General features: G+C 54.0%; 210 protein-coding genes, 3 tRNA genes and 1 riboswitch (1 of these 214 running past the window's edge). Of the genes, 117 read left to right on the forward strand and 96 right to left on the reverse strand.

The annotated features are described in order from the left end of the window. Together DYY88_RS12705 and DYY88_RS12710 are read right to left on the reverse strand one after the other, a co-directional pair. Window positions 1-151: the beginning of a WG repeat-containing protein gene (locus DYY88_RS12705; protein WP_039727560.1), read on the reverse strand. Its footprint begins 947 nt before the window's first position; only the first 151 of its 1,098 coding nucleotides appear in the window; its start codon is at window positions 149-151; the stop codon falls past the left edge of the window. Window positions 152-323: 172 nt separating this feature from the next. Next, complete coding sequence (locus DYY88_RS12710) at window positions 324-1,010, reverse strand: TetR/AcrR family transcriptional regulator (RefSeq protein ID WP_072041334.1); 687 nt, start codon at window positions 1,008-1,010, stop codon at window positions 324-326. A 195-nt stretch (window positions 1,011-1,205) separates the two neighbouring features. Between DYY88_RS12710 and DYY88_RS12715 the strand changes: the two genes are divergently transcribed. Further along, on the forward strand, window positions 1,206-2,201 hold the full coding sequence (locus tag DYY88_RS12715; RefSeq protein ID WP_236146366.1) for an NAD(P)-dependent alcohol dehydrogenase: 996 nt from the start codon (window positions 1,206-1,208) through the stop codon (window positions 2,199-2,201). 107 nt (window positions 2,202-2,308) lie between these two features. On the opposite strand, the gene DYY88_RS12720 is transcribed toward DYY88_RS12715, so the two are convergent. Together DYY88_RS12720 and DYY88_RS12725 are read right to left on the reverse strand one after the other, a co-directional pair. Continuing rightward, entirely contained in the window at window positions 2,309-2,701 is a 393-nt protein-coding gene (locus DYY88_RS12720) for a hypothetical protein (protein ID WP_039727559.1), read from the reverse strand. 644 nt (window positions 2,702-3,345) lie between these two features. Next, window positions 3,346-4,209 carry a phosphatidate cytidylyltransferase gene (locus DYY88_RS12725; protein WP_039727557.1) on the reverse strand — a complete coding sequence of 288 codons (864 nt, stop codon included), beginning with the start codon at window positions 4,207-4,209 and terminating at the stop codon, window positions 3,346-3,348. A gap of 466 nt (window positions 4,210-4,675) precedes the next feature. On the opposite strand from DYY88_RS12725, the gene DYY88_RS12730 reads away from it, so the two are divergent. Beyond that, on the forward strand, window positions 4,676-5,746 hold the full coding sequence (locus DYY88_RS12730; RefSeq protein ID WP_039727555.1) for a 3-deoxy-7-phosphoheptulonate synthase: 1,071 nt from the start codon (window positions 4,676-4,678) through the stop codon (window positions 5,744-5,746). Between the two features lie 66 nt (window positions 5,747-5,812). On the opposite strand, the gene fumC is transcribed toward DYY88_RS12730, so the two are convergent. The 3 genes from fumC to DYY88_RS12745 form a co-directional block, all read right to left on the reverse strand. After that, a complete protein-coding gene (gene fumC / locus DYY88_RS12735; protein ID WP_039727554.1) occupies window positions 5,813-7,192 on the reverse strand; it encodes a class II fumarate hydratase in 1,380 nt (459 codons plus the stop codon). A 116-nt stretch (window positions 7,193-7,308) separates the two neighbouring features. Further along, window positions 7,309-7,599 (reverse strand): hypothetical protein, encoded by a 291-nt coding sequence (locus DYY88_RS12740; protein ID WP_039727553.1) that lies wholly within the window; start codon window positions 7,597-7,599, stop codon window positions 7,309-7,311. A gap of 289 nt (window positions 7,600-7,888) precedes the next feature. Then, window positions 7,889-8,929, reverse strand: a complete 1,041-nt coding sequence (locus tag DYY88_RS12745; protein WP_044151276.1) for a stage II sporulation protein M — start codon at window positions 8,927-8,929, stop codon at window positions 7,889-7,891. Window positions 8,930-9,144: 215 nt separating this feature from the next. Between DYY88_RS12745 and DYY88_RS12750 the strand changes: the two genes are divergently transcribed. From DYY88_RS12750 to DYY88_RS12775, 6 genes are all read left to right on the forward strand, one after another. Next, entirely contained in the window at window positions 9,145-9,510 is a 366-nt protein-coding gene (locus tag DYY88_RS12750; RefSeq protein ID WP_130199425.1) for a hypothetical protein, read from the forward strand. Next, window positions 9,507-10,055 carry a glycerophosphoryl diester phosphodiesterase membrane domain-containing protein gene (locus tag DYY88_RS12755; protein ID WP_130199426.1) on the forward strand — a complete coding sequence of 183 codons (549 nt, stop codon included), beginning with the start codon at window positions 9,507-9,509 and terminating at the stop codon, window positions 10,053-10,055. The genes DYY88_RS12750 and DYY88_RS12755 overlap by 4 nt, the downstream gene beginning before the upstream one ends. Beyond that, entirely contained in the window at window positions 10,052-10,858 is an 807-nt protein-coding gene (locus DYY88_RS12760; RefSeq protein ID WP_039727550.1) for an RDD family protein, read from the forward strand. Before DYY88_RS12755 ends, DYY88_RS12760 begins: the two co-directional genes overlap by 4 nt. A gap of 605 nt (window positions 10,859-11,463) precedes the next feature. After that, the gene (locus DYY88_RS12765; RefSeq protein WP_039727547.1) at window positions 11,464-12,855 is read left to right on the forward strand and encodes a GumC family protein; all 1,392 of its coding nucleotides are present in this window, start codon (window positions 11,464-11,466) and stop codon (window positions 12,853-12,855) included. Window positions 12,856-13,200: 345 nt separating this feature from the next. Then, a complete protein-coding gene (locus DYY88_RS12770; protein ID WP_039727545.1) occupies window positions 13,201-14,571 on the forward strand; it encodes an O-antigen ligase family protein in 1,371 nt (456 codons plus the stop codon). Window positions 14,572-14,916: 345 nt separating this feature from the next. Beyond that, entirely contained in the window at window positions 14,917-16,176 is a 1,260-nt protein-coding gene (locus tag DYY88_RS12775) for a cysteine desulfurase-like protein (RefSeq protein ID WP_039727543.1), read from the forward strand. 420 nt (window positions 16,177-16,596) lie between these two features. Here DYY88_RS12775 and DYY88_RS12780 read toward each other — a convergent pair whose 3' ends face one another. From DYY88_RS12780 to DYY88_RS12790, 4 genes are all read right to left on the reverse strand, one after another. Next, entirely contained in the window at window positions 16,597-18,243 is a 1,647-nt protein-coding gene (locus tag DYY88_RS12780) for an alpha-glucosidase family protein (RefSeq protein WP_039727541.1), read from the reverse strand. A 52-nt stretch (window positions 18,244-18,295) separates the two neighbouring features. Continuing rightward, on the reverse strand, window positions 18,296-20,140 hold the full coding sequence (locus DYY88_RS12785; protein WP_084607090.1) for an alpha-glucosidase family protein: 1,845 nt from the start codon (window positions 20,138-20,140) through the stop codon (window positions 18,296-18,298). Between the two features lie 947 nt (window positions 20,141-21,087). Beyond that, window positions 21,088-21,209, reverse strand: a tRNA-OTHER gene (locus tag DYY88_RS24180). 18 nt (window positions 21,210-21,227) lie between these two features. After that, window positions 21,228-21,300 (reverse strand) — tRNA-Ala (locus DYY88_RS12790). Between the two features lie 131 nt (window positions 21,301-21,431). On the opposite strand from DYY88_RS12790, the gene DYY88_RS12795 reads away from it, so the two are divergent. Beyond that, entirely contained in the window at window positions 21,432-22,118 is a 687-nt protein-coding gene (locus DYY88_RS12795) for a hypothetical protein (RefSeq protein ID WP_201279023.1), read from the forward strand. A gap of 217 nt (window positions 22,119-22,335) precedes the next feature. On the opposite strand, the gene DYY88_RS12800 is transcribed toward DYY88_RS12795, so the two are convergent. Continuing rightward, complete coding sequence (locus tag DYY88_RS12800) at window positions 22,336-22,854, reverse strand: gluconokinase (protein ID WP_039727538.1); 519 nt, start codon at window positions 22,852-22,854, stop codon at window positions 22,336-22,338. A 70-nt stretch (window positions 22,855-22,924) separates the two neighbouring features. On the opposite strand from DYY88_RS12800, the gene DYY88_RS12805 reads away from it, so the two are divergent. After that, on the forward strand, window positions 22,925-24,052 hold the full coding sequence (locus tag DYY88_RS12805) for an NAD(P)H-dependent flavin oxidoreductase (protein ID WP_039727536.1): 1,128 nt from the start codon (window positions 22,925-22,927) through the stop codon (window positions 24,050-24,052). Window positions 24,053-24,553: 501 nt separating this feature from the next. On the opposite strand, the gene ubiG is transcribed toward DYY88_RS12805, so the two are convergent. Next, window positions 24,554-25,309 carry a bifunctional 2-polyprenyl-6-hydroxyphenol methylase/3-demethylubiquinol 3-O-methyltransferase UbiG gene (gene ubiG, locus DYY88_RS12810; protein WP_039727535.1) on the reverse strand — a complete coding sequence of 252 codons (756 nt, stop codon included), beginning with the start codon at window positions 25,307-25,309 and terminating at the stop codon, window positions 24,554-24,556. A gap of 7 nt (window positions 25,310-25,316) precedes the next feature. Between ubiG and DYY88_RS12815 the strand changes: the two genes are divergently transcribed. Next, a complete protein-coding gene (locus DYY88_RS12815) occupies window positions 25,317-26,051 on the forward strand; it encodes a TIGR04283 family arsenosugar biosynthesis glycosyltransferase (RefSeq protein ID WP_039727534.1) in 735 nt (244 codons plus the stop codon). Here DYY88_RS12815 and DYY88_RS12820 read toward each other — a convergent pair. After that, the gene (locus DYY88_RS12820) at window positions 26,033-26,731 is read right to left on the reverse strand and encodes a DUF547 domain-containing protein (RefSeq protein WP_039727533.1); all 699 of its coding nucleotides are present in this window, start codon (window positions 26,729-26,731) and stop codon (window positions 26,033-26,035) included. The genes DYY88_RS12815 and DYY88_RS12820 overlap by 19 nt on opposite strands. Before the next feature lie 40 nt (window positions 26,732-26,771). Between DYY88_RS12820 and DYY88_RS12825 the strand changes: the two genes are divergently transcribed. Then, window positions 26,772-27,230: a rhodanese-like domain-containing protein gene (locus tag DYY88_RS12825; RefSeq protein WP_044151275.1), complete on the forward strand. Its 459-nt coding sequence runs from the start codon at window positions 26,772-26,774 to the stop codon at window positions 27,228-27,230. Here DYY88_RS12825 and DYY88_RS12830 read toward each other — a convergent pair. After that, window positions 27,188-27,844 carry a TIGR04282 family arsenosugar biosynthesis glycosyltransferase gene (locus tag DYY88_RS12830; protein WP_242517603.1) on the reverse strand — a complete coding sequence of 219 codons (657 nt, stop codon included), beginning with the start codon at window positions 27,842-27,844 and terminating at the stop codon, window positions 27,188-27,190. The two genes, DYY88_RS12825 and DYY88_RS12830, sit on opposite strands and share 43 nt — an antisense overlap. A 133-nt stretch (window positions 27,845-27,977) precedes the next feature. On the opposite strand from DYY88_RS12830, the gene DYY88_RS12835 reads away from it, so the two are divergent. After that, window positions 27,978-28,262 (forward strand): TehB family protein, encoded by a 285-nt coding sequence (locus DYY88_RS12835; RefSeq protein WP_039727531.1) that lies wholly within the window; start codon window positions 27,978-27,980, stop codon window positions 28,260-28,262. A 19-nt stretch (window positions 28,263-28,281) separates the two neighbouring features. Here DYY88_RS12835 and DYY88_RS24895 read toward each other — a convergent pair whose 3' ends face one another. The 7 genes from DYY88_RS24895 to petB all read right to left on the reverse strand — a co-directional run bounded on the left by DYY88_RS24895 (window position 28,282) and on the right by petB (window position 34,125). Next, on the reverse strand, window positions 28,282-28,416 hold the full coding sequence (locus tag DYY88_RS24895; protein WP_302849242.1) for a hypothetical protein: 135 nt from the start codon (window positions 28,414-28,416) through the stop codon (window positions 28,282-28,284). 178 nt (window positions 28,417-28,594) lie between these two features. Next, on the reverse strand, window positions 28,595-28,984 hold the full coding sequence (locus DYY88_RS12845; protein WP_039727529.1) for a response regulator: 390 nt from the start codon (window positions 28,982-28,984) through the stop codon (window positions 28,595-28,597). Window positions 28,985-29,029: 45 nt separating this feature from the next. After that, window positions 29,030-30,613, reverse strand: coding sequence for an ATP-binding protein (locus DYY88_RS12850; RefSeq protein WP_052288473.1), 1,584 nt, complete (start codon window positions 30,611-30,613; stop codon window positions 29,030-29,032). Between the two features lie 161 nt (window positions 30,614-30,774). Continuing rightward, window positions 30,775-31,398, reverse strand: a complete 624-nt coding sequence (locus tag DYY88_RS24720) for a glycosyltransferase family 4 protein (protein ID WP_242517604.1) — start codon at window positions 31,396-31,398, stop codon at window positions 30,775-30,777. Window positions 31,399-32,308: 910 nt separating this feature from the next. Next, the gene (locus tag DYY88_RS12860; protein WP_039727527.1) at window positions 32,309-32,749 is read right to left on the reverse strand and encodes an ATP-binding protein; all 441 of its coding nucleotides are present in this window, start codon (window positions 32,747-32,749) and stop codon (window positions 32,309-32,311) included. Window positions 32,750-32,883: 134 nt separating this feature from the next. Further along, window positions 32,884-33,366: a cytochrome b6-f complex subunit IV gene (gene petD, locus DYY88_RS12865; RefSeq protein WP_039727526.1), complete on the reverse strand. Its 483-nt coding sequence runs from the start codon at window positions 33,364-33,366 to the stop codon at window positions 32,884-32,886. A 90-nt stretch (window positions 33,367-33,456) separates the two neighbouring features. Further along, a complete protein-coding gene (gene petB, locus DYY88_RS12870; protein WP_039727524.1) occupies window positions 33,457-34,125 on the reverse strand; it encodes a cytochrome b6 in 669 nt (222 codons plus the stop codon). Between the two features lie 293 nt (window positions 34,126-34,418). Here petB and DYY88_RS12875 point away from each other — a divergent pair, with 293 nt between their 5' ends. Next, window positions 34,419-35,654 carry a S41 family peptidase gene (locus tag DYY88_RS12875; RefSeq protein ID WP_039727523.1) on the forward strand — a complete coding sequence of 412 codons (1,236 nt, stop codon included), beginning with the start codon at window positions 34,419-34,421 and terminating at the stop codon, window positions 35,652-35,654. After that, the gene (locus DYY88_RS12880) at window positions 35,644-36,933 is read left to right on the forward strand and encodes an HD domain-containing protein (protein ID WP_039727522.1); all 1,290 of its coding nucleotides are present in this window, start codon (window positions 35,644-35,646) and stop codon (window positions 36,931-36,933) included. The genes DYY88_RS12875 and DYY88_RS12880 overlap by 11 nt, the downstream gene beginning before the upstream one ends. 89 nt (window positions 36,934-37,022) lie before the next feature. Here the strand turns inward: DYY88_RS12880 and DYY88_RS12885 are convergent, their stop codons facing one another. The 8 genes from DYY88_RS12885 to ggt all read right to left on the reverse strand — a co-directional run bounded on the left by DYY88_RS12885 (window position 37,023) and on the right by ggt (window position 49,648). After that, entirely contained in the window at window positions 37,023-38,420 is a 1,398-nt protein-coding gene (locus DYY88_RS12885; protein WP_236146365.1) for a trypsin-like peptidase domain-containing protein, read from the reverse strand. 365 nt (window positions 38,421-38,785) lie between these two features. After that, window positions 38,786-40,375 (reverse strand): NAD(P)H-quinone oxidoreductase subunit 4, encoded by a 1,590-nt coding sequence (locus DYY88_RS12890; RefSeq protein WP_039727518.1) that lies wholly within the window; start codon window positions 40,373-40,375, stop codon window positions 38,786-38,788. A 231-nt stretch (window positions 40,376-40,606) separates the two neighbouring features. Next, window positions 40,607-42,688 carry an NAD(P)H-quinone oxidoreductase subunit 5 gene (locus tag DYY88_RS12895; protein WP_039730021.1) on the reverse strand — a complete coding sequence of 694 codons (2,082 nt, stop codon included), beginning with the start codon at window positions 42,686-42,688 and terminating at the stop codon, window positions 40,607-40,609. A gap of 635 nt (window positions 42,689-43,323) precedes the next feature. Further along, entirely contained in the window at window positions 43,324-44,364 is a 1,041-nt protein-coding gene (locus DYY88_RS12900; RefSeq protein ID WP_039727516.1) for a TIGR00341 family protein, read from the reverse strand. 297 nt (window positions 44,365-44,661) lie between these two features. After that, the gene (locus DYY88_RS12905) at window positions 44,662-45,564 is read right to left on the reverse strand and encodes a carbohydrate ABC transporter permease (RefSeq protein WP_044151272.1); all 903 of its coding nucleotides are present in this window, start codon (window positions 45,562-45,564) and stop codon (window positions 44,662-44,664) included. Window position 45,565: 1 nt separating this feature from the next. Further along, complete coding sequence (locus DYY88_RS12910) at window positions 45,566-46,054, reverse strand: DUF4231 domain-containing protein (protein ID WP_039727514.1); 489 nt, start codon at window positions 46,052-46,054, stop codon at window positions 45,566-45,568. 632 nt (window positions 46,055-46,686) lie between these two features. Further along, window positions 46,687-47,037, reverse strand: coding sequence for a hypothetical protein (locus DYY88_RS12915; protein ID WP_130199428.1), 351 nt, complete (start codon window positions 47,035-47,037; stop codon window positions 46,687-46,689). Between the two features lie 1,045 nt (window positions 47,038-48,082). Further along, window positions 48,083-49,648: a gamma-glutamyltransferase gene (gene ggt / locus DYY88_RS12920; RefSeq protein ID WP_039727512.1), complete on the reverse strand. Its 1,566-nt coding sequence runs from the start codon at window positions 49,646-49,648 to the stop codon at window positions 48,083-48,085. 181 nt (window positions 49,649-49,829) lie between these two features. On the opposite strand from ggt, the gene DYY88_RS12925 reads away from it, so the two are divergent. Continuing rightward, window positions 49,830-50,660, forward strand: a complete 831-nt coding sequence (locus DYY88_RS12925; protein ID WP_039727511.1) for an SDR family NAD(P)-dependent oxidoreductase — start codon at window positions 49,830-49,832, stop codon at window positions 50,658-50,660. Window positions 50,661-50,750: 90 nt separating this feature from the next. On the opposite strand, the gene DYY88_RS12930 is transcribed toward DYY88_RS12925, so the two are convergent. Then, a complete protein-coding gene (locus DYY88_RS12930) occupies window positions 50,751-51,338 on the reverse strand; it encodes an NAD(P)H-dependent oxidoreductase (RefSeq protein ID WP_039727510.1) in 588 nt (195 codons plus the stop codon). Window positions 51,339-51,384: 46 nt separating this feature from the next. Beyond that, window positions 51,385-52,083 carry a glutathione S-transferase family protein gene (locus tag DYY88_RS12935; RefSeq protein ID WP_039727509.1) on the reverse strand — a complete coding sequence of 233 codons (699 nt, stop codon included), beginning with the start codon at window positions 52,081-52,083 and terminating at the stop codon, window positions 51,385-51,387. A 175-nt stretch (window positions 52,084-52,258) separates the two neighbouring features. Here DYY88_RS12935 and DYY88_RS12940 point away from each other — a divergent pair, with 175 nt between their 5' ends. Both DYY88_RS12940 and DYY88_RS12945 read left to right on the forward strand, forming a co-directional pair. Next, on the forward strand, window positions 52,259-52,621 hold the full coding sequence (locus DYY88_RS12940; RefSeq protein WP_039727508.1) for a winged helix-turn-helix transcriptional regulator: 363 nt from the start codon (window positions 52,259-52,261) through the stop codon (window positions 52,619-52,621). Between the two features lie 216 nt (window positions 52,622-52,837). Then, window positions 52,838-53,575, forward strand: coding sequence for an HNH endonuclease (locus tag DYY88_RS12945; protein ID WP_039727507.1), 738 nt, complete (start codon window positions 52,838-52,840; stop codon window positions 53,573-53,575). 161 nt (window positions 53,576-53,736) lie between these two features. Here DYY88_RS12945 and DYY88_RS12950 read toward each other — a convergent pair whose 3' ends face one another. The 5 genes from DYY88_RS12950 to DYY88_RS12970 form a co-directional block, all read right to left on the reverse strand. Then, entirely contained in the window at window positions 53,737-54,228 is a 492-nt protein-coding gene (locus tag DYY88_RS12950) for a PIN domain-containing protein (protein WP_039727506.1), read from the reverse strand. Beyond that, window positions 54,225-54,470, reverse strand: a complete 246-nt coding sequence (locus DYY88_RS12955; RefSeq protein WP_039727505.1) for a UPF0175 family protein — start codon at window positions 54,468-54,470, stop codon at window positions 54,225-54,227. The genes DYY88_RS12950 and DYY88_RS12955 overlap by 4 nt, the downstream gene beginning before the upstream one ends. A 118-nt stretch (window positions 54,471-54,588) precedes the next feature. Beyond that, complete coding sequence (locus DYY88_RS12960; protein WP_039727504.1) at window positions 54,589-54,927, reverse strand: hypothetical protein; 339 nt, start codon at window positions 54,925-54,927, stop codon at window positions 54,589-54,591. Window positions 54,928-55,197: 270 nt separating this feature from the next. Continuing rightward, a complete protein-coding gene (locus DYY88_RS12965) occupies window positions 55,198-55,434 on the reverse strand; it encodes a CDGSH iron-sulfur domain-containing protein (protein ID WP_039727502.1) in 237 nt (78 codons plus the stop codon). 160 nt (window positions 55,435-55,594) lie between these two features. After that, the gene (locus DYY88_RS12970; protein WP_039727501.1) at window positions 55,595-56,299 is read right to left on the reverse strand and encodes a pirin family protein; all 705 of its coding nucleotides are present in this window, start codon (window positions 56,297-56,299) and stop codon (window positions 55,595-55,597) included. 119 nt (window positions 56,300-56,418) lie between these two features. Between DYY88_RS12970 and DYY88_RS12975 the strand changes: the two genes are divergently transcribed. From DYY88_RS12975 to DYY88_RS13005, 7 genes are all read left to right on the forward strand, one after another. Then, window positions 56,419-57,312 carry a LysR family transcriptional regulator gene (locus DYY88_RS12975; protein ID WP_039727500.1) on the forward strand — a complete coding sequence of 298 codons (894 nt, stop codon included), beginning with the start codon at window positions 56,419-56,421 and terminating at the stop codon, window positions 57,310-57,312. Window positions 57,313-57,615: 303 nt separating this feature from the next. Next, window positions 57,616-58,254, forward strand: a complete 639-nt coding sequence (locus DYY88_RS12980) for a hypothetical protein (protein ID WP_039727498.1) — start codon at window positions 57,616-57,618, stop codon at window positions 58,252-58,254. Window positions 58,255-58,419: 165 nt separating this feature from the next. After that, on the forward strand, window positions 58,420-59,166 hold the full coding sequence (locus DYY88_RS12985; RefSeq protein WP_039727497.1) for a 16S rRNA (uracil(1498)-N(3))-methyltransferase: 747 nt from the start codon (window positions 58,420-58,422) through the stop codon (window positions 59,164-59,166). Beyond that, on the forward strand, window positions 59,163-59,498 hold the full coding sequence (locus DYY88_RS12990; protein WP_044151270.1) for an ArsR/SmtB family transcription factor: 336 nt from the start codon (window positions 59,163-59,165) through the stop codon (window positions 59,496-59,498). The genes DYY88_RS12985 and DYY88_RS12990 overlap by 4 nt, the downstream gene beginning before the upstream one ends. Before the next feature lie 635 nt (window positions 59,499-60,133). Beyond that, on the forward strand, window positions 60,134-60,694 hold the full coding sequence (locus DYY88_RS12995; protein WP_201279020.1) for an HD domain-containing protein: 561 nt from the start codon (window positions 60,134-60,136) through the stop codon (window positions 60,692-60,694). A 369-nt stretch (window positions 60,695-61,063) separates the two neighbouring features. Continuing rightward, window positions 61,064-65,374 (forward strand): PAS domain-containing protein, encoded by a 4,311-nt coding sequence (locus DYY88_RS13000; RefSeq protein ID WP_039727496.1) that lies wholly within the window; start codon window positions 61,064-61,066, stop codon window positions 65,372-65,374. A 292-nt stretch (window positions 65,375-65,666) separates the two neighbouring features. Further along, the gene (locus tag DYY88_RS13005) at window positions 65,667-66,098 is read left to right on the forward strand and encodes a hypothetical protein (RefSeq protein ID WP_130199429.1); all 432 of its coding nucleotides are present in this window, start codon (window positions 65,667-65,669) and stop codon (window positions 66,096-66,098) included. 202 nt (window positions 66,099-66,300) lie between these two features. Here the strand turns inward: DYY88_RS13005 and DYY88_RS13010 are convergent, their stop codons facing one another. Further along, window positions 66,301-67,950 carry a Ppx/GppA phosphatase family protein gene (locus DYY88_RS13010; RefSeq protein WP_039727493.1) on the reverse strand — a complete coding sequence of 550 codons (1,650 nt, stop codon included), beginning with the start codon at window positions 67,948-67,950 and terminating at the stop codon, window positions 66,301-66,303. 95 nt (window positions 67,951-68,045) lie between these two features. Then, the gene (locus DYY88_RS13015) at window positions 68,046-69,410 is read right to left on the reverse strand and encodes an aminopeptidase P family protein (protein WP_039727492.1); all 1,365 of its coding nucleotides are present in this window, start codon (window positions 69,408-69,410) and stop codon (window positions 68,046-68,048) included. A 316-nt stretch (window positions 69,411-69,726) separates the two neighbouring features. Here DYY88_RS13015 and DYY88_RS13020 point away from each other — a divergent pair, with 316 nt between their 5' ends. From DYY88_RS13020 to DYY88_RS13030, 3 genes are all read left to right on the forward strand, one after another. Beyond that, window positions 69,727-69,915 (forward strand): hypothetical protein, encoded by a 189-nt coding sequence (locus DYY88_RS13020; protein ID WP_039727491.1) that lies wholly within the window; start codon window positions 69,727-69,729, stop codon window positions 69,913-69,915. Window positions 69,916-70,000: 85 nt separating this feature from the next. Continuing rightward, on the forward strand, window positions 70,001-71,257 hold the full coding sequence (locus DYY88_RS13025) for a molybdopterin molybdotransferase MoeA (protein ID WP_039727490.1): 1,257 nt from the start codon (window positions 70,001-70,003) through the stop codon (window positions 71,255-71,257). 484 nt (window positions 71,258-71,741) lie between these two features. After that, window positions 71,742-72,041 (forward strand): hypothetical protein, encoded by a 300-nt coding sequence (locus tag DYY88_RS13030; protein WP_130199430.1) that lies wholly within the window; start codon window positions 71,742-71,744, stop codon window positions 72,039-72,041. Window positions 72,042-72,050: 9 nt separating this feature from the next. Here DYY88_RS13030 and DYY88_RS13035 read toward each other — a convergent pair whose 3' ends face one another. Continuing rightward, window positions 72,051-73,124 carry a hypothetical protein gene (locus tag DYY88_RS13035; RefSeq protein ID WP_052288472.1) on the reverse strand — a complete coding sequence of 358 codons (1,074 nt, stop codon included), beginning with the start codon at window positions 73,122-73,124 and terminating at the stop codon, window positions 72,051-72,053. Window positions 73,125-73,277: 153 nt separating this feature from the next. On the opposite strand from DYY88_RS13035, the gene DYY88_RS13040 reads away from it, so the two are divergent. After that, on the forward strand, window positions 73,278-73,508 hold the full coding sequence (locus DYY88_RS13040; protein ID WP_039727488.1) for a DNA-directed RNA polymerase subunit omega: 231 nt from the start codon (window positions 73,278-73,280) through the stop codon (window positions 73,506-73,508). Between the two features lie 6 nt (window positions 73,509-73,514). Continuing rightward, window positions 73,515-73,877, forward strand: coding sequence for a DUF1818 family protein (locus tag DYY88_RS13045; protein WP_039727487.1), 363 nt, complete (start codon window positions 73,515-73,517; stop codon window positions 73,875-73,877). Window positions 73,878-74,006: 129 nt separating this feature from the next. Here DYY88_RS13045 and DYY88_RS13050 read toward each other — a convergent pair whose 3' ends face one another. Next, entirely contained in the window at window positions 74,007-75,254 is a 1,248-nt protein-coding gene (locus DYY88_RS13050) for an aspartate aminotransferase family protein (RefSeq protein WP_044151269.1), read from the reverse strand. Window positions 75,255-75,810: 556 nt separating this feature from the next. On the opposite strand from DYY88_RS13050, the gene DYY88_RS13055 reads away from it, so the two are divergent. The 5 genes from DYY88_RS13055 (at window position 75,811) to DYY88_RS13075 (ending at window position 81,545) form a co-directional block, all read left to right on the forward strand. Then, entirely contained in the window at window positions 75,811-78,024 is a 2,214-nt protein-coding gene (locus tag DYY88_RS13055; RefSeq protein ID WP_236146364.1) for a hybrid sensor histidine kinase/response regulator, read from the forward strand. Between the two features lie 100 nt (window positions 78,025-78,124). Beyond that, window positions 78,125-79,318: a response regulator gene (locus DYY88_RS13060; protein WP_044151268.1), complete on the forward strand. Its 1,194-nt coding sequence runs from the start codon at window positions 78,125-78,127 to the stop codon at window positions 79,316-79,318. Between the two features lie 108 nt (window positions 79,319-79,426). Continuing rightward, the gene (locus tag DYY88_RS13065; RefSeq protein WP_052288471.1) at window positions 79,427-80,200 is read left to right on the forward strand and encodes a class I SAM-dependent methyltransferase; all 774 of its coding nucleotides are present in this window, start codon (window positions 79,427-79,429) and stop codon (window positions 80,198-80,200) included. A gap of 166 nt (window positions 80,201-80,366) precedes the next feature. Continuing rightward, window positions 80,367-80,906 (forward strand): photosystem II reaction center PsbP, encoded by a 540-nt coding sequence (gene psbP, locus DYY88_RS13070; RefSeq protein ID WP_039727485.1) that lies wholly within the window; start codon window positions 80,367-80,369, stop codon window positions 80,904-80,906. A gap of 39 nt (window positions 80,907-80,945) precedes the next feature. Then, entirely contained in the window at window positions 80,946-81,545 is a 600-nt protein-coding gene (locus DYY88_RS13075; RefSeq protein WP_039727484.1) for a Maf family protein, read from the forward strand. A gap of 36 nt (window positions 81,546-81,581) precedes the next feature. Here the strand turns inward: DYY88_RS13075 and DYY88_RS13080 are convergent, their stop codons facing one another. The 3 genes from DYY88_RS13080 to thrC form a co-directional block, all read right to left on the reverse strand. Then, entirely contained in the window at window positions 81,582-82,187 is a 606-nt protein-coding gene (locus DYY88_RS13080) for a flavodoxin family protein (RefSeq protein ID WP_039727483.1), read from the reverse strand. A gap of 177 nt (window positions 82,188-82,364) precedes the next feature. Next, entirely contained in the window at window positions 82,365-82,640 is a 276-nt protein-coding gene (locus DYY88_RS13085) for a MoaD/ThiS family protein (protein ID WP_039727482.1), read from the reverse strand. Window positions 82,641-82,807: 167 nt separating this feature from the next. Further along, complete coding sequence (gene thrC / locus DYY88_RS13090) at window positions 82,808-84,130, reverse strand: threonine synthase (RefSeq protein ID WP_039727481.1); 1,323 nt, start codon at window positions 84,128-84,130, stop codon at window positions 82,808-82,810. Between the two features lie 508 nt (window positions 84,131-84,638). Between thrC and ntcA the strand changes: the two genes are divergently transcribed. From ntcA to DYY88_RS13105, 3 genes are all read left to right on the forward strand, one after another. Continuing rightward, a complete protein-coding gene (ntcA, locus tag DYY88_RS13095) occupies window positions 84,639-85,310 on the forward strand; it encodes a global nitrogen regulator NtcA (RefSeq protein ID WP_039727480.1) in 672 nt (223 codons plus the stop codon). A 48-nt stretch (window positions 85,311-85,358) separates the two neighbouring features. Further along, window positions 85,359-86,771, forward strand: coding sequence for a DUF3084 family protein (locus tag DYY88_RS13100; RefSeq protein ID WP_039727479.1), 1,413 nt, complete (start codon window positions 85,359-85,361; stop codon window positions 86,769-86,771). 397 nt (window positions 86,772-87,168) lie between these two features. Next, window positions 87,169-87,555, forward strand: coding sequence for a PadR family transcriptional regulator (locus tag DYY88_RS13105; protein WP_039727478.1), 387 nt, complete (start codon window positions 87,169-87,171; stop codon window positions 87,553-87,555). Between the two features lie 265 nt (window positions 87,556-87,820). Here DYY88_RS13105 and DYY88_RS13110 read toward each other — a convergent pair whose 3' ends face one another. Continuing rightward, window positions 87,821-88,240 (reverse strand): peptidylprolyl isomerase, encoded by a 420-nt coding sequence (locus DYY88_RS13110; RefSeq protein WP_039727477.1) that lies wholly within the window; start codon window positions 88,238-88,240, stop codon window positions 87,821-87,823. A 183-nt stretch (window positions 88,241-88,423) separates the two neighbouring features. Next, window positions 88,424-90,499, reverse strand: a complete 2,076-nt coding sequence (locus DYY88_RS13115) for a hypothetical protein (protein WP_039727476.1) — start codon at window positions 90,497-90,499, stop codon at window positions 88,424-88,426. 374 nt (window positions 90,500-90,873) lie between these two features. Here DYY88_RS13115 and yqeK point away from each other — a divergent pair, with 374 nt between their 5' ends. The 4 genes from yqeK (at window position 90,874) to DYY88_RS13135 (ending at window position 94,638) form a co-directional block, all read left to right on the forward strand. Further along, the gene (gene yqeK, locus DYY88_RS13120; protein WP_207223319.1) at window positions 90,874-91,494 is read left to right on the forward strand and encodes a bis(5'-nucleosyl)-tetraphosphatase (symmetrical) YqeK; all 621 of its coding nucleotides are present in this window, start codon (window positions 90,874-90,876) and stop codon (window positions 91,492-91,494) included. A 94-nt stretch (window positions 91,495-91,588) separates the two neighbouring features. Beyond that, window positions 91,589-92,017, forward strand: a complete 429-nt coding sequence (gene rsfS, locus DYY88_RS13125) for a ribosome silencing factor (RefSeq protein WP_039727475.1) — start codon at window positions 91,589-91,591, stop codon at window positions 92,015-92,017. 498 nt (window positions 92,018-92,515) lie between these two features. Continuing rightward, the gene (gene hmpF, locus DYY88_RS13130) at window positions 92,516-94,273 is read left to right on the forward strand and encodes a pilus motility taxis protein HmpF (RefSeq protein WP_039727474.1); all 1,758 of its coding nucleotides are present in this window, start codon (window positions 92,516-92,518) and stop codon (window positions 94,271-94,273) included. Between the two features lie 146 nt (window positions 94,274-94,419). Then, window positions 94,420-94,638, forward strand: a complete 219-nt coding sequence (locus DYY88_RS13135) for a hypothetical protein (RefSeq protein ID WP_039727473.1) — start codon at window positions 94,420-94,422, stop codon at window positions 94,636-94,638. Between the two features lie 303 nt (window positions 94,639-94,941). Here DYY88_RS13135 and ahcY read toward each other — a convergent pair whose 3' ends face one another. Both ahcY and metK read right to left on the reverse strand, forming a co-directional pair. Next, window positions 94,942-96,327, reverse strand: a complete 1,386-nt coding sequence (gene ahcY / locus DYY88_RS13140; protein WP_039727472.1) for an adenosylhomocysteinase — start codon at window positions 96,325-96,327, stop codon at window positions 94,942-94,944. 55 nt (window positions 96,328-96,382) lie between these two features. Then, window positions 96,383-97,537, reverse strand: coding sequence for a methionine adenosyltransferase (gene metK / locus DYY88_RS13145; RefSeq protein WP_039727470.1), 1,155 nt, complete (start codon window positions 97,535-97,537; stop codon window positions 96,383-96,385). Between the two features lie 172 nt (window positions 97,538-97,709). On the opposite strand from metK, the gene DYY88_RS13150 reads away from it, so the two are divergent. Together DYY88_RS13150 and DYY88_RS13155 are read left to right on the forward strand one after the other, a co-directional pair. Next, a complete protein-coding gene (locus tag DYY88_RS13150; RefSeq protein ID WP_201279019.1) occupies window positions 97,710-98,900 on the forward strand; it encodes an MSMEG_0565 family glycosyltransferase in 1,191 nt (396 codons plus the stop codon). A 28-nt stretch (window positions 98,901-98,928) separates the two neighbouring features. Next, a complete protein-coding gene (locus tag DYY88_RS13155; protein WP_039727469.1) occupies window positions 98,929-99,216 on the forward strand; it encodes an MSMEG_0570 family nitrogen starvation response protein in 288 nt (95 codons plus the stop codon). Window positions 99,217-99,223: 7 nt separating this feature from the next. Here DYY88_RS13155 and DYY88_RS13160 read toward each other — a convergent pair whose 3' ends face one another. Continuing rightward, entirely contained in the window at window positions 99,224-99,589 is a 366-nt protein-coding gene (locus tag DYY88_RS13160) for a hypothetical protein (RefSeq protein WP_039727468.1), read from the reverse strand. Window positions 99,590-99,613: 24 nt separating this feature from the next. Then, on the reverse strand, window positions 99,614-100,102 hold the full coding sequence (locus tag DYY88_RS13165; protein WP_039727467.1) for a hypothetical protein: 489 nt from the start codon (window positions 100,100-100,102) through the stop codon (window positions 99,614-99,616). A gap of 310 nt (window positions 100,103-100,412) precedes the next feature. Here DYY88_RS13165 and DYY88_RS13170 point away from each other — a divergent pair, with 310 nt between their 5' ends. After that, window positions 100,413-101,123: an EcsC family protein gene (locus tag DYY88_RS13170; protein ID WP_063776184.1), complete on the forward strand. Its 711-nt coding sequence runs from the start codon at window positions 100,413-100,415 to the stop codon at window positions 101,121-101,123. Between the two features lie 357 nt (window positions 101,124-101,480). Here DYY88_RS13170 and DYY88_RS13175 read toward each other — a convergent pair whose 3' ends face one another. Together DYY88_RS13175 and DYY88_RS13180 are read right to left on the reverse strand one after the other, a co-directional pair. Beyond that, window positions 101,481-101,906 carry a hypothetical protein gene (locus DYY88_RS13175; RefSeq protein WP_039727466.1) on the reverse strand — a complete coding sequence of 142 codons (426 nt, stop codon included), beginning with the start codon at window positions 101,904-101,906 and terminating at the stop codon, window positions 101,481-101,483. A gap of 541 nt (window positions 101,907-102,447) precedes the next feature. Beyond that, window positions 102,448-102,669, reverse strand: a complete 222-nt coding sequence (locus tag DYY88_RS13180) for a hypothetical protein (RefSeq protein ID WP_044151623.1) — start codon at window positions 102,667-102,669, stop codon at window positions 102,448-102,450. Window positions 102,670-103,247: 578 nt separating this feature from the next. On the opposite strand from DYY88_RS13180, the gene DYY88_RS13185 reads away from it, so the two are divergent. Together DYY88_RS13185 and DYY88_RS13190 are read left to right on the forward strand one after the other, a co-directional pair. Next, the gene (locus DYY88_RS13185; protein ID WP_236146361.1) at window positions 103,248-104,954 is read left to right on the forward strand and encodes an ABC transporter ATP-binding protein; all 1,707 of its coding nucleotides are present in this window, start codon (window positions 103,248-103,250) and stop codon (window positions 104,952-104,954) included. 243 nt (window positions 104,955-105,197) lie between these two features. Continuing rightward, window positions 105,198-105,881 carry a toll/interleukin-1 receptor domain-containing protein gene (locus DYY88_RS13190; protein ID WP_039727462.1) on the forward strand — a complete coding sequence of 228 codons (684 nt, stop codon included), beginning with the start codon at window positions 105,198-105,200 and terminating at the stop codon, window positions 105,879-105,881. 290 nt (window positions 105,882-106,171) lie between these two features. On the opposite strand, the gene DYY88_RS13195 is transcribed toward DYY88_RS13190, so the two are convergent. Both DYY88_RS13195 and DYY88_RS24185 read right to left on the reverse strand, forming a co-directional pair. Next, window positions 106,172-107,206 (reverse strand): phospholipase effector Tle1 domain-containing protein, encoded by a 1,035-nt coding sequence (locus DYY88_RS13195; RefSeq protein ID WP_052288470.1) that lies wholly within the window; start codon window positions 107,204-107,206, stop codon window positions 106,172-106,174. A 266-nt stretch (window positions 107,207-107,472) separates the two neighbouring features. After that, window positions 107,473-107,640: a hypothetical protein gene (locus tag DYY88_RS24185; protein ID WP_165390116.1), complete on the reverse strand. Its 168-nt coding sequence runs from the start codon at window positions 107,638-107,640 to the stop codon at window positions 107,473-107,475. An 83-nt stretch (window positions 107,641-107,723) separates the two neighbouring features. On the opposite strand from DYY88_RS24185, the gene DYY88_RS13200 reads away from it, so the two are divergent. The 6 genes from DYY88_RS13200 (at window position 107,724) to DYY88_RS13225 (ending at window position 115,051) form a co-directional block, all read left to right on the forward strand. Then, window positions 107,724-109,361 (forward strand): alpha-D-glucose phosphate-specific phosphoglucomutase, encoded by a 1,638-nt coding sequence (locus DYY88_RS13200; RefSeq protein ID WP_039727461.1) that lies wholly within the window; start codon window positions 107,724-107,726, stop codon window positions 109,359-109,361. Window positions 109,362-109,704: 343 nt separating this feature from the next. Further along, window positions 109,705-110,343: a histidine phosphatase family protein gene (locus DYY88_RS13205; RefSeq protein WP_039727459.1), complete on the forward strand. Its 639-nt coding sequence runs from the start codon at window positions 109,705-109,707 to the stop codon at window positions 110,341-110,343. Between the two features lie 146 nt (window positions 110,344-110,489). Next, on the forward strand, window positions 110,490-111,689 hold the full coding sequence (locus tag DYY88_RS13210; protein ID WP_039727458.1) for an acetate/propionate family kinase: 1,200 nt from the start codon (window positions 110,490-110,492) through the stop codon (window positions 111,687-111,689). A gap of 144 nt (window positions 111,690-111,833) precedes the next feature. Further along, window positions 111,834-113,225: a metallophosphoesterase family protein gene (locus DYY88_RS13215; RefSeq protein ID WP_039727457.1), complete on the forward strand. Its 1,392-nt coding sequence runs from the start codon at window positions 111,834-111,836 to the stop codon at window positions 113,223-113,225. A gap of 151 nt (window positions 113,226-113,376) precedes the next feature. Beyond that, window positions 113,377-114,144, forward strand: a complete 768-nt coding sequence (locus tag DYY88_RS13220) for a pseudouridine synthase (RefSeq protein ID WP_039727455.1) — start codon at window positions 113,377-113,379, stop codon at window positions 114,142-114,144. Between the two features lie 94 nt (window positions 114,145-114,238). Continuing rightward, the gene (locus tag DYY88_RS13225; RefSeq protein WP_044151267.1) at window positions 114,239-115,051 is read left to right on the forward strand and encodes a helix-turn-helix domain-containing protein; all 813 of its coding nucleotides are present in this window, start codon (window positions 114,239-114,241) and stop codon (window positions 115,049-115,051) included. Window positions 115,052-115,208: 157 nt separating this feature from the next. Here DYY88_RS13225 and DYY88_RS13230 read toward each other — a convergent pair whose 3' ends face one another. Then, window positions 115,209-116,606, reverse strand: coding sequence for a glutaredoxin (locus DYY88_RS13230; protein ID WP_039727454.1), 1,398 nt, complete (start codon window positions 116,604-116,606; stop codon window positions 115,209-115,211). A gap of 449 nt (window positions 116,607-117,055) precedes the next feature. Between DYY88_RS13230 and DYY88_RS13235 the strand changes: the two genes are divergently transcribed. From DYY88_RS13235 to DYY88_RS13255, 5 genes are all read left to right on the forward strand, one after another. Continuing rightward, complete coding sequence (locus DYY88_RS13235) at window positions 117,056-117,385, forward strand: hypothetical protein (RefSeq protein ID WP_039727453.1); 330 nt, start codon at window positions 117,056-117,058, stop codon at window positions 117,383-117,385. Between the two features lie 293 nt (window positions 117,386-117,678). Further along, window positions 117,679-119,232 carry a sulfatase family protein gene (locus tag DYY88_RS13240; protein WP_039727452.1) on the forward strand — a complete coding sequence of 518 codons (1,554 nt, stop codon included), beginning with the start codon at window positions 117,679-117,681 and terminating at the stop codon, window positions 119,230-119,232. Window positions 119,233-119,460: 228 nt separating this feature from the next. Further along, complete coding sequence (gene lgt / locus DYY88_RS13245) at window positions 119,461-120,306, forward strand: prolipoprotein diacylglyceryl transferase (protein ID WP_039727451.1); 846 nt, start codon at window positions 119,461-119,463, stop codon at window positions 120,304-120,306. An 87-nt stretch (window positions 120,307-120,393) separates the two neighbouring features. Then, window positions 120,394-121,107, forward strand: a complete 714-nt coding sequence (locus DYY88_RS13250; protein ID WP_044151266.1) for a hypothetical protein — start codon at window positions 120,394-120,396, stop codon at window positions 121,105-121,107. Window positions 121,108-121,745: 638 nt separating this feature from the next. Then, window positions 121,746-122,231: a hypothetical protein gene (locus DYY88_RS13255; protein WP_052288468.1), complete on the forward strand. Its 486-nt coding sequence runs from the start codon at window positions 121,746-121,748 to the stop codon at window positions 122,229-122,231. A 26-nt stretch (window positions 122,232-122,257) separates the two neighbouring features. On the opposite strand, the gene DYY88_RS13260 is transcribed toward DYY88_RS13255, so the two are convergent. The 4 genes from DYY88_RS13260 to DYY88_RS13275 all read right to left on the reverse strand — a co-directional run bounded on the left by DYY88_RS13260 (window position 122,258) and on the right by DYY88_RS13275 (window position 128,773). Next, window positions 122,258-122,749 (reverse strand): nitrate reductase associated protein, encoded by a 492-nt coding sequence (locus DYY88_RS13260; RefSeq protein WP_207223320.1) that lies wholly within the window; start codon window positions 122,747-122,749, stop codon window positions 122,258-122,260. A 215-nt stretch (window positions 122,750-122,964) separates the two neighbouring features. Next, window positions 122,965-125,181: a molybdopterin oxidoreductase family protein gene (locus tag DYY88_RS13265; RefSeq protein WP_039727448.1), complete on the reverse strand. Its 2,217-nt coding sequence runs from the start codon at window positions 125,179-125,181 to the stop codon at window positions 122,965-122,967. 235 nt (window positions 125,182-125,416) lie between these two features. Next, window positions 125,417-127,042, reverse strand: a complete 1,626-nt coding sequence (locus tag DYY88_RS13270; protein WP_039727446.1) for an MFS transporter — start codon at window positions 127,040-127,042, stop codon at window positions 125,417-125,419. Window positions 127,043-127,183: 141 nt separating this feature from the next. Further along, window positions 127,184-128,773 carry a ferredoxin--nitrite reductase gene (locus DYY88_RS13275; RefSeq protein ID WP_044151265.1) on the reverse strand — a complete coding sequence of 530 codons (1,590 nt, stop codon included), beginning with the start codon at window positions 128,771-128,773 and terminating at the stop codon, window positions 127,184-127,186. 669 nt (window positions 128,774-129,442) lie between these two features. Here DYY88_RS13275 and DYY88_RS13280 point away from each other — a divergent pair. Further along, window positions 129,443-130,573 (forward strand): HEAT repeat domain-containing protein, encoded by a 1,131-nt coding sequence (locus DYY88_RS13280; protein ID WP_160299566.1) that lies wholly within the window; start codon window positions 129,443-129,445, stop codon window positions 130,571-130,573. 21 nt (window positions 130,574-130,594) lie between these two features. Here DYY88_RS13280 and purB read toward each other — a convergent pair whose 3' ends face one another. Then, window positions 130,595-131,890 (reverse strand): adenylosuccinate lyase, encoded by a 1,296-nt coding sequence (gene purB, locus DYY88_RS13285; protein WP_039727445.1) that lies wholly within the window; start codon window positions 131,888-131,890, stop codon window positions 130,595-130,597. A 424-nt stretch (window positions 131,891-132,314) separates the two neighbouring features. On the opposite strand from purB, the gene DYY88_RS13290 reads away from it, so the two are divergent. From DYY88_RS13290 to DYY88_RS13300, 3 genes are all read left to right on the forward strand, one after another. Next, window positions 132,315-132,554, forward strand: a complete 240-nt coding sequence (locus DYY88_RS13290) for a hypothetical protein (RefSeq protein ID WP_039727444.1) — start codon at window positions 132,315-132,317, stop codon at window positions 132,552-132,554. Beyond that, window positions 132,551-132,970 carry a putative toxin-antitoxin system toxin component, PIN family gene (locus tag DYY88_RS13295; protein ID WP_044151264.1) on the forward strand — a complete coding sequence of 140 codons (420 nt, stop codon included), beginning with the start codon at window positions 132,551-132,553 and terminating at the stop codon, window positions 132,968-132,970. The genes DYY88_RS13290 and DYY88_RS13295 overlap by 4 nt, the downstream gene beginning before the upstream one ends. A 153-nt stretch (window positions 132,971-133,123) precedes the next feature. After that, the gene (locus DYY88_RS13300; RefSeq protein ID WP_044151263.1) at window positions 133,124-133,369 is read left to right on the forward strand and encodes a hypothetical protein; all 246 of its coding nucleotides are present in this window, start codon (window positions 133,124-133,126) and stop codon (window positions 133,367-133,369) included. A 415-nt stretch (window positions 133,370-133,784) separates the two neighbouring features. Here DYY88_RS13300 and DYY88_RS13310 read toward each other — a convergent pair whose 3' ends face one another. Beyond that, the gene (locus tag DYY88_RS13310; protein WP_130199431.1) at window positions 133,785-133,991 is read right to left on the reverse strand and encodes a hypothetical protein; all 207 of its coding nucleotides are present in this window, start codon (window positions 133,989-133,991) and stop codon (window positions 133,785-133,787) included. A gap of 139 nt (window positions 133,992-134,130) precedes the next feature. Here DYY88_RS13310 and DYY88_RS13315 point away from each other — a divergent pair, with 139 nt between their 5' ends. The 4 genes from DYY88_RS13315 to DYY88_RS13330 all read left to right on the forward strand — a co-directional run bounded on the left by DYY88_RS13315 (window position 134,131) and on the right by DYY88_RS13330 (window position 137,994). Continuing rightward, a complete protein-coding gene (locus DYY88_RS13315) occupies window positions 134,131-134,379 on the forward strand; it encodes a hypothetical protein (RefSeq protein WP_039727443.1) in 249 nt (82 codons plus the stop codon). After that, on the forward strand, window positions 134,379-134,789 hold the full coding sequence (locus tag DYY88_RS13320; protein ID WP_242517605.1) for a type II toxin-antitoxin system VapC family toxin: 411 nt from the start codon (window positions 134,379-134,381) through the stop codon (window positions 134,787-134,789). Before DYY88_RS13315 ends, DYY88_RS13320 begins: the two co-directional genes overlap by 1 nt. A gap of 896 nt (window positions 134,790-135,685) precedes the next feature. Beyond that, the gene (locus DYY88_RS13325; RefSeq protein WP_130199432.1) at window positions 135,686-136,876 is read left to right on the forward strand and encodes a hypothetical protein; all 1,191 of its coding nucleotides are present in this window, start codon (window positions 135,686-135,688) and stop codon (window positions 136,874-136,876) included. Then, window positions 136,864-137,994, forward strand: coding sequence for a hypothetical protein (locus DYY88_RS13330; RefSeq protein WP_039727439.1), 1,131 nt, complete (start codon window positions 136,864-136,866; stop codon window positions 137,992-137,994). The genes DYY88_RS13325 and DYY88_RS13330 overlap by 13 nt, the downstream gene beginning before the upstream one ends. A gap of 206 nt (window positions 137,995-138,200) precedes the next feature. Here DYY88_RS13330 and nrdJ read toward each other — a convergent pair whose 3' ends face one another. Next, window positions 138,201-140,384, reverse strand: coding sequence for a ribonucleoside-triphosphate reductase, adenosylcobalamin-dependent (gene nrdJ, locus DYY88_RS13335; RefSeq protein WP_039727438.1), 2,184 nt, complete (start codon window positions 140,382-140,384; stop codon window positions 138,201-138,203). Window positions 140,385-140,703: 319 nt separating this feature from the next. Between nrdJ and DYY88_RS13340 the strand changes: the two genes are divergently transcribed. Further along, a complete protein-coding gene (locus DYY88_RS13340; RefSeq protein WP_039727437.1) occupies window positions 140,704-141,201 on the forward strand; it encodes a hypothetical protein in 498 nt (165 codons plus the stop codon). On the opposite strand, the gene DYY88_RS13345 is transcribed toward DYY88_RS13340, so the two are convergent. The 4 genes from DYY88_RS13345 to DYY88_RS13360 all read right to left on the reverse strand — a co-directional run bounded on the left by DYY88_RS13345 (window position 141,161) and on the right by DYY88_RS13360 (window position 146,294). Beyond that, complete coding sequence (locus tag DYY88_RS13345) at window positions 141,161-141,571, reverse strand: SemiSWEET family sugar transporter (protein ID WP_063776183.1); 411 nt, start codon at window positions 141,569-141,571, stop codon at window positions 141,161-141,163. The genes DYY88_RS13340 and DYY88_RS13345 overlap by 41 nt on opposite strands. A gap of 301 nt (window positions 141,572-141,872) precedes the next feature. Beyond that, the gene (locus DYY88_RS13350) at window positions 141,873-143,411 is read right to left on the reverse strand and encodes a primosomal protein N' (replication factor Y) - superfamily II helicase (protein ID WP_130199433.1); all 1,539 of its coding nucleotides are present in this window, start codon (window positions 143,409-143,411) and stop codon (window positions 141,873-141,875) included. Between the two features lie 81 nt (window positions 143,412-143,492). Next, on the reverse strand, window positions 143,493-144,614 hold the full coding sequence (locus tag DYY88_RS13355) for an SPFH domain-containing protein (protein WP_039727436.1): 1,122 nt from the start codon (window positions 144,612-144,614) through the stop codon (window positions 143,493-143,495). Between the two features lie 252 nt (window positions 144,615-144,866). Continuing rightward, complete coding sequence (locus DYY88_RS13360; RefSeq protein WP_039727435.1) at window positions 144,867-146,294, reverse strand: NADP-dependent isocitrate dehydrogenase; 1,428 nt, start codon at window positions 146,292-146,294, stop codon at window positions 144,867-144,869. 404 nt (window positions 146,295-146,698) lie between these two features. On the opposite strand from DYY88_RS13360, the gene DYY88_RS13365 reads away from it, so the two are divergent. Both DYY88_RS13365 and DYY88_RS13370 read left to right on the forward strand, forming a co-directional pair. Then, window positions 146,699-147,433 carry a GUN4 domain-containing protein gene (locus tag DYY88_RS13365; RefSeq protein WP_039727434.1) on the forward strand — a complete coding sequence of 245 codons (735 nt, stop codon included), beginning with the start codon at window positions 146,699-146,701 and terminating at the stop codon, window positions 147,431-147,433. 623 nt (window positions 147,434-148,056) lie between these two features. Beyond that, window positions 148,057-149,514 (forward strand): GAF domain-containing sensor histidine kinase, encoded by a 1,458-nt coding sequence (locus tag DYY88_RS13370; protein WP_052288465.1) that lies wholly within the window; start codon window positions 148,057-148,059, stop codon window positions 149,512-149,514. Window positions 149,515-149,667: 153 nt separating this feature from the next. On the opposite strand, the gene DYY88_RS13375 is transcribed toward DYY88_RS13370, so the two are convergent. Then, window positions 149,668-150,462 (reverse strand): sulfite exporter TauE/SafE family protein, encoded by a 795-nt coding sequence (locus DYY88_RS13375; RefSeq protein WP_084607088.1) that lies wholly within the window; start codon window positions 150,460-150,462, stop codon window positions 149,668-149,670. Between the two features lie 438 nt (window positions 150,463-150,900). On the opposite strand from DYY88_RS13375, the gene DYY88_RS13380 reads away from it, so the two are divergent. Further along, window positions 150,901-152,025, forward strand: a complete 1,125-nt coding sequence (locus DYY88_RS13380; RefSeq protein ID WP_039727433.1) for a TRAP transporter substrate-binding protein — start codon at window positions 150,901-150,903, stop codon at window positions 152,023-152,025. Between the two features lie 123 nt (window positions 152,026-152,148). Here the strand turns inward: DYY88_RS13380 and hemH are convergent, their stop codons facing one another. After that, window positions 152,149-153,312 (reverse strand): ferrochelatase, encoded by a 1,164-nt coding sequence (hemH, locus tag DYY88_RS13385; protein ID WP_039727432.1) that lies wholly within the window; start codon window positions 153,310-153,312, stop codon window positions 152,149-152,151. 167 nt (window positions 153,313-153,479) lie between these two features. Between hemH and pdxA the strand changes: the two genes are divergently transcribed. Next, entirely contained in the window at window positions 153,480-154,583 is a 1,104-nt protein-coding gene (gene pdxA / locus DYY88_RS13390) for a 4-hydroxythreonine-4-phosphate dehydrogenase PdxA (protein ID WP_044151262.1), read from the forward strand. An 82-nt stretch (window positions 154,584-154,665) separates the two neighbouring features. Here the strand turns inward: pdxA and gifA are convergent, their stop codons facing one another. The 5 genes from gifA to DYY88_RS13415 all read right to left on the reverse strand — a co-directional run bounded on the left by gifA (window position 154,666) and on the right by DYY88_RS13415 (window position 159,408). Beyond that, window positions 154,666-154,866, reverse strand: coding sequence for a glutamine synthetase inactivation factor IF7A (gifA, locus tag DYY88_RS13395; protein WP_039727431.1), 201 nt, complete (start codon window positions 154,864-154,866; stop codon window positions 154,666-154,668). Window positions 154,867-155,127: 261 nt separating this feature from the next. Beyond that, window positions 155,128-155,565, reverse strand: coding sequence for a protein tyrosine phosphatase family protein (locus DYY88_RS13400; protein WP_039727430.1), 438 nt, complete (start codon window positions 155,563-155,565; stop codon window positions 155,128-155,130). A gap of 297 nt (window positions 155,566-155,862) precedes the next feature. Further along, a complete protein-coding gene (locus tag DYY88_RS13405) occupies window positions 155,863-156,228 on the reverse strand; it encodes a rhodanese-like domain-containing protein (protein WP_044151261.1) in 366 nt (121 codons plus the stop codon). A gap of 90 nt (window positions 156,229-156,318) precedes the next feature. Then, window positions 156,319-157,749, reverse strand: coding sequence for an NAD(P)(+) transhydrogenase (Re/Si-specific) subunit beta (locus DYY88_RS13410; RefSeq protein ID WP_039727429.1), 1,431 nt, complete (start codon window positions 157,747-157,749; stop codon window positions 156,319-156,321). 45 nt (window positions 157,750-157,794) lie between these two features. Then, on the reverse strand, window positions 157,795-159,408 hold the full coding sequence (locus DYY88_RS13415; RefSeq protein ID WP_039727428.1) for a Re/Si-specific NAD(P)(+) transhydrogenase subunit alpha: 1,614 nt from the start codon (window positions 159,406-159,408) through the stop codon (window positions 157,795-157,797). A gap of 1,606 nt (window positions 159,409-161,014) precedes the next feature. Between DYY88_RS13415 and DYY88_RS13420 the strand changes: the two genes are divergently transcribed. The 8 genes from DYY88_RS13420 (at window position 161,015) to DYY88_RS13450 (ending at window position 166,933) form a co-directional block, all read left to right on the forward strand. Then, a complete protein-coding gene (locus DYY88_RS13420) occupies window positions 161,015-161,566 on the forward strand; it encodes a DUF2808 domain-containing protein (protein ID WP_052288464.1) in 552 nt (183 codons plus the stop codon). Between the two features lie 389 nt (window positions 161,567-161,955). After that, complete coding sequence (rpmH, locus tag DYY88_RS13425; protein ID WP_072041333.1) at window positions 161,956-162,093, forward strand: 50S ribosomal protein L34; 138 nt, start codon at window positions 161,956-161,958, stop codon at window positions 162,091-162,093. Between the two features lie 101 nt (window positions 162,094-162,194). Continuing rightward, window positions 162,195-162,560, forward strand: coding sequence for a ribonuclease P protein component (gene rnpA, locus DYY88_RS24190; RefSeq protein ID WP_072041332.1), 366 nt, complete (start codon window positions 162,195-162,197; stop codon window positions 162,558-162,560). Continuing rightward, a complete protein-coding gene (locus tag DYY88_RS24195; protein WP_039727427.1) occupies window positions 162,550-162,942 on the forward strand; it encodes a PH domain-containing protein in 393 nt (130 codons plus the stop codon). Before rnpA ends, DYY88_RS24195 begins: the two co-directional genes overlap by 11 nt. Before the next feature lie 184 nt (window positions 162,943-163,126). Continuing rightward, window positions 163,127-164,284: a membrane protein insertase YidC gene (gene yidC / locus DYY88_RS13435; RefSeq protein WP_039729996.1), complete on the forward strand. Its 1,158-nt coding sequence runs from the start codon at window positions 163,127-163,129 to the stop codon at window positions 164,282-164,284. Window positions 164,285-164,290: 6 nt separating this feature from the next. Further along, window positions 164,291-164,791 carry a Jag family protein gene (locus tag DYY88_RS13440; protein WP_039727426.1) on the forward strand — a complete coding sequence of 167 codons (501 nt, stop codon included), beginning with the start codon at window positions 164,291-164,293 and terminating at the stop codon, window positions 164,789-164,791. A 44-nt stretch (window positions 164,792-164,835) separates the two neighbouring features. Then, window positions 164,836-165,360, forward strand: coding sequence for a YceD family protein (locus DYY88_RS13445; RefSeq protein WP_039727425.1), 525 nt, complete (start codon window positions 164,836-164,838; stop codon window positions 165,358-165,360). A gap of 55 nt (window positions 165,361-165,415) precedes the next feature. Further along, complete coding sequence (locus tag DYY88_RS13450) at window positions 165,416-166,933, forward strand: Ycf46 family AAA ATPase (RefSeq protein WP_039727424.1); 1,518 nt, start codon at window positions 165,416-165,418, stop codon at window positions 166,931-166,933. Window positions 166,934-166,985: 52 nt separating this feature from the next. Here DYY88_RS13450 and DYY88_RS13455 read toward each other — a convergent pair whose 3' ends face one another. Genes DYY88_RS13455 through DYY88_RS13465 form a run of 3 tightly spaced genes read right to left on the reverse strand, consistent with a single transcriptional unit; the run spans window position 166,986 to window position 169,890 of the window. Continuing rightward, window positions 166,986-167,543, reverse strand: a complete 558-nt coding sequence (locus DYY88_RS13455; protein WP_039727423.1) for a Uma2 family endonuclease — start codon at window positions 167,541-167,543, stop codon at window positions 166,986-166,988. A 40-nt stretch (window positions 167,544-167,583) separates the two neighbouring features. After that, entirely contained in the window at window positions 167,584-168,696 is a 1,113-nt protein-coding gene (locus DYY88_RS13460; RefSeq protein WP_039727422.1) for a saccharopine dehydrogenase family protein, read from the reverse strand. Window positions 168,697-168,756: 60 nt separating this feature from the next. Then, complete coding sequence (locus DYY88_RS13465) at window positions 168,757-169,890, reverse strand: glycosyltransferase (RefSeq protein WP_039727421.1); 1,134 nt, start codon at window positions 169,888-169,890, stop codon at window positions 168,757-168,759. Between the two features lie 251 nt (window positions 169,891-170,141). Between DYY88_RS13465 and DYY88_RS13470 the strand changes: the two genes are divergently transcribed. Beyond that, a complete protein-coding gene (locus tag DYY88_RS13470; RefSeq protein ID WP_039727420.1) occupies window positions 170,142-171,308 on the forward strand; it encodes a DegT/DnrJ/EryC1/StrS family aminotransferase in 1,167 nt (388 codons plus the stop codon). A 10-nt stretch (window positions 171,309-171,318) separates the two neighbouring features. Here the strand turns inward: DYY88_RS13470 and DYY88_RS13475 are convergent, their stop codons facing one another. Beyond that, complete coding sequence (locus tag DYY88_RS13475) at window positions 171,319-172,686, reverse strand: MATE family efflux transporter (RefSeq protein WP_039727419.1); 1,368 nt, start codon at window positions 172,684-172,686, stop codon at window positions 171,319-171,321. Between the two features lie 293 nt (window positions 172,687-172,979). Between DYY88_RS13475 and DYY88_RS13480 the strand changes: the two genes are divergently transcribed. The 7 genes from DYY88_RS13480 to miaE all read left to right on the forward strand — a co-directional run bounded on the left by DYY88_RS13480 (window position 172,980) and on the right by miaE (window position 179,977). Next, window positions 172,980-174,947, forward strand: a complete 1,968-nt coding sequence (locus DYY88_RS13480) for a protein kinase family protein (protein ID WP_039727418.1) — start codon at window positions 172,980-172,982, stop codon at window positions 174,945-174,947. A gap of 61 nt (window positions 174,948-175,008) precedes the next feature. After that, entirely contained in the window at window positions 175,009-175,611 is a 603-nt protein-coding gene (locus DYY88_RS13485) for a MiaE family protein (protein ID WP_039727417.1), read from the forward strand. Between the two features lie 465 nt (window positions 175,612-176,076). Beyond that, the gene (locus DYY88_RS24510; RefSeq protein WP_063776182.1) at window positions 176,077-176,637 is read left to right on the forward strand and encodes a hypothetical protein; all 561 of its coding nucleotides are present in this window, start codon (window positions 176,077-176,079) and stop codon (window positions 176,635-176,637) included. 124 nt (window positions 176,638-176,761) lie between these two features. Next, window positions 176,762-177,439 (forward strand): two-component system response regulator RppA, encoded by a 678-nt coding sequence (gene rppA / locus DYY88_RS13495; protein ID WP_039727414.1) that lies wholly within the window; start codon window positions 176,762-176,764, stop codon window positions 177,437-177,439. Window positions 177,440-177,442: 3 nt separating this feature from the next. Beyond that, window positions 177,443-178,963 carry a sensor histidine kinase gene (locus DYY88_RS13500; RefSeq protein ID WP_044151260.1) on the forward strand — a complete coding sequence of 507 codons (1,521 nt, stop codon included), beginning with the start codon at window positions 177,443-177,445 and terminating at the stop codon, window positions 178,961-178,963. A 90-nt stretch (window positions 178,964-179,053) separates the two neighbouring features. Next, a complete protein-coding gene (locus tag DYY88_RS13505; protein WP_039727413.1) occupies window positions 179,054-179,638 on the forward strand; it encodes a fasciclin domain-containing protein in 585 nt (194 codons plus the stop codon). 249 nt (window positions 179,639-179,887) lie between these two features. Continuing rightward, window positions 179,888-179,977, forward strand: a complete 90-nt coding sequence (gene miaE, locus DYY88_RS25095) for a tRNA isopentenyl-2-thiomethyl-A-37 hydroxylase MiaE (RefSeq protein ID WP_072041331.1) — start codon at window positions 179,888-179,890, stop codon at window positions 179,975-179,977. Between the two features lie 135 nt (window positions 179,978-180,112). Here miaE and DYY88_RS13515 read toward each other — a convergent pair whose 3' ends face one another. After that, a complete protein-coding gene (locus DYY88_RS13515; protein ID WP_039727412.1) occupies window positions 180,113-180,667 on the reverse strand; it encodes a TetR/AcrR family transcriptional regulator in 555 nt (184 codons plus the stop codon). A 119-nt stretch (window positions 180,668-180,786) separates the two neighbouring features. Here DYY88_RS13515 and DYY88_RS13520 point away from each other — a divergent pair, with 119 nt between their 5' ends. The 3 genes from DYY88_RS13520 to DYY88_RS13530 are packed head-to-tail and all read left to right on the forward strand — an operon-like array spanning window position 180,787 to window position 183,231. After that, entirely contained in the window at window positions 180,787-181,770 is a 984-nt protein-coding gene (locus tag DYY88_RS13520; protein ID WP_039727411.1) for an NAD(P)/FAD-dependent oxidoreductase, read from the forward strand. A gap of 57 nt (window positions 181,771-181,827) precedes the next feature. Beyond that, window positions 181,828-182,229, forward strand: a complete 402-nt coding sequence (locus DYY88_RS13525) for a VOC family protein (RefSeq protein WP_201279018.1) — start codon at window positions 181,828-181,830, stop codon at window positions 182,227-182,229. 39 nt (window positions 182,230-182,268) lie between these two features. Continuing rightward, entirely contained in the window at window positions 182,269-183,231 is a 963-nt protein-coding gene (locus tag DYY88_RS13530; protein ID WP_039727408.1) for a pyridoxamine 5'-phosphate oxidase family protein, read from the forward strand. Window positions 183,232-183,296: 65 nt separating this feature from the next. Here the strand turns inward: DYY88_RS13530 and DYY88_RS13535 are convergent, their stop codons facing one another. Continuing rightward, window positions 183,297-183,815: a DUF2062 domain-containing protein gene (locus tag DYY88_RS13535; protein ID WP_044151617.1), complete on the reverse strand. Its 519-nt coding sequence runs from the start codon at window positions 183,813-183,815 to the stop codon at window positions 183,297-183,299. Between the two features lie 358 nt (window positions 183,816-184,173). Between DYY88_RS13535 and DYY88_RS13540 the strand changes: the two genes are divergently transcribed. Beyond that, window positions 184,174-184,710 carry a phycobiliprotein lyase gene (locus DYY88_RS13540; protein ID WP_039727406.1) on the forward strand — a complete coding sequence of 179 codons (537 nt, stop codon included), beginning with the start codon at window positions 184,174-184,176 and terminating at the stop codon, window positions 184,708-184,710. 330 nt (window positions 184,711-185,040) lie between these two features. Here DYY88_RS13540 and DYY88_RS13545 read toward each other — a convergent pair. The 5 genes from DYY88_RS13545 to DYY88_RS13565 all read right to left on the reverse strand — a co-directional run bounded on the left by DYY88_RS13545 (window position 185,041) and on the right by DYY88_RS13565 (window position 189,857). Further along, window positions 185,041-185,113 (reverse strand) — tRNA-Glu (locus DYY88_RS13545). A 121-nt stretch (window positions 185,114-185,234) separates the two neighbouring features. Further along, entirely contained in the window at window positions 185,235-185,534 is a 300-nt protein-coding gene (locus DYY88_RS13550; RefSeq protein ID WP_242517606.1) for an Npun_R1517 family heterocyst differentiation transcriptional regulator, read from the reverse strand. A gap of 794 nt (window positions 185,535-186,328) precedes the next feature. After that, window positions 186,329-188,161, reverse strand: coding sequence for a serine/threonine-protein kinase (locus DYY88_RS13555; RefSeq protein ID WP_052288463.1), 1,833 nt, complete (start codon window positions 188,159-188,161; stop codon window positions 186,329-186,331). 71 nt (window positions 188,162-188,232) lie between these two features. Then, window positions 188,233-188,838 carry an HNH endonuclease gene (locus DYY88_RS13560; protein WP_130199434.1) on the reverse strand — a complete coding sequence of 202 codons (606 nt, stop codon included), beginning with the start codon at window positions 188,836-188,838 and terminating at the stop codon, window positions 188,233-188,235. Between the two features lie 248 nt (window positions 188,839-189,086). Then, window positions 189,087-189,857, reverse strand: a complete 771-nt coding sequence (locus DYY88_RS13565) for an ABC transporter ATP-binding protein (protein ID WP_039727402.1) — start codon at window positions 189,855-189,857, stop codon at window positions 189,087-189,089. A 174-nt stretch (window positions 189,858-190,031) separates the two neighbouring features. Here DYY88_RS13565 and DYY88_RS13570 point away from each other — a divergent pair, with 174 nt between their 5' ends. Continuing rightward, window positions 190,032-190,445, forward strand: coding sequence for a four helix bundle protein (locus tag DYY88_RS13570; RefSeq protein ID WP_039727401.1), 414 nt, complete (start codon window positions 190,032-190,034; stop codon window positions 190,443-190,445). Window positions 190,446-190,529: 84 nt separating this feature from the next. On the opposite strand, the gene DYY88_RS13575 is transcribed toward DYY88_RS13570, so the two are convergent. The 6 genes from DYY88_RS13575 to speB all read right to left on the reverse strand — a co-directional run bounded on the left by DYY88_RS13575 (window position 190,530) and on the right by speB (window position 196,736). Beyond that, window positions 190,530-191,378 carry an ABC transporter permease gene (locus tag DYY88_RS13575; RefSeq protein WP_039727400.1) on the reverse strand — a complete coding sequence of 283 codons (849 nt, stop codon included), beginning with the start codon at window positions 191,376-191,378 and terminating at the stop codon, window positions 190,530-190,532. Window positions 191,379-191,638: 260 nt separating this feature from the next. Then, a complete protein-coding gene (locus DYY88_RS13580) occupies window positions 191,639-192,700 on the reverse strand; it encodes an ABC transporter substrate-binding protein (protein ID WP_236146359.1) in 1,062 nt (353 codons plus the stop codon). A 40-nt stretch (window positions 192,701-192,740) separates the two neighbouring features. Continuing rightward, on the reverse strand, window positions 192,741-193,430 hold the full coding sequence (gene hypB / locus DYY88_RS13585; RefSeq protein ID WP_044151616.1) for a hydrogenase nickel incorporation protein HypB: 690 nt from the start codon (window positions 193,428-193,430) through the stop codon (window positions 192,741-192,743). 123 nt (window positions 193,431-193,553) lie between these two features. Beyond that, window positions 193,554-194,999: a type III glutamate--ammonia ligase gene (gene glnT, locus DYY88_RS13590; protein WP_201279017.1), complete on the reverse strand. Its 1,446-nt coding sequence runs from the start codon at window positions 194,997-194,999 to the stop codon at window positions 193,554-193,556. Between the two features lie 56 nt (window positions 195,000-195,055). Beyond that, on the reverse strand, window positions 195,056-195,436 hold the full coding sequence (gene hypA / locus DYY88_RS13595) for a hydrogenase maturation nickel metallochaperone HypA (RefSeq protein WP_039727398.1): 381 nt from the start codon (window positions 195,434-195,436) through the stop codon (window positions 195,056-195,058). Window positions 195,437-195,563: 127 nt separating this feature from the next. Further along, window positions 195,564-196,736: an agmatinase gene (gene speB, locus DYY88_RS13600; protein ID WP_039727397.1), complete on the reverse strand. Its 1,173-nt coding sequence runs from the start codon at window positions 196,734-196,736 to the stop codon at window positions 195,564-195,566. Window positions 196,737-196,824: 88 nt separating this feature from the next. Beyond that, window positions 196,825-196,963, reverse strand: a riboswitch (guanidine-I (ykkC/yxkD leader). A gap of 449 nt (window positions 196,964-197,412) precedes the next feature. Here speB and DYY88_RS13605 point away from each other — a divergent pair. The 11 genes from DYY88_RS13605 (at window position 197,413) to DYY88_RS13655 (ending at window position 207,069) form a co-directional block, all read left to right on the forward strand. Further along, window positions 197,413-198,330 carry a hypothetical protein gene (locus DYY88_RS13605; protein WP_052288462.1) on the forward strand — a complete coding sequence of 306 codons (918 nt, stop codon included), beginning with the start codon at window positions 197,413-197,415 and terminating at the stop codon, window positions 198,328-198,330. Between the two features lie 296 nt (window positions 198,331-198,626). Continuing rightward, window positions 198,627-199,799, forward strand: coding sequence for a molybdopterin-synthase adenylyltransferase MoeB (moeB, locus tag DYY88_RS13610; protein WP_039727396.1), 1,173 nt, complete (start codon window positions 198,627-198,629; stop codon window positions 199,797-199,799). Window positions 199,800-199,907: 108 nt separating this feature from the next. Next, window positions 199,908-200,345, forward strand: coding sequence for a hypothetical protein (locus DYY88_RS13615; RefSeq protein WP_039727394.1), 438 nt, complete (start codon window positions 199,908-199,910; stop codon window positions 200,343-200,345). A 389-nt stretch (window positions 200,346-200,734) separates the two neighbouring features. Further along, window positions 200,735-200,977 carry an antitoxin family protein gene (locus DYY88_RS13620; RefSeq protein WP_039727393.1) on the forward strand — a complete coding sequence of 81 codons (243 nt, stop codon included), beginning with the start codon at window positions 200,735-200,737 and terminating at the stop codon, window positions 200,975-200,977. A gap of 76 nt (window positions 200,978-201,053) precedes the next feature. After that, window positions 201,054-201,371, forward strand: coding sequence for a PIN domain-containing protein (locus tag DYY88_RS13625; RefSeq protein ID WP_201279016.1), 318 nt, complete (start codon window positions 201,054-201,056; stop codon window positions 201,369-201,371). A gap of 24 nt (window positions 201,372-201,395) precedes the next feature. Next, on the forward strand, window positions 201,396-201,947 hold the full coding sequence (locus tag DYY88_RS13630; protein ID WP_039727392.1) for a hypothetical protein: 552 nt from the start codon (window positions 201,396-201,398) through the stop codon (window positions 201,945-201,947). Between the two features lie 128 nt (window positions 201,948-202,075). Beyond that, window positions 202,076-202,654, forward strand: a complete 579-nt coding sequence (locus DYY88_RS13635; RefSeq protein ID WP_039727391.1) for a DNA-3-methyladenine glycosylase I — start codon at window positions 202,076-202,078, stop codon at window positions 202,652-202,654. 711 nt (window positions 202,655-203,365) lie between these two features. Beyond that, window positions 203,366-204,580 carry a M20 metallopeptidase family protein gene (locus DYY88_RS13640; RefSeq protein WP_039727390.1) on the forward strand — a complete coding sequence of 405 codons (1,215 nt, stop codon included), beginning with the start codon at window positions 203,366-203,368 and terminating at the stop codon, window positions 204,578-204,580. A 77-nt stretch (window positions 204,581-204,657) separates the two neighbouring features. Continuing rightward, a complete protein-coding gene (locus DYY88_RS13645) occupies window positions 204,658-205,260 on the forward strand; it encodes a hypothetical protein (protein ID WP_039727389.1) in 603 nt (200 codons plus the stop codon). Window positions 205,261-205,335: 75 nt separating this feature from the next. Continuing rightward, the gene (locus DYY88_RS13650; RefSeq protein WP_039727388.1) at window positions 205,336-205,947 is read left to right on the forward strand and encodes a DUF3318 domain-containing protein; all 612 of its coding nucleotides are present in this window, start codon (window positions 205,336-205,338) and stop codon (window positions 205,945-205,947) included. A 48-nt stretch (window positions 205,948-205,995) separates the two neighbouring features. Further along, a complete protein-coding gene (locus tag DYY88_RS13655; protein ID WP_044151258.1) occupies window positions 205,996-207,069 on the forward strand; it encodes a S41 family peptidase in 1,074 nt (357 codons plus the stop codon). A gap of 165 nt (window positions 207,070-207,234) precedes the next feature. Here the strand turns inward: DYY88_RS13655 and DYY88_RS13660 are convergent, their stop codons facing one another. The 3 genes from DYY88_RS13660 to DYY88_RS13670 form a co-directional block, all read right to left on the reverse strand. Then, window positions 207,235-207,531, reverse strand: coding sequence for a small RNA NsiR4-regulated ssr1528 family protein (locus tag DYY88_RS13660; RefSeq protein ID WP_207223321.1), 297 nt, complete (start codon window positions 207,529-207,531; stop codon window positions 207,235-207,237). A 168-nt stretch (window positions 207,532-207,699) separates the two neighbouring features. Further along, window positions 207,700-208,068, reverse strand: coding sequence for a hypothetical protein (locus DYY88_RS13665; RefSeq protein WP_052288461.1), 369 nt, complete (start codon window positions 208,066-208,068; stop codon window positions 207,700-207,702). 97 nt (window positions 208,069-208,165) lie between these two features. Beyond that, window positions 208,166-208,705, reverse strand: coding sequence for a DUF6232 family protein (locus DYY88_RS13670; protein ID WP_039727387.1), 540 nt, complete (start codon window positions 208,703-208,705; stop codon window positions 208,166-208,168). 212 nt (window positions 208,706-208,917) lie between these two features. Between DYY88_RS13670 and DYY88_RS13675 the strand changes: the two genes are divergently transcribed. The 3 genes from DYY88_RS13675 (at window position 208,918) to DYY88_RS13685 (ending at window position 212,418) form a co-directional block, all read left to right on the forward strand. Beyond that, window positions 208,918-210,240: a DUF58 domain-containing protein gene (locus DYY88_RS13675; protein WP_039727386.1), complete on the forward strand. Its 1,323-nt coding sequence runs from the start codon at window positions 208,918-208,920 to the stop codon at window positions 210,238-210,240. A 192-nt stretch (window positions 210,241-210,432) separates the two neighbouring features. Then, window positions 210,433-211,797: an FAD-binding oxidoreductase gene (locus DYY88_RS13680; RefSeq protein ID WP_039729984.1), complete on the forward strand. Its 1,365-nt coding sequence runs from the start codon at window positions 210,433-210,435 to the stop codon at window positions 211,795-211,797. A 204-nt stretch (window positions 211,798-212,001) separates the two neighbouring features. Then, window positions 212,002-212,418, forward strand: a complete 417-nt coding sequence (locus tag DYY88_RS13685; RefSeq protein ID WP_130199435.1) for a hypothetical protein — start codon at window positions 212,002-212,004, stop codon at window positions 212,416-212,418. Between the two features lie 41 nt (window positions 212,419-212,459). Here DYY88_RS13685 and DYY88_RS13690 read toward each other — a convergent pair whose 3' ends face one another. After that, a complete protein-coding gene (locus DYY88_RS13690) occupies window positions 212,460-213,437 on the reverse strand; it encodes a trypsin-like serine peptidase (protein WP_052288459.1) in 978 nt (325 codons plus the stop codon). Between the two features lie 62 nt (window positions 213,438-213,499). Between DYY88_RS13690 and DYY88_RS24200 the strand changes: the two genes are divergently transcribed. Both DYY88_RS24200 and DYY88_RS13695 read left to right on the forward strand, forming a co-directional pair. Next, window positions 213,500-213,658 (forward strand): hypothetical protein, encoded by a 159-nt coding sequence (locus DYY88_RS24200; RefSeq protein ID WP_160299563.1) that lies wholly within the window; start codon window positions 213,500-213,502, stop codon window positions 213,656-213,658. A 21-nt stretch (window positions 213,659-213,679) separates the two neighbouring features. Beyond that, complete coding sequence (locus DYY88_RS13695; protein ID WP_052288458.1) at window positions 213,680-214,486, forward strand: DsbA family protein; 807 nt, start codon at window positions 213,680-213,682, stop codon at window positions 214,484-214,486. A 217-nt stretch (window positions 214,487-214,703) separates the two neighbouring features. Here DYY88_RS13695 and DYY88_RS13700 read toward each other — a convergent pair whose 3' ends face one another. Both DYY88_RS13700 and DYY88_RS13705 read right to left on the reverse strand, forming a co-directional pair. Beyond that, window positions 214,704-215,489, reverse strand: a complete 786-nt coding sequence (locus DYY88_RS13700) for a HEAT repeat domain-containing protein (RefSeq protein ID WP_039727385.1) — start codon at window positions 215,487-215,489, stop codon at window positions 214,704-214,706. 140 nt (window positions 215,490-215,629) lie between these two features. Continuing rightward, window positions 215,630-217,048, reverse strand: a complete 1,419-nt coding sequence (locus DYY88_RS13705) for an amidase (RefSeq protein ID WP_039727384.1) — start codon at window positions 217,046-217,048, stop codon at window positions 215,630-215,632. Window positions 217,049-218,049: 1,001 nt separating this feature from the next. Here DYY88_RS13705 and nifB point away from each other — a divergent pair. The 9 genes from nifB (at window position 218,050) to DYY88_RS13750 (ending at window position 230,557) form a co-directional block, all read left to right on the forward strand. Further along, window positions 218,050-219,549 carry a nitrogenase cofactor biosynthesis protein NifB gene (gene nifB / locus DYY88_RS13710; protein ID WP_044151257.1) on the forward strand — a complete coding sequence of 500 codons (1,500 nt, stop codon included), beginning with the start codon at window positions 218,050-218,052 and terminating at the stop codon, window positions 219,547-219,549. 60 nt (window positions 219,550-219,609) lie between these two features. Continuing rightward, window positions 219,610-219,963 carry a 4Fe-4S dicluster domain-containing protein gene (locus DYY88_RS13715; protein WP_039727383.1) on the forward strand — a complete coding sequence of 118 codons (354 nt, stop codon included), beginning with the start codon at window positions 219,610-219,612 and terminating at the stop codon, window positions 219,961-219,963. Window positions 219,964-220,145: 182 nt separating this feature from the next. Continuing rightward, a complete protein-coding gene (nifS, locus tag DYY88_RS13720) occupies window positions 220,146-221,363 on the forward strand; it encodes a cysteine desulfurase NifS (RefSeq protein ID WP_039727382.1) in 1,218 nt (405 codons plus the stop codon). A gap of 144 nt (window positions 221,364-221,507) precedes the next feature. After that, window positions 221,508-222,422 (forward strand): Fe-S cluster assembly protein NifU, encoded by a 915-nt coding sequence (gene nifU / locus DYY88_RS13725; RefSeq protein ID WP_039727381.1) that lies wholly within the window; start codon window positions 221,508-221,510, stop codon window positions 222,420-222,422. A gap of 345 nt (window positions 222,423-222,767) precedes the next feature. Beyond that, window positions 222,768-223,643 (forward strand): nitrogenase iron protein, encoded by an 876-nt coding sequence (nifH, locus tag DYY88_RS13730; RefSeq protein ID WP_039727379.1) that lies wholly within the window; start codon window positions 222,768-222,770, stop codon window positions 223,641-223,643. 162 nt (window positions 223,644-223,805) lie between these two features. After that, the gene (gene nifD, locus DYY88_RS13735; protein WP_039727378.1) at window positions 223,806-225,251 is read left to right on the forward strand and encodes a nitrogenase molybdenum-iron protein alpha chain; all 1,446 of its coding nucleotides are present in this window, start codon (window positions 223,806-223,808) and stop codon (window positions 225,249-225,251) included. A 175-nt stretch (window positions 225,252-225,426) separates the two neighbouring features. Then, entirely contained in the window at window positions 225,427-226,998 is a 1,572-nt protein-coding gene (gene nifK, locus DYY88_RS13740; RefSeq protein ID WP_044151256.1) for a nitrogenase molybdenum-iron protein subunit beta, read from the forward strand. Window positions 226,999-227,155: 157 nt separating this feature from the next. Continuing rightward, the gene (locus DYY88_RS13745; RefSeq protein WP_039727377.1) at window positions 227,156-227,434 is read left to right on the forward strand and encodes a nitrogen fixation protein NifZ; all 279 of its coding nucleotides are present in this window, start codon (window positions 227,156-227,158) and stop codon (window positions 227,432-227,434) included. A 135-nt stretch (window positions 227,435-227,569) separates the two neighbouring features. Further along, window positions 227,570-230,557, forward strand: coding sequence for a bifunctional nitrogenase iron-molybdenum cofactor biosynthesis protein NifEN (locus tag DYY88_RS13750; RefSeq protein WP_084607087.1), 2,988 nt, complete (start codon window positions 227,570-227,572; stop codon window positions 230,555-230,557). The last annotated feature ends 129 nt before the right edge of the window (window positions 230,558-230,686 follow it).

The raw sequence follows: 230,686 nt of genomic DNA on the forward strand, positions 1-230,686 counted from the left end.
CCTGAGCAGTCTCGATCGCAGTGGGACTTATGAACTCTACCACCACGGCTGTCGGTGGGGCCGACCCTTGGGCGGCGGGCAGACCACACCCCGCGATCGCCCAGACACCGCAACTCATCATCATTGGCCCCGTCCAGTGTGGAAATATCATGGCCCGAGAATGCGGCTGCGCCTTCAAATACTGCTGTCTTTAACCTGACAGGAGAAAATTGCATTCGGGGCGATCCGTCACAATTTGGGCCAATCCGTCACAATTCGCAGCAACTGGCTGCCGCAGCGCTGCCATGGGGCAGGGGCGGATTGGTTCCCTCAGCGCCAGTCCGCTACGGCTCAGCAGGGGGCGCACTCTCACGCCGGAGGGTTTCGAGCCCAGCCAGCAGGAGATTGAGGCCAAATTCAAAGTCATGGAGGCCAGTGTGTTCGCCGCTCATGACTTGTTGCGTCAGGCGATGCAGATAGGGGTACCGCTCTGGGGGCACCATCGCCACATAAGCTTGGGCCGCTTGGGCGTATTCGTCCGCCTCAAAGGGAAAGTTCAGCGCTTGCAATGTGAAGCCGTAAATGTGGCTATCCATCGCATTCCACGCATAATCCGCCAGGGGATACGAGAACCCGGCTTCGACCAAACAGCCCAACGTCGCGTCTACATAACGCAGCATCGCTGGCCCCACATTCACCCTCGACATCAGCGCCAGCGTGGCCCAGGAATGGCGCAACAGCACCGCATGGGCGGACGTGGCCCGCTGCCGCATGGCGGTTTGCCAATCGACCGTCAGGCTCGGCAGGGCGATCTCCGCGACCACCAACTCGACCATGCCATCGATCATGTCGTCTTTATTCGCCACGTGATTGTAGAGGGACATGGCCTTGACCCCTAACGCCTGGGCCAACTTGCGCATCGATAGGGCGGCCAATCCCTCGGCATCGGCCTGCTGCAGCGCCACCTGCAAAATGCGATCTCGACTCAGGGGCAGCACCCCCAGCGATTCCGTCGATGTCGATTTAGCCATTGCAACCTTTCGTTACCTTTCCAAAAACATCGCCGCCGCTCTCGTTTGACGACTGGTTGACTATCGTGACCGTCTTCCATATTGACAAACTTACGCCGTAAGTTAAACTTACACTGTAAGTCGAAGAAATGCGACTGCATCCTATCCAATACGGTTGCCATGGGAGGTGACTCGATGACTGCAATAGCTGCTGTAATGTCTGATGTTGGAGTGCAAACGATGAAAGCGATCGCGCAAACGGAATACGGTGCCCCAGAGGTGCTGGAACTGGTGGAGGTAGCCAAGCCCACCCCCGAGGCCAATGAGGTGTTGATCAAGGTGCAGAGCGCGTCAGTAGATGCCGGGGTTTGGCATCTGATGCGGGGCACGCCGTTTTTAATTCGCTTGATGTACGGTGGCCTGCGGCGGCCCAAGCATCCCATTTTGGGCAGCGCGATCGCAGGCGAAGTCGAGGCCGTAGGCACCAACGTGACCCAATTTCAACCTGGCGATCGCGTCTTTAGCGACCTGTCCGAATCGGGGTTTGGCGGCTTTGCCGAATACGTCTGTGCGCCGGAGACAGCAGTCGCCCCCCAGCCCACCAACCTCACCGCCGAGGCTGCCGCCACGGTGCCCGTTTCTGGCGTGTCTGCCCTGCAAGCCTTACGAGATGTGGGACAACTGCAAGCGGGCCAGCGAGTTTTAGTCATTGGCGCGGCGGGAGGGGTCGGTTCCTTTGCGGTACAAATCGCCAAAGCATTGGGCGCTGAGGTCACGGGAGCCTGCAGTGCGCATAAGGCCGAACGGGTGCAGCAACTGGGAGCCGATCGCGTCATTGACTACACCCATCCGGAGTTAACCCAGCCCGCGCAGCCCTACGATTTGATAATCGACACCGCCGCCTATCGAAATTTTGCCGATTATCTCCCCGCGTTGAAAGCGGGCGGTACTTACGTCATGGTGGGCGGCTCAACGTCAGCATTCTTTCGAGCGATGCTGCTGGGGCCTTGGCTGGGCAAGCGGCGCGATCGCCAAATCAAATGCCTCACCGCTACTCCGAAGCAGGCCGATTTGCTTGCCCTGAAAGCGATGATCGAAGCCGGTCAAGTGACGCCGTTGTGCGATCGCACCTATCCCCTCAGCCAGGTGCCCGACGCCATCCGCGCGTTAGAGCAACGCCAGGTGACCGGCAAAGTGGCGATCGCGATTTAAATGCCCCAGCACAAAACCCCGGTTTCACGCTGTCCCCAGCCACCAGACTGAGTGACCGATCAGCTAAAACCGGGGTGATCAGGTTTCTCAACGACACCTTGGCAGACCTACTCCGCTTCGACTTGGTCTTTAATCATCTCCCAAACCGACAGCACGCCATCAATCCATCCCTGGCAAAAGAGAATGCGCGATTGGGGGCTCACTTCCAGCAAATGGGCAAAATCCGCATCATGGGTGCGGGCCGTTGCGGGATAGCCGCGCTGATCGAGATAGTCCCACAGATACTCCAACACGTCTTCATCAAAGCTGGCAGCGAGCGGCTGGACTCGACTGAAGTGGTTGAAGTCGCGATAAGAGAGCTTCGACGCCGATCGCACGCCCAGTTCATAGCCTTCTTGCTGCACCTTGTTCAACAGCACCTGCTTTTCAGTGCGGAGCCGCTCGACAAACTCATCATCAGACATGGATTGCAGTTTGATTTCTTCATAAGTAACAGCCATATCTAAAGCCTCCTGGCAAATTGCGGATATGTTGAGGTGATTTTTGACGGGTTGCAATCGTTCGAATAACGACTCTGGAACGGCAATGGTGACTCGTTTGCTCACGACCTTTACCCGAGATTTCTGTGTACCCTTATACAATAACCGCCTTAATTATGTAATCCATGACCTTTAAGCAAAATGTTACGTAATTAACAGAATTACAGATAAGAGTATGTAGTTGCTATTGATGAGGCTACATTTATTAACCGCAGCGGTTGATGCTGGAGTAGCGCTAATGCCTGCGCTGAGAGGCTTTTAGGATAGAGGGTTGAAGCTGATCAGTCATTAATAAACCAGCAGTGATCTACGGGAATTGCGGTTCCGGCAAAGGCTACAGCGCTGATTTCGGTAGAAAGCAAGTATGTAATGTCTGAATTCCAAGGCTTGAGTTACGTAACGCCCGGCAATTATCCATGACGCTGCCGCGCCACGCCAAACGATAAAAGGGGGGAGGGGACGGGTCCCTTAGCCGATTTCTGGCCATTCTGATTAGGCCGACAGGGACCCGTCCCCTGAGGGCGCTATTTTCAGGCCACGGGCTCATGATGCTGGCGCGAGGCTCTAGACAATCAACAGGGGCGTTGCGGATGACAGTCGCCTCATCATTTGGCCAGGAGCGGCAGCAGCAGCGTCACAAAGTAGTAAACGATGGGCGCAGTGAAGACGTAGCTGTCGGTGCGATCAAGAATGCCGCCGTGCCCCGGAATCAGATCGCCAGAATCTTTGACCCCAGCATCCCGCTTCATCAAGGATTCGGTGAGGTCGCCGAGCAAACTGGTGATGCCAATAAACGTGCCCAAAGTCCCCCCAGAAAGCGGACTAAACGGCCACCCCAATAGTTGCGACCCGGCCATACCGACCAGGATGCTGACGACTAGCCCCGATACCGCACCCTCGACCGTCTTCTTCGGGCTGATGTTGGATAGGGGCGTTTTGCCGAATAATCGGCCAATAATGTAAGCCCCAATATCGGCTCCGATGATGCAGGCAAACGCCAGCAGGGTCGCTGTGAGGCCCGTTGGCAATGTCGCCATTTGCAGTGGCCAGCTCGGCCAAAATCCTTCTAGTGGCAGGGTCGAGAGGGAATCAAGATCGCGCAGGCGAATCCAATAGCTGGGCAGATAACCGCCGTAAAACAGTCCCAGAATGGACGCCGCCACATCAGCGATCGTGGCAAATTTGGGCTGAAACAGGAGATAAAAACAAATGAAGGTGCCCCCCAACGGCAACACTGCATTCGCCAGGGGAGGAGACACATGGGCAAAGATGAGGAGCAGTTGACTCACAAACAAGGTGATTTTGGCAGCAGGCAAAATGCCCTTAGCCTGCACCAATTGAAAAATTTCGCGTTGCCCCAAAAACACAATCACCCCGAAGGCCAGGGTGAAATACCAGCCCCCTAAGACCACAATGAGGAAGGCAAATACAATGGCAACCAGCGCGCTAATCGTTCTTGTCAAGGGCATAGGGTGGGGCAGACGAGCAATGAAAATTTGAGGGTATGGTTGGCCCGGTCTTGAAGAGAAAGCGAGCCCCAAGAATGGTTGCATACTCAGGTTAATGATATTAGACCGAATGATGATGGTTGTGCCAATCTCTCGGGGAATCGGTGCCATCTACTGGTCAGAGGGACTGTCCTGCGATCGCTCCCACAAGATGGGCTCGTCAAATTTGCTGCGGATCCCGCTGGAGAATCCGCGATCGCTCCATGGGGCAGGGTTCACATCAATTTTGGTGCGCGTATAAGGCGGCGGTGTCAACCATGGCGATCAGGTGAATTTTAAGAAGAGGATCCTAATTGTGCCTGCTACCGATGCCGGGATTTTCGATAAGCTGAATACAGTTATTGAGTGATGAAGCGCTCACATTTCCCCTTCAAGGACACGATGTTGGGGGATACTGGAAACTCGGCTCTGGATATCATCAAAGTTTATGCATAAGACTCAAGATCTTCACGTTGTTGAAACCCGCCCGCTCGCGAGTCCCGCGTTGATTCACCACGAACTGCCTCTCACAGAGACGGCGGCGGATTTGGTGACCAAGACCCGCGATCGCATTCGCAACATCCTCTACAACGAAGATCGCCGCTTACTGGTGATTGTGGGGCCGTGTTCGGTGCATGATGTTGACGCCGCGCTGGACTACGGACAGAAGCTCGCGCCGCTGCGGGATGAGCTGTCAGACTCCTTAGAAATTGTCATGCGGGTGTACTTCGAAAAACCCCGCACCAACATTGGGTGGAAAGGGCTGATCAATGATCCCCATCTGGACAACAGTTACGACATCAACACCGGGTTGCGCTTAGCCCGCAAGCTGCTGTTAGATTTGGCCCACTTGGGGCTACCGGCGGCGACTGAGCTGCTTGACCCGATTACGCCCCAGTACATTGCCGATGTGATTGCCTGGACGGCGATCGGGGCGCGCACCACCGAGAGCCAAACTCACCGCGAAATGGCTTCGGGCCTATCGATGCCCATTGGCTTCAAGAACAACACGGACGGCAGTTTGCTCGCCGCCATGAACGCAATGTTGGCCGCGAGCGGTTCCCACCATTTCTTAGGCATCAACCATCACGGCCTGGCGAGTATTGTGACCACCACGGGCAATCCCGACGGACACTTGGTTTTGCGCGGGGGCAAGCATGGTCCCAACTATGACATCACTCACGTTGAGCAGGCGGCGAATGAGCTGGCTGAGCTGGGCCTCAATCCGCGCATGATGGTGGATTGCAGCCACGCCAACTCGCAAAAAGATCACCGCAAGCAGCTGGATGTGCTGGATAACATCGCTGAGCAGGTCAAGGCGGGCAGCCGTCATATCCTGGGCGTCATGGTTGAAAGTCACCTCTTGGAAGGGAAACAACCCATTCCTCAGGATTTGTCGCAGCTGAAGTATGGTCAGAGCATTACGGATGCCTGTGTCAGCTTTGATCAAACTGCCACGATGTTGAGAAAATTGGCTTCAGCGATCGCCCCCTTCACCTCTCAAGCGGTGACTCGCTAGCGGGTACTCTCGCTGCTCCAGACTTGGTCAACCTCATATTTGGAGCAGCTGTGCGGCCTGACTTTTTCAGACCATTTGGTTAGGCTGCACCTGGCGATCGAACTCTTCCCCGGTCAGAAAGCCCAACGCCACGCAGGCCGATCGCAGCGTCGTATTCTCTACATACGCCTTCTTCGCCACCTGCGCCGCTTTGTCATAGCCGATCGCCGGATTCAGCGCCGTCACCAACATCAGCGAGTTCTCCAAAAACTGTTGGATTTGCTCCCGGTCCGGCTCTAGCCCCACCACCAAAAAGTCCGTAAAGGCGCGGCAGGCATCCGTCAGCAGGCGAATAGAATGCAGCAGGTTGTGAATCATCACCGGCTTAAACACATTTAGCTCAAAGTTGCCCTGGCTCGCAGCAATGCTGATGGCGGCGTCATTGCCCATCACCTGAACACACACCATCGTCATCGCCTCACACTGAGTTGGGTTCACCTTCCCCGGCATGATGGACGAGCCCGGTTCATTGGCGGGCAGCTTCAGTTCGCCCAGGCCACAGCGGGGACCAGAACCCAGCCACCGCAGGTCATTGGCGATCTTCATCAGAGCGGCGGCGAGGGTTTTCAGGGTGCCGCTAGTAGCAGCAATGCCGTCGTGGGCGGCCAGGGCGGCAAACTTGTTGGGGGCCGAGACAAAGGGCAGTTCCGTGTAGCGGGCAATTTCCGCCGCCACTTGCTCGGCAAAGTCGGGGTGAGTGTTCAGCCCGGTGCCCACGGCGGTGCCCCCCAGGGCCAATTCATACAATTCCGGTAGACTCTCCTCAATGCGGTAAATCGCCTTGTCGAGCTGCGCCACATACCCGGAAAATTCCTGCCCCAAGGTCAAGGGAACGGCATCCATCAGGTGGGTGCGGCCAATTTTGATGATGTCGGCAAAGGCTTGGGCTTGGGCATCCAGAGCATCGCGCAACCGTCGCACCGACGGCAATAGCTGATGGACGAGTTGCTCTACTGCGGCAATGTGCATCCCGGTGGGAAACGTGTCGTTGGAGGACTGCCCGCAGTTCACATGGTCGTTGGGGTGAATCGGCGTCTTGCTGCCCAACTCGCCCCCTGCCAGTTCGATCGCCCGATTGGCGATCACCTCATTGGCGTTCATATTCGTTTGGGTGCCGCTGCCCGTCTGCCACACCCGCAAAGGAAAGTGGTCGTCCAAAGTCCCCGCAATTACCTCATCCGCCGCCTGCACAATCAACTCGGCCTTAGCCGCGTCTAGCTTGTCCAGGTTGCGATTCGTCACCGCCGCCGATCGCTTCAAAATGCCAAAGGCCCGAATCAGCTCGCGGGGCATCACGTCATCGCCAATGTCGAAATGGTGGAGCGATCGCTGGGTTTGCGCGCCCCAATAGCGATCGCTGGGCACCGCGATCGGCCCCATACTGTCGGTTTCTGTGCGAGTAGTCATTGGTAGTGCGCGGCAAAATCACAATTTTTGACAGTAGCAGATGACTTCGACTCGCGATCAGCATCCGGCAGAAATTGCGATAATCCTGACAATTACAAGCTGTTTTGTCCGTCTGTTCAGAAAGGCAGATTAGCCGATTCCAGTAGGTCGGAGAGAACGCGAATGGCGCGTTGCCCGAAGCGAGCGGCCAGGAGACCCGCCACGAGGGGAATCGCGATCGCTCCCACCAACCGCCCGGTTTCCAGCGCCGCCCAACTGCCATAGGTCATATCGACCGACAACCAAAGATAGGCCAAGACGGGAATGCCGCTCAATACCGCGCCCAGCAAAAAATATCGGAGAGCGATCGCGACTCGCTGAGTTTTCGAAATTTCGGACTCTGGATTATTCGATATTTCAGCCGCCATGGTCACTCCTTTGAGCCAAATTACAAGGGCAGAAAAGCTGACTCCAGGATAGCCAAGGGCTAGGATTTATGGGGACAGCGATCGCCCTCCTGCCCCATTGCCACCCAGCTAAGCTGTTAGCTTTTTAATTTGCACAATTGATTCAGTTTCAGGTGCGATTGGACAGGCGAGGACGCCTATCCGACGAGTTTTTCCGGCTATCCAAAAATATGCAAATTAGGTGATTTACGCTTACCCAGCCACCCAGCCACCCAACTTCCCCTGAAACCTTCTTTCCCAGGCACTTTCCTTATTGCAGTGCATGGTCAATCGCTGGCGACTCCCGCCGCGTTTCTTCAACCGTTTGGGGCGATCGCTGCAAGCAATAAGACACCAATACGCAAAATAGCACCGTGCCCGTCGCGTACTTCACCACATTAGGAATCAGAGGACTGGGAGAAAAGAAACCCTCGATGATGCCCGCAATGATGAGCATCGGCACAATGCCATACACCAGCTCCGCCGCCTGCCGTCCATAAACCTGCAACGCATCGATGCGGCGATACTTCCCCGGCAGCAAAATCGCCCGCGCCAACAGCAACCCTGCGCCCCCCGCAAAAAAGATGGCGGGCAATTCCAACGAGCCGTGGGGAAAGACAAACGCCCAGAGGTCGTAAGCCAAGTCAGTTTGCGCAACTAGCGTCGCGACTGAACCAATCATCAACCCGTTGAACACCAGAATATAGACCGTGAACACGCCCGGCGGCGTGATGATCGGCACCTGGGGTAAAAAGAACGCCACCCCGCCAAAAATCGCGTTAAAGCAAACGGCAATGTTGTTCACCATGATGGCGCTAGAGGCCACCGGCTCCTGCCCCAAAATCGATACGGTCCAGAGTTCTTCGCTCTCTTGCACTTCGGCCACAAAGCCGGGGCCGAGCACTAGCGACATAAATGACGGGTCTTGCCACGCATACCACCAGGCAATGAAGCCGCTGATGACGAAGAGCGCCGTCGAGATCGCAATGTAGCCCCACGATCGCCGCACCGCTGCCGGAAAGCCATATTGATAAAACTTAATAACCGCCTGCCAGTCTTGCCGTCGGGAACCTTGATAAATCTGACTGTAGCTACGAGACGTCAATCCTTGTAGGTCGCGAATCAGCGCTTCGCCCACATCTTGGGTGCGGGCCCGTGCCAAATCGGCAGAAACCGAACGATAGAGGCTGGCTAGAGTTTTGATTTCTTCCGTTGTGAGGGTGTCAAGCCCTTTGGCCTCAGCTCGGTTGAGCAACTCATCGAGCCGGCGCCAACTGGCCTCACGTCTGGCAATCCAACGTTGAATGTTCATAACAATCAGGGGCGATCGCGAAGGGCTCACCTACGATGTGGGCAGATTAATCAAACGAAGCCGATTAATCACAATCATCTATGCCAACGGTATACTCTCTCGCCAATTTTCGGTATGGGGTGGGCTCATCCCGGCCAAGCTCTAAACCAGACGGTTCTGATCTTGGTCGTCCCATCGTGCCCCTGTTCTGTCGTCTCTCATTTCCCTAATTGCTCATGGCCTCTCAATCCTCCCCCCCGATCCGACCGCTGAATGTCGGCGACGTCGTTAGTGCCGCGATTAGCCTCTTCCGCACGAACTTTGGCACCTACATTGGCCTCAATCTCAAATCGGTGTTGTGGTTTATGGTGCCGGTTTACGGCTGGGCTAGAGGGCTGATGATTCAGTCACAGATTGCCCGGCTTGGCTTTCGCGAACTGAACCGACAGCCAGAGACGGTCGATCAATCTCTACAGGCGATCGAACCGCGCCTGTGGACTTTTTTGGGCATTGGCTTGCTGGTCTGGCTGATTCAAGCGGCGGTCGGTTACGCCGTTTCCTTTGCCATGACGATTGTGACTACGCCGTTTCCTTTGCCATGACGATTGTGACCTTTCCCATTTCCATCATTGGCAGTGCGGGCGGCGAGGCTGCAGCGGCCCTATCGGCCTTAATGTTGGTCGTGGTGCAATTGGTGGTGCTAGCCGCCCAACTGTGGATACAAGCCCGCCTGTATCTGTGGAATTTGATCTTGGCCATGGAGTCAGAAATTGAGTCCACCACGGCCATCAACCGTAGTTGGGAACTGACCAAAGGCAACGGCGTACGGGTTTTGTTTTCATTGCTGATTGCCTATTTGGTGATGTTGCCGCTGTATGCGCTGATGATCGTCATTCCCGTGCTCATTGCCATTCCCTTTTTAGGCGGTCTGCTAGAAAGCGAAGCCCCGAGTGCAGCCGCAGTAGTAGGAATTCTGCTCGCAGTTTTTGTCTTTCTGGTGTTAGCGATCGTCGTGGGCATTTTTACAGCCCCCTTCTTTCAGACGATTAAGTCGGTGCTGTATTACGACCTCCGCAGCCGCCGCGAAGGGATGGATATTCAGTTTCGCGATCGCCCCCGTGATCAGCGTGAGCCCAGAGATTCATGAGCCTATTCAAAACCATCACCATTCAAACCCCTGAGAGTGTGGAGCTGGAATTCACCCTCGCCGGTATTGGTAACCGCGCCCTCGCCCTGCTAGTGGATTATCTGCTGGTGTTTTTGCTGCTGTCGTTGGTGGCGATTTTCAGTGCATTCATCAGCGAACAGCTGACCGGGGTCTTTTTGGCGTTCGGAGGCAATGCCGATGGCCTCAACCTGTGGCTGGTGGCGATCGCCTTCCTCGCCACAGCGGCTATTTACGGTGGCTACTTCGTCGGGTTCGAAACTTACTGGCAAGGCCAAACCCCCGGCAAACGCTGGACCAAAATTCGCGTCATTAACGACAATGGCAAACCCGAAGGCATCTTCCAGGCGACACTGCGCGCCCTCCTCCGTCCTGTCGATGACATTCTCTTCCTCGGCTTTTTCTGCATTATCTTCAGCGACCAGGAAAAACGCCTTGGCGATTGGCTGGCAGGCACTCTTGTGGTGCAGTCAGAAACGGTCGTCGGTGACGCCCAGGTAAAGGTTTCACCAGCCGCGCAAACCCTGGCCAGTGAGTTGATGGGCCAAGCCCAGATTGGCAATCTCTTGCCCGATGACTTTGCCACCCTGCGCGCCTATCTGCTGCGTCGCCAGGTCCTCACCACCGCCGCCCGCAAACAGCTCAGCGTGCAACTGGCGCAGCAACTGCAAACCATGGTTGAACTTGCAGAACTGCCCCAAGCTGAAATGCCCGCCGAACAGTTTTTGGAAGCTATCTATGTGGCGTATCAAAAGGAGTTTGGCGATCGCCGTCGCGCTTACTAAACGCCCTACACAGCGGGACATCACCGACTTGTTGATAGCAGAACCCGGACTCAGGTTAGTCAACAGTACTTCTCTTCACAAACTTCGTCCTTACTTTTACGGAGTCAAGGCTACTGAGGCTTTACATAAGCTTTAACTTCGCCGCTGAAGTATGAAGTGTCAGAGAATAGAACCGATGAAAGCTTCGGCATCCGGCCTTTTGTTTCTAGGATTACACTGTGAAATCAATCTTAATGGGAAATGCCATACCGAATTCTACGGATGCGCCTTTGAGCAATCGTCAGGTTACTGTCTCCAGTAATAGCTGTTGCCAGAATTAACCAACCTATCCAGCGTAGTGGTAAAGCTGGGCGGCCACCTTTGGTAACTTGATCGGCATCTCTCCCTTTGATGATCGGCAAGCAGTTAACATGGCTGGATAAGAGAAAAACGATGTGCTTGAGTCACTCGAAAATGCTGGCTAATATTCATCAACAGCTCAGCGATCAGGTGGCTAAGACTGAATTTCATCCCTGCCATAATGTTTCAAGGATATAAGCGGTCACAGGCTGAACTATGCAATTGTTTAAGAGTCAAGGGGTCTAGACATGCAGCAGATTAGACATATGAATCGCTCTATTCGTGAATCTGGGCTGTTAGCGATCGGCGCATTTACAGCCTGTGTAGCGCTATCAGTCTTTGCCTCGACCAGGGTCAAGCCAACCTACACCGCCGACGCTAAGCTGCTTTTCACAAAAGAAGATACGACCTCTGCCTTCACAGATTTTGCTGGCGGTGGTGGTGATCGTCTCGAATCTTTGCTAAATGACCAAACGCCGCTGACCACTCAGATGCAGGTCATCCAGGCGCGGCCCATTTTGCAAGAAACCGTGGAGATTCTTGGCTTACAGGATGAAGAAGGCGAGTTACTAACTGCTGATTCGCTCCGAGACGGTTTGGAAGTTGGCATTGTCAGCGGCACTGACGTACTTGAAATTAATTACGTTAGTGAAGACCCCGATACATCTGCTGCTGTAGTCAATACGATTATTGATCGCTACCGAGAGTATTCAATCACTCAAAATCGAGCCGAAGCTAGTGAAGCTAAGGAATTCTTGCTGGCTCAGTTACCGCAATCAGAGCTCGCTGTTCGCCAGGCTGAAACAGAGTTACGCGACTTCTTAGAGCAAAACAATATTGGTGTACTTGAGGACGAGGCTATCTCCCTCGTAAACCAGATTGAGCGATTGGCCGGAGAAGCGGCCACTGTGCAATCAACCTTAGAGGGCACCCGAGCTCAGGCCAATGCCCTCCAGAGTAAGCTCGGCCTGACCGCTGACCAAGCCTTTTTAGTGGGCACAATTCGCCAGAATCCTGGCGTCCAAGAAGCTTTGCTCGATTTGCAAGAAGTGGAAAGGGAAATGGCTGCAGAAGGGGCTCAATTCAAGCCCAACAGCCCGGTAATGAGGCAACTGCAGTCTCGCAAAGATTCACTAGAAGGGTTCTTGAGAGAACAAATCGCCCAAGCCGGTGGTGGTTCGCGGTTTTCACTTAGTGCAATTCAAGGAGCCGGGGCGGCTGGCGACGACATTGCTCAAGTGCTCATTCAAGACTTTGTGAACACAGAAGTTTCCTACATCGGCCTGGAGCAACAGCTTGCTACTTTACGTAATGCCCAAGCCACTTATCAGCAGCGGCTCTCCAGCATTCCTTCGCTGAGTGCTCAAAAGCGCGCTCTTGAGCGTCGTGTGGCCGTTGCCGAAGATACCTACAGTGCACTACTTACTCGCGTTCAAGAGCTCCAAGTTCAAGAAAACGAAGCCACTTACAACACCAGAATCATTGAACCGGCGACCCCGCCATTGACGCCCGATGGGGGCTCAAAGAAAAAGTATCTTGCCGTGGGTGTCTTCGCTGGGGCGGTCGTGGCCCTGGCAATTGTCATTGGCTCCCAGGTGTTGTCTTCTCCCTTAGTTAAGCCGTCTAAGCAGCGAGAGTTAGCCAAAACTCAGCATTAGAATACTGTTCAAGTGGGAGGGTCCGTAACCTGTCGATACCGTCGAAAAGTGAGTTAGTTTACTTCGAGCTAGATGACAAAAGTCGGTTGTTCGTCAGTTAGCGTCTACCTATCAACTGACTAATAACTTACTAGGTAATGGGTTGGTCGGTTCATTATTGACGCAACGTATCGTTCCTGACAGCTTCTTCAGCGGTCACCCTCTTCCAAAAAACTACCACTCTATTTTCTAGCTATTAGTTGGTTAATCAAGTGATGGTATTTGCAGTCGTCAGTGCATAATGCTTAGCCAGATTCAAGATACGGTTCGTACTGCTCTTATTGTCCCAACCCCTTATATTCAAAAATGATTCCTGCATTCACATTTGTTCAAGATGTCACGCGACCTGTTTTTGACTTCGCAAAGACTGATTTATTTAACAAATTAGAAAAATGGCTGATTCTCACTTATCTAGTCCTCTTTTCTAGGGGCATTGTGACCCTTGTGATGACAGGTGGGGCCTCAGAAGGTGGTGGCGGAGGTGAGTTTGATTATGGTTTTCTGACTCTATTATGGTTGCTCAACTATCTTATTACTGCTTGCCTTTGCGTATTAAAGTGGGATGCAATCAAAGATAGGTTGCTAGCAATCATTTCTAGCAATTATTTTTATTGGGTTTTCCTGATGTTCATTGGGCTGTCTACTATTTGGTCTGAGAAGCCAGATGAGACAGTGAAAGCCACTATCGGCATGGGGGGAACCGTTCTGTTTGGCTCTTATATTGTCTGTCGCTACAGCATAAAAGAACAGTTCAACCTATTAGTTACTTTCTTTAGCATTGTGCTGGTAAGCAGCTTATTTTTCATGTTGATTCCCGGATACGGAATTGACTTTGCCAAACATGCTGGAGCTTTCAGAGGTATATATAGTCACAAAAATATCTTTGGACCGATCATGAGCATGGGTACCTTTACCTTTCTCATTTATTCAAAAACGAATTTTTGCGTCAACAAAAAACTTGCTTATTTAGGGTTTGCTGCCAGCTTCTTCATGGTTGTGGGCTCTAGATCTTCATCATCGCTGCTTTATACCTTACTGCTCATTTTTCTCGTGCATGCGATTCAAGTTTTACGCTTGCGTGGGCAATTATTTGCCTGGTCCTTGATGGCATTGGCGAGTCTGTACTTCTTCATCACCACTTGGCAAGAGACGATTAAAGTGACTGTTCTTAATTGGCTAGGCAAAGATCCGACTTTGACGGGCCGTACTGACATTTGGGATGTCATTCTGGATAAAATTCAGGAGCGGTTATGGCTGGGATATGGATTTGATGGATTTTGGCACGGAATTTATGGTGAATCATTCTATGTGCGAAACGCTGTCAGATGGGACTTACCTAACGCCCATAACGGTTATCTAGATCTGGCTTTGGAAATTGGCATCGTTGGGGTGGCGCTATTGATGCTGGTGATGTGGATATCCTTTGTCAAGGGGTTGGCTATTCTGAAAAATGATTTTTCGTGGCCTCAAGTTTGGCCACTCGTATTTATTTTCTACACTCTAATGATTAATATGAGCGAGAGCTCATTGGCGAATCAAAATAGCTTTCAGACGATCATGATGACGATCGCGTTTACATCTGTATCGCTTGAATTTAATAAGTATTTTAAGGCGACTGCGGCTCTTCCTGATGACCTGCCAAGTGCTCAAGGAGAGCTCGTGCAGCGTCAACTTTGAGCAGATGCTTGGGGACTCTCATAGCAAATTCTTAAGCGATCGCTGGCGGCTGAGATGCCCTGTAATTTTACATGGCCGCAATTTAATAGACTGGCATCTTTGGGCTCAGAGCGTTGTATCGCTGTAACAGCTTGAATTTTCATCATCACTGTGTAGAAGGCACCGCAGTCTAGATTGGTTCGACAATCATTTTGTCTAGCTCGTTCCTCCGCGCTTACACGCTCGCTGCACCGGGCTGGTAAAGACATCGGTAGAATGACTGCCATAATGGCAGGTCTTATGATCGCTACTTAGACGCAAAATTCTGTTCTTTGCCCAAAGCTGACCCTTGAGTTTACAAAATTGATGCCTCACCCTTTTGTGACTGCTCCAACGACCTTAGATCTCGATTTTGTGCGATCTCACTTTCCCGCCCTTGATCAAGGCTGGACATTTTTTGATAATGCTGGAGGTTCGCAGATTTTGCGCCCGGTGGTGGAGCGTATCACTGAGTTTTTGTATCACTCAAACGTGCAGTTGGGAGCCTCTTACGAGGTGTCACAGGTCGCCTCAGATCGGGTCAACCAGGGAACAGCCGCGATCGCTCAGCTAATCAATGCTCCCGAGCCCGATACCGTTGTTCTTGGTCCCAGCGCCTCAGCGTTATTTCGCATGTTGGCGCACTGCTTAGGGCAGACACTGCAACCCGGCGATGAAATTATTGTGACCAATAGCGACCACGAGGCGAATATAACCCCGTGGATGGAGCTGCAGCGGCAGGGCATCATCGTCAAGATTTGGCCGGTCGATGCAGCTTCTTTAGAATTACGTTTGGCAGATTTGACCGCGTTACTGACCCCCCGGACACGGTTAGTGGCGGTGACTCACACCTCTAACGTGTTGGGCACCATCAACCCCATTCGCGCGATCGCCGATTGCGTTCATGCTCACGGGGCATTGATTTGCGTCGACGGCGTTGCTTTTGCGCCCCATCGTCAAGTAGACGTGCAAGCGCTGGATGTCGATTTCTATGCCTTCAGTCTGTACAAGGTCTATGGCCCCCACTTGGCCATGCTGTATGGCAAACGTGAACACCTATTAGCTTTGCCGAGTTACAACCACTTTTTTATCGAACCGACGGCCATTCCTTACAAGTTTCAGCCGGGGGGGACGAGTTATGAATTGAGTTATGGGCTCACAGCGATTCCCGAATATTTGCAGGCGATCGCCCGGCACCATGCACAAGAGGCTATACCTCAGACGCCTTTTGCCCAAATGCAACAGGCTTTTGACCTGATTCAGCAGCATGAGGCCGCTCTGAGCGATCGCCTGCTCTCCTTTCTCCGCGCTAAATCTAATGTTCGGATCATTGGTTGTCCCGAAGCAGACGCCACCCGGCGCGTACCCACGATTTCTTTTGTGGTAGATGGCATTGCCAGCGATACGCTGCCGCCACGTCTTGATCCCCATCAGATTGGCATCCGCTATGGCCACTTTTACGCCCTGCGGCTCATCGAAGACCTCGGCCTCATGCCCCAAAATGGGGTGGTGCGGGTAAGCATGGTGCACTACAACACGCTGGAAGAATGCGATCGCCTGATTGCCCTGTTAGACGACCTTTTTTGAACTCCCAACCCCAAGAGGTTTCTCCGTTGTTTAACAGACGCTGCACGATTGGACACTGCAAACTTGACGACGGGCATCCGAATCATCTCTCATAGACCGGATGAACCAGGGGTAGTCCCTAATAAGTAAGGATAGCTATAAATAGCTCCACACAGGGCTTTCAGCGCTTGGATGACTTTGCGAGAGCTCAAGTAAACCGCTCACTTTCACCCGTTGGGTAGCAATATGGCTTGGATATCCACGAAATAATCAACGTTAGGCTCTTTGCCTTTAGTCAATACTGAGATGCTTTCACCCATATAGCAATTCGACCAAACTATTGCAGTTAGGGAGTTTCAAGTGTCCTTACACGTTTAGGACTACCGAACCAGGCTTTGAAAGCGGTGTGATCGCTGGTCGCCGTTGCGGTTTGTGCGAGCCTTAGCAGAGGTTGGCAAAGTAGACGCCGTAGGGGGGCAGTTCCAATGTGTGGTGAAAGCTGCGATCGCTAAACACATTTTGTGCTGTCGGTTCGCACTGAGGAAAGCGGGTCATGTCTTGATAGACCGTATCGGCACTGAGGTTGAATAGACAGAGCAACTGCTGCTCGTCGCAGGCGCGAATGAATCCGACCAGGGGTTCGGCGTCCAGCTTCAGCAGATGTAAGTCACCGCCCTGGAGAGCGGGCTGCAACCGCCGCCAGTGAATCAACCGGCGATAGCGGTGCAGCAACGAACTGGGGTCCGCTTCTTGCACATCGACCGCGTAGGGCAGGTGCTCCTCGGGAATCGGCAGCCAGGGTTCTGCAGCCTTGGTGAATCCGGCCTGGTACGCCGCTTGGCGCCAGGGCATGGGCGTACGCGAGCCATCCCGCCCAAGTACCTGCGGATAGCCTTGAATGCCGAAGGGATCCTGCATTTTTTCGTGGGGAATGTCGGCCTGGGTAAGCCCCAGTTCGTCGCCCTGATAAATGCAGCAGTTCCCTTTCAGAGAAATGATCAACGCCGCAAACATGCTGTCAAAGGCATCCCGCAGGAACTCTTCGGTGGGCTGGTACTTGCTCCAGCGACTCTTCAACCGGGGAAAATCGTGGGTGCCTGCCGTCCAACAAATGACACCATCATCAAACAGGGTATCGACCTGGTGGATCAGATGCTTGACTCGCTGAGCAGTGAGCGGTTCGTCGGTCATGAGCGACGAGTTGTACGCCGTATGCAGGCGATCGCGCCCTCTGACGTAATCGCTAGAGGTAGACAACGCATCTTCGGCGCTGCTGATTTCCGCTAGGGTGGTGGCGTCGTATTCATCCATCAGTTGGCGAATCGGTTTGAGCAGCTTCAGCGTTTCGGCCTGACAAAAGTTGTAGAGATTGACCTGGGAAAAGAACGGATCCGTGGGGGAAGCGCCGGCGGGTCGTGGCTTATCGGCTGGCCGCATGGGATTGTCTTGCAGAGAGCGATCGTAGGTAAAGAAATTCACCACATCAAGGCGGAAGCCATCGACCCCCATCTCTAGCCAAAAGCGGGCCGTATCGAGGATGGCGTCCAACACGTCTGGGTTGTACCAGTTCAAATCGGGCTGACTGTCGAGAAAGTTGTGGAGATAGTATTGCTGCCGTCGCGGTTCCCAGGTCCAGGCGCTGCCGCCAAAGGTCGAGAGCCAGTTGTTGGGGGGCGTGCCGTCGGGTTTAGCATCCACCCACACATACCAGTCGGCCTTGGGATTGTCGCGGCTCAGGCGACTTTCTTCAAACCAGGGGTGTTGGTCCGAGGTGTGATTCCACACCTGGTCGATGAGTACCTTGAGGCCGCGATCGTGGGCCGCGTGCAGGATGTCTTTAAAGTCATCCAGGGTGCCAAAGATAGGATCGACGTCGCGATAGTCGGAAATGTCGTAGCCAAAGTCTTTCATCGGCGACTTAAAGAAGGGCGAAATCCACACGGCATCCACTCCTAAGCTCGCTACATAGTCGAGCTGTTGCAAAATGCCAGGCAGATCGCCAATGCCATCCCCCGTACTATCCATAAAGCTGCGGGGATAGATCTGGTAGATGACGGCACTGCGCCACCAGGCGGAAGAGGAAGTCATAACATCGGTCCTTGGTTTCGACAGTCGAAATTGGGGGCGTGGCGATCGCCCTTCATTCCTTGTTTTGACGGCTAGCGGTGGCAGAACGGTGGCCCACCGGGAGCAAATCGGCCTCGGCCCCCGCTCCGGCCCCATTGGGATGTGCCTCGGCCTCATTCGCCGCCGTCGATTGGGATTGGCTGGCGTCAGCGGCTGTGGCCTCTGCAGGCTCAGATGAGCTAGTTAACTGGGTTGGCGGCGTGAGATTGCCAAAGAAATAGCCATAGCCCCGCAGACGCAACATGCCATCGTTGCGCTTAGCCGCTGGTTTGGCCCCAGTGGCGGTGATACACGGCAGCCAATCTTCGTGCAGATCAAAGTGGGCCGTATCCGGACTCAGGTTAAAAATGCACAGCAGTCGCTGCTGGGGAGCCTCGCGGATGAACGCAAACACGGGCTCATCCGTATCCAAAATTTCGCAATCGCCCTGCATCAAGGCCGGCTGATGTTTACGCCAGTGCAGCAGGCGTCGCCAGGTGTTGAGCAGTGAGCTGGGATCCTGGGTTTGGGCATCGACGGCCCGCGATCGGTGGACGTCGGGAATCGGCAGCCACGTATCTTCGTGGGTCGAGAAGCCGGCACTGACGGCGGTCGCTTGCCAGGGCATGGGGGTGCGGGAGCCGTCGCGTCCGACCACATCAGGATACAGCGCCTTGCCAAAGGGATCTTGAATTTGGTTCACCGAAATGTCTTCGGGAATGCGGGCTTCGGTCAATCCCAACTCGTCGCCTTGATACAGGCAGAGGGCACCGGGCATGGTCACCAACATGGCCGCCGCCTGGTGATAGAAGGTTTCGGGATAGGGGGTGCCGGTGGCATCCTGGCCCAACCAGCGACTCCGCAGCCGCCCATAGTCGTGATTGCCCACAACCCAGCAGTTGCCGCCGTCAGTAAAATACTTGTCCACTTTTTCGAGGGTGCGGCGCATGAGGGTGGCGCTGATGGGTTCTTCGACCAATAACGCACTGTTGTAGGCGAGGTGCGATCGCCCCTCCCCCTGCACATATTCACTGGATAGGGCGATGGAATCTTCGCACAGCGTCACCTCGGCCAGGGTCACCGTATCGGGATATTGATTCACCAGTTCTCGAATCGGGTTCAACGCATCCAGCGCTTCGGGACGGCAAAAGCTGTACTTAAACATCATTTTGGCCATCGGATTTTCAGGATCAATGCCGTCAGGATGGGGGCTGCCCTCGGGGCGCATCGGCTCGTCCCGCAGCTCCGGGTCGTGGATGAAAAAGTTCGGCGCGTCAATGCGAAACCCGTCAACGCCGCGATCAAGCCAAAACTTGGCCCGCTGCAAAATGGCGTCTACCACTTCCGGGTTGTCCCAATTCAATTTGGGCTGGCTGCGCAAAAAGTGGAAGAGAAAATACTGTTCCCGCTTGGGTTCCCACGCCCAGGCCGAGGCTCCATTAAAGGCCGACAGCCAGTTGTTTGGCGGCGAACCATCCGGCTTTGGGTCCGCCCACACGTACCAATCCGCTTTGGGATTATCGCGGCTTTCGCGACTTTCCAAAAACCAAAAGTGGCGATCGCTAGTGTGGCCCCACACCTGGTCCACCACCATCCGCAAACCCCGAGCGTGGGTCAGCGCCAGCAGTTTGTCGAATACATCCAGATCACCAATGACCGGATCGATGTCGGTCATGTCCGTAATGTCGTACCCCAGATCATCCATCGGTGACTCGTAAATCGGGGTCAGCCAAATCGCGTCAACGCCGAGTGCCGAGATGTAATCCAGCTTTTCGATGATGCCGTACAAATTGCCCCGGCCATCACCATCGGTATCCAAAAAGCTCCACGGCACAATCTGATAAATTACGGCGTTTTGCCACCATTCCACAGTTTGCATACAGACTTCCCTTCCCAGATTGCAAAGAACAACTGCCGAATCATTTGCGGACTCAAAGCAGTGATGAAGGAGATACCTCTAAGCCACCAAGAGCCACGTAGAGAAGATCCAGCGACGAGGGGTGTTGTGGACTAGTCCATCCAGTCTGCTAAACGTATGGCGAAGTATCTACTACGTAATTTTTATTGTGAGCGTCCCGCCAAATTGCTACATCTATCCGGTGAAAGAGGCGGGGACTCGACCACTGACAGAATTCGTGAGGGGCTGAAGAGCCACCAACTTCAGCGGGGGGCGGCTCAGCAGCCGGTCACCTTGTCTCCAAAATGTATAGCGTTGCTCAGATAGCTCCGTTCATTAATTTGACGGAAAAACGAGGAGCTTAGGTTAGGAAGCAGGATTTTTCAAATCCAACCCAAGTTTTGTTGAGCAAGCATCTTGCTTGCCCCAGGACAGCCGAGACGGCTGTCCACACTTCGATTCAATGCCCATACTTTAAACTTTTGGGCTCTCGGCACCTGACTGGGGATGGCTATACGCCCAATGGAGTTCCACAGCAGTCCGATGTGATTACAGAGACTTTTTGAATTGAACACACAAAGCTCCGCCCCAAACGCCGCGAGCCCCGCTGGCGAAAGGGAGGTCTAAGTGCTCAGTGCTGATGGAATGGCAGATCTTAGGCAGACTGCAAGTCAGTGAACTTGGCGTAGCCATCAGACTTTGCTGGAGTGAAAGGAATGTCAGCTTCTCAGAAGGGAATATTAATCCTTTAATTCTGGAAAAATAAGCCTTTGATGGAAAGTTGAGAATGGAGAATAGGAGATTCGTTGGCACAGCTCCTCTGTAAGAGGCACTCCTGACCTCTGCGGTGCGATTGTCCGCCGGACACCCTACGGGAACGCAGCACCTCTACCAGCCAAGAGAATTCCCTTAATTGAATGAGTTAAAAATGGAGAATAGGAGATTCGTTCGCGGAGCGTCTCCAGGGGAGAAACTCCTGACCTCTGCGGTGCGATTGTCCGCCGGACACCCTACGGGAACGCAGCCCCTCTACCAACTGAGCTAATTCCCCGAATTGAATGAGTTGAAATGGAGAATAGGAGATTCGAACTCCTGACCTCTGCGGTGCGATCGCAGCGCTCTACCAGCTGAGCTAATTCCCCAGGTTTTGTGGATGGGGTAGCGCAACGGCGCACTTCTGAGGTGCGAATGGCCTTCGGCCAGGCTCTGCCTACGCAGCGCTCTACCAGCTGAGCTAATTCCCCCTATCGAATTGCTATCCTAGCAGAATCCGATGCTGGCAAGGAACGCAATTCCCTTTATGGTCAACAGTTTGCAGTCCTTACAAATATCCATCGAGCGGGAACTGTTGCCTCATCTCAAGCTAGAGAGCATAGAACCCTACAATCCCGTGGTGGTGCATCAGGTGCCGTATCCGTGGAAATGTTTGGGATCCGGGAATTACGCGGCAGTGTTGGCGCATCCTGACTATTCAGAGCAGGTGGTCAAGGTATATGCACCGGGGCGACCAGGCATTAAAGAAGAGGCCGAAGTCTATCGGCGATTGGGCCATCATCCAGCGTTTTCTGAATGTTATGCCAATGGCGAAAACTTTTTGGTGCTAAAGCGACTGCGCGGAGTGACGCTGTACGACTGCGTGAACCAGGGTATCCCCATTCCGCCGCAGGTGATTCACGATATTGATGCCGCGCTAGAGTTTGCCCGGAGTCGCGGATTGCATCCCCATGATGTGCATGGGCGGAATGTGATGATGAGCGAGGGACGTGGTCTGGTGGTGGATATTTCAGACTTCCTAAATGCTGCACCGTGTCGCGCCTGGGAAGATGTGAAGCGGGCTTACTGGTGGGTCTATCGGCCCGTCCTGCGATCGCTACAGTTGCGCGTACCTTACGCTTTGCTGGACGGGGTGCGGGCGGGGTATCGCCTCTTTCGGCGGTTTTGGCCCTGGCAAGGAATATGAGTGAAGGTTCAGCGCCTGACTCCTTGCTGAGTTTGCCCTATATCCCCACCTGAGGGATGGGCTTGAAATAAACGTACTGGCTCCTCGTGGGCCTTGGTTCCACCTACTCACCGCCTCACCTACTTATCACCACCGAGACCTTAATTTCCCGCCAATCTCTTACCTACCCATCACTACCGGAATTCTACCTCGCCCGCCGATCCCGACGCCCTTTGCCTCAAGACTCACTGTTGGGCCTGGTGGGTAGATCGAGTCGAGCGATGATAGCGGCGACGATTTGCTTTGGGGTCTGGTTGTTGCCAATATCAACAGCGATCGCATCCTCGGGCTCCTCCAAAATTGCGAGTTGGCTATCGAGCATCTCAGCCTGCATGAAATGGTCTTGACGCTGTTGGAGCCGCGATCGCAGCATGGCCGCCTCACCCTTGAGATAGACAAACTGAATCGCCTCATCGCCATCAGGGCGCAAAACGTCTCGATAGCGCTGCTTCAGGGCTGAGCAGGTGATAATCGCTGATTTTCCTTGTTGCTGTAGCGCGACGATCTGGGCTCGCAGGGCTCGGAGCCAAGGCCAGCGATCGCGCTCTTCTAGCGGCACTCCCTGGCTCATTTTGGCCACATTGGCCGGACTGTGAAAATCATCCCCCTCGACAAAGCGCCAGCCCAAATGAGCCGCCAAGCATTGCCCTACGGTGGTTTTGCCGGAGCCAGCGATGCCGATCAAGATCACAATCATGGTTACTTTGTAGACTTTCCAAAATCTTGTATTGTTATCTATCTATAGAACATATAGATTTTGCAAGCACATGTTCACAACTTTATCCACTTCCCTACCGCCTCTCACCTTAGGGGCTAAAACCGCTCACTATCCGATCATTCAGGGGGGCATGGGCGTCCGCATTTCAGGCGCTAACTTAGCGGCTGCGGTGGCTAATGCCGGTGGCGTCGGGGTGATTTCATCCGTCGGCTTGGGGCTCCGAATCCTGGAAGCCAACACCGACGACGCCCGAGGCAGCTGGAGCGATCGCTACTTTGAGGCCACCAAGCAGGCGCTCATCGCCGAGATTCAAACGGCCCGAGCCCTGTCTCCCCAGGGCGTCATCGGCATCAACACCATGGTGGCCGATCGCCATCACGACGCTTTGATGCAAGCGATCGCCGACCAGCCGATTGACTTCATCATTGCGGGGGCGGGGTTGCCCCTGAGTTTGCCGCGTCTCGTGCAACCGTCTCCCCATATCGCCCTCATTCCCATTGTCGCCAGTGTGAGAGCGGCCCGAGTCCTCTGTCGCAAGTGGTCACAGCAGTATCAGCGCTTGCCCGATGGTTTCATTGTGGAAAGTCCCGGCGCTGCCGGCGGACACCTGGGCGCCAAGTTGGCGGAAGTGGACGACGTCGCCCACTCGGTGGAAGCAGTCGTGCCCCAATTGGTCAACTACATTCGGGATGAACTGCAAGCGGAGATTCCCGTGATTGCCGCTGGCGGCATTTGGGATCGAGCTGACATTGACCGCATGTTGGCACTTGGGGCCAGCGGGGTGCAACTCGGCACTCGCTTCATCACCACCGAAGAGTGTGATGCCGACGATCGCTACAAGACCTACCATCTCCAAGCTCGGGCAGAAGATGTCATGCTGGTGCCCAGCCCAGTCGGATTGCCAGGTCGCGCGATCCGAAATCCTTTCATTGAGAAAGTGATGGCGGGCGAATCGCTCCCCAAAACTCGCTGTGTGAATTGTTTGGTGCGCTGCAAGTACCGTGACCAGAAAGAGACCTATTGCATTCTCCATGCTTTGAATCGCGCGGCGAATGGAGACGTGGAAAACGGTCTGATTTTTGCGGGCAGCAATGCGGGGAAGAGCGATCGCCTGCGTTCTGTGGCTGACTTGATGCAAGAACTGGTGGGCGATGCTACACCTCAGGCAGCGGTTTGATGGACGTGCTGCAGTGACGGCAAGCTAGGGAACTGCCCCGTTCTGAGGATCATGACTCGATCCGCAGAACAGGTTATTGAGCCGAAGCGCGATCGTCCTTGTTGAGCGTGCCGCTTTAGTCCGGGATGGCATCCCCTCCTGGGCTAATCTTGTAGGGGTTTAGAAACAGCTGCAGCGCCCTGTTTGACAAAGAAGAAACGTTCAATGGCAGTGGCCAATACGTTGACACCTGGCAAGNNNCAACTTAGTCTATACAATCACCGCTAGCTTCTGCTAAACGAGGTGTCTGCGATTCTCTGATAGGCTCGTACAAAACCCCTACAGGATTAGCTCCTGGGAGGGGCGATGGGGTGGGTTAGTGAAGTTGATTGCCGCTATCTGACCCACCCCGCCCTGCGGGCACCCCTCCAGTGGAGGGGATTAGCCGTTGCCGAACTAATGCTAAACACATGCGCGCGATCGCCTTTCTACTCACCCTGCGCCACCCCAGACTGCCAGTTCTCAACCCGTCGACATTGAGTTGCCATGTTTTCGAGCCATGCCGATATAAAAAACCTGGGTAATGTCGTCAAACTTGGCCCACAAGCTGCCAGTTTGCCAGTAATACCAAAGCGTTTGCAATTGGCTCAGGGGATGGCGCCCGAACAGATCGAAGCCCTGAATCTCCACCTCCCAAAAGTCGGCTTGCTGGAGGTGCCGCGTTAACTCCTCCGGGGAAACAAATTGACGCCAATCGTGAATGCCCTGGGGAATCAGCCGCAGCCAATCTTCTAGCAGCCAAATCATCAACAGGCGAGATTGCCAGGTGCGATTGAGCGTGTCAAACAATAAAAAGCCACCGGGTTTGAGCACGCGGCCAATTTCCGCAATGGTGGTGGGCACGCTCTGCACATGCTCCAGCACATCGACACAGGTGACAATGTCGAAGCGATCGCCCGCAAAGGGCAATTGTTCCGCTACGCCCGTGTGATAGTCGATAGCCAGCCCCGTGGATTGAGCATGGGCTTGTGCTGCCGCAATGCACGCCGCCGATTGATCGATGCCGGTAACGACCGCACCGCGCTGGGCCAAAAATTCGCAGGTATAGCCGCCGCCACAGCCCACATCCAGCACTTGCAGACCGCGCCAGTCGGGCACGTAGCGGTCAAAAAATTGAAATCGCAGCGGATTCAGCTGACTCAGCGGAAAGACGGTGGCGGTTTCGTCCCACCACTGGGCTGCTTGCTGGTCGTAAAATGCGAGATTGTTGCGCTCCATTCGGCTCGTGTCTCAGGTTTCCATCATTATCCCCGTCTTCAACGAAGCGAGTGCCCTGAACCGCACGCTGCGATGCTTGCAGATTCTCGATCCACCCGCTCACGAAATTATTGTGGTGGATGGGGGCAGCACGGATGCCACGGTAGCGATCGCCACCCAACACCAGGCCACCGTGATCATTGCCCCCCAACGGGGCCGCGCCCCACAAATGAATGCGGGGGCCGAGTTAGCCACGGGGGCAATTCTCTGCTTTGTTCACGGTGACACCCTCGTCCCCGATGATCTGGTCGCGGTGCTGCGTCAAACCTTGGCGGATGCCGCGATCGCGGGGGGCGGCTTTATCTCCATCATGGCGGGAGGGCAACGCACTCGTTGGGGCGTGACGCTGCATAATGCGCTCAAAACCTACTATGCCCCGCTGATATTTCGTCCCCGGCGCTTTTTTCGCGATGGCCTACGGGTGTTATTTGGCGATCAGGCCATCTTTTGCCGCCGCCGAGACTTTTGGGCCTGCGGCGGTTTTGATGCCACCTTGCCCATTATGGAAGACGCCGATCTCTGTCAGCGGTTATCCACGTTAGGCCGCATTTGCCAGCTCAACCGGGTGGTACAAAGCTCCGATCGCCGCGTGGCCCAGTGGGGCACCCTCAAGGCCAACTTTATTTATCTCGCGATCGGGTCGCTCTGGGCCATGGGCGTTTCGGCCACCTGGCTCAAACAATTCTATGAAGACGTGCGCTGATTGAGCGCCCAACTATAGGGCAAAAATTGAACGGTGACGCGCTCCGGCAAGTTCAACTCCGGGCGATGCTGGCAGATGTAGTCAGGCATCGAATCAGCGACAGTCAAAAAATCCGTTGCATACCATTGGAAAATCTTGCTGCAATACAGGGTTTGCTGAGTCGCATCGTAGCGGACTTTATCGTCATTGCCGATGAACCGACGGACATCTTCGGTGAGTTGCTCAGCCAACCGGGCTGGCTCATAAGCTTCGGTTCGCAATAGCGGACAGCCCACCGACGCACAGACTAAGGCGAAGTGAATGCGCGGGTCGGAAAATCTTGCCCGTAGCAGGCCATGCTCAATGCCGTTGAGGCTGAGGGGCTGCTCGTTTAAGTGATAAACCGTTCGGTTGAAAAAGCGGAGAAACACCAGCCAGTTCGGCACGCCCAGGAAAGTGGGCCGAATGGAGGCGATGGGATACTTTTGCAGCACCTGGCGAATCGTCAGCGCGTTGTAGAGGTTCAGGAGTAGTGCGATCGCTTCGTCCCGTTCCAAGGTGCTGAGTTCAGATACAGATAGCGATTCCAGCCAGGCATCCAACTCTGGATAAGACTCTGACTGCCAGGCCGCATAATCCACCTGACCACAGTCATTCACATAACGCTTTAGCATGGTGTCCCAGGGGGCAAAGTCAGGCATTAGGCTTCGTTCTCGTGCAGCAACACTCAAGGAATGGTCCGTGTTTGGGAGCTTAACACCCCTGCGTCACTTCGCTTGGACGGTGGTGAAACGACTCATCCGCCAAAAATTTCCAACCGTTGAGCGAATTTCGACAGCGGAGTTAGCAAGTTGGTTGGCGAGCGATCTCCCGCCACCGCTACTCATCGATGCCCGCCAGGCAGAAGAGTATGCCGTCAGCCATTTGCCCGGGGCACACCACTGGCCGACCTTGGCCGCTGTGCAACAGGCAGCGGTAAGTGCCGATGCTGCGATCGTGGTGTATTGCTCGGTAGGCTACCGTTCTGCGCGGTTGGCCCAGCAGTTGCAAGCCGCAGGCTATACCCACGTGATGAATTTGGAGGGCTCCATTTTTGAATGGCACAACCAAGGTCAGCCGCTGGTAGTAGATGGCAAGCCAACTCAGGCCGTCCATCCTTACAACCGCACCTGGGGTCTGTTGTTAGCGTCGCCAGAATAAGCCTGCCAGAGAGGCAAATCTTCGGGACGATCAATATCCGAGAGGACATCGAGCAATGTCACAGAGAGTCCATGATGGGTGGCGATCGCCATCGTCTCGGCCAATACGCAACTTTGCCCCCAGCTAATGTCGACAAACAAAGAGGGCTGCGGCTGCCGCAACCCGATCAAGTAATAGCCCCCATCATGGGCCGGGCCGAGCACCACATCATGGTGCTGTAGAGCGGCGACGGCCTGGGTGATCTGCCCTTCGCCGACATCGGGGCAGTCACTCCCGATGATTAAAATGGGCTGTTGTCCGGCACGAAAGCCTTGCCAAAAAGCGCGGTGCAGTCTAGCGCCTAAATGGCCTGGGCCTTGAGGCTTGAAGGTCAGATCGTCGCCCAGCCAATCGTGCATCTGGGCCAACGACCCATCAGCAAAATGGATTTCTAACGCGATTGAGGCGCGATCGCAAATGACTCGCAAGCGATCGACCAAAAGTTCAGTCATACACCGCTGGACCTGTGCCGCACCTTCTGCCCCCAAAGCGGGAATCAGCCGGGTCTTGGTTCGACCAGGATGGGGAAACCGGGTCACCATGATTAGCGTAGCGACGGCGGGCGCGATGGTCACTAGAGTCTTCTCCCAACAACAATTCTTTCTCTAAACTAATACCGCTTTGGGAGTGGCCGGCTAACGTCTACACTCCTAGATATCTAAAGTCAGACTGAGATTGAGCAGCGAAAGTTTTTGTCCCCACAGATAGATGAAATCACTACCCACCAATTGCGTCCCTTACAAGCGCACCGCCGAATTCACTGACGACTCTGTGCCCGATGCGCTGCTCCAAGCCCATTCCACCAAGGTGAATGTGTGGGGCAAAATCGTCGTACTCACAGGCAATCTGACTTATCAGATTTTGGAACCAGAATGGGAAGCGATTGCTCTGCGCCCAGGCATCGACGGTGTCATTGAACCCACTATCAAACATCAGGTTGTCCCCCAACCTGGCGTGCGTTTTTATGTTGAGTTTTATCGCCCGACGCTTTAATGCGGTGCCACCAACCCCGCTATCCACAGTTGCGGAGTCGCCAGAGCACTATTCTCCCGACAATTGCCGCCACGATATCGACAACCATCAGCACCAGACCCGCGATCGCGCTAAGCGGCGAACCCGTTTCCAATGAGATCACCGTCTCGGTCATCGGTAGCATCACTGGGCTGATGCCTCGATTAACCAGGCTGTTCAGCGTTGGCAAATCCTTACAGAACGAGGCTCAAATAAGCAATCCGCAGTCAGGTACTCAGAGCCTAAAAGTCTAAAGAATGGGCGTTTAATCTAAATGTGGACAGCCGAGACGGCGGCTCACACTGCTTCAAGGCTCATGCCAGCGTTGCCGTGAGTCGGCGCAAAATCTCTTTTAATTGCTCAGTATCAAAGGGCTTAGTCAAGTACTCCGTCGCCCCAGCCAACCGCCCCTGCAACTTATCAAGGTTACTATCACGCCCAGTCACCATGACGATCGGCAAATGTTGAAATTTCGGAATGCTGCGCACCGTACGGCAAAAATCGAGACCATCCATCTCAGGCATCGAAACATCGAGCAGCACGAGTGAGATCGGTTCTTGATTGATCAGCGCTAATGCCTGAATGGCACTATCACAGAGCAGTACTCGATATTCTTCTGACAGCGTTTGTTTGATGAGTTGCTGCATCACTATGCTGTCATCAATTGACAAAATCGTAAGCGTCGATGACGTTATTGCAGACATAGCCTTAATCCCTTAGGTCAGTGATTGATGGTCGTGGTTGGGCAATCATTCGGTTACCTGCACCGGAATCCGCACAATGAACTCGGTTCCTTGACCCACTTCAGAAACACATTGCAACGTACCGTGGTGCTTTTCTACGATGATTTGATAGCTAATCGACATTCCCAACCCAGTGCCCTTACCCACCGGTTTCGTCGTGTAGAACGGATCAAAAATCTTCTGTTGCACCGCGTCATCCATACCCGAACCGTTATCCCGAATGCGCACCTCCACATACGGCACATCGGGCTGTTCGCTGTCGGAGACATCTGCCTGAAATTGCTCAACCAGCTGTGTCTCAATTTTGATTTGGGGCTGGGACGTGGTTTCTAACGCATCGATCGCATTACTCAAAATATTCATAAACACTTGATTAATTTGGCCTGCATGGCACTCAATCAAGGGCAATGAGCTATATTGACGAGTCACCTGAATAGGGTCTTGCTGATTGCTGCCACGCAGACGACTCTTAAGAATCACAAGGGTGTTATCCAGTCCTTCATGCAAATCGACAGGTTTAATCTCAGCTTCGTCAAGGCGAGAAAAATTCCGCAGCGACAAGACGATCTGTTTGATCCGACTGGTGCCTAGCTTCATCGACGACAGCACCTTAAGCAGATCTTCGACCATAAAGTCCAGATCAATGTCGGCTTCTTTTTGGCGAATGGCTTCGGTGGGTTCCGGGTAGGTGGTCTGATATAGCTCAATTAGCTCCAGCAGGTCTTTGATGTAGTCGGTGGCCGGTTCGATATTGCCATCAATAAAGTTGATGGGATTATTGATTTCGTGAGCCACGCCCGCCACCAGTTGACCCAAGCTCGACATTTTTTCATGCTGGACGAGTTGGGCTTGAGTTTGCTGCAACTTTTGCAGGGCTGCTGAAACCTGTTGGGCCTGGGTTTGCGCTGCCATAGCCGTCGCACGGGCACGGGCTAACAATTCAGCTTGGTCAATCGAAATGGCAACCTGGTCGGCCAATGCCTGCAACAGTTCAACTTCTGTATCTGACCAGATTCTAACGCCGTGGCACTGGGCGCAAAATAAGGCTCCGGTTTGGCCAGAGTGGGTTTGCAACGGCAGCACTAATGCGGCTTGAATGCCCAACGGTTGGAAAAAAGCATAGAACTCTGGAGACGTTTCTAACCGATTGTGGACATCATCAATACGGACAGTCTGCCGCCGGGCAATCGCCTCCGATAAAGCCTCAGCATGAGCCTCTGGCAAGTCTCCCAGGCGGCTCGCACAGTCTGGTGATTTGGCTTCGTGGGTGATGACTAACGTGTCGCGAGTCCCGCTCTCTAACCGCCATAAAAAATAACAGCAGTCATTGCGCAGTAGCTTTTGCACTTCAGCGACCGTTGTTTGGAGAATCGTCTCCAGTTCCAGAGAATTGCGAATCTGCTTCGTCAAGCCAAAAAGCTTGGATGCTTCACGCGCATGATCAATCGAAACCGGCGCGGCTTGCTCTGCCAAGTTCTGATGCAGTGTTTTCACCCGCACGATTTTTTTGTAGAGGGGTTCGTCATCGATCCCAGTCATCGGTAGCCCCCCGATCTCGTCTTTCAGCGTGTGTTGAGAGATCCCTTTCATAAACGACAACCCGCCAGGCCCTTGCCCTCACAAGGTGCCCAGTCGAAGGGGGGAGAAGCGGGCTGCATTCAAATAAATTTGTAATTCGATAATGTGATCGCCAGTGAGGTCGACGATCTCCTTATCGTTAGGGCCAAATATCGGCAGTCAGGCCAGCAGGTTTAAGAAGTCGCCAAAACTTGCTCTAGCGATCGCTGCAAACTAGCCGGACTAAAGTGCTCCAGCGTCTGTTGTCGTAACCACTCGCCATCGCAACGCTGATCCCCACCGTGCAGCAGTTCAATACAAGCCGCAGCCACCGCCTCAGGGTCACGATACGGCACCCGCCAGCCCACCCGACCATCTTGTAACGGATCTGCCGAACCATCATCGTCCCCCGATACTGTCGGCACCCCACAAGCCATGGCTTCTAGATAAACGATGCCAAACCCTTCTCGTGACGGCATCACATAGGCATCCGCCAGACGGTAATGGGCTACCAACAAATCATCCGGCACAAACCCGGCAAACACCACCCGTTCAGCTACCCCTAAGTCTTGAGCCATTTGGGCGAGACGGGGTTGATCATCACCCCGACCCACCACCAAATACTTCACATCAGGAAACTGACTGAGAATTTTGGGCAGCGCTCGAATCGTGACATCTACCCCCTTATAGATGTCCCCCGACCACAGCCGTGCTACCGTCATCAGCACCCGACACCCAGCCAAATCATATTGCGCTACCAATTCCGGATTAGGCGGGCCAGGGGTAAAGATATCGCCATTCACCACACACGGCAGCATGTGAAACTTTTCAGGGGCCAAATCATTAGAGACACAAGAGCGATCACGGGTGTATCGGCTATTGATCCAAATACTCCGTGCCTGCTGAAGAGCTCTTAATTGCCTCGCCGAAACTGGTTCCCAGACTTCTTTCCCATAAAGCAGCATCGTCAATGGCGTATCAAACCACTGACACAACGGTTGTAGAAGAGGACTGAGGAGAATGTGTCCACACACTATACGTTCGTACTGCTTGAACCATAGGTTTTGAAACAACTGCCAACTCAAATGCAAGCGCCCATAATTTCCTTTGTATTGACCCGAATAATAGAACTTGAGTTTGGGATTATCCGCAAATGGGTTAGGATCAGTTGCCCGATCTCTGAGCAGATAGATATCGGCAGGGGGAGTGTCTGGACAAGCAACATAGGCTTGCAAGAGGTCTTTGACATAAGATTGGATGCCACCCTCTACGGAGAAAACACTCAAAAAGACAAACCCAACTAAACTGCCTTGACCTTGCAAAACATCCTCCTGATGTACTGATATATCACGATGAAAGCGCGTATCTTGATGAGACAGGTTTTAACTTACCGCTTTTAACTAGGCTCTAACTTAGACGCATCTGCACACACAAAGAGTGGTGACGTTTTGCCTTTTGCATGGACGCAAAAGTCTGATGTGAAAACGACTAGAGAAAAGCTTGGAAGTTCCAAATAAGGTGAAAAAAATACTAAATTCGAGGATTGTTATTGGGGTATCGAGGTGAGAAGGCACACGGAAACACAGACTCTAGTGAATCCTCTTTGGTTGAGCAATGCTACCAATCGCCTCTATTTTTTCCATTTTTAGTGTTTAACAAAACAGTAGCTACTGCTAACAGAACCCTTAAGAATACGCTACTTATATAATTCCCAGTTTGAGGGCAGGGTTATCTGACGGGGCTGGACGGATGTCGATTTTGCATAATTTCGAGACAGTTTCGTTCGCCCTGCCGCCGATAAGTCACGCGATCAACGGCTCGCCTGAGAAGAAACCAGCCGTAGCCACCGTGACAAAGCAGACTGCCGGGCTCTGGCTCTGGCAGTTGATTGGGGTCAAAGGGTTGACCATGATCCCAAATGCAAATTGTGAGGCGATCGCTGACTAAATGCACCTCAATTTTGATTGGCGTTTCGGGGGGCAAATGGCCATGGGCATGTCGTACTGCGTTAGTGAATCCTTCGGCAACAGCGATGTTGAGGCGATCGCCGTGACGTCGTACCCAGCTAAACTCTGCTTCTAATGAGTGATACCAGTGAGCAAACCAAGCCTGGATGTCATTCAGAGTCTCTAACCGACTATCAACGACCAGACACGTAGATTTTTGCATCGCTCTACCAAGCCTATGAATGTAAGCCAGCAGATGCAGCGAACCCATGATTCCGAATCGCACTGTTCAAACAACAAAAAGTCGCCTGAGGAATGAACCGCAGACGACCCTTAAAAGCAAAGTCAATAAAGACTCTAGAACAAGCCCAAAGTCAAAGACTTATCAATTGGGAAAGTGGCTCCGATCCCCAGCCATAAGGTAACAGCAGTCCCAAACAAAAAGACTGTAGTTGCCACTGGACGGCGAAAAGGGTTTTGGAACTTGTTGACATTTTCCAAAAAGGGAACGAGCATCAAGCCCAAAGGAATAGCGGTCATCGCTCCGATGCCCAAAAGCTTGTTGGGAACCACGCGCAAAATTTGGAAAGTTGGATAGAGATACCACTCAGGCAAGATCTCTAAAGGCGTTGCAAAAGGATCAGCGGGCTCACCCACCATCGCAGGGTCTAGCACGGCCAAGCCAACACAGCAGGCAATCGTGCCTAAAATCACCACTGGAAAGATGTAAAGCAAATCGTTGGGCCAGGCGGGCTCACCATAATAGTTGTGGCCCATACCCTGCTTAAGCTTTTCTCTCAGCTTCGGATCACTCAGATCCGGTTTCTTGATAGTTGCCATAATTCGTCACTCGACTTCGAGACTTACAGTTTAGGGGACGCTAAAGCGAAAAAAGGTTCTCTCTCAACAAGATTTACATCGAAAATAAATCTAGAGAGGGCCAGAGATGCCCTGCTTCCGAATCATCAGGAAGTGCAACAGCATGAAGACGGCGATCGCCCAAGGCAGCACAAAAGTATGCAAGCTGTAAAAGCGAGTCAGGGTTGCCTGACCAACAGCCTCACCACCGCGCATCAGCTCAACCACCGTAGAACCGACAACTGGAATTGCGCCGGGCACACCAGACACAATCTTGACGGCCCAGTAGCCAACTTGGTCCCAAGGTAGAGAGTAGCCAGTCACCCCAAAGGTTACGGTAATGACGGCCAGCACCACACCCGTCACCCAGGTCAACTCACGAGGCTTTTTGAAGCCGCCAGTGAGGTATACCCGGAAAACATGAAGAATCATCATTAGCACCATCATGCTGGCCGACCAGCGATGAATAGAGCGAATCAACCAGCCAAAGTTCACATCAGTCATCAAATATTGAACTGACGCGAACGCATCGGTCACCGTGGGCTTGTAATAAAAGGTCATTGCAAAGCCGGTGGCGAACTGAATAATGAAGCAGGTCAGGGTAATACCGCCCAGGCAATAGAAGATGTTGACGTGGGGCGGCACGTACTTACTAGAAATATCGTCGGCGATCGCCTGTACTTCCAGTCGTTCGTTAAACCACTGATAAGCTTTGGAATCGGTAACTTGCTTGGTAAACATGAAGCGGAAGGTTATTAAATCTAAGCAGTGCATTCCTTAGAAATTTAACATGCAGAAACCTTTGCTCAGAGACATTCCGGCACGAACGTAACGAAAATCAATGCAAAATTCCCTCAACCCATTATCCAGCAAGGGATTTAGCACACACCCACAACTTCACTCTCCAAACAATCGAGTTTACATATGTTCATATAGATCGAGAAGGTTTCTTGTTTATCCATTGCTTCAAGTCTATGTAGCACACTGACTCTAAGCCGCCTTCTACAATTAAATGGACAGGAACATCGGATGACATGGGAAAACAGATTTTACGCTGGGTGGCTTTGGGACTGTTGATCGGAGGATTGGCCCTGGGCATGGCCCCGCATTCAGCGTTGGCCCTGACCGATGAGCAAAGTTTAATTGCTGAAGTCTGGCGCTTAGTCAACCGCGCCTACCTGGATGAAACCTTTAATCGGCAGAATTGGTGGTTTGTGCGCGATCGCTACATCAAGCGCGATTATGAGAGCCGTGATGAGACCTACGATGCCATTCGCGAAATGCTGGCGTCGTTAGACGATCCTTACACGCGACTACTACCGCCGGAGCAATACCGCAGCCTGCAAACCAGCACGGCAGGCGAGCTGACGGGAGTCGGGTTACAAATCGCCAAAGACGAAACCGATCAAACGTTACAGGTCATTGCCCCGATTGAAGGCTCCCCGGCAGCAGCGGCAGATTTGCAACCCCGCGATCGCATTCTCGCCATTGACGGCCATGCCACAGCCGAGCTCACTTTAGATGAGGCGGCTAACTTTATGCGTGGTCCTGTGGGTACAACGGTCATGTTGACGGTGTCACGGGCAACACAAGCACCAATGGAGATTACCCTGACTCGGGATGTGGTGAGTTTGAATCCGGTCATCACTCGACTCGACCGCATCTCACCAGAGCTGAACGTTGGGTACATTCGCCTGAGTCAGTTCAATGCCAATGCCGCGACGGAAGTGGCCGCCACCATCGCAACGTTTGAAGCTAAGGGGGCAAATGCCTACATCCTTGATTTGCGCAATAATCCGGGCGGATTGCTGAATGGCGGCATTGAGATTGCTCGCCTCTGGCTCGATCAGGGCACCATTGTCTACACCTTTGACCGCCGTGGTGTTTTGGATGATTTTGTGGCTGATGGCACGGCGTTGACGGATGCTCCTTTGGTCTTGCTGGTCAACGAGGGGACGGCCAGTGCCAGTGAAATTTTGGCAGGGGCTTTGCAAGATAACCGTCGGGCACAGCTCGTTGGGAACACTACGTTTGGCAAAGGGCTCATTCAGTCGTTGTTCGATCTTTCGGATGGGTCGGGCTTGGTAGTGACCGTGGCGAAATATAAGACGCCTGCCAACCATGACATTAATCGCTCTGGCATTCGTCCGAATAAGACGGTGACGTTAGGGCCAATTTCTCGCGATCAAATTGGCACCGCCAGCGATACCCAGTACCAAGCCGCGATTGATTTACTCAAACAATCATCGGTGATGGCCAGTGCCCCTTAAACAAAACCGCACGTATCATGACCCACTGCATGGGGCGATCGCACTAGATCGTCACGAACCCGTTGAGCAACTGCTAATTTGCCTGATCGACACGCCGGAATTTCAGCGCTTACGACGGGTGAGACAACTGGGTACCGCTAGCCTGACGTTTCATGGGGCCGAGAGTTCGCGCTTTACCCACTCGCTGGGGGTCATGGAACTGACGCGCCGCGCTTTCGATTTATTGGCGAATCGGTATCCGCAGCTATGGCCCCACCGTGCGACGGTGCTGTGTGCGGCGCTGCTACACGACTTGGGGCACGGTCCCTTTAGCCACACCGCCGAAGAAATCTTTAAAACCCATCATGAATACTGGACGCGGCGCATCATGCGGGAGTCGCCCCACATACAGCCGCTATTGGCAGCCTTTGATCCAGAGCTGATTGCCGCGATTGAAGCGGTCTTTACCCATCAGCATCCCGTGCCGCTAATCTGGCAATTGGTATCGAGCCAGCTAGATTGCGATCGCTTGGATTACCTACTGCGTGACAGCTACTTTACCGGAGCATCCTACGGTCATTTAGATCTGGATCGCATTATCCAATCGATGGATCTTGATGGTGACGGTAACTTGGTGCTGTCACGCAATGGGCAGACTGCGATCGAACATTATTTGCTGGTGCGCTACTTCATGTACGCCCAGGTTTACAACCATCCCAAAAACTTGGCCGCCACCTGGATTTTGCAGCACGCTTTTAGCCGGGCCAAGGTCTGCTTTGAGCAAGGGCAGTTAGACGCGGATGCCACGATGACGGCATGGCTCCAGCATCCTCAACCGGGACTCCGATTAGCAGATTATTTAGCAGCGGATGACATTGTCTTTACCTATCATCTGCAGCGCTGGCAATCCCATGGCGATCGCACCCTGGCAGACCTCTGTCAGCGATTTATTCACCGCAATTTGTTTAAAGGTCGCGATGTCTCTGGATTAGGCGAGGGCGATCGCGCCACTCTGCTTTCACACACCCAGGCCAAAGTGATGGAACTCGGCTACGACCCCAAGATTTACTGCGGGCTAAGCCAAAGCCAAAGCCGAGGGTACACCCTCTATCAGCGCGGCATCAAACTGTGGATCGATGACCAACCGGTGGATATCAACACTGTGTCCCCTGTGGTCGAACCTCTTACGCACACCTATCAGCGCACTTGGCTGCTGCATCCCCCTGAGATCACAGCTTGGCTGGATGAGCAACTGGCGCAACTAACGCAAACAAAAGTTGCCGTGAGCCCAGAGCGGTAGGTAATCTCCCACCACTCCGCAGGGGGCGTAACGAGCACACCACATCAGCCCACCAATGCACTAACGATTGACAACTATGGGCAAGCCCCTTAGCGAATCGTCAAAATATACGTACCCTGATCGGATTGAGAATAGCCATTCACAATCACGAGATAAGGACCGCTCATCGGCAAAGTAAAAGTCACCTCGGAGTTGGTGTCGCTGGGGGAAATGTCATCGTTTTCAGCGACTAAGTTGCCGCCGCTATCCACCACCGCGAGATAGGTATCAAACTCGGGGCTGACAAGGGTAATGGTCACGAGTTGTCCCGCCTCACCGTCAAAAGTGAATTCGTCATAGAGGGTGCCATCGGGGGCGATCGCGTCCCCTTGAGCTAAGAGCCCACGTTCTTGCAAAATCGCCTCACCCGTCGGCGGCACCGAGGGCGTCGCCGTGGTCGGGCCACTGCCCACTTCACTCAGGCGCAAGCTGTAGCGACCTTGCTCACCGCGCCCAAAGGAGTTAGCCAAAATAATGTAGTCACCATCGGCGGGTAGCGTTGCCATCACCCGCGCATTGAGATCACCCGCACTATCATCATCTTCCAGATAAAGGCTGTCGCTGTCTTCGCTCAGCACAATCAGGTAAGCATCCAGATCTTGGCTCACCATCTCGATTTCGATTCTTTGACCCCGTTGGCCCGCGAATACATAGGCATCAAAAAAGCTACCGTCGGCGAGCACATCACTGTCGGTATTCAGTTGACCAGAGACGCTTTCATTGAGGGCGATCGCCACTGGTGGTTGCCCCCCGCGATTTCCTGCCACGCTGGCGGTGGGCAGGGCGGTGCCGTTGTTCACTTCGGCGATGAACGTCTCCACCTCTTCTACAGGGATGGCAAAGCCAATGCCAATGTTGCCGCCACTGCGTTCGGTCGTAAAGATGGAAGTATTCACCCCGATCAAGCGGCCATCGCTGCCCAATAGTGGCCCGCCAGAGTTGCCAGGGTTGATCGCAGCATCGGTTTGAATGAGGCCGCGATCGGGATCAATGCGACTCACAATGCCCACGGTAAAGGTGCCTTCGAGTCCAAAGGGATTGCCGATCGCAAACGCTCGCTGGCCCACCTGGACGGCCCCCATGGGCGCAATGTCGATGGTCGGTAAATTGCGCGGATTGCCCCGGAGCTGGATGGCGGCCAAATCGACACGGTTGCTGGCAAACCCCACCACATCTCCCGTAAACTCGCGGCCATCAGCTAGACGCACTCGCGCCGTAGGGCTCGTACCCACCACGTGAGCATTGGTCAAAATCAGGCCGTCAGGGGTGACGATGCTACCGCTGCCCGTGCCCGTGCCCGCGTCAATGGCAACCACAGCAGGACTCGCTTGGCGATAAACCTCGATGTTGGTTTGCTCTTCAATATCTTGGGCGATCGCCATCTGCGATCGCGCCCACCCAGCAGGCACCTCGGCAACTTGCGGTATCAGCGAACTCGCTAAACTCAAGCTCAACGCTGTCCCAACTGTATAAACGCCTCTGCGTAGACGTCGCGGCCATCGATTTCCCATTGCTCTTGCTTGTAATTTGTTGAGTAAAAATCCCCAGTCGTCTGCCTCTGCTGCGCCCGTAGTGACTGTGGGCACTGAGTCATAAGGGACGATGATTGCTTACAGCATACTGAGGTCGTACTTAGACATCCGGGCAGAGTGTACTAAAGGTTGAACGGTCAAAGCTCACCTGACCAGCAGGAAGGCTCACCCCTTTTATACAAGAATTCCCTGAGGCCAAAAGGTTCCAACCTCAGGGAATCTACCAGTGTTGACCACTTGGCCCAAAACTGACTTGCAATGCCAGCCCGTCAGTAGTCTGACTAATCAGCAGCGGTGGGCAATTCTGGCGCTTGCAAGTGAGGCAAAAAGGCCAGAGGCTGCAGTTCCTCGGTGGGCGCAAAGGCTCGCGCCCGCAGATTATCGGTCAGGCTCAGGGTGGTTGTGTCGTAAATTTGCGTCAGCATCTTGGGATACAGCCCAAACCCAATGATGGGAATCAGCAAGCAGGCGATGATAAACACCTCGCGCGGTTCCGCATCCACCAGCACTTCATGTTCTACCAACTCTTTGTTCTCTGGCCCGTAGAAGATCTCCCGCAGCATGGTGAGCAGGTAAATCGGGGTCAAAATCACGCCAACCGCCATTAATATGACGGCAATGAGTTTAAAGGTGAAAGAGTAGGCATCACTGGTGGCAAAGCCGACAAACACCATCAATTCCGCCACAAAACCGCTCATACCCGGCAGAGCCAGAGATGCCATCGAGCAGGTGGTGAACATGGCGAAAATTTTGGGCATCTTTTTGCCGACGCCACCCATCTCGTTGAGCACGAGGGTGTGAGTGCGATCGTAGGTGGCCCCCACTAAGAAGAACAGACTGGCGCCAATCAAGCCATGGGACACCATTTGCAGCACGGCCCCGCTCAGCCCCAGGTTCGTGAAGGAGGCGATACCAATAATCACGAAGCCCATGTGGGAAATGGATGAGTAGGCAATCTTACGCTTCAAATTACGTTGGGCAAAAGAAGTCAACGCCGCATAAATAATATTGATAATGCCGAAGATGACCAAAATCGGCGCAAAGACGGCGTGGGCATCCGGCAACATCCCCAAATTCATGCGGATGATGGCGTAGCCGCCCATTTTCAGCAAAATACCAGCCAGCAGCATGTGAACTGGAGCCGTCGCCTCCCCGTGGGCATCGGGCAGCCAGGTATGCAGGGGAAAAATCGGCAACTTCACTGCATAGGCGATCAAGAAGGCCGCGTACATAAAGAGCTGAAAGTTGATGGCGTAGTCTTTAGCCGCCAGGGTCGACATGTCAAAGCTGACGACATCGCCGTAGAAGGCCATCGCGAGGGCAGCTACCAAAATAAAGAGCGAGCCGCCTGCCGTGTAGAGAATGAACTTAGTCGCTGCGTATAACCGCTTTTTGCCGCCCCAAATTGACAGCAGTAGGTAAACCGGAATCAGTTCCAGTTCCCACATAAAGAAGAACAGCAGCATGTCTTGCACAGCAAATACGCCGAGCTGACCGCTGTACATGGCCAGCATCAAGAAGTAAAACAGCTTGGGTTTGAGGGTGACGGGCCATGACGCCAAGATCGCCAGGGTCGTAATAAAGCCCGTCAGCAGAATCAATGGCATTGAGAGGCCGTCAGCGCCGACTGACCATTTCAGGTCAAGTTGGGGCACCCAGGTATAGCTTTCGGCCAGCTGGAGACCTGAGTCGCTGAAGTCGTAGCCTAAGTAAAAGGCTGCGACCAACAAGACAAAATCGATCAGACCCACGGTTAGGGCATACCATCGCAGGGTCTTACCATCTTTGTCGGGAATGAAGGGAATGAATAGAGCTGCGGTAATCGGTAAGAGGATAGTGACCGTCAGCCAGGGAAATTGAGCAAGTTCCATAGGAAATATCTAAGGGTGCTTTGAGAAGAATTTTTCGACCAGGATTGCCGTAACAGTTCCTCGGGCAGAAATAACTAAAGATTCTTACTGAAGACTTTAGAGGGGGTTTTGGGCGATCGCGCCAAATCGCAACAAGTTTTTAATTTCTAAAAGGAATTTCACCACGAGAAAGCATGGCTAGCGTTAACCAGCCATGCTCTGCAAAGTGATTTAGTCGCAATGGAAGCCGGTTTAGGTAATTCCCGATACCAGCACCAGACCAAGCACTGCACCAAAGACGATCAGGGCATAGAACTGGGCCCGACCATTCTCCAGGTACTTCAACCCTTCGCCGGTGACCAGCGTGACAAAGCCCGCCAGGTTCACAATGCCGTCGACGATGCGGATATCCATGGTCAAGGCTTGCTTGGCCAGACCACGACAACCCTTCACAAAGACAGCATCGTAAATCTCATCGATGTACCACTTGTTCTTCGACAGTTTGTACAAGGGCTGGATTTGCTTGGCGATCGCTGCCGGGTCAATTTTCTTCTGGGCATACATCAAGATGGCCAGAGAAATGCCGAGCAGGCCGATGCCCACCGAGGAGCCCGCCATGAGGATGAACTCCGACCATTCGAATTCGGCCAGGGCTTCTGACCAGGGCAGCAGCGCCTCGACTTCCTCACTGGGGGGATGGATGAACGCCTCAAAGTAATTCACAAAGGGCGTGCCCACTAAACCGACGAGAACGGATGGAACGGCTAACGCCACCAAGGGTAACGTCATGGAAATCGGCGATTCGTGAGGCGTCTCTGCATGATGATGGTCGTCACCATGCTCCTCTTCGGCATCCAGTGTCAACTCCTGGGGATTCATTGCCCCCGGCCCGAGAGAAGCACCCATGGCCATCAATTGCTCTCGCTTGAGCTGCGTCTGAATTTCTTTGTTAGTGCCGCGAAACTCACCTTCAAAGGTGCTGAAGTACATGCGGAACATGTAGAACGCGGTGATCCCTGCAGTTAACCAGCCAATGGCCCATAGCACGGGACTGACGGAAAAGGTGGAGCCCAGAATTTCATCCTTAGACCAGAACCCGGCAAAGGGCGGAATACCACAAATGGCTAAGGTGCCAACCAGGAAGGTCGCGGAGGTGATCGGCATATATTTTCGCAGGCCGCCCATCAAGCGCATATCTTGCGCTAATACCGGATCGTGACCGACGACTTCTTCCATCCCGTGAATCACGGAACCGGAGCACAAGAACAGCATCGCTTTGAAATAAGCGTGGGTCATGAGGTGGAAGAGGCCCGCCCCATAAGCGCCGACGCCCATGGCCATCATCATGTAACCCAACTGGGACATGGTGGAATAGGCCAGACCTTTCTTGATGTCGTTTTGCGTGATGGCGATGCTGGCACCCATAAAGGCCGTGAAGCAGCCCACCCAAGCGATCGCCGTCATCACCGTGGGCAAGTCTTCAAAGACGGGGAACATGCGCGCCACCAAGAAGATGCCCGCTGCCACCATCGTCGCCGCGTGAATCAAAGCGGAAATGGGGGTCGGACCTTCCATGGCGTCCGGTAGCCAAACGTGCAGCGGAAACTGGGCCGACTTGGCCACCGGGCCTAAGAACACCAAAACTGCAAAGATAGTCGCTACGCCAGCCGTCAAGCTGCCGTTTTCCACCAAAGCGGTGAGGCGATCGCCCATAATGTCGAACTCGAAGCTGCCCGTGGCCCAAAAGAGCGCCAACATGCCCAGCAGTAAGCCAAAGTCGCCGACCCGATTAGTAATGAAAGCTTTTTGGCAGGCATCTGCCGCGCCGTCACGGCTATACCAAAACCCGATGAGCAAATAGGAACACATGCCCACCAGTTCCCAAAACACATAAATTTGCAGCAGGTTGGGGCTGATTACCAAACCCAGCATGGAGGAACTGAACAGGCTGAGGTACGAATAAAAGCGCACATAGCCAGGGTCGTGAGCCATATAGCCGTCGGTGTAGACCATGACGAGAAACGCCACCGTCGTCACAATCACCAGCATTAACGATGCCAGGTGGTCGATGGTGTAGCCCATGGTGAGGGTAAAGTCACCCGCTGAAGCCCACTCGATGGTGCGGGTGTAGGCTTCGTGGCCCTGCACCTGACTAAAGAAGAGGAGAAATGACAGCACCATGGCCGCCCCAGTGAGGGAGACAATGAACACCGCCGACGGTCGCCGAAGTGTACTCGTCGTTTGGCTATAGCTGATGAGGCCAGTGCCGACAATGGCGGCCCCCACCAGGGGCAACACTGGCACTAGCCACGCGTATTGATATATTGGCTCGATTAATTCCATACGTTCTCTATGCCCGTTTACTGTTCTTTGCGACAGATTGGCAAAACCGCCTACATTTTGACACAAGCCTAGTCGCTGATTTTCATTCGCTAGATATACTTCCGTCTTTTTTTATGCGACTGTTGGCAAGAATTGACTTCTGCATTGATTCAAATCAATCGTTGGCACCCGTGTGCGAATCTCACAAAGGAGCTGTTCTCTCCGGCCCATCAGGATTCTGCCCTGGTATGGCCGAGCTCAGCCATGGTATACCCCATCTCCCCTCTTGGGTTCGGTCATGTTGGGCACACCTATGGCGGAAGAAAGCGATCGCGACTCAATTGAACGGTCGAAAAAACGGTTCGGGAGATTCATCACCTGCATGGCATTTCAATGCTTGACTGTGAGACAAGTGGCGGCGGGCAGAGCCTCTGACCGCGATCGCCATTCATATTTTGGCGGGGCCGACTCAGTATCTGGATCGCCTATCGGGGGAGTCTTCCCCGGACTTTCCCACGGTCCCTGCGGCCCCTTGGCCATCGACGAGGCCCAGCTCCCATAAATTAAGTATGGAAAGCCGTCTCGGCTGTCCAAGTGCAGGCAACATGTCTGCCCGGCAAAACTGGGATGTTATGAAATCCCAATTCTTAAGCGGTTTGATGCAGTCCATACATGCGGACGACAATCACCGTGCCAATCAGGCCCACCAGCAATAGCAGCCAAATGCTGTAAGCAAATTGGGTGACCCGTTTGGCCTCTGGTACATCGTGTTGTTGTCTTGGGCGCAGGTCTTGCACCCAAAAGGTAGTCACTGCGGCCAAGTTGAGGCAAATCAAGTTGGTGATCGTCAGGAGGCCCGCGCCCAGCGCTTCTGACCAGTAGCCCGCTCCGACCATCAACCCCAAAACCACTAAGGGCGGCAGCAGCGCCACCGATACCATCACGCCAACGAGACTGCTGCGCTCTTCGGTCGTGAGTGCGATCGCTCCCGCAATTCCCGAAGCTAGAGCCAGAATGCCGTCTGGCCAGCCGACTCGGAGACGGCTGGTAATTTCAGTTGAGGTAAGGGCGACATCGGCAAAGTTACCGATCCCGATTGACAGCACCAAAGACAACAGGATGCCCAAGGTGCCAGCCCCGATGGTGCGGAGAGCGAGCTGTCGATCGCCCAGGGTCGTTGCCACCGCCAGTCCCATGTTGGGTTTCAGCAACGGCGCAATCACCATTGCCCCAATGACGACGGCTTGACTATCGCGCAAAATACCGATCGCGGCAATCAGCGTCGACAAAATGACCATTGCCAACTGCACCCAAGACAGGTTGGCACTCTGGGCCACGCGATCGTAAATTTCCTCGCGGTTAATCCGCGCCAGTTGCGGATTCAAATCAGTTTTTAATTCCGACTTGGAGGGTAACTCGGTAACTTCCCTGTCCTCTTGATCCGAATTAGGCAGCGAAGCTTCCACCACTAACAGGAGCAGTCTGAACCCCTCAATGTCATGAAACTGGTCAAAAAACTGGTCGACAATAGTTTCGGCATCCTGCGTCTGGACCAAAATTCTCACCCAGACTTGGTCTTGAAAACGTGGCTCATACCAGGTGTTGATAATCGTTTGGTCGGCAAGCAACGTTTCCACCTGCTGGGTGCAGTCATCTGGCAAAAATACTTCAATCAGACGTAAGCTCATAACCCGGTTCTAGGAATCATGAAAATGATGACGCGGGGTAGGCTGGGGAGCATCGGTCTAGGAATACAGATTGTTCAGAAGTTGGTCGCCCATTTGCAGTTGGCTAAGACTAGCTCGATCAGGCAATTCGCTAGTACGCGGCAGTCTCATTTCCGCACCCTCACGATTGAGCACGGCAGGGGAGCGGCGGGGCCGGGGGGCCAGAGACTGAATGGGGGTCGGTTCGGCAGTCTTCTTTTGAAGGAAGCGTTTGCTCGGTGGTCGAAAACGTGATTCATCGAGCTATCACAAGTGGGGTCAAACGACTTCGCCGCGATCGCTCATCAACCGCAAAATTGACAATGCCAAAATCACGAGAAACAGTGCCAGGCCGACGGTGCAGGCATAGCTCAGCTCCAACTCTTGAAACGCCAGCTCATAGACGTAGTAAACGATGGTCTTAGAACTGTTGAGCGGTCCCCCCTGGGTCATGATGTAGATCTCTTCGAAGACCTTAGTGGCGGCGATCGCGGAAATCACCGTGACCAAAAAAATATAGGGCCGCATCAGGGGAAAGGTGATATCCCAATGCTTGCGCCAGCCGTCAGACCCCTCGATCGCCGCTGCCTCGTACAAATCAGGGGGAATGGTTTGCAGCCCCGCCAGATAAATCACCATGTAGTAGCCCAGTCCCTTCCAAATCGTCACCACCATGACGCTGGGCATCGCCAGGGCCGGACTGGTCAACCAGGGAATGCCGCTTTCCGTTAGTCCTAGCCCAATCAAAATCTGGTTAAAAAAGCCGTTCTCCGCATAAAGCCAGCGCCAGGCAATGCCCGCAACGACCATGGAGATCACAACCGGGGTGTAGTACGCCACTCGGAACCAGCGCATTCCGCGCAGCTTTTGGTTCACCAAAATCGCCAGCAGCAGCGGCAAAATTGCCAGCAGCGGCACCACGCCAATTAGATACAGCAGGGTATTTTTGACCGTAGTCCAAAAGGTGCGATCGCCCAGCAACTCCCGAAAATTGTCCAGCCCTATCCACAATGGCGGCTGGGTCACGTCAAAGCCGTAGCTGGTAAAGCTCAGATACAGCGCTTGAATCGCGGGCCAAAACACTGTCAGCCCCAGCACCGTCAATGCGGGCGCGAGGAAAAGGTAGGGGATCAGCGATCGCCAAAGTGCTAGTTGCTTCGAATTTTCAGACAATGGCACCATATCAACCTGCCGAAGACGCTCGTTGCGACCATTTTTCCTGCGCCTGAGACCAAACATTCATCAAGCGCTGAGAAAACATCTTAAGGCTCTCTGCCTCGTCTCGGGCATGCAGATACTCGCCACTCGCCTGCAAATAGAGAAACAGTTCCATTTGGAACTGCTGCGACATATTGCGGGACTCAACCCACATTTTTTGAGTATGGGTCTGGCTCAAAAGGGTCGTTGCGAGGGTGGCGAGGCCACTGACTGCCGTCACAATCCACTCCCACTGACCCAATAAGGCACTGGCCGACAGCGCTGCGAGAATAGTGGTACTAATCGCCAAGGTGACGCTCGCTATCTGCAATCGCTTGTAGCGAGTCTTGTGGCGAGTGGCCCGCCGAGCAAAGTCACGAATTAGATGGTCACACTGGTCAAGGGCCTGCTGGCGGCGATCTTCAAAAGTCTCCGCAGGTGACAGGGGTTTGTAACGCTCCACAGGCTCTTTCATCGTCAGTCTCTTCTCCCCGGCAAGTTGTTGAATTCATGTTTATCAGCCTTCGTATTCCACCTTTTCATAGCACGGCTTCTATGTTGTAAACCCGCAGTAATCGCAAGGAGATTGAGGCAGAGATTTGCGATCGCAAATCTCTATAACGCTCGCTACTCGAAGGGCTCGATGAATCCGCAGTCAAAGCACTTTATTTGCCTAGCTCAGTGGCGCGAGATGAGGTAAATAAAGACAGAGATTTTGCGCCGACCCAGATCACCTAGTCGAACTCTTCAACCTATTACTTTCCTCAAAAAATACTCACAAACAAAACTCTCCTGGCAGCCAATTCAAAAGCGGCACAGGAGAGTATCAAGCATAATATTTCTAATATTTCAGACTTCACGTTAGCTGAAATATTCTTCAGTTCACTTGAGCTAGATCTTGAACATATATTTCATATTTTCCATTACTTCACTCCTCCTCAATTCAGACAATTATTTATTGCTAATAGAACATCAATCCACAGCCACCAACACCTTGCCACTAGGATCGTCTTAGAAACGACTAATCTCAAGCGTTAGCACCAGAATAAATTGCTGCTCGTGACTACCGAAATCCATTCAAATCAATTTTCTACTGAGACATGTTTGTCATACACGCGGAAGTTGATAGACAGACGAGGCCTCTGATCGCAGGCTCAACTGAGGCTCTTCTGAAGGTGAAAAGAAAATAGAAGTAGCCAAGCTTAGTAAAGACAAAACAATCGCGCCTACCATAAAGCCTACGATTTTATCCTGACCTAACTGGGTAGCCTTATGTAGTTCTAGAACCTGAACTTTATGTTTGAGTGACTTAATTTCTTGCTGCTGCTGATCAATTCGATACTGTTGCAAGCGCGATTCAGCTTGAATGTTCTGACAAATAGCTGTTAGCGATTCATGATTTCCTGACGGGTTAGAACCCATAGAACCTGGGTTAGAAGGATTAGAAAGAATGTTCATTTTTGTAGATGTCCCTTGCGGTTACATCTGGATCTTATGACTATCAAAATGAGAAACGATCAGGGAAAATAACTAATTTTTGGTCGGCACCTCGTCAATATCCTCATCAGTAGTGGTGTCACCCCTCATGTGATTGTCACTGAAGAAATTGATAATGCCTTCAAGGATTTCATCTGTAGAAACACGGGGATTTCAATTGGTCATTTACTCGCATGGCGATAACTATTCGATATTGAGAGGCAAAATGTGCCGCGATCGCCTCTCAATATTAGCCGAGCTGGTATCTCAGAAGCCTTATTACAGCTGGCTTTCCAGCTTTGAGTCGATTTATGGATAGGACGACGAAGGACTTTCAGCACTATTACGGAGGGCGTTGACATCCTTCTGCCTAAAAACACCGCAGTCCTCTGACCGCAAAATTACGGAGTTGCCATAATTTAATTCACAAAAACTTTTGAATTAATACGGATACTGCAAAATTGGTTTTACGCTGTGCGTCGAGCCGTGATCTTAAAACGGGTGGCTTTACTGAGGGCAAAGGTCCATATTGCACAGCTATGATACTGCGGCTCAGCTTGAACTGCTCTCGGATCAAGTCTAGCCTTTCTCAGGGTGCGTCACTAATAAGTTCAGCCGCCTTAAGGACTCAGCACTAGCGTAGTCGCATTCTCAATATCAGTGAGAGCCAGTATCAGTGAGAGCCAGTCGTTATTGATGACAAGGCTTTGACGGCCACATGGTGACAGCCCCCCTTACTCAGGCATTGCACTAGTCCGTTAGAGTTGCGCGCCAAACTCACCTCCTCAGTCCAGCAAAGGTGGTGTAAGGGTTGGGCAATGGCCAGCCCCAACGATTGGGATGCTATCTGCAAGCAACTCTTTAAATGATTGCCAGCAATAAACAGACCGAACTGCAGTGCATGAGCTGTGCTACAAGCACCCGCAGAGTGGAAGATTCTTTTTCAAAGCGCTTTTTAGGTCGGGTCGCGGGCAGCTGATGCGGCATTGGCGGTGAGTATTCGAGGGAGACAGTGTCTTACCCCTGGTCAGGCAAACGCCACGGCTCCACCGCGACGGGCATCGCCAGCGCCGTGCAAGTTGCCCTGGGCATCGACGCCAACGGCGTGGACACCGCCAAAATACATGTTTTGCTGCTGCCAGGGAATCACCGTGTCGGTATCGGGCAAGTCATTCAAGGCTTCAAGGGGTAAATGGGCCGCGGGTTCTAGATGCAATGTACCCCGTTCCCAATGGATGCGGGGGGCGGCGATCGCGGCCTCGAGCGGCATCCCAAAGTCCACCACATTGGCGATTACTTGCAAAATGGCGGTGCGAATACGATTCGAGCCGCCTGAGCCGAGCACCAGTTCCGGCTGCCCCTCTTGCAAAATCATGGTCGGGGCCATCATGGACGAAATGCGCTGATTCTGAGCCCACTGATGAAAGCCTTGGGGATGCAAGTCCTCTTCGCCCAGCATGTTGTTGAGCATCATGCCCGTCTGCGGCACCACGTAAGAAGACCCTTCGCCATTGGAAGTCGTGACACTGGCCGCATTTCCCTCGCTGTCGATAACGCTGACGTGGGTGGTGCTGCCTAGACGGTTAACCCGATCTGCGAGAGTGGCCTGATAGGGCTGCAAGTGTGACTGTTGCAGAAATGCCGTCGCCACATCGGGATCGTATAAGCAATGATCAAATCCATCGCGACGGGCCGTATTGGTAAGGGCCATGACTTGACTCAGACAAGCGAGGTGGCGATCGCTGCCGTGGGGCAACTGCCGCCAATCCAGCGTTTCCAGCAGCTTGAGGGCAAAGGCAATCAGCGTGCCGCCGGAACTAGGTGGCGGATTCGTCAGAAAAGTCGTGTCGCGATACGACAGGCTCAGGGGTTGCCGTTCGATGACGCGATAGGCTTGCAGGTCAGCCAGGGTGAGATACCCCCCCGCCGCTCGACAGTCGCGATCGATCTGCTGGGCGATCGCCCCCTCACAAAAGATGGCCGCCCCATGTTCCACCATCAGCTTCAGCGTCTTGGCAAAGTCCGGCATCGCCAGCGTATCGCCTGCTCTCAGCAGTTTGCCCTGTTGGGTATACATCGCCTTCGCTGCGTCTGTCGCCGTCAAAATCGGGTCTAGCAATTCATAAACGTAGGCCAAAAACGGATTGACCGTGACGCCCTGCTGCGCGTGATGAATGGCGGGCTCAGCGATCGCTGCCAAGGGCAACTTGCCCAGGCGCTCGTGTACATGCAGCAGTCCTACTGCGGCTCCGGGCACTGCGATCGACCCCAGCCCAATGTGAAATTCCTGCACGGTGTCGCCAAAGTTGGCGTAAATCGGATAAAAGTCTGGCGATCGCGAGAGGCGATTACTCCGGGGCGTTTGGCTAAAAAAGTCGAACAAGCAGTTGCGGCCATTGTGGGTATGGGCCAGCAAAAAACCACCACCGCCGGCTGACGTCAGCACTGACTCGGTGACCCAAGCGGTCATCACGGCGGCGATCGCCGCATCAAAGGCATTGCCCCCCTGCCGCAAAATTTCTGCCCCGGCTGCCGCCGTTAGGGCGTGACCAGCCGCGACCACGCCTTTGCCAGTCCCGCCGCGATGCGCCATCGTCACGGATCAACCTCACAACATCCAAAACTGTGCCCCCTACTCTACCGCTCTCGCTGAGATTCGAAACAGGGGAATTGTGAGTAAGTAATGAGGCTGATAGGTCAGGGAAGTTGGGTGACTTGGCAAGATCGGTCACACCAGGCAGGATGTGAACACAGCGCTTGTTGGGAGGCACATTGTGGGTCAGCGTCGGGTGTTAATTACGGGATGTTCTTCGGGGATTGGGCGATCGCTCTGTGAGGAGTTTCACCGTCGGGGCGATATTGTCATCGCGACGGCCCGGCAACCAGACTCGATCGCCGATCTGCAAGCAACGGGCCTGCACACTTACCGCCTGGATGTCACCCAAGCCGACCAGATCGCGCAGCTCGTCGCAACGTTGCAGCAAGTGGGACTGGTGCCCGATGTATTGGTGAACAATGCGGGGTATGGCTTGTTTGGCCCGGTGATGGATTTGCCCCCAGCGGCGATCGCGACTCAATTTGCGACGAATGTCACGGCGCAGGTGCAACTGGTGCAGGCGATCGCGCCCCTGATGAAAGCGCAGGGCGGCGGCCTGATTTTGAATATTGCCAGCGTCTCCAGTGTCTTTACCACGCCTTTTGCGGGGGCCTACGCGGGCTCAAAAGCGGCACTGCGGGCACTCTCGGAAGCGTTGCGGATGGAGCTGGCTCCCTTTGGCATTCAAGTGGTGACGGTGCATCCGGGAGCGATCGCCTCCAAATTTGGCGACAATGCGCAATTGCCAGCCGCCGCCCTCCCCGAAGACTCTTGGTACACCCCCATTGCCGACAAAGTGCAAATGCGCGCCACCCTATCTCAGCAAAACGCTACCTCCAGCGACGAGTTTGCGCGTCAACTCGGCCAAAAAGTCGACCGTGGGGCGTTGCCGCCAGAGATTTGGTTGGGCAAAAAAAGTTGGCAACTGCCCTTTCTCAAACGCTGGCTCCCTGCCCGGCTGCTCGATCGCCTGCAAAGCAAACGCTTTGGGCTGAATACCCTGCGTTAGCACGACTCAACTCCGAGCATTTGCCGATGTAGCCATTCAAACTTTGCCAATCTGACCAACTCGGGAACCGCCAGGTCCGGCCTATTCGAGTCAAGCAAATTGTTGTTTGAGGTGAGCCGAAAATCGCTGGAAATCATTCTCAATATCAGGATTTTTCATGACATCAAAGCAGGCAAAGGTTTCCAGCGGCTCCATGCCAAAAAATTTGAAATTCAGGTGCATGGGCCAGAATAAATCATCAATGGTTTTACCTTCAAAGAACCACTGATCGGGATCATTAAAGGCCTCTTTAGGAGCGTTTAAGGTCAAAGAGAGCATGTACTTTTTGCCCGTCAACGTTCCCCCCGTGCCGTATTGTTGGCTGGGATCTTGGCGAGTTCTGCCGTCGCCAGCGCAGAGTCGGCCATCCATCCCCGCCGAATAAACGGTATCCATGTAGCGCTTAAAGCTCCAGGGCACTTCCATCCAATTCACCGGAGTTTGCACAATGATGGCATCGGCCCATTGGTGCTTCTCAATTTCTTGATCAACGTTGTAATCGTCCTGCATGGTGGTGATTTGGACGTCGTAGCCTTGTTGTAACAGCTCAGTTTTGGCCTGATCAACCAGCGTGGCATTGAGCTTGCCGGGGGAAAACGGATACGCTTCGTGGGCGTTGATGATGAAAATGTTTTTCACGGTGAATGTTTCCTGATAGGTAAGGGAAAGGAGTCAGGCGAAAAGCCTAGAAACGGGAGGCGTTTTCTGCCTGAGAAGCCGCTTCGTCGCCCTGGCCAAAGAAGGCGGGAAAAGGTTTGGGAATGGTGACGGCTTTTTGGGTGGCGGGGCGAGCATCGATGCGATCGCACCAGGCTTGGAAGTTATCTAGTCCGTCAACGGAAACCTTGGCCCAGGGATAAGACCGCACCCAGGGATAGGTCGCAATATCGACAATGGTGAACTCGTCACCAAGGATGTAAGGCTTGTCGGCTAACTGTTTGTCTAAGACTTCGAGCAAGCGGCGAGATTCGGTGACGTAGCGATCGATAGCGTAGTCATCCTGAATGCCTTTGGGGGCGGCAATGCGCTGAAAGTACATGGCCTGACCCATCATGGGGCCGATGCCCGCCATCTGAAACATCAACCACTGCAGCGCTTCCGACCGGGCTTTTTCACCCACGGGCAGAAACTGCTGATACTTCTCGGCCAGGTACCAGAGGATGGCCCCCGACTCAAACACGGCAAAATCATCGTTGCTGCGATCGACAATCGTGGGAATGCGACCGTTAGGGTTCAGCCGCATATACCAGTCAGACTTTTGCTCTTTTTTGCCAAAGTCGATGTAGGTCAAGTCATATTCGACTCCAGCTTCTTCGAGAAAGATGACAGGCTTCCAACCGTTCATGGTGGAAGCGGTGTAGAGATGAATATCGGGGGATGCCATAAAACGTTCTGTCGGTAAAAGAACTGCGAACCGAATACACAAGATGGATGAACGAGCGCCCCATCGCGCCCTTTGGCGAGAGATAGCACAGCTCAGCGACCTGTCCTAAGATAGTCAGACCAGTAACCAGGGTCAACCAGTATACTTTTAGTAACCTGTTAGCAACCTGATTTTTATGGGCGACATTACCAACATCAGCACTGACAGTCAGGGCCGCAAGGTCGTTGCCGAGCCATGTTTAGAGCCTTGCCCCATTGAGCGCGGGATGCGCCTGTTGGGGGGCAAATGGAAGGGCTCGATTCTCTGGCATCTCAAAGATGGGCCGGTGCGCTTCAATGATCTGGCTCGTCAGTTAGGCGGAGCGAGTAAGAAAATGGTGAGCCAACGCCTACAAGAAATGGAGGAAGCGGGTCTGGTGAAACGAGAAGTGATTAGCGATCGCCCCATCGCCGTCGCCTACGAAATTACTGAGTTTGGGCGATCGGCCGTTAACTTCCTAGAAATCCTCAAAGACTGGGTAGAAAGCCATGAAATTTAGTTTGGGATTAGAGGATGGGTAATCTCACCGAAAACCTGGGCATGTTTATTCTAGAGGAGCCAACCTAATTACCTACTATGGGACCATTAGGCTGACTGATTTCTATATGAACGCCCAGGTCAAGTAATTAGATTGAACGATTTCCATCTAATTACATAAATAATAGAAGTCAGTCAGAATGCGTCGGTTTAATAGATAGTCAAGCTTAAAACAGCCATGCCAGCAATCACACAAGAAATGATCCGTGCCTCATATGATATTGCCAAACAAATATATGATGGCGCCATTAGCCACAAAGATGGCCTAGATGAGTTAGTAGATCATTACGGTATGAACAGAAATTCTGCTGGCGACTATGTACACAATTACAAATGTATGCTAGAAGCACGCAGATTCCCCAGAACTAGCAACGCCTACGGGACAGAATATTATCTTCAAAAAATCCATGAAGATGGCGGAAGGACGTGCTTATTAAATGCTTTATCTGCTCTCAGACAACATATTGATTATTACGAAGACATAGGCAATACGACTCTCCATAAGCAAAGGGAAATATGTGCGAGGTTCACTAAAATAGCGGCTGTTGATATTCAAGAAATATTTCCAAGTGAAGTAACCGAAGAAGATGAGTCCTTACTCGAGGGGAAAACCAGAAAGGTTAGTGTCAACGTCTATGAGCGCAACCCAATAGCTCGACAGCAATGTGTAGACCATTATGGTTGCAAGTGCGTGATTTGTGATTTCGATTTTGAAGAGACTTATGGAGATATAGGAAAATCATTTATACATGTTCACCATTTAGTAGAAATATCATCAATTAGCAATGAATATTCTATTGATGCAATCAACGACTTGAGGCCCGTCTGCCCGAATTGCCATGCAATGTTACACAAGAAGAAACCTGCGTACACAATTAGTGAAGTCAAACAATATTTAACAACCCGTCCAACTTGACTGGCCTATAAAAAGCACCGTCAAGTCAACTCAAACGTTAAAGGGTGATCATAAACATTGCAATCCTGATAGACGATCACTCTCCTCTAACTAACACCCAGTTAGTGACTGGGGCATAACAGCGAGATTGTTATGCTCGGAAGCGCGAGTACGATATCGTTTCATGCTGACTCATCCACCACTTGTAGTACCTCGGCATAAAGCTGCGCATCAATCCAGAAGCCGACTTGCTCGATCAAATCATCAAGCAAGGGCTTTACTTCCCGAATTAAGTTATTACGTTTGGCGGCAATCAGGATACCTAAGACACCGGTCACTTGAAGCCCTGCTCCTATTGCGGCAGCTCTTCCCAAGCGTTCATCCATCAGAAGACGATCAGCCTTTAACTCGACGGCGAGGGTGATCGCTTCAGCTTCTCCAAGGTCGAGTGTGGCCCTTAGTTTGTTTACAAATGCTTGATCAGTGGCGGGTTGGATTTTAACCCAACTTAAAGTTGGCACCTCCCTAGCACTGACATCAGTATTGCCGACATGAGTAATTTCGTTGTAAACAGCCGTTGGAATTACGATTTCACCGTAGAGCTGGTTGAGTAACTCGATTTGGCCAATGGTAGATAGGTAAAAGATCGGTGACGTATTACTGACTACGATCATCGCCAATCGTTTGCTTCTAGAGTTTTGAGATCTTGCTGCAAGTCTTCAACACCATAATGAATGGGGATTTTACGACTACCTAATAGGCGCTGAAATTCCAGTTGATTCATCCCTACAAAATGACTGGCAGTGCCGAGAGTAATTTTTTCCTGTTGGAATAGCAAAATGGCAATTTCGAGTTTGAGATCGGTTTCAGTAATATGTGCTGTTTGCAAAAACTCATCGGAAATGACTAAACCCATGGCTTTAATCTCCTAATTTCCATGTGCTTTCCCCCCTAATTCTGCTGATTTCTGAGAGACTGCTTGCGAGTATAGAATAAGCGATCGCTCTCCTCTAGCCGGAATCCAGGTGGCGGTTTCAGAAACTCGCTTTCAGCGTTTCTCTCAAGTCAAAGGCCGCATCGTCATCGGTGCTCGACACCATAATCATGACCGTCATTGGTTCAGAGTTTTCTAAACAAACAAAGACAGCGGTGGAAATGTCGGTCGTGCCCGCCACGCTATTGCCTTCGACCTGAATGTCGGTCAACCCAGCATTGGTGAGGGCGGCAGTGGAGCGATCTAAACACGTGGTCAAATTCATTTCAACGCTGCGCCAGGCATAATACAAGCCCGGTGACTGTCCCCAGGCGGGAGCGATCGCCCCCAACAATCCGGCACTGAGTCCGACCAGAGCACCAATCCGCGAAATTGCCATAGGGCCTCCTGAAAAGGGGTGTGGATTTGCAGACCACCGCCAATCTTGTATGAAGTAGTCTAGCCTCCTAGTTAACCCAACGCCAAAACTTTGGTCGCGATCGCTCACTGTCACCTTGAGTCATTTTCAGCCCCTCACCCGAATCCGTCTTGTGAGTTCAGTGACGCTGGCCCCGGTGCCCGCAGTTCCCCAGCGGCACAAAAGATGCGCCAATGAGGGCATGATGATGACTCATCGCCCCACTGGCGCATCATTGGCTAACCGAATTGTTTAGAGTTTGGCGTGGGAGCCATCGCAAAAAGGGGCATTCCCGGTCTGTTTGCACTGACACAGGGCTACTTGCTTTTTCTCCTCGATGGTAAATTTCATCGGCGTAAAGCCAGTGTCTTGGTGAGCCCCGTTGCAAAAGGGTTGATTGTCAGAATTGCCACAGGTGCAATACCAATAGTCACCGGGCTCTAGCTCCATGACTTTGGGCTGCTTGGCAGCCACGTTTGGGCTTTCCATGATGGTGTTCTCCTCTAGGTAAGTGAAAGAGATCGCCCCGCTCACCGATGAGTGGGGCAGGGCGATCGCTGTTGCAATGCGGGGGAACCAGGCAACTGATTCCCCAACGGGTCAGGGCTGCCGAGTCGAAAGGGTTGACTTGAGCGCTGCCCAATTTTGTCTAGGCCGCCATGTCAAATAGCAGCACTTCGGCGTCTTCGCTGGTTCCGGTCAGGGTCAAGGCGACGGGCTCAGATACCGCCACCCCATCACCCGCAGTCAGGTCATGACCATTCAACTTGATCGCCCCTTTCGCCACGTGTAACCAAGCTTGTCGGTTAGCCCCAAGAGTGTGGGTGACCGACGCCTCGGGCTGCAACACCGTGGCATACAAATCCACATCTTGATGAATGGTGACGGAGCCTTCGCGGCCATCCTGGGAGCCCACCAGCCGCAGTTGATTCTGCTTATCTTCTGGGCCAAAGTAGGTTTGCTCGTAGCTGGGCTCGATGCCTTGCTCAGCTGGCAAGACCCAAATTTGCAAAAAGTGGACAGGATCGGTGTCCGAGGCGTTGTACTCGCTGTGCATGATGCCGGTGCCAGCCGACATCCGCTGCACATCACCGGGCCGGATGACAGAACCATTGCCAATGCTGTCTTTGTGCGCCAAGCTACCGTCTAACACGTAGGAAATAATTTCCATGTCGCGGTGGCCGTGGGTCGAAAAGCCTTGCCCTGGGGTAACTTTGTCTTCGTTGATGACGCGCAACGTGCCAAACCCCATGTGCGCCGGATCGTAATAGTTGCCAAAGGAAAAGGAATGACGACTATCGAGCCAACCAAAATTCGCTTTGCCGCGATCGCTGCCAGGTCGCAGGGTAATCATGAGACACCTCCTTAATTTGGCGTCGGAATTAATATCACTGGCTTTATTATGGAATGACTCTCAATAAAAGACAATACTCAATTTAATCAACTCTTTGTTTCTATTCATTCGACAATCAGATGGATAAGTTTGACAGTATGCGAGCCTTTGCCCAAGTGGTCGAATCGGGAGGCTTTGCCGCCGCCGCTCGGCAAATGGGGCTGTCGCGATCGGCGGTGAATAAGCTGGTAATGAATCTGGAGGAAGCGCTCAAAGTGCAACTACTCCAGCGCACGACCCGCAAAGTGACCCCCACCGCCACTGGGTTAGCCTTTTATGAGCGGTGCATCGCCATTTTGGCCGATGTCGCGGAGGCCGAACTCGCGGTGTCTAACTTGCAAACCAAACCGCAAGGGCAACTCCGCATCAACGCGCCGATGACCTTTGGCACCCGCCATCTGGCCCCACTACTGGCACAGTTTTTGAGGCAGTATCCCGACTTACATGTGGAGCTGAGTTTGAGCGATCGCTTCATCGACCCGATCGAAGAGGGCTTTGACGTGACTCTGCGCATTGCCCGCCCCACCTCAATGGCTAACCTGATTGTGCAAACACTCGCGCCCGCGCCGGTGATTTTATGCGCCGCGCCGGATTATTTGCGCGATCGCCAGCCGCCACAAATTCCCAGCGATTTGGCCGATCATCCCTGCCTCGCCTACGGCCACCTCGCCACCGACAACCAATGGACGCTTGTTGGCCCCGACGGTGAACACAAAATCACGATTTCTGGTCCCCTCTGCGCCAACAATGGCGAAGTGTTGCAAGCCGCAGCCGTTCAGGGATTAGGCATCGCGTTGCTCCCTCGATTCATTGTGCAGGCCGATCTTGCCGCCGGTCGGTTACAACAGGTCATGCCCGCCTACGAAGCGCCCAAAATCTCAATTTGTGTGCTGTATCCGGTCAACCGTCATCTCTCGACCAAAGTGCAGTTGCTGGTGGATTTTCTGGCTGAACAGATTGACACCCAGGCATAAGGCGTTGAAGTCGATATGAGCAACCGCGGTGGGCGAAGAGACATGAAACCAGCCTCCGCCAATCTCAATCTCGTGAGGGGGGGCTGAGATCGTCCATCCCCTCGTCATGCAGGTTGTGGATGATGGCTTTTTGAGGGATGTCTGTCATGGCTGGGTGGAACGAAACGGTGTGCCACTCGTCCCCCAATAAAGGCGTGACCTCAGCTCAGTGCACGTGACTAAATCAGTCGCTGGCGCGATCGCACGGGTTCACGTCCTCCCCTAAGATAGGGGGCTGTGTGTGGTGTCAAGTAATGTAGCAAGATGCGATTTTCAACCTCTGTTGCCGCCAGTCTGATGGCGGTATTAGCGAGTATTGGGGGCTATTCTGCGGCGGTAGCCTCCGCGCCGTTGGCCGCCCTGGCGCAGCCATTAGCGATCGCCCAAGCGCTGGAAAATAAAGGGGAACTCAAAGACGACGGCTCAACCCTGTTGCGGTTTGAAACCGATCACTATCTGGTGCGGGTATATCGCCAAGATGGCTTGACCTATCTCAACGTTTACAACAAAGAAACGGGCTACACCGACCAAAACGGGGTGCTAGCCTACGTGGTGAGTCCAGAAACGGCTGACGACCCGTGGCGCACCTACGCCAATCAGCAGGGCGATTTAGAATATCGCGCCAGGGTCAATCCGCAGGGGGAAACCGCACTCGAAATTCGCTTGCCGGATGGCCCAACGGCCCGCCCCGAAGCTGGCTTTAATGTCACTTACAGCTTTCCCCACACTTATTTAGACGAAGATTTAGACAGCACCCTCGAGGAGCTCGAAGCGGCGGGTTGGGTAATCGAGACCACAACGGCGGAGGGGGTGCAGCTGACCCGCAACCAACTGGCGCTAGACCTCAAATTTGACCCGGTCACTCAGGTCATTACCTATACTCGTCTCATTGATTTGACTTAAGAGATCTCCAGAAACCAAAATGTTTAGCTGCGGTGCATGACGCTGCGCTCATGACACCCTACGAGTGGGCAATTATTGATCAGAGATCTCCTTAGCACTGCACCGCGATCGCCGCTACCCTGTCCATTGGCACTCGATTTTCACTGGTCACAAGAGAGGCATCCCTTGCAACGAGTCGTTGTTGATCCGGCACAAATTCAGGCCGATCAGCTCAATTTAACGGTCGATCAGCGGCATTACCTGCAGCGGGTATTGCGGCTCAAATCGGGCGATCGCTTTTTGGCGTTAGATGGACAAGGCCATCTGTGGACGGCTATCTTGCAACCCGATGCCGCACAGGCAACCCTGACGGCGATCGCGCCTGAAGTTGCCCCAACCACCGGGGTGCGATCGCGCATCACCCTCGCGGCCTGCCTACCCAAACAAGGCTTTGATGAGGTGGTGCGTCAAGTGACCGAACTCGGGGTGGATGAAATTGTGCCGATTGTTAGCGATCGCACCGTGCTCCGCCCTAGTGCCAACAAACTCCAACGTTGGCGACGCATCGCTGCCGAAGCCGGGGAACAATGCGAGCGCTTGACCGTCCCTAAGGTGAGGGAGCCCCTAGCTTGGTCCAGTTGGCTAGCCCAAGAGTCACAGGATACTCGAGTCATCTGCGTCGCCCGACGGTCAGCCCCCGCGCTATTGTCAGTGAGTCTGTTGTCCCCTCTCCCGGCGATAGAAATAGCCATTGGCCCCGAAGGCGGTTGGACGGAATCAGAAGTCACCCAAGCCCTGGCCCACGGCTATCAGCCGGCGTCTTTGGGCGGCTCAATCTTGCGCGCAGTCACCGCGTCTGTGGTGGCGATCGGCATCCTTCAAGCTGGCATTGAATTCGCTAACATAACATCATCAAACGACACATCACTATGAACATTGCCAATCTGTCAGAGACAACCACAGAGGTCTGTTTGTCTGGTTTCCATGCCTTGTCCGATCCGTTGCGCATGAACGTCATCGAGCGCCTACGGACGCAAGAAATGTGCGTCTGTGACCTCTGCGATGAATTAGAGGTCAGTCAGTCTAAATTGTCCTTTCATTTGCGCGTGCTCAAAGATGCCGGGCTCGTCAAAGCCCGTCCCCAAGGTCGATGGACATACTACAGTTTAGACCTGACCCAATTCACCGCACTTGAGCAATACCTGGCTGATTATCGCCGCCACAGCCCCATCATTCCGACTCGCTTACGCGAAGAAGCCCAATAATCGCTGGGCGCTCAAATCACTTCCCCAGATCAGCCAAGGAAGGAGTTGTACGGGTTGGGCAGTGCCCAAGTATCTGTTTGGCGGGGCTTGAGATCCCCCGCTGTCGCCACCCCCTTGAAAAGCTATCCATTAGGCATAAGTCGCTCAAAGTTATGCCAGCAACGGTTTCTAGACTTCGGTTGAGCGATTAACACCTCACCGCCTGCGGCACCTCTCCTAAGCCCTTCGGGCAGGCTGAGCCAACGCAAGGAGAGGTTTATTCATGGGCTGGGAAGAAATTTGCCTCAAATCTGACCGGGGCTCCGGTTCCTCTCCTTGCCAAGGAGAGGTTAGGTGAGGTTCTAAAGTCCTGAAAACGGCTACAACCGATCTCTAAACTGACTAGCTGAAAAGGGATACAGCAACTTTTGTGTAAGGGATAGCCTTGAAAAGGGGGCTCTCAAGAACTCGGCTTGAAGTCCCTCTTTTTAAGGGGAATTCAGGGGGAGCAGTCGCAACCTGACGCTAAACACATACGTGCCCAACCCGAACGATCAGACAGGGGAGCAACGAACCGCGATCGCATTTAGCCCCGATTGCTACCCTTTTGGGAGAGGGAAATCACTTTAACGAGCGCAAGGGGCGAATCATCCAGTATGGCAATGTCTTACCTAAGTTTGAACGAGGTCACGGCGGCCCTGCAGTTTGCCGCGCGTAAACACCGACAGCAGCGCCGCAAAGATGCCGAGCGAACCCCTTACATCAATCACCCGATCGCGCTGTTGAATATCTTGGTCAACGAAGCGCAAATCAGCGATGCAGTGGTGTTAATCGGCGCTTTATTGCACGACACGGTCGAAGATACCGACACTAGCCTGACGGAAATCGCCGCTCTATTTGGGGAAGAAGTGGCCGCTGTGGTTGACCAACTGACTGACGATAAATCACTGCCCAAGGCGACCCGCAAACAGTTGCAAGTTGAACATGCGGCAACGATCAGCGATCGCGCCAAACTGGTAAAACTAGCGGACAAAATCGCGAACGTGCGAGATATTGCGATGTCGCCGCCGCCCGATTGGTCGCCAACCCGTCAGCAAGAATATTGCGACTGGGGCAAGCGCGTAGTTGATCAAATGCGAGGCACCCACACCATCTTAGAGACCCTCTTTGATGAAGCGTATACTGCGGCCACCCAAGATTGGGCTCAAGCCGAATAGCGAGCCCCCCAAACGACAACGCCGGGCCAGCGAGGTCGCGGCCTAAACAACCCTTCACTGAGGCAAAATCATCAGGGCAATATCATTTTCCAAAAGAAATCCTAAGAAATACTGCAAAACATTGACGCGATTCCAGCCAATTGACGGGAATTAGACCGCTTAGGTGCAAGATGATAGAAGAGGCGTCAGGGCGCACTGCGGCTAGGGCATGGGCCATGTTTGGCCTAGCTTTTGGCGCAGCCGATTATTCAAAGCTCTCAACGAAAATACTGTGAATGATGACTGAATCTAGCCAGGTCGTTGAGGAGGCACCGGAGTTGAGCTAAGGGGGACAACAACCGGAAAATTAAGGTTGTTGAGGCATCACTCATGCGCGTACCGCTGCGATCGCTATTAATCATTCCCTTCGTCATACAAGTTGTGGGCGTCACTGGGGTCGTGGGCTATCTCTCGTATCGCAGCTGTGAAAATATTGTCGAAACCTTGGCCACCCAACTGCTGAACGAGACCGGTGCCTTAATTGAACAAAATTTAGATCAGTATTTGCTCGCGGCTGACGCGCACAATCAATCCCATGTGGCCGCTTTAGAGTCAGGCATCATCAGTCTCGACGACCTAGATGCACTGCATCGTTACCTCACCCTAGACCTGCTCGCCACCGACACCGCTACCACCTTTTTGCTCGGTACCGAAAACGGTGATCTGCGAGCGAGCCATCGCGTCACGGAAGCCGATTATGGGGACAATACCCGCCTTACCCCAGATGAGATTCCAATTGAGGCAGCTATTTTAGATCCGGCTCAGTCGCCCAATACCAATCTCTACAGTGTCGATGCGTTGGGCAATCCCGACCGCTATCTCGAGAGCATCAGCAACCTCGATGCAAGGACTCGGAGTTGGTATCTGAGGGCGGCCGCAACCGGGACCGCTGGTTGGAGTGACATCTTTCAGATCGGTTCGACTAACCATTTAGCCATCAGCAGGTTTGCCCCTCTCTACAGTGACGCGCAGGAATTACTCGGGGTGGTTGCTGTCAATGTCAGTCTGCAAAAATTAGACGACTTTTTAGGCAACTTAGCCTTTGTGGACGTGGGTCAGGCATTCATTATGCAAGGCGATGGTTTCTTAGTTGCTACTTCGACCAGCGACCCCACCTATACAGCAGTGCAAAGCCCTCGTGCCGCGACCGAGACTACGCCCAATGTGACCCCACCAGAACACATTCAGTTTCGGCGACTCACGGCCTTAGAGAGTGACAATCCGGTCACCCAGGCCGCCTTTCAGACTTGGCAGGCCCAGAGCGGCGAAGGAACTGCTCCCGACCTCCCAGCCGACTTCTCAATGAGAGTTGAGGGCGATCGCTATTACACCCGTATCACCGCTTACTGCACCGACTGCGGCCTGGACTGGATCATCGTTACGACGGTGCCGCAAACCGTCTTTCTTGCCCCTCTGTGGAAGACCCTGCGCCCTGCCGTCATTTGGTCAGGTTTGACGCTGTTGGCCGTGGTTGGCGCTGGGGTCTGGCTGGCCCGCCGCATCAATCGCCCCTTACAACAGTTAAATGCAGCGGTTTTAGCCTATGCGGATGGACAAGCTGCGGTCATCACCCAACCGACGCTGATTAAAGAGGTAGAAGCTTTGCGATTGGCCTTTTTGGAAATGATGGCCAAGACAGATGCCCAGCAGCAACACATTCAGCAGTTTCATGCCGATTATGAGCGATCGCTGGAAGCCAAAATCACTGAGCGTACGGCTGAGCTGAGTCAAACAACCACACAACTGCGAGAAGCGCAGCGGATTGCCAAGGTAGGCAGCTGGGAGTTTGACGTCGCCAGTCAGCAAATCACCTGGTCAGCCGAAATGTATCGAATTGTTGGCCGGGATCCTGCCTTAGGCCCCACCACCAGTGAAGAAACTTTTGCTATGGTGATGCCCCCCGGCGATGCCGAGCTGCGGGCTGCGGTGAAGCAGGCCCTATCAGCAGGAACCCCTTATCAGCTAGAACAAACCATTCTTTGCCCGAACGGTGAGCAGCGTCACGTCGTCAATCAGGGAGTAGCCCAACGCGATGAACAGGGCAACATTGTCCGCCTGGTAGGGACGACGGCAGATATCACTGCGCGCAAACTGGCGGAGTTGGCATTGGCGACCAGCGAAGAAAAGCGCCGCCTCGCCTTAGAGCTGACGAATACGGGCAGCTGGGAATTTGACATCGCCACAGGTCAAGCCACCTGGAGCGACAGTCACTATCGGTTAATGGGGCTCGAACCGCATGCTCTGCCCGCCAATTATGAAGTGTGGCGCGATCGCGTCCATCCCGATGATTTGGCGGCAGCAGAAGCCGCCTTTCAAATCGCGATCGCTGATCAGACCTTGCTTTCCGTTGAGTATCGAGTCGTTCATCCGGATGGTCAGGTGCGGTGGGTACTGACTCAGGGGCGGGCCATCTACACTGCCGATGGCACCCCCGATCGCATGGTCGGCGTCATGATCGATATTAGCGATCGCAAGCAGCTCGAACTGGCGTTACAAGCTTCAGAGTCACGGCTATCCAACGTTTTAAACAGTGCCCGCGCAACCATTTTGCGGATTCGCCTCCTGCCAGATGACCGCTTGGAATTTGATTATGTCTCGCAAAATTGTGAGCGGCTTTATGGGTTTAGCGCCGAGGCGTTGATGGCTGACCCCAGTCTTTGGCAAGGCGGTATCGAGCCAGAAGACTGGCAAGCGATCGTTTTGCCGATGTTGCGCCAGTTCAAACAGCAAACCTCGGTGCCGCAACACTTTGTGCAAACCTATCGCTATCGCTATCCTCCTCAGGGAGCCTTGCAGTATATTTTGGGCCACGTCTCAGTTAGTTGGCATGCGGCAGAGCAATATTGGGAAGGGACCGTCGTTGATACCGACATTACGGAGCTGAAACTCACAGAACAGACCTTGCAGTTCATGTCTCAGGAGTTGCAGGGGTGGCGCGATCGCTACGAAATTGCGATCGCCGCCGGACGGCAGGTGGTCTTTGAATATGACTTCGCCCAGCAAAGGTACACCTTTAGCCAAAATGCGTCGGAAATGTTTGGCTATGCGGCGGCTGACCTACCGCAAACCTTGGCCGATAGTTTTACCTATACCCATCCCGACGATGTGCCGATCCTGCAAGCAGCGATCGCCGCTGCTGTAACGGACGAGCAGTCATCCTACTGCATTGAGCTGCGGGTGCGGCGTCAAGACGGCACGTACCTCTGGGTCGAAGATCAAGCCGTAGTTCATTTTGATGACTCAGGTCAGCCTCTCAAAATTATTGGGTCACTGCGGGATATTAGCGATCGCAAACAAGCCGAACTAGAACGCGACATCGTCATCGAGCAGTTGCGACAATCGGGCGAAAATTATCTGGCCATTTTGCAATACCAGACCGAACTCATTGCCCGTTTTAAGCCTGACGGCACCGTGCTGTTTGTCAACAATGCCTTTTGTGAGTACTACGGAATAGAACGAGAGAGCGTTTATGGCACCACTTACCATCCCTTGATTTACCCGGAAGATCAGCCGGTGATCGACCAATGCTTAGCATCGCTGTCGCCGACCCATCCCTACTGCACGGTAGAAAATCGCGTCTACGTGCGGGGACAGGTGCGTTGGATGCACTGGACTAACTACGCTATCTACGATGAGCAGGGCCAACTAATGGAACTCCAGGCAGTAGGACGCGATATTCACGATCGCAAGCAAGCCGAAAGTGCCCTCAAAGCCAGCCAAGTCCAATACCAGCGCTTAGTGGATGACATCGGTCACAAATTTGTCGTGTTTAGCCACACTGGGGAGCTCGGCATCATCACCTATGTCAGCGATGGCGTCGAGTCCGTATTTGGCCGCTCACGAGCCACAGTGATGGGCCAGCCCTGGGCCACGCTCGGTGAGTGGCTCCCGCAATCGCGGCAACTGGCCGCCACCAAGCTACAAGCACTGCTGCATGAGCCCATCGATTTTCAAGAATTTGAGCTGGAGTTTAGGCATCCTGACGGAGCTCGACGCACCATCCGCGTCTCTCAGCACCCGGTCCGAGATGCCGCCGACCAACTGCTGGCGATCGAAGGCATTGTTGAAGACATTACTGATCGCAAGCAAGCGGAACTGGAATTGCAGCTACTGAACGCACAACTAGAGGAGTTGGCAAGCATCGATAGTCTGACGAAAGTGGCAAATCGGCGGCAGTTTCTCACGGTGTTGGCCCAAGAATGGTCACGTCACCAGCGCGAGCAGATTCCCCTCAGCATCATGATGCTCGACATCGATCACTTCAAAAGCTACAACGACACTTATGGACACCCCGCGGGCGATCGCTGTTTGACGCAAATTGCCAAGGTGCTCAAGGAGAATATGCAGCGCTCTGGCGACTTGGTGGCTCGTTACGGCGGGGAAGAGTTTATTATGCTGCTGCCCAATACCCATCAGGCCGGGGCAATCGCGATCGCTCAACGTCTGCAAGCTCAACTGGCCCAGCAGGCGATTCCCCATGCCGCTTCGCCCACTGATGCACACATTACGGTCAGCCTGGGCATTGCGGTGGTGCAAATGCCGACGGAAATGGATGACACCACCGCGATCGCGATCGCCGATGAAATGTTGTACGCCGCCAAGCGAGAGCGGAACACATATCAATTAAAAGTCGTCAGTTAGGGGGGCGATCCAAGCCCTCGACCATGCCCAGTCGGGGACGAGTGGCCGCGGGTGAGACTTCAGCAGTTATGACCGCAAGCGCCCCCCTCAGTGGCGCAATTCGCCAGAGTCGTTATTATGACAAACACAAAACTGTACTCGCCCCTGAGCTGATAGCTCTATTTGTCTTTAGGTTAGTAGCATTCCCCCCAGGACTTGGGCGGTCGTGAGGAATGCCGATTCCACAGCAGTTCAACGTCCCACTGCCCCTTATGGCAAGGTGTTTGTTTGGTTTTTCCGAGGAAGTATGACCATGTTTGCTAGATTTGCCGCTGCCGCTGCCGTCCTTCCTGTGTTGCTGAGCCAGTCTACGGCAGTGCTGGCCCAAACTGCGGATGCCTTTGCTAACTGGCGCTACCTCTATGCCGACAGTTTTGAAAATAGCGCGGGCCAGTCAGTGACCCAAAATTGGTGGCTCAGCCCTAACCAAACTCGCCAAAATAGCCAACTACGATTTACGTTGTTAGCCCGGCGATCGCCCATTAGCGACAACGGCACGGCGGCGGCCTTATTTGGGTATGTAGCCAACTGCGACAACATGATGTACGCGATCGAGAGTGTGCAATATCTTGACGTCAACGACCAAACCCTCAATAGCCAAACGATGCAGCAGGCCATGCAGTCCGCTGACCCTGACAGTCAGTTTTATAGTGTGCTGAGCGGCCTGTGCAGTGGTGCTTACTAAGGAATTGGAATTAAATTAAGTGTGAACAGCCGTCTCGGCTGTTCAAGAGCAGGCAAGATGCCTGCCCGACAAAACCTTGCTCTTATAAAGTCCTGGTTCCTAAGGGCGCGGGGCTCAGCCTATTTTTCCAGGATCGGTAGCGGTTAAATCGTAGAAGCGCGATCGCAAAACGTCCACGATGCGCTCATTAGCACGAGCCACATCAACGGTCCAAATGAGCCACTAGCTGTACCTCATACAGCTCTTCAAACCACAGCTTTTTGTCTGCGAGGTTCCAGAGTTCAGACGCGCAGTCGTCATGGGCGAATGCGGGCTGAATGTGGAGATGCAGCACTTGCTCGTCACTGTCGAAGTCGTACTGCACGGAAGCGATCGCGCCAATGCCCCGGCGATCGAGGGCCACTGCGACCCGCAACATAGCACTCAGTTCATTCACCAGATTGCGATCGTGCTTGTCTGACAGGTTGCGATAGTTGTCGTGCTTCTTTTTGGGCAGACTCTTGCGGTGATAGCGGGCCACATTGGCAATAACTTCGATCTCAGCTTCGGTATAGCCCAGCAGCTCACCATTGCGAATCAGGTAGTAGGAATGCTTGTGGTGGCTGGAGTGGCTGATATAGTGTCCGGCATTGTGCAAGATGGCCGCAGCCCAGAGCAGTTCTCGCTCAGCATTGCCCCAATCGTGCAGGTGGCCTTGGGTGGCGTCAAACAAGCTGAGCACAAAATCGGCCACGCGCTCGCGGGGGGCCTGGGGCACGTGGTATTTGTCGGCGGCGGCTCGCACACTGCGCTCCCGCACCGATCGCTGAAACTGCATCCGATCTTCGATCAGGCCCCGGCTGAGCATCCAGTCCACCACGACCCCCTCTCGCAAGGCCCGCTCGCAGATGGTCAGGCTTTCGGTACCCAGCATCGTCATGGTTTCTTGCAGAATGACGGCTCCCGCCAAAATAATTTCGGCTCGCCGGGCCGACATCTCGGGCAAATCGAGCCGCTCTTCCAGATCGAGCTTTCGCAGCTTGTTGGTCCAAGTTTCCAGTTCTTCCAGGGTGAACTGGAAGCCGTTGAGCGGTTCGGGCACAAAGCCAAGTCGATCTTGGGCGATCAGGGCCGCCACACATTCAATCGTGCCCGAGGTGCCGACAAGTTGCAGGGTTTCTTCGGGTTGCAGGTGCCGTTTCAAATCTTCTACGGCGGGTTCCATGCGCCCCCGCACATAGGCAGTGAGGTAGGTGAATTCTTCGTCACTGATGGGATCGGTGCTGACAAATCGCGCCGTCAGCCGCACCGCCCCGACCTTGGTGCTGCTCAAAAAGCGATGGGGGCCGCCCGTGCCGAGCAACAGTTCCGTCGAGCCGCCGCCAATATCGATCACAGCATGGGGTTGACCATGAAATTCCATGCCGGATAGGACGCCCAAATAAATTCGGCGGGCTTCTTCCGTCCCCGCAATTAAATTAATGGAGAGTCCGACTTCTTGCTGCACCCGTTCTAAAAAAGCTTGACCATTGTTCGCTTCGCGCACGGCACTGGTGGCGACGGCCACAATATCTTCGGCTTTTAAGCTTTCGGCCAGCGATCGGCACCGCTTCAGGGCTTCGATTCCCCGTTCCATCGCGTCTTCTGACAAGTCACCATTGTCGGCAAAGTCGCCCAGACGGACGGTTTCTTTTTCTCGGTCAATGATGGTAAACGCGGGGAGCGAGGCTTTGATTTTGACCACCACCATGTGAATTGAGTTGGTGCCCACGTCGATCGCGGCGAGGATGCGATCGCGTTGCAGGTTAGGATCCTGCTCTAGATAAGGATACGGGGCGCTAGCACGGGAAGGAACGGGAGTGGTATTTACCATAATCAAGTTTGGTATATTGCCTCACATATTACCGGGGAGCCCCTGCAGAGCTCAAACCTTCGTCACGCATTTACAACAGTTTTTATCACGAGAAATCAGGCGTTCACCATGGCTTCAATGTCGGCAGCGCGGGTCGGTAAGGCGGCGGTTAGCACTTCGCTACCCGTGGGCGTAATTAACACATCGTTTTCGATGCGGATGCCGCGCACGTCTTGAAATTCGGCCAGTCGCTCCCAGTTCACCACACCGGCGAAGCGATCGCGCTTTTGTGGATCTTGCAAAATGCCCGGCACTTGATAAAAGCCGGGCTCAATGGTGACGACCATGCCCACTTGCAACGGTCGATCGAGCCGCAGGAATCCTAGCCCAAAGCGATCGCTGCGGGTGCGACCGGGCGCATATCCTGCCAAATCACCCAAATCTTCCATGTCATGCACATCCAGCCCTAATAGGTGACCAATGCCATGGGGGAAGAACAGGGCGTGAGCATCCTGCTCGACCAACGAGTCCGGGTCGCCGCGCAAGATGCCTAACTCTACTAATCCCGCTGCGAGCACCCGACTCGCGAGTAGATGCAGCTCACGATATTCCACCCCCGGTTGGGCGGCCTCGATACAGGCGTCGTGAGCCGCCAGCACGATGTCGTAAATAGCTCGCTGCGTAGCCGAAAAAGTGCCCGTCACCGGCCAGGTGCGCGTAATGTCTGACGCCCAGCCCGTCGCCGCCTCAGCGCCCACATCCGCCAGTAGCAAATCCCCCGCCTGTAGGGTGTGGTGATAATGCTCGTTGTGCAGCACCTCGCCATGCACCGTGACGATGCTGTTGTAGGCGGTCGTCATGCCCTGGGCCATAATCACCGCTTCCATCGCGGCACGCACCGTGGCTTCGGTTTTGCCTGCTTGGGTGGCGGCCATACCGGCGCGGTGAGCCTGGACCGAAACTTGAGCGGCGCGACGCATTTCGGCGATCGCAGCGGCATCGTGGCTCAGCCGGAGTTGCACGATCGCCTCCGCCAACGCCCGATCCTGAGCCGGATTCACCACCCCGCGAGCGGTGAGTTGGCCAGCCGCCGTGGTCGAGTCTTGCACCGCTACAGTCGCAACTCCCGCCAAATGCTCTGCCAATTCACTCAGAGGATAGGCGGCATCGGCCCCAATTTTGCTCGCAATTTCGGCGCGAGTGGGCGTCGGGCCGTGCCACAAAGCCGCCGCCGGGGTGGCCTCATCCACAAATAATGTGAGCCGCGTGCCGTCAATCCGAATGGCCGCATTCATCAACGGCAGTCCGGCAAAGTAGAGGAAGTGACTACTCGCCCGAAAGGGATAAACGTTGGCGGGAAAGTTGCGGGGACTGGACTGGCCTGACCACAGCACGACGGGAAAGTTAATGAGCTGGGCCAGCCGCTCACGGCGATGACGGAGGACATCGGCCAGCGTGGGAGAAGGAGCGATCGCAGTCATAAAACCCGTACTTTATGAATGTTTAGGAATCAGGATTTTATAAAATCCAAGTTTTGTCGGGCAGGCATCTTGCCTGCTCTTGAACAGCCGTCTCGGCTGTTCACACTTAATTTAATTCCAATTCTTTAACAGCGTTAATGCCAGCGTAAAAGATAGGGGCGAGATTGACACCCGTAGGCAGCTAGAGATCGCGGCCGGAGCGCAACCACCGAGTCACCCAGTTGTCACAAAACCCTGAAGACAAACGCAGCAAAATAGTACAGAAATACTATTTTGCATGATACAGTGATGCTGTGACTTTCCATCGAGGTGGGCTATGCCATCGTTGGTTGTGCGTCCTGGCGGTACGGTGCGGCTTAAGCAGCAGCCCGATCATGTGCCCGACTTTGTGGTGATGGCCTGTGCGAGCGATCGCGCCTGGATTCGTCAGCCCGAGTGGCCCCAGCATATTCAACTATGCGTCCGGATGACCCAGTTGGCCGTGCCCTATCCTCAAGTCTCATAGGTGATGAGCCCAGATGTCCCCATCAGTTCAGACGACACTGCCACCCCTTGTTAGGATGGCGAAGGCACCATTCCTTAAGGGTTGTATGATTCCTGCTGATACTGCCGAAGCGCAAATCTTAGAATTGGTGACGCCGCTAGACTCGCGGCGCGATGTGGAAACCGTCTCCTTGCACGACGCCCCTGGACGCATTTTGTCGGCATCGGTGGTGAGTCCGATCGACTTTCCCCATTGGGATAACTCGGCCATGGATGGCTATGCGGTTCGCTATGAGGATATTGCACTGGCGAGCGCGACCGAGCCCGTGGAACTCGCGGTGATAGAAGACATCCCCGCTGGGCACTCGCCGCAAAAATCAGTGGCTACAGGACAAGCGGCGCGCATCTTTACCGGGGCGATGGTGCCGCCCGGAGCCGACACCATCATCATGCAAGAAGATACGGAGCGGCAGGGCGATCGCGTCAAAATTCTGACCGCAGGCCAGCCCCGAGCCTTTGTGCGGGAGCGGGGCAGTTATCGGCGCGCGGGAGACCGGGTGCTCTCGGTCGGTGAGCTGGTAACGGCCACGGAAGTCGCTATTTTGGCCGCAGTGCAGCGATCTCAGGTGGCAGTCTATCGCCAACCTCGGGTGGCGATCCTCTCCACCGGCAATGAGTTGGTCACCCCAGAAGTCGAGTTGCAACCGGGGCAGATCGTCGATTCCAATCAATATGCGCTGGCGGCGTTAGTGCGGCAGATGGGTGGCATCCCCGTATGTCTGGGCATTGTGCCGGATGATCCAGCGGCGCTGAAAACCGCCATTAGTCAGGCGATCGCCGAGGCCGACATGATTCTCTCGTCGGGGGGCGTATCGGTCGGTGACTATGACTATGTCGACCAGATTTTGAGTGACTTGGGGGCGACTTTGCACATTCGCGCGGTGGCGGTCAAACCGGGTAAACCCCTGACTGTTGCGACGGTCAAAGGCGAGTCCACCCCCCTACTCTATTTTGGCCTGCCGGGCAATCCCGTCTCGGCTCTGGTCAGTTTTTGGCGATTTGTGGCTCCAGCCCTGCGCAAACTATCGGGTCAGCGCCACAATTGGTCAGCGCCGTTTTTGCTAGCGCGATCGCGGCATGATCTGAAAGCGGGTGGCAAACGCGAAACCTATCTGTGGGGTCAGTTATATGCGACACCTTCAGGACTGGAGTTTAGTCTGGCTCAGGGCAGCCACAGTTCGGGTAATTTGATCAATTTGGCAGGCACCCAGGCATTGGCCGTAGTTCCCATTGGCGCGACGGCGATCGCGGCGGGCTCCATGGTGCGGGTGCTGTGGGTTGGAGCAGACTTGCCCGGGGGATGAGTCTTGTCGCCAGTTCCAAAGTTTTCTCTTAAGGCGTTGCTTGCAATTAGCATTGCCAATTGTTGGGGTTAGGCCGTGCCCACCGTACAGTTCCTTAGGAATGGGAACCTAATTAAGTGTGAACAGCCGTCTCGGCTGTTCAAGCGCAGGCAAAATGCTGCCGAAAAAACTTGGGTTTTATAAAATCCTGATTCCTTAACTGGCCTGGGGAGTTGATTGCAGCGCACAGCGCTGAGTGGGTGGCCGAGTGCTATAGCAGTCCGCAGTAAGGTACCAACAGGCAAGGAGCTTGAGCCCCTTGTTCCGCAACATGGGGATGTACGGAGCTATCTACGCGGCGCTATAGCATCCACCGGCTTGAGACGGCGCATAATAAGTTTCTCAACTGCCATGGCCCTCACTGCCCATCCGTTTTCAAAATGAAAAGCAGTTGCGATCGCGCAACCCATCCGCCTGTCCTCCCACTGCCCTGTCCCTCGGTTCTATGCAACAGCCTCCTTTCCATAACTCCAACCAAGATCCGCTGCCTGACGCCAACGACATCCAGGCAGAGTTTCAGGGCAAGCCGACGACTTGGCATCAAGATGATCCGAACTTTGAGCTATCGGAAGCCGGGCGATCGCGGCTAGAAGCCGATAAGCGCTGGCTCCGCAACTTTATCGTGGGACTGCTGCTGGCAGGGTTTGCCGTTGGTGGATTGCTAGCAGTGGGCTTAGTGTGGGGCATGAACCGCTTGAACATGATCGAGCCGACTCCCGTTCCTTCTCAAGAATCGGCCCCGTGATCGCAGCGATTAGCGATCGATCATGATGCGAAAGCGAGGGCGCTCGGGCTCGGGCACCTCGGGGGGGCGCTCCCGTTGCAAGATGACAACGTTGTTGCCAACCACGGGCGATCGCGCCAACAATTCACCCTCGGGCGTCACACATTGCAAGTCTGCAAATTCCAGGGTTTGCGATTGCTTTAGCAGGGCCTGAGTCAATTGATTTTGGTCGTATTCTGACAAACGATACCAGTCACCGTTAAAAACCAAGGTCAGCTGATTGCGCGTAAAATCCGCCTGCACCGAGTCAATCACTCGCTGAGCATTCAAGATGGAGCTATCGGTCAGCTGCGACTGAATTTTGGCAATGCGATCGCCATCCACAATAACGGGTGCGGCCTCAAGGGGTGTCGGGGCCGCTGCGGGGGGGGCTTCAACCTCGACAGGGGCAGTATCTGGCATGTCCCCAGTCGCCGACAAGGTTGGCGCAGGCGCGGGAGATGGCGATGAACTGGCGGTAGCAGGCTGACGGACACTGTTCAACACCACCAGCAGCAATACCAAGATCCCGATCAAAATGCCGCTGAGTACGATATCAGGCAGCTGAGCGATCGCCGGAATGCGATTCCGCAGACCCGCGAGTAGCCGCTGCCACACCCGCCGTAATCGTCGTCCAGTCGGCTTTAACCAGCTCAGAGCATCTTGCGTGGAAGGGGACGTAGGCGGCGCAGGCGGTGTCTCGGCTAATTCCTCATCCCATTCAAAAGTCGCCTCATCCCATTCTTCAGTGGTTGTCGCAGCGGCTGTAGCGGCATCTTCGGCTGAACGCGCGTCCGGCAGCGCTGATTCTAAAGAGTCATACGCGCTATCGTCTGACCACTCCGCCTCCGCGTCCTCATCGCTGGCCGCAGCGGCCTTCACGTCATCGGTCAGGTTGGCGGGGTGATCAGCCTCCCGATGCTCTTGAGTCAGCGGGTTGTCTGTAGCGGTCAACGACTCTTCCAGAGCGCCATAATCGAGATCGTCGGACCACTCTGATTCCGCCCAGTTGGTGGCATCCTCCGGGGGCGTCGGATTTTCTGGCGTGTTCGGTTCCTCAGGCATGGGGGCGCGTTCCTTGTGACCAAGCTGGTGCTATTGTCGCGTAAAACCGTTGATTCCACCGGAGAAATCAGCGCCACGAAACCAATGCAGTAGCCGTAATCACGTTCAAATGCTTTGGTATACTAGACGTTCAAACGCTCTTAAGCAGGCTTTATGCTCAAAAATACTTCTCCTTTTGACAATCAGCAGTTAATGCGGCGGCAAGAAGAATTGATCAACGCGGCTTCGAACCGTTACCGCATTACTGTGCAGGTCGCAAATCGGGCACAACGCCGCCGATTTGAAGAGTTCGAAGCTTATGACGACCCCCGGATGAAGCCGGTGCTACGAGCCATCATTGAAATGTCTGACGAGCTGACGCAGCCAGAAATTATTGGCGAATAAGCAACTGTGCGTCATTTGAAGGAAGGTTTAGGCTGGCGTTTGGGGTATGACCCAGACGCCAGTGTCTTTAAAGGCTTGGTAGGGGGCGATCGCTGGACCGTTGAATTAACCGAAGCTGAGTTCGCAGATTTTTGTCGGCTAACGCTACAACTGGCCGACACGGTGCGATCGCTCGCCAATGAACTCATGGATGAAGAGCGCATCTGTTGCGAGCAAGAAACCGCCCACATTTGGCTAGAAGTTGAAGGACTGCCCACCGCTTTTGACTTACGATTCATTCTTTTAGCAGGGCGGCGGGCTGAAGGGGGCTGGACCGCCACCGCCACCGCTAACATCATTCAGGCAATTCCTGCATTAACGCTGTTTTAAGTTGCGCAACGCCATCACAAGGGCCAACACCCGTCGGCAGATTTCCTTGAGTTTTCCAAACCAAATGTCAGTCCGTGGGTGTGGGGCAGTTACTGAACGATATCAGCCGTTGCGGCCAAGCTCGAAGCCTTAATCCACCACGTCTTGAATAGCCTGCTTGAGGCGAGCCAAGGCGGTCTGTACTTCATCAGCCGTGACCACCAGCGGCGGCACTAGACGCACCACACTCGGTCCGGCGGGAACCACTAACAAGCCCTGCTCCATCGCAGCTTTCACAATATCGATGGATTTCACCGAGGCGTCTGGCTGAAGCACGAGGCCGTTGATCAGGCCCCACCCGCGTGCTCCCGAGAATAGCTGGGGATAGGCTTGAGCGATCGCCGCCAATCCCGCCCGCAGTTCTTCCCCCCGCGCCTGCACATTTTCCAACAGACGCTCGCGCATCAGCGCCTGGCATACGGCCAATGCCACCCCGCACACAAAGGGGTTACCGCCAAAGGTGCTGGCGTGGTCTCCCGGCTCAAAGACGTCGCAGTGGGCTTTGCACAACATCGCTCCGATGGGAATGCCGCCGCCCAGTCCCTTGGCGGAGGAAAAAATATCGGGCTCAATGCCCAGATTTTCGTAGCCCCAGAGTTTCCCCGTCCGGCCCACGCCCACCTGCACTTCGTCCAAAATCAGCAAAATGCCAGTGTCGTCACAGAGTTGCCGTACCTGCTGAAAATACTCGCGATCGCCAGGATTGACACCGCCCTCACCCTGAAGGGGTTCTAGCAAAATAGCGGCCACTTGGGGGCGATCGCCATCCAGCTCAGCCACGGCGGCCTGCAGCGCTGCAAAGTCGTTGTAGGGCACGTAGTGAAATCCGGGCACCAAGGGGTTGAAATTCTTTTGGTACTTGGGTTGTCCCGTGGCAGTCACGGTTGCCAGGGTCCGACCGTGGAAGCTCGCGTTGGCGGTCAGAATAATGGGAAATTCAATATCCCGCTTAACGTGGGCATATTTGCGCGCCAGCTTGATCGCCGCTTCATTGGCCTCAGCCCCGGAATTACAGAAAAACGCCTTGTCCGCACAGGAATGCTGGGTCAGCCAGTGGGCCAGCTCCCCCTGTTCGGGAATGTAGTAAAGGTTTGAAACGTGGTGCAGCTTTTGGATTTGCTGCGTGACCGCTTCCACCATGACGGGGTGACCATGGCCCAATGTGCAGGTAGCAATGCCCGCCACAAAATCGAGATATTCGCGACCGTCGGTATCCCACACGCGGCTGCCCTGGCCTCGCTCTAACGCGAGGGGAAAGCGTCCGTAGGTCTTCATCACCGAACTGTCGAAGGTGACGGCATCAAAGGCGCGATCGCTCACCCGAGCTGGCGATGTCAATGCTTTAAGAGAGTTCCGAACTTTCGTAGCTAAGCTCACTGCACATTCCTCAACGTCAAGCGGGGAAATCGCTTCAGGATAACGGCCCGCGATCGCCCTCAGCGTAAATGCTTATGATAGCTTAGCCCCGGTCAGCCCTGAGCACATGGGTCATCAGAATTTTCTTCGGCAAAAGATTTTGGCGCAATCCGCCGATTTTGCCACAACTCGCCGTGAGCGCCCAACGGTTTCAGCCTTCATGCGATCAGGGGAGAGAGGCTCAGGGGAGCAATGTCACGAGACGATCATGCATCTCTTGACGGATGATGCTAACCGCTCAGCACGCGATATTAAAAATAGTGATTCCCCTGACAGCTCGTGTAATTTGCCAGACAGTTTCCTGAGCAGTCACGCGATCACCCGAAAGAGGAACAGTGGGGCTGATGCTCTGGTCACTCAGCATCCAAAATCGCCAACCGTTCGTATGGTCTAGCGGTGCCCCTAATTGACTTAGCTTTTTTGACGTTGACACGCCGTCACCAGAGCCGCGCTCACACGTAGTCAGGTCGTGTCACACATGTATAAAATGCACACATTTGAGAACTCAACTTGGGACATTGAAGACGATGAGCAGGCTTTGATTTTAAATCGGGTCGGGGATGCGATCGCCCTCTTCAATGCCGAGCGCCGATTAACGCTCTTTAACGACAAATTTCGGGAAATGTTTGACCTGTCGGCGGATTGGCTGAGTCAGCGGCCCCAGTTGGCAGATATTTTGGATCGGTTAGTCGCGAAATCATTTTGGTCAGCCGAGCAGCGCAACCAAGTGATGGCGCACTGTGATGAGCCGACCTTGCAAAACCAAGCCATGCCCCTACAGCAGGCCAATCAAACTTATTTGGAATTGTTAGTCACCAACACCTCAAATCAGGGACAGTTATTCATCCTGCGGGATTTAACGCGAGAGCGGCAGTCTCAGCTGCAGTTAGCGGGTGAAGTGCATCGCCTCCGGTTTTTGCTGGGCCTCACGGAGAAGCTGCAAACGTCGGACAATCTTGAAGAAATTGGCAAATTCGCCCTGAACTATTTAGTCGAAGCGATGGGGGCCGCTTTTGGCGACGTCAAAGTGGTGAGTGGTCAGGGCAAAAATCGCGTGGCGGGTCCCTTGACCAATCAAATCTCAGGACAGTTCATCGCCACCTATGGCAAACCTGCGATCGCCGCCATGGAAACTGTCTTGCAGCAAGGGGTGAAATATGGCGAAGGCCTCCTGTGGGACGTCGTTGATACTGGCAAGCCGATGTTTGTCGAAAATTATGCCGAGCATCCGAAATCGGTGCCGGGCTTTCGCCATCCCGGTATTGGGCAGTTAGGCATCTTTCCTATTCCCTCGGCAGATGGCAGCATCATCGGCGTCGTCACGCTGGAATCGCGCACCCTGCAAAAGTTGCAAGAAGCCCCCCAGCAAGACATGTTGTTGGCGGCCTGTCGCACCTTGGGCGCCGCGATCGAACGGGCGCAGTCCCAAGAGCGACTCCAGCGCATCAACCGCGACTTAGAGCAAGCGTCACGGCTGAAATCGGAGTTCTTGGCGTCAATGTCCCACGAACTGCGCACGCCATTGAACAGCATTCTCGGCTTTTCGGAACTCATGCTGAAGCAGTTGCCGGAAGACGCCCCCCGCAAGATTGGTCACGTTAAGGCGATTCGCCGCAGCGGCCAGCATTTGCTGAACTTGATCAATGACATTTTGGATTTGTCCAAAATTGAGTCCGGCAAGTTTGAACTCGACCTGGAAAATGTTTCCGTGCAAAATCTTTGTCGCGAGTGCTTGAGCATGGTGCAGCCTCGGGCCGATCGCAAACGCCTGCTGCTCTCGTTGGAATTGGACTACCGCATCGATCGCGTCAACCTGGATGCGCGGCGGGTACGGCAGATGATCATCAATCTGTTATCCAACGCCATTAAGTTCACCCCTGAAAAAGGTAAAGTGCGCCTGTCAGTCACGCTGGCCTATGGCAGTCAGCTGCTCGACGACTTTCGCCCCGACGACAGCACCGTCAATGTCAGCACGCCATATCTGTGCATTGCCGTCACCGATACGGGCATCGGCATTCCCCCCGAAAAGCGGAACTTACTGTTTCGCCCATTTCAGCAAATTGATGCCTCCCTCACCCGACGCCACGAAGGCACTGGTCTGGGCCTAGCGCTGACCAAACGATTGGCTGAAATGCACGGCGGCACCGTTTCTCTCAAAGCCAATACGGCAGTGGGCAGTACCTTTGCCATTTGGTTGCCGCTGCATGAAATGCGCCACGTCGCGCCCCCGAGCGCGGCTCCCGTCGCGGTGAACCAGCCGTTATCGGGCCCAGCGTCTGATTGTGAAGCGTGCAACGGTCAGGCCATCCTAGTCGTTGAAGACCAACCTTATAATCAAGCGCTGATTTCTGAAGTGCTGGAGATGGAAGGCTTTGCGGTTGATTTGGTGAGCGATGGTCACGCCATGATGGCAACGATGAATTCTGAACTGGTCACCGACAACTCTCTGCCCTGCCTGATTTTGATGGATGTGCAACTTCCCGGGGTCGATGGTCTAACGCTTATTCAATCCCTGCGTCAGCATCCGCTATGGCAGTCCGTCCCGATTGTGGCGGTGACGGCCATGGCCATGCCGGGCGATCGCGATCGCTGTCTCGCCGCCGGGGCCGACGACTACATCACGAAACCCATCGACTTTGACTTGCTGTTGCAAAAGACGCGGCAGTTAACCCAGACGCCAGCGGCTGATTGACCAAACCGCTGGATGCCCATGCTACCAATGTCTTGACTGACCGGCTGGGCACGCTAGGGCTGTATCTACCAAACCGACAACCCTTGAACCGTGTGTTCCCATGACTGTGACAACGTCTACTTCGATTTTGTTGGTGGATGACGACCCGCAGAATCTCTATCTCATGGCCGAAGTTTTAGAGGCGGAAGGCTACCAAGTGCAACAGGCGACCTCAGGGACTGCGGCACTAGAGGCGATCGCTGCGACACCTCCCCACTTGGTCTTGCTCGACATCATGATGCCTGAGATGGATGGGTTTGAAGTGTGCGAGCAGATTCGCCAAAATCCCCAAACTGCCACGGTGCCAATCATTTTTCTCACCGCCCTCAGTGATGATGATGCCTACCTCAAGAGTGTGGAAGTCATGGGCGACGACTATCTGACCAAGCCCATTCAGCTCGATCTGGTGCTGAAAAAAATTCAGCGCACGCTGCGGCTCAAACAATTGCGAGATGAAGCCTATCAGGCCCAATTGTCGGCCCAAACAGAAAAGATGGTGCAGATTCAACTGCAGCACCAGCGGCAAATGACGGCGGCCTGGAAAATTAGTGAGGCCCTGGCCGAAAAGTTTTACTCCTTTGTGCCCCAACAATTTTTGACGCGGGTTGCACCGCGCGGCTTAGAGTCGCTGCAGGTGGGCAATGCCAATGAGTCCGACATGACGATCTTGTTTTGCGACATTCGCGAATTTACCGCGATCGCCGAAACTCAGACTGCCCGCGCCACCTTTGCCTGGCTCAATGTCTTTTTTGAAAGCATTAACCAGGCCGTCATGCAGCATCAAGGCTTTGTCGATAAATATCTGGGGGATGCGGTGATGGCCGTGTTCGATCGCGACCAGCATCACGCCTGCGACGCCGTTCAGGCAACCGCGCAAATTTGCCAAGCGCTGGAAAAGTTTAACGGCGATCGGCATCAATTTGGGCTGACCGAGCCGATTCGCATTGGCATCGGCCTGCACTCCGGTCGGGGGCTCATTGGCACCGTCGGGGCAAACCAACGCATGGATACGACCGTGGTGGGCGACGTCGTTAATACAGCCTCGCGCCTCGAACATCTCACCAAAACCTATCAATGCGCCACGATCATCAGCGAGGCGGTGATTGAACAATTGCCCACCGACCATAACTTTCAATTTCGCTGGCTCGATTTGGTCACCCCTCGGGGCAAAACGCAATCGCTCAACATCTATGCCTTGATGAGTGGTGAGCGCGATCGCGCTGCCTCCGTCACGACCCAGCAAGCCCCCACCTAGCGTTAATTGCCAGGTGCTTAGACCACTGCTGACATTGCTGCCGCCTGCTGATTTCTGCCAAATTAACCACTAAGCTGAAGGAGTCGTCATCCGCGCCCAACCACTGTCATGAACTGCCGTTTGCAAATGAGTTTTCGCTGGGTGGTGCTGTGCTGTTGCTGCCTGAGCTTATGGGCTTGTCAAGGCAGTCCTTTCAACCAAAACGATACGTCTTACCGCTATCAGCAACCGAGCCAAGACGGCATTGGTAAAGTCTACATGGGACGTGAAATTGCCCAAGTGATGGGCTATGAGGGAGCCTATTGGTTAGAGCGACCCAGTCGGGAACTGCAAGAGCACCCGCAATTGGTGGTCGATTTGTTAGACCTAGAGCCGGATGCGATCGCGGCGGATATTGGTGCAGGCAGCGGCTACATGACCCAACGCCTCGCCCAAGCCGTCCCCAATGGCAAAGTCTTTGCGGTCGATGTGCAGCCCGAGATGATTGACTTGCTCAATCAGCGCATTGTCGAGGAAGACCTCACGGCTATCGAGCCGGTGCTGGGCACGACCGCCGATCCCAAGTTGCCACCTAACAGCATTGACCTCGCGTTGATGGTTGATGCCTATCACGAATTTGAGTATCCCCGAGAAATGATGGAGCATCTGTGGACCGCACTGCGTCCCGGTGGGCAAGTCGTACTGGCCGAATATCGCGCCGAAAATCCACTGGTCATGATCAAACGCTTGCACAAAATGAGCGAAGCTCAGGTAAAACGCGAGTTGACCGCTATTGGATTTGAATGGTTGAAGACGGAAGAATCACTGCCCCAACAGCACTTGTTGTTCTTTTCGAAACCGATGGCTGCTGAATCCACCACTGCCCCAGCGCCAACGACATAATGTTTGCTCTCAGGGCTAGGGCACCGTCAGCTTAACCAGATAATGCCGCCATTGCTTGAGCCATCCCTGGGGGGATTTGAGGCCAAGCAATTCGAGTTTCACCTTAATATTCCTTCCATGAGGTGAGAAGATAGTGTTTGGCGATCGCACGTATTGAGTAAGACCTATGTTGAAACGACTCACAGCTTTACTGTTGGTAGTGACGGCCCTCGTCCTACAGGGCTGTGTCAGCGCTGGAGCGGGGTTGCAAGCCTACACCGACACGTATGACGGGTATCGGTTTCTTTATCCCTCCGGTTGGACTGAAGTCAAAGTCTCCGGCAACGCCGATGTCGTTTTCCACGACATTGTGAATGAAACCGAAAACATCAGCGTCGTCATTAGCGACGTGCCCGAAGGCCAGACCCTGCAAGATTTGGGCACCCCGACCGAAGTCGGCTATAAGCTTTCCAAAAGCCTGAATGCCATGGCAGGCGAAGAGCGAGAAGTAGAACTGGCAAACGCGATTGAACTCGATCGCGACGGCGTCACCTATTACATCTTGGAATATATCGCCGATCTGCCTTCGGGGATTCGCCATAACCTCGCCAGCGTAGTCGTCCGTCGGGGCAAGCTCTTTACTTACAACGCCTCGACTATCGAAGGCCGCTGGGACAAGGTGGCAGACTTATTAAAGCAGTCTGTGGCTTCGTTTTCGGTGGATTAATTAACGGCGGTTCTGGCGATTTATGCAGCGAGTTTACTGATGGAAGACTTGCAGTTTGTGCTGGCCTCGGCATCCCCGGCGCGCCGAAAGTTGCTAACCGATGCGGGCATTTCCGTCTATACCTGCCCCAGCAACTTTGATGAAGACCAGGTCCAAATTAATGAGCCAGGGGAATTAGTCTGCACCCTGGCCCAGAGCAAGGCGCAGCTAGTCGCACCGCAGTTCAAGCGGGCGCTGGTGTTGGGGTGTGACTCGGTGCTGGCGTTTAACGGCCAGATTTATGGCAAACCGGACAGTCCTGCCGACGCGATCGCTCGCTGGCAAGCCATGCGCGGCAACGTGGGTGAACTGTACACTGGCCACGCCCTGATCGATACCGTGCAGCAAACAGCGATCGTGCGCTGCCGGGTGACCCAGGTTTACTTCGCGGTGGTGAGCAATCGTCAAATTGCCGATTATGTCGCTACTGGGGAACCGCTGGGTTGTGCCGGAGCCTTTGCGATCGACGGCAAGGGGAGCTGTTTCATCGAAAAGCTCGACGGCTGCCACACAAACGTCATTGGCCTGAGTATGCCGCTATTACGAGAACTCATTCACGAGCTGGGCTACGACATCACGGATTTTTGGTCAGCGAGTTGAGCGATCGCCCGCTAAACTTCACCCTCAATCTCAGATTTATGCTGCGGCCAGGCGCTGACCCAATTTTTGCGCTTGTCGTTGCAGGCGCGGCGACAATTGCGCGTTTTGGGGATCAATCATGCCAATCCACACGGTACCGATGGGCTTAGCGCCCAGCAGTTGCGCGACTTGTCGTAGCGTCTTCGTCACATGGGTGAGCCGCCGCGCCAACCAACCCGGTGCCGCACTCGAAGACACCAGTACTGCCTGTTTCGTCATCTGAGACTGGCGTAACGTGGGCGCTTTTTGGCCCCAAGGCCAATAGCCATAACAGACGCAGCGTTCGACAAAGCGTTGGGTCAGGGCGTTAATGCCGCCAAAATTGACTGGGGCTCCCAATACGAAAGCATCAGCAGTCTCCAACTCATCCAAAATGGTGGCCATGTCATCAGCCAATACACAGGTGCCCCGTTGTGGCCCCGGTTGCTGCAAACAGACGCGGCAATTGGTGCAAAACTCGATGTGCTGATCTTGCAGGTAAATCTTATGGGTTTCAGCGCCAGCCGCTTCAGCAGCGGCCAAAATTGCGCTCACAGCGGTGTCGATGGTGCCATGTTTGCGGTAACTGCCGACAATGCCGATGATGCGAGGGGTTGTCGTCATGATGGGAGTCCTCCTGATCGAAATGGAGCCGGGCAGAAGCATCGCTGCCACAACGCAAAAAGGTGCAGAGACTCAGGCTCACATCTCTACACCTTCATTATGAGTCGCGATCCAGAGCGCGATCGCAACCGCAGACAAACCGTAGCAATCAGCCCTGGCATCAGGACAGCGACGCGCCTAGCCCCCAGCGACAGCGGGGACAATGCTGACCTCATCACCATCACTCAGGGCCGTGTCTTTGCCATCTAAGAACCGGATATCTTCGCTGTTGACGTAGAAATTCACAAAGCGACGCAGTTCGCCCTGGTCGTCGCAGAGGCGGGCCTTGATCCCGGGAAAGTGGGAATCCAGGGTATCCATCAAGGACGCGATATTGGCGGCGTCACACTCGACCGTCGCTTCGTTATTGGTGAATTTTTGCAGGGGAGTGGGAATCAGAACTTTGATGGCCATAGCTACTCGAAAATCAAAAGGTCAAAAATTTAGGGGTTAGGCGATCGCTCGCCTAAATGTTGTCCGATAAAACAGCCTACCCCTGTTTGTGTCAACAAAGGCAGGCTGCGACTACGCGAGAGTGAGTTTTCACGGGAAAGATTCCAGAAAACTCAAAGAAAACGCTGTTAGACGGAGGTTTGTTGCCAGTCCAAACGCTCCAGGGTGCGAGCCCGCTCCAGTGCTCGCTCAAAGCTGTCCAGCTTGGGCTCAATGGTCAACGGCTCACCAATATAACCCTGCACGGCTTCCTGGGTTTTCAGCCCGTTGCCCGTGATATAAGCCACAGTGGTTTCGTCGGGATCAATCTTGCCCGCTTCCACCAGCTTCTTGAGCACGGCGATCGTGGTGCCGCCCGCGGTCTCGGTAAAGATGCCTTCGGTTTCCGCCAGGAGCTTAATGCCGTCAATGATTTCAGCATCAGTGACATCTTCGATGTTGCCGTTGGTCTTGCGGGCAATATCCAGGGCGTAGATACCGTCAGCGGGGTTGCCAATCGCAATCGACTTGGCAATGGTGTTGGGCTTCACCGGAGTCACAAAATCCCGTCCCTCTTTGAAGGCTTGGGAAATGGGCGAGCAGCCTTCCGCCTGCGCCCCACTAAAGCGCACGTCTTTGGCATCCACCAGACCCGTTTTCACAAACTCTTGGAAGCCCTTGTAGATCTTGGTAAACAGGGAACCCGAGGCCAACGGCGCAACAATGTGGTCAGGCAGTTGCCAGCCGAGTTGCTCCACAACTTCATAGCCCAGGGTTTTCGACCCTTCGGAGTAGTAGGGACGCAGGTTAATGTTCACAAATCCCCAACCCTGAGTATTCGCGACCTCAGAGCAGAGGCGGTTGACCTGGTCGTAGTTGCCTTTCACCGCCATCACGGTGGGGTTGTAAATCAACGTACCGAGGACTTTACCGGCTTCCAAATCAGCGGGGATGAAGACGCAGCAGTCGAGTCCAGCATGGGCCGCGATCGCTGCTGTGGAGTTCGCCAGGTTACCCGTGCTTGCACAAGAGACGGTAGAGAAGCCCAGTTCACGGGCACGGCTGAGGGCGATCGACACCACCCGATCCTTAAAACTCAAGGTCGGCATGTTGACCGCGTCGTTTTTAATGTAGAGAGACCTCAACCCTAAACGCCGCGCGAGGCGATCGGCTTTGAGTAGGGGAGTCATCCCCGTACCGACATCGATGGGATTGTCGGAGGCCACCGGCAAAAAATCTTTGTAGCGCCAAATTGATTTCGGCCCCGCTTCAATACTGGCGCGACTCACCCGCTGACGAATCAGGTCGTAGTCGTAAACCACCTCTAAGGGACCAAAGCAAACATCTTCGCAAACGTGCTTGGCACCGAGTTCATAGGTTTCGCCACACTCTCGACAGCGCAGTGCCGAAAAAGTTGCGCCTAAGGCAGCGCCGGTCGATAAAGTTTTGGGCTGTTCAATGGCCTGGGTCATCGTTTTCTGTGCTCTCTCGCGGAATGAATTGGTAGCAGCTGCAGCAACAGGACTGTTTCAACTGAACTTCGCGGATAGTATCACGGCTAAAAAACACGGGTCAAACATACCCGACCATTTTTGTCGGGATTTGAAATGAATCAATGAAACAATTGCTGGAGAAGACTTTGAAGGCTTTGTCCGGCAGCGATCGCCATCCGAGCCCAAAACCATGTTCAGGAAAAAATTGACACCTTTGCTACAAAAAATCCAGTGAGCTCAAAGCCGCGATCGCGCCCTTTGCCCTGCCACTCCTAAGATTTTCGGCAGTTTTGTCGACTCCAAGTATCGTTAGATACAAAAGGTCTTCTCATAAGTCGCATTAATAGACGGTTAATGCATTGCGGTTTGCATTTCTTAAAGGCCCAAAGACCACGCAATGATGTCTCAATTGATAGGCGTTTTCGTGGATTTCAGTAAGATGTGGCTATCGTGATGTTTGGTTCCAGCAGACAAAAGTGGACTCAAGATGATAGCAGCGCAGGACAAGCCCTTAGCCAATGCGTTTCGCCAACTCGCAGGCGGCGCGTTTCCGCCAGTCGTGGAAACCTACGAGCGCGGCAAGACAATCTTTTTTCCCGGTGATCCCGCGGAGCGCGTCTATTTTTTGATGAAAGGGGCGGTGAAGCTCTCGCGAGTTTACGAAATCGGCGAAGAAATCACGGTCGCTTTGCTGCGAGAGAATAGCGTCTTCGGGGTGCTATCCCTGATTACGGGTGAGCGGTCTGATCGCTTTTACCATGCGGTAGCGTTCACGCCAGTCGAGTTGTTGTCTTTACCGATTGATCAAGTGCAGCCCGCGCTCGCCGAAAATCCGGAACTCGCCATGGTAATGCTGAAAGGGTTGTCATCGCGCATTTTGCAGACCGAGATGATGATCGAAACCTTAGCTCATCGCGATATGGGCTCTCGGTTAGTCAGTTTTCTCCTGATTTTGTGCCGCGACTTTGGCATTCCTAGTTCCGATGGCATCACCATTGACCTGAAATTATCGCACCAGGCGATCGCTGAGGCGATCGGGTCTACCCGAGTCACCGTCACTCGCTTGCTAGGCGATCTCCGCCAAGAAGGCATGATTGCCATCCATAAAAAGAAGATTACCGTGCATGACCCGGTGAATCTCAGTCAGCAGTTCACCTGATTGGAAAGCGTTGCAGTAGAGTGGTCATGAATCGCAGGTAACGGGCGCATGGCCACAGGCTACGTTCTAGTATTAGCAGTCTTGATTCTAGGCGGCGTAATTGCCACGCTAGGCGATCGCATTGGCATGCGCGTTGGCAAGGCGCGGTTGAGCCTATTTAACCTGCGCCCGCGCCAGACGGCGACTGTGGTCAGTATTTTGACGGGCGGCGTCATTTCCGCCTCGACCTTGGCTTTGCTCTTTGGTGTGAGTCAGCAACTCCGCACCGGGGTCTTTGAGCTAGAGCGCATTCAAGAGGACCTCTTGCAGGCTGAGGCAGAACTAGGCGAAGCAGAAACCGCCAAGGCCGACATTGAGTCTGCTCTCACCGATGCCCGCGCCGAACAAACAGCGGCCCAGCAGGAACTCGCCAAAATTAATCGGTCCTTGCAACAGGCGGTCGAGCAGCAACAAACAACCCAGAGCGAACTCCAGCAGTCGCGATCGCGATTATCATCGCTCCAATCGGAACTGGGAGAGGTTTCCCAGCAATCGGCTCAACTCCAAAATGAAATTCAGCGGTTACAGACCGAGCGGGCCGACCTATTGCAGCAGCAGGCCACAGTCCAAGAGCGCATTGCCGAGCGCGATCGCCTCATTGCCGAACGTGACCAAGACATTGCCCAGCGCGAAGCCCGCCTTCGAGAACTGCAAAGTCAACAGGCCGAACTACAAGAAAATGTTGCATTGTTGGAACAACAATATCAGGGCCTTTTTCGGGGCAGCGTCGCCGTCGGTCGCAACGAACCTCTCGTCTCAGTGCTGTTAAGAGTCAACGACGAAGTAGAAGCTCGCCGCGCCGTTGATCAACTGTTGCGGCAGGCCAACCGCTCCGCCATCGAAGAAATTGCCCCAGGCATCGATCGCGATGATCCGGTCTTGCTGATTCCCACCCAAGACGTTGATCGCCTTGTGCAGCGCATCAGCGATGGCCAGTCTTATGTGGTGCGGGTGCTTTCGTCGGCTAACTATATTATTGGCGAGCCTTGCGTCGTTGCTGATGGTGGCCCTTGCGTCCAGGTCTTTATCGACGCCGCAGTGAATGAACTCATCTACGAACCGGGACAGCGCCTCGCGATGGTCAGTGTTGATCCCCGGAATTTGACCAATCAAGAGTTAGTCGAAAAGCTAAACCTACTAATTGCGTCACTCCAATTTCGTGCCCGTCAAGACGGCATTGTGGGCGATACCTTGCAGGTCGCCGACGGACGGACAGATGCCTTGATCGCCTTTTTGCAAGAAATGCGGAATCTGGATACGCCGATCGACATTCAAGCGATCGCGTCAGCCCCGATTCCAACAGTCGGCCCGTTACAAGTCGAATTATTTGCCGTTCGCAATGGCCAGGTGCTGCTACGCACCGATGACTTACCCCGTGAAGCCCCTTCAGAGACCAGTTCCAGCGATCCCCGCCGCCGTTAGCAGCTCCTCAATCAAGCCATTTCAAGCAGCTGACAAGATTATTTTTCCATCAAGGAAATTTAAGAATGTCTACAAGATTTGCGGATAGTAACTATCTGCGCCCTGATTTAGCTTTCTATATTATTCAGTGCTTAAAATTGGTCTACGACATCAAAAGCGTCTTAAGACCAAGCTTGGGATCGCCATATCAGCGTTAGCGGGATCACGGTAGTCAACATTGGGATTCACTATCTCCAGCCCGCCATTTAGCTTGAGCGATATAAGCAGTTTGATGATGGCCGAGATGTTGGCAACGACTTATTCTCGGCAAAGCGACCATGATTTTTGCTGATGAGGTTACTGCAAACCCTAACTGATCAACCCATAAGGCCAGTTCACAAGCGTAAGGAGAAATCCGATGAAATTTGAAGATATTTATCAGTTTTTTGAGGATCCACCACCGATATACCTTAACAAGGAACTGGCTGTTTGCTATGTCTTGGCAGTGCTCTTGCAGCAAGATTCCTACGGGACGGAACTGATTCAGAAACTCGCCAAGGATTATTCTGACTATCGACTATCCGATACCGTTCTCTACAGTGCCTTAAAATTCCTCGAAGATCAGTCCGCCATTGACGGTTACTGGAAAAAAGTTGAGGGCCGGGGCCGTCCCCGGCGGATGTATCGGCTGAATCCGGATTGGCGGATGCAAGCCGAAGAACTCGCGGATTTGTGGATTAACTACATGCGCGATCGCGTTTCCCAAACCAAGGTTATGCCAGAGCCAGCCTATTCCGGTCGTTAAGGGCTACCCCCGAGTTTGAAACCATAATCCCCATGCTGATAAACCTCAGCATGGGGATTATGGTATGGACCTGTAGCGCCGCAATATCGTGAGGGCCAAAGGTCTCAGGAAGGGGCATTTGATCTGTCAGACCTGGATCTCGACTGTTCACTATCAGCCCCGGTATTTAGCTAGACGACCTCAACGCAACGCGTACCTTCGCGCGTTGTCAGCCCCGCATGAACAACCGACACCTGCCTTCAAAAGCAGAGCGCATTTAGGCTATTCAAGCTTCGATTTTGACCGAGATAATCTTGTCGCCCTGGCGAATCGCATTCACCACATCCATATCCTCAGTTTTGCCAAATACGGTGTGTACGCCATCTAGGTGGGGCTGTGGAGCGTGGCAAATGAAAAACTGACTGCCACCCGTATCAGGGCCACGGTGTGCCATCGATAGGCTGCCGGCCTCATGCTTATTTTGATTGATTTCACACTTGATGGTGTAGCCAGGGCCGCCCGTGCCATTGCCTTTGGGGCAGCCGCCTTGAATCATAAAGTTAGGAATCACCCGATGAAAGTTGAGGCCGTCATAAAAGCCATTATTCGCCAGATCGACAAAGTTCTGAACGGTGCCAGGCGCGTCAGCATCAAACATTTCTAGCGTAATCGTGCCCTTATCCGTTTCCATAATTGCGCGAGTCATCCAGTCTCCTAGTGAGTATTGTGAGTCAACAAGCTAGGCAGGCATTTGCTTTAAATCTGCGATCGCACTGCTAACTGAGAAGGTCTATGGTTCACTCTATACGTTTTGGCGATCGCTTTTATCATCACCCATCATGGCTAGGCGCACTGATAATAAAGCTGCCGCGATGATCCCAGAGTCGATTTAAGTCAACTGGCTGATATCACTCAGATCGAGTGGGCCAAAATCATCATCGTCGTCATCCGAGTCATCCGAATCTTCTGCCGCTGACTCTCCTAAAAAGTCGTCATCACCAAAGAGGGCATTGACGTCTTCAGCCATATTGTCTTGATCTGACGGAGTATCACCAAAAAGGTCATCCTCTCCGAACAAATCATCTTCCAATTCAGCAGAGGCGCCTTCGGCAGTGCCGCCCTCATCTTCAGAGACTTCCAAGTCAGCGGTTAAATTGTCCGTTTCACCAAACAAAGCCTCATCTAGGTCTAGAGATGTGGTTTCATCAGTACTGCTCTCATCCGCTACGGCTTCCCAGTCAACAGTTAAATCATCTGCTTCGCCGAACAAATCATTTTCTAGTTCTGAAGAGGCGGCGTTAGTATCGGTTCCTCCCTCTGCTGAAGGTTCTAAATCAGCAGTCAAATCGTCTGCTTCGCCGAACAAATCATCCGTTAGTTCGGGCGAATCGGCCTCAATGTCAATATTCTCATCTGCCGGAGTTTCGAGATCAGCGGTCAAATCATCCGCTTCATCAAACAAATCATCATCTAGTGCTGCCTCTGAATCAGTGCTAGATGGTTCTCCCGCAACAGTTTCCAAGTCTTTGGTCAAATCATCTGCTTCGCCAAACAAATCGTCGTCTAACGCTGCATCAGGAATGACCGACTCGCTATCCGCACCCATCTCCTGATCGTCGGTCAGCTCATCCGACTCACCAAACAAATCCGCCTCTGATTCCGGCGACAGGGCTGGTGAGGCAGCGGCTGCGCCAGACTCTGACAAGGTGTCTGCAAAGGCCTCAGCATCACCAAGCAGCGAGTCATCCTCGTCAAATAAGTCATCATCAGCCGACGTCGCGTCTGAGAGAAAAATATCGGCTCCAACTGTCGCTGAAGGTTCAACTGCATTTGCCAGAGCATCGTCAGCAAAATTCGCGGAAACTTCCTCGTCTACTTCCTCGCTGACTTCAGTGGCGTCAGCCTCTGAGGCATCATCGGTTCCCAGGTCAGAGACTAAATCTTCATACCCATCGTCATTGAGAAACGCATCCATCGGATCCGTCACCTCTGATTGGGTGGTTTGCTGTAGGGCCGATAGCCGTTGGGCATAGTCGGCTTCTAATTCTTCTAAACGACGGTCTAACTGCACCTGTTGGGCCGCCAACTGCTCAGCCAGACGTTGCTCAAAGTCGACCTGTGCTTGCTGCGTCGCAGCCGCGACCTGTTGGTCGAGTTCCCGTTGGGTATATCGCATCTCTGCGACATCAGACATTTCCGCAGCTGATCCCGGAGACGCTAACGCCACCGTCGTTTCATCGCCAGTACCCATAATTTCACTCGGGGTTGGAGGCACGATCTCACTAGCCAGAGTCGAAGCAGCAGAGGCTTCAGCCTCGACTCGTAGCGCGGCTAATTGCGCTTGTAACTCAGCCTCGCGATCGGCAAACTCTTGCTCAAATTCTTGATGCTTTGCCGCCATTTTTTGATCAAACTCAGCCTGCATCTCGTCTCTAGCGATGCCGACATGCTCAGCGAGTTGCTTTTCGTAAGACTTTTGCAGCTTTTGAGCCGCTTCGTTGAGCCGGAGTTCATACTGCCGTTTGAGGTGCATGACCTCGCGGGGTGACGCTTTGGCGGTACTGTCGCCATTTGCTGCTTCGGTAGCCTCTCCTGGTGTGGCCGTTACGGCCATCCCGCGGTGGTTGCTGGCCGGGGGCTGTGTGGCCGCAGCTCGCCCTTGCTGCATGACCCGAAACCGGGTTTCGTAGGTCTGCTCCATTTCAACCGTTTTTTGCGATAGCTGATCTTGGTAGTGCTCGATAGTGTTTGCCAGCTGCGTTTCATAGTCGTGGCGGAGTTGGTCAGTCGCTTCTCTTAACCGTAATTCGTGGGATTGTTCGATTTCGGTCAGCCGTCGCTGACTCACTTTGAGAGCTTCGGCCTGTTGGCGAAATCGTTTTTGCACGAGGGAATAGCCAATTAAAATGCCCACGAGCAGGACGATCAAAAACGCAATGATGATGCCAGGGGTAAATGAATTCATAAGGATTCCCTCGTTTTGGCTGAGCGACTATTAGGGTCATTGCCCTGACACGTCAGCAATGACACACGCAGTTTTGCCCCACATGTTAGCGAGCAATGCTCAACTGCATTCATAAATTCGATGAAGTGAATTGTTTTTACATGAAAATCACCCCAGGCTGTGCCGCGAGGATAGGTGGATCTTGGCGCAAGGCGCGATCGCCTGGTCAACTGGCCTCCCCCTTGCACTGGGTGCGTTAAGTATTCGCCCCCGCTTTGCGATTGCGATTGCGATATAGATGTGGTGCTGAGGGCCGGGAGCGTCACCGATAGAATAGTGAAATCAGGAGCAATTTGCTTGCTGACTGCATTTAGTGACTGTGATTAACGTTCACCATGATGAAAAGTGCTTTGATGTCGTCGACTCTGCGCCAGGAAGTGTTGAATTGGTTGCACACAGCAGTGCCAGAGGTGCGGCTACAGCATATTTTGCGGGTCGAGCAAATGGCGATCGCCCTAGCTGAGGCCCATCAGCTATCGGTGGTGCAGGCCCAACAGGCAGCGTTGATGCACGATTTGGCCAAGTGTTTTGCCCCTGAAAAATTATTAGCCGTCGCGGCTGCCGAAGAATGGGAACTTGACCCCGCTGAGCAACAAGTGCCCCATTTGCTACACGCGCCCGTGGGAGCAGTGGTGGCCCGCGAGCAGTTTGGCATCACTGATGAAACGGTACTGCGAGCGATCGCTGCACACACCCTAGGCAGTCCCGATATGGACGCGATCGGCGCAGTGGTGTATCTGGCCGATGCACTAGAGCCGGGACGGGGCGACACCCCTCAGCTACATCATCTTCGACAGCTAAGTTATGGTGATTTATGGAAAGCGACTTATGAAACCTGTGTTTTTTCCTTACAACATTTGTTGGAACGCAGGCGACCAGTTCATCCACGCACTATCCTGACCCATAACGGGTTGTTAACGATCTGTCGTCAATCTACTCAATCAGTTACCGCCTAAGTCGCCCAAGTCAGTGTGCATTGTTTACAAGTTTTCCTACGTCTGGCCTTAAAGTAGGCCATCAAGCTGTTGAATTGAGGACTTTCACCTTCAAATGTCAGATGTCAAAAATACGGTTACTCCCTTTCAAAAATCGGCCTCCTCAGATGCTGCGATCCCAGTTACCGATGCGGCAACGCGGAACTTTGCCTTGGCCTTAGCCGCTGCCGCTGACGAACGCAAAGGGGCAGACATTCGGATTTTGAAGGTCGATGGGGTGTCGTTTATCGCCGACTATTTTGTTGTGGTCACGGGCTTTTCCTCGGCTCAGGTCAGAGCGATCGCCCGCAGCATCAATGACACTGCTGCCGCTGATTTTGAGCGTCAACCTCTACGTACCGAAGGACAAGGCGACAGCAGCTGGGTCTTGCAAGACTACGGCGAAGTCATCGTCCATATTTTCATGCCTGATGAGCGCGACTATTACGATTTAGAAGCGTTTTGGGGCCATGCAGAAGAAATCCCCTTTGCGGCAGAGTCATAGTAGATCCACCACTGGGAGCCGCTATTGCTCGCAAGCAAGGTTGAGGATGTAATGGTTAATTGAGCCAGCCATCAAAGAGGAACGACATCTTCATAATGGCGACACACCATATCAGTCTGACAGGAAGCAATGATGCTGCCCAGCGCAGTTTGCTCATCGATGGGGAGTGATTCCTAAACCCAAAAGACACAGAACGCATTGCTCGTCGCCATATCACTCGACACTAGAGTCGGATTTGCCATTGATAGATACAATTATCGTCAAACCAACTCATGTGGTAAGGGCTAGCCCCATCCTGGGCAACATAAGTTAGCTTAAGGTTAGATGCTAATTAGGGTTACATTTCCTCGTGAGTCAGAAGCAGGATTAGGCTCCTGCAGGAAGCGACACCTGACTATAGAAGTCATCTTTTGGTAGTGCAGGTAACGGTTCCACTGAGGTAAACATCTCAAGGTTGTAAGCATCCAGTGATTACGAAACGGGAAGAGGAAAACTAGCGTGCTTTATCTGGCTGAGGTTCAAAGAAAGACTGGATTTATCGGCAGTGGTAAGGCAGATTTTAAGCTGCTCGCTTGTCAACGCGGTGATACGTGGACGGGTGTCCCTGGTGACGAGACCATTGCGGCCCCAGACGATGCTAGCTACAACGCCGGAGCCTTGGTCATGGTTGAGCTGAGCAACAACCGCCAAATCACCCGTCACTATGACGCCGGTCGTCCGCTGGTAGGCATTTTGCAAAACTTCTCTAACCAGAGCAAAAAGTCCAAATCCCAAGAAGAAGAGATTGAGCAGTGGAAGCAATCACTCACCTTTCAAAGTCAAGAATTAAATCGGCGTGAGTTAGAACTTGAAACCCGCCAAGAACAAGTTGAACAGGCTGAAGCTGATCTAGAAAAACTCGAAGCGCAGCGACAGGAAATTGAGTCGTCTCAACAAGAACTGGATCAGTTAAAAGAAGAACTGGATCGCAAACATCAAGAACTGCAAGGGGCGTGGGATCATCTCAACGGTGAAATCCGGCGGTTTGAAGAGCGCCAAGAAGACGCCTCGCAAAATGCGGGCCTGGATGAAGCCCAAAGCCAGCAGCTGCAAGAAGCCTTAGAACGTCTCACCAATGCAGTGACCCCCACAGAGGGGCTTCGCGAACAACTTAACTTGGCTTACGAGCTCGTCAACCAGCAGCAATCTCTCTTATCTGAGCGCCAGCAGTCACTGGCAACGCAACAGCAGCAGCTAGACGAAAGACGAGGTCAGCTGCAGCAAGAAATTGAAACCCTGACTGGTCATTGGCAAGGCTGGCATGATGCCGAAGCTGCTTTGAATAGTCGTAAAGCTGACTTAAAAGTGCAGCAGCAGACTCTAGCCGACAAGCAAGCTGATGTGCAGACGTTGTCTCAGCAGTTGCAATCGCAAAGCAATCTATATCAGCAAGTTTACGAACTGCTGAATACCTCTGACAAAGTCCGTCTGAGCGACAAAGTTGACGTTGCTGCGTTGGATGCCTTACCGCTTGATGAGTTGCAAAAGGTCGTTACAGATTTAGAAAAAGACTTAGAAAAAGTCTCTCGGTTTGTGAATGACCAAGAAGAAGAATTAAAACTGGAACAAGAGGCGATTGACGAACTGAAGCAACGGATGGAGCAAGTGAGTGAATTCGATCGCTTGCAGCTGGAAACAGAACTCGCCGAAGAGCAAGACCGCTACCAAATGCTCAATGAGACCTTGGTTGGTCAACGACGCAATCTACTTGAGCGGGAAGAGGTATTGAGTCAGCATCAGGCCGTATTGCGACGGCGACAGGGGCTAGCAACGGAAGAAGCGCCCGTCAATGTGGTGGATTTGGAGCCGATTTTGAAACAAATTGATGCTCAACGCCAGCAAACTTCGGACACCTTGCAGCAGTGTGAGTCTGAGATCAAAGAGATACAGGCCCGCCTCGACACGATGAAAAAAGAGGTTGAGGAGAAATCGGCTGAGCTCGCAACCGGGCGTGAAGATTTAAAAGGCCAAGATTTGCAATTGCGAGAAAAGCAGGGCGAATTAGGGGCTCTGGAAGGACGAATTCAAATCTTGACCGAGGTTTTAACGCCGCTGCAAGAACAGCACGACGGCATGCGGCAAAAGTTAGACGACATGTCGGAGTCACTATCTCAATTCCAGGAGGCTAGCGATTATCAGTTGCAGGCGATCGCAGAGGTCAAGCAACTGATTTCGACGCTGACTTCCCATGACGCTTCTGAAGCAATGTCAGCTTAGGGCAGCTAGCCGTTAACGACTCTCTAGAGTTAGAAGAGGTGATCATCTTCTCTTGGGCTGGCTCAGAAAGCTTTCTTGTGCTTGCTTTGCCAATCATTCACAGATGATGTGAGAGGATGACTGAAAAGTAATCAACATCAATCGCTATGGCAGATCAAGTCATTTGGGTCAATGAGCAAATTGATCCCTGCGGCATCGTTTATTCTTGCATTGCCTGTGTGGATGAGCAGCAGGCTCAGGCTTGTCATGCTTCCTTTAAAGCGAACCTGAGTGAAGAACAAAAAGCGGCAGGCTGGGTAGCCCAGATGCGCCAAGTACAGTCATGGGAAGATGTGCCCGTGAGTGCTCTAAAACTGAGCTACTGAGGCCACAGGTCATCCCCTCATAGTTTTTTGGGGGAGACAGACAAAAATCCCATGCCGAGCCGTAGCACATGATGCGTCGCTCAAGCGCAGCCATGCTCCGAGGGCCATGGACAATTTATAAGGATGGGCAATGCTTCCAGAAATCTCATATCGCCTAAATGCTAGAAGGGGCGAGTTTAACCGACTGCTGATTAATTAACCTAACAGTGCGAAAACTAAACTCGCCCCCTATCGGGATATGGATTGTTAGACGCCGTCGAATGGGGCGATCGCGCCATTAATCTGACGATCGCCCCCTGCTCCCTAGTACTTGTAGCTGTCAGTCTTAAACGGACCGTTTAAAGGCACGTTGATGTACTTGGCTTGCTGCTCGGTCAGTTGCGTGACTACGCCACCAAAGCCTTCCACCATATAGCGAGCAACTTCTTCGTCCAGGTGCTTAGGTAGCACTTCAACAGTAATAGAAGTGGCTTTTTCTTCAGGAGACTTGTCGGCAAACTTACGCTCAAACAAGTGCATTTGCGCCAGCACTTGGTTGGCAAAGGAGCCGTCCATAATGCGGGAGGGGTGCCCAGTGGCGTTGCCCAAGTTGACCAACCGCCCCTCGGCGAGTAGCAGCAAGAAATCATCCTGATCGTCGCTGCGATAAACCTGATGCACTTGGGGTTTCACCTCTTCCCAGCGCCAGTTTTGGCGCATGTAGGCGGTATCAATTTCGTTATCAAAGTGGCCAATGTTGCACACTACTGCGCCACGCTTCAATGCTGCCAGCATGTAAGCATCGCAGACATTGACGTTACCCGTGGCGGTGACCAACAGGTCGGTGTTGCCTAGCAGGGCACGATCAATGCAGCTTTCGGTGCCGTCGTTTTGCCCCCCAATGTAAGGAGACACGACTTCATAGCCATCCATACAAGCCTGCATGGCGCAGATAGGGTCGCATTCCGCAACCTTCACAATCATGCCTTCTTGACGGAGGGAAGCGGCAGAGCCTTTGCCCACATCGCCATAGCCGATCACGAGGGCTTTCTTACCCGCCATCAGGTGGTCGGTGGCGCGCTTAATGGCGTCATTTAAGCTGTGACGGCAACCATATTTGTTGTCATTCTTGGCTTTGGTGATGGAGTCGTTAACGTTAATGGCGGGGACTTTTAGTTCGCCGTGCTCTAGCATTTCCAGCAGGCGGTGCACCCCCGTGGTGGTTTCTTCCGTAACGCCGTGGATGCTATCCAGCATGTGGGGATACTTTTCGTGGATATGGCCGGTCAGGTCGCCGCCATCATCCAAAATCATGTTGGCATCCCACAGGTCACCGTCGGGGGTGCGGCAGGTTTGCTCGATGCACCACATGTACTCTTCTTCGGTTTCCCCTTTCCAGGCAAAGACGGGCGTGCCAGCAGCCGCGATCGCTGCGGCGGCGTGATCCTGCGTCGAAAAGATATTGCAGGAAGACCAGCGAACCTCAGCGCCCAGGGCTTGCAGCGTTTCGATCAACACTGCCGTTTGAATGGTCATGTGGATGCAGCCAATGATTTTGGCCCCTTTAAGGGGTTGGCTAGCACGGTACTTTTCCCGAATTTTGATCAGGGCGGGCATTTCGCTTTCGGCGATCGCAATTTCCTTGCGGCCCCAATCAGCCAGGGTAATATCGGCAACTTTGTAGTCTTGCTTCAGAACTTGTGCAGTCATTGAATCCTTTGGGTTAAGTGAATGTCAGTAAGGGTGTTTGTTAACGCGACGGCAATTAAAGAACTGCTTTGAGCAATTCCGCTTTGTCGGTCTTTTCCCAGGTAATCTCTGGCAGTTCGCGACCAAAGTGGCCGTAGGCAGCAGTCTGACGATAAATCGGACGTCGTAAATCCAGCATATCGATTAATCCCTGAGGGCGCAGATCAAAATGCTCGCGCACCAGTTTAACAATCTGGTCGTCTGCGATCTTGCCCGTGCCAAAGGTGTTGATCGAGATTGAGGTGGGTTGGGAAACGCCAATGGCGTAGGAGACTTGAATTTCACAGCGATCGGCCAATCCGGCGGCGACGATATTTTTCGCGACATAACGTCCGGCATAAGCCGCCGAGCGATCGACTTTGGAAGGATCCTTGCCAGAGAAAGCGCCACCGCCGTGCCGAGCCATGCCGCCGTAAGTATCCACAATAATTTTGCGCCCGGTGAGGCCGCAATCGCCTACCGGACCACCGATGATGAATTGGCCAGTGGGATTGATGTGATACTGCGTTTCCACGTGGAACCAGGCCTGCGGCAGTACTGGCTTAATGATTTCTTCCATCACTGCTTCCCGAATGTCGCTCAGCTCAATATCGGGATCATGCTGAGTGGACAGCACCACGGCATCCACGGCGACGGGTTTGCCAGCTTCATACCGAAGGGTCACCTGGCTCTTGGCATCGGGGCGCAGCCAAGGCAAAACGCCTTTTTCGCGCAGATAAGCCTGACGCTCGACGAGGCGATGGGCGTAATAAATCGGGGCGGGCATCAACACATCGGTTTCGTTGGTCGCATAGCCAAACATCAAGCCCTGGTCACCTGCCCCTAAATCTTTATCGGCGGCCTCGTCGACCCCCATGGCGATATCAGCAGACTGCTTACCGATCGCATTCAGCACGGCACAAGACGCGCCATCAAACCCGACATCAGAGCTGTTGTAGCCAATATCGAGAATGACATTGCGAACGACATCTTCGAGATCGACATAGGTGCTGGTGCGCACTTCGCCCGCCACGACTGCCATCCCGGTTTTAACCAGCGTTTCAACCGCGACACGGGCATGAGGGTCATCTTGCAGAATGGCGTCCAAAATCGCGTCAGAGATTTGGTCAGCCATTTTGTCGGGGTGGCCTGCCGACACCGATTCCGAGGTAAAAATACTGTATTCGCTCATGCTGTCTACGATGGGTAAGGTGATAACACGCGGGGCGTAATTGCCTACACATCCTATCGGTTTTCATTCCTTAATTTAGAGGCAAGCGGTCTTTAAATCGATAGATGGCGTTTCAACCATCCATTAAAACATCTGTCTAAATGACGAGATTAGTTGATCACGATTCCCGGAAATGGTTGCCCGCGACATGATGAAAATTGCGCTGTTGACCTATTCCACCAAGCCCCGAGGCAGTGTTGTGCATACTTGGGAACTGGCCAATGCACTGCACCACCTGGGACACACAGTCTGTGTTTATGCACTGGATAAAGGGGCGGCAAGCTCACCTCAGCACGAGGAGGTCGACGAGATCGCCTCGCCCCCCCATCGGCAACTGGCGTGTCCCATGCGCTTGATTCCGGCTCGCCCCGCCCCTGATGACATTGATGGGCTAATTCAGCAACGGATTCAAGAATTCGTCGCGGCGTTGCAACAGGAAAGCGATCGCTACGACGTTTACCACGCGCAGGACTGCATTGGGGCCAATGCTCTGGTGCAGCTCAAAGAGCGCGGGCAAGTTCATCACGTTGTCCGCACGGTGCACCATGTCGAAGATTACGAAAGCATCTACTTGCAACAGTGTCAGGACAAGTCCATCCGCCTACCGGACTTGTGTCTGTGTGTGAGCGATCGCTGGCAGCAAGCCCTCCGCACTGACTACAACATTGACGCGCCACGGGTGGTCAATGGCGTCGATCAACAGCGCTTTTCGCCCGCGTTGGACGGCTCGGAAACCGCCTTAAAAACGGCCTATCAACTGACCGGGCACCCCATCTACTTGACGGTGGGCGGCATTGAACCGCGCAAAAATTCCATTCGTTTACTGGAAGCCTTTGCCCAGGTGCAGGCGCAGCAACCCCAAGCACAGCTCATCATTGCCGGCGGGGCGACACTGTTTGACTATCAACCCTATCGAGAGCAGTTTTTTCAGCGGGCGGCGGCATTGGGGATTATGGATGCCTTAGTGCTTCCGGGAGTGATTCCAGACGCCGATTTGCCGGGGATGTATCGTTGTGCCGATGTGTTTTGTTTTCCATCGATCAAAGAGGGGTGGGGCTTGGTCGTATTGGAAGCGATCGCGGCAGGGTTACCCGTCGTCACGGCCAATGAGACGCCCTTTACCGAGTTTTTGACATCGGAACAGGCGATTTTAGTCAACCCTGGCAGTGTGGAACAGATCGCCCAAGGAATGCTGGCGGCATCAGAGCCGAAGCGATCGCACGCCCTCGTTGAGCAGAGTCGGGGCATTTTGGCGCGCTACACTTGGGAAAAATCGGCGCAAATGCACTTGCAGGCGTACCAAAGCCTGGTACATTCCCATTGATGTTTCCTGGTGATGAGAGATAAAAGCAATGCCTGAGATGCAATTTCAAATCCGTTGGCCCGATGGCACCGAGGCGGCCTGCTATTCCCCGTCGTTGGTGATTAAGGACTATCTCAAAGTGGGTGAAACCTATACGTTGAGTGACTTTCTGGATAAGTCGCGGACCGCGCTGAATATTGCCAGCGATCGCGTGCGGGCTAAATACGGCTTTCCCTGTGGCCGGGCGATGGGCCAGTTGCAAGTGTTGGAATCGACGGCTGCCCAATATCAAGGATTGGCTAATCCGACGGTGGATGTATTGGCTTTCGTCGAGTAAGCGCAAACTACAAAGTCATCATCAGCATCGCGACGGCCACAATGCTGATGCCCATTACCAAGCCCAAGACCCACAAGAACCCACTCCCCGTCTGCCCCTTGGAGCGGGTGATAATCAGGTCAGTATCGGCGGTCACCGCGATCGCAAAAAACGTATCCCAAAAACCCGCTTCAACGGTATTCATTGCTTGCAGCGGCTGTTGTTGGGGTGGCTTGGGAAAAATCCACTGCGAGCCACGTATTTCAACTGTGCCGCTGGGAGAGGTGCCGTCGGTGGCGATCGCTTCAAAGCGAATCTGCGTCGGCACGCTGCTGAAGTTGCGGCGATAGATGACGGTGGTTTCTCCAGCCTGGAGGTAAATCTGTTTGGCCATAGCAGCGCTGCCCCGTTGAAAACACTATGTTTGGAGATAGCCGACATCGGCCCGCTGGGTCAATTCTTTGGGAAAGAACCGTCGGCCATCGGCCAACACACAAATCACTAGCCGATCACCCACCAGCCAATGTGGTTCTTCTAAAAATCGTTGCTTGCCCCGCTGGAGTTGGGTGGGCGATCGCTCCACTTCGACCTTGATAAACCAGCCAAATTCGGTGGGGCCGTGGCGTTCCAGCAACCGCGCGGGGTAAAAAGTCTGACGGTTGGCCAAGGCCCGCCGCAGTCGCCGTTTATAGTCCAGCAGCCAGCCCCCGATCCCCATCAAACCGACACAAAACATCAGCCATAGGCCCACAAAATTAGGACTCGCGGTAGCACTCAACTCAAAGACGCCTAGAGGCACCAGCAACATCAGACCGAGGCCAAACAGGGCCAGACCCATGAAAAAATAGCCCCCAGCCTTGGCACTGTAGGTGAGATTGTCGAGGAGGTCGGTTGGCTCTGAGTTCATGACCTTGCTCCGACATGGACAGCCCAATTGACGGGTCGGGCAAAGGTGCCCTCGAAACCGATGCCCCTTTCAAGCGGTGGCCGACCGTCTTCTCGGCTTTCTCAGTGAAACCTTGGGGCGCCAGCCTATCAGGGTGCGTCATCGGGAAACCACGACAGACGCAACGCTTTAACCTAAACTGTCGGGGGAAACTCTGCCTGTTGCTGCATCGTTGGGCATACGCCGGGGGAATGATTTTGCTGCAATGGCGGAACGGACCACCTTATGATTGCAGACAAAGTATCCTGTTGTCTCCGTAAGGTTTTCAGTTATGAGTCAGCCACCTGCTTTCGAGCGCGATCGCTCCACGCTTGAGCAAATTGCCCATTTTTTCCAGGTGATGAACGAATCCCTGCAAACCAGTGTGGACTCGGCTGGGGATGCCTTCATTCGCTTTATCTATCCCGCTATTGAGCAAACCACCCATCTGGTGGGCAAAACGGTGGCCCCCATTGCCGACATCCCATTGATCAAATACGCCACCGCAATTCCTGGCATCAGTTGGCTATTGGCAGCTTTGGGCCAAGTGAATGCGGAAAAAATTCAGCGGGAAATCGCTGAACTCCGGGTCAAGTTCCCCCTCGATACCAATGTGCAGTTGGCCCAGCGAGTGATTGGCAAGACAACGTTTCGGGCGGCCCAAGTGGGATTATTGACCAACTTCATTCCGCCATTTGCCCTATTTTTGTTTGCACTGGATATTGGCGCGATCGCCGCTTTGCAAGCTGAAATGATTTACAAGATTGCGACCATCTACGGCTTTTCCATTGATGACGCCGATCGCCGAGGAGAGGTACTGGCGATTTGGGCGGTTTTTACTGGCGGTTCTGGCACTTTAAAGTCGGGCTTCAGTTTTCTGGAAATACTGCCAGGAGCCGGTATGGTGATCGGCATCTCTTCGGATGCTGCCCTCATTTACGGCGTCGGATTTCTGGCCTGCCGTTATTACGAGGTCAAGCTGCAACGCCAGGCTTTAGCGTAGACCGAGCAGGCGTGATGGCATTCACGCCGACGACATTTTTATCGCGCCGCAGGGCCAGAACCCAGTTCTGCCAAGCTAACCAATGCCGCTGGGATCGGTGTGGGTTGCGGGGGCGATCGCCTCTCGCTAAAGGCCCCTGCTCCCTGCAGGATGGCTCAATGCCCTAAGGAATCAGGATTTTATAAAATCCAAGTTTTGTCGGGCAGGCATCTTGCCTGCTCTTGAACAGCCGAGACGGCTGTTCACACTTAATTTAATTCCAATTCCTAAGGTTACCGCCAAGGAAGCGGGGGCCTCTGCCTCAGGGGCATTGGAGCATCGCCCGAGCGTCATGGGGCATCGCCCTGAGGTGAAAGTTTAGGCCTCAGAGGTAGCTGATTCTGCTTTGGCAGCTTGGATACCGGCTTCAATATCATCCAGGGTCTTAACGACCAGACGTTTTGCCTGCAGCTCCCAGCCCCACTTTTGCAGTTGAAAGGCCACATAAAACCCAATGCCAGTGGCAATAATGTCGAGCGGTTGGCGAAACGAGATGCCGATCAACAGGCCCAAACCGCCAATGCCCCAAAACGGGAGTGCGACCGTTTGTCGGTTGGCTTCCACAATCCGCGCCACAAAATTCGTCGGAATATCGGCCTCAACCTGATCACGAATCGCCTTTTGCTCGGGGTAGGGGACAGCGAAGCTAAACTTGCGGCGCAATTTTTCAATTTTGCGGGCTTCAGTGCTGTACTGGGTCAACTCATCTTCCGCCATGCGGATTAACTGCTCGGCCTTTTCCATAATGTTGTCGTTCAACGTCGCTCACTTCATCCATCCTACGGTAGTGGACCACGCTTGCTCATTCATGCAGCGATCTAGCAAGCCCAGACCCAACTCACTAAGCCAGCAATTTTTCCCAGCGGGCAGCTTTACCTGCGAGTAAAATCGGCACGACCAAACTGAAATCCACGCTTCCTTGGGTCTCTGCCATCTGCAACAGGCTCAAGGAAATGCAATACAACAGCAGACAGTTTCCAGGCAGTTAGTATCGCCTGCTCAGCGACAGCGGCAGGTCAGAAACGCGGCGACAGCGGCAAACTTCGCGAGTGGTTTAGGCACTCAAAAATCTTTCTGCCAAGCATCACTCGGTTTCGAGGCTGTCTCGTTCTAGCTGGCGAAACAGGCAAAAAAAAGCAACTCCGCTGAGAGTTGCTGTGCAACAGTGAAACAAGCTTCCACCGATAGAGTCAAGCCTAAATCCAGAAACGGATTGCAGCTCCTCAAACAGATTCAAGAAGGCAGAACCAACCGAAAATCAACACTCCTCTATCACCAAAAATCATCACTCCTCTATCACCAAAACGTAGTCTTCTAAGTCGCACACTTCGGACAAATTCTCAGGATCTACGTAGTAGCAAGTGTGGTTATCTTGGCAAACAAATGCCCAACCGGTATCTTCCACGCGCACCAGGTTATAAGTGCCATCTTGCACAAAATAGCCCTTGTGGTCACGAGTTCCTGGAGCGATCGCAAAGTTATAAAAGCTTTTACTCTTGAGGTTCATAGTGGTGAGGCCAGTGCGAAACAGCAATTTAAATCAAACTCGTCAAACGGCAAAAAAGGATAGTACTAACTACCTTCAACTCTACAAGATGAATCCTGAGAAGCAGATTTACTCTTATAAATAAAAATAAAAAATAACCTGTTGCCAGCAGCAGGGATGTCCTCATCCCTCAAAAAGTCGATTTTTGGGGAGATCTAGATTAAGAAACATTGCCATTGCCGGAGATTGAGTGAATTAAAGTAAACCAATCAAATAGCTTTCTCAGAAAAATTCTCCGCTCTTGTTAGTTTTTGGCGGTGTTTATTCCCAGAGAACAGATTCATTGAAGCGCTGGAACTCGACCTGGAAAATTTGTTGGGTATGGATAAAAACTCGACGACCGTGGCCCCTCTAGATAGACTCCACTAGTGAGTAGCGCCGTCAATCGGCGATCGCTTGCCCCCCGCGCAACTCTCTCTGGGTGGCTGTGAGCGCGCCAATGCCTGGACCTTCCTCGTCAAAAAATGCTGTAGCGTGGGATAGGCAGAATTGGCAGAGGCGATCGCTTGGCCCCCCGCGCAAAACCCCGCTCCAAATATTTGAATTTAGCTCCCTACGTTCGTGAGCAGTGGCGCACCATTTTTTACGCCTTGCTCTGTACGTTGGTCTTCACCGCGTTTTGGCCGATTTTGGCGTGGCTGTCGGGGCAGATGTTGTCGCTGTTGGTGCAGGGCAAGGTGCTGGAACTGGCGCAGCTCGCGGCCATCACCATCGCGGGCTTCGTGATTCACAAGTTGGGGCAGTACGGACAAGATTCCCTGATGTCGAAAGCGGCGCTGGAGGTGGCGCTGAAGCTACGGGTCGAAACCTATCGCCATTTGCAGCAATTGAGCCTGGCGTATTTTGAAAAAGCCCAGACGGGCGACCTCACCTATCGACTCACGGAGGATGTCGATCGCATCGGGGAAGTGGTCAAAAAGCTGTTTCAAGACTTCATTCCCAGCATTTTGCAACTGGTGGTGGTGATCACTTATATGGTGTATCTCAACTGGCAGTTGACCCTGACGATGTTGATTATCGTGCCCGCGTTTGCGGTGCTGGTGGGGTGGTTTGGCGATCGCATGCTGCAATATTCCCGCACCAGCCAAAACCTCGTGTCGGATCTGTCGTCCCAGCTCACAGAGGTGTTTGGCGGCATCCGCCTGATTCGGGCCTTTGCGGCGGAAGATTATGCGGTCGAGCGCTTTCGGGCTGAGTCGCAGCGGCATTACGAGGCGAAGTATCGAGCGGCGTGGCTGTTGGCGGTGCAGTATCCCGTGATTGGATTGCTGTATGCGGGCATCATTCTCGTGTTGTTTTTGGTGGGGAGCTGGCAAATCTCGACGGGCAACCTCACCGGGGCCGACTTTGCCAGCTATGTGACGGCGGGACTGCTACTGATCGACCCCATTACCCACACCACGGAAAACTACAACCTGTTCAAAGAGGCGGAAGCCTCGGTGGATCGCGTGTTTGAGCTGACGGCGATCGCGCCGGGAGTAGAAGAAGCGCCGGACGCCCGCCCCCTGCCCGCCGTCACTGGCAAAGTGGAATATCGCCACGTCTCCTTTCAATACAAGCCCGATGAGCCGGTGCTGCAAGATATTAATTTGCTGGCAAAACCGGGGGAGAAGATTGCCCTGGTGGGGTCTTCGGGGGCGGGCAAAACCACGTTGGTGAACCTGTTGCCGCGCTTTTACGATCCCCAGGCGGGGCAGATTTTGATTGATGGGGAAGATATCGCCACCGTTACCCTCAAGAGCCTGCGGCGGCAAATCGGCATCGTGCCCCAAGAGACCGTCCTCTTTTCCGGCACCATTGCGGAAAATATCGCTTTTGGGCAAAAAGAATTCGACCTAGCGGCGGTGGAAGCAGCGGCCAAGGCGGCAAACGCCCACGACTTCATCACGCAATTTTCTCAAGGCTATTACGCCTGGGTGGGGGAACGGGGGGTGAACCTGTCCGGCGGGCAGCGGCAGCGTATCGCGATCGCCCGCGCAGTCCTCCTCGATCCCCGCATTTTGATCCTCGATGAAGCAACTTCCGCGCTGGACTCAGAATCTGAAAATCTGGTGCAGGAAGCCCTGGAACGGCTCATGGGCGATCGCACGGCGTTCATCATTGCCCACCGCCTCGCCACCGTCCGCAACGCCGATCGCATTTTGGTGTTGGAAAAGGGGCACATCGTCGAGTCGGGCACCCATGAAGAATTGCTGGCGCGGGGCGATCGCTATGCCTACCTCCACAGCCAACAGTTTCAAGCGTGAGGGCGATCCTCCTAGCCCGATAGGTAGGTCTGAAGCTGATTTTTGACTGCGCTTTCCAATCTCATTGGAAAATTGAGAGGTCCGGTGGCCAGATTATTTAAACTAGGTTCTTCGAAATTCAATCTCGGAAATTGAATTGTCGTTGGTGTCTACTTCCAGAGTTAATGGCAAAATAAAATCATCAGAACATCCAGGCGTTAGAATACTCGATGCCTGCTTTATGAACACTGACATCCTGAGTTTATGAATTTTGCTTTCATCAGCTATAGCCGCGAAGATGAGGCCTACGTCAACAAACTAACTAAAGCACTGAGAGAGCATGGCATCGAGTTTTGGATTGATCTAAAAGCATCTTATGGAGGCAGTTGGAGTCCGGAAATCCAACAGCAGATAGAAGACTGTTCGGTATTCATCCTGGTTATGTCACCTAGTTCCCGTCAAGCTGATTGGGTTAAAGCCGAATTGATTTGGGCGCGACAACGCAAGAAAACTATTTTTCCAATCTCCCTGCAAGGCGAACAGTGGTTTGAAGTAGCCTACGTCTCAGCCCATATGGTTGCTGAAGATGAGTTGCCTCCTTTAAGATTTTTCAAAGAAATCAAGAGGGAAATTTCTAAGCAATCTGGCGCTAGTACAAAAAGGAAAAATGTAAAATCACGCAAGAAAATATACTTTTACGTAGGATTGGCGACACTTATAATTCTGTTTACAGGTGACTTATGGATGCCTGCTACTTGGAAAAAAATGATATGTAATTTTCAAGGAGGACTTTGGGTATCGAAAGGTTATTTTAATTCCGGATTTTATCTCGATGATAGACGGGTAGGGATAAGGTCCCAAGATTGTCATTGCGACTACTCAGACTATCCAAGCTTTGAAGACAGTTTTCGCAATGATCTAGAAGTCGATCCAAGGAATTGTAGATAGACTGCGTTGCATAACTTGTCAATGATAATCACCACAAGGTCATTGATAGTTTGAATTCTGTCTTAAGACTAAATCTATAGTTAAGTTCCACGCCAACTATGCAATTTCAAGGTCAACTTGAAAGCTTTCGCTTGATAGCAAGATCCATGGGAAACAGTCAGAAACATTAAAAGAACTAATCAAACGCACAACCCTAGTTCATAGGCATAAAACTGGACAGGCTAAGCTCATCTAGCTTCATAAGTAGAGATTCTGTGAGGTTGTCTACTAGCTTTCAATCTAGACTTAGCTTAAGCATCCAAATTTTCGTGGAGCTTGGTGTAGATAGCTTGGGTATCGGGATAGGCGGCGGCTAACTGGGGCGTTAACTGCAACACCCGCTGCTCAGAAAGTTCTGGCTCATTGAACGGTTCTTCGATGACCAGTTGCTCGCGCGAGGGCAAGGGCACGCAACCTGGAAAAGTGATTTCCTGCCCCGTTTCGTCAAATAGCGAGTAGTGAAAGACATCGTAGGGCTGAGGCTGGCGAGACGGATCGCTATCCAGGGTATTTGCATCGAGGGTCACCGGGGCATGACGGTCGATGGGATAGTCGTCAAAATTCACCTGGAGGGCAATGCCAGCGGCGATCGCCTTTTTCAGCATGAACACCAGAGGGATATTGCCCCGAGCACGGTTAGGTTCACCGTTGGGCAGGGCGGCATTGCCCCCGACATCCTTATGGCCACCGCGAAACCACACTTCCAAAATATTGCCGTCGCCATAGGCCCGATCCAGACCAAACCCTTTGCGTTTCACATCTAGCGCCAGGGCATGAAAGGTTTGCTGGGTTGTCGGGGGAATCCGTTCTTGGAAAAACAACTCCTGATCGTTGAACGGAATGCCGAAGGAGGCCACCGTATCGAACAATCCCAGAAAGCGAATCGTGGGCGGCTGCGTTAAGGGGGTGCCGTCAGCGCCAGAAAGTTTGGCGTATTCTCGAAAGGTTTTGTCGGCAAAGAGGCGGGCGATCGCCGCCCCCCGGCTGTAGCCCACAATATCGATGGTGCGATCGCCCGCCTGAAAGTTGGTCCGCAACTGGCGAAAGGCTCGATTGACAATGCCCAGCGCCCCCGCCCCAAAGGCAACCCCAAAGACCCGGTCCAGCAGCCCCATAGTAGAACCGACACCGGGAAAATAGTGAGCGGGCAGACCGGACTGCTCATAAGCCTGGTAAAACAACACCACATTAGAGAGATAGCGGTCATTAGCGGTTTTCGCGGTGGGCGTAATGGGCGATTTGCCATCCCAGCGATCCTTCGTACCATCAAATGCATACAGCGCCATGATTTCACCCTGCGTTTAAAGTGTCATCTTCACTCCCAGACTACTTGCGGGCCGCGTGATGGCCGATGAGCCGCCTGATTGAGCATAAGCGTAAACCTAAGGTTGAATGAATTGCCGACTCGTTCACACTCCCTCACCATCGACACGCAACTCGATCCCCGGTGTAACCGCGAAGGGGACGCTCCCCTCAGCCCTTGGCGAAAGTTCTGCGGGTTCAGTGCTCCAGCAGGGGAGCGTCCCCTGAGAACCGTGGTTTTAACGCGCTCTTAGGATTGGTGCGGCATACTGCGATCGCGTTGGTCAGGTAAGTTACACCCGCGATCCGGACAGCCGTATATGTATAGAGCAGTCTGGGGCGCTGGCTGGGGGCGATCGCCCCGCGTGATCATCCCCCTAACCGATTGCTTCCCTGCCAAGCCTGGCCGATAATTCAAGGGCGAACCCTGCCCCTCCGAAAGCGGGGGCGATGAGCGGTGATTCAGAGGCCGCCAACCATAGCTGCGATACGGGAGATTGTATGACCACAGTGCAAACAGTAAGCACCCAACCCTACTCCGACCAAAAACCGGGGACTTCGGGCCTGCGCAAAAAGGTGCCCACCTTTCAGCAACCCAACTATCTACAAAATTTTATTCAAGCCATTTTTGACAGTCTCGACGGCATCCAAAACCAGACTTTGGTTGTGGGGGGCGACGGGCGTTACTACAACCGCGAAGCCATTCAAATCATCCTCAAAATGGCGGCAGCGAATGGGTTTGGCAAAGTGCTGGTGGGCCAAGGCGGCATTCTCTCGACTCCAGCAGCTTCCTGCGTAATTCGCAAAAACAATGCCTTTGGCGGCATCATCCTTTCCGCCAGCCACAACCCCGGCGGCCCCAAAGAAGACTTTGGCGTGAAATATAACGTCAGCAACGGTGGCCCCGCCCCGGAAAAAATCACCAGTGCCATCTTCGATCGCACCAAAACTATTTCGGAATACAAAATCCTCGACGCCAGCGACGTGGATCTGGATCGCATTGGCACTACCCAACTGGGCCACACCACCGTCGAAGTCATCGACTGCGTGGCCGACTATGCCGCCCAAATGGAAACCCTGTTTGACTTTGCCGCCATTCAAGACCTCTTGAGCCGTGGCAACTTCCGCATTTGCATCGACTCCCTCCACGCAGTGACGGGGCCTTACGCCACGGCAATTTTCGAGCGGCGGCTAAATGCGCCTGCGGGCACCGTACAAAACGGCGTGCCGTTGGAAGATTTCGGCGGTGGTCACCCCGATCCCAACCTGGTCTACGCCAAGAGTTTGGTGGATGTCATGTTTAAAGATGACGGGCCAGATTTTGGGGCGGCGTCGGATGGGGATGGCGATCGCAACATGATCCTGGGACGCAATTTCTTCGTCACCCCCAGCGATAGCTTGGCAATTCTGGCAGCCAATGCCACCCTCGTCCCCGGCTATCGCAACGGCCTGACAGGCATCGCCCGCTCCATGCCCACCAGCCAAGCCCCCGATCGCGTGGCGGAAAAGCTGGGCATTGAGTGCTACGAAACGCCGACGGGCTGGAAGTTCTTTGGCAATTTGCTGGATGCGGACAAAGCCACCCTCTGCGGCGAAGAAAGCTTCGGCACTGGCTCCAACCACATTCGCGAAAAAGACGGTCTGTGGGCGGTGCTGTTTTGGCTCAACATCCTCGCGGTGAAAAAGCAGTCCGTGGAGGACATCGTCAAAGAGCACTGGGCCACCTATGGCCGCAACTTCTACTCCCGCCACGACTATGAAGCGGTGGCGAGTGGTCCCGCGACTCAGATGATGGATGATCTGCGATCGGCGTTGGGGTCGATGCCGGGCAAGACCTTTGGCAGCTACGAAGTCGCCTACGCCGATGACTTTAGCTACACCGACCCGGTGGATGGCAGCGTGGCCAGCCAGCAGGGCATCCGTATCGGCTTCACCGACGGCTCGCGGATTATCTTCCGTCTGTCCGGTACGGGCACGGAGGGCGCGACCATTCGCCTGTATGTAGAGCGATATGAGTCCGATGCCAGCAAGCACGATCAGGATACGCAAGCAGCGCTGGCGGACTTGATTCAACTGGCGGACGAGATTTCCCACCTGAAGGAAATCACGGGCCGCGACCAACCGACTGTGATTACTTAAGGGCTATGGGCTCAGACCAGCCAAGGATCTGTACGGGTTGGGCAGTGCCCAACCCAAACGATGGGGGATGCTATTTGCCAGCTTTCCTTGAGGGTTCAAAGGTTGAGATGCCCCGAGGTATCCCTCTCCATATTCCGAAATGGAGTTTGAGGAGGGAGAACCTCACCGCCTGCGGCACCTCTCCTTGTCAAGGAGAGGTTTATTGAGATTCTGGCTCTCTACTAAGGAGGAGGGTAGAAAGCCTCCGGTTCCTCTCCTTCGCAAGGAGAGGTTAGGTGAGGTTCCTCTTGCCGCGATCGCCCGCACTACCCCTCAAATCTGTTGATGTTACTGGAGCCGGACTATGAGCCTGTGCGTCTATATGATCCGACACGGCGAAACCACCGCCAGCCGCACTGATGTATTCTCGGGGAAAATGAACCCGGATCTGAACGAAGCGGGCTTTGCGATGGCCCGGCACTTTGCCGAAAAATACGCGTCGATGGCCTGGCAGGCGGTGTATGTGAGTCCGATGCAGCGCACCCAAAGCACCGCCCGCCCGTTTTGCGAAGCGACGGGACTGGACATGCAACTGCGCGACGGTCTGAAGGAAATGTCGTTTGGCGAGTGGGAAAACCTGACCAAAGAGCAGGTGCAGGAGAAATACCCCGAAGACTATGTGCGGTGGCTGACGGAACCCGCGTGGAATCCGCCGACGGGGGGCGAATCAGCGGTGCAAGTTGCCAGCCGCGCCTCCTTAGTCATGAGCGAGATTGAAGAGAAACACAAAGATGGCAACGTGCTAGTGGTGGCCCACAAATCCACTCTGCGGGTCGTGCTGTGCAGTCTGCTGGGGCTGGATCTGGGGCGTTATCGCGATCGCATCACCTTTCCCGTCGCGTCCGTCAGCGTCGTCGAGTTTGGGGTGCATGGGCCGCTACTGGTGAAACACGGCGATCGCTCCCACCTGCCTGCTGACCTCGACGCCCGCCCCGGCACCTGATCAGGGCGATCGAACCATACCGCAATTCCGTTGTAGGGGCGAGGCATTCTCTTTTTAACCCACTGGACAAACCCAAACCGTAACAACGAGAATGCCTCGCCCCTACGCTGCCCCCAATCACCCTGCCCCCCAATCACCCCGCCCCCATGAAAATCCTCGTCCTCAACGCCGGTTCCAGCAGTCACAAAGCCGCCCTCTTTGACTTTGCCCAGGGACAAGAACCCGCCTGGCGCGCCCAACTCGACTGGACCCACACCGCCGGAGCCGTGGAACTCAAAGCCCAAACCGCCGATGGCCGGAGCCACCAAGACACCCTTGCCACCGAGGACAAAACGGAAGGACTGAGCTGGATGCTCGATACGCTGGTGGCGGGGCCAGTGCAAACCCTGTCGGCCCTTGGCGACATCCAAGCCGTGGGCCACCGGGTCGTGCATGGCGGGCGGGAATATCAGGCCAGCATCCGCGTCACCCCTGCCGTCAAAGACACGATTCGCCAACTGTTTCCCCTCGCCCCCGCCCACAACCCCGCCAACTTGCAGGGCATCGAGGCCATGGAAGCCATTTTAGGCGAGGTGCCCCAGGTGGCGGTTTTTGATACCGCCTTTCACGCCCAAATGCCCGCGGCGGCCAGCACCTTTCCTGGCCCCTACGAATGGGTTGAGCAGGGCATTCAGCGCTATGGCTTTCACGGTACCAGTCACCGCTATGTCGCCCAGCGGGCCGCCGAGTTACTTGGTCGTGACCTGGCCGATCTCAAACTAATTACTTGTCACCTCGGTAATGGCTGTTCCCTGGCAGCGGTGCGCGATGGCGTCAGCGTCGATACCACCATGGGCTTCACCCCGCTCGATGGCCTGATGATGGGCAGTCGGTCGGGCTCCGTCGATCCGGGCATTCTCATTCACCTGATGCGCCACGACCACTACACTGCTGACGACCTCGATACCTTGCTCAATAAACAATCGGGGATCAAGGGCATTTCGGGCATTTCCAATGATCTGCGGCAGGTGTTAGAAGCGGCCAACGCCGGCAACGATCGCGCCCAACTCGCGATCGCCATGTTCGTCCATGTGCTGCGGCGTCATATGGGGGCCATGCTAGGCAATCTGGGCGGACTCGATGCCCTGGTCTTTACTGCTGGCATTGGCGAAAACAGCGCCGATTTGTGGCGGGCCGCCTGCGCCGGGTGGGAATTTATGGGCTTGCACCTGGACCCGGCTAAACTCCAGCGCAACGCCGCCGATCGCGATATCGCGGCGGCCGATTCCCAGGTTCGGGTCCTGGTCATTCACACCCAGGAGGAATGGGCGATCGCCCAAGATTGCGTCCAAATTCTCGCTGATTGACTTGACCTATCGGCACCCACCATCCACGGCTGGGTGAGACTCGGGAAACCGGCTCCCCCTCATGTTGGCATTCATTGATTTCGTGCTCTTGGCGATCGCCGTTCGTAGTCGCTACAGTGCAGATGAGCTTTACTCAATGACGCTATGGGCCTATCCATCGATCCAGCGATTTCGAAAAAGGTGCGGAAAATGCGATCGCGGGTCCGCTGGCAGGCTCCCATGATCGCGACACAGGGCATTGATCAAACACGCTTAGGCATTGCCGATGGGCTGACGTCACCGTCAGCCTTTTCTTTTTTGGTGATTGGCGACAGCGGCTTTGGCCCCCAATCATTCGGCCATCCCCAGCAAGAAGTGGCCGATTATCTAGCCACCCAAATGGCCGATTGTCGCTTTTTGCTCCACACCGGGGATGTGGTCTACCGGATGGGATCGCCAGATCAGTATCCGGCCAAATTTATTGCCCCCTATCGAGCGTGGCTCATGGGCGGCGATCGCCACCAACGCTTAGACTACCGCCAACTCACTTTCCGAAAGCCATTTTTGCCCGTGCCCGGCAACCATGACTACTACAACTTGCCGTTTCCCTATGGACACATTGTCGCGGCGTTGCAACCGCTGCGGCGATCGCTCAACCTGCCCGTACCGTCCACGAATGGCCGCCGGGGTTCGGCCACGGGCGACACCTACGCCCGCGCCTTTTTGGATTACCTCAAAGACATTCCCCTGGGCCGCTTAGCCCAACACCTCGACCAGCACTACACCATCCCCACCGAAACCGGACGCGCCCTCACCTACGAACCGGGCACATTCACCCGACTGCCCAATCGCTACTATCAGTTTCGCTACGGCAACATCGACTTTTTTGCCCTCGACTCCAGTACCTTCCACCGTCCAGTCGAGATAGATGGCGCTGAAACATTGATGGCGGACTCGCCCAGCCAGCAACTTCCCCCCGATTTGGACTGGGAGCAATTGTTTTGGCTACGCGATCGCCTCATCGCCTCCCACCAAAATCCCAATGTGCAAGGGCGTATTTTGACTTTGCACCATCCCCCTTATATTACGGAGGCCAATAAACGGTACGAAACGGCCTGTCAGACGGTACGGCAACACCTGCGTTGGGTGCTCGATGCCGTGGTCGCACAAATCGGGCATGACACCGCCGCCCCCTTACTGGATCTGGTGCTCAGCGGCCACGCCCACTGTTTTGAATATTTGCGCACCGGCGAAACCGGGCACGGCGATCGTCACCTCAATTGGCTGGTCTGCGGCGGCAGTGGGGCGCGGCTGCGATCGCAACATGCCGACACCACCATTTGTGAAACCCGCGATGGCACAGCGCAAATCATTGCCAAATCCCAATTGTTCATTGGTCGCCATGGCAGCGGGGCCGATACCCACTGGCCCTACACCTTTCTCCGCATTGATGTGGAACCGGGTCGCGATCGCCCCCAGTTTGTCGTCCGTCCTTTCATCGCCCAACACGCTCACCACACCTGGACGCGGTCAGAGTTTGCTCCACTAATGCTATAGCTTTGAACGCGCTCCACAGCTTTGAACGCGCTCCACCCGCGCCAAGCACCAACATAGGGCCGTGTACGGTTTCCCCGTACTGTGGCGATCACCGCCAAACCGATACGATATAAATGAATTTTCACCCTGGGCCCTGGGTCGCAGCCATTGGATGGAGGAGCGCTTACAAAAAATCTTATCCCAGTGGGGCGTAGCCTCCCGTCGGGGCGCTGAGAGCTTGATTCAAGCGGGGCGCGTCTCGGTCAATGGCGCCATCGCCGAGTTAGGACAAAAAGCCGACCCTCAGCGCGATCGCATTCAGCTCGATGGCCGAGAACTGACCAACCGCGATCGCCCTCCCGCCTACTACGGCCTCCTCAATAAACCGCTGCGGACGATGTCAACCTGTCACGATCCCCAAGGTCGCCGCACCGTCATCGATTTTCTACCCCCGTCCTTGCAGCACGACAGCGGCATTCATCCCGTGGGCCGTCTGGACTACAACTCGACCGGAGCCATATTACTCACGAACGATGGCGACCTCACCTATCAGCTCACGCATCCGCGCCATCACATAGCTAAAACCTATCGCGTCATCGTCAGAGGACAGCCGAGTCCTGATATTATCAAGCGGTGGCAGCAAGGTGTGCGCCTCGATGATTACCAGACGACCCCTGCCGATGTGCGCATCCTGTCGTCTAGCAAATCATCCGGACAGACCGAGTTAGAAGTTGTCTTATGGGAAGGTCGTAATCGCCAAATTCGCCGTACCGCAGAACTGTTAGGGCACCCGGTCAAACAGTTGCACCGTTTATCGATTGGCCCGTTACAGGTAGGCAATTTAAAGTTTGGGCAAATCCGGTTACTGGCCTCTCACGAGTTAAAGCAGCTACAGGGTATCGTCATGAATACTGCTGATGTGAGAAATGTCACAGAATAGTAAAGTTAACAGAGACTGTTGTTAAAGAGCCTTAACAAATTCAAAACCGTCACTAGCCAATTGATTGTATTTGTTTGCATCTCCGAAGGGTTTGATGAATAAGCCAGCACAGAACATTAACCAGCTTCATCGTGAGCAACTGGTCTATATTGGTCAAATTTTGCGCGAAACCCGCGAAGCGGCGGGGCTGTCTCAGGCTGCCTTAGCCGAAAAAACCTTGATTCGATTGAGCCTGCTGAATGCGATCGAAGTGGCTGATATTAGCCAGTTGCCGGAGCCGGTTTACACACGGGGACTCATTCGGCGTTATGGCGATAGCTTAGGCCTGGACGGCGAAGCGCTAGCCATTCAATATTTCACCCCCGCCACTCAAAAGAAGCCATCACGGTCATTTTGGCGCTTACCCATTACGCCTCAGTTGCGTCCCGTGCACCTGTATGTGACCTACGTTGTGTTGATTGGCGTGGCGATCAGTGCGCTCTCTTACACGTTGCAGCGCATGAGCTACCAGAACAGCACTTTGCCCGTTTTAGAAGGCGAAGTTGCGGAAGAAGCGATGATGCCTGAGGGTGGCCCAGGAAGCGAAGAAGCGGAATCGCCCACTGCCCCCGAGGCCCCAGCCGTCCCAGCGGAAGTCGCAGATGCCCCCGTACGGGTCACCGTCCAACTGCAAGAGCAGTCCTGGCTCCGCATTACGACCGACGGGACTGTCACCTTTGAAGGCATTCTGAAAGAAGGCGACTCTAAGATTTGGACGGCAGAAGAGCAACTTCGCATCCGGGCAGGCAACGCGGGCGGGGTAAGGGTTTCCTTTAACGAAGGGAATGCCGAAGTCTTGGGGCAGCCAGGTACGGTCGCTGAGGCCACTTATCCACCGAACAATACGGCTCAGTTGCCTCGCCGCTGAAGAATCAGGCGGGAGCCAGTCGAAACCACCGACATGGCTATGCACGGCCCAGAGCTGTCTTGATTTTATTGCTCGAACTCCCGATTAAGATGGCATTTGAGAGATCGTTACTGGGCAGTAGAGTAAGTCAGCGATCGCCCCTCTCAAATTAGCCGCATCAGCCAAACATCAATAGCTGTGGCTTAAAAATCATCACCAAGCCAAAAAACAGCATGAATAACCCGCCGCCCAGCTTCAAAATGCGGCCCTGGCTCTCGGTCAGGCGAGCAGACTGAAAGGCATAAATGAACCCCGCCAAAATCAGCAGCAGCGGCAAGACGTAAATGGCGGCGTATAGGCCCGTCCAGGCAGAATAGCAGACGATCGCGGCGCCGCCATTCACTGCGCAGTAGTTAATCAGCGTAGTCATATACACCACGGGCAAAATTGCCGTGCAGCCCAGTTCCACAATATTGACGAATACGGCTAACAGCACCGTGCCCCCCAACGCGCCGGCAAACTGCCAACGATTCTTATCGGCACTGCGCAGGTCGCGGACAATTTTGCCTGCCTTTTTGCTGATGGTGCGCTGTTGATCAGCCGATAACGACAGCGACACCCCTTCCTTAAACCAAAAGTAGTCTTTGATGTTGATCAGACCCGCGATCGTGATCGCGATCCCTAACAGCAGCAAAATCACGTTGCCATACTGCTCAATCAAGACCGATCCCAGCCCGATCATCAGCATGATAAAGAGGAAATACATCACCGCCGAGGTCAGCACAAAGGTGCCACCAATCAACACCATGTCACGCCGCCGGTGGGTGTAGGTCAACAGCGAGAGCAAGATCACCAACACGGTAAACGCACAGGGGTTGAAGCCATCAGCGAGGGCGATCGTGCCGACAAAGAGGGGAAAGGGTAACCCTTGAGCAAAACTCCGAATCGTTGATTCTGGCGTGAACCCAATCAACGCAAATAGGCATAACAAGAGAACGGCAGCTAAGCCCCCAATCCAATAGCGGCGCGACTGGGGCTGCTGCAGGCGATCGCGCAACGGAATGCCACTGGCCAGGTACAACACAGGCAACGCTGCAATCCACCAGAGGCGATTGTGGGCATCAGCGGTAGCCACCGCTTGAGACAAGTTGATATCGTGCCCCACTGCGTCAGAAATCGCTATCACAATCTGGTTGCGATAGCCGATGTATCCCGAATACGCCTCGACATACTCTTTAGGGCCACTCGTGGCGTTGTAGCCAATAAAACTCAACTCACCAATGGCCGTGCGAGGCACCGCCCAAGTTTGAATGTTATGCGCCTGCAAATACTCTCGAAACTCTTCTGGCTCCTCATTCACTTCAATAATGTGAACATCCACATCATCGTTATAAGCATCGATGTCTTGCATGAGCGGCATCTGCTCACGACAGTGAGGGCAAGACTCACTGTGAAAGAAATACACGTCGACCACACCATCGCTCGCCTCGGCCCACGATGCGGCAGGTGTCAATACCAACGACAACGCTGCCACGACCAAAATCAAAAACTGCTGCCAGTGTCTTCGTATTTGCATGGTTCAAAGCCACTTTTACCCGCTTCCAGGCTACTTTCACCGGAGAAAAACCCGATAAATTGTAGGGAATCTTTCAACTTTGGCGCTCCCAAATCACGTTCAAAGTGACCAGTCGCGGAGAGCATTGAATTTGAGCAAACGTCACCCCGCCCCCAGATGAGGACCATGACATACTCGATGCGCCTCGTCCCCCTAAATTCCTCTGCTGGCCGCGGGAGGGGGGAGGGGATGCAGAGTTCACTAATTACACTCTTGATAAAGTTACCTCCATCAACAGCCGGGGACTAACGGGAAAATTTACGGAACCTTTGCAAAGTGTGAGTGAGATCACTGACAGTGCCACGCCAAAAACTTCTTACATTACTGAGTAGTTGCGATTCAAATCGTCGGGTGCACAATTTTTCGAGCGTTTCTTTCGTCATCCCACTCAGCAGAGGATCCCAATCACGATGAGTCTTTCTCAGCCTTGTGCAGATAAAGCCCTAACCAAACCATCCGATCACATTCGCGTTTTGGGCGAAACCGGCCAAACCGTGGTGTATCTGTTTCCTGATGGACAAGCATGGGCTGATCGTGAGGCACCCGATTTCGACGCGATCAGCATCAGCCAACCGTCGTCATCCGTCGCGCCGATCTCGCCCAAAGCCGACGAGCAGTGGTTAGACCAACTCATCGCGGCGGGCAAAGTGACGTTAGCTCAAAAAGCAGTGATCCTGCATGATCGGGAGAGCACAGGGCTGGAACTCACCGAAATTTTGTCGGCTCGGGGCTGGCTTTGAAACGAATTTAAGACTGGGGCAGTCTCTTTGAAAGTTTGCCGCGATCGCCAATGATGCGGGAACGGTTGATCCCATGCGGGCGTTAACGAGGAACGGCGGAGAGCTTCCTAAGCACCTAGTATGGAGGCTTCAAGACGCACTGCCCAAGCCAGCTCAAGTCACGGCAGTCACGTTTGCGATAATGGCTAAACGCTACGGGATTGACTTTGCCCGCTATTCTGGAATAAGCCATCGGCACTAGGCTTTCTGAGTTCGTGCCGTAGATCCAGTTAGCGGTATTGTGAATCACTATCATGTCTAGCCAGCGTCCCGATATTCTGTTTATAGTCTTGGACACGCAGCGAGCCGATCGCCTCTCCTGCTATGGCTATCCCCTCGATACGACGCCTAATTTAGATGCGTTTGCGGCTAATGCGACTCGGTTTGAGACGGCGATCGCGCCCGCCCAGTGGACGATTCCTTCCCATGCCTCCATGTTCACGGGCGTGTATCCCTCAGAGCATGGCATGACCCAGTCTTATTCCGTCATGCCCGACGAGTTACCCACCCTGGCCGAACGCCTGCGAGATAGCGGCTATTTCACTGCTGGGTTTTGCAATAATCCCCTCGTCGGTGTCATCAACAACGGGCTGCGACGCGGCTTCCAGAGCTTTTTGAACTATAGTGGCTTGCTCACGTCTCGCCCCAACCAGGCGGGCGTCTCCCCAGGGCTGGTGGGACGCTATCGTCAGTGGTTCAAACGACAAGTTTCTGGCGTGATGACCAAGCTGCAAGATGCGTTTGCCCGCTCTGACTGGTTATTAGCGCTGTCCTTTACGCCGATTATGGTGCCCCTGTGGCAAACGGCTCTCAGCTTTAAAGGCAACACGGCCAAGTCGCTGGAAGATACGGCGCGGCTCTTGTGCGATCGCGTTGGCACCGAACCAGACCAGCCCATCTTCGCCTTTGTGAACCTCATGGGCACTCATATGCCCTACCATCCACCGCGCCAATATATTGAGACATATGCGCCCCATGTGTTGCGAGATCGCGATGCTCGCAGCTTTCTCCAACGGTTCAACAATGACGTATATGGCTGGCTGGCCCCACTAACGGGCGCCCTAAACGATGACCAAAAAAAGACTCTCGATGGCATGTACGATGCCGAAGTCGCGTACCAGGATGCGTTGCTCGGCGACTTCTTTGCCAAACTTGAGCAAGCCAGACGCCTGGAGCATACGCTGGTGGTCATCTGTGCCGACCACGGCGAACACCTGGGCGAAAAGCAGCTCATGGGCCATAGCCTCTCGATTTATAACGAACTGGTGCGGGTGCCGCTGATTATTCGTCAGCCGGGACAAGACGAAACCCAGGCCACCGTGGTGCCAGAAGTCGTCTCCACCCGCCGCTTGTTTCAAACCGTGCTGGATGCGGCAGAGCTCGCCAACAATCACGAACAGCCGCTGACCTTGTTACCCCAACCGCAGGCTGATCCCGAGACGGATTTTGTTTTTGCGGAGGCCATTCCCCCGCAGAATGTCGTCAACCTGATGCAAAAGCGACAGCCTGATCTGGTGCGCGATCGCGCCTGCGACCAGCCCCGCCGCGCCGTGTGGATGGGCACCCACAAGCTAATCGAAATCGGCGACCGCGAGATCGAACTCTACGACGTGCAGGAAGATCCGCAAGAAACGCTCAATATCAGTGCCATTCTGCCGGAAAATGTGGAAGCTCTTCAGGAATGTCTGCAATCTTTTGCGGGCGAAATGGACGGCTACGGCACGTTAGTGACGGCTCGCCGCGCTCCGGGGTATGACGATCCCGATGTGCAACGCCGCTTGCAAGATTTAGGCTATCTAGAAGATTAGGGCGATCGCTCCCGCTGGTTGCGCGATCGCGAGGGCGATGCGTTCTCCCATCCTGTTTCGGAACTTGCCGGGATGAAGTATTCTCGCCAAAATGTCTCGGGACGTGTCCGGACGAGGCATTCCCGATGCCAAGCGACAGGAAAAGTCAGGTAGGCAATTCCGAGAATGCCTCGCCCCTACGGGGTTATCCCCCACCCTGTTTCCCTGCCCCCAACCACCCTGTTACCCATGTATCCTCCCGTTGATCCCATCATTTTTGAAATCGGCCCCTTTGCCTTGCGGTGGTACGGCCTGCTGATGCTAGCGGCGATTCTCACGGCGGCGCAGATTGCTAGTCACGAGGTCGCCCGCAAAGGCGAAAATCCGGACAATCTTTGGGACATGCTCTTTTGGGTTTTGATTCCAGGGTTCATCGGAGCACGGCTCTATTACGTGTTTATCCAGTCGCCTCGGGGCGATGCGGGACTCGGTTATTACCTGCAAAATCCGGGCGAAATTCTGAAAGTTTGGGGTGGCGGCATCCATATCTTTGGGGGGTTCATTTTTGGCACGATCGCCCTGTGGCTATTTGCCCGCATTCGTAAACTCGACCCGCTCCCCTATCTCGATGCCATTTGTTTGGGGCTGCCACTGGCACAGGCGATCGGGCGCTGGGGCAATTTCATTAATCAGGAGTTGTATGGGCCACCCACGACGCTGCCCTGGGGACTGCGGATCGATCGCGCGCATCGCATTCCGCCCTACAACGACCTCAGCACTTATCCCGACAGCACGCGGTTTCATCCCCTTTTTCTCTACGAGTCACTGTGGAACTTTATCGGGTTTGGGATCATCTTTTGGCTGTCGCGACGATTTGACAAACAGCTAAAAGACGGCGACATCGCCTTGATGTACTTGATTTGGTATCCCCTCGGGCGGTTCTTCATCGAGTTTCTGCGTACCGATTCCTGGTTCTTTCCGGGCACACCGTTCAACGTGGTGCATATTTTGACCGCGATCGCTGTTCTGGCCGGGACGGCTGGTTTATATTGGCGACATCGTGGCACCTCTAGCCCACAAACTCCGCTGAGTTAGGGCAGTGCGCGCATCCTGGCTACGCATCAGCTACCGTCATATCCGGGCAAAATCGCCACGCTAGACACAGGGTTGGGCTAGCACATTATGTCTCGTCTTCCCGAATTCCCCACGCCCAATAGCGATGCCCATCATCACCGGGAGAGCTCACCGCGCCGTCGTTGGTGGCGTTTTGGTGTCATTGCTTGGGTCGGGTTGGCAGCAGTGGGTTGGCTCGGTTATCTCGCCTTTTTTGGCGGCTTGCCCGGCAACTATTGGCTGGCGCAGGTTTACAGCATTTCCCTGTTTCCTTTGGCCGCCGTTGTCCTGACGACGGTATTGACCGCACCTATGTTTGGCTTAGCCTTCGGATTGTTGGCGATCGGCAGCATTCACACGCCATGGAGACGACGAACTCGCCAAGGGGCCAAAAAACTGCTCCTGTTGTTATTAATTGAGGCGATGGCGATCGCCGCCTTACTCCCCAGTGGCATTTTGGTGACAACGCTGTCAGATCGCTTGGTGATCCTCCCTTGGCACACCACATACCGAGCGATCTATGTCTCGCCGCTTGACGATAATTATGGCGACTTGATGTTGGTGAAATGTGGTTGGTTCGGGTTTTGTCGCCAGGTCTACCGCAGCTATACCGATGTGGGCAGCGCAGACGAGGCATATCTGCAATTTGATGCTGAGGCGAACCAGATCAAGCTGCATTTAGAAGGCAGCTGGGTATATGTGCGATCGCCCGGAGCCCCCGCCTGTCAGGAAGGCCTGCACTCAGATCATGCCGACCACGAATGTGATGCTGACCTCAACTAACGCCTGAGGCTTGCCTAAAATCTCGAATTTTGTCAAACGGTAACCACCATGCATCCCTGAACAAACATCCCAATTTAGGCGTTAACTTGTCCACAATCACTCAGGACTCAATCGATGGCAATGAGACACCAAAGGCTACCAGGCCCAAGTTAGAAAGCAACTGGCAATACTACCAGCAAACCAGCAATCAGAAGCATCTCATCAACATGGAGACAACAAGCGCCAACGGTAGCGTTCAAAACCACCAATTATCAACCCTGCAGGATAAAACTGTTGTCAGCTCTAACAGCCTGAACCCAATCAAGAATTGTTTATAGTTTTTGTTTTTTCACCACATAGCGACCTAGCAAAAATACTGATAAAGCTTCACTTTGCAGCATCGATCAAAGTCCGGCATAGCGATGACATGCGACCTAGAAAATCAGCCGACCTAGAAAATGATTAGCACAATCTTTTAGCAGCATCCGGGCTGCATGGGTCGCTTCTCGTATAAATTTATATGCTAGCGATACCGAGGCTTCTAGCCAGGGCACACTCTATCCAACACATCATCGGGACTAAATTGTTTGGCGGAGCACCCAGCATTTAGTGACTAGCAAGAAACTGAAATAAATTCTCTATGTTAGGAGACTGAATATATGGCCGCAGGCTCACCCAATCAGGCCTTTGAAAGATTCCTCAATTCACTGCCGCCGGATGTTGTCGCCTCTTTTAACTCTCATCAGCTGCAAGCTATGAGTCTGGCGATGCAACCCCAACCACGTAAGCACTCAGTCGATTTTCGCATCACGCTTCCAGTTTTGTGGAAAAAGTTCTACCTAGTTCTCCTCATCGGTGCCGAGCGTAGAACCGCAGAAAGACGCAGGGTTGAACGTCAACAGCATCCTATCTGGACACTGGGGAATGTCTCCCTAATCATGATCCTCATTGGGTTAGGGCTGTTAGCTGCGCTAGGAATATCGCAGCTCAGAGGAGCCTCATCAGTGCTGCTCCAGCCCGAAGAAATCAGACAGACAAGTCCTGTGGTGATTCCTTTTGTTGATAATGAAACAGATTGCGTGAACAGTGGCAGGAGTTGGGAAAACGATGAATGTATTGACTACATTCACGATCGCCGATTTTAATCCGTGATAATTCTACAACCACTAAGTCAAGACTCATTTTTTGTATGAGTGGGGGACTTGAGTTGGAACTCATACAGTGCTGATAAGAAGTTGCGATTTTCATGCCCCGGACGACTCAGTTTGCATAGGGCAAACCGTGCCAGTGGAGGCAGTGCTGCCCATTGTTGAGGGGTGATTTCACAATCAAAATGGGCGGCTTGGGCTTGCACATCAGTCGGCACTTGATCTGCCTGTAACCAAGGCGGTTGAGGATCAATGGGTAAATCTTTGGCGGGGGTCTCGGTGTATTGCAAGACAGTGGCTTGCACGATGTCGCGATAATTGGCAATTTCGGTTGAGGTTTCGCAGGGCTGCGTCACCAAGCGCGCGCGATCGCTCTGGCTAAACTTATGCCAGTGTTCTAGTTTCAATTTGACGCCGCAAGTATCGAGCTTATATCGCACCTGCATGGGAATACAGCGGAGCGATTCAACGAAGTCGGCTTCAAATTCAAAGAACATCAATTCAGAAGTGGACATAACAGTAATCACGGTACGCAAATTCAGTGGGTTTACGTTGGAGATCGGGTGGCAGAGTGACAATTCATCCTGCGATCGCGCCACTCACAACCTGGCCACAGGGAACAAGCTGCAAGGGGCAAGGGGACGGTTCCCTGTTGATGCTACCGATGCCATCAGGCGCGAGCCAAGGGCACCGTCCCCTGAGAGCGGTTGGTTTTCTCTCCGCCCCAGCCTCAATGCTGGAGGACAGCGTCTCGGACGGCTAACTCTAGCGACTCGCTCACCTGTTGATGGGTGCGATCGCCCATCAGCATTTCCTCTGTAATCGGCACAACCGTGACGGCGCTGGCTTTCAGCTCGGGTTGCAGGGAAATCGGGCACACCGCTGAGTGGGTGAGGGCATTGCATTCAGCCGCATCGGCCCAGAGCGCTCCCCAGTGCATGGGAATAAAGAGTACACCCCGACGAATATATTGGGTCACTACGACTTTTAGGCGAGCCTGCCCTCGGCGCGATCGCACCTCGACCCAATCCCCCGATTGCAATTTGAGATGCTGGGCGTCAATGGGATGCATTTCCAGCAGCGGCTCTGGGTGCATTTTACGGATTTTGTCGATGCGACCAGTGCGGCTCTGGGTATGCCAATGACCGTACAGTCGCCCGTTCGTGAGTACAAAAGGAAACTCAGGATCAGGCGGCTCCGTCAATCCCTGCTCATGGAAGGTGGCGAACTGGGCGCGGCCATTGGGGGTGGGAAAACGGAAATCAGTGTAGAGACGTTTGTCGTGTTTGGTCGACGCGGTGTCTGGAGTTTCCACTTGCGGACACGGCCATTGAATGGGTCCCTCGTCAGCGAGTCGCTGGTGGCTCAGCCCGGTCATGTCGCACACGCGCCCAGCGGTGAGTTGCACAAATTCGGCATAGACTTCCGCTGACGTTTGGCACGCGAATTGCTTGGCAAACCCCAACCGCCGTCCCACTTCAGCAAAAATTTCCCAATCGGCGCGGGCCTCACCGGGGCGATCGCGAAAGGCTGGGCAATAGGTCACCGTGCGTTCTGAATTTGTCATAATGCCGCTCTTTTCGCCCCATTGGGCCGCAGGCAACAGCACATGGGCGTACTCGGCTGTTTCCGTCGGATAGTAAGCGTCTTGCAAAATGGTGAAGGGCGATCGCCGCAACGCCGCTTTGGTGCGCTCAATATCCGGCATACTGACGGCGGGATTCGTCGCCGCCACCCAAAACACCCCCACTGCACCTTGTTCCAGACCCACCATCATGTCCCAAGCCGCCAGTCCCGGCGTCGGCGAAATACTGCCGGGGGGCAGTTCCCAGGCTGTTTCCACGGCTTGACGGTGTTCGGGATTTTTGACCAGACGATACCCCGGCAAAATGTGGGCCAGACCACCAGCTTCGCGCCCGCCCATGGCATTGGGTTGCCCCGTGAGGGAAAATGGCCCCGCGCCCGGTCGCCCAATTTGTCCCGACATCAAATGCAGGTTGATGAGCGTTCGCGCTTTGGCGGTGCCTTCGGCAGACTGGTTAATGCCCATCGACCATAGCGACAACACACTTTTGGAGCGCCCCCACCAGCGTGCCGCTTGCTCCAGCTCGGCCACGGTGATGCCGCAAACCTCTGCCACCTTTTCGGGGGGATAGTGATCCACCACGGCGGCATAGGGGGTAAAGCCCTGGGTCGCCTCTTCAATAAAGAGCGGGTCAATCCAACCTTTGCGCAGCAGAATGTGGGCAATGCCGTTCATCAAGGTAATGTCGGTGCTCGGACGAATCGCCAGGTGCAGGTCAGCATCTTTCGCCGTTTCCGTGCGGCGTGGATCGACCACAATGAGCTTGACTTTGCCCTTTTTCTTGCGGTGATATTTGCGCAAGCGATTGAACACGATGGGGTGGCATTCGGCGGTGTTGGTGCCGATCAAAAAGGCGCAGTCGGTCTGCTCTAAATCGTCGTAGCAGGTGGGTGGCCCGTCAGAGCCAAAGCTTTGAATGTACGCGGCGACGGCGGAAGACATGCACAGCCGCGAGTTAGCGTCGAAATTGTTGGTGCCGAGGCAGCCTTTCAGTAACTTCTGCGCGGTGTAATAATCTTCGGTCTGGAGTTGACCAGAACCGTACATACACACGGCTTCTGGCCCTTGGGTATCCACCACATGACGAATGCGGTGGGCGATCGCATCCAGTGCCTCATCCCAACTCACCCGCCGAAATGGTTCGTCCAGCGAGTCCCGCACCATCGGGTACAGTAAGCGGTTTTTGTGAATCGCATCGGCGATCGTCGCGCCTTTGACACACACCATCCCCTGGCTAGAAGGATGGGCGCGATCGCCCTTCACCAAATAGTTTTCGGTTGCTGCATCAGGCTTGCTCACCGGGGCCACTTCTAGGCCACAACCGACACCACAGTAGGGACAAAGGGTTTTTGTAGAAGTCATGATCACTGTCTATCTAAAACTAAGACTGTCAAAGGTTGGGACCCTGGCACCAGAAAATTGGCCATGGTGTTGCTGAGGATTGGCGAAATATTGACGGCTGAAAGATTACAGACGCCCCCCGAATTTGAGAAAAGCCGGGAGAACGACCTCATCTGGCTGGATGAAGGGGCTCCCCCGGCTACTGTCTGACGGTGAGAAGGAAGCTCAGTTGTGCCTCCTCAACCTGGACTCGCAACTACATCAGCCGAGCTGACTGTTCTTCTGGCAGAGCCGAGGGATGAGGATGCATCCCCGGATCTTCGCCTTCGTGGAACTCTGCAAAGGAACCCTTGGGCTCTTCGAGGAAGAAGACGCAAAGGAAAGCCACAATCAAACCGGCAATCCCCAAGAGCTGGAAGAACTGCGCGTTCACGACTGACATAACCGCTTCGCCACCATTAGCCGCAGCAGAACCATCCGTAAAGAGGAGGCGCATAGTCAGGTAAGCGACTGCACCCACGTTGCCGTAAGCGCCAACGTTACCAGCAATCTGCCCTGTCACCTTGCGCTTGACCAAAGGCACCATGGCAAAGGTCGCCCCTTCGGAAGACTGCACAAAGAATGAACAAGCCATCGTCAGCAATACCGCCAGCGGTAATGGCCATGCCCCACTCACGGTGCTCATCATGAGGTAGCCGAGGCCCATGCCCGCAGTCAGTACCACCATCGTCCATTTACGGCTGCCCATCTTGTCAGAGATGAGGCCCCCGCCGGGACGAGACATCAGGTTCATAAAGGCATAGCTAGCGGCGATCGTGCCAGCAGTCGCTTTATCAAGACCAAAAGTCCCTTCAAAGAAAGCGGGCAGCATGGTGACAACCGCGAGTTCAGAACCGAAGTTCACAATGTAGGTCAACTCCAGCATGGCCACTTGCTTAAAGCGATAGCGCTCTTCGGGCGGGTAGACCTTGTCACCGGACAGGAGATCCTTATTAACGGTCCAGCAGTTGTACGTTTGGAAAGCGTAAAGGGCAATTAAGCAAGCCCAGGCAATGTACATGCCCCCGGTGGTCAAGAAGTTGACCTTGGTCAGCCGCCATGCCAAGACCATGAGAATGGCGGTCAGGGGAATATTCATGATGAGCAGGAACCAGAAGTCACGAACGGAGGTGACTTCCATGCCGCGTGCACTCTTGGGACGCTGATACACCTTGCCAGGCGGGGTATCCGTGACGTTGAAGTAGTAGAAGATCCCGTAGAGCGCGCCGATGATGCCCGTGCCCAAGATGGCGGCTCGCCAGTTCAAAATATCCGTTTGGAAGGGAGGGAACAGCAAGACGCGGAAAGTTTCTTGCTCGGGGAATTGGAAAGCACCGGGCAAAAATGCCAAGGCCAAACCAAACAACACCATGGTGAACGCTGAGAAGGCGGAACCAAAGTTACCCCAACCGCCGTAAATCCCTTCGGCAGTCCCCACTTCTTTTGGAGGGAACCACTCAGCGGTCATGCGGATGCCAATCACGAACCCGGCGCCGACAATCCCCATCAGCAAGCGACCCAGCACTAACTGGTTGAAGCTTTGAGCCGTGGCAAAAATCGTACAGGGAATCAGGGCATAAACTAACAGCGCCGAGTAAGTGAGGCGCGGGCCATACTTATCTAGCAGCATGCCGATGATGATGCGCGCTGGCACCGTCAACGCCACGTTACACAGACCAATGGTGCCGACCTGGGCAGGCTCGAGACCAAAGTCTTGGGCGATCGTGGTGGCAAACGGTGGAAAGTTAAACCAAATAACAAAAGTTAGGAAGAACGCAAACCAGGTCAGGTGCAGGATTCTGTACCTTCCCTGAGTTGCTTTAGAAAACAACTCAACGAGCATTTGTGCTAATCTCCTAGCAAACCAAGAAACGACTCAAACCTTTGCAAATGGACTTTTGCAAGGTTTTTTTTTTGACACACTCCCCCTCAACAATGCCTGGGAGTTTCTTATGAGCTGGGGCGATCGCCCCAGTTCAAAGCTTTATTCATCAACGGTCATCTGCAAGTGACCGTTGTGCTCCGGATCTCCCTGACTCGCAGGCTGTGCCCCAAAGTGCTCGGTCAACAAGCCAGTGAGCACGGCGGGTAATTCGTCACAGGGCACGCCCTTTTGCACACAGGTGCCGAGTTGAGCATCTTTGCCGACTTTGCCACCCATGTAGATATCGACGCCCTCGGCGGGCTTGCCATCTTTGCGCACCTTGGTGCCCATGAGGCCAATGTCTGCCACTTGCGGCTGACCACAGGAGTTGGGGCACCCCGTCCAGTGAATGCGCACCGGCTGCGGCAAGTGCAGGGTGGCATCGAGTTGGCGAGCGATCGCCAGGGCGCGCTGCTTCGTTTCCACCAGGGCAAAGTTGCAGAATTGGGCTCCTGTACAGGAAACGAGCGATCGCACCAACGGCGTCGGCGAGGTCGAAAACTTTTGCAGCAGCGGCTCAGCCATCAACAGGTCCAGCCGCGTATCAGGAATGTAAGGGATGATGATGTTTTGTTCGACGGTCAGACGAATTTCGCCATCGCCATACACATCGGCAATGCGGGCAAAATCAAACATATCCTGAGCGGTCAGGCGACCCACGGGCACATGAAAGCCGACATAGCTCAACCCTGGCTGCTGCTGTGGATAAACCCCCACGTGGTCGCGCTTGTCCCAATCGATCTCATCTTCAGCAGCGGCGCTGAGCAAAGGCTTGCCGTAGGCTTTTTCCACTTCGGCCCGGAAGGTGTCCATGCCCCATTCATCAATCAGCCACATGAGGCGGGCCTTTTGACGATTGACCCGCAGGCCGTTGTCGCGATACACCTCCAGAATGGCGCGGGACAATGCCACGACATCATCGTTGGGCTCGACCCAAGCATTCAGCGGCACAGCGGCCTCACAACGACGGGCCGAAAAGAAGCCCCCGACCAAAACGTTGAAGCCCAGTTTGCCCTCACGATAAGCCGGGACGAAGGCAATGTCATTAATCTCAGCATGGACGGCATTGTCACGCCCCCCTTCGACCGCAATGTTGAACTTGCGCGGCAGGTTGGTGAATTCAGGATTGCCCTCACCGCGATCGGTGATCATGTCCTGTAGCTTTTTCACTAAGCCCCGGGTGTCGATCAGCTCGTCGGCGTCAATGCCAGCCACCGGAGACCCCGTGATGTTGCGCACGTTATCCATGCCCGACTGAATCGAGGAGAGCCCCACCGCCTCAAACCGCTCAAAAATGTCGGGAATGTCTTCTAACCGGATGCCGCGCAGTTGCAGGTTTTGACGGGTGGTGACATCAGCGCTACCGTCTTCGCCATAGCGCTGAACTATTTCAGCCAGCACCTTCATTTTTTGACCTGACAGGATGCCGTTGGGCATCCGTAACCGCAGCATGAACTTACCGGGCGTCACCGGGCGGAAGAAAATACCCAACCACTTGAGCCGATGAGTCAAATCAGTTTCGTCAACTGATTCCCAGCCCAGCTGAGCAAATTCTGCCAACTCAGACTTTACGGCCAAACCGTCTTTTTCAGCTTTGAACTTTTCAAACTTGTTCAGTTTTCCAGTTGTTCTTTGAGCTGCATCAACCACAATTTTGCCCCTTCAGCTAGGCACTACAGGTATTAAAAAATCGAGCGAAATTTGAAGGCTTAGTGACGAGCGCCGACAACAATTAAACTCTCCTAATCACAGGCATTGCCTTGAGCGCTTGGAGATAACTTAGGCGAGACAAACCTGGCTTTTTGTAAATTGCGATACCTTTTTCGGGCGTAGTCACGGTTGCTGCATGGATGTCATGCATAAACTGCATCACGCGATTTGTGCATGATTGATGCGCGCTCGCGATTTGTGGAGCGGGTTCGTGAGCATCCCAACTGATTGCTGAGCTCTTTGAAGGTCAGGGAGCCGCGGATCTTGGTACTGCCTACCTGGCGGGCTCAAGGATCAAAAAAGCCAGAGGTTATCGTCCATATTTCTCAATTTCTGATGTCACTGTCAGTCTTTAGATTGATGGCATTCCCAATTGATGGCAGCACGCTTTGGGACAATGCTTTGGGGCAGCGATCGCTCCTACCCAGCGTATATTTTTCAATCTGGCTCGAGACCGTTTGAGTTATGCAAAAGCTGCTTGAAATTGATGCAGAAAATGAATACCGCCAACGACAGATGTTTGTCTCGAACTTTTTGCCCTGGATATCTTATGAATAGATGGCTCTGGGAGTCGGCGAGCAGGGGTTACCTGCGGTCAAAAAATCGATTATGTTTGTTGAAATTACTGCTGCCGATATGTGCTCAGATGCGCTCGCCGAGCAACTTGAACAAGCTTTAGCGCAGTTTCTGGAAGGCGACTTTCGAGAGAAATGGGAAACGAGCAAACAACTTGTTGAACTGGGGCCAGCGGCGATCGCTTATCTGGTGCCGCTCCTGCAGGACGAGGCGTCCGACTGGGAAGTCCGCTGGTTTGCCGCGCGCACGCTGGGGCAGTTTGAACATCCCGACGCCTTGCAAGCCCTGATCGATTTGCTGCAACAGCAACCCGACCCCGATGTGTTGACAATGGCCGCCGAGGGGTTAAGTCACTTTGGCGACGCCGGGATTAAAGCCCTGATCGAGCTTTTAGAGCAGCCGGAATACCGCCTGATTGCCGTACAAGTGCTAGCCAGCATCCAGCATTCATCGGTGTTTGTGCCCCTTTTGACCGCCGCCGAAGATGCCGATCCAGCCATCCGAGCCAAGGCGATCGCAGCGTTAGGCAACTTTCACCATGAAGAGGTCGACAAGCTCTTAATCGGCACGGTAAGAGACCCCAGCATGATTGTGCGGCGAGAAGCGATCGCAGCCCTGGGGGTGCGTCATCATCTATTGACCCAGGTCAACCTCGTTGATCTACTATTGCCCGGATTGTGGGATGTGCGACCGGAGATCAACCAGGCCACCGCGATAGCCCTGGGCAAGCTGGGTACCGAAACAGCGGTGGCCGCCTTGGCACGGGTCTTGTCATCGCCCCACACCCCAGACAACTTGCAAGCTGACATCATCAGCGCCCTGGGGTGGATTGAACGCGCATCGGCCCTGCGCGCGCTGATCGCAGCGTTGCGCCAGCTCTCCGGGTCTTTGCAAGTTCAGGTGGTGGAGACCCTGACCCGGCTGCAAACCCCCCAATTGCAACAGCGCGCTGGGGATGCCCTGTGCGATTGGCTCAAAACCTATTTATTGCTGCCGACGGCAGACAATCAACTGATTGCCACGATCGCCCTAGCCTTAGGGACTTTGCACTATCAGCCGGCCATGCTGGTGCTAACGGATTTGCAGACGCACGACGATCCCAAAGTTCAGCTCTATGCCACCGCCGCCCTCCGCTATTTTGCTGATGAGGCTGGGCCAGGCTGAGCTGCGATACCGCGATCGCCCTTAAATTCCGAGCCGCTGATACACATCATCTAAATTGCGCAAATGATGATTGGGATCAAAACAGGCGTCAATGTCTGCTGGCGACAGATGCGCTTGGACGCGATCGCTACCACTCACCAACGCCCGAAAATCGCCGCCTTCGGTATTCCACGCCTGATGCGCTAAAGACTGCACGATTTCATACGCCTCTTCTCGCTTCAGTCCCTTATCGACCAGAGATAACAGCACTCGCTGACTAAACACAACGCCGCCATACACATTCATATTGCGCTGCATGTTTTCGGGGTAGACCAGCAGCTTCTTCACCAAGTTTGTGGTCTCCACCAGCATGAAGTGAATCAGAATGCAGGAATCCGGCAGGATCACTCGCTCGACCGAACTGTGGGAAATATCGCGCTCGTGCCACAACGCTACATTTTCAAGTGCGGCCATGGCATTGCCGCGAATGATGCGCGCACAGCCCGTTAACCGTTCCGACCGAATCGGGTTGCGTTTATGAGGCATCGCCGACGAGCCCTTTTGCCCCTTGGAGAAAAATTCCTCCACTTCCAGCACGTCAGTGCGTTGCAGGTTACGAATTTCTACCGCAAAGCGTTCGATGGAGGCGGCTAATAGCGCCAGCGCATTCATAAATTCGGCATGTACGTCTCGCGAGATGACCTGAGTAGACGCCGTGTCGGGGCGCAGCCCAAGTTTTTGGCAGGTGAGGGACTCAATGCGCGGATCGACATTGGCATAGGTGCCCACAGCACCGGAAATCTTGCCGACCGCAATTTTGTCTTCGAGCTGGGTGAGGCGATCGCGGTGGCGCATCATTTCGGCCAGCCAGCCCGCTAGCTTGAAACCAAAGGTGATGGGTTCGGCATGAATGCCGTGGGAGCGACCAATCATCACCGTGTCGCGATGCTCTTGCGCCCGATAGCGAATCGCCTGAATCAGATTTTCCACATGGGTTTGGATGACCTGAAGGCTGGCGACCATTTGCAGCGATAGAGCAGTATCCAGCATGTCAGAGCTGGTCATGCCCAGGTGAATGTAGCGTCCGGCATCACCAACATACTCGTTGACGTTGGTCAGAAAGGCGATCACGTCGTGCCGCACTTCTGCTTCGATTTCTAAGATACGATCGGGGTCAAAATCGGCTTTGGCCTTGATCTCGTCCACCGCCTCTGGGGGAATGTAGCCGAGTTCTGCTTGGGCCTCGCAGACCGCAATCTCGACCTGTAGCCAAGTTTTGTATTTGGCCAGGTCATTCCAGAGTTCGCCCATCTCAGGCAGGGTGTAACGTTCTATCAAGACTTCAAGCAGAAAACAACCGATCTATATTACATGGCGACGTTCCCCATGTGCTTTCTTCAGATGAACCGGGCAAGTAACAGTCACCCCTTTTGCTCAATGGGCAAAGCTGCGATCGCCCTCTGCAAAACGCCACACCCGCAAAGCGATCGCCATTCCGAGCAGCCAACGTCCAGTCACCCGTGGACATTGATGCATGGGGCTCAGCTTCGCGATCGCTCACAAATCTATCTCACCATCGCTAAGGGCTGAGCCAAAGGCTCGGGCAATGTTCATGAGCGCTTGATCGAGCTTCAGAAACGCTTGAGATGGGTGATTGAGATCGATCACGCTTCATGCCTTTCAGCGTCGGTGATAATGGAGACACCTGGATAATGAGTTTATCCATATTCGAAATTCGAATCGCGGAACTGAGAGGAACGGGATGTCAGCCTATAAAACCTTCATTACGATTGACGATCCGAGTCAGGTTGTTCTGTCTGACCTCCCTTTTCGCAAAGGTCAACGGGTGAGAGTCGTGATGCTCACGGCAGAGGATGAAGCGACCATCATCAGCCAGCGTTTTCAGGAATTGTTCAAAGCGACTCAAGCCCTACCTGGCGTAGAAGACCTGACTGAAGCTGATATCTTGACGGAAATTGCGGCTCATCGTCGTGGCGAATGAAAATTATTGTTGATACCAATGTGCTCATCTCTGCCATTCTCAGAGACAGAGATCCAGAACTCATAATTCAGTTCATTGTGGATCATCCCGATTTTGAGTGGGTAGCATCACCGGAAGTTTTGGCTGAATACCAAGCGGTTTTAGCGCGTCCCAAGTTTCGTCTATCTCAAGAAATTCAAGCCACCTGGACGACATTATTAACAGCGACGATCTCACCCATCCAAGTTAACGTCACCGTCGATTTCCCCATCGATCCGAAAGATGCCATGTTTCTGAGTTGTGCGATCGCAACTGATGCAGATTTCATCATCACCGGAGACACCGATCTGCTCAATGCTGACCTGGCAATAAAAACGTCTGTTGTAAATGTGAGCACTTTCAAAATGGCCTTTTATGAGGCTCAGGCAGACTGTTAGTAAATCGCCCCTCCCCATCTCACCAAGCCGCGATCGCCCCCCCAAAACACCACACCCGCAAAGCGATCACTGTCCTGAAAAGTCTAAGCCTAATCACCTGTTGACCTTGATAGAGTCGCATTAGAATAAGCAAAACGCTGTAGAGGCGGGTAAATGCAGGTAGAAGAACTGAAGCAAAAGCTTGAAGCCCTTAGCGACGAAGATTTACAGCAAGTCGCGACTTTCATAACGTTGCTAGAACTACGGCAGCATCGAGCAGTATCACCGACTCCTTTTTGGCAGCGGGCCAGCTATGCCGAAAGAGCAAAGGAATTAAAGCAGTGGTCAGCTAATTTGTCCAACGGTCAAGGGCCAAGCTTGCCTGATTCTGCCTTTGACCGAGCGACCATTTACGACTAATGGCTCTCTATCTGCTCGACACGAATGTGGTTCTACGGTTGGCTAATGCCGATGATGTTCAGCAGGAGTTGGTGTCTGAGGCAGTGTCTAGGATATTGGCTCAAGAACAGGAGTGCTGCCTCATCTCTCAGGTACTCATTGAATTTTGGGTTGTCTCAACTCGGCCTGTTGATGTCAATGGTCTAAGAGGATGTTTGAGAATTCATCCGAGGTATCAAATTAGGCTAAGCGTCGCACCATAATCCGAATCATAGCGAGGTAGATGAATGCCTCANNNATCAACCCAGAATATCGTGGGGAAACGGGCTCATGATGCGCGGATTGCAGCTGCGATGCTGACTCATGGAATTACGCATTTGCTAACGTTCAATACTCAGGATTTCATGCAAGTTCCTGGCATCACTGTTGCCGCACCTCAGAGCGTCATGGCTGAGTAAAGTGAGCCTGACGATCGCGCGATCGCCTCCTCCCAAAACAGCACACCCGCAATGCGATCGCGGTTCCGAGCAGCCAACGCCCAGTCACCTGTTGACATTAATGCAGCGGGCTCAGCTTCGCGATATCGCAAAAAGCAGCAAGGGGAGCAGGTGGTTGGGCAGTGCCGGGTTTGAGAATATTGCATCCGAAATGAAGATGAAACGGATTTTGCCCAACCTGTCGAATACAGCCAGGACAATCCCGTCAAACATGGCAGGGCTCCCTCATAAACTTACTCATAGTCGCACTAGAATAAGCCATAGAGCGCTAATAGAGGCGTATGAATGCAGTTAGAGGAACTGAAGCAAAAACTTGATCACCTCAATGAGGTTCATCTACAGCGGGTTATCGCTTTGGTGACATCGCTAGAGCTTGAGGAAAGAGCCGCGACGGTAGAGTCTTTGCCGCTTTGGCAAAGAGTTTCACCAATGGATATTGCACGACGGTTGCGGGAACGGGCCGCTAGCTATCAGGGACCTAAACATGCAGAGTTGCCCGATGCTGCCTTTGACCGAGCAGAGATTTACGATTAGTGGCTCGATACCTGCTTGACACCAATGTTGTACTGCGACTCGCTGACTTGGAGAGTCCACAGAATGCGCTAGTCACGGAAGCGATCGCAACGTTGCTAGAGCAGCAACATGTTTGCGTGTTGATTAGCCAGATCTTGATTGAGTTGTGGGTGGTGGCGACTCGTCCAGTTGAAGTGAATGGCTTAGGCTGGAGTGTTCCTGAAACGACGGATGAAATAGCACGACCGCTCGATGAGTTTCCGCTACTCGATGAAAGAGCGGAGATTTTTGTGATTTGGCAACAGTTGGTATCAACCCAGAATATCGTGGGGAAACGGGCTCATGATGCGCGGATTGCAGCTGCGATGCTGACTCATGGAATTACGCATTTGCTAACGTTCTCATGGAATTACGCATTTGCTGACGTTTAATACGCAGGATTTCATTCAAGTTCCTGGCATCACTGTTGCCGCACCTCAGAGTGTCATTGCTGAGTAAAGTGAGTCTGCCGATCGCCCCCCTCCCCATCTCACCAAGTCGCGATCGCCCTCCCAAAACAGCACACTCGCAGAGCGTCGCAATTCCAAGCAGCCAACACCCAGTCACCTGTTGACATTGATGCAGGGGACTCAGCTTCGCGATATCGCCGAAAGCAGCAAGGGGAACAGGGGTTTGGCAGCGCCGTTTTGAGGAACATCAAATCCGCGATGAAACCGATTTCCTCTACCTGCCAAATACAGCCATAGAATACCTTAAAGTATGGCTTAGTCACAGAGCCAACCTCTAATTTAGAATTGGCTATAAACAGGCCAAAAAACTCTAGTCATCCCAATAGTGATCAGAAATTTAGAATTTCGCTTACTGAAATTAATTCACAAAAGCTCGTGTTCAACATCAACAAAAGGCAAGTTCAACACTTATTAAATCAAACCAACCTAAAAGCTCAAGAAGGATCGACTTTAAAACCTAAATTGAATAAGAAGTCTCAAAGGATAAAACACAAAAATCAAACGGAAATAGCCGAATGGAATTATACCAAATGGCTATGAAGCTGAACACAACAGATGGAGGCAAAGCCCTTTAAGCACAATGCTTTCATGCTCTGAGTCATGCTCATCTTCATAGAGGACTGGCATTATGTGAAAATTCTTTTCGAGGTGCCTGACAAAAATTGCGAGGCATATGCTCAGTGCAAGATAAATGATTTTTAGTTATAATGAGAATGTGATAACATACGCAACAGCGTCTTCGGTTTCTCATGGATGAATGAGTCGCACATATGAGTGCAAGACCTTCTGCTTGAAAACAACTTCAATCAATGATTCTTATGGCTGAGTCTAATTTTGACATGAGGGCATCAAATACAAAAGAAAAACTTGTGATCACGTATTGGGATTGGTGGTATAAAGTTGGCTTTTCGAGAAAGATCCTTGAAGATATAAAAAGAGTCATAGATTGCCACACTATACAAGAAGAAGCCGATATTTTGGAGGAAATACTATGCGTTTTTTCGGATTTTATTTCAATAGACTGTGTCGTTGATTCTCTAATTGATGGGACTCTGACACTTGAGGAGTTAGGCTACAAGGTTGATGAGGATAAGCTTCTTTATTTGCCACTACAATTGCGTAAGCAATTAGAAGCGAAAATTAAAAACAACTTTAATTCTCAGACAAAAAGAAACGTTGATTATTTATTGCATTTAGTGGAAGCTGCTTCACAGAAAAGATTTAAGAATCGCCTTAACGATATATTTCTCCCAATTTTTGGGGGCGAACTTGATTTTCTTCTCGCTAAGGCTAATCTGGAAACCAATGAGACTTTGCACGAGCTCCCTGCAAAGAAACCAGTTGAGGTTGATGATATTGAATGCCTTATTTCCTCCTTTATTGAGTCTTTGGTAAGTCAGGATTTTTTCGGCAATATGTTTGGCTCTCTGACATTGCCAGATTTTGATTTGGAAATACACACTGGAATAGGCTTTGCAGAATACTGGGCGAGTGAATTAACATCACAAAAAAAAGACAAGTTGGTTATTTATGCTAACAGCGACAATTTGGACTTAGGGAACTTCAAGGCCACTTTAGTTCACGAGCTGTTGCCTGGACACGCTTTCTTTTATACGCAGATGAGACTTAGTAGACCTAAGTTAGTTGATCATGGTGCTATGTGTCTTGTCGAAGGATGGGCAACTTGGTGCGAGTGGAATATTCTAGCCAGCCAATATTCTAGCCTTTCGAAATCTATTAAAATGGAAGCTCTAAGACTTTTCTTTAATGCGCACGATCCCCTCCAAATAGAGAAGGGAATCCGCAACATGGTTACTTCATTCGGTTATTCCGATGATGTTGCATTAGAAAGTGTCAAGTATTTTTTTCAATACCCAGGTTATACTTATGCCTACTCTTTAGGAGCTCTGTGGTTTGAAGAGCTGTTTCAGCACAGCACCCCAAATGACTTTTTTATAAAAATGAAAGACAATTCCTGGGGAGATTTTTTTAGAATATGGTCCCGATAGAAAAGGGTTTTTATCTTGTAAACGTCTTTAATTTAGGAAAACCTATTCTTGACCTAAACGGTTTTCATCGAAGGGAGTCTATTGTTCAATATTTGCGCACCTTCAAGTATCAGCAGATAGAGTTTTCTTCCTATAATGCATGGTGCAACGAATTTGGTAGCGTTATTGCTTTTAAGAAAATAGATTCCTGTCACAGTATTTCCGATGCAATGGAAGTATATAACAGCAGTGAAACCTTTGACCCCATATACAGAAAGTTTGTTGAGGATGCAAAGGAAAATCTTAAGTTTAAGGGAAAGGATAGTGATTATTCCTTCGTTTTTGGAATTTCAGACAGCTTTAGTAAGGATGAAATTTCTTGGAATCGTGTCTTTTTAAGGGAAAACTATTTGAATTTTTTCCTGCTTTTGGAAGCCATTTTTGTATATCAGCTTTGCAAGCTTTTAGAAGCGGAAATCTCAAGAGTTCCCGGTGAGATAGGTCGATTTTCCTGGCAAAGAAAGTTGGTTGAGTATACAGAGAATCTTTTCTCTCTTCAATATCCATCCCAGTTTCTCATTTACAATATTGAAATAGATTTTATGCAGGTTTTATACTCCGCTTGGGGTTTAGACAGTTATATTGCATCTCTGCGGTCAAGATTCGAACAATCCATATCTAGCTATACCTTCTACTGGGACTATCTTGAAAAGCAGAAGTCAGACACAATGAATATTTTATTGGCTGCCATTGCGATACTTTCTCTCTATGAAGCATTGCCAGTATTAACTAGTGTTTTCCCAGAAATCGACATGCTCTTAGTTAATGTAATTTTAATTGTTCTTGCTGTATCGGCAATCTTATGGGCATTTTGGGGCATTGCCATTCATTGGATTGGAGTGTCAACTTACAAAACGAGAAACCTTGTAAGTAATATCTCTATAAAGCGTAAAGTTGTACCAACCACTTTTGAAGTGGTTAACACATTTAGCCCACTCGCACCATCCGAGAACCAAGCCGACAAAGTAGAATCCGAAGAATCACTATTAGAGAAGCAACAAAATCTTAGTATAGGTGAGGAATTATGTGATTTGGGGGCTCGGTTCATTTCGATTTTGAACAATTTTTGGCCCCGCTAATATCGCACTATACTATCTCGTCAGAATTAAGAATATCGTCGATTGAACGTTCGGATGACCGAAATTAGTTGCGATCTTAGTACTCGTACAATCAGTTACAAATATCTTGAAAAATTCAGGTAATTTGTCCAGAGTTGAGCTTTCCCGCACGAAACCCCTGACTTGATAAAGCCAGGGGTAGAAGAACTTGAGGGCCAACTTGAAAGCTAATCAGGCTTCTTTTCGGGGAGGAGGCACTTGTCGGAATCGCATCCGGCGGGGCCGGCTTCGATGAGGTCGCCGCGATCATAGCGAGACAACGCCGTGTGGAAGTCGTCAGTGCCGCGACGCTGTTTCACCTGTTGCACCATCGCGTCGTAAGTCGCCTTGTCGATCGGCTCAAACGGCAACCGGGGGAAGGTTTGCAGGTCGTCGAAGCGGGCGAGGAGGGCGGCGGAGATGTAGCCTTCATCGGTTTGGATGGCATCAGAGATGCGTTGGCTCAGGCCATCGATCTCGTTTTCCCGCAGTTCGATGGTGGCGGAGGTGTTGTGAGCGGTGTAATGCTTTTGCACCTGCATGTAAAAGTCGAACTGGGTCAGGGCCGAGAACTGCTCGATCGCAATCTCATCGGCCCCCGGCAAGTTGGCCCAAGACACTTCGACGGGCATTTCCACCAGCCACTCGGTACAGCGGGGATCAAACGGATCGTCCAGCAGGTTGCCGTTCTCATCCTTGTCCGACTGCGAAGGAATGACGGAATAGCCGTAGTCGATGCAGGCCATCGCCACCGGGTCATTTTTGCGGAAGGTGATGCGGCGAATGTAGCGCTGCGCCTTGGGGGGGTGCCAGCCGGGGCTTGCGCCCGTCAGCAGCGACTTGGTACCCGCCGGTTGCACGGTGGTGCAGCGGTTGGGGCGCTTGATGCCGTGGCGATCGCAATACTCCCACACGGTGTCATGGACGATCTGCTTCCAGCGGCTCAGGTATTCCGCCTCCTTCTGCTTGAACTCGACGCCCTGCATGGTGTCGGGGCGACCCGCTTCCCACCACTTCAGCCACTCCACGCCAAAGGCTTGCACAAAGAAGTCGAACAGCCCGGTAAAGGACACCCCCACAATGGGGTCTTCCTCACGGGACTTGCGGTAGCGGTCTTCCACAAACTGGTGGTTCAGCAGGCTCGCCACCGCCAAAGCGCCCGCCCGGAAGGCATCTTCCTGCTCCTGCTCATTCGCCGGATCAATTTGATTCAGGTGAATTTCCGCCAGGTTGCAGTGGAAATCCTGACCGATGATTTCGCCGCAGGGGTTCAGGCCATAGCGACCTTTGCCCTGAGCGCGACGCTCGGCCTCTCCTGCCCACTGAATCGCCCCTTCACCGGAGTAAAACTGCTTACGTACTGCCGCAGTCGTCTCTTCCAGGCTGGGTTTGTGGTGATACACACGGGTGTGGTTCGCCATGCGCAGGGCATCCCGTTCAGGATCGATGCGCCAGTTCCCGTTTTCGTCCTGCTGCCACAAGTTATCCTTCGCATTCGTTGCCAGCTCGTCATCGCTGGCAAATTGCCGCATCCCGGCACTGCGGCGAATGTTGCCCGCCACCACACAGGCGGCGGCCTCGTCAATCAGCAGGCAGCATTCCACCGAGTTGAGCTGCCGCCCCACCGCTTTGTTCAAAATGTTGGCGCAGCGCTCATACAGCGTCGGCAGCTTCACCGGATTCGCCACCCCACCAAAGCCCTTGAGCTTTTCGCCCGCGGGGCGCACATCCCCCAGATCCACCACCACCTCTACGGTGTCGGTGAAGCGATCGTCGCTGGAAAGTTCCAAAATCGTCTGGTACGACTTCACCCAGCCCTGGCGGCTGTCACCCACGTGGATGCGCACTTGGTTGCCGTTCACCACAACTTCAGTAGCTTCGCGGCGCTGGTCGGCGGGGGTCGTACCGATCGCCCCTTCCTGCCGCACATTCAATTGATTGCGAATGGCAGGCAACTGGTCAATATATTGCGGCTCTAGCACGGCACCCGTGCCGCAACCCATCATCGCCAGATCCATCATCAGGCCAAAGGCACGCCAGTCAATCACATTGGTGCTGGTGCAGTTATACGCGCCAGAAAAGTTTTCGGGTCGTTTGCTCCACTCGGTGCCCCCCACCCACAGCCAGCGTCCCGAAGGCAGGGCCTTAACTTGCTGCATCATCCGGGCAATGAGGTGACGTTCTTCATCGGTCAACTTCCCGAGTTCCGTGAGCCCCCCCAGGGTGCGATCGCACACCTCTTGCCAGGTTTCCCGTTCGCCATCTTCTCGCTCATCTTTGCGGCTGTAGGTGCGGTAGAACACGGGATACGCCGTAGCAGCCGTTTCCGGAAACGAACCTTGAAGCCGAACGCGGGGCAGTTCTTGAACCATGAAACCTAAATCCTTATGACGACGAATGGGAGCTAGCCAATCAATTCACGCTAAGAGCGAGGTCAAACCCGATCTCTAATGAGCCAATATAATAGGTCACATCTAGGGGTTTGTGGCGATCGAAAGCAAAATTTACGCTATCCATAGAGGCTCTGACAACGCCTCTAAAAAGTCGTCTACAAGATAGCACAACGTTTATTAATATGTATGTACGCTAATTCGAGGATGCTATCTTGAGTCAGGCTCGACTGCGCTCCGGTTCATCGCCGCAATTGACCGACCATCGCTCATTTCCCCAACCGCCCCATTGTTTGCACCTATGATGCAAGGCTTCACCCGTCAAGAAACGTTGGCCCTCACGCAAACCACGTCTAGCCGACTGGCCTATCTGGATCGCACGAACGTCATCGTGCCGCAAAAGTATGGCAACCCCAAGAAACCCACGGTCATTTACAGTTGGGAACAAGTGCTCGAAATTCGCGCGATCGCCAACCTGCGCAAACAAATTTCCCTACAGATGGTGCGCAAACTCGTCGCTTTTTTAGATGAACACGGCCTGGATGCGACCCTGCACGACAAGCACCTGGTCACCACCCCCAACGAAGTCTTTTTGGTGGCTCCCGACTGGTCAGACATGCCCCAGGTCATGAAAGTCGCCGATCGCGACGGCGAAGGGCTCGGGCAACTCATGCTCATGGTCTTGCCGCCCCTAAATACCGTCATTCAAGACATTTGGGCGGCGGCTGAAGCGTCCCAGGTGGTGGATTTTGAAAGCTTTAAGCAACGGGCGAAGACGATTCCGGCTCAGGCGAGCTAAAGGTCACTTCTGTTTCGAGTTCCCAACTTTGGCCCAGGGAAGTGACCCCTGCCGGGCTCAGCACCGTTGTCCCATGAGTACCCGACAAAGACCGTTGTGCCTTGAGCTTGGGCAGCGCCTCATACCGCACCTTGACCGCCAAAATTGTGGACGAAAACATCAGCGTAAACAAGTTGGCCAAAATCAACGGCGTATCGTTGGCATAGACGCCATAGACCAACCACAGCGAAATGCCGACGCAAAGAATGATCAACATGCTCCATGACATACCGTCTGCGGAGCGCGATCGCCAAGTTTTCACAACCTGAGGCAAGTAGGCAAACGTCGTCAATGACCCAGCCACAATTCCTAACGCAGTGATGAGATCCATCGCAGGCCAATCCGAGGTGAAGGTGTACGTCAAGGTGCGTCAAGCCAACCTGATTATTGGCATCTCGGAGAGCAATCTAACACAACAAAACAGCAATTAACTAAACCTTTTCATGAAGGAATGTTTAAGCTGTTCGGTGGTCAAGGGAGATCCGGCAAACCCTTTATCTGTCAAGCTTTATGGCAGATTCTATGCTGATGGTTGTTATTGGCAGAGTTAATGAATTGTTACTCTGCTAGGCTGCCCTTATCCCTATGCCAAATCATCCCCTCAGGACAGATCGCCACAGATCACTGCCGCTTTAGGGAGCCATTTCGAAACGCTGGCGAGCATAGTTCAAATTCTGCTGATATTCCTGAATTTTTTGCTGGGCCTTGGGAGCATTCACATCGTCACCGGGCACTTTTTTTAAGGCTTCGATCGCCTGCACCCACAAATTCGCCACTGTCTGCCACTCGGCTCGAGTCTGTGCCGTTTGGGTCTGCTCCGCCGCCTGCTGAGCGAATGTCATCGCTTTTTGGAAAGCCGGATCCGGGGTGCTGGTTGGGGTATCCAGTGGCGCATCCGAGGGCGATGGAGCGCTATTGACCGATGCTGGAGGCGATGATGGCGCAGAATCTGTCGGTTCAGGTGCAGAGGGAAGTGGAGAGTCCGATGGTGAACCTGGCCACGGAATAGACAACTGGGGTTGGGTGAGCCAAGTGGGAAAGCGCCATTCCCCCTCAACATAGGTGTAGCCGCCCCAGAGGGTGCCCAACGCCACGATCGCCCCCGTAATTGCCCCCGCAATCTTGAACGGACAATAGGGGCGATCGCCCACAATTTTTCCCGTTTCGCCATTAATCATGACTTGATACGGCTTGTTCTTAAAGCGATAGGTGGCCATCCACACGGGCAGCAAAATATGCTTAAACGTCTCCTCTGTATAGGACGTGTCCTTAGAGTGGATACGTTGCTCATCACCGCCAATATCCGACCGAATATCGGAGTCAATGTAGGAACCCATAACGCCCTTGGCCTTCGTAAAGCCATTGGGCAGGCTCACCTGATAGCGCTGCGCCCGAAAGCCTTGCAGAAAAGACGGGTCATAAGGGACCAGATTTTTTAAGGTCCAGGGGCCGATTTTTTGGAGGCGATCGATATCCACCGTCTTGACCGCTGGCACCAGAATGTCATCAAAAAAGCGACTCACCTGCCCCGACGCAGAACTCCATCGGGTCCGGCGTTCTTCATAGGTTTCCGTCACCCACTCCCCATCGGAGTTCTTGACCCGGCGAGTTTTGGTGACGTAGTAGTAAGTGCCCCGTTCCCCCGTGTAACGGGTGCGAGTCTGACAGTCAAAAGTCCAAAACGGTAGATAGATCCCTTTGAGACTTTCGTGCTGCGCCAGTTGCTTCAAGCTGGAAGGCGCAAACCAGCGCGTACTCAGCCATTGACTCAGCCGCTGACGACCCGCTTTTCGCCCAATTTTGAAGGGCAAAACACCGCCGGGAGTAATGACCGGATTCGCGGTCTGGGCCTGAGCCGTAATGTGCGTGCCGCAAAAGGGACAGTCTCCCGCCACGTCGGGCGGCTCAAAGCTGATTTGGGCATGGCAGCCGTGACATTCCACCTCTAGGGCCTGGGCCGACAGCGGCGCAGTTTGGGCTTGATTGCTCCGCTGCTGCCATTCATCCAGAGACTGCTCTTCCACGGTTTTTGGCGAGCCCATAACCGTTTTGGCGCTGTTGCAATAGGGGCAGAGCAGCTTACCCAACGTCGGGTTAAAGACGAGATCAGCACCACACCCCGAACACAGACACGCCTGGTTGGAGCGGGTAGACGTAGAAGACGTGGTCATGCGATGTACCTGGTAAGTCGATATCGCGTTTGGCAAGAGCGGTAACGAGTCGGCAAATCCTTGGCGGACTCGTCGATTCATTTATTGCGCCATGGGGGGTGGGGGAGAGGCCGGAAAAAGACTGGCTAATTCGGGCAAGGTAGCGGCCTGTTGCCAGCCCGAGATGCCGTTGCGCCACACGTAAGACTGCGGCGTTAAACCATTGGCGAGCAGCTGATTCGTCGCAAAGGGGCCAAAGTTTTGTCCGTCGCGTGTGATGTACCACTGAGTCTGAGTCATGGGCGGCGGCGGTGCGCCCACAGCGACAGCTGGCGGTTGGGCCGGGGCGGGTTGCGCTGTCGCCATGTTGCCCTGCATCGCGTTGACGATTTGTTGGCCCATGGCCAGACCGACCCCCAGTTCCACCGCCTGATTGCCGCCATTGGGATTTTCCGCCGAGGCTTCGATCGCATTCGCGGCCTGATACTGGGTGTATTCCTGCATGTTGCCCAGGACGTTGATGGAAGCGCGGCGATCGAGGGCTTTTTCAACTTCCGGCGGTAGGGAAATGTTTTCAATCAGGAAGTGGGGCAAGGTGATGCCAAATTCTTCAATATCGGCCTGAATGGCGTTGCGGATGGTGTCGCCTGAAGCGCGATAGTTGGCGGCAAAATCGGCGAAATTCAGCCCCGATTGGCCCAACCAGGTGGCAAACGACGACACCAACATATTGCGAATCTGATCGCTGATTTCGTCAATTTGGAACAGGCCGTCGGTACTCACCAAGTCTTCCAATAAACGCACGGGGTCTTGCACCCGCATACTGTAGGTGCCATAGGCGCGAATGCGCACCGTACCGCCCAAATCCGGCACGTTGATGGCGATCGGATTTGACGTCCCCCACTTTAAGTTAGTAAAAATTTTGGTGTTAAAGAAATAAACTTCGGCTTTGAAGGGCGAGTTAAACCCGTAGGGAAATCCTTTCAACGTGCTCAAAATCGGCATGTTTTGAGTGGAGAGGGTATACATGCCAGGATCAAAAGCGTCTGCGACTTGCCCTTCATTGACGAAAACCGCTTTTTGGCCGGGACGCACCGTCAGTTTTGCCCCCATTTTGATTTCGTTTTGAAAGCGCTCAAAGCGATAGGCGATCGTGTCGTTACTTTGATCCAGCCATTCGATAATGTCGACAAATTCGCTTGTCAGCTTTTCAAAAAGTCCCATGGCGCGATTTTCCAAAGAGTGCAATTGCGGCGGTCTGTCGCTAGGGTGCCCAGGTGTTGATGTCGAGACACAGTCCTTAACAGAAGGCCATCATTGGCAGATGTCTGTCGTCAACTGTCCTCGCCTGGCAACCTCAGCTATGGGGCAAATACACAGAAAACGCCGGGAATTTCGCACATAAAAAATGAGGACATGGGGCAAGTTGCCGACATCTCCTCATCTTCAGAACAGTGATGCAATTAAACGCGAGACTTAATCATCAAAGTGTTTGATAATGGCTTGGGCAAATTCCGAACACTTCAGCGGCGTATCGACTTTAGGCTCCATCATGCGAGCCAGGTCATAGGTGACTTCTCGATTCGAAATCGCCGCGCCAAGCCCCTTTTTGATCAAGTCTGCGGCCTCTTGCCAGCCCATATATTCCAGCATCATGACGCCAGAGAGGATGACTGAGCCGGGGTTGATGCGATCGAGTCCGGCGTGTTTGGGTGCCGTGCCGTGGGTCGCTTCAAAAATGGCGCAGGTGTCGCCGATGTTGGCCCCTGGTCCCATGCCGAGACCACCGACGATCGCCGCTGCCGCATCCGACAAATAGTCTCCATTCAGGTTCATCGTCGCCAGAATGGAATACTCATCCGGGCGCGTCTGAATCTGCTGGAAAATGCTGTCGGCAATGCGATCGTTTACCATCACCTTGTCTTTCCACTGACCGTTGCCATGGGTTTCCCAAATGCTGTTGAGAATGTCCTCAACCTCTTGGCACGCTTCCGCTTTTTTCTCCGCCGTCAGCGAGTCATAACCGGGTTCGACCTTGCGGGCGTTGTCTTCGATGGAAATATCGGGGTTGGCTTCTTTGTTGCTCAGCACCCAAGATTCCCGCTCGGTGACGCACTCATCGCGAAACTCCGAAGTTGCCAACTCGTAACCCCAGTCACGGAAAGCCCCCTCGGTGTACTTCATGATGTTGCCTTTGTGGACGAGGGTTACTTGCTGCTTGTCTTTGGGCAATCGCAGGGCATGTTTCATGGCACGACGCACCAGACGCTGGGTGCCAAATTTGCTGATGGGCTTGATGCCAATGCCCGAGTCGAGGCGAATCTGCTTTTTGCCGTGCTCTGGGGTGCCCGGAATCAAGTCTTCGTTCAGCAGCTTGATAAGGCGATCGCAGGTCGGGTCGCCCATCTTCCATTCAATGCCCAGGTAAATGTCTTCGGTATTCTCCCGATAGACAATCACATCCAACTTGTCGGGACTTTTGTGCGGTGAGGGAGTCCCGGCGTAGTACTTGCAGGGACGCACACAGGCATACAAATCATTAATTTGGCGCAGCGCCACGTTAAGCGAGCGAATACCGCCGCCCACGGGGGTCGTCAAAGGACCCTTGATCGCCATGCCAAAGTCTTTGATCGCCTGAAGGGTATCTTCGGGCAAATATTGGTACTGCCCGTATTGCTCACAAGCCTCGTCACCGGCATAAACTTTAAACCAGACAATGCGCCGTTGGGTGCCGTAGGCCGCCGCCACTGCGGCATCAAACACGGCTTGGGCCGCTGGCCAAATATCCACGCCCGTGCCATCGCCTCGAATGAACGGGATGATCGGCATGTCGGGAACAATCGGCTCACCCTCCTTGAAGGTGATTTTTTCGCCAATGGTGGGGGGAGTTATGCGTTCATACATAGGCACTACGCGGAAAATAATTTGAGCTAAGCAACGCTAGCTTACGATAGTCCTAACAGTGTGGACACCCCTCTTTTTTTTCAGTGCTGAGGACTACGGAACCAAAGGTCGGAGCTAATGCGGGGGCGAGATCGCCCGACTCCTCGCCCTAAAACACTTTGCTAGTGGGCGATCGCGAGCCATCCCCCTACATCTCACAGGCTGTTAAATCTTTCTAGAAATCTACCGTGAACAACCCGGGGACACAAAAATCCTCCCTAAAATTTTCCAAATTCTCGGAACCCCTGGTTTAGCACGCAGCTTGGGTTGTAGGATCATCAAATGCGGATCAGGCTTGTTTCAGCATTTCGCTACAACTGATCGGCCCGTTAGTGAACCTCTGGATACTCGATTTTCGTCAACGTATGAGCAGTTCTATCGCCAATAATTCATCCGCTTCTTTAGAACTGCTGGAATCTCTGAAAGGTCAGCTCCGAGACGCATCTCTCAAGCAGCAGTTGGCGGCTTTGCCGCCGCTCATCGAAGCGGGCGATCTGGGCTACCAAATCATCATGGACTTTTTGCGTACGGCCAAAGAGCAGGCTACCCCTTCAATCGCAGCGGGGCGATCGCTGCAATGGCTAGCTGCGATCGAGCATCAAGAAGTGCAATCCTTTATCAACGAACACTTTGCCACCGGGGTAGTGAGCTTATCACCAGAGTGCAGTGTCGACTATAGCGAAATCCAAACCGCCCTAATCCAACAAGATTTTGAGCTAGCCGACCGACTCACCTTACAAAAAATGTGTGAGCTGGCAGGTGAAAACGCCATCAAGCGCAAGTGGCTCTACTTCACCGAAGTCAACCTCTTCCCAATCATCGACCTGCAAACGCTAGATCAACTCTGGCTCATCTACTCTGAAGGCAAGTTTGGTTTTTCAAAACAGCGCGAGATCTGGCTAGGGGTCAGCAAAAATTGGGAAAAGTTTTGGCCCAGAATTGCCTGGAAAAGCGACAACATCTGGACTCGTTATCCTGGCGAGTTCATCTGGAGCTTAGAAGCCCCCGTTGGGCACTTACCGCTCACGAACCAACTCCGTGGTGTACGAGTCATGGATGCGCTGATGAATCATCCAGCGTGGACAACAACTGCTAGCTAAACAGCAACCCTTTGCGTCTACGGTTTAGCGACACGACTTTACCAGGACACCCTTTAATCACCCACCTCAACATAGAAACGGATTCACAGGGATGAACTCTCTATGAGCAGGGAAACAACTTTTCAAGCGTCCCCCTTCAAGCTATCCGCTAATGATGCAAGCTGCCATGAGCTAGCTCGCATCTACACTGATTTTCATTAGTGACACCTGAGAACCCAATTTTTGGCCGCGGTTTTCGTTGTGATGTTTCGGCCTTCAGCCCGCCCTCACCCAACCAGTGGGGGCTACTTTACCCCCCTCAGACTTGCTGGAGCGTCATGTCCCGCGATGTCAATCAACGTTCTACGAAAACTTGCGCAGAAACCCAAGCATCACCCTGAGTAGGCTGAGGTTTATCCGTACAAATTCTGTTGGCTAGTACAACCAGAAGGAGTCAATTTATGGATATAACAAGCAAATTCCCGAAAAACTTCTGTTATCAAACAAGAAGTCAGTAATAACCACGAGTTCTGCTGATAAGAGACGGAAAAGTCAGGATATTTCTTACTTTTAGGTTTAGGCAGGGATCAACTCCGGGAATGCTTTAGATAAGTTTGGACAAGCCAGGGCACTTGGTAACACCTATGAAGCAGTCTATTTCATTAGAAACTGAAACCTACACCGCTCCGAGACAGGTTTCCCCGCATTTTTCGCCATCTTTAAGCCAGGCCAGCTTGCCCAGCACACTAGCACCGGGGACGCAGTTGGCTGATATCGACTTTCCATTATTTGAAGAAGCAACGCAAACGGCAGCTCGTTTTTTGCAGGTTCCGGTCAGTTTTATTGGTCTCATTACTCCTGAGACTCTAGTGCTCAAGGCGGCTGTTGGCCTATCTCAATTGGGGTTAATGAATCCTCTGGCTCGAACCCGTCGTTTGTCCTTACGAGACAGCTTGATCGACACTGTGTTGTCAACCCAGCGCAGTTTAGTTCTCTCAGATATTTCTGAAGAAAGTCCTTATGCCGAGTCTTGTCTAGTACAAGAATATGGCATTTGCTCTTACATTGGCATTCCGTTATTGACTGCCGACGGGCAATGTTTAGGCCTACTGACAGTAATGGACACAGTCCCACACAGCTTTGCGACAGAGATGATTGCCTTTGTAGAGTTGTTAGCTCGATGGAGTGTCAGTGAGTATGAGCGGCATCATCTCGCGATCGCATTATCACAGTCTTCACCTCAAGCGGCTACCAGTAACTCTCACACGGCCACAACCAACGACAACTTGCTCGATACGGTGCGACTGACCTTAATGAGTCAACTGACTCAAGACATGCGCAATCCGCTCACGACGATTACCGGCATGGCCAGTATGCTCAGCCGTGAAATTTATGGAACGTTGACACCCAAGCAGCGCGAGTATGCCGATATCGTCCACACCAGCAGTAAGTATTTGCTAGAACTTGCCAACGAGGTATTAGAGCTCAGTGGCTTAGATGCCCGGATGCAACCTTTGCAGCCCACCAGCGTGGATGTCGATATGATTGGCCAACATGTCGAGCGGATGCTACTTCCTATGTTGGCGGAGAAAAATCAAGAACTCCGCTTTACAGTCGAACCCGGTTCACGGGTTTGGACCTTAGACCGTGATGTTGTTAGATATTTGCTCTACCACCTGTTGTTCAGCATTATTCAATTGGCCGGCGAAGGCGGCACTCTGCAAGTTCACAGCGCCGAACGCGACAGCAGTCTCAATATCAGCATTAAAATGACTCATCCCTGGCTTGGCGATGGACTGCCTAGCTTAGTCGCCGACCTGCATCGCAAACTTGAGCAACCAGATCAAGAAATTGATTTATTAACTCGGTTGCTGGCAAGGGCGACCGGTCGAGAAGATTTTACAAATAGCGACTCTGCCGATGCCCATGACTTTGAACCGAGAGCGGAAATCACCCAGTCTCGCGAGACACTGGCCCTCTTACTCAGCCGTCATCTCATCGAACGTCATGGTGGCCTGCTTTGCTTACAGGGCAAGCCTGATACTGGCTACCGCTTTATGATTACCTTGCCTTTCTTAAAGATGGCTGCAACTGCTAAATAAAAATAGTTTAGGCACAGTGATTATTGGACAGTTCAGTGCTTGCTGAAAGATCGCAGCGGCACCTAGCTGATGCAATCTATTGGGGGGCGCTAACACTTCGCCCATAAAGGTCTCCGGCGATAAATGAAGCGCCCTGCAGCCACCTTATGAATCCTAAGTGGCTGCAGTTTGCTGCCAAGCTTGCCACAGCGTGTAGACAATTAACACCGCTAACAACGTGCGAAAGAGAATTGAGACGACCTGATCGGGTAACTTCGGCAAAAGGCGTGTGCTCAACTGAGCGCCAATTAATCCCCCCAATCCTAGAATAATGCCGCCGACCCAAACCACGTTGCCCTGCAGAGCGTGCCCAAAGGTAGAGGCGATCGCGGTCAGCACAATCACCCCTAAGCTGGTTTGAATCGATCGCTTAATCGTTTCTCCCAGCAGCAACATCTGTAAGGGCACCATAATCACGCCCCCGCCAATCCCCAGCAGCCCCGCCAGAAAACCGGCGATCCCCCCCGTCAATATCCGTGCCGCAGTCGGGTTCATGGCCGCCTGCGGTGGTCCGACGAGTTCGCCACTGGCCGATTGCTTCGCCAGTTTCTTCCGCACCCCGACCAAATAGATGTTGAGCATAAGCAGTAGCGCAAACGCCAACAGCAACAGCGATTGGGGCAAAGCACTGGCCACCAATACACCAATCTGGGCCGTGATGACCGCTGGCAACCCCAGCAACAAAACCCGTTTGAAGTCTAAGTAACCCATGCGCCAGTTTTGAATACTGCCAGACAGCGACGTGATGATAATCGATAGGCTACTGGTCGCGACGGCTTGAATGGGTGAATATCCCAACGTAATCAAGATTGGGACTAACACCGTGCCTCCACCAATGCCTAGCAGCCCTGCCAACACACCGGCAAACAGACCAGCAATGATAAACGCACCAATTTGAATCGGGGTCAAAACTACCTCAAGCGATTGCTCTAATGGAATGGAACTTTGCGCGCCTAGCCCCTGGGGCTAACGGTTAAACAAGATAGCCGTGTACTGCTAACCCTCACCTATCATTCGATCGGTATCGGGGCAGGCAGCCAACATCAAGATTGAACCATATCATCCGACGATGGTTGGCAACTGATGATGAGAGAGCAATCGCCGGAGAGATAGTTAATCCAATCCCAATTCCGAATCTTTGGCGTGAACATTCGGACATTCCCCTCAGCCTAGAACCCTTCTTAGGATGCCAGTTACTAACCAAGAAAGTTCCCAACGCGGGGATCGCCAAGCTGGTAGCACCTACACGCCCTCAACAGGTGCTGTATCGGGGTTAACAAATCATCAATACTTGATTGCTTAATATATCTTTAATCATTGTTTCCTGTTATTTATTCGGAGTTAGGGATGAAGCGGAGAAAGTTTTTTACGGGGGCAACAGCTGGGGCGGCAACCACGGTTGCGATCGCAGCCTGTGGTCAGTCGACGCAGTCATCTGGCGAGGGGAGTCCCGTTGTTCAAACCGATGAAACCAAAGCGGTTGAATGGCGCATGGCATCGAGCTATACCCCCAGCTTGGATACGGTCTATGGTGGCAGCGAAGTATTTGTGCAGCGGGTCAGCGAACTCACCAATGGCCAGTTTCAAATTGAGTTGTCTGCAGCTGGGGAGTTAGTGCCGGGTTTAGAAGTCCTCGATGCAGTCCAGCAGGGAACGGTGCAAGCAGGGCACACCAACTCTTACTACTACCGGGGCAAAAATGAAGCTCTAGCTTTTGATACCGCTGTCCCTTTTGGCTTGAACTATCGTCAGCAAAACGCTTGGTTATTCCAAGCTGGCGGTTTAGAGCTCATTCATGAACTGCTGTCTGACTTCAATATCATCAGCTTTCCTGGTGGCAATAGCGGCACTCAGATGGGCGGTTGGTGGAATCAAGCGATCGAGTCAACGTCCGACTTGCAGGGCCTCAATATGCGGATTCCCGGACTGGGCGGTCTGGTGATGGAGCGGCTTGGCGTCAACGTGCAGAACTTGCCAGGGGGCGAAATCTTTCAGGCATTGCAGCTCGGCACCATTGACGCCGCCGAGTATGTAGGTCCTTACGATGACGAAAAGTTGGGCTTGTATCAAGCCGCCTCAATTTACTACTACCCTGGTTGGTGGGAACCTGGCTCCCAGTATTCCTTCTATTTCAATCTGGATGCTTGGAACGACCTGCCCACTGCTTATCAGGAAGCCCTGAAAACGGCAGCGAGTGAGGCCCACGTCAACATCATGGCTCGCTATGATGCTTTGAACCCACCAGCACTTACCTCTTTGCTTGATCAAGGGGTCGATCTGCGGCGCTTCTCGGATGAGATTATGAGTGCGGCACAGACGACATCCTTCGAGCTGTATGAAGAACTGGCATCGGCAGATGCCTCTTACCGCAAGGTATTTGATGCGTGGAAAGCTTTCCGCGAAGATTCTAACCGCTGGTTTTCAGCAGCTGAGTTGGGCTTCAACAGCTTCGCCTTTTCACAAGAGAGCTAGCTGGTTCCGTCAAGTTATTTGTGAGCGAATGTGCGGGACGCTTTCATTCAGCGTCCCTTTTTTGTGCAGTTTTGACCGAAGGAAGGCAAGCCCGATTTCAGTATTGACCACTACGTGCAGTCGCTACAGTAAGCCCACTAAATGCAGCGGTCCATGACCACTGATCAATTCCACCATTAGCGCCAAAAAACCGACCATCGCTAGCCGACCGTTCCAGACTTCGGCCACTGGAGTAAGCCCCCAAGCGGATCGCTCCTGTGGATAAATCTTGACTTGCTTGTCCGGTTCAACCACATCGGAAAAGAGCCGCCGAGGTGATTCTAAAGACTCCATGACCATCTTGGCCATGTCATCAATGAAGCCCGGATGAGTGTTCAAGGCGGGCACGCGTCGGAAGGTTTCGATACCAGCTTCCTCGGCAATTTCGCGATATTCCATATCGATTTCTTGCAGCGTCTCGATGTGTTCAGATACAAAGCTGATGGGGACGACGACTAAATCATTGACGCCTTGCTCGGCGAGTTCTTCGATCGCATCTTCAGTGTAGGGCTGCAGCCACTCGACGGGGCCAACCCGACTCTGGTAGGCCAGGGTGTGCTGGTTCGATCGCCCCAACGCCTGCATGATTAAATCAACGCAGTGTTCGATCTCACGCTGGTAGGGGTCGCCATTTTCTTCGACATAGCTAACCGGGACGCCATGGGCGCTAAAGAAAACATGTCCTTTACTGGGATCGGGAAGTTGATCCAGCTCTTGAGCGATTAACTCGGCCATGGCCTTCACATAGCCCGGACGCGCATACCAGGAAGGGATCACGGTGTAGCGAATGCTTTCGAGAGAAGGATCTTCTTTCCACAGCTTTTGCAGTAAACGAAAGCTAGAACCGCTGGTGCTGATGGAGTATTGCGGGTAGAGCGGCAAGACAACGAGTTCTTCAATGCGATCGCGCTTGATGCGGGCGATTGCTTCCTCCGTAAATGGATACCAATACCGCATACCGATATAAATATCGGCTGGCTGACCAGCCGCTTCTAAACTCTGTTGTAGGGCTGTGGCTTGCTGCTCGGTAATGCGACGGAGAGGAGAGCCCCCCCCGATTTGGCTATAGTTTTGTTGGGACTGCTTAGCCCGACTGTTAGAAATCAGCCACGCTAATGGCTTTTGCAGCCAGGGTACTGGGAGGCGAATAATCTCAGGATCGGCAAACAAATTGAACAGAAACGGGCGCACATCCTCCAGCTGCTCTGGCCCACCCAAGTTCAACAGCAATACCCCTACACGGCCCATAACGGTTGTGATCCTAAACGTCTAATGATTCTTAAAATTATCGTAACAATTGATTTACCTTACGGACACATTTGCAACAAAATGCAGCTTTGCTAGACTCCGTGAACCGTTCAGATTTTTAAAACTGCCGACAGTGAAACTATTCTAAACCAACCCTGACATTCTTTATGCAGCAAGGCTTCTCGATTAACTTGAGTCAATCTAATCTTTCCCATTCCCCGACCAGATTGCGGCCTCGGTTGGCGATCCCGCTGGGAGACCCGGCAGGTATTGGCCCCGAAATTGTTTTGAAGGCGATCGCCCATCCAACGCTGCATACGTTAGCCCAGGTAACGTTGGTGGGTCATGCCCCTGGTTTAGCCAAAACTCTGAGCAGTTTGCGTGACACGGTCGGCTTAGATCTCGATCTAAGCCAGATTCCCCTAGTCGAGGCAGCAGCAACCATCGCTGGTTTGGATGCTATCGAGCTCGGCCAGCCAACAGAAGTGACGGGTCACGCGAGTTTTTGCTGGCTCAATCGGGCGATTACGGGAGCGTTGCAGGGTGAGTTTGATGCGGTCGTGACGGCACCCATCGCCAAGTCGGTGTGGCACGCAGCGGGGCATTTGTACCCAGGGCAAACAGAAGTCTTAGCCGAACGGGCCGAGGTAGATCGCTTTGGGATGTTATTCGCGGCGCGATCGCCCCACACCGGTTGGCCCTTGAGATGTTTATTAGCGACCACCCATATCCCACTACAGCAGGTGCCTACGGTGCTCACCCCCGAACTGATGACTCACAAGCTGGATTTGCTGGTGGCCTGTTTGCAGCAAGATTTCGGCTTGAGTTCACCCCATATTGCGATCGCGGGACTCAATCCGCATAGTGGCGAGGCGGGCAAGTTAGGCACTGAAGAAGTGGAGTGGCTGCAGCCTTGGCTAACGGCGGCTCAGCAGCGCTATCCCCAGGTCAAACTTACCGGGCTGATCCCCCCCGATACGATGTGGGTCAGTGCGGGCCATGCCTGGCATACCGATCGGCAGGCCAGTCCGTTTGACGCCTATTTGGCGCTTTATCACGATCAGGGGTTAATCCCCGTGAAGCTGCTAGCGTTTGATCGGGCGGTCAATACGACGATTGGGTTGCCCTTTGTGCGCACTTCGCCAGACCACGGAACTGCCTTTGACATTGCCGGAAAGGGTATTGCTCGGTCAGACAGTATGGAAGCCGCGATCGCTCTCGCGATTGAGTTAGTGCAACAACGAAAGCACCTCAGCTCTCGAGAGAACTGAGGTGCCAATTGCCGATGGGGTGTCGTGATATCACGATTCCTGGCTCGCGTCTCTAATCGTGTCGCCAGGAATAAAAGGAAGGCTAGCTCAGGGCGGAGCCGCTGCGATCGTAGTCGCGACGCGCTCCTGCCGTCGGTTTACCCTGAATCGTGCTCCAGTAAGCAGCCGTTTCAGCCGGCATGCCAACTTCCGAATTCACCCGACCCAGCAGTGACTGCTGACGCCGCTTGATGTTGTGGTGGTGACGATGCATAAGAGCTCGGGCTTGTTCAGATGCAGACATGACAGTACCTCCGAAATGCAAATAGTGTGTAGAACCGATTTGTTATCTGTTTCAACACTAACAGGCCATTCTGTAACAAGCACTACAAAATGAGGCTTCGGTAATACGTCTTAACCAACCGTTGCGTATTGCAATCAAGGCTGACACATCAATTCAAAGTTCTTGGGATTGTCTGGGATACTTTGATCCCCACGGCAGTGCGATCGCCGCTAATCAGTAGTGGGGGTGTAATTTTGGTTACGTCTCCCTGGTTGAATATCCTTATCCCGCGTTGATGTACTGCTCAATCAAAGGGCGCATTCTCGTCAAGTCATACCCACTCTGTGCTGTGTGCTGCATCAACTCTTCCAGGGGCATGGTGTTATGTTTAGCGGCCACCAACGTCCACAGCAGACAGCTCCGGGTACCCGATTTGCAGTGCGCCAAAATCGGGCCAGGATTATCTGCCATCGCCGCGCTGAATTGATCAACGATCGCTGGCGTGAGTTCTGGCATTTTGACGGGAATGTGAACGTAATTCAGCCCTTGGGCCTGAGCGAGTTGCTGGGCGGCGGCGGCGGTTAGTTGCCCCGGTTCTTCACCATCGGGGCGGTTGTTGATCACGGTTTTATAGCCAGCGGCGGCGAGCTCGGCAAAGTCAGCTTCAGTCAGTTGCGGCGATACCGAAAAATCGTCTGCCAAGGCTTTGGGTTGAACCATTTGAATGATTGCCTCCTTTTGTATAAATCAGAATCAACAGGGCGTGGTGGGGATACGGCTGTGGATAAATGCCCTGCGCCACCATCCAACCGCCACAGGCGCGACTTGAAGCGGGATACATGAATCACCGCACGATCGCCTAACGCCCCACCACTCTACCTGTTTTTGGATCCATCAAGAAAAAGTCATCATCAGTCCACTTGATGACAGATCAGGTCAGTCCCGACTAGCCAATCAAGGCTGCGCCAGAGACGATCGCGACATCGCCAGCTGGGCAAGTCAAACGGGTACGGGTTGCTAATAACGTGAGATCGACGGATCCACTTGAATGGCATAAGCATCAATGCCACCGACTAGATTTTTGACCTGAGTAAAACCCTGTTGGCTGAGCCACTGGCACATCTGCGCTGATCGCATGCCATGGTGGCACATCACAATGGTTTCCTGCTCAACATCAAAATGTTGGTGAATCTGAGTTTCCCATTCGGCAAAGGCACTCAGGGGCAAATTGATGAAATCAGCGATCGCGGCCCGCTCTACTTCCCATGGCTCGCGCACATCAATCAGTTGGACATTCTCTAGCCCAGTTTTCATGCGTTGGGCCAGGGTTTGCACATCAATCTCTCCGGGAGAAAAATCTGGAGCAAACGGCACAGTCGGCATAAAAAATCCTCAATTCCCTCGTCATACTAGCGTTACCAGGAAATTGAGGAAAAGCCCTCGCAATGAGTTGTGGAACCGCATTGAGAGCGGTTATTTAGCAGCCACGGCGGCAGCTGGCTGGGCTGCACTAGTTTCTCGTTGCGATAACTGTGCCAAAATCGCGGTCACATTTGAGCGCGCATCGCCAAAGAGCATCGACGTATTTTGCTTATAAAACAGCGGGTTAGCGACCCCGGCATAGCCAGCCGAAAGACTCCGCTTCAGGACGATCGCATTCTGGGCTTTCCACACTTCGAGCACGGGCATCCCGGCCATGGGGCTCTGGGGATCTTCCAAAGCACTGGGGTTCACGGTGTCATTGGCCCCAATCACCAGCACGACATCCGTCTTGGGAAAGTCATCGTTGATTTCGTCCATTTCCAGCACCACGTCGTAAGGCACATTGGCCTCTGCGAGCAACACGTTCATGTGCCCCGGCAACCGGCCCGCCACAGGGTGAATGCCAAAGCGCACTTGCTTGCCGCGATCGCGCAAGAGTTGCGTAATCTGCGCCACCGCATGTTGGGCTTGCGCCACCGCCATGCCATACCCCGGCACGATGATGACGCTATTGGCATCGTTCAGCAATTCCACCGTTTCATCAACAGAAATGGGGGTAGCTTCGCCTTCTACTGTGGTGCCCTGATAATTGGTGTTGCCAAAGCCCCCTAGCAGCACATTGGCAAAGGAGCGATTCATGGCCTGGCACATGATGTAGCTGAGAATTAAACCGCTGCTGCCGACGAGGGCACCCGTGATGATCAGCAAGTCGTTATTCAGCATGAAACCCGCAGCCGCAGCGCCCCAACCGGAGTAGCTGTTCAAAATCGAAATCACGACGGGCATATCGGCACCACCGATGGCAATCACCAGGGTGATCCCCAGAATGGAAGCGATCGCGGTCATGATCCCCAGAGGCAACAACGCAACCGTCTCGCCCACACTCATGTAGTAGTAGCCCAGCCCGAGCACTGCTGCCAACATACCGATGTTGAGGACATGACGCGCAGGCAGCAAGATCGCCTTGCTAGAGACAACACCCTGGAGCTTGCCGCAGGCAATCAGCGAGCCAATGAAGGTAATTGCGCCAATGAAAACACCTGCAAATACTTCCACTTTGTGAATCGTGAAATCAACGCCCTGAAGGGCAGGATCGGGGTGCAAAAAGCTGGCGTAGCCAACCAGCACCGCCGCCAAACCGCCAAAGCCATTCAACAGGCCAACGAGTTGGGGCATGGAGGTCATCGCCGCGCGCGTTGCGAGCAGGCCCCCAATCCAAATCGCCGGAGCCATGGCCGCAATCAACACGCCATAGCCTTGCACCTGGTCACTGAGAGCCGTTGCGCCCAGCGCGACCACCATGCCCGCAATGCCGTACAAGTTGCCCCGCCGGGCGGTTTCAGGGTTAGAAAGTCCCCCCAAGCTGAGAATGAAGAGAATGCTGGCTGCAATGTACGCAACCGTTAATAAGTTATTAGACATGGGAAATCCTGTGAGCAGTCTGAGCCGTTGAGTATCGTCGTCGGTTTATTTATGGAACATGTTCAACATGCGCTGGGTGACGAAGAAGCCACCGGAAATATTGAGGGTGCTGACAAAAATCGCGATCGCGCCCAAAATCGTCACCGTTGATGAGAGGGGACCAGAAATTTGCAGCATGCCGCCGATGATGATGATGCCGCTGATGGCATTGGTCACACTCATCAGGGGCGTGTGCAACGCTGGGGTCACATCCCAAATCACCTTCCAGCCCAAAAAGATCGCCAGAATAAACACGGTGAAGTGCGAGATAAACGATTCGGGCGCAAAGGCTCCGACCCCAAATAGAGCGGCACCAATTAGCACCGGCCATAGCAACGACATGAGCGGATTCGCCGACTGCTGGGTCTCGCTTGTTGGCAGTGACTCCATGGACTGCGCAGCGGCAGGCTGTGGGGTAGCAGGTTTCTCCAACGGCGGCGCTGGCCAGATCACCTCACCATCCAGCACCACTGTCGCCTGACGCACCACATCGTCTTCCAGATCGAGATGATGGTGTTCTGCTCCGCCGAGTTCATTCAGCAGATGATAGAGGTTCGTACCGTAGAGCTGACTGGCTTGGTTGGCCATGCGGCTGACGAGGTCGGTCAAGCCCACAATTTTGACCCCGTTGTGATCATAAATTTCGTGGGGGCGCGTCAGTTCGCAGTTGCCGCCCTGCTCCGCCGCCATATCCACAATCACCGAACCTGGCTTCATCGCTTCCACCATCTCTTGGGTCACCAGACGAGGCGCCGGCTTACCAGGAATCAAGGCGGTCGTGATGATCACATCGACTTCTTGTGCTTGCTGCGCAAAGAGGGCCATTTCCGCAGCAATAAAGGCCGGACTCATGACCTTGGCGTAGCCCCCGGTCCCTTCTTCACCGTCTTCTTCAAAATGCAATTCCAGAAACTCAGCACCCATGCTCTGCACCTGCTCTTTGACCACCGGGCGAGTGTCAAAGGCTCTTACCACAGCGCCTAGGCCTCTGGCGGTGCCGATCGCCGCCAGTCCGGCAACACCGGCCCCAATGACTAGCACCTTACACGGCGGAATCTTGCCCGCAGCCGTAATTTGCCCAGTAAAACCACGCCCAAACTGATTGGCCGCCTCAATCACGGCGCGATAACCAGCAAGGTTAGCCATGGAACTCAGCGCGTCTAACTTCTGTGCGCGGGTGATTCGCGGTACCGCATCCATCGCGATCGCAGTCGCCCCTTTTTGCGAAAGCTTTTCCAGCAAATCAGGATTTTGGGCGGGCCAAATAAAGCTGATCAGCTTGCCACCAGGCCGCAGCAAATCCGACTCGTCTTGATTGATCCCCGAATGCCACAGCGGCGCTTGAACTTTGAGAACAATATCGGACTGACTCCACAGTTCAACGACATCATGGGTCACCTGACAGCCCGCTGCTCGGTAAGCGGCATCGGGAAAACTAGACGCCGCTCCGGCGTCCGCTTCCACCCACACTTCAAAACCCAACTTTTGTAGCTTTTGGGCCGTGTCAGGGGTGGCCGCCACTCGACGCTCACCCTGAGCAATTTCTCTTGGAATGCCGACTCGCATGGACGGACGCTGTTCGGGGGCGGACGTGCTATCGGGTGCGATCGCAACTGTCATAAAATCAATCTCCTCGTTGTTCTAGATACTTGGCTTGAGTGAGCTGTGGCTGACCCCTGCTATTTGAATGTTTAGGCCCTGGCCGTGAGTAATGGCGGCTCTCCACCCCATGCACTTGGCGTCAATCAATCACTTCGAGATCGCTCAATCGCGCACACTGAGCCCAAATCACGAATCCGTAAACCTAAATAAATTCACCAAAATTGACTCAACCATGCACACAGCTAGGGTGGACTTTCTCGAACCGCAATACGCTAAATCCCAATTGCATTTGGGGTTTACAAGATGAAAGAGAACTGATTCGAAGCATCGCCACTGTTCTTCCCAAATTGCCGCCCACAACAATCAAGCCATCAGTCTGCACACACGCAGCAGCATGAAATTGCACTTCTTCATGTTCAGATACAAAAACTGGCTAACCCGTGCGGATCGCTGACCTAGTTTCTAGCGCGATGCAGCTTAAATCGAAATGTTGATCAGCCTTTTTTTACATTGTTGGCAAATTTACTGACATTTCCCCGACGTTAAGTACATGGAACTTAACTTGTCATCGGTCTAGCAGAGCGAAAGCTTGACGCACCTACCACAACTCAGTGCCAGGATTGCTTGCGTTAAAACAAATCATCCTCAGCAATGCTTTTCGGCACATGATGGCGATCGCTAGAACAACTAGAGCCCACCTTAGCCAGAGACCTGAAGAGCGGGCAGCGATCGCCCCAAAATACAGATGTATAAAGGAAGAGCAAGAATCTACGTACGCCAACCATGCTATCGCTTTGGTTCATCATTTAATTGACGCGCAACCAATAAAATCTCCAGGTCAATTCATTGCTTAAGGGGTGCTACTAGCGGCATCAGTCTTAAGCTAAAGTACTAGCGAAATTAGCTCATTTATTAGTTTTCACCTGCGGCGAAATCGAGCAGGATTGAACAGTATGATTCGAGGTTTCTTGCCATATTCGCCCAACTCAGTTTGTGGGCACTTCTTGAGTTTCTACTAGAGGATGAAAGTGCACTCTGGGTTGTCGGCCACACGCTCTTAAGATAATGGATAGGCGCAACATGATCCCCACATCAAGGGTGAATCGACAATAATCTGGGAGGTGCTTGCTTTAACTGCCGCCTTGCTGCTGACAGCCAAAAGTCCGCCACCAATACTAAGCCAGATGTCTGAGCGAGCGATGAATTGTGAAACTGCAAAATCAAGCTCTTGCCGACAAAGGTTGGAAATGCATTTATGGTTTTGACAATGCACCATAGGCTTCAAAATAGGATGCCTACAGGCCAAGTAAAACACCGCGACGTTTCGAACACGACGACCCAATAACCTCTCCTCGCCAAAAACTTGCCTAACAGCTTTTAGCAGCAGGCCAGCCAACAACAGGGAGTTGGCAATGCTAAAATCACAACTTGCGAAATCAAATTCAAGCTATTCAGCGATCGCCGATATTTGGGACCAAGTCAAGCAAAAGCTGTTTCGAAGCCAAGCCGCTCTGAGTTTGTCAGTATCCACACGAGTGGACACTTTTTAGACAGGCTAGTCGTCTTAGGCATTAAGTGGTGATTACGCACACAATATCAAAGCAAAAGATTTGGGGAGTTTTTTATGTCATCTAAGCGCTGGCTACGTCAAAGTTTGTTGGGGCTGTTGGCCGCTTCTGGCTTAGCGATCGCAGGCGGTAACGCGATCGCTCAGACTACAGAAGGCTTCACAATTTTTGGCGGAGTCGATGCTCAGTATCGACTCGGCTACTTTATCGACAACAATGAGCGCCGTAGTGACGATGCTCGCTACTATCTCCGAGTCTCCGGACGTAAAGTTTCCAACGAGATATTGGAGCTGTTCATTAGCTACCCACAAGAGTTTGAAGACGAAGGCGGTCACTTTGATCGAGCCCGCATTGAGCTCCGCGAAGGCACCGGCCGGGGCGGAGCAACCATCGACGTCGATGAAGTGATCATTGACACAGAAAACAACGTGTTTGAAATCTACCCATCTGAACCGCTTCAGCCCAACAGCAGTTTTGTGGTGGTGCTGCACGATGTCCGGAATCCTAACCGATACGGCAACCGCTTCTTTTTCTTGGATGCCCTTTATCAAGGTGCTCCACTCCAAGAGTTTATTGGTGTCTGGCCGATGGAAGTCGCCGCCGAATAGTTTTGTTTTGGGACCGTGCCCCAAACAAAACTGTGCCAAAACGATTGCCTATTGAGAGCGATTACTCACTGTCTTAGAGCTTCCTACTGTCAGAAACCAAGGGAACTGGGGTGACGGCAACCGTGCCAACAGCCTCTTCCGTCACCCCCAGTTTTAGTGTTATTATTCGAAACTGCGCCTTAATCAGGCTAGCAGTTTGCTTTAGCCGCTCACTAAATCGCCAACTGGTCGCCGATTCTCAAGTAACTTGGGGTTTTGGTTGTTAGCTGCGATGAATATAGTCTCGACGAAGTTCAAAGTTTCGTTGGACGGAGCATCAACTTAGTCCGGCCGATGATGATTGCATAAATGGCGCTGCACTAGATGACTGAAAGGGAAGGGTATCAACAATGACCAAGAGAACACTAGGCGGAACTAACCGTAAGCAAAAGAGAACATCTGGCTTTCGGGCCAGAATGCGAACGGCGACAGGTCGTCGCGTAATTCGCACTCGGCGGCGACGGGGGCGCGCACGCTTGGCCGTATAAGTCGGCGTCAAAGTGTCAAGCCTGAGGCTACTACTTAGATTCAGCTTAGGAGTACAACTGACAGCGTCAAACAGACTTGCAAGTCATGGATATAAGCGCGAATGGCTTTACCTAAGCGGTATCGATTGACGAGTTCCAAAGAATTTTCGCAAGTTTACAAAGCCGGTCGACAAGCTTCCACCAGTCATCTTGTGGTCAAGTGTATTGAGTCACCACGGGAGCATCCTAACTCTGGCTGCTCCCGTTTTGGTATCACTATCAGTCATAAGGTGAGTAAGCGGGCGGTTGTGCGTAATCGTCTCAAGCGACAAGTCAGGGCAGCCTTGCAGGCTCTCATGCCTCGGCTACACGATAATCTTTGGGTCGTTATTGTTCTGCGCAGTAGTGCCATTGAGTGCGACTATTGGCAAATTCTGCAAGAATTAGAGAAGCTATTTACAAAACTAGAGGTATGCGATGGGTATTAAAGAGGAGGTTTACTACGAAGGTGGTCCCCACATTGGTGACCTGATCATCAACGTTTTGCTTGCCTTTACCCTGGTATGCATTCCCCTGACAGTTGGCGCTATTGTCCGAGCGCTCTGGTTGCGATATCGCATCACCAACCGCCGCATCTCGATTACCAGTGGCTGGATGGGACGCACTCGTTCTGACATCATTTATTCGGAAATCAAGAAGGTTGTGACTGTGCCCCGTGGCCTAGGCTTGTGGGGCGATATGGTAGTGACGCTGAAAGATGGCAGTAAGTTAGAAATGCGGGCAGTCCCGAATTTCCGTGAAACCTACGACTATATCTCTGCCAAGCTTTCCACTAAGGCTAAGGCTGTCAGTGGTGCCATTGGTAGCTAAGCAATCTGTCATATTCTCTTTGGTGACGTGGGGATAACCGAAACTCGACGTTAGGGTCAACGGGAAAAAGTTTTTGCCATCTTGGTAATTGGGTTTCAGATAGGCTGTTGGAGCGCTACGCTAGTAACGGCTCATGGAACTCAGAGTTTTAGTCATTGAGCAGGCCTATAGAGGTAGAGCACGAATGGATTTTGGAATTGGTTTTCTGTCCAACAACATCATGTTGCCAATCCTGGACTTTTTTTACGGAGTTGTGCCGAGCTATGGACTCGCGATCGTAGCTCTGACGTTGGTCATTCGATTTGCGCTCTACCCATTGAATGCTGGCTCAATTCGCAACATGAGGCGAATGAAAGTCGCTCAGCCAGTCATGCAGAAGCGGGTAAAGGAGATCCAAGAACGCTACAAAGAGGATCCACCTAAGCTGCAAGAAGAGATGAGCAAGGTTTACAAGGAGTTTGGCAATCCCTTAGCGGGCTGCTTTCCGGTCTTGTTACAGATGCCAATTCTCTTCGCTTTGTTTGCGACTCTACGGGGATCGCCATTTGCGGATGTCGCTTATCCAGTGAATCTGCAAATTTTGCCTTCGGAAAAAGTCGAACAGATCCAGCCTCAAGCATTTTCGACTTCCCAAAAGAGCATTTATGTCACCGACGGTGTGCATTTCCCGATGTCGGTTGTGATTCCAGGGGGCAACCGTCTGGCTGTTGGTGAGAAGACTGACTTTCGCATCCAAGACGAGCAGGGTGAAACACTTGAACAACTGGTGACTGAGTATGATAAGGCTGATGCTTTGCAGCCTTATCTGGAAGTTACCAAGGGGCAGGAGCTAGTCAACATTGATGAGGCTGGCAATATCGAAGCGATCGCGCCTGGCGATGTTACGCTCCAGGTGAAAGTGCCTGGTTTAGCTGCAAATAAGGGCTTTTTGTTCATCGAAGCCTTAGGTCGAGTGGGTGTGCGTGGCGACGATGGCGCAATTCACTGGGACATCTTGTTAATGGTGTTGACGTTTGGCGTTAGCTTGTATGTCAACCAATTATTGTCTGGTCAAGGTGGTGCTAGTAGCGATAATCCTCAACAAGCTGCAATAAATAAGTTCACGCCAATTATCTTCTCTGGGATGTTCTTGTTCTTCCCTTTGCCAGCCGGGGTTTTGATGTACATGGTAATTGCTAACATTTTCCAGACTCTGCAGAGCTTTATCCTGTCTAAGGAGCCGCTACCGGAAAATCTACAGAAAATCGTAGATTCTCAAGCTGCTAGTGAGTCCGGTGATGATAGCCGTCAGACATTACCGTTTGAGCCGAGTCGCTCCAAAAAGAAGAAGAAGGCATCGTAAGCAGCTATGGAAAGTCCAGAAAAGTTAGGAATTGAGTGGCTGGAAACATTGCTCAGCCACCAAGGAATAGCCACTAAGGTTGAAGCTAGTTTGGCCGAAGATGAGTTTGGGGCAAGCTGCTGGCTAACAATTCAAGCAGATGACCTGTCTGAAGAAGAAGTGACGACTCTGATTGGGGATCAGGGACATTCTTTGGATGCCATTCAATACTTGGCAAATACGACTTTAAATTTGGGGCGATTGCCGGACGAACAGCAGCCCTACACGATTGAATTAGCCGGGCATCGAGCTAAGCGTAAGGCTGAGTTAATTGCGTTAGCAACTGAAGCGGCTGATACCGCTCAATCGACCGGGGAAGAATTCGAAATCAAAGCTTTATCGTCCGCTGAGCGGCGGCAGCTACACCACTTTTTGGGAACTTACGAAGGTCTAGAAACGTTTAGTCGCGGGCGAGAGCCCGACCGTCGGTTGGTGGTTCGCCAAGCAACCGACGCAGAGTCAACCTAAGCGATCCCTTGGTCGAGTTCTGAGTTGAGTTCGGGAGTCAAGCAATGCAGTCCATTTATATTCCGCATCTCCTTAATGCAACTGACCGAACCCGCTTTCTCCAGTTTGAAACGACGTTTGATAACTTGGCGACGTTGACTCCAGTGCGAGCAGAAGTTTCTGTGCGTCATGGCACCACATTCATTGAGGTGCGAGGCACGGCCTCTACCATTGTGACGTTGACGTGCGATCGCTGCTTGCAGCAATACAACCATCGCGTGGCACTTGGTGCGGAAGAAATTATTTGGCTGGATGAAGCGGCTGGGGCAGGCGAAGGCTTACCTTTAGAACAAGAAGTGAGCGCTGAAGACCTGGTCGAAAGCCTCTCTCCTAATGGTCATTTTGATCCGGAAACCTGGATTTACGAGCAAATTTGTTTGCATTTGCCTCAGCGACAGATTTGTGATCAAAGCTGCCAAGGACTTCAGGTAGAAGCTGCAGAGTCTAATCCTCCGTTAACTGATGGGCGCTGGTCAGCCCTAGAGGCTTTAAAGCAGCAGTTGGCAGGTGACGAGTATCAGGCCAATTAGTCGATTAATCAAAATGCTATTTGGCGAGTGTGGGTAACGGGGGCACTAATTGAAGATGAGTTTCCAAGAAGAACTCCTGTTATTGTTGCGGGCACGATATCCCGTCATCTACATCGCCACCTTAGAGGAAGAGCGAGTCGAGCAGGCGATCGCAGCCTGCACAAAGCCACTCAACAACCGTAGCGTTTATGTTTGGGATTTTGTCGACGGCTATCAGGGCAATCCAAACGACGCTGGGGTTGCCCGACGCAATCCCTTACAGGCGTTAGAGCACATCGAAAAGCTACCAGAATCCGTGGCGGCACTTTTTGTGTTGCGAGACTACCATCGTTTCCTTGAAGATGTTGCTATTTCTCGTAAATTGCGCAACCTGGCTCGGCGATTAAAGTCGCAAGCAAAGAATATCTTGCTGCTCGCGCCGCAGGTACAGATTCCCGATGACCTCGCCGAAACGGTGACCGTCCTGGAATTTGCCTTGCCTGGTGTGGAAGATATTCATGCCGAAGTCACGCGGCTATTGAGTAGTCTTAATGTGCAACTTTCCCCGAGCGATTTAGATGCCCTGGTGCAGTCTTGCCAGGGTTTATCGATCGAGCGTATTCGGCGGGTCTTGGCTCGGGGCATTGCGGCTCACGGCACCTTTCGGCCTGACGACATTGATTTAGTGCTGGAAGAAAAGCGCCAGACCATTCGCCAGACCCAAATTCTCGACTTTTATCCAGCCAAAGAACAGATTTCCGAAATTGGTGGTTTGGATAACCTCAAAGACTGGCTACTGCGACGAGGCAATTCTTTTTCCGAAAAAGCGCGACAGTATGGCTTGCCTTACCCTCGGGGGCTGCTGCTGGTAGGCATCCAGGGGACGGGGAAATCATTGACGGCGAAGGCGATCGCCCATCACTGGCACTTACCTCTGTTGCGGCTCGATGTCGGTCGGCTGTTTGCGGGTCTGATTGGCGAGTCGGAGTCTCGCACCCGGCAGATGGTGCAACTCTCAGAAGCGCTGGCTCCCTGTATTTTGTGGATTGATGAAATCGACAAGGCGTTTGCTGGCGTGGATGGTCGAGGCGATTCGGGAACGAGTAGCCGCGTCTTTGGCACATTTATTACTTGGATGGCCGAAAAAACGTCGCCTGTGTTTGTGGTCGCGACTGCCAACAACATTCAGTCTCTGCCACCAGAGTTGCTGCGTCGGGGCCGTTTTGACGAAATTTTCTTTGTGGGATTGCCCACTCAGGAAGAACGCAAAGCGATTTATGAAGTTCACCTGAGCCGCCTGCGGGCCCACAACCTCCAAAGTTATGACCTGGATCGTCTCGCCTATGAAACCCCTAATTTTTCCGGGGCGGAAATCGAGCAAGCGATCGTCGAGGCGATGCACATAGGGTTTAGTCAAGATCGCGATTTTACGACTGAAGACATTTTGGAAGCGGCGAGTCAAATTGTGCCCCTCGCTCGCACCGCTCAGGAACAGGTAGATGCTCTACAAGCCTGGGCCGCATCGGGAAAAGCGAGACTGGCGTCGCGGAGTTCGTTGAGCGATCGCCTTAAGCAGCGCATGGGGCCAGACTAAGCGACAGAGCAGGTTGACAGTCTACTCAAACTCCCAGGACAGCAGACTCACATCAATCCAGCAATTGGCTGACAGAAATGGTGCGGTCGGGAAAGGCGAGAGGGGAAATCGTGCCAGCGGTTAGGATGGTTACTGATGAGTACTGATTTTGCTGGGGATGCCGCATCACCAGCAGTTCCATCTTTTTCAGATTGACAACCCAATACTCGGGGATCCCCGCCGCTGCATAGACTTGAGCTTTGGGGTCGGTATCTTTTTTGAAGCTGGTATTGGCATACTCAATTAGCCAAAAAATATTTTCTGGGTAAGGATGACGGGTACGATAGATGCCTCGTAGGGGTTCGACGATCGCGATATCCGGTTCTGGTTCCGAGTGGGTGGTCGATAGCGTGATGGGCTTCGCTTCTCTGACAAGGGCGCGCGACCCTAAAATGGCCCGCAAGTAATCAGCGGCATCGGTACTGATCTGGGCATGTTCTGGCCCTTCGGGTGCCATTTCAACAATTTCTCCGTTCAACAGTTCGACCGGCTGATCATCGAGAATACCAGCGGCAATCATTTGGTGATATTGCTCTAGGGTCCATTTGGCGAGGGTGACTGAGGGGGACATGCTTGAGCCTTGTGCTAGCCAAAACTTGTTGGATTTTAGTTTAGCGTCTTGCTTCAAGCGGCGGCGTTTGCAGCGACAATTGGCGACGGGTTAAGGCGTCGAGCAACTGGGAGGTCGTGACGGCTTGTTCGACGGGATAGACACCGGGTTGGGCGAGTTCTCCAGACAGTAGCAATTCGGCGATGTACCCGGCTCCGATGCCCGCAGCGATCGCGGCACTGTCATGCACAAAAGCACTGTGATGGTGAACCGTTTCCCCGGCTTGGGTGCCTTGGATATCGCAACGAATCGCGACGCCCGTGCCGGTGAAGCGATCGCTCACCTCTGTCATCCAATAACTGATCCGCGCCAAAAACTCGACGGTGTTGGGATGTTGCAACACTGACTTGGGTAAGCCGTGAGCCGTGAGCCAAGTAGCACGATTATAGAAATCTGGCACCACACCGAACTTGGTTATGACTGTTTGCAGCGGAAATGAATTCGCCAAAGTCATGGCTTCGGGCATGTCGTACCAATACACATAGGCATCGCCGTAGGGTGAGGGAAAGGTCAGTTTTTCGCGAGCGGTGTAAGGCTTGACCGTCTGCCACTGACCATCTAGCCAAGCATCGAAGGGATGCTGTAGCCCCAAAAAGGTGGTGCGCATGACCGTGACGCCTGCGCCTCCTGACCCAGCCACGATATAGCTCAATTGCACCGCATCGGCTTGATCCAGCGCTTCTACCCCTTGCCGCACCAGGCTGTTAGAGATACCGGGAAAGACGCCTGTATTAACGATCGCGGTGACTCCCGCCGTTTGCGCCGCCGCCGTTAAAGCCAACGCCTGACGGGTAAAGCCCCGATAGTCGCTCACGTCCAAATAATTGCCCCCTTGCTCAATGCAGGTTTGCAGAACCTGGGTGTCGCGTTGGTGAAATGGCCCGGCAGCGTGAACAACCAAATCTGCCGTCGCGATCGCCGCTCTCAGCTTATCTTTCTCAGTCAGATCGAGAGGCAAAAACTGCGATCGCGGCCCCAAAGCCTGCGCCGCTTGCTGCCCTCGCTGAGGGTGACGCCCCGTGAGCACGACTTCGGCATCAGTGTGGGCCAGCAGATCTTGGGCGATGCTGCTACCAATGCGCCCGGTGCCACCCACAATCAATACTTTGGTCATTTGTTGATGCTAGTTGCTGGCTGACTGCTTTCGCATCGTATCAGGCCAACCAGCCCAATTTCAGCGAGTCATGGAGGGCCGGGCGAATGGCTGAAAGTCAGACCATTGAGCTTCGACCAAATCGCGGAACTGCTGACGAAACTGCTGTTCGGAAAACTGTTCAGCATGTTGACGAATCACTGTCGCTGGGGTCGCTATTGGCGCTTGCTCAAATTGGCGGACGGCTTGCACGAGCGACTCGACCGTTTGGTCAGAAAACAGCAGTCCCGTTTTGCCAGGAATGACCGTCTCGGTCGCGCCCCCGCGCCCATAGGCGATCGCGGGCGCACCGGCAGCTTGAGCTTCCACCAGGGTGATGCCAAAATCTTCTTCAGCGGGAAAGATGAAGGCTTTGCAGCGCTCCATGTAGTCCACCACTGCGGCATCGGCTTGATAGCCAAGAAACTGAATGTTGGGTCGGGCGATTTTTTCTAACTGCGATCGCTGGTCGCCATCACCAATCACCACCAGGGGCAACCCCAATTCATTAAAGGCGGCAATCGTCAGATCGACCCGTTTGTAGGGCACAAACCGGGAGACAGTGAGGTAGAAATCGGCGCGGGGGCGATCGCACCGAAATCGGTCCACCGCAACGGGGGGATAAATGACCTGGGCGGGTCGCCGATAGGTCTTGTGAATACGGCGAGCGATGAACTGGGAGTTGGCCACAAAGGCATCGACCCGATTTGCGGTGGCGACATCCCAAAGCCGCAGGTAATGGAAGATCAGGCGGGTCAATAATCCCTTCAAACCTCGCTTGAGTCCTGCCTGCTCCAGATACTGCCACTGCAAATCCCAGGCATAGCGAATGGGCGTGTGAACGTAGCTGATGTGGAGCTGGTCGGCGCGGGTGATGACGCCTTTCGTCATCGCGTGATGGCTAGAGATGATGAGGTCGTAGTCTGTCAGGTCGAATTGCTCGATCGCGATCGGCATCAGCGGCAAATACTGGCGAAAGTGCTTGCGGGCTCCTGGCAGCTTTTGAATGAAGGAGGTGATCACCGATTTGTGCTGAATGAACGCTCGCTCGTCAGGCTCCAAAAAATCCACCAGACTATACAAATCGGCCTCGGGATAGAGCTGCAATATCTGCTCGACCACCCGCTCTGACCCGGCATAGGTCGCCAACCATTCGTGGACGATCGCGATTCTCATAACCTGCCTATTTCCCGTAAAGCGGCGCATCATCACCTCGCGCCGTCTCAGGGTAGCATTCTGCCACGGCGCTCCCGCATTTCCGACTTGGTGCATCCCCCCGGAGCCCGTTTCAGGCCCGCGTCAATTTGTCCCATTCCTAGCCCTCACAAGGATTCCAGCAACGTGATAGAGTTTGTTGCAAAAGGCAATTCGTCCTCAGGTTCAGGCAATCACACCGCAACCAAATTTGGCACAGTGAGGCAGTCAGCGTGACGCAAACTAAGGTTCCCATTCTCGACCTAAAGCCGCAGTATCAGGCCATTCAGGCAGAAATCAAGGCGGCGGTCGATCGCGTCTTGACCTCGGGACAATTCATCTTAGGGCCAGAGGTGCAGCAGTTTGAAACCGATGCGGCTCGCCATTTGGGGGTGCAGCACGCGATCGGGGTGAATTCTGGCACCGATGCTTTAGTGATTGGACTGCGAGCAGCGGGCATTGGACCCGGGGACGAGGTAATCACGACCCCGTTTAGTTTTTTTGCCACGGCAGAATCCATCAGCATGATTGGGGCTAAGCCCATCTTTGTGGATATCGAGGCCGCTTCGTTTAACCTGAATGCGGCGCAGATTCGCGCGGCCATTACCGCGAAAACGAAGGCGATTTTGCCGGTTCACTTGTTTGGCAATCCCGCGCCGATGGCCCAGATTCTAGAAATCGCTGCCGAGCATGGTCTCAAGGTGATTGAAGATTGTGCCCAGTCCTTTGGCGCCGTCTACAAGGGCGACTGCATCGGCTGCGAGCAAGGCTGTCAGGATGCCATACGCGATCGCATCACTGGGCAATTCACTGGCGCAATGGGGGATGTGGGGGCGTTCTCGTTCTTTCCCACCAAAAATTTGGGAGCCTATGGCGATGGCGGCCTGATCACCACGAATGATGACGCGATCGCTGAAATGGCCCGTAAGTTGCGCGTCCACGGTGCCTTGAAGCGGTATCACAACGAAATTTTGGGCTATAACTCGCGGCTGGATGCGATGCAGGCGGCGATTTTGGGGGTGAAGCTCGCTTACGTCAGCCAGTGGAACCAGCAACGCCGTCAAGTTGCCGCAACCTACAACCGCCTATTGGCAACGGTGCCGGGGGTGGTGACGCCAATGGTGACTGCCGGGCACGTGTTTCACCAGTACACTGTGCGTGTTTTAGACGGCAAACGGGATGCGGTGCAGCAATATTTGGCGGAGCAGGGCATTGGGGCCATGGTGTATTATCCGATTCCCCAAGACCGCTTACCCGTTTATGACGGCCAGTTTCCCACCTATCCGGTGAGTGAGCAGGTGGCCTCAGAAGTGCTGAGCTTACCCATTTGGCCCGAGATTGAAGCGCCCGTACAAGAGCGCGTGGTGGCGACCCTGAAAGACGCGATCGCTGCCGCTTGAGTCGCCTCTCTTAACGAGTTTTGAGTAACAGACGGAAGCGACAAATGTAGGAAATTGCGGCTACCGCTAGGCCTAAGTACGCACCCATCCAAATCCCGACGCCGCCGAGCGGGGTGTGAAAGCCCAACCAGTAGCCTGCCACCATGCCGACTCCCCAGTAGGCAACAAAACTCAGCACCATCGGTACGCGGGTATCTTGTAAGCCTTGCAAGACACCGTTAGCCGTGCGCTGCACGCCATCCACCACTTGCCCAAACCCGGCTACCGTCAGCATGGCAATCCCCGCCTGCAAGACTGGCTGGTTAGCCGGATCATGCACATCTAGATAAACGCTGATGAGCGGGGTCGGAAACAAGACAAACACCACGCCAAAGACAAACATAACGGCCACCGTCAGGCTCATGCTGACCATTGCAGCCCGCCGCACCCCCGGCCAGTCGCCGCGCCCATACCACTGCCCGACCCGCGCCGTCGCCGCGTAGGACATGCCCAAGGGCAACATAAACACCACCACCACCGTTTGCAGGGCCAACTGCTGGGCCGCCAACACGTGAGTCCCGATCGCCCCTACCATCAACGTCATCACGGTGAACAGACCATTTTCTAAAATCGTGACCACGCCGATAGGCAAACCCAACACCAGCAACTGTTTTAAGGTTGCAGGCCGCAGCCGTAAGACGCGCTCAAATAACCGATAGGGCTGCAAACAACCGTCACGGTGATACGCCACATAGCCCAACAGCCCCAGGCACATCAGCCCGTGAGCTAGCGCACTCGACCAAGCCAACCCGGCCAGCCCCATCGCTGGAAACCCCAGTTTGCCAAAGGCGAGCACATAGTTGCCTAACACATTCAACACATTGGCGCTCACCATCATGACGAAAATAGGACGGGTACGCCCGATCGCCGTCACCGTGCAGCGCAGTACCGCAAACCAGAGGGCAGGCAACAATCCCCAGCGAATGATGCTGAGGTACTCATCAGTCAGGGCAATCACTTCGGGCGCTTGGCCGAGCGATCGCATCATCTCACCCAAGTCGCCCATCAGAGGCATCATCGGCAGCGCAATTAACAGGGCCAGCCAGAGTCCCTGCCGGGTAACTTGCCCGACTTGTCGCGGCTCTTGAGCCCCAAAGGCTTGCGCCGCCAGCGGACTCACACTCGACACGATGCCAATGCCCGTCATCAGAGTCGCCATAAATATCATGACGGCTAGCCCACCAGCAGCCAACGAGGCTTGACCGAGTCGCCCCATCATCAGCGTATCGACAAAGCCCGTCAGCGCTTGCGCCACCTGTGCACTGGCCAGCGGCAGCGCCAAGTTCAAAAATTCCCGAATTTCGACGCGGGTTTCAGAGGAGAGAACAAATGCTTTCATATCCACAACTTACACTTTCCGTCAGCGCCTTGTTTTGAGGCTCAGAGCGGGATGACAGCGATCGCCGTAAACCCAGCACCGCAGTACCCAGGGAACGATCTCTGAAGAAAAATCAATTGAGTGTGCCCTCGCCCTCGTTTTTGGGAGTTATAAGGGGAAACGATCTACTAGCATTTCTATCGGCAACTGCCATCAGTTGATCTAAGGGACTTACCGCTGGATCGGCGATCGCTATCGGCGATTCGCCCAGCCGTCGTCCGTGTCAGGGAACGTTTCGCAACATCATCTGCCATATGTCTTCACCTCAAAATCTGCTGGGGGGGCGTTATCAATTTATCCAAGCCCTCAACGCGCATCCGTCAGGCAGGACCTTCCTGGCAGCAGATGTGCACTATCCAGGGCATCCCAAATGCGTGGTGCGAGAGCTACGCTTGCCAACCCGGAATCCGATGACGCGGCAATTCATTTTGCGGCTGCTCAAGCAAAAAGTCGCCATGTTGGAGGAAATTGGTCAACATCCCCAAGTGCCCGATACCTCGGCCGCGTTTGATGTGGATCAGAGCTTTTTTATCGTTCAAGAATTTATCCCCGGGCAATCACTGTTAGATTTGCTGGCGGCGTCTGAGCCCTGGACGGTGCAGGAAGCGATCGCCTTTCTGCAAGCCATTTTGCCGGTGCTACATTTTGCCCAAGACCACGGAGTCATCCACAGCAATCTCAAGCCTTCGAAATTGATTCGACATCATACCGACAACCAGTGGGTCGTGCTAGATTTTGGCTCCATCAAAAATATTAGTCAGCACATTGCGGGCAAACAAAAAGGCCAAAACGGCACCAACGGCAATGAGCGGCAGAGCTCATCAGTCTATGTCGCCCCCGAGCAATATCAACACCAAACACTCTTTTGTAGTGACCACTACGCCCTTGGCATGATTGTGATTCAGGCGATGACGGGGCGCGACCCGAAGGAGCTACCGCAAGTACAGGCTCCCAACCGCCATGAACAATTGACGGCGATGCTCCGCAGTGTGCCCAAAATGTCTCCAGCCTTTGCCAATCTGCTGCTGCGCATGGTGCACGCCCACCCACAGCGACGCTACCAAAAAGCTGCCGAAATCTTAAACGATTTAGAGGATCTGCTAGACGTTCCGGAGGTCTCAGCCATGCCGCCAGAAAAAGCGGTTGCTGATTCGCCCACTCCGCGTCCCGTTGAGAGCACCCCCACCGACCCACCCTCCGGGCGATCGCGGCGGCCGGGGCTCGTGCCGATATTGGGGGCGGTGGGTGTGGTCGCGTTCATTGGTCTGGCAACCGTGCTAGGACTCAAATTGCCCCAGCGGCTGGCCGCCCAACGCCAGATTGCCCAAGCCGAAGCGATCGCCACCGAAGACCCCGCAGCCGCTATCGCCGCCTATTCTCAAGCGCTAGAGCAATTACCTCAGCAACCTGAAACCCTGGCCGCTCGCAGTCAGCTCTATTTTGAGCAGGGCGATGCCCAAGCGGCTTTGACAGATATTTCTGACGCGATCGCCCAAGCTCCCGACCATCCTGATTACCGCTACAGTCGCGGTAACTTTCGGTTTGCCATGGGCGACATTCAAGGGGCGATCAACGACTACACGCAAGCCCTTGAGCTTGACCCCACCTTGACCAAGGCTTACGTCAATCGGGGCAGCGCCCGCGCCGACTGGGGCGATGACCGAGGCGCGATCAACGACTACACCCAAGCCATTGACCTCGCCACCGACTCCGACACCGCTGCTGCGGCCTATCTCAATCGGTGTTTGTCCTATTCCAACTTAGACGAGCAGGAGTTGGCGCTGAGTGACTGTTCGACCGCGATCAACCAGCGGCCGAGCCATGCCCTGGCCTATCAAAATCGGGGCCTAGTGCGCCGCCGATTGGGCGATTTTCAAGGCTCCTTGCAGGATTACAACATTGCAATTCAGATTGACCCCAATAGTCCCGATCCGTTTTATAACCGGGCGCTGACCCGCCAGGCGCTGAATGATCAGCCCGGTGCAATGGACGATTTGAGTCAAGCGATCGCGATCGACCCCACTTATGTGTTTGCTCGGTACGATCGCGCCCTACTGCATATCGACATGAACAACCCCTCAGCGGCGCTGCAAGATTTGCAAGCGGCGGCGCAACTATGCCTCGACCTGGGCCGCACGGGCTGCTATGAAGATGCCCAATTCCAAATCTCTCAACTGCAAAACGCCGCCGCACCAGAGTCCGATGCCGCAACACTAGAATAACGCCGAGCCCCTGAGACAAACCCGATAAAATAATGGGGCTGTTGTTTTACGCCTCGCCATCATGGTCGCTGCTGCTGCCCCTGCTCGTATTCAGTTTTTGCAAACGCCGACCTCGCAGGCTTGGGTCGAGCAGGCGATCGCCCATCTTGACACCGTCCTCCTCGATCATTCTCACTGTGAGCGCAAAGCAGCGGGCGTCGCGATGAACTTGATGTGCCGCTATCCCTCTAGCGAAAAGCTGGTGCGAGCCTTGACCGCGATCGCCCAAGAAGAACTCAGCCATTTTGAATTGGTGAACCAATGGCTCGAACGGCGGCAGGTGCCCCTACAGCCCTTGCCCGCACCGCCCTATGGCGCTGGCCTCAGCAAACAAGTGCGCCGTGTAGAGCCGGACCGCATGTTGGACTCGCTGTTGGTCGCGGCCCTGATCGAAGCCCGCAGCCATGAGCGCCTGGGATTGTTGGCAGCCCACTGCCCAGAACCGGAACTGGCTCAGTTCTTTCACAGCCTGATGGCCTCTGAAGCGCGTCACTACGGCGCTTACTGGGTACTCGCCACCACCTACTTTGACCGCGCAACGGTCAATGCCCGGCTCACCGAACTCTCCGCGATCGAAAGTGAACTACTGGCCACCCTACACCCAGAACCCCGTATACACAGTTGATCTAGCCACTGCCGGGCACTTTTACCACTAAGGATGAAAGATGTTTCTGCTCAGACATATAGCGTTGCACGGATTGCGTCGTTCATTTCTTTGGCAGAAAAACGAGGGGCTGAGGAAGCAGGATCTGATAAAGTCTCAGGCTAGTTGTGCAAGCATCTTGTCTGCGCCGGGACTGCCGAGACGGCTGTCCAAACTTAGATTCAAGGCCCATGCTTGAAACCTTTGGGCTCTCGGCACCTGACTGCGGATTGCTATGTGAATAAGCACCTGGCAGAAAAAAGCTGACAAGCTCAACGGCAGCGCCAAAGAAGGGTAATGCTCTGATGTGGGAGACTTACAGGCAGATTGGGTATTGAGCGAGCCAGGCTTTCAGCAAACTGTCATTTTCTGGTCATAGTCAGTCGGTATTGTGAATTGACTGTTTGATTTGCCTAGTTCGTTTCGCTCAACCCACGGAGATTGGTTATGAATCGCTTTGCTGTCTGTGCTTTGCTGGTCGGTGGACTTGGCACCGCATTGCTGCTGCCAAATCTGAGCCATGCCCAAACCACCTACACTGGCACCGTTGAGCGGGTATGGGAAGATGGCCTGCGCCTCAACACCGGCGATCGCACCCTGCGAGTCGATACCTGGGATGTCTACGGCGACAACACCCCCAGCAATGTTGCGGTGGGTGATGAGCTGACCATCACCGGCGAATTTGAAGGCCGCGAGTTCGATGCCTTATCCATTACAGGCTCGGGCTCTGACCCGACCAGTGCTGCCGCAACACCGGAAGTGTCGACGGATGCGCCAGCGGCAGATGCCAATTCTCGCCCTGGCCCCAATGCCTACACGGGTACTGTTGAACAGGTCTGGGAAGACGGCTTTCAGCTCAACACGGGCGATCGCACATTCCAGGTGGATGCCTGGGATGTCTATGGCGACAACACCGCCAGTTATGTTGCCGTGGGTGATCGCATCACCATTACCGGCGAATTCGAAGGCGGCGAATTTGATGCCTTTACGGTTCAGCCTGTGCAGTGAAGTGTAGGAACGGGAAGCCGGGTATGAGGGGTATCGGGTGTCGGGTGTCGGTGGGCAGGTAATAATTGGGCAGCACCATTCCCGGCAACCCTAACCTCTGAAACCCAAAACCCATCCCCCTTCAATGCGCATCCTGCTGGTCGAAGACGACCCCGAACAACTCGAACCCTTACAGGCGGCTCTGACCCATGCTGGCCATGTGGTAGATGCGATCGAAGATGGCACCACCGCTCGCTGGCTGATGGGCGAAAAAGAGTACGACCTGCTCATTTTCGACTGGATGCTGCCGGGGGAGGATGGCCTTTCCCTGTGCCAGCATTACCGCCAAGAGGGCAAAGCCGCTCCCGTTCTCATGCTGACTGCCAAAGACACCAGCGCCGATAAGGTCATGGGCCTGGATGCCGGAGCCGACGACTATCTGGTGAAACCTGTAGATTTAGAAGAACTGCTGGCCCGAGTGCGAGCCCTGCGGCGGCGATCGCCCCTCTGGTGTGGCGACCTGCTGCAAGTGGCCGACCTGGTGCTTTACCTGGATACAATGCGAGTGACGCGAGGAGATAATAGCTTGAAGCTCTCCAGCCGCGACTTTCAGCTAATGGAATACCTGCTGCGCCACCCCCATCAGGTATTGACCCACGACCAGATCGAGCAGGCCCTCTGGCAATGGGGCTCAGAGCCCGAAAGTAACGCCGTAGCGGCTCGGGTTAAACGGCTGCGTCAACGCCTGCGAACTTTAAACGCCGACACCTGGATCGAAACGGTCTATGGTGCCGGTTATCGCCTCGCCCCTCCCGCTTCCTGACCTATGGCAAATCTGGCTCGACGACTGTATCAGCCCTGGCAAAACCTGCCGATTCGAGTACGCGGCGCGGTCATTATTGCCATTCCGGTCACCTGCATGTTTACGGCTCTGTCGGCCTTTGCCTGGCTCAAAGCCAGTATGGCTGAAGATGAAACCTGGGTGCAGCATACCCAAGCCGTGCGGTTCGAAACCAAGCGACTGGTCAAGGCCCTGGTGGATGCCGAGACGGGGGTGCGCGGCTACGGTTTGACCCGTCGCGAAGAGTTTTTAGAGCCCTACGAGTGGGCTCAAACCGAAATCCCCAGTGCCCTGAATCGCCTCGAAACCCTGGTCAGCGACAACCCACCCCAGGTCGAACAGGTGCAGGCCATTCGCCAGCTAGCGGACGAAAATCTGGCCATTTTTCAGCAGAAGTTATTCCTCAAGCAAGAACTGCAACTAGTCCAGGGAAAGCCCAATACCCTGGTGCCCGCCGCCGATCTCTACGCCTGGCTGGAGGAGGGCAAAGAGACGATGGACACCGCCAGAGAAGCGATCGATCGCTTCATGGCGGTGGAAGAAGCGCTGCTGGCCGAGCGGATTCAGCACCGCGATCGCTATCAGCAGGTGGCCTGGCTGGCCCTCTGTTTGCTGGTGGTGATTGGCACCCTGGCGGCTCTCTTCGCCCTTCATCTGCTGCACCAGCTCGAGCGAGAACTGGCCGACCGCGCAGACAATCTCAAAACCACCAACCACCGCCTGGAAAACGCCTGCGACCAGCTCCAGCGGTTCACCGCTAACGCCTCCCACGAACTCCGCGCCCCCCTGGCTGCCGTACTTAGCAATGCCCAGGTTGGTCTCATGGCCATAGAAGACTTTGAGCAGGAGTTTCCCGACCCCGACGACCAACCCAGGGGAGTCCGTCCGCGCCTGGAAAATATCGTGAATCTGACCAAAAAGATGAGTACCCTGGTCAGCGAGCTGCTGTTTCTGGCCCGCCAGGAAGGGCTACTGGCCCCAGAAGACCTGCAGACGGTGGATTTAACCAACTTGCTTGCGCAACTGGTCAGCGATTGGCAGACCGAAGCCCAGGTCCATGACCTCCAACTATCGTCAGAACTGCCACCGACAGCCGTTCTGGTAAATGCCGACCCCAATTTACTGCGTCAGGCCATCACGAACCTGCTCAGCAACGCTTGTCGGTACACCCCCGCCGGAGGCCACATCCAGCTGCGGTTGCTGCAGCGGGAACAGCAGGCCTTGATTGAGGTGCAGGATACCGGCATTGGCATTCCCGAGGAGTCACTGCCAATGATTTTTGAGCGATTCTATCGAGTTGACTCTAAGCGAGCCAAAGCCTCTGGCGGGTTGGGGCTGGGGCTGGCCATTGTGCAACAAATCGTGCAGGCTCATCGGGGCCATGTTGATGTGACCAGCCTCCTGGGAGAAGGGTCAACATTTGCCATTTTCCTGCCTCTGGCAATGGTCGAATCAGAACCCATTCAAGCGATCCCCCTGGTGACATCAATTCCAACAATCGACTGAACGTATCTCTACCAATCGAAAGAGACGACCGCCTTTAAACAGGTGTTAACTTTTCCAAAGACTGTATCGAAACGCTTAAAGGTTAGGTTTATGTCAAAGAGTTTTTTCCAAAAGCGGCTAGTGATTGGCCTCGTTGGCTTGGGCGCGATCGCAACCCTCGGAGCTTGTCAGGCTTCGACCACTGATACCGCCGTCGAACCCACCGACGAAGAGATGGCCACCGAAGAGCCAATGGCGATGGAAGAAGAGTCAGGCACCATCGTTGATGTGGCTGCCGGAAACGAAACCTTCAGCACCCTGGTACAAGCGGTTGAAGCGGCCGGCCTGGCTGACACCCTAGCGGCGGAAGGCCCTTACACCGTCTTTGCCCCGACTAATGAAGCTTTTGAAGCTCTGCCCGAAGGCACAGTGGAGCAGCTTCTACAGCCCGAAAACCAGGAAACCCTCACTCAGATTTTGGCTTACCACGTACTGCCCCAAGAAATTCCGGCAGCTGAAGTTGTGTCTGGAGATGTCGATACCGCCGCTGGCACTCCCGTGTCTGTCAATGTGGATGATGCTACTGGCAACGTCTCAGTGAATGAAGCCACAGTAGTGCAGGCCGATGTGCAGGCCAGCAACGGAGTGATTCACGCTATCGACCAGGTGTTGCTGCCTCCCGATGTACAACTCTAGATAAGCCTGAAGCATTTATAAGTGCGAGTCCCCGGAAAATTAACTTCTCTGGGGATTTTTTATTTATTCACTGATTTAAACCAGCTCAACCAGTGGCTAGAACGGCGTCAAATTTCCCTGCGGCACCTACCCACAACGTCCTGTAGAGTCGAGCTTAGTAAACGCATTCGCCGTCAAGAAACGGGGAGAATGTTGGACTCCTGACTCGTAGCTGCGCTGTTCAAAGCCCGTAGTCACGAGCACTAAGAATTGACTGCCGTCCATTGTCCAGCACCAGAGCTGGCCCAGTTTTATTACTGTCTAATGGCTTCAGAAGCGCGTCACTACGGCACTTACTGAGTGCTAGCAACCACCTTTTTGACCGCGAAGCGATCATGCACGATTGGCGGAACCATCCACCGTGAAAAGTGAACTGCTTGCCACCTTGCACCCAGAAACGTGAGTCCATAACTGAGCCTGTCAATACTCTCTTGGTCAAATTGATGACTGAGCCAACAACTGCTGAGGCAGCGCTTGCATCACTCGCTGAAAGAGGGCCGGGTCATCCAACGCCTGAGACACCACGAGCGAGCCTTGAATGGCAATGAGGGCGTCTTCGGCTCGCTGTCGGGCCACCATTGGGTCTATCCCCGCTTCGACCACAACAACAGCGATTGCGGCAATCCACTGCTCAACCGACGCCTTGACTGAGTCGTGAAACAGGTCGCGGCCAGTGCCAGATTGCAAAATGGCCAGCACACAAGGCTGAGTGCCCCCCGCATAAAGCTCATCAATGCGATCGCACATTTTCTGCAGCCGCACTTCTGGACTGCCATCGCCAGCGAGGAGCGCCAGCACATTTGTCTGCACCCACTCACCCGCATAGCCCAGTACCGACTGCACCATTTCATCCTTGCCACCAGGAAAGTGATGATACAAACTCGCCTTCCCCAATCCGGTTGCTTCCGAAATCTTGGAGAGGGTCGCCCCGTCATAACCGTACTGACGAAACAACGAGAACAAACTCGGAACGTAAGTTTCCTTAGGCATTGCGAACACTTTTGGAGGCAGACGTTGACAGTATACCAAACGTTCGGTACAGTTGACTTAGCTTGAACCGATCGTTCGGTCTAAGTATTCCCACTTGATATCCTCTTTTGGAGGTTGCGATGCAACTGACGAAGCAAACCCTTAATCAACGCAATGACCACGTTTACGATGCATTAGTGGTTGGCGGCGGTGCCGCCGGACTCTCCGCTGGCATTTATCTCCAGCGCTATCTGCTCTCCACGCTGATGATTGATAAAGGCAAAGCCCGCTCTTTCTGGATGCAAGAATTGCACAACTACTTAGGATTGCCGCCCGATACCCCCGGCAGAGAAGTGCTCAAGCAAGGCAAAGAGCACTACCTTTCTCTCGAAGGCGACTATCTCAACGCCTATGTGGAAGAGGTGATCGATGAAGGCGAAACGTTGGCGGTGAAAGTGCGCATTGGGCGTCAAAATCCCATCTACAAGGTGTTTCGCACGCGCTATCTAATCGCGGCCAGCGGCATTATTGACCACTTGCCGCAACTGGCTGATATGAAAAACGTGTTCGACTATGCCGGATACAACCTGCATGTTTGTCTCATCTGTGACGGCTACGAGATGCGTGACCAGCGCGTCGGTGTTTTCGGCAGCACCGCGAGCAGCTTGCAAGTCGCGTTTCCTCTCGGTTGGTTCACGCCTCACATCACTTTGTTCACGAACGGGGCCTTTGAGATCGAGGATGAATTACGCGATCGCTTCACCGCAGCCGGTTACACCATCAACGAACAGCCAATCCACCAGTTCTTGGGTGAAAACCACCAAATGTCTGGGGTGGAATTAGCCGATGGTTCCATGGTTGAACTAGATGCTGGTCTCGTCTCCATGGGTTCCAAGTATCACGCCGATTATCTGCAAGGCATCGACCTGGAATATCAGGGCGGCAATCTGGTGACAGATGCCATGAACCGCACCTCACACCCTCGGATCTTTGCTGTCGGCGACCTCAAAGTAGGTATGAACCAGGTGGTAATTGCTGCAGCCGATGGCGCCAACGCTGCCACCCAAATTTGGCGCGATATCCGTCGGGTCGAAGGCAGCCGTCGCAGTCAGAGGGTAGCCTAACAACTTTGAATTTCCCTTGTTCGTTTGTCCCGTTTTCGTTGTAAAGAGGCAATGACCATGGCCATCACCCAAGGCCTTCATCATCTAGGCTTGACCGTTTCCAATATCGATCAAACCCGTGATTTTTTCGTCAATGTTTTGGCATTCAAACAAGTCGGGGCAAAACCCGATTATCCGGCCTACTTCGTGTCAGATGGAACAACGTTGCTGACCCTCTGGCAAGCAAAGGATCCAGAGTCTGCGGTGCCCTTTAATCGCCACACGAATATTGGTTTGCATCACTTTGCGCTCAAAGTTGATGGAGCTGCCACGCTCACGGCTCTGCATGAAAAACTCCAAGCGATCGCAGACGTCACCATTGAATTTGCCCCGGAACCCTTAGGTAACGGCCCCACCCAGCACATGATGTTGATCATTCCCGGTGGCATTCGGATGGAGTTGACCGCTCCAGCGCAGTAGTCCAACTTCTCCCCGTTCATCTATCAAGGAGCCTTGACCATGGCGATTCCTGGCTGGCAACAAGCAGCGTCCCCCTTTCACTCAGGCGAACAAGCGATTCAAGCAAAACTGGGGGCCCGCGATCGCATGGAAGTACTGGGTCGCCGCATGATTCGGGACTTTTTGCCCGAGCAGCATCAGCAGTTCTATGCCCAACTGTCCTACTTTTTAGTGGGGACAGTGGATCGCGAGGGACAGCCTTGGGCCTCAATCTTGGTGGGTGAACCGGGGTTTATTACGGCGACGAGCGATCGCACCCTCCACATTGCCGCACAACCGCTCTTTGGTGATCCGCTGAGCGAGACCCTGACAGTGGGCGCTGACATCGGCTTTCTCGGCATTGAGCTGCACACCCGCCGCCGCAATCGCATCAATGGCATAGTCAGCGCCATCACCAGCGATGGCTTCGAGGTTGCCGTGGGGCAAACCTTTGGCAACTGTCCCAAATATATTCAGGCGCGTCAGTTTGACCTACAAGGGTTTGAGCCAGCGGCTGCCAAACCCCTGCAAACGCTGCGTGCATTAGGTGAAACCGAACGGGCTGCGATCGCCGCCGCGGATACTTTCTTTATCGCGACGGCTTATCTGGATGCGGCTGCCGGCGTCGCCAAAGGGGTTGATGTCTCCCATCGCGGCGGCAAACCGGGCTTTGTTCGCGTCGATGGCGACACTCTGACAGTGCCAGACTTTGCCGGCAACTATCACTTCAATACCTTTGGCAATATCGAAGTGAATCCCCGAGCAGGTTTGCTTTTTATCGATTTTGAAAGTGGCGACCTGCTGTATCTCACAGGCAAGGCCGAAGTCATTTGGGATGGCAATCCCGAAATTGAACGCTATGCCGGGGCTGAGCGGCTGTTCAAATTTCATACGGAGAAAGGTATGCGAGTTCAAGGCAGCTTACCCCTAACCTGGTCACCCGCCGCAGTGTCGCCATTTCTTCAGGAAACGGGGGCTTGGTGATACTGCCTGAGGCCAGAAATTTCCCGAAGCTCCTCACCGTAAGCTGATCACCCCCAGCGTCACAATCAGGATTCGGGGTGCTTGAACTGGCGATAGCGGCGACGGGCCCGGCGGATCAGGGGTAAACCGGCAAAGTAACTAGCCGTCCCAAAGATGGCTCCCATCACCAGGCTGCCTAGCATCAAGGCGACGCCAACATCAGCGCCAGTTTCGAGCCAAGCTTTCATCGATTCGACATCGGTAAACAAGTTGACGACAGGCCGCCCCAAGATCCAACTGCCGAGACGATAGTTAAAGGCGTAAATCGGCAAATAGGTTAGGGGATTGCTAATCCAAGTGCCTGCTGCCGCCATGAGAGGATTGCCCTTGATGCGAAAGGCGATCGCCACCCCCATGATAGTTTGCAGTCCAAACAACGGGAACATTCCCGCAAACACCCCCGCAGCCAAGCCTCGCGCCAATTCCTTGGGATGCCCTCGCAGACGAATAAATTTCAGATAAATATAGCGACTGCGCCGCTTGATCTGTACCCACCAAGAGCGCGATGAGCTTGACGACTGAGGCAAACGGCCAGGGGAAGACACAGCAGATTCATGGGGTAAAGGAGTGATGGGCACTGTGGTTTTCAGCAAATCCAAAGAAAACGTTAACTAGTCACTATTCTAGAAGTTCCCTCAATCAGTTGAGAGCAAGCAGCGAAGTTTCATTTTGCCTTCACAGTTTTTGTAGCGGATGCAGCGGTTTCTCTTCTGGCGGTCAGTAACATCGACAATCAAACAGAGTGATATCAGCGCTGCCACCAAGGCAATACGCCTAGCGTGAAGAAAGACTGGCAAGTTGTCAATTCTGAGACAGATCGATAGCATTGACATAGGTTACAAAAGTTAACACTCTCAAAGCGGTGCGTTTTTGAGTTCATCCCCTGTAAATGGATAGCTGTTTATGCCCTACTCCTTAGATACTGCTCGTATTCTGGCGGAACCCCTGGTCGCTTCATTTTTTCAAGCTTGCGAGGGTGACTGGCGCTCTAAGCGGCGCTATTACACGCTCAAAAGTGGTGATGTTCAAGAAGTGGTGAGCTACATCAACATTCGGTTTTTGTCGGCAGACGCAGCAGAACTAGAGACTTTGCATCAGCTACATGATTTGCCAGAGCGCACCCCACTGATCTGTGGTGCTCAAGTCACTTGGGAGAGTAACTACATCCACACCCAGCGAAAACCTGTCAACGGCTCCACTTTGTTTGGGGTCAGGGGCACAACGCTGTATCGCGATCGCGGCTTTGCCACCGCAAAACCAGTAACGGCGGACTTTACTTTCCGTGAGCCACGCACCATGGTGTTAAAGACTGCCTACGACGGCTCAAGCTTTGAAGAAGAAATCAAATTGATCGGTGACTCGACTCGCACACGACAGACCATCATTTCTCGAGCTGGAGAAGAAATCATGATTGGTCAATATTTAGAACAGCGCTGCTAAGGAATCAGGAATTTATAAAATCCAAGTCTTGTTGGGCAGGCATCTTGCTTGCCCTCAGACAGTCGTCTCGACTGTCCACACTTAATTGAATTCTCATTCCTAAGTGCTCTCTGTTTAGCAAACCACGCAAAACCAGTGTCTGGCGTTAATGAATGCTAGGCACTGGTTTTGCGTATAGGAGAAGCGCCTACCTACGACGCCCATCCATCAACCCCAGACCAACAAAACGCTCGGTTTAACGGGAGGCGTTGAGAATGTTTTTCTTTGGGGAAGATAGTCAAAACAAAGCCCTTGAGGCTTTTTAAGCGCTCAAGGGCTAATGCTATGTAATACCCCCAGGGGAATTCGAATCCCCGTCGCCTCCGTGAAAGGGAGGTGTCCTAGGCCTCTAGACGATGGGGGCCTGTGTTATTCGACACTGATTAATATAAACAAATGCTGTAACAGTGTCAAACAAATTTGCTGAGTTTGTGAAAACTGCTCGAAGCTTGCTGGAGCAGGCTTTCTGCATCCAGCAGTATAGGCTATTTTAGGCCGCCAGCATTGCGCAGTCGGATAACCTGACGGCGCATCTCGGGGGAAGCATCCAACTCCGCGACTTCTTGCACCCTAACGTCCGCCTGCAAGGGTTCAAGATAGTTATCGCTGCCATAGGAGTAGGCATCGATTAGAATCTGCAACAGTTGATCGCGATCGCACTGAGCTAGCTCCTCTTCAATCAGGCGAAACTTGAGCGTGACTTCACACTCATAGATTCCCACCTGCGGCGTTGATGGTTGAATTGCCGGATTCGCATTTGTGGAACAGAGTTTCATCTTTGTCATGCCCGCCTAATCGGAACAGTGGTGGCTGTGCAGTGAGCCGGTCTCATCAGCAATTAGCTTTACAGCCCTGAATGAGTACATCGCTTTGGTGCCTGACTCTATAAAACCAAGATTCCCTGGAAAAAGGCGAACTGAAACGACGATTTTATCGGATTAATAAATTCTCTTGCTATTAGCTTTAAAGAAACATCTCGTTTCCCAAAATACACTGACATAATCAGCTCAAAACTTTTGTATCCCCCTGAATAGAGTCGTTTCAGAAGACAGCTAGTCACTTGCTATTACTTGCTGCGCCTGTGACCACACACGTTCAAGACAGCCTTTAAACATCCGTAAAAAGACTGAATTAAGGTTTTACTCATCAATTATCTCAGTACTGAGACTTAGAGGAATTGAAGGTTTTTCCAAAAGCTGGTGTAAATATTTTGGGCATCCCTGCATTAATACGGCTAAATTCACTGCCATGCTGAAGCAAAAATCACTCTCAGAACTCAGTAAGATCTGGCAATTGTAATCACTAGCGGTCAACCTTCTTTCAAGAGTCGTCAGTGAAACTTCAAACTTGGCAACTACGCACTGCCTAAAGGCGACCTGTCCTGGCTGTGAAGGACGGCCAAGACAGACTGATTTGAGCACACGAGGACGTCTAGATATATCTTGTTATCTCGCGGCCTGGATGCCTTGAAGGTACGTGGTACAGAAGTCTCAATTTTTTCAGGCTTTGATCTCCAATGGTTTTAGCGCTTTCAGCGCTTCGCTCACTGGGCTGACATCGTGTGTGACAACTCCGTATATTAACCGACTTGGTTGGGGGCAATGAGTTGCCACCATCGCACTGTCTCATCGGCAGCAGTGCTGATCAGGGTGTGGCCGTCAGGGGCAAATCGCAAATCACCAATAGTCCAACCGTGATGCAACTCAGTCGATCGATGATGGGTGACCGATGACCACCGCCAAAGAGGGATGGTGCCATCGCGACTGCCGATCGCCAGCCAGCGTTCATCCGCGCTGAGGGCGATCGCGCTGACCGCATCTTGACACTGTTCCAATACTTCATGCTGCGCAAAATCGAGAAGTGACCAAACAACGACTCGCCCAGTGCGATCGCCAGTGATCAGGGCGGGCGGGCTCACACTCAGAGCCACCGCGCGCAGGGGGGATTTGGCGGTCCAGGTATGCAGCAGTTGACCGCTGGGCAGCGCCCACAGTCTGAGGGTGCCCGCTTCGCACACGCTGGCGAGACGAGTGCTGTCAGGACTGAGGGCCACATCGTTCACTTGACCTGAATGGCGCACCAGATCGAAGCGCTGCTTGCCGGTGTCTAAATCCCAAACTGAGATGTGCCCCCCGATATCAGCCACAATCAACGTCGTGCCGTCGGGCGTGAGGGCGATCGCGGTCACGGGCCTGCCGCGTTGACGCAGACTTTGCTGGACTCGATAAGAGGTCAAATCCCATTGCAGAATCTGGCCATCTAGGCCCGCTGTGATCAGGCGATCGCCGGCTGGATGAAACGCCACTGCCGTGACGGCATCCCGATGACCAGCGCCGAATCCCAAACGGGGAGCCAGCGTTTGCAGGACCTCGCCCGTTTGCCGATCCCAGAGTTGGAAGGTGTGGTCGCTGTTGGCGGTGGACACGGCGCGACCATCGGGACTCAGGGCCAGGGCATTCACGGTGCGGCCTGGGGTGGGCCAGGTTTGGGTGCAATGCCAGGTGGCCGCAGGGAGTGGCGACAGCGATTGCGAGTTGGGCGGTTGCCACAGTCCGGCGGGAGCCAGATCGGCGAGTACGACTTCGGCATTGGCATAGCGGCTGCGGAGCGATCGCGCCACCAACCGATCCAGCACTCGTCCCAAAGCTGCCCCCACGGGCGTCGGCACAAAGTCGCGCCACACCCACCGATCTTCCGCCACGGAGTACAGATCAAAGGGATGCTCGCCCGTGAGCACATGCAGGCAGGTAATGCCTAAACCGTAGAGATCGCTGGCGGGCACGGCTTTGCCCAGGGCTTGCTCGGGGGCAGCATACCCAGCGCTGCCGATAACGGTGCCCGTGCGTTCCAGTTCCGTGGCGGTGGGGGCGGTGCGGGCGGCCCCAAAATCGACGAGGATGGGCGGCCCCTCGGTCGGCAGCAAAATGTTTTCGGGTTTGATGTCGCGATGGATGATGCCCTGCTCGTGAATGTATTGCAGCACGGGCAACAGTTCCATGAGGAGCGATCGCACCTGCGTTTCGTCAAAGACCCCGTCGGCCTGCAAGACCTGTGCCAAATTGCGTCCGGCGATGTATGACTGCACCAGACAAATGTCGCGGGCTGATTCCAAAATGGCGATGAGTTGGGGAATCTGGGGATGCTGGCCCAACTTAGCAAGGCGTTTCGCTTCGGCTAAGTCGCGATCGCGGCTGCCCTGCGATCGCAGAATTTGTTTGATCACACATCGCTGGGGCGGCGACTCGGCCTCGTCCCAAGCCAGAAACGTGCGCCCAAACCCGCCGCGCCCCAATTCTTCAATCGGGCGAAAGCGCTGGCCCAGCAATAGCCGTGACCCACAAGCCTGGCAGCGATCGCGATCGTCCCCATTCTCGGGTTGCGAGCATTGCGGGTTGATGCAGAGGGTCGTCATGGTATCGCTCGCGCTTGTTTACAGCATCAGTGCATCGAGCTTAATCATAGTAAAAGCGACACCCTCACCGTCTATTCTCTACGAAACATCTCACTTACTTCTTGAGGAGTGTAAGGAGGGCTTTTTAAATGTATGACTGCATGGCAATTCGGACAAACAGGAATTAAGTCATTTACAGGATCCACAATATAGGAATCACCAATTTCACTTAGCGGTTTGATGTGATGTACATGGATAAGAGTTTCAGCAACTACACCATAAATATCACAAAGCTTGATATTACATACCTGGCAAACATAGCCATAGTGAGACAAACAAGCATCACGTGCCTTTTGGTCTCTCTCATATCTGTTTACCTTGATTTGCTTTACGATTCCCTCTTTATATTCAATTCTGTCAGGCAACTCTTCAGGTAGATGAGCAACACTCATGACACGTTTATAACCATCCAACGAGGAAATTCCTTTGGGAACATTTATTCTCTTCGAAACCGAAATTCCAGGCATGTTGAGTTCATCTTCATGGCTAAAAATTATGTATCCTGATCGATCCCAAAGAGCGCAGGGATAGGATTGAATTAAACCGTAGAAATTGCCCCAATCACTGTATCTTGACTGAACCACATTTAAGCCAAAAGCCTTGCTCAGTTCACCTGCTCTTTTACGGTTCACAACCACTTCATCCCTTTAGTGTGCGTGTCTAAATTTCCTTTCCAAGTAAGCTACAGCATTTCTCACTCTAGTGAGGTGCAGTAGCAGCAATTTGTAAACCAGTTTTTAATGTCTGTCAAAGAANNNCGATAGAGTAAGCTTTCATCCCTGTCTCTTAGCAAATTCCAAAACATACTAAGTGTATCTCACGAGACTGGAAAAGGCTGTAATTCCGGATGTAGCACCGCATCCGTACGCAGTATTAGATTGAGTCTTTAAGGAGCAGTATTGGCCGCAGTCCCACGCAGCAGATCCATGATTTCGTCGCAATAGTGGTGAAAGGGTTCGGTGCGGCGCACGGCATAGGCGCGGTGTTGGCCCAGGTCGATGCTCACTTCTTCGGCGATGGTACCGGGGCGGGCGGAGAGCACGTAAATCCGTTGGGAGAGAAACACCGCTTCGCTCACATCGTGGGTGATCATCAAAATGCTGATGCCCAGGCGATCCCACAGCTCCAGCAAAAATTCCTGCATACTTTCCTTGGTTTGCACATCCAGTGCGCCAAAGGGTTCGTCCATCAGCAGGATCTTGGGATGGTTCGCCAGGGCCCGGGCGATCGCGACCCGCTGCTTCATGCCGCCGGACAGTTCCTTGGGCAGCGATCGCGAAAACTGCGCCAGCCCCACCACATCCAGATAGCGCGACGCTTCTTCTCGCCGCTGCTTGGCCTCCATCCCCTGGAGCTTTAGCCCAAATTCCACATTCTCCTGCACCGTCATCCAGGGATAGAGGGTGTAGCTCTGGAACACCATGCCGCGATCGGCCCCCGGCCCAATCACCGGCTGCCCATCCACCGTAATCTCTCCCGCCGTTGGCATCTCCAGCCCCGCCACCAGTCGCAACAACGTGGACTTACCGGAACCCGACGCCCCTACCGCACAGACAAACTCGCCCGTTTCCACATGCATGTTGATGTCTTTGAGCGCGACCAACGGCCCTTGCGGCGTATCGAATTGTTTGTGAACCTTGGCGATTTCGAGGTGCATGGGTTTGGGGGAGTGTGAGGGTGGCAGGGTAGGTGAGTGGCAGGGTAGCAGGGTGGTTGGGTAGCTGGGTGAAGTAGGTGAGTGGGTGAAGTAGGTGCGGCGGGTGCGGTAGGTGAGTGGGTGGGGGAGGTGGGAAATCTAGGGGTGGATTGAATTGATTTAGGAGCGGATGCGATGGGGCAGTTGGTGAGGCGGCATGAGGATTTGGAGGTTTACCAACTCGCGTTTGATGCGGCGATGCAAATTTTTGAATTGTCGAAGCAATTTCCAGTTGAGGAACGGTATTCGTTGACAGATCAGATGCGGCGGTCTTCGCGCTCTGTGTGTGCCAATTTGGCGGAAGCATGGCGGAAGCGCATCTATGAAGCTTCCTTTGTCGCTAAGCTATCTGACTGCACCGCTGAAGCCGCTGAAACCCAAACCTGGATTGAATTTGCCGTGAAGTGCAAATATCTCGACCAGCAGGTAGGAGATGACCTGAAGCAAACCTACGATCGCATCATCCGCACCCTCATCAAGCTCATCCAAAACTCCAAATCCTGGACTCTCTCCCACCCCCTTCACACACGTACAACCTCTTCGAAGTAACCAGACACCCACTCCACCTACCCATCACCTCACCCATTCTTCACCCCACCTACCCTTCATCACACCTACCTCACCTACCCGTCCCTACTTCACCGCCCACTTACACGTCATCCGCATGGCCGCTTGCAGGGACAGATCGAGAATGAACCCGATCAGGCCCAGCACCAGCAAGCAGGCAAAAATATCGTCGGTTTGGAAGAACTTTTGAGAAATGGCGATGCGTTTGCCGAGGCCGCTGTCAGCGGCGACGAGTTCGGCGACGATGACCAGGTTCCAAGAGGCGGCCATGTTGACCCGTAAGGTGTCGAAGATGCTGGGCACCACGTATGGAGTGATGACTTGCATGAGTACCTGACGACGATCGCCCCCCAACGTATAAGTCGTCTCGATCAGTTCCTTGGGCACAAACTTCACCGCATCCATAATCATCAGCGTGTTGAAAAACACCGTGCCGATGAAAATCAACGCAATTTTCGGTTCTTCACCCAAGCCGAGGTAAATCACCAATAGGGGAATGAAGGCCGGGGCGGGCATGTAGCGGACGATGCCGATGAGCGGTTCCAGCAGCGATCGCACACTGCGAAACGCCCCCATACCAATGCCCAAGGGAATCGCCACCAGCGCGGCCAGCAAAAAGCCCGCCGACACCCGCAAAAAGCTCGCCAGCGTATCGGTGAGCAAATAGCCCTCTTGCCAGAGGCTCACCAGCGACGCCGCCACCATTCCCGGTGTGGGCAAAAACTTATTGTCAATCCAGCCCGTGCTCGCGATCGCCCACCACAGCAAAAACGGCACCAGCACCGACATCACCATCAGCGCCCATTTCAGCCGCTGGGGAATGTCTTCCGCAATGCGCCAAAACACCGTCGGCTTAAGGCTGGGCGCGACGGTAGACGACTCGGAATAGGTCGGTGGAGAAGACGCGATCGCCATAATGTTCAGACCTGTGAGAGAGCAGTTAGGTAGAGAGTGCCCGGATTCGATGGGGTAGGTGAGGTGGAGGGTGGGTGAGGTCGGTTGGGTGAAGGTAGACGGGGTAGGCGAGGTAAAAGGTAGGTGAGGTAGAGGGTGGGTGGGGTAAATCTATGGAGCTTATGAGGAAGGGCTGTTCCACTTCACCTACTTCACTCACTCCACCTACTCCAACTACTCCACCTCCTCCATCCACTCCATCCAATTCACCCACTCACCAACTACGCATTCGCCTCGGCATACGCCGTCACGAACTGGTCATCCAGCACTGCTTCCAGATCCGGCGCTTCGGGGATGAAACCGACTTCCACCATGAAGTTCGCCATCTCTTCAGCGGCATAGGGCATGTGGACCATGCTGTCGCCGGGGGTAAAGGCTTCCAGGTTTTCTTCCAGGGTGAAGAAGCGGGTACCTTCCAGGTATTTCTCAAATTCGTCGGCGCTGACGCTGGCGCGATCGGCCATGATTTCGTAGGCGCGTTCCTGGTTTTCGTCGATGAAGGTCAGAATGTCGAACCAGGTATTCACCAGGGCTTGGACGACCTCGGGCTGTTCGTCGATGAGGACTTGCGTGACCACGAGCAGGTCAGGGATGGCACCAGGAAAGTCAGCGGAACTGGTGAGTTCTTTGCTGCCTTCGCGGGTCAGCGCCGTTTCCCAAAAGGGTACCCAGCCCGCGAACCCGTCGGCTTGACCAGCGGCAAAGGCGGCAGCGGCAGCTCCGGTTTCCAGGTTTTCGATATTCACGTCATCGCGGGACTGGCCGGCTTCTTCGAGGGCCAGGGTGAGCAGAAAGTCGCCGACGACGCCTTCTTCCAGTGCGACGGATTTGCCGACGAGGTCGGCGACGGTCTCGATTTCTTCCGCCACGATGACTTTGTCGTTGCCAGCGGAGTTGTCGTTGACCACGACGGCGACTTCACCGTTCACAGCTTCCCCCGCAAAGGAAATGGTGTCGTTGAGGGTTTGGCAGTTAGCGTCGAGTTGGCCGGAAGCTAGCGCCTGCATGGATTCTAGATAGCCGTCGAACCAGATGAGTTCGACGTTGACGCCGTTGGCTTCGAATAGTCCTTCTTGTTCGGCGATCGCCCACGGCCACCACCCAGCCCAGCTGCTGTATCCCATCACAATCGGCGTTTCATTGATCAGCTCGGTGGGTTCGGCAGCGGTATCTGTGTCGCCATCGGCTGGCGCTTCGGACGTGTCTTGAGCACAGCCGATAGTAATGAATAAGGTGCAAAAGAACGCCAGCAGCACTGGCAAAAGGGAACGACGTTTCATCATGATGTTGAGACCGTAAACAAACGAGACAGCAAAAAATTGATTAAGCAGAAGTCAGCTCAGGAGACTTCACAGCAGAGCGCACCCAGTCAAACCAATCCTCTAAGCCTTCCCCCGACTTAGCCGACACCGGAATCACGGTGACGTGGGGATTGATTTGGCGCACATTGGCTTCAATGCGGGCTAAGTCCACATCTAAATAGGGAGCGAGATCAATTTTTGTAATCAGAAGCACATCCGCCTCGCGAAACATGACGGGATACTTCAGCGGTTTGTCTTCGCCTTCGGTGACGCTGAGCAGGGCGACCTTGGCATGCTCACCCACTTCAAACTCGGCGGGACACACGAGATTGCCGACGTTTTCGACAATCACCATGTCCAGATCTTGGGGCGTGTGCTCGTGGCTCAAGGTGTGAATGCCCCCGGCGACCATGCGGGCGTCGAGATGGCAGGCGCGGCCCGTGTTGATGGCGATGACGGGGACACCGTACTGGCGGAGGCGATCGGCATCGAGTTCGGTGGTCATATCGCCTTCGATTACCGCGATGCTGAGGTCATCGGTGAGGCTGGCGAGGGTTTTTTCCAGCAGGGCGGTTTTGCCCGCGCCGGGGCTACTCATCAGGTTCAGGCAGGTGATGCCCCAGGCGTCAAAATGGGCGCGATTGTGATCCGCGTCTTCCTGGTTGGCGTGGAGGAGGTTGATGCCGAGGGTGTCGTCGATGATTTGGTGCATGGTTTTGGGTGTCGGTGGATAGCAATCAATTTTGTAGGGGCGAGGCATTGTGGGAATCACATTTCGGATAATTCCAAAGCATTTTTTCCTCAATGCCTCACCCCTACGAGATGGGTGGATGGGTCAGAAGAATTTCAGGTAGCGTTGGTGTTCCCAGTCGGAGATGTGGGTGTGGTAGTCCTCCCATTCTTGCCGTTTGAAATCGGTGTAGGTGCGGTACATCAGCGGCCCCATCACGGCTTTGCTCAGCGGATCGCGTTCGAAGGCGTCAACGGCCTCTTGCAGGGTGCGGGGTAGCAGGTCAATGCCCAGGGCGTCGAGTTCCGGCAGGGTGTAGTTGTACATGTTTTCTGTATGGGGATCACCGGGATCAAGGCATTGTTCGATGCCCTCCAATCCCGCCGCGAGAATCATGGCCGCGCCCAGATACAGGTTGGTGGCAATGTCGGCGGCGCGGCACTCCACCCGGCCGCCCGCGAGGGGAATGCGGAGCATGTTGGTGCGGTTGTTGTTGCCGTAGCAGATGTAGACCGGAGCCCAGGTGAAGCCGGACATGCTGCCTTTGCGGATTAGCCGTTTGTAGCTATTGACCGTGGGGCAGGTGACGGCGCAGATGGCTTTGGCGTGGCGCAAAATGCCCGCGATGAATTGGTAGCCCAGCTGCGAAAGCCCACAGCCACGCGGATCGTGGGAGTCTTCAAACAGGTTTTTGCCCGTGTCGATATCGGCCAGCGACATGTTGTAGTGCGCGCCGCTGCCCGTGCGATTGGCGAAGGGTTTGGGCATGAAGCTGGCGAAGTAGCCGTGCTTGCGGACGATTTCTTTCACCATGAGGCGGAAGAAGGTGAGGCGATCGCTCATCGTCAGCGCATCCGCATAGGCAAAGTCGGTCTCAAACTGACCATTGGCATCCTCGTGGTCAAAGGAATACACGTCCCAGCCGAGGTGGTTCATGGTATCCACCAGTTCGGTGAGCCAGCCATAGTTGTCGAGCAGGCCGGTGAGGTCGTAACAGGGCTTGGCGAGGGTGTCGCGATCGCTGATCGGCTCGAAGCCCTGCTCGGTTTCTTTGAAGACGAAGAATTCTGTCTCGATGCCCAGGTTGAAGGTGAAGCCCAGGCTCGCGGCCTTGTCCAACATTCGTTTGAGGATGATGCGAGAGCACGCTTCAAACGGTTGGCCGGACAGGTACAGATCGCTGGCGAACCAGACCACTTCTTTATTCCACGGCAGGATGGTGGCGGAGCGGGCGTCGGGCATCGCCGCTACTTCTTCGTCGCTAATGTCTTGGGGCACCCCGTCCAGCGCCGCGCCGGTAAAGAGTTCGGAGCCCTGCATCATTTGACCCAGGTGGCTCAGGGGCACCATTTTGGCTTTGGACATGCCGTGAATATCGACATAGCTGGCGAGGGCATATTTCACGCCCTGGGATTCCAGCGACGATTTGAGGGTGGCGATTTCGGCAAGGGTGTCGGTGGTCATGGGTGCGGGGAGAGGGAATAGGGATTGGGGAACGGGACGACCGGGATGGTCAATGAACCCCATGCGGGTGCGGTAGGGGCGAGGCATTCTCGCTTGGACTGCTCTGGCTAAGCCTGAAAAGTTACTACGAGAATGCCTCGCCCCTACGGGGTGGGGGAATTGCCCGATCGCTCGGGTTGGGTATATTGCACGCGATCGATTTTGAGTTCGCGACCTGAGCGGATGTCATCGAGGGGCGATCGGCAGGTGGGGCAGGCGTATTGCAGGCCCATTTCCGGTCGATATTCGGCCTGACAGGGGTGGCAAAAGGCGATCAGCGGCGTTTCTTGAATCACCAGTTCTGCCCCATCGAGAAAGGTGCCCCGCGTCTGCACCTCAAAGGCAAATTGCAGGCTGGCGGGCTCGACGCAGGTGAACTGGCCCACGGTGAGAAACACACGTTCAACCGGGGGGCGTTCTGGCTGCGATTCCCACCATTCCCGCAGGGTGATGATGAGGGCCTTGGTCATGTCGGTTTCGTGCATGGCGATCCTGTATCTGGATGATGGGGGCGGCGTAGGGGCGAGGCATTCTCGTCAGTCCCATTTGTTATGTCCGAGATGCATCGGCGAGAATGCCTCGCCCCTACAGGATGTTTTGCATCTACGAACGTTATTCCCAGGCCTGATCGACGTTCATATTGGCCTCGTCGTGGATGTAATCGGGCTTCCCTTGGCGGGGCAACTGACCGGAGACGACGAGATGGGCCATGGTGTCGCAGATCACGCGAGTCGCCATCAGGGCGGTCATGTCGCTGACGTCGTAGGGGGGCGAGACTTCCACGACTTCGATGCCGCAGACGGTGGTTTCTTGAATGATGCGCTTGAGCAGGTACAGCGCTTCGCGGGGCATGAGGCCGCCGGGTTCGGGCCAGCCCGTGCCAGGGACAAATCCGGCGTCGATGCAGTCGATGTCGAAGCTAATCCACACGCAGTCGGTGCCGTCGGTAGCTTTTTCAATGGCGAAATCAGCCGCTGCATCCAGCCCCATCTCCATAATGTCGGTAACAGTGAGGATGTTGGTGCCCCGCTCGCGACACACCTTGACGCCCTGGCGCGGCACTTGCCAGCCGCCGATGCCGAGCTGCACGAGATTTTCTGCTGGAGCATTGGCCATGTTGGTGGCGTGGAACCAGGGGCAGGTGTGCATCCGTTCGTCGAGGTCGGTTTCCTGGGTGTCGACGTGGCGATCGAAGTGAATGATGCCGACCTTTTTATCCCCCAAATGGCGGCAGACGCCGCGCACGGTGGGAAAGCCGATAGAGTGGTCGCCGCCGAGGATGATGGGGAACGCGCCTGAGCTGAAAATGTGGGCGATGCCTTTGGAAATTTGGTCGAAGGACTTTTCGTTGTTGGCGGGAATGGTGAACACGTCGCCCACGTCGCAGAGGGTGATTTGTTCCCGCAGATCAACGCCGAGTTCAAAATTGTAGGGCGTGTAGAGGGCGGAGATTTTGCGGATGCCCTGGGGGCCGAAGCGGGTGCCCGGACGGTAGGTGGTGCCGGAGTCGTGGGGCACGCCGACGATCGCCACATCGTAGTTCCCCACCTTCCGCACATCTTCTAAATAGGGCGCTTTGAGAAACGTGTTGATGCCCGCGTAGTGGGGCAGCTCGCCACGGGAAAAGGTGGGAATGGTGCGATCGCGAATACTCTCCGCTGCCTCTAACCCATAGGTCAATCCCTGATCGACTTCTTGCTGCCAGCCCGTCATGGGCAAGCGGGCTTCCTTTTGCAGCGCCTCGCTCGCTTCACTCGGTCTGCGAAAAGTCGGTTCGTCCGTCATCACAATCTCCTTATGACATATCATTTGCCAGGGTATTCAGCACCAAAACGGAAGCCCGAGAGGGCGATGGAGACTATTCCTCCATCGAACCTCCCGGGCTTTTATCCCGCCGTGTACTGGCAAAACGTCTGAGGCCTGCTCAGAAATTCCTAAACCAGCCGCTTCTCTCGGACCAGGCACTCAAGCGCCGATAACACCGCTGAGCCGGAACCCTAGAAGCTCGTAAGTAATTCCCCAACTTTCGGACGTTGAGAACTGAATGCTCTGATTAATAGCAAGCTGGTTTACGATGAACCGTAACTAATGATACGGAAGGCTGATTTAGCTAAGTGCTGGGAATAAAGGGCGATCGCGCTCATCAGGTAGGCTGAGATGCCAGCAAAATCGCTCAGAATAATTGATGAGATCGCCGCTCATCTGGCTGGAAATTCGAGGTTTTCTCAGAACATTGATCAATTCAAAAAACTGGTTTTTAAGCGACGCAATTCAACTTTATCCAGAGCATTTCTAAAGGTTTCCTGGCGCTGAAAATTGTTGATTTTTTGACCAGGAAGTTATTGCGATTCATTAAAAAGTCGCGATCGCTCACTGCATCATTCGACAGTCGTACTTAGTGAGATAGACGCATCCAAACCGAGATTTACCTATCCTGAAACCGTAGCCCAGGTAGGTCGCTATGCCACTCTCATCCCCTCGATTCCTGAATCCGATCGCCCTCACGAGTGCCGTCATTTTAGGCAGTGTGCCCGTCGCGCAAGCCGCCAATGTCATCGCGGGGCCAACGGATGCACAATTTAAAATTGCTAACCTGCCCGACGGCAACTATCGGTTTTGTAGCGATCGCCCCCCCAGCGATGTCAAGCGTGTTTCGGGCGTCTGTTTTCGCTTTCAAAAAGACGGTGAGGCAATTACTGGCGACTATTACTATCCCTACGAAGGGTCGAGCATTTGTTTGACCGGACAAGTCAACGGCAATACTGTCTCCGGGCAAGGGCTGGAGCGATTTTCCATCAATTCTGCACCCCCCGACGACTTTGACCAGACCTCGCTGCACGATTGGCGACCGGAAGGCTTCTTAGAAATCGGTCGCGGCGTGGCCGTCAGCGATCGCCCCGCCGATCAGAAAGCCGTTCGCTATCGCAGCGCCCTGCTCAACCTGCATAACTTCTATCAGTACAATGCGGGCACCGTCTTGCCTCCTAGTCGTTGCAACCTGCCCACCACCCGTGCCGCCAGCCCCACCCCCGATCGCGAAAATCTGCGAGAAGTTGGCGAGTCAGCGTTTTACAACGGCGAGCCCATCTATTTAGACGAAACCAGCATCACCGCCGTCGGCGACCAGGAATATCGCTACCAGACTCTAATCGGCGTCCCCGATCGCCTCAGCGAAACGGAATATCGCCTTGACTGCGACAACCTGGGCACCGTGCAGGTATTGCGATCGCGCTATTACGACAGCGACGGTGACCTGCAAGAAGTGGAAGTCGTCAACCGCGCCGTCCCCGCCGAACAACGCGACACCCCCTACGCCACCCCCAGCAACCAGCGCTACAACGCCAGCCGCTACATCTGCGATGCTTACGCGCAGAATTGACCTGGGGCAGGGGCGAGGCATGCTCGATGCCACTTTGTGGGCGAAGACGATGAGTTATTTCGAGCATGCCTCGCCCCTACGATCGCCCACCCACCGACCTCACCCACCCTCACACCCGACCACCCTCACACCCCTTCACCTTTCGTAAAACTCCCAACGCTCCCGCCGCGATCCCCACGCAGAACTCACGCAGCCCCCACAATGAACGGTAGAATATTTCTCTTGCGACTACGCGACCCCCGGCCCAATTTAGTTTGTACTTCTGTAATTAGCGTTAACGCTTCTGCTTCAACGACATGCTCAATCCCAACCTCGATGACATTCAACTACATCCCGAGGAGTACGAGCGCTTTTCCAGGCACCTGATTCTGCCCGAAGTGGGTCTGGAAGGGCAAAAACGCCTTAAGGCGGCGAGCGTACTCTGCATCGGCACCGGCGGTCTCGGCTCCCCCCTCTTGCTGTACTTAGCAGCGGCGGGCATTGGCCGCATCGGCATTGTCGATTTCGACATTGTGGATAAGTCAAACCTGCAACGGCAGGTCATTCACGGCACCTCTTGGGTCGGCAAGCCCAAAATTGAATCGGCGAAAAACCGCATCCACGAAATCAACCCCTTCTGCCAGGTTGATTTGTACGAAACCCGGCTCTCGTCTGAAAATGCCCTCGACATTATCGAACCCTACGATGTGGTGGTCGATGGCACCGATAACTTCCCCACTCGGTATCTGGTCAACGACGCCTGCGTGCTGCTGAACAAGCCCAACGTCTACGGCTCCATCTTCCGGTTTGAGGGACAAGCCACCGTCTTTAACTACGAAGACGGCCCCAACTATCGCGACCTTTACCCCGAGCCGCCGCCACCGGGCATGGTGCCCTCCTGTGCGGAAGGTGGCGTGCTGGGCATTTTGCCCGGCATCATCGGCGTCATTCAGGCTACCGAAACGGTGAAAATCATTGTGGGCAAAGGCCGCACCCTCAGCGGTCGCCTGTTGCTCTATAACTCCCTCGACATGACCTTCCGGGAACTGAAGCTGCGGCCCAACCCCGTGCGTCCGGTGATCGAAGAGCTGATCGACTACGAACAGTTCTGCGGCATTCCCCAGGCCAAAGCGGCGGAAGAAGCGGAGAAATCCGCTGTGCCCGAAATGTCGGTGAAGGAACTGAAAGCCCTGCTCGATGCGAAGGGCGACCAGGTGCTGCTGCTGGATGTGCGGAATCCCCATGAGTGGGAGATTGCCCAGATTCCTGGTGCGGTGCTGGTGCCTCTGCCCGACATCGAAAAAGGTGAGGGCGTGGACAAGGTGAAGTCACTGCTCAACGGTCACGAGTTGGTGGTGCATTGTCGCTCAGGGGTGCGATCGGCCAAAGCCCTCGGCATCCTGAAAGAAAGTGGCATCACCGGCACCAACGTCGCGGGCGGTATCCTTGCCTGGAGCGAAGAAATCGACCCCTCCGTCCCGCAGTACTAAAACTCTCAATGCGCCTGAGAAGTAAAAAGCAAGCCGATTGGCTTGCTTTTTACTTCGGCTTATTTGTCGAACTGCTGAGACATAGTTGTTATGAGAAGGAGTTACAACATGGAAATAAATAAAACTAGAGATCACAATTTGAATTTATTGAGTGAACTTGGGTTTGTTAAGTTCTCAAACACTACAGTTTTCCACAAAAGCTCGACCAGTCTAATTTCACCTGCGGTCGCTGAAAACAAAACAGGCGGATATTGGTTTGATATACGCCAAGTGAATCTAGAAAGGCTATCTGAAAATTCTTATTTATTTGTCCGGATTGTACCTAATATGTTTGTCCTAGCAACCATTGGCGAGATATCGTATTTGATTTCATCAGAACTCATGGATAACCGCCCTCATTCAGGAGACGTTTGGGGATTAGGTATAAAAATTGATCATGCAAAAAAAACTGCTGACATATTTAATAAAAGTTCTTCAGAAAACAAATTTAGAACAGAGTTGCTTTCCATCGATGAAGCCAAATTAAAGCTAGCTTCTATTGTATAAATTCACATAGCCAATTCTTCAGGGTTTGTGAAGGCGATTCTCAATTGCTTTGGACTCAGTAGTTTTAAATATCATTGAAGAATTGCAATCGCTGCCAAGATTCTCAATAACTGTGGATTAATTGGCCAGAGATGATAACTGTGGATTAATTGGCCAGAGATGCCGCAAAGCCTTGCATGGGGCACACTAGCGCCTCGCTATAATTCGGCTAAAGCTGGATGTCTTGGACTGCTATGACTGAACTTTTAGAGCAAGCGATCGCGCAGTTGAGGAACCTGGATGCTGAGAGGCAAGATGCGATCGCGGTTGAGTTTGTCGAGGGAGATTGGTGATAGAGCGATCGGCTATGCTAGATGACATGATTCAGAGATCGGCCTGGAGTCTTCCCTATGCCTCAGCCCCTGAAAGCAACTTACCGTAACGGTACATTCGTCCTCCAAACAGCATTGGAGTTGCCGGAAGGAAGCGAGGTTGAGTTACTGATTCAGTCACCTCAAGTGGTGTCGTCGCCCATTGTAGATGTAGAAACGAAGCGGCAGTTTTTGCGATCGCTGATTGAGCGAATGCAACAAAATCCAGTTCCCATGAATGCGCCTCGATTCACGCGGGATATGCTGCATGAACGCCGTTGATACAAACATCCTGATTTACGTCAACGATCCTCGTGATCTAACCAAATAAGAAATAGCAGCTTCCCTTCTATCTACTTTGACGGAAGGGGTTTTGTTATGGCAGGTTGCTAGCGAGTATTTAGCCGCTAGTCGCAAATTAGGATCATTGGGATATAACAGAGCGCAAGCCTATCAGTATATTCGTGACTTGCAGCAGGTTTGGTATACGACGATTCCCACATGGGGTGTGATTGATCGGGCTGAGGATCTAATGAGTCGTTTCAGTTTATCTCATTGGGATTCAATGATTGTTGCGGCTTGTTTAGAAGCCAACGTCCAAACCCTTTACACAGAAGATTTTGGATACTCAAATATTGATGGGCTAGCAATTGTTAATCCATTTAGGAATCTTTGAAAATATGCTGCATGATAATAGGTAATGAAAACCTACCAAAGCCAGTTGCCCCTCTCTGTCTATCTCGGCCTAGCAGTTAGCTATTTGCTATTTCAAGGGTCGGTATTTTGGTTTTTCATTAGCCGTGACAACTTTTTGCGAAACAACCTCTTCATGTTGCCGGTTGGCTTGGTGTTTCTGGGGTGGCTCTACTATTTTTCTGCCACCTCAAAGCTGCAAGTAGACGCTGATGGTTTCGAGTGGCAGCGGGGACGGCTTCACCTGCGATCGCCCTGGTCAAACGTTAGTTATCTGGGCTCTAAGAACGAGGGCGACGGCACCACCTATGGCCTCTTTCTCAAGACGCCGATGGCCACAACCTTCGATGCCAAAAGGCTGCTGCCAAAGGTCTTGCTCGACCCCAAAACCATGGACTACGTTCCCCTCTCCGGGATTGTGCCGCTGCCCATTCGGGCTGGCGCGATCGATCTGCACGCGCTGAGGCAGACACCGTTCGGCCAAGACCTGATCAGGCTCGCCCCGCAGGTCTTTCAGTCTTCAGAGGAGCCCAGAGCGGGCGATCGCCCCTTGCCGTAGACTGGCTGGGGAGTGTGAATGTTTTGTAGGTTTGCGATCGCCCCTCTCTCCCATTCACTGCTAGCCGCGATCGCAGTCAAGACGTTGCATAATTTTGCTGCACTTCACCGTTGAGCAGAGACGAAGCAATGACCAAACGATGCGAATGGTGCGGCGATGACCCGCTCTACCGCTCCTATCATGACCATGAATGGGGTGTCCCGATTCATGACGATCGCCGGTTGTTTGAGTTCTTGATTTTGGAAGGGGCGCAGGCGGGGCTGAGTTGGCTGACCATCCTGAAGAAACGGGAGAACTACCGCAAGGCATTTCACAACTTCGACTGTGAGCGGATTGCCAGCTACACAGAAGCCGATGTGGCACGTTTACTAGCCGACTCCGGCATTGTCCGCAATCGTCTCAAAATCGCATCAGCCATCAAAAACGCCCGCGCCGTTCTAGGGATTCAAGCGGAATTTGGCTCACTGGATGCCTATCTCTGGCGCTATGTCGATGGGTTGCCCCAGCAAAATGCGTGGCCATCCCTGGCCGAAGTTCCCGTCAAAACAGCACTCTCAGACATGCTGAGCAAAGACTTAAAGCAAAGAGGATGCAACTTTGTGGGTTCAACAATTTGCTACGCATTTATGCAAGCCGTGGGCATGGTGAATGACCACACCCTCGACTGCTTTCGCTACGAGGCAGTCAAGGCATTATCCCGCCAGTGAAGGTACTTTCCTACGTGAGCCCCTCCTTTAGGAAAGTGCTTTCAGAGCGCTAAGTTCACGGTTTTCCAGCTCGTTGACAGCCATTGAGCATCCCCTGCCCCACAACTCCCATCTCCGCCAAAACCGCGATGAGCATTCTCCAAGCCCCCCGGCTTTTTGAAAAAGCCGGGGGGCTGAGTCATCTCAAGTGTCGATGCGATCGCCCCTATCCCTACAATCTCAAAGCTTTGCTTGACATCATCTAGAGTCACTTTGTCACCGTTTCCGAAAATTTTCCAGATCGGCTGCTTACTTCATGAAGATGAGATGAAGTAGGGAGATGTCATCAGCGATCCTACGGATTATTTAACAGAAACTTTACTGAGGCCAGGGAGCAAGATCACACATATCCCCGATAAAGTCTTTCATAATATTCAGATGGCTTGCTGCCGTGACGCCAGTCGGGGTATGTCCTGAGGGCTTTGTGGCAGGTAGCCAGCGGTGATTGCTGCATCAGTCAAGGCGGGCCAAGGATTTGTCCAACACAAACCCGAGGAAAGATTCGGCTGCTCAGTATATCGCCCAAGTTTCAGTTCCTTTGTAGGGGTTGGATAGTGCCCAGCAAGCTTGGGCGATCGCGAGTTTAGGACCGGGGGCCACAAGGCACGCTAGATACTTATCGGCGTTTTGGACTCTGCTCCCGTTCTCACAGGTCATTTTTAATAAGCAACTATGATTTCAACGGTTTTTCCTACTTCTACTCCCACCCTGTCAGGGGTGCGGTTAGCCATTCGTCAATTACAGCCCCAGATTGTGTTGTGGCGGCGACAAATTCACCAGCAGCCAGAACTCGCCTTTCGAGAAGCCCAGACGGCAGCATTTATCAGTCAAAAACTGACCGACTGGGGCATTGAGCACGAAACCGGGGTCGCCAAAACGGGCATCGTCGCGGTTGTGCAGGGCCAGCAACCCGGGCCGGTGTTGGCGATTCGGGCCGATATGGATGCCCTGCCCATTCAGGAAATGAACGAGGTTGAGTATCGATCGCAGCAAGATGGGGTGATGCACGCTTGTGGCCATGACGGTCACGTGGCGATCGCCCTGGGCACGGCTTACTACCTGTCACAGCATCGCGACAGCTTTTGCGGCACGGTGAAATTCATCTTTCAGCCTGCGGAAGAGGGGCCGGGGGGCGCGAAGCCGATGATTGAGGCTGGGGCGTTGGAAAATCCTGATGTCGATGCCATTATCGGTCTGCATTTGTGGAATAACCTGCCCGTCGGGACGGTAGGGGTGCGCACGGGACCGATGATGGCCGCCACCGAATTTTTCCACTGTACGATTCGTGGCCGGGGCGGCCACGGCGCCATTCCTCACCAGACAGTCGATTCGATTGTGGTGGCCGCGCAAGTCGTCAATGCGATTCAAACGATCGTGGCTCGCAACATCGATCCGCTCAAGTCGGCGGTGGTGACCCTGGGCGAACTGCATGCCGGCTCGGCGGTGAATGTGATTGCCGATCAGGCCCGCATGAGCGGCACGGTGCGTTACTTCGACGAGATGTACGAGGGGTATTTTGCGCGGCGTCTGGACGAGATTATCGGCGGCGTGTGTCAGTGTCACGGAGCCAGCTACGAGTTGGACTATAACCCGCTGTATCCGCCTGTGGTGAATGATGCCGACATTACGGAACTGGTGCGATCGGCCGCGCTAGCGGTAGTGGAAACGCCCGCTGGGGTCGTCCCTGAGTGCCAAACGATGGGCGGCGAAGACATGTCCTTTTTCTTGCGGGCCGTGCCGGGCTGTTACTTCTTTTTGGGGTCGGCAAACCAAGCCAAAAATTTGGCCTATCCGCACCACCATCCCCGCTTTGACTTTGATGAAGCGGCTTTATCCACAGGCGTTGAAATTTTTGTGCGCTGCGTGGAGTCGTTTTGCCAGGGTTAATTTCTAGCAAAAGTGCCATCACTGCCGAAATTTCCCGGTAAGCTAGGGGCGAACTGGATTGCTGAGGGGCTGAGCCCATGAATCGACGCTCACTGGGATGGATTGGCGTTGCCGCGATCGCGCTCATCGCGGCCCTCATGTTTGGCACGGGCCAGGTTTGGCTAAGACCAGCCCTGTCGATCGAGCCCCCTCTCCTGGCTCAAACCACGCCCGAAGAGACGGTCAGCGCTGATGGGGCGGCCCCGGCCCTCAGTGGCACCTATGAAGATCCGCAAGGCAACTTTCAAATTGGCCTGTTAGAAGGCGTGACCACCACAACGGCTGGCGGTTCCCCGCTATTCACCTTACCCGATGGCAGTCTGTCTTACAGCGTGGTGCAGTTGCCGTTGGAGAGTGAAGCCCCACTGCCAGAAGTGACGCTGGTAGCTCTCGCCAATCAGGCGTTGAATAATGGCGAAGGCTTTCAGACCCAAACGTTTACCGCCGTGCCCCGGGGCTTGCAGATTGAATGGACCGGACGCTTGAGTCAGCGCGGTGCACCGCAACCAGTGTCGGGCAGCATTCTGGCCAATCAGCAAGGGGCCACTGTGTATTTGCTGGTGGTAGCAGCTTTGGAAGACGCGACGGCGCAAGTGCCGCAGACATTGGTCACGCTCGCTGACAGCCTGGAATTTCTGTAACCCAGTTTGCGCTAAGATCCTCTCCTACGGGCTTTGCCAGTAACTGACGAATGACCAGGGTTTGAGGGCTTATCTGTGGTCAACACTAACGCTGAAGTAACTCGCCTCAAGGATTTGATGCCCGCCTCGGGGCGCATGAAAACGCGCATCATTATTGACGATCGCCAATCCACTGTGGTGGAGACTCCGTTTCCCCGTCCCTGGCACAAAAGCCATCCCCTCATTATTAACTGGCGTCTCTGGCAAGAACTCTCGGTTTCTCAACGAGACATGCTCTTTTTACACAACGTCTCTTGGCTCACCGCTGTGCGCCTGATCAAACCGGAGTTGTATCAGGGCATTGCCGCTGTCGGTCTGCTAGGCACGGTATTTGAAGCGTTTCAGGCCGATGCGGTCGGTATTTTGGCAGCGGGCGGCTTGACCGCGATCGCCGCAGGTCAGGTTTGGCGCACCAACACGGGCAATCAAGCGAAATTGGATGCGGACGACGCGGCCATTCGGGTGGCCCAACGGCGCGGCTATTCTGAGCGGGATGCAGTGCGGCATCTGCTAGAAGCCATCGAAGCGGTGCCGCTGGTTGAAGGGCGAGGCGGCCTGAACTATACCGAACTGCTCCGGGCGCAACAACTCAAGTCTCGCTTGGGCACGGTCAATGCCCCCCCACCGGAGCGGATTCGGACTCAATAGCGCCACCCCAAATACGGGTTGAGCGTGGCGTGATGAACGAGATAACTTATGACTGCTGATTTTTCTGACGGGGCGGATTTTCGGTTGGACGACGGACAGCGCGCCGCCGTTTTAGATGCCGTTGTGGAGACACTCAATAACTATGTGTTTCCAGACGTTGCCGCTACCCTCCAGGCTGACATTCAGCAACGTCGTCAAGATGGGGGCTACGCCGAGGTCACGGGTGGCGAGCAGTGCGCCGACATCCTGACGCTACAACTGCAAGAGCTGTCGGGCGATCGCCAACTCAAAGTGCATTTCAGTCCTCAACCGTTGCCCCATATCGACCCCGAGGCCAAACCCTCGGCGGCGGAACTAGCCGTCGAGCAACACCAAAGCAGTTTGCGCAATTTTGACATTAACCGAGTCGAGCGCCTGCGCGGCAACGTGGGCTATTTAGAGCTTTATGGCTTTGAACCACCGGAATTTGCGGGGGCGGCGATCGCGGCGGCGATGACCTTCATCACCCACACCGAAGCCCTGATCATCGACATTCGCCATAATCGCGGCGGTTCGCCCGCCATGGTTTCCCTACTCTGTAGCTATCTGTTACCGGCCTACCCGGCCATCCACTTGAACGACCTGTATTGGCGACCTGACGACTCGACACGCCAGTGGTGGACGCTGCCGCACCTCGACGCGCCCCGCTATCTAGACAAGCCTGTGTATCTGTTGACGAGCCAAGAAACCTTTTCCGCCGCTGAAGAATTTGCTTACAACTTGCAGGCGCTCAAGCGGGTGACGGTGGTAGGTGAACATACGGTTGGCGGTGCCCATCCCGGTCGGGGCTACCGCCTCCACGACCATTTTTGGATGTTTGTGCCGGTGGGGCGATCGCTCAATCCCACGACGGGCGATAACTGGGGACAAACGGGCATTGTGCCGGATGTGAAGGTGCCGTCAGAGGTAACCTTGCTCACCGCCCACCTCATCGCCTTGAACACACTCATGGAAACGGCCCCGACGGGCGCAGGCTTTCGCGAACTGCAGCGCACGATGTTGACCGTTGAGCGCGAACTCAACACCCGCCGCGCCGACCTCATCAGTCAACTCAAGCAGCCCCGCGCCGAGAGTACGCCTTAGAAATCAGACTTGAATCCGTTGGAATAGCCGTCTCGGCTGTTCCCAGGCAGGCAAGATGCCTGCCCTAAACAATTTGGGGGTGATTGACTCCCCACTCTTAAAAGCGTTATTCCTTAAAAGCGTTCAGCAACCACTTGCTGGGCTGTGACGGTGAATCGATCAAGGTTATTTACCGCCGTAGTAAAAGGCGATTTCCTTGTCCTTTAGCGGCGTGAATTCAGCGTCGAGCAGCATTTGGTTCAAGTCCGCTTGGGAAAAGTGCTTGGCGCCGATGCGCACGATGCGCGATCGCATAGAATTTTGCACTCCGCTGCGCTGGCGGTCGGCTTCTTTTGCCATCACGGTTTGATACAGCGAGAGTTTGTTCGCCGGAATCGGGCTGCCATCAAGATCAATGCCCTGGGCGATCGCGGCATCCACCGCTTCGGCTCCGGTCATGGCTGGGGAAGAATCGGTCATCATAGTGGGCTCTAGAGAAGCCTAAGAAACAATGGCATCCAGTTTAGACCTCCATGAACAGGGGATCAATCGGCTGAATTCTGATTCTTCAGTACAGTTAACCGCTCAACTATTTCCGGTCAATGGGCCTCAGCATCGAGACCACGCCAGGCCCATTGACCCAGCATCCCGTTAGCTGTTCCAGCCTTCGATCGCCGCTACCACCACATTCACATAAGGAATGTCCAAAAATTCCTCAATCGCAGTCTTTCCACCAGCTACAAATGCGTTGATCAACCTTTCTTGAAGAGGCTTAGAAGTTTCTCTAGTCAGTTTTGCCACTTCTTGGGACTGACTGATATCTGGCTTTTCAGTTCTTAAGGTAAATAAAATATTTTGAACCTCCTGCAAATCTGATTTCAGCTGTTGTCTTTCATTGAACTCTGAACTTCCTCCTCCAACGACCGATTTTGGAGAGCCCTGTATATTTCCTCCGGCACTAATATTATTACCTATAGCATTGCCACCAATACTGATCGAGTTGTTGGGCTGATAAATCATGAGAACTCCTTTTCTAGTTCACCAAAAGTCATGTTGATTTATCCTGTGACTCATTCTTATCTGACAGGGCGTGCAAAACGCCAATATCAAACTATGGTTAGCGATTCAAATCGTACGGCCATTTACTCAAACCTGTTCGAAAGTCATTACTGACAGCATCTCCATAAATTTTTATGGAATTATCAGAGAAGTCAACCACTCTACTCATGAAATATGGATCTTCAATGGCTTCCTTGAGAAGCAAAACTACACTCTCCAAAAAATCGGGCTTGCAGCTTTTGAAGAAACGCCGTGAGCCGGAGTTAAAGTCAAGAATGAGAAGATAAAAATAGTCAACTTTTTCAAGCTTGCTGACAAAGTAAAAATAAACTCCCACAATCAAAATCAGTACCCCATACAAGTTAACTCTAGGATCTTCTGAACTGGCAATAACAAAGGCTGACAAGAAGATCCACATCCAGAGGACATATAAAGGCATTGACTTATCTTCTGCCCTCTTCCATTTTTTGACTGTGGCGTAGGAAATATTACTAATTTGATAAACTGTATCCCTGAACACTACAGCATTTTTGTGGACAATAATCTCATTAGTTTTTCCAAGGTTTAGGTTAACTTCTTCCTCTGAGAAAATTTCCATTTTCAAGAATCACCTAGTAGACACTCTTTGAAGATATCAAAATTAATTGGTCAAGAGAATCGGGTTTTTCTCAGATTTGTTCAGTCTTATGTTCAGTTTTCTGCAGGACATGGAAAAGCCGCTGGCTGTTGATTAATGTGTGCAGGCAGCGATCGCTATTCATTGCCGACTAAAATCTGAGGCATGGAATTGCGGCGGCTAAGCGAGTTGACATGACCCCAACGCTGAAACTGTATGGACTGCTGGCGATCTCAGGGGGTATCGCCACTGCCCTGGATGCGCTGGGGTCAACTGAAGCCGTCATTACCTTTCCGTTAGAGGCGATGCTATTTATTAACGGCATCATCTTGTTGCTGATGGTGGTGGATTGGGCACAAGTGAATGGCCCCCAGCGGGCGATCGCCCAGCGCGAAAAACTGCCCCGCCTTTCCATTGGTCGCGACAATCCCGTGACGCTCAAAGTCTCGGCCCCCAAAGCCGCCGCCAAACTGCAAATTTTTGATCGCTACCCCACCGACTTTGACGAAATTCCGATGCCGCTCACGGTGGAGTTACCGGCTAAAACCGCGACGCAAATTACCTATCAAGTCTTGCCTCGACACCGGGGCGAATATGCCTGGGGCGACCTGCAGATCCGTCAATTGGGGCCGTGGGGTTTGGCCTGGCGCAGTTGGACGATTTCTGCAGCGCAAACCGTTGCCGTCTATCCCGATTTGGTGGGGCTGCGATCGCTCTCCGTCAAACTGGCCATTCAGTCCACCGGCAGCATGCGCCAGCGTAAGCGGGTCGGCATCGGCACCGAATTTGCGGAACTGCGCGAATACGCCGTGGGCGATGACCCCCGCTTCATTGACTGGAAAGCCACCGCTCGCCGTAGTGCTCCGCTCATCCGGGTTTTAGAACCGGAACGCGAACAGTCCCTGATTGTGCTGCTCGATCGCGGTCGCCTGATGACCGCCAACGTCAAAGGGCTTTCCCGCTTTGACTGGGGCCTGAATGCCACCCTTTCCCTTGCCCTGGCTGGACTGCACCGGGGCGATCGCGTCGGCGTCGGCGTCTTTGATCGCGAAATGCACACCTGGATTCCGGCCACCGGGGGCCGCCAGCACTTGCAGCACCTGATCGAAAAACTCACCCCCATTCAGCCCGCCATTCTCGAATCTGATTATTTGGGCGCAGTGACCCAAGTGGCGACCCAGCAACACCGTCGTGCCCTCGTCGTGGTTATCACCGACTTGGTGGATCAAACCGCCTCCGCCGAACTGCTGACGGCCCTGACCCGACTCAAATCGCGCCACCTGCCGTTTTGTGTCACCCTACGCGATCCGCAGGTCGATACCCAGGCTCACGAATTTACCGATGAGGTCAGTGCGGCTTATCGCCGCGCCGTCGCCCTCGATTTGTTAGAACAGCGCCAGGCCGCCTTTGCCCAACTCAAGCAATCGGGCGTGTTGGTGCTCGATGCCCCCGCCGACCAAATTACCGACCCGCTCGTGGAAGATTATCTCCGCATCAAAGCCCGCAACCGCTTATAAATAGTTACTCGGAGAAGAGCGGGCACTATCAGATGCACAGGTTTGACCATCATTCTCGGCCCTATCACGGGCACAAATTTTGCGGTGTCGCGACTGTGGGGCACAACTTTGAGAAGTGTGCAAAACTACAGGCAATCCCGTTGCGATAACGGAAAATTGCCCCTTAACTTCACCCTCGATCTCAGCACCATCATGACTGCCATGGCTCCCAAGAATGTGGATTGGAATCGCTTTGTTGACACCTTGAGCGGCGTGGAAGTAATTCGCGATCGCCCCCAGGTTGAGAAACTTTCCAAGGACTATTACTATTTCAGCCCCATTTTGCAGACCCAATTAGCCGATAAAACGGCGGATCTGGTGGTGCGGCCAAAGTCCGAGGCGGAGGTCTTAGCCGTCGCCAAAGCCTGCGTCGCGGAGCGCATCCCCCTGACCGTGCGCGGCGCGGGCACGGGGAATTATGGTCAGTGCATTCCGTTAGCGGGCGGCGTCATTCTCGACCTGAGTCGCCTGAATGCGGTGAAGTGGGTGAAGCCAGGGATGGCCTGCGTGGAAGCAGGGGCCAAGCTGGCCGCGATTGACAAGGTGACGCAGCCCCAGGGCTGGGAAATTCGCATGTATCCCTCGACCTATCGCACCGCCACCATTGGGGGCTTTATCGGCGGCGGCAGCGGCGGCATTGGCTCCATCATGTATGGGCAACTGCGCGATCGCGGCAACCTGAATGCCGTGCGCGTGGTCACGTTGGAAGACGAGCCTCGGGTGCTGGAACTGCGCGGCGACGATGTGCAGCAGGTCAACCACGCCTATGGCACCAACGGCATCATCACCGAATTAGAAATTCCCCTGGGGCCGGTCTACCCCTGGGCCGAAGTCATTGTCACGTTCGACAATTTCATGACGGCGGCGCGGTTTGGGCAAGCGTTGGGCGACACCGATGGCCTCATCAAAAAGCTGATTAGCGTTCATGCCGCTCCGATTCCCAGCTATTTTGCCGGGTTGAAAGCCTATTTACCCGAGGGGTGCCATGCAGCGCTATTGATGGTGGCTGAGCCGTCGATGGAACTGTTTCAGGAATTGGTGAAGGAATTTGGCGGCACCGTCACATATCACAAGCCAGCGGAAGAAACGGGCAAAAAGACCCTGCTGGCCGAATTTACCTGGAACCATACCACCCTGCACGCCCGCAATGTTGACCCGTCTTTGACCTACTTGCAAACCCTGTTTCCCTATGACCCGGAGTTAAAACTAGTGCAGCACATGCACGAGCACTTTGGCGATGAAGTGATGATGCATCTGGAATTTTTCCGGGTGGGGGGCGCGGTGATTCCGGCGGCGCTGCAACTGGTGCGCTTTTCCACGCCAGAGCGCTTGCAGGCAATTATTGATTACCACGAGGCTAACGGCGCTTTGATCGCGAATCCTCACACTTACCTGCTGGAAGATGGTGGCATGAAGACGATCAATCCGGTGCAGGTGGATTTCAAAGCTCAGGTCGACCCCTATGGGTTGTTGAATCCGGGCAAGATGCGCGGGTGGCTAGAGCGAATGGCTGGGTAGTGGTGTGGCAGGGTAGTTGGGTAGCTGGGTAGCCGGGTGGCTGGGTGGCAGGGTGGCAGGGTAGTTGGGTGGGTGAGATGAAGGTGGAGAGGGTGAAGTGGGTGATAGTGTTACGGTCTGTGGACGATCGACCTGACAACTCTCCCCAATTCGCATACACTCAGAAGCGACAGGATAGTACAAATCAACTATCAGACTAGGCCCATGTCGCAACGGACCGCGCAGTCAATGGATGACCAACACCTCAATTTGCGGTTGGGATTGGGAATCGGGGTCGCGATCGCCACTCTGCTCGTGATTTGGCTGATCAAACTCTTGCTGCCGTGGTTGTTGCTGGTGGCGGGACTGGCGGCGGTGGGGGTTGGCTGGCAGCGCCATCGACAGTTTCAGCGGCGACTGTATCGATGCTTTTACCGCTGTTTAGAACACAATGGAGGCAAAGTGAGCGTGCTGGATTTTGCGATCGCTGCTCACATCACTGGGCCTCAAGCCCGTGCTTTCTTGGATGCTCGCGCCCGGGACTTTTTTGCCGACTTTGAGCCGACAGACTACGGCGACGTGGTGTACACCTTTCGCATTCAGGGGCCGACTGCGATCTCCCATCCGCCCCGGTCAGGTTGATTGGCTGGCCGATGCAGTCCGGGTTTTTCTCGACCCTTGCCTCATTCGGGGACGGCTCGCAACGTCATCGCTCGGTCGGCCCAGCGAGAGACGGGAATGCCCCGATTCAGCACGTCAGTTTGCTCGCCCGTGGGTAAGGCAATACTTTCTAACAGCGACACGCTACCCGTGTGCAGGCCCACGATGTAATATTCGCCATCATCAAACAAGGCGAAAATCGGGGCTCCCGATGCGCCGGGATTGGTATCGCAGGTGTGGATGAGGCTCCCGGCAAATTCGCCGGTGGCGAGTTCGGTCACCACGCTGCAATGGGCGCTGAGGCCAGCGGTTTCGCCGGGCTCACCCAAGCCGGCAAAGGCGGCGGTGGGAAAGTCGGCGGAATAGCCCACGACACTGAGCTGCCCGGCCAGGGTGGTCAACGTATCGGCGTCGGCAAAATCCGCAAAGCGCCAGCCGAGAAAGCCGAAGTCTTCGCCCAGGGGGACATCGAGGGTGAGCAAGGCCCAGTCATCGGCGGCACTGCCCGTAAAGGGACTGTCGCCATAATCGTAGGCCACCACATTGGCGATCGCGGTCGCTTCTCCCTGCACGACGTTGGGCCGAAATACGATGGTGTGCGTCGTGGGCTGATTGGTCTCAGGGTCGAGCAAGCAATGCGCATTGGTCAGTACCAGATTTGGCCCAATCAGGGTGCCGGTGCAGGCTCCGAGCACGGTGACGCCATCGGGGGCCAACCAATCGACTCGGCCAATCGCCGACCACGGATAACTGTCGCTGAGCACGGGGGTGCGATCGTCACGATTGACGACGGCTCGCAACGGTCCATTGATGGGGCGCGGGGACGTAGCGCGGGTCACGGGAGCATAGGCCGCACCGCCAATTTCTGTCGCCGCCGAGGGCAGCGGCTCCAGGGTTACGCTGTCGAGGGATTGCGCTAACCCCGGAAAGGTGTTTGTGGGTGCGGCGATCGCCAGCATCAGGCCGCCCGCGACGCCACCCAAAATTTTGTCCTGCATCATAAATTTTTTCCAAACCGACAACTGAGAAGCGTGCCGCCCTGTGTCTGTCTACTGCATTCAAGATGCCCCATTTGGGGACGAGACCGTCAATCAACGATCTGGCTAGGGTCAACCATCGGCGTTGTCGCCTGACGGTGCTGTCAGTGCTGCGGCGATCGCGCTACAGTATTGACGCTTTGCCAACCGCAACGGTGTTGTCACCGCTGCGATCGCCCCCTTAACGATCCCGTATCCGCACGATTATGAGTGATTCTTCGCCTTCACCGGCTGAAACCAACCCCGAGCCCACACCCGAAACTCCTTCCGAGTCCCCCCGTCCGACGGCCAAAAACTGGCCATTATGGTTGGGCATCGGCTTTTTTGGACTGATTAGCGTAGCTTTATTGGTCTCGTTAGGGAGCTTGATGCGTACCGAGGGCGATGCCTCGCTGGTGGCCGACGCGCCAGATACCGCAACGGCTGAGGCAAATCCGCAGGACGATCTGCGGGCCCATCAAGCTTTGGTTAATGAAGTGGTGGCCGACCTGGGTCGTGATTTTTTGATCGGCGATTCGCCCACCAAGGGCAACCCGGACGCCGAGATCATCATGCTGGAATTTTCGGATTTTCAGTGTCCTTACTGCGCCCGGGCTTCCGAGCAAGTGGAAGCCTTTATGGAGGCGCATGGGGATGAGGTACTCCTGGTGTTTAAGCACTTTCCCCTTACGAGCATTCACCCCGAGGCCATTCCCTCGGCGTTAGCGACTTGGGCCGCTGACCAACAGGGCCAGTTTTGGGAATTTCATCAAGCGCTTTTTGCCAATCAGGCAGACTTAGGTGAAGAGCTGTATGTGCAGATTGCCACTGACTTGGGGCTCGATCTAGAACAGTTTAACCGAGATCGCGCCAGTGATGAGGCGAAAGCAGCATTAGCCCGCGATTTGGCCCTGGTGCAAGAGTTTCAACTCCGCAGCACCCCCACCTTCATCATGGATGGCCTGTTGATTCCCGGTGCGGTGCCGAGCGAGTTTTTTGCCGAAGCGCTCACCCGTTTGCAAGCAGATCAGTAAATCGTTCAGCCAAACTGATATTCCTGCAGGAATGGGTATGGAATCAGTTGTGACAGCCGTCTCGCGGATTCACTGCCAGCCGCGCTAAGGAATGAGAATTGAATTTGAATTAAGTGTGAACAGCCGTCTCGGCGGTTCCAGTACAGGCAAGCTCCTTGCCCGACAGGAACTGGATTTTATGAAATCCTCATGCCTAAGTTCAGACCATCCAAGAAGGCTACTTGTTTTTGGGCAGGCGGCGCTTTTTCGACGGTTGCGATCGCCGTGTGTGGCCCTTGGTCGTGTTGATCAGGGCGTTCGCGGCGGCGACCACCGCTGGGTCGGTATCTTTGAGGGCGCGTTGTAGCCAGGGCAATCGCTTCGCCGGGCTCACTGGCTCTAAGGCTTCGATCGCGGCTAGCCGCACGGTGGCGTCAGTATCGCGGGTTAACCGCCCGAGGACTGGTAGCCAGCGAGCTTGGGACTGCATTCCGGCTTGGGGCAAAATTTCAGCGATCGCAGTGGCGACCTGATAGCGTGTGGCGGCATCCGGGGCATAGCTGGCAGCTAATACAGCATTAGGGTCAGCAACGCGGAGGTCTGAGGTCGGCGCTGACGAGCTAGAGGCTGACGCTGGGCCTTCGGGCACCGTCGGACTCTGCATAACCGGCTGCGGCAGGGGAGTCGGAACCGTCGCCGTGACCGGCGTTTCGGCCCGTTGGGGCGAGGTAGCAACGGATGCAGTGGGGGGCTCAACCGGAGTCGCCACGGAGGCCGGGGGGCTGACTGCGGCGGGAGCCGGAGCCGGACTGACCGCAGGAGCTGGGGCCGGGGCGGCATAGTCTCGGCGCAGCTGGTCAGTGGCTTCTCGCAGCCGCCGCTCATGCTCCGATTCTGACAGGTCGAGTTGGCGCTGCAAATCTTGCACGATCGCGGCCTGACGCGACGCCTGTTTTGACGCGAGGAAATATGCGATCGACCCTCCCGCTAAGACACCAATGATCAAACCAATCACGAATCCCATCTGGTTAACCTCCCAACATGCCCAGCAAACCCTTTCAGAGGCTTAGTTTACCGCGAAGGGCGATCGCCATTCAGCTGGGACGGGCTCGGGCTGTGATCCATGAGGCGACATCGCCCCAAGTCGTGGATGATTAGGCCGAGTTAACCGCCATTTGCCAGGGCAGGCCGATCGCAGTTCTGGAAAAAGGTGTGTTCTAGTTGAGCAGCGATCGCCAGCACCGTATCATCCGCTGCCGGGCGACCAATCAGCTGCACCCCCACGGGCAAGCCCGATGGAGTAAAACCAGTGGGGAGGGCGATCGCGGGCTGTCCACTCGCATTAAAAGGCGGACAGGGGGCAATCCAATTAATAATGTTGTCCAGAATTTGCGGACAACGCAGGGATTGCCATTCGCCAATGCGGATCGCGGGATGCATGTACACCGGCGCGAGCACGATGTCGTAGTCCTGCAATTGCGCCACGATTTTTCGCGACACCACCTGTAGCTTGCTCACCGCCCGCAGGTATTTGCCACTGCGAATCTGCCAAGCTCGCCACCAGAGCCAGCGGTTCATTTTTTCCATCACAAAGAACGGAACGTTGGCTTCAGCCAGCACACATTGCCAGGCCGTGGTAAACGGTTCAATCAACTCGGATAAATCTGGCGGCGGCATCGACTCGACTTGATGACCCAGCGACTCTAAATGATGGGCGGTGTCGAGCACCGCTTGTTTGCAATCCGCATCGGCATCGCCAATGGGTTCAACGCCAGTGATGACCCCGATTTTGAGCGGCGGCGGATCAACCTGCGTGGCGGTGAGAAAGCTGGTTTCTGGCGGGGGCAACCAATACGGATCGCCCGTTACGTAACCCGCCATCACATCTAAAAAAGCGGCGGTGTCGGACACGGTGCGCCCCAGCGGCCCGTTGGTTGCCAAACCGTGCAGCCGTTCGCCCACAGGGGCAAAACTGACCCGCCCACGCGAGGGTTTCATGCCCACTAACCCACAGCAAAAAGCGGGACCACGCAAGGAACCGCCACCGTCAGAACCTTGGGCGATCGCGCACAATCCCGCGGCCAATGCCGACGCCCCACCGCCCGTCGAGCCGCCTGCCGTATGTTCCAGGCTCCAGGGATTACGGGTGGGCAAGAAGCCGGGCGGTTCGGTATAGGGAAAGGAACCGAGCTGCGACGTGGCGGTTTTGCCTAAAAAGACGAAACCCGCATTGCGTAAGCGGGGAATCAGGCCATCATCTTTTTCGGCGATGCGGTTTTTGGCGGCGGCAAGACCATAAGAACAGGGCACGCCCGCGATCGGATTCAAATCTTTGACCGACAGCGGCACGCCAAAAAATGGGGGCAGATCAGTTGGATCACTCGTGGCCAGGTATTCGGTCTTTTGCGTGGCGTCGGCGATCGCCGCTTCCCTCATGACGGTGAAATAGCTACCCAGGATGGGATTCAACCGCTCAATCCGCTCCAAATACAGTTCCGTCAGCTCCAGCGGGGAGATAGTTTTGTGGCGAATGAGGCGGGCTTGCTCTAACGCTGGGGTAAACGCAAGATCTGTTTTATCCATGAACTCAATCGGGGACCTGCGTAGGTAAGCATATCGCGGATGTTTTCAGCGTTGCCCAGTCTGACAGACAGTATGGCAATTGGGGCAGACAGCCACACGGCCACTCCCGAGACCGTCAGGACATGACCAAATCAAGCTGCCCATCGCATTGCAGGGGGAATGACCAGAAAACTCAACCCCAGCGGTCAGCAAAGCCACTGTTTGGCTCAATCGGCCTGCGCCTCTCCCTGGCCGGATAAAAACACCTGTGAACAGCTCGGCCATGGCATCGGTGCAGCCAGATCAGTCGAAAGCAACCAATGCATTTGCCCAGCCAGGAGTGTTACATCTCTTTACCGGAGAAATCGGTACTCCCTGACAAAAAGCGTAGGAAAAAGCAACAAACGATACAGACGATTTTGATTTGTGTTTTCGCATGTAAAGAAACTGTATCGTCCTTAACCAAAGAAATGAACCCGAGTACTCAAGTGTTCCTACTTAGAAGCCTTGGCTGTTTGCCGTGAATGTCTTGTTCTATAAGGCGTTGGGGTGAGTGCAGAAAAGGTCGAAGGGGGCAGCAAAAACACCTGTCCCTACTCAATGAAATACTCGTGCCCCTAGTTTGGGAAAAAGTTTTGGGCCTACTATTTTGCGGCTTTGAGCGCTTGAGTACAGGCCTAATCACTCAATAAACCCTAGGGCGGGAATCGCCTCAATCAAAGTTAAGGCGATTGATATAACTCCTTCAACGCCAAACGGCTATCGCGCTGCCAGAGATTTCTAAGGTTTCCACCCTTGACGCCTTCCCTCACCAAATCGTTAGCGAAGTGCCCACCCAAGCCTGATCAGAAAGACTCTCCAGCTCTATCGATAGCCCCTCAGCGGAATCTGGTTAATACTCACACGCAAAAGAGACGTGGCAAGCCGCGTCTCTTTTATCTCACCTGCTCCCAGATGCCGCTCAGGATTTATGCGAACCACCACTCGCGGCTTTGACTGGACCCCACCCACCCTGAGAGCCCATGACGCCACCCCCTAACGCCACCACCGCCGAACCGACCCTCGACATTACCCTGACCAAGACTCAGACCAAAGTGAAGTCCGCTAAAGGCAGCAACTGCGGCTGTAGCACCTCCGGCCAGCCCAAGGAAATGGATGACAAGATGCGATCGCGCATCGAAAACCATCCCTGCTACAGCGAAGAAGCCCACCACCATTACGCCCGGATGCACGTCGCCGTGGCCCCCGCCTGCAACATCCAGTGCAACTACTGCAACCGCAAATACGACTGCGCCAACGAGAGCCGCCCCGGCGTCGTCAGCGAACTGCTCACCCCGGAAGAAGCGGCCCATAAGGTACTGGTGGTCGCAGGCAAGATTCCCCAAATGACGGTGCTGGGCATTGCTGGTCCTGGCGATCCGCTGGCGAATCCTGAAAAGACGTTCCGCACCTTTGAGTTGATTGCGGACAAAGCGCCCGACATCAAGCTGTGCCTCTCGACCAACGGCCTGATGCTGCCGGACTACGTGGACCGCATCAAAGAACTCAACATCGACCACGTCACCATCACGATTAATATGATCGATCCCGAAATCGGGGCGAAGATTTATCCCTGGGTTCACTATCGCCGCCGTCGCTATCGCGGCATTGATGGGGTGAAAATCCTCCACGAGCGGCAAATGGAAGGCTTGCAAGCCCTGCAAGAGGCCGACATCCTCTGCAAAGTGAACTCAGTCTTGATTCCCGGTGTGAATGACGAACACATGCCGGAAGTCAACGCCGCAATCCGAGAACGAGGCGCTTTTCTGCACAACATCATGCCTCTCATCTCGGCTCCGGAGCACGGTACCTACTTTGGCTTGAACGGCCAGCCTGGCCCCACCCCCAAAGAGCTGAAAGCCGTTCAAGACAAGTGCTCCGGCAATATGAAACTGATGCGCCACTGCCGTCAGTGTCGGGCCGATGCCGTTGGCCTGCTGGGTGAAGACCGCAGCCAAGAATTCACCAAAGAGAAGTTCATGGAAATGTCGGCGGACTACAACCTGGAAACCCGCCAAGCCGTCCACATCGGCATCCAACAGTTCAAAGCGAAGGTGCAAGCCGCGAAGGAACTGGCTTCTAAGGGCGGTGCAGAAAGTTCTGACGCGATGCCTTCACCCAAGATTTTGGTCGCGGTGGCGAGCAAGGGCGGCGGCATGGTGAACCAGCACTTCGGGCATGCCAAGGAATTCATGATTTACGAAGTGGACGCGAATGAAGCCAAGTTCATCGGTCACCGCAAGATTGCCGACTACTGCCAGGGCGGGTACGGCGAAGAAGCGGCCCTGGACGGCATTCTCAAGACCATTGAAGACTGCAAGGCCATCTTTGCGATGAAGGTTGGCCCCTGTCCCCAAAAGGCCATCAAGGAAGCAGGCATCGAAGTGGTCGAAGACTACGGCGTGATTGAAGCGATCGCCCGCAAGTACTACGACCAAGCCGTTCTCGCCGAATCGGAAAGCCTCGCCTCGGTCATCGCCTAATCCCGGTAGGGGCGCACGGCCGTGCGCCCCTACGAATCAACCCTCTATTGATTAATCGCCATGACTTACACCATCACCTCGAACTGTATCGGTTGCCAACGATGTCTCTCCGCCTGCCCCACTGCGGCGATCGCGGTGGATGGTGCCCAAGTCAGGATTAATGAATCTCGCTGTAACCAATGCGCCGACAGCTTTAGCGTCCCCCAATGCTGGGCCATCTGTCCGACAAGCAATGGATGTATCGAGGCGATCGCCACCACCACCCCCGACTACTGGGAAACCTGGTTCGCCACCTACGCCCACATCGTCCAGCGCCTCCGCAAAACCGCCAAACCCCAATACTGGAACGCCTGGTTTGACCGCTACGCCGCCACCCTGAATCAGTTGCAAGGGAACGGGCCAGTCACACCCTAAACATCCCGTAGAAGCGGGGTTCAAGGTACAGGGTTTAGCAGGGTTCAAGGTACAGGGTTTAAGGTTCAAGGCCGACCCTAAACCCCAAACCCTAAACCCCAAACCTTAAAACCCTAGACCTTAAACCTTAAACCCTAGACCTTAAACCCTAACCCCCTCACACACCCCTCGGAGCTTGCCCAATGGTTGTCTATCTCGATAACAACGCTACGACCAAAATCGACCCCGCTGTTCTCGAAGCGATGTTGCCCTACCTGAGCGAGCTTTACGGCAACCCTTCCTCGATGCACAGCTTTGGCGGACAGGTCAAAACCGCGCTGGAAGCAGCCCGCGCCCAGGTCGCCAGTCTGCTTGGGGCGCAGGATACCGAAATCATCTTCAATAGCTGCGGCAGCGAAGGCAACAACACCGCGATTCACGCCGCCCTCGCCGCACAGCCGGAGAAGCGCCACATCATCACTACGGCGGTTGAACACCCCGCCATTCTCTCGGTGTGCAAGCACCTGGAAAAGAAAGGCTACGACGTGACCTACCTCTCGGTGGATCGGCAGGGTCAGCTCGACCTGATGGAGCTGGAAGCGGCGCTGACGGGCGGCACGGCACTAGTGACGACGATGTACGCCAACAACGAGACGGGTGTGGTCTTCCCGGTGGAAGCGATCGCCCTCATGGCCAAGGAATACGGCGCGACCGTTCATGTCGATGCGGTGCAGGCGGTCGGCAAACTGCCTATTGACCTGAGTCGAAGCGCGATCGACCTGCTGACCCTCTCCGGTCACAAGCTCCACGCCCCCAAAGGCATCGGTGCCCTGTACGTCCGCAAAGGCTTCCGGTTCCGCCCCTTCCTCCTCGGCGGCCACCAGGAGCGGGGCCGCCGCGCCGGGACGCAGAACGTCGCCAGCATCGTCGCCCTCGGCAAAGCCGCTGCAATTGCTGAGTTGGATTTGGCCCAGGGGACGGACCCCTCCAAGGGGTCCGTCCCCTCAGAAGCGGCACTCCGGGATCTGCTGCAACGCGAACTGCTCGCCACCATTCCCGACTGCGAAGTTAACGGCGGCAACTCCCCCCGCTTGCCCAACACCACCAACATCGGCTTCAAATACATCGAAGGCGAAGCCATCCTTTACATGCTCAACCGCGAAGGCATCTGCGCCTCCTCCGGTTCCGCCTGTACCTCCGGTTCCCTCGACCCATCCCACGTGCTGATGGCGATGGGCCTGCCTTACACCATCCTGCACGGCTCCATCCGGTTCAGCCTTTCCCGCTTCACCACCGAAGCCGAAATCCAGCACGTCCTCGCAGTGATGCCGGGAATCGTCGATCGCCTCCGCGCCCTGTCCCCGTTCAACAACGACCAGGCCGATTGGCTGCAAGAACGGGATGTCGCGCTGGCGACGTAACCCCCGGTAGGGGCGAGGCATTTTCGAGACACCATTTGGGACTCGACCGAAACGATTTTTCGAAAATGCCTCGCCCCTACGGACCCAACCACCCAACCACCCTGCCACCCTGCTACCCATCCACCTTCTTACCCAAAAAAAGCCATGTGGGATTATTCCGAAAAAGTACTCGACCTCTTCTACAACCCCGTTAACCAAGGTGCCATTGAAGACGGCAACGAGCCCGATGTGGCCGTGGTCTTTGGCGAGGTGGGCAGCATTGCCTGCGGGGATGCCCTGAGACTGCACCTGAAAGTCCAGGTCTCGAAAGATCAGATTTTGGATGCGCGGTTCCAGACCTTTGGTTGCACGAGCGCGATCGCCTCTTCCTCGGCCCTGACCGAAATCATCAAGGGCAAGACCCTCGACGAAGCGCTGAACATCAACAACCACGACATCGCGGAATACCTCGGCGGTCTGCCCGAAGCCAAGATGCACTGCTCCGTCATGGGTCAGGAAGCGCTAGAAGCCGCCATCTACAAGTATCGCGGCATCGAAGTCGAGCACCACGATGAGGATGACGAAGGCACCCTGCTCTGCAAATGCTTCGGCGTCACCGAAAACAAAGTCCGCCGCTTCATCCTCGAAAACGACCTGCAAACCGTTGAACAAGTCACCAACTACATCAAAGCCGGTGGCGGCTGCGGCTCCTGCCTCGCGGGTATCGAAGATGTCCTCATCGAAGTGCAGAAGGAAGCGGCGGACTCTGTCCGCGTCGCCGCCTCGGTCGCCCTGAAACAAGAAGCCGCTGCCACCGCCGTCGCCGAAGCCCCCGTTCGCACCCTGACGACTCTCCAGAAAATCACCCTCATCCAACAGGTGATCGACGAAGAAATCCGCCCCGTGCTGATTGCCGACGGCGGCGACGTCGAACTCCACGACGTCGACGGCGATCGCGTCCTCGTCAAGCTCACAGGAGCCTGCAACGGCTGCGCCAGCAGCGGCGACACCGTCAAATACGCGATCGCGGCTCAACTGCGCGATCGGGTCCTCCCCACCCTCACCGTCGAAGCGATCTAAACGGTTCAAGGTCCACGGTTCAAGGTTCAAGGTTCAAGGCCCAACCCTAACCCGTAAACCGTAAACCGTAAACCTTAGACCCATCCACCCTCCCACTCCCCCATGTCCTCAAAAACCCATCCCGGAAGGGACCCACCAACGTCCACACCAGTGCGGCAGACAGCAAACACCATACCACCAGGGCAGGAACTCACCCTTCCGTGATTCACCCCGCACTTCCACCCCCTTGCCCTGACCTCCCAGACAGTTCCAAAACAGCGGGCAGCTACGTGAGCCCATTCAGGCTTAATCCCCGCTAGCCACGATTTCACTCACGACATTGCAAAGCTAAGGAGAATCTCCACCATGCGTCAAATCGCGTTTTACGGCAAAGGCGGCATTGGCAAGTCCACTACTTCCCAAAACACCCTCGCTGCCATGGCTGAAAAAGGCCAACGTATTATGATCGTCGGCTGCGACCCTAAGGCCGATTCCACCCGCTTAATGCTGCACAGCAAAGCTCAGACGACTATCCTGCACCTGGCAGCCGAGCGTGGCGCAGTCGAAGATCTGGAACTCGAAGAAGTACTGCTCACCGGCTATCGCGGCGTTAAGTGCGTCGAGTCCGGTGGTCCTGAACCGGGCGTCGGCTGTGCCGGACGCGGCATCATCACAGCCATCAACTTCCTGGAAGAAGAAGGTGCTTACGAAGACCTCGATTTCGTTTCCTATGACGTACTGGGCGACGTAGTTTGCGGCGGTTTTGCCATGCCCATCCGGGAAGGCAAAGCCCAGGAAATCTACATTGTCTGCTCCGGTGAAATGATGGCCATGTACGCGGCCAACAACATCGCCCGAGGCGTTCTGAAGTATGCCCACTCAGGCGGAGTCCGGTTAGGCGGTCTGATCTGTAACAGCCGGAATACTGACCGAGAAGTTGAGTTGATTGAAGCCCTCGCTGAAAAACTCAACACCCAGATGATCCACTTCGTGCCCCGCGACAACGTGGTCCAACACGCTGAGCTGCGCCGCATGACGGTGAACGAGTACGCGCCCGACAGCAACCAAGCTCAAGAGTACGCGCAACTCGCCGACAAGATCATCAACAACAAGAAGCTCACCATTCCGACGCCCATCTCAATGGACGAACTGGAAGATCTGTTGATCGAATTCGGCATCCTCGACAGCGACGAAGAGTACCAGAAGGCTCTAGCTTCAGACGCGGCTACGGCTGCTGTCTAAATCAACGGGCAGGTTTAACGACGCAGGCGTGAAGCCAAATCACTTGCGAGTCAGCCCTTGGGCCATTCACTCCCAACTCGTTAAACCTCACCGTTCATGCTCAGCACTCAGCACCCAATTTCACTCCCAACACTCACTCCCTACGCTTATTGAGAGGGCATTATGGCCACAGTAGAAGACAGAAAAGAGCTCATCCAGGAGGTGTTAGAAGCCTATCCTGCGAAAGCCAAGAAAATGCGGGCGAAGCACCTCGATGTCACCGAAGCCGAAGCCACTGACTGCGGTGTGAAGTCCAACAAAAAGTCCGTGCCTGGCGTGATGACCACCCGTGGCTGCTCCTATGCTGGGGCCAAAGGGGTGGTCTGGGGTCCGGTCAAGGACATGATTCACCTCAGCCACGGTCCTGTGGGTTGTGGCTACTATTCCTGGTCCGGACGTCGTAACTACTACGTCGGTACTACGGGCGTCGATAGCTTCGGCACCATGCAGTTCACCTCCGATTTCCAAGAGCGCGACATCGTGTTTGGCGGTGACAAAAAGCTCGCCAAGATTATTGATGAACTGGGCGAACTGTTCCCCCTGAGCCAGGGCACCACGATTGAATCAGAATGTCCGGTGGGCCTGATTGGGGACGACATTGAAGCCGTTGCCCGCCAAAAAGCTAAGGAAACGGGCTTACCCGTCATCCCTGTACGTTGCGAAGGCTTCCGCGGCGTGTCGCAATCCCTCGGTCACCACATCGCGAATGACACGGTGCGGGACTGGGTATTGCCCAAAGCTGATGAGTACCGCAAACTGCCGGAAGGTTTCGAACCCGGTCCCTACGATGTCAACATCATCGGTGACTACAACATCGGTGGAGACGCCTGGCCTAGCCGTTTACTGCTCGAAGCGATCGGGCTACGAGTCATCTCCCAATTCTCCGGTGATGGCACCTTTAACGAAGTAGTCATGGCTCCCCTCGCCAAAGTCAACCTCATCCACTGCTATCGGTCGATGAACTACATCTGCCGCTTCATGGAAGAGAAGTACGGCATCGGTTGGCTAGAGTACAACTTCTTTGGCCCCACCCAAATCGCCAAGTCCCTCCGCAAGATTGCCGCCCAGTTTGACGAAACCATCCAGGCGAAAGCGGAAGAAGTGATCGCCAAGGGCCAGGCCCGCATGGATCAGATCGTCGCCAAGTACCGTCCGCGCCTCGAAGGCAAGCAAGTGATGATGATGGTCGGCGGCCTGCGCCCCCGTCACGTGGTTCCCGCCTTCCACGATCTCGGCATGGAAGTCATCGCCACGGGCTATGAATTCGGCCATGGCGACGACTACAAACGCACCACCGACTACGTCAAAGAAGGCACCCTGATCTACGACGACGTCAGCGGCTACGAGTTCGAAGAATTTGCCAAGCAACTCAAGCCCGACTTAATCGCCGCCGGCATCAAAGAGAAGTACGTCTTCCAGAAGATGGCCCTACCGTTCCGCCAGATGCACTCCTGGGATTACTCCGGTCCTTACCACGGCTACGACGGCTTCGAAGTCTTCGCCCGTGACATGGATCTGGCGATTAACAATCCCACCTGGGGTCTGATCAACACGCCTTGGGAGGAGTAGGGGAGTAGGGGAGTAGGGGAGTAGGGGAGTAGGTGAAGTGGGTGAAGTTTGCCCTATTGATTCACTCAGCTGACTCACCTACCTCATCCACCCACCCACCCACCTCATCCACCTACCCACCGACCTCATCTACCCATCCACTCACCCACCCATCGACCTCTCATAGGAGAGCATCATGACTGACAATCTTGACAACACCCAAACGCCGAATGTGCCTGCTGATCCGGGCAAGATTCAGGATCACTTTGAACTGTTCCACAACGATGAATATCAGGAACTCTTTGACTACAAGCGCCAGTTTGAAGGGGCGTATAGCAAAGAGAAAATCGAAGAAGTTGCTGAATGGACTAAGACCTGGGAATACCGGGAAAAGAACTTTGCCCGCGAAGCCCTCACCATCAACCCCGCTAAAGCTTGCCAACCCCTTGGGGCGTTATTTGTGGCCGCTGGGTTTGAAGACACCTTGCCCTACAGCCACGGTTCCCAGGGCTGCGTCGCCTACTTCCGCACCCACTTGACCCGTAACTACAAAGAGCCCTTCCAGGCAGTTTCCTCCTCGATGACTGAGGATGCAGCGGTCTTCGGCGGACTCAGCAACTTGAAGCAGGGCTTGGAAAACTCCTTCACCCTGTATAAGCCCAAGATGATCGCCCTCTGCACCACCTGTATGGCGGAAGTCATCGGGGATGACCTGGGTGCGTTCATCACCACCTCAAAGCAAGAAGGCCATATTCCCGAAGACCTGCCTGTGCCCTATGCTCACACCCCGAGCTTCGTCGGCTCCCACATTACGGGCTACGACAACATGCTGAAGGGCATCTTGACGACGCTCACCAAGGGCAAGAAAGCCGAGACCACCAACGGCAAGTTCAACTTTAACCTGGGCTTTGATCCGTACATCGGCAACACCCGTGAGCTGAAGCGCATTCTCGACCTGTTCGGCGTTGACTACACCATCCTGTCGGACAACTCCGATGCCTTTGATTCGCCAAACACAGGCGACTTCAAGATGTACAACGGCCTCACCAAGCTGGAAGACGCCGCTGACAGCATCAACGCCGAAGGCAGCTACTTCTTCCAGAAGTACACCACGCCCAAGTGCCAAGAGCTGACCGCGAAGGAATGGGGCCAGCAGACCTACACCTTCCGTCCGTTTGGCATTCGCGGCACCGATGAGTTCTTGATGAACCTGTCGGCAGTAACGGGTAAGCCCATTCCCAAGGAGTTGCAAGAGGAACGCGGTCGGGCCGTTGACGCCATGACCGACTCCCAAGCCTGGATTCACGGGAAAAAAGTCGCCCTTTACGGCGATCCGGATCATGTGATTACCGTGGTCAACTTCTTGCTGGAACTAGGTGCTGAACCGACCCACATCGTGGTGACGAACAGCAATGACAAGTTCGAAGCGGAACTGCGCGAAATCCTGACGGCGAGCCCCTACGGACAAGGCGCAACGGTCTGGGGCGGCAAGGATCTGTGGCATCTGCGATCGCTGATGTTCACCGAGCCCGTTGACCTGCTGATCGGCAACAGCTACGGCAAGTACCTGTGGCGCGACACTGGTACCCCGTTAGTGCGCATTGGCTACCCGATCTTCGATCGCCACCACATGCACCGCTACGCCACCCTCGGCTACAACGGCGCGATCAACCAGCTCAACTGGATCGTCAACACCATCCTTGAGCAACTCGACCTCAACACCATCGTCCCGTCGAAGACCGACATCTCCTTCGACTTGATTCGGTAAGGAGTGATGGAGTGTGAGGGTATGAGGGTGTGAGGGTAGCTGGGTTCATCAGCCCTCACACCCTGCCACCCAAGCCCTCCGGGCGGGCTTTGCCAACATACCCTCACACCCTGCCACCCAATCACCCTCACACCCAATCACCCTCACACCCTCACCCATGAAACTCGGCGATCCCGAACTCCACCTTCCCCCCACCTACGACCTCGACCAAAAAGTGCGCGTCACCAAGGTCATCCGCAATGACGGCACCTACCCCGGCGAAGTCACCGGCAAACGCCTCGCCGAAAAAGGCGAAGAAGGCTACGTCATCGGCATCGGTACCTACCTGCAAACCGCATACATCTATTCCGTCCATTTCCTCGAAACCAACCGCATCGTCGGCTGCCTGGGCCTGGAATTAGAACCCGCCGAAGACCTGTCGAAGGCAAGGGAATAGGGTTCAAGGTCTAAGGTCTAAGGTCTAAGGTCTAAGGTTCAAGGTCCAAACCGCAAACCCTAAACCGTGAACCGTAAACCGTAAACCCTATTCCCAACCACCCATCCACCCATCCACCCTCCCACCCTCCCCACCATGACCTCCACCAAGCCCAAAATCAGCGAACTCCTGACCCAGCCGGGTTGTGAGCATAACCATGAGAAGAATGGGAAAGGTCACAACAAGGCGTGTAAGCAACAGGCGAAACCCGGTGCCGCTCAGGGCGGCTGTGCCTTTGACGGCGCGAGCATTACCCTCGTCCCTATCACCGACGCGGCGCACCTCGTTCATGGCCCGATCGCATGTGCGGGCAACTCTTGGGGCGGACGGGGCAGCCTCTCCTCTGGCCCCCTGCTCTACAAGATGGGCTTCACCACCGACCTGAGCGAAAACGACATCATCTTTGGCGGTGAAAAGAAGCTCTACAAAGCCATTCAGGATGTCAAAGAGCGCTACAGCCCAGCGGCGGTGTTTGTGTACTCTACCTGCGTGACGGCGCTGATTGGGGATGACCTGGACGCGGTGTGCAAGGCCGCGGCGGACAAATTCGGACTCCCGGTAATACCCGTTCACGCTCCCGGCTTTACGGGCAGCAAGAACCTGGGCAATCGCCTTGCCGGAGAAGCGCTGCTGGCCAGCGTCATCGGCACGGCGGAACCGACATACACCACCCCCTACGACATCAACCTGATTGGCGAATACAACATTGCGGGAGAACTGTGGGGCGTGCTGCCGCTGTTCGATAAGCTCGGCATCCGCGTCCTCGCCAAGATTACGGGGGACGCCCGCTACGAAGAAGTGGCCTACGCCCACCGCGCCAAGCTCAATATCGTGATTTGCTCCAAAGCGCTGATCAACCTGGCGACCAAGATGGAAGACCGCTACGGCATTCCCTACATCGAGGAGTCTTTCTACGGGGTGGAGGACATGAACCGCTGTCTGCGGAACATCGCCTACCAGCTTGGCGATATGAACTTGCAGGCGCGAGTGGAAGCGCTGATCGCTCAGGAAACGGCGCAGTTGGATGAGCAATTGGCACCGTATCGAGAACGGCTGCAAGGCAAGCGGGTCGTCATCTCCACCGGGGGAGTCAAGAGCTGGTCGATCATCTCGGCGGCTCAGGATTTGGGCATCAAGGTTGTCGCCACCAGCACCAAAAAGAGTACGGAGGCCGACAAAGCCCGCATCAATGCCCTGCTCGGCAAAGACGGCATGACCATCGAAAAAGGCGGTGCCCAGGAACTGTTGAGCATCATCAGCAAGACAAAAGCGGATTTGCTCATCGCCGGAGGCCGCAACCAGTTCACCGCGCTGAAAGCCCGCATTCCCTTCCTGCATGTGAACCAGGAGCGCCACAACCCCTATTCGGGCTACGGCGGTCTGGTGGAGATGGCGAAGGAGCTGGACGAGACGATTTACAGTCCGGTGTGGCAGGAAGTGCGCCGCCCCGCCCCCTGGGATGTGGAAGCGGCCAAGCGCAGCCAGGACGCCTGGTGGATTCCCAATCGGTTGGAGACGCTACAGCAACAGCCGACCCCCAACCCCGACGACACCGTGACCAAAGTCATTGCCCGTCGCAAAGCCGTGGCGGTGAATCCCCTCAAGCAAAGCCAGCCGCTGGGGGCCGCGATCGCCTTCCTCGGTATCCAGGGCGCAATTCCCTTGTTCCACGGCTCTCAGGGCTGCACCGCCTTTGCTAAAGTGCTGCTAGTCGGCCATTTTCAGGAAGCGATTCCCCTGGCGACGACGGCGATGGGTGAGGTCAGCACCGTGCTCGGCGGCGACGAGAACGTGGACACGGGCCTCTTGACCGTCATCGAAAAGACCCAGCCAGAACTGGTCGGCCTCTTCACCACGGGCCTGACGGAGGTGCGGGGCGACGACATGAACGGCATTCTGAAGCAGTTCCACAACGACCATCCGGAATTGCAGGTGCCTATCGTCTTCGCCTCGACGCCGGACTACAAGGGCAGCCTGGAAGATGGCTTTGCGGCGGCGGTCGAAAGCCTGATGCGCGACCTGCCGGAAGCGGGCGAGGTGAACCTGCGGCAGGTGACGCTGCTCATGAGTTCCGCCTATGGTCCCGGCGATGTGGAAGAACTGCGGGAAATCGTGGAGTCCTTTGGCCTGCGTCCGATTGTGGTGCCGGATCTGTCCACCTCGCTGGATGGCCACTTAGAAGACCTGAACTACGCCACCACGACCACAGGCGGCACCCCCATCGCGGATTTGAAAGCGATCGGTCAGTCTGCCGTCACCTTCGTCATCGGGCGCAGTCTGACGGGCGCAGCGGCAATCTTATCGGAACGCTTTGGCACTCCCGCCATCCCCTTTGACCAGCTCACCGGACTGGAAGGGGTCGATCGCTTCCTCGATGTGCTCTCGAAACTGAGCGGCTATCAAGTGCCCCAAAAGTACCAGCGACAGCGGCGACGGGTGCAAGACGCCATGCTCGACACCCACTTCTACTTTGGCCGCAAAAAAGTGGCGATCGCCGCCGAACCCGACCTGCTCTACAACACCGCCTGGTGGCTGCAATCCACGGGGGTCGAAATTCAGGCTGCCGTCACCGCGACCAAGTCGCCCCTGCTCAAGCACCTGCCTACCGACAAGGTCTACATCGGCGACTTCGAGGACTTCGAGGAACTCGCCGCCGGAGCTGACCTGTGGATCGCCAACTCCAAAGTGCGCCCCGTCGCCCGTCGCCACGGCATCCCCCTCTACCTGCACGGCTTCCCCATGCTGGATCAGTTGGGCAACGGCCAGCGCTGCACCGTCGGCTATCGCGGCACCCTGGACATGCTGTTCGCGATCGGCAACATCTTCCTCAAAGCCGACGAAGAACGGGTCCACGCGCTGGTGCATGAGTGGCGCGACGGCTGCTTCGATCGCACTACCCCGGTTGACGTCCATCTCCCCGTCGCGATCGAGGCAGCCCTGAACGCCCTCCAGCGCAATGGTGAAAAATTTGCCGACCCGTTCATGACCTGTGCCGGAGAGGCGATCGCCAATCCAGCAATATTTCCCCAGGGCGAGGTGTCTACCGATCCGACCACGTTCCGGCGAGGGGGCACCGTTCCGTAAATCCATCAACATCCCGTAGGGGCGAGGCATTCTCGCCAGAACATTTTGGTCAAGAACGACATGTAATTTCGAGAATGCCTCGCCCCTACAACCCCGACCAACATTTGGACGAAAACGCACCATCCATCC

It is taken from the genome of Leptolyngbya iicbica LK (assembly GCF_004212215.1).
Lineage (GTDB): Bacteria > Cyanobacteriota > Cyanobacteriia > Phormidesmidales > Phormidesmidaceae > Halomicronema > Halomicronema iicbica.

What these genes read in the sequence shown, in the direction of transcription:
- DYY88_RS12755 (WP_130199426.1), top strand. Translation starts at nt 9,507, where the DNA reads ATGACGATTGTGACCTTTCCCATTTCCATCATTGGCAGTGCGGGCGGC.
- psbP (WP_039727485.1), top strand. Translation starts at nt 80,367, where the DNA reads ATGTTGAAACGACTCACAGCTTTACTGTTGGTAGTGACGGCCCTCGTC.
- DYY88_RS12940 (WP_039727508.1), top strand. Translation starts at nt 52,259, where the DNA reads ATGGGCGACATTACCAACATCAGCACTGACAGTCAGGGCCGCAAGGTC.
- DYY88_RS13555 (WP_052288463.1), bottom strand. Translation starts at nt 188,161, where the DNA reads ATGACGACCCTCTGCATCAACCCGCAATGCTCGCAACCCGAGAATGGG.
- DYY88_RS24895 (WP_302849242.1), bottom strand. Translation starts at nt 28,416, where the DNA reads ATGACCGAGACGGTGATCTCATTGGAAACGGGTTCGCCGCTTAGCGCG.
- DYY88_RS13645 (WP_039727389.1), top strand. Translation starts at nt 204,658, where the DNA reads ATGAATCGACGCTCACTGGGATGGATTGGCGTTGCCGCGATCGCGCTC.
- nifS (WP_039727382.1), top strand. Translation starts at nt 220,146, where the DNA reads ATGGTTGTCTATCTCGATAACAACGCTACGACCAAAATCGACCCCGCT.
- DYY88_RS13035 (WP_052288472.1), bottom strand. Translation starts at nt 73,124, where the DNA reads ATGCCTGAGGAACCGAACACGCCAGAAAATCCGACGCCCCCGGAGGAT.
- DYY88_RS13155 (WP_039727469.1), top strand. Translation starts at nt 98,929, where the DNA reads ATGCCTGAGATGCAATTTCAAATCCGTTGGCCCGATGGCACCGAGGCG.
- DYY88_RS13615 (WP_039727394.1), top strand. Translation starts at nt 199,908, where the DNA reads ATGGAAATAAATAAAACTAGAGATCACAATTTGAATTTATTGAGTGAA.
- DYY88_RS13410 (WP_039727429.1), bottom strand. Translation starts at nt 157,749, where the DNA reads ATGTCTAATAACTTATTAACGGTTGCGTACATTGCAGCCAGCATTCTC.
- ggt (WP_039727512.1), bottom strand. Translation starts at nt 49,648, where the DNA reads ATGGCGCATCGCGGCGGGACTGGCAAAGGCGTGGTCGCGGCTGGTCAC.
- DYY88_RS13080 (WP_039727483.1), bottom strand. Translation starts at nt 82,187, where the DNA reads ATGACGACAACCCCTCGCATCATCGGCATTGTCGGCAGTTACCGCAAA.
- DYY88_RS13640 (WP_039727390.1), top strand. Translation starts at nt 203,366, where the DNA reads ATGATTTCAACGGTTTTTCCTACTTCTACTCCCACCCTGTCAGGGGTG.
- DYY88_RS12890 (WP_039727518.1), bottom strand. Translation starts at nt 40,375, where the DNA reads ATGGAACTTGCTCAATTTCCCTGGCTGACGGTCACTATCCTCTTACCG.
- DYY88_RS24510 (WP_063776182.1), top strand. Translation starts at nt 176,077, where the DNA reads ATGAATCGCTTTGCTGTCTGTGCTTTGCTGGTCGGTGGACTTGGCACC.
- DYY88_RS13380 (WP_039727433.1), top strand. Translation starts at nt 150,901, where the DNA reads ATGAAGCGGAGAAAGTTTTTTACGGGGGCAACAGCTGGGGCGGCAACC.
- DYY88_RS12960 (WP_039727504.1), bottom strand. Translation starts at nt 54,927, where the DNA reads ATGGCAATTTCGCGGATTGGTGCTCTGGTCGGACTCAGTGCCGGATTG.
- rppA (WP_039727414.1), top strand. Translation starts at nt 176,762, where the DNA reads ATGCGCATCCTGCTGGTCGAAGACGACCCCGAACAACTCGAACCCTTA.
- DYY88_RS12970 (WP_039727501.1), bottom strand. Translation starts at nt 56,299, where the DNA reads ATGATTACCCTGCGACCTGGCAGCGATCGCGGCAAAGCGAATTTTGGT.
- DYY88_RS13085 (WP_039727482.1), bottom strand. Translation starts at nt 82,640, where the DNA reads ATGGCCATCAAAGTTCTGATTCCCACTCCCCTGCAAAAATTCACCAAT.
- DYY88_RS13665 (WP_052288461.1), bottom strand. Translation starts at nt 208,068, where the DNA reads ATGATTTATCAGCCCAACAACTCGATCAGTATTGGTGGCAATGCTATA.
- DYY88_RS13400 (WP_039727430.1), bottom strand. Translation starts at nt 155,565, where the DNA reads ATGGTTCAACCCAAAGCCTTGGCAGACGATTTTTCGGTATCGCCGCAA.
- DYY88_RS13150 (WP_201279019.1), top strand. Translation starts at nt 97,710, where the DNA reads ATGGTTGCCCGCGACATGATGAAAATTGCGCTGTTGACCTATTCCACC.
- DYY88_RS13055 (WP_236146364.1), top strand. Translation starts at nt 75,811, where the DNA reads ATGTATAAAATGCACACATTTGAGAACTCAACTTGGGACATTGAAGAC.
- DYY88_RS13745 (WP_039727377.1), top strand. Translation starts at nt 227,156, where the DNA reads ATGAAACTCGGCGATCCCGAACTCCACCTTCCCCCCACCTACGACCTC.
- DYY88_RS13480 (WP_039727418.1), top strand. Translation starts at nt 172,980, where the DNA reads ATGTCTTCACCTCAAAATCTGCTGGGGGGGCGTTATCAATTTATCCAA.
- ubiG (WP_039727535.1), bottom strand. Translation starts at nt 25,309, where the DNA reads ATGGAGCGCAACAATCTCGCATTTTACGACCAGCAAGCAGCCCAGTGG.
- DYY88_RS13110 (WP_039727477.1), bottom strand. Translation starts at nt 88,240, where the DNA reads ATGACTCGCGCAATTATGGAAACGGATAAGGGCACGATTACGCTAGAA.
- DYY88_RS13635 (WP_039727391.1), top strand. Translation starts at nt 202,076, where the DNA reads ATGACCAAACGATGCGAATGGTGCGGCGATGACCCGCTCTACCGCTCC.
- DYY88_RS13685 (WP_130199435.1), top strand. Translation starts at nt 212,002, where the DNA reads ATGTCGCAACGGACCGCGCAGTCAATGGATGACCAACACCTCAATTTG.
- DYY88_RS13485 (WP_039727417.1), top strand. Translation starts at nt 175,009, where the DNA reads ATGGTCGCTGCTGCTGCCCCTGCTCGTATTCAGTTTTTGCAAACGCCG.
- DYY88_RS13680 (WP_039729984.1), top strand. Translation starts at nt 210,433, where the DNA reads ATGACTGCCATGGCTCCCAAGAATGTGGATTGGAATCGCTTTGTTGAC.
- DYY88_RS13195 (WP_052288470.1), bottom strand. Translation starts at nt 107,206, where the DNA reads ATGGCGCTGTATGCATTTGATGGTACGAAGGATCGCTGGGATGGCAAA.
- DYY88_RS13240 (WP_039727452.1), top strand. Translation starts at nt 117,679, where the DNA reads ATGTCTAGCCAGCGTCCCGATATTCTGTTTATAGTCTTGGACACGCAG.
- DYY88_RS13345 (WP_063776183.1), bottom strand. Translation starts at nt 141,571, where the DNA reads ATGGATCTCATCACTGCGTTAGGAATTGTGGCTGGGTCATTGACGACG.
- nifK (WP_044151256.1), top strand. Translation starts at nt 225,427, where the DNA reads ATGACTGACAATCTTGACAACACCCAAACGCCGAATGTGCCTGCTGAT.
- DYY88_RS13315 (WP_039727443.1), top strand. Translation starts at nt 134,131, where the DNA reads ATGCAGTTAGAGGAACTGAAGCAAAAACTTGATCACCTCAATGAGGTT.
- DYY88_RS13360 (WP_039727435.1), bottom strand. Translation starts at nt 146,294, where the DNA reads ATGTATGAACGCATAACTCCCCCCACCATTGGCGAAAAAATCACCTTC.
- DYY88_RS12765 (WP_039727547.1), top strand. Translation starts at nt 11,464, where the DNA reads ATGAATCGCTCTATTCGTGAATCTGGGCTGTTAGCGATCGGCGCATTT.
- DYY88_RS13295 (WP_044151264.1), top strand. Translation starts at nt 132,551, where the DNA reads ATGAAAATTATTGTTGATACCAATGTGCTCATCTCTGCCATTCTCAGA.
- rpmH (WP_072041333.1), top strand. Translation starts at nt 161,956, where the DNA reads ATGACCAAGAGAACACTAGGCGGAACTAACCGTAAGCAAAAGAGAACA.
- DYY88_RS12935 (WP_039727509.1), bottom strand. Translation starts at nt 52,083, where the DNA reads ATGGCATCCCCCGATATTCATCTCTACACCGCTTCCACCATGAACGGT.
- DYY88_RS13115 (WP_039727476.1), bottom strand. Translation starts at nt 90,499, where the DNA reads ATGAATTCATTTACCCCTGGCATCATCATTGCGTTTTTGATCGTCCTG.
- DYY88_RS13540 (WP_039727406.1), top strand. Translation starts at nt 184,174, where the DNA reads ATGCCCTACTCCTTAGATACTGCTCGTATTCTGGCGGAACCCCTGGTC.
- DYY88_RS13525 (WP_201279018.1), top strand. Translation starts at nt 181,828, where the DNA reads ATGGCCATCACCCAAGGCCTTCATCATCTAGGCTTGACCGTTTCCAAT.
- DYY88_RS13530 (WP_039727408.1), top strand. Translation starts at nt 182,269, where the DNA reads ATGGCGATTCCTGGCTGGCAACAAGCAGCGTCCCCCTTTCACTCAGGC.
- DYY88_RS12955 (WP_039727505.1), bottom strand. Translation starts at nt 54,470, where the DNA reads ATGGGTTTAGTCATTTCCGATGAGTTTTTGCAAACAGCACATATTACT.
- DYY88_RS24195 (WP_039727427.1), top strand. Translation starts at nt 162,550, where the DNA reads ATGGGTATTAAAGAGGAGGTTTACTACGAAGGTGGTCCCCACATTGGT.
- DYY88_RS13450 (WP_039727424.1), top strand. Translation starts at nt 165,416, where the DNA reads ATGAGTTTCCAAGAAGAACTCCTGTTATTGTTGCGGGCACGATATCCC.
- DYY88_RS13520 (WP_039727411.1), top strand. Translation starts at nt 180,787, where the DNA reads ATGCAACTGACGAAGCAAACCCTTAATCAACGCAATGACCACGTTTAC.
- DYY88_RS13255 (WP_052288468.1), top strand. Translation starts at nt 121,746, where the DNA reads ATGGCCGCAGGCTCACCCAATCAGGCCTTTGAAAGATTCCTCAATTCA.
- DYY88_RS13655 (WP_044151258.1), top strand. Translation starts at nt 205,996, where the DNA reads ATGACTGCTGATTTTTCTGACGGGGCGGATTTTCGGTTGGACGACGGA.
- DYY88_RS13075 (WP_039727484.1), top strand. Translation starts at nt 80,946, where the DNA reads ATGGAAGACTTGCAGTTTGTGCTGGCCTCGGCATCCCCGGCGCGCCGA.
- DYY88_RS12900 (WP_039727516.1), bottom strand. Translation starts at nt 44,364, where the DNA reads ATGAGCTTACGTCTGATTGAAGTATTTTTGCCAGATGACTGCACCCAG.
- nrdJ (WP_039727438.1), bottom strand. Translation starts at nt 140,384, where the DNA reads ATGGTTCAAGAACTGCCCCGCGTTCGGCTTCAAGGTTCGTTTCCGGAA.
- DYY88_RS12915 (WP_130199428.1), bottom strand. Translation starts at nt 47,037, where the DNA reads ATGAACATTCTTTCTAATCCTTCTAACCCAGGTTCTATGGGTTCTAAC.
- DYY88_RS13705 (WP_039727384.1), bottom strand. Translation starts at nt 217,048, where the DNA reads ATGGATAAAACAGATCTTGCGTTTACCCCAGCGTTAGAGCAAGCCCGC.
- hypB (WP_044151616.1), bottom strand. Translation starts at nt 193,430, where the DNA reads ATGCACCAAATCATCGACGACACCCTCGGCATCAACCTCCTCCACGCC.
- DYY88_RS13465 (WP_039727421.1), bottom strand. Translation starts at nt 169,890, where the DNA reads ATGAGAATCGCGATCGTCCACGAATGGTTGGCGACCTATGCCGGGTCA.
- DYY88_RS13215 (WP_039727457.1), top strand. Translation starts at nt 111,834, where the DNA reads ATGGGCCTATCCATCGATCCAGCGATTTCGAAAAAGGTGCGGAAAATG.
- nifB (WP_044151257.1), top strand. Translation starts at nt 218,050, where the DNA reads ATGACGCCACCCCCTAACGCCACCACCGCCGAACCGACCCTCGACATT.
- DYY88_RS13290 (WP_039727444.1), top strand. Translation starts at nt 132,315, where the DNA reads ATGTCAGCCTATAAAACCTTCATTACGATTGACGATCCGAGTCAGGTT.
- DYY88_RS12860 (WP_039727527.1), bottom strand. Translation starts at nt 32,749, where the DNA reads ATGCAAAAATCTACGTGTCTGGTCGTTGATAGTCGGTTAGAGACTCTG.
- DYY88_RS13310 (WP_130199431.1), bottom strand. Translation starts at nt 133,991, where the DNA reads ATGCAATATTCTCAAACCCGGCACTGCCCAACCACCTGCTCCCCTTGC.
- nifU (WP_039727381.1), top strand. Translation starts at nt 221,508, where the DNA reads ATGTGGGATTATTCCGAAAAAGTACTCGACCTCTTCTACAACCCCGTT.
- DYY88_RS12770 (WP_039727545.1), top strand. Translation starts at nt 13,201, where the DNA reads ATGATTCCTGCATTCACATTTGTTCAAGATGTCACGCGACCTGTTTTT.
- ntcA (WP_039727480.1), top strand. Translation starts at nt 84,639, where the DNA reads ATGATAGCAGCGCAGGACAAGCCCTTAGCCAATGCGTTTCGCCAACTC.
- petD (WP_039727526.1), bottom strand. Translation starts at nt 33,366, where the DNA reads ATGGCAACTATCAAGAAACCGGATCTGAGTGATCCGAAGCTGAGAGAA.
- DYY88_RS12800 (WP_039727538.1), bottom strand. Translation starts at nt 22,854, where the DNA reads ATGATTGTGATCTTGATCGGCATCGCTGGCTCCGGCAAAACCACCGTA.
- lgt (WP_039727451.1), top strand. Translation starts at nt 119,461, where the DNA reads ATGTATCCTCCCGTTGATCCCATCATTTTTGAAATCGGCCCCTTTGCC.
- nifD (WP_039727378.1), top strand. Translation starts at nt 223,806, where the DNA reads ATGGCCACAGTAGAAGACAGAAAAGAGCTCATCCAGGAGGTGTTAGAA.
- thrC (WP_039727481.1), bottom strand. Translation starts at nt 84,130, where the DNA reads ATGACCCAGGCCATTGAACAGCCCAAAACTTTATCGACCGGCGCTGCC.
- DYY88_RS12745 (WP_044151276.1), bottom strand. Translation starts at nt 8,929, where the DNA reads ATGAACATTCAACGTTGGATTGCCAGACGTGAGGCCAGTTGGCGCCGG.
- DYY88_RS12835 (WP_039727531.1), top strand. Translation starts at nt 27,978, where the DNA reads ATGAAATCACTACCCACCAATTGCGTCCCTTACAAGCGCACCGCCGAA.
- DYY88_RS13370 (WP_052288465.1), top strand. Translation starts at nt 148,057, where the DNA reads ATGAAGCAGTCTATTTCATTAGAAACTGAAACCTACACCGCTCCGAGA.
- DYY88_RS13060 (WP_044151268.1), top strand. Translation starts at nt 78,125, where the DNA reads ATGACTGTGACAACGTCTACTTCGATTTTGTTGGTGGATGACGACCCG.
- DYY88_RS12795 (WP_201279023.1), top strand. Translation starts at nt 21,432, where the DNA reads ATGCTGGCAAGGAACGCAATTCCCTTTATGGTCAACAGTTTGCAGTCC.
- DYY88_RS12980 (WP_039727498.1), top strand. Translation starts at nt 57,616, where the DNA reads ATGCGATTTTCAACCTCTGTTGCCGCCAGTCTGATGGCGGTATTAGCG.
- DYY88_RS12720 (WP_039727559.1), bottom strand. Translation starts at nt 2,701, where the DNA reads ATGGCTGTTACTTATGAAGAAATCAAACTGCAATCCATGTCTGATGAT.
- DYY88_RS13340 (WP_039727437.1), top strand. Translation starts at nt 140,704, where the DNA reads ATGATGCAAGGCTTCACCCGTCAAGAAACGTTGGCCCTCACGCAAACC.
- DYY88_RS13570 (WP_039727401.1), top strand. Translation starts at nt 190,032, where the DNA reads ATGGGGCAGTTGGTGAGGCGGCATGAGGATTTGGAGGTTTACCAACTC.
- DYY88_RS13515 (WP_039727412.1), bottom strand. Translation starts at nt 180,667, where the DNA reads ATGCCTAAGGAAACTTACGTTCCGAGTTTGTTCTCGTTGTTTCGTCAG.
- rsfS (WP_039727475.1), top strand. Translation starts at nt 91,589, where the DNA reads ATGTCAGATGTCAAAAATACGGTTACTCCCTTTCAAAAATCGGCCTCC.
- DYY88_RS13020 (WP_039727491.1), top strand. Translation starts at nt 69,727, where the DNA reads ATGCCATCGTTGGTTGTGCGTCCTGGCGGTACGGTGCGGCTTAAGCAG.
- DYY88_RS13460 (WP_039727422.1), bottom strand. Translation starts at nt 168,696, where the DNA reads ATGACCAAAGTATTGATTGTGGGTGGCACCGGGCGCATTGGTAGCAGC.
- DYY88_RS12760 (WP_039727550.1), top strand. Translation starts at nt 10,052, where the DNA reads ATGAGCCTATTCAAAACCATCACCATTCAAACCCCTGAGAGTGTGGAG.
- DYY88_RS12990 (WP_044151270.1), top strand. Translation starts at nt 59,163, where the DNA reads ATGAACATTGCCAATCTGTCAGAGACAACCACAGAGGTCTGTTTGTCT.
- nifH (WP_039727379.1), top strand. Translation starts at nt 222,768, where the DNA reads ATGCGTCAAATCGCGTTTTACGGCAAAGGCGGCATTGGCAAGTCCACT.
- DYY88_RS13415 (WP_039727428.1), bottom strand. Translation starts at nt 159,408, where the DNA reads ATGACAGTTGCGATCGCACCCGATAGCACGTCCGCCCCCGAACAGCGT.
- DYY88_RS13575 (WP_039727400.1), bottom strand. Translation starts at nt 191,378, where the DNA reads ATGGCGATCGCGTCTTCTCCACCGACCTATTCCGAGTCGTCTACCGTC.
- DYY88_RS13405 (WP_044151261.1), bottom strand. Translation starts at nt 156,228, where the DNA reads ATGCCGACTGTGCCGTTTGCTCCAGATTTTTCTCCCGGAGAGATTGAT.
- petB (WP_039727524.1), bottom strand. Translation starts at nt 34,125, where the DNA reads ATGTTTACCAAGCAAGTTACCGATTCCAAAGCTTATCAGTGGTTTAAC.
- DYY88_RS13165 (WP_039727467.1), bottom strand. Translation starts at nt 100,102, where the DNA reads ATGAACTCAGAGCCAACCGACCTCCTCGACAATCTCACCTACAGTGCC.
- DYY88_RS13025 (WP_039727490.1), top strand. Translation starts at nt 70,001, where the DNA reads ATGATTCCTGCTGATACTGCCGAAGCGCAAATCTTAGAATTGGTGACG.
- DYY88_RS13270 (WP_039727446.1), bottom strand. Translation starts at nt 127,042, where the DNA reads ATGCTCGTTGAGTTGTTTTCTAAAGCAACTCAGGGAAGGTACAGAATC.
- DYY88_RS13135 (WP_039727473.1), top strand. Translation starts at nt 94,420, where the DNA reads ATGGCAGATCAAGTCATTTGGGTCAATGAGCAAATTGATCCCTGCGGC.
- DYY88_RS12845 (WP_039727529.1), bottom strand. Translation starts at nt 28,984, where the DNA reads ATGTCTGCAATAACGTCATCGACGCTTACGATTTTGTCAATTGATGAC.
- DYY88_RS13565 (WP_039727402.1), bottom strand. Translation starts at nt 189,857, where the DNA reads ATGCACCTCGAAATCGCCAAGGTTCACAAACAATTCGATACGCCGCAA.
- DYY88_RS13000 (WP_039727496.1), top strand. Translation starts at nt 61,064, where the DNA reads ATGCGCGTACCGCTGCGATCGCTATTAATCATTCCCTTCGTCATACAA.
- DYY88_RS13695 (WP_052288458.1), top strand. Translation starts at nt 213,680, where the DNA reads ATGAGTGATTCTTCGCCTTCACCGGCTGAAACCAACCCCGAGCCCACA.
- DYY88_RS13715 (WP_039727383.1), top strand. Translation starts at nt 219,610, where the DNA reads ATGACTTACACCATCACCTCGAACTGTATCGGTTGCCAACGATGTCTC.
- DYY88_RS13550 (WP_242517606.1), bottom strand. Translation starts at nt 185,534, where the DNA reads ATGACAAAGATGAAACTCTGTTCCACAAATGCGAATCCGGCAATTCAA.
- DYY88_RS12905 (WP_044151272.1), bottom strand. Translation starts at nt 45,564, where the DNA reads ATGGTGCCATTGTCTGAAAATTCGAAGCAACTAGCACTTTGGCGATCG.
- DYY88_RS13660 (WP_207223321.1), bottom strand. Translation starts at nt 207,531, where the DNA reads ATGATGACCGATTCTTCCCCAGCCATGACCGGAGCCGAAGCGGTGGAT.
- DYY88_RS13675 (WP_039727386.1), top strand. Translation starts at nt 208,918, where the DNA reads ATGACCCCAACGCTGAAACTGTATGGACTGCTGGCGATCTCAGGGGGT.
- DYY88_RS13630 (WP_039727392.1), top strand. Translation starts at nt 201,396, where the DNA reads ATGAAAACCTACCAAAGCCAGTTGCCCCTCTCTGTCTATCTCGGCCTA.
- gifA (WP_039727431.1), bottom strand. Translation starts at nt 154,866, where the DNA reads ATGTCTGCATCTGAACAAGCCCGAGCTCTTATGCATCGTCACCACCAC.
- DYY88_RS13355 (WP_039727436.1), bottom strand. Translation starts at nt 144,614, where the DNA reads ATGGGACTTTTTGAAAAGCTGACAAGCGAATTTGTCGACATTATCGAA.
- DYY88_RS12785 (WP_084607090.1), bottom strand. Translation starts at nt 20,140, where the DNA reads ATGCAAACTGTGGAATGGTGGCAAAACGCCGTAATTTATCAGATTGTG.
- DYY88_RS12875 (WP_039727523.1), top strand. Translation starts at nt 34,419, where the DNA reads ATGGGAAAACAGATTTTACGCTGGGTGGCTTTGGGACTGTTGATCGGA.
- DYY88_RS13190 (WP_039727462.1), top strand. Translation starts at nt 105,198, where the DNA reads ATGAATTTTGCTTTCATCAGCTATAGCCGCGAAGATGAGGCCTACGTC.
- DYY88_RS13265 (WP_039727448.1), bottom strand. Translation starts at nt 125,181, where the DNA reads ATGACTTCTACAAAAACCCTTTGTCCCTACTGTGGTGTCGGTTGTGGC.
- DYY88_RS13250 (WP_044151266.1), top strand. Translation starts at nt 120,394, where the DNA reads ATGTCTCGTCTTCCCGAATTCCCCACGCCCAATAGCGATGCCCATCAT.
- DYY88_RS13350 (WP_130199433.1), bottom strand. Translation starts at nt 143,411, where the DNA reads ATGACCACGTCTTCTACGTCTACCCGCTCCAACCAGGCGTGTCTGTGT.
- DYY88_RS12715 (WP_236146366.1), top strand. Translation starts at nt 1,206, where the DNA reads ATGTCTGATGTTGGAGTGCAAACGATGAAAGCGATCGCGCAAACGGAA.
- DYY88_RS13100 (WP_039727479.1), top strand. Translation starts at nt 85,359, where the DNA reads ATGGCCACAGGCTACGTTCTAGTATTAGCAGTCTTGATTCTAGGCGGC.
- DYY88_RS13065 (WP_052288471.1), top strand. Translation starts at nt 79,427, where the DNA reads ATGAACTGCCGTTTGCAAATGAGTTTTCGCTGGGTGGTGCTGTGCTGT.
- DYY88_RS13420 (WP_052288464.1), top strand. Translation starts at nt 161,015, where the DNA reads ATGTCATCTAAGCGCTGGCTACGTCAAAGTTTGTTGGGGCTGTTGGCC.
- DYY88_RS13040 (WP_039727488.1), top strand. Translation starts at nt 73,278, where the DNA reads ATGCTCAAAAATACTTCTCCTTTTGACAATCAGCAGTTAATGCGGCGG.
- DYY88_RS13175 (WP_039727466.1), bottom strand. Translation starts at nt 101,906, where the DNA reads ATGGAAAAGGCCGAGCAGTTAATCCGCATGGCGGAAGATGAGTTGACC.
- DYY88_RS13300 (WP_044151263.1), top strand. Translation starts at nt 133,124, where the DNA reads ATGCAGGTAGAAGAACTGAAGCAAAAGCTTGAAGCCCTTAGCGACGAA.
- hypA (WP_039727398.1), bottom strand. Translation starts at nt 195,436, where the DNA reads ATGCACGAAACCGACATGACCAAGGCCCTCATCATCACCCTGCGGGAA.
- DYY88_RS13030 (WP_130199430.1), top strand. Translation starts at nt 71,742, where the DNA reads ATGCAACAGCCTCCTTTCCATAACTCCAACCAAGATCCGCTGCCTGAC.
- DYY88_RS13210 (WP_039727458.1), top strand. Translation starts at nt 110,490, where the DNA reads ATGAAAATCCTCGTCCTCAACGCCGGTTCCAGCAGTCACAAAGCCGCC.
- DYY88_RS24200 (WP_160299563.1), top strand. Translation starts at nt 213,500, where the DNA reads ATGCCCCATTTGGGGACGAGACCGTCAATCAACGATCTGGCTAGGGTC.
- DYY88_RS13280 (WP_160299566.1), top strand. Translation starts at nt 129,443, where the DNA reads ATGTTTGTTGAAATTACTGCTGCCGATATGTGCTCAGATGCGCTCGCC.
- DYY88_RS13475 (WP_039727419.1), bottom strand. Translation starts at nt 172,686, where the DNA reads ATGAAAGCATTTGTTCTCTCCTCTGAAACCCGCGTCGAAATTCGGGAA.
- yidC (WP_039729996.1), top strand. Translation starts at nt 163,127, where the DNA reads ATGGATTTTGGAATTGGTTTTCTGTCCAACAACATCATGTTGCCAATC.
- DYY88_RS13220 (WP_039727455.1), top strand. Translation starts at nt 113,377, where the DNA reads ATGGAGGAGCGCTTACAAAAAATCTTATCCCAGTGGGGCGTAGCCTCC.
- DYY88_RS13330 (WP_039727439.1), top strand. Translation starts at nt 136,864, where the DNA reads ATGGTCCCGATAGAAAAGGGTTTTTATCTTGTAAACGTCTTTAATTTA.
- DYY88_RS13235 (WP_039727453.1), top strand. Translation starts at nt 117,056, where the DNA reads ATGAGTCTTTCTCAGCCTTGTGCAGATAAAGCCCTAACCAAACCATCC.
- speB (WP_039727397.1), bottom strand. Translation starts at nt 196,736, where the DNA reads ATGACGGACGAACCGACTTTTCGCAGACCGAGTGAAGCGAGCGAGGCG.
- moeB (WP_039727396.1), top strand. Translation starts at nt 198,627, where the DNA reads ATGCTCAATCCCAACCTCGATGACATTCAACTACATCCCGAGGAGTAC.
- DYY88_RS24720 (WP_242517604.1), bottom strand. Translation starts at nt 31,398, where the DNA reads ATGCTGCCGTGTGTGGTGAATGGCGATATCTTTACCCCTGGCCCGCCT.
- DYY88_RS13225 (WP_044151267.1), top strand. Translation starts at nt 114,239, where the DNA reads ATGAATAAGCCAGCACAGAACATTAACCAGCTTCATCGTGAGCAACTG.
- DYY88_RS13750 (WP_084607087.1), top strand. Translation starts at nt 227,570, where the DNA reads ATGACCTCCACCAAGCCCAAAATCAGCGAACTCCTGACCCAGCCGGGT.
- DYY88_RS12710 (WP_072041334.1), bottom strand. Translation starts at nt 1,010, where the DNA reads ATGGCTAAATCGACATCGACGGAATCGCTGGGGGTGCTGCCCCTGAGT.
- DYY88_RS13230 (WP_039727454.1), bottom strand. Translation starts at nt 116,606, where the DNA reads ATGCAAATACGAAGACACTGGCAGCAGTTTTTGATTTTGGTCGTGGCA.
- DYY88_RS12995 (WP_201279020.1), top strand. Translation starts at nt 60,134, where the DNA reads ATGGCAATGTCTTACCTAAGTTTGAACGAGGTCACGGCGGCCCTGCAG.
- DYY88_RS13105 (WP_039727478.1), top strand. Translation starts at nt 87,169, where the DNA reads ATGAAATTTGAAGATATTTATCAGTTTTTTGAGGATCCACCACCGATA.
- glnT (WP_201279017.1), bottom strand. Translation starts at nt 194,999, where the DNA reads ATGCCTCGCCCCTACCGCACCCGCATGGGGTTCATTGACCATCCCGGT.
- DYY88_RS12805 (WP_039727536.1), top strand. Translation starts at nt 22,925, where the DNA reads ATGTTCACAACTTTATCCACTTCCCTACCGCCTCTCACCTTAGGGGCT.
- DYY88_RS13160 (WP_039727468.1), bottom strand. Translation starts at nt 99,589, where the DNA reads ATGGCCAAACAGATTTACCTCCAGGCTGGAGAAACCACCGTCATCTAT.
- DYY88_RS13010 (WP_039727493.1), bottom strand. Translation starts at nt 67,950, where the DNA reads ATGGTAAATACCACTCCCGTTCCTTCCCGTGCTAGCGCCCCGTATCCT.
- DYY88_RS12740 (WP_039727553.1), bottom strand. Translation starts at nt 7,599, where the DNA reads ATGGCGGCTGAAATATCGAATAATCCAGAGTCCGAAATTTCGAAAACT.
- DYY88_RS13005 (WP_130199429.1), top strand. Translation starts at nt 65,667, where the DNA reads ATGTTTGCTAGATTTGCCGCTGCCGCTGCCGTCCTTCCTGTGTTGCTG.
- DYY88_RS12725 (WP_039727557.1), bottom strand. Translation starts at nt 4,209, where the DNA reads ATGCCCTTGACAAGAACGATTAGCGCGCTGGTTGCCATTGTATTTGCC.
- DYY88_RS12750 (WP_130199425.1), top strand. Translation starts at nt 9,145, where the DNA reads ATGGCCTCTCAATCCTCCCCCCCGATCCGACCGCTGAATGTCGGCGAC.
- DYY88_RS12950 (WP_039727506.1), bottom strand. Translation starts at nt 54,228, where the DNA reads ATGATCGTAGTCAGTAATACGTCACCGATCTTTTACCTATCTACCATT.
- DYY88_RS12780 (WP_039727541.1), bottom strand. Translation starts at nt 18,243, where the DNA reads ATGACTTCCTCTTCCGCCTGGTGGCGCAGTGCCGTCATCTACCAGATC.
- DYY88_RS13365 (WP_039727434.1), top strand. Translation starts at nt 146,699, where the DNA reads ATGAGCAGTTCTATCGCCAATAATTCATCCGCTTCTTTAGAACTGCTG.
- DYY88_RS13440 (WP_039727426.1), top strand. Translation starts at nt 164,291, where the DNA reads ATGGAAAGTCCAGAAAAGTTAGGAATTGAGTGGCTGGAAACATTGCTC.
- DYY88_RS13690 (WP_052288459.1), bottom strand. Translation starts at nt 213,437, where the DNA reads ATGATGCAGGACAAAATTTTGGGTGGCGTCGCGGGCGGCCTGATGCTG.
- DYY88_RS12975 (WP_039727500.1), top strand. Translation starts at nt 56,419, where the DNA reads ATGGATAAGTTTGACAGTATGCGAGCCTTTGCCCAAGTGGTCGAATCG.
- DYY88_RS12820 (WP_039727533.1), bottom strand. Translation starts at nt 26,731, where the DNA reads ATGCCTGACTTTGCCCCCTGGGACACCATGCTAAAGCGTTATGTGAAT.
- DYY88_RS13015 (WP_039727492.1), bottom strand. Translation starts at nt 69,410, where the DNA reads ATGACTGCGATCGCTCCTTCTCCCACGCTGGCCGATGTCCTCCGTCAT.
- pdxA (WP_044151262.1), top strand. Translation starts at nt 153,480, where the DNA reads ATGCAGCAAGGCTTCTCGATTAACTTGAGTCAATCTAATCTTTCCCAT.
- DYY88_RS13445 (WP_039727425.1), top strand. Translation starts at nt 164,836, where the DNA reads ATGCAGTCCATTTATATTCCGCATCTCCTTAATGCAACTGACCGAACC.
- DYY88_RS13325 (WP_130199432.1), top strand. Translation starts at nt 135,686, where the DNA reads ATGGCTGAGTCTAATTTTGACATGAGGGCATCAAATACAAAAGAAAAA.
- yqeK (WP_207223319.1), top strand. Translation starts at nt 90,874, where the DNA reads ATGATGAAAAGTGCTTTGATGTCGTCGACTCTGCGCCAGGAAGTGTTG.
- DYY88_RS13260 (WP_207223320.1), bottom strand. Translation starts at nt 122,749, where the DNA reads ATGTCCACTTCTGAATTGATGTTCTTTGAATTTGAAGCCGACTTCGTT.
- DYY88_RS12850 (WP_052288473.1), bottom strand. Translation starts at nt 30,613, where the DNA reads ATGAAAGGGATCTCTCAACACACGCTGAAAGACGAGATCGGGGGGCTA.
- DYY88_RS13700 (WP_039727385.1), bottom strand. Translation starts at nt 215,489, where the DNA reads ATGGGATTCGTGATTGGTTTGATCATTGGTGTCTTAGCGGGAGGGTCG.
- DYY88_RS13500 (WP_044151260.1), top strand. Translation starts at nt 177,443, where the DNA reads ATGGCAAATCTGGCTCGACGACTGTATCAGCCCTGGCAAAACCTGCCG.
- DYY88_RS13505 (WP_039727413.1), top strand. Translation starts at nt 179,054, where the DNA reads ATGTCAAAGAGTTTTTTCCAAAAGCGGCTAGTGATTGGCCTCGTTGGC.
- ahcY (WP_039727472.1), bottom strand. Translation starts at nt 96,327, where the DNA reads ATGACTGCACAAGTTCTGAAGCAAGACTACAAAGTTGCCGATATTACC.
- DYY88_RS12945 (WP_039727507.1), top strand. Translation starts at nt 52,838, where the DNA reads ATGCCAGCAATCACACAAGAAATGATCCGTGCCTCATATGATATTGCC.
- DYY88_RS13170 (WP_063776184.1), top strand. Translation starts at nt 100,413, where the DNA reads ATGAGTCAGCCACCTGCTTTCGAGCGCGATCGCTCCACGCTTGAGCAA.
- DYY88_RS12730 (WP_039727555.1), top strand. Translation starts at nt 4,676, where the DNA reads ATGCATAAGACTCAAGATCTTCACGTTGTTGAAACCCGCCCGCTCGCG.
- metK (WP_039727470.1), bottom strand. Translation starts at nt 97,537, where the DNA reads ATGAGCGAATACAGTATTTTTACCTCGGAATCGGTGTCGGCAGGCCAC.
- DYY88_RS13180 (WP_044151623.1), bottom strand. Translation starts at nt 102,669, where the DNA reads ATGAACCTCAAGAGTAAAAGCTTTTATAACTTTGCGATCGCTCCAGGA.
- DYY88_RS13620 (WP_039727393.1), top strand. Translation starts at nt 200,735, where the DNA reads ATGCCTCAGCCCCTGAAAGCAACTTACCGTAACGGTACATTCGTCCTC.
- DYY88_RS13205 (WP_039727459.1), top strand. Translation starts at nt 109,705, where the DNA reads ATGAGCCTGTGCGTCTATATGATCCGACACGGCGAAACCACCGCCAGC.
- DYY88_RS12775 (WP_039727543.1), top strand. Translation starts at nt 14,917, where the DNA reads ATGCCTCACCCTTTTGTGACTGCTCCAACGACCTTAGATCTCGATTTT.
- DYY88_RS13670 (WP_039727387.1), bottom strand. Translation starts at nt 208,705, where the DNA reads ATGGAAATTTTCTCAGAGGAAGAAGTTAACCTAAACCTTGGAAAAACT.
- DYY88_RS13455 (WP_039727423.1), bottom strand. Translation starts at nt 167,543, where the DNA reads ATGTCCCCCTCAGTCACCCTCGCCAAATGGACCCTAGAGCAATATCAC.
- fumC (WP_039727554.1), bottom strand. Translation starts at nt 7,192, where the DNA reads ATGACTACTCGCACAGAAACCGACAGTATGGGGCCGATCGCGGTGCCC.
- DYY88_RS12910 (WP_039727514.1), bottom strand. Translation starts at nt 46,054, where the DNA reads ATGAAAGAGCCTGTGGAGCGTTACAAACCCCTGTCACCTGCGGAGACT.
- DYY88_RS13605 (WP_052288462.1), top strand. Translation starts at nt 197,413, where the DNA reads ATGCCACTCTCATCCCCTCGATTCCTGAATCCGATCGCCCTCACGAGT.
- DYY88_RS13580 (WP_236146359.1), bottom strand. Translation starts at nt 192,700, where the DNA reads ATGATGAAACGTCGTTCCCTTTTGCCAGTGCTGCTGGCGTTCTTTTGC.
- DYY88_RS12965 (WP_039727502.1), bottom strand. Translation starts at nt 55,434, where the DNA reads ATGGAAAGCCCAAACGTGGCTGCCAAGCAGCCCAAAGTCATGGAGCTA.
- rnpA (WP_072041332.1), top strand. Translation starts at nt 162,195, where the DNA reads ATGGCTTTACCTAAGCGGTATCGATTGACGAGTTCCAAAGAATTTTCG.
- DYY88_RS13200 (WP_039727461.1), top strand. Translation starts at nt 107,724, where the DNA reads ATGACCACAGTGCAAACAGTAAGCACCCAACCCTACTCCGACCAAAAA.
- hemH (WP_039727432.1), bottom strand. Translation starts at nt 153,312, where the DNA reads ATGGGCCGTGTAGGGGTATTGCTGTTGAACTTGGGTGGGCCAGAGCAG.